Origin of the sequence: Atopomonas sediminilitoris, from assembly GCF_022601735.1 — a bacterium.
Classification (GTDB): Bacteria; Pseudomonadota; Gammaproteobacteria; order Pseudomonadales; family Pseudomonadaceae; genus Atopomonas; species Atopomonas sediminilitoris.
Window position 1 is genome coordinate 1 of sequence record NZ_JAKUMM010000002.1, and the last position, 224,198, is coordinate 224,198.

Annotated in this window: 215 protein-coding genes, 1 tRNA gene, 1 other RNA gene and 1 pseudogene (1 of these 218 running past the window's edge); 121 read left to right on the top strand and 97 right to left on the bottom strand. The window is 59.0% G+C overall.

The genetic code is table 11. From position 1 onward, the window contains the following. Window positions 1-213 precede the first annotated feature (213 nt). The 3 genes from MKI83_RS02440 (at window position 214) to MKI83_RS16970 (ending at window position 1,610) form a co-directional block, all read left to right on the top strand. On the top strand, window positions 214-1,023 hold the full coding sequence (locus MKI83_RS02440; RefSeq protein WP_241583154.1) for a hypothetical protein: 810 nt from the start codon (window positions 214-216) through the stop codon (window positions 1,021-1,023). Beyond that, window positions 989-1,417 (top strand): hypothetical protein, encoded by a 429-nt coding sequence (locus MKI83_RS02445; protein WP_241583155.1) that lies wholly within the window; start codon window positions 989-991, stop codon window positions 1,415-1,417. The genes MKI83_RS02440 and MKI83_RS02445 overlap by 35 nt, the downstream gene beginning before the upstream one ends. Window positions 1,418-1,481: 64 nt before the next feature. After that, complete coding sequence (locus MKI83_RS16970; protein ID WP_370867332.1) at window positions 1,482-1,610, top strand: hypothetical protein; 129 nt, start codon at window positions 1,482-1,484, stop codon at window positions 1,608-1,610. On the opposite strand, the gene MKI83_RS02450 is transcribed toward MKI83_RS16970, so the two are convergent. From MKI83_RS02450 to uvrD, 3 genes are all read right to left on the bottom strand, one after another. After that, window positions 1,579-2,673: a TRAP transporter substrate-binding protein gene (locus MKI83_RS02450; protein WP_241583156.1), complete on the bottom strand. Its 1,095-nt coding sequence runs from the start codon at window positions 2,671-2,673 to the stop codon at window positions 1,579-1,581. The genes MKI83_RS16970 and MKI83_RS02450 overlap by 32 nt on opposite strands. 90 nt (window positions 2,674-2,763) lie before the next feature. After that, window positions 2,764-2,979 (bottom strand): dodecin, encoded by a 216-nt coding sequence (locus tag MKI83_RS02455; RefSeq protein ID WP_241583157.1) that lies wholly within the window; start codon window positions 2,977-2,979, stop codon window positions 2,764-2,766. Window positions 2,980-3,028: 49 nt separating this feature from the next. Then, window positions 3,029-5,200: a DNA helicase II gene (uvrD, locus tag MKI83_RS02460; RefSeq protein ID WP_241583159.1), complete on the bottom strand. Its 2,172-nt coding sequence runs from the start codon at window positions 5,198-5,200 to the stop codon at window positions 3,029-3,031. 172 nt (window positions 5,201-5,372) lie between these two features. On the opposite strand from uvrD, the gene MKI83_RS02465 reads away from it, so the two are divergent. Further along, window positions 5,373-8,246, top strand: a complete 2,874-nt coding sequence (locus MKI83_RS02465; RefSeq protein WP_241583160.1) for a putative bifunctional diguanylate cyclase/phosphodiesterase — start codon at window positions 5,373-5,375, stop codon at window positions 8,244-8,246. 90 nt (window positions 8,247-8,336) lie between these two features. On the opposite strand, the gene MKI83_RS02470 is transcribed toward MKI83_RS02465, so the two are convergent. Then, the gene (locus tag MKI83_RS02470) at window positions 8,337-9,314 is read right to left on the bottom strand and encodes an NADPH:quinone oxidoreductase family protein (protein WP_241583161.1); all 978 of its coding nucleotides are present in this window, start codon (window positions 9,312-9,314) and stop codon (window positions 8,337-8,339) included. A 266-nt stretch (window positions 9,315-9,580) separates the two neighbouring features. Here MKI83_RS02470 and MKI83_RS02475 point away from each other — a divergent pair, with 266 nt between their 5' ends. Together MKI83_RS02475 and MKI83_RS02480 are read left to right on the top strand one after the other, a co-directional pair. Next, window positions 9,581-9,946: a flagellar basal body-associated FliL family protein gene (locus MKI83_RS02475; RefSeq protein WP_241583660.1), complete on the top strand. Its 366-nt coding sequence runs from the start codon at window positions 9,581-9,583 to the stop codon at window positions 9,944-9,946. A 219-nt stretch (window positions 9,947-10,165) separates the two neighbouring features. After that, a pseudogene (locus tag MKI83_RS02480) lies at window positions 10,166-11,419 on the top strand (OmpP1/FadL family transporter). A gap of 95 nt (window positions 11,420-11,514) precedes the next feature. Here the strand turns inward: MKI83_RS02480 and rmf are convergent. Together rmf and gshA are read right to left on the bottom strand one after the other, a co-directional pair. Next, window positions 11,515-11,730: a ribosome modulation factor gene (gene rmf / locus MKI83_RS02485; protein ID WP_241583162.1), complete on the bottom strand. Its 216-nt coding sequence runs from the start codon at window positions 11,728-11,730 to the stop codon at window positions 11,515-11,517. Between the two features lie 266 nt (window positions 11,731-11,996). After that, window positions 11,997-13,565, bottom strand: a complete 1,569-nt coding sequence (gene gshA, locus MKI83_RS02490; RefSeq protein ID WP_241583661.1) for a glutamate--cysteine ligase — start codon at window positions 13,563-13,565, stop codon at window positions 11,997-11,999. A 305-nt stretch (window positions 13,566-13,870) separates the two neighbouring features. Between gshA and MKI83_RS02495 the strand changes: the two genes are divergently transcribed. The 3 genes from MKI83_RS02495 (at window position 13,871) to MKI83_RS02505 (ending at window position 17,096) form a co-directional block, all read left to right on the top strand. After that, window positions 13,871-15,901 (top strand): alkyl/aryl-sulfatase, encoded by a 2,031-nt coding sequence (locus MKI83_RS02495; protein ID WP_241583163.1) that lies wholly within the window; start codon window positions 13,871-13,873, stop codon window positions 15,899-15,901. Window positions 15,902-16,068: 167 nt separating this feature from the next. Then, window positions 16,069-16,548 (top strand): DUF3299 domain-containing protein, encoded by a 480-nt coding sequence (locus tag MKI83_RS02500; RefSeq protein ID WP_241583164.1) that lies wholly within the window; start codon window positions 16,069-16,071, stop codon window positions 16,546-16,548. Between the two features lie 11 nt (window positions 16,549-16,559). Next, on the top strand, window positions 16,560-17,096 hold the full coding sequence (locus MKI83_RS02505; RefSeq protein ID WP_241583165.1) for a hypothetical protein: 537 nt from the start codon (window positions 16,560-16,562) through the stop codon (window positions 17,094-17,096). Here the strand turns inward: MKI83_RS02505 and MKI83_RS02510 are convergent. Further along, window positions 17,093-18,109, bottom strand: coding sequence for an MBL fold metallo-hydrolase (locus MKI83_RS02510; RefSeq protein WP_241583166.1), 1,017 nt, complete (start codon window positions 18,107-18,109; stop codon window positions 17,093-17,095). The two genes, MKI83_RS02505 and MKI83_RS02510, sit on opposite strands and share 4 nt — an antisense overlap. A gap of 305 nt (window positions 18,110-18,414) precedes the next feature. Here MKI83_RS02510 and nosR point away from each other — a divergent pair, with 305 nt between their 5' ends. The 8 genes from nosR to MKI83_RS02550 all read left to right on the top strand — a co-directional run bounded on the left by nosR (window position 18,415) and on the right by MKI83_RS02550 (window position 26,965). Beyond that, a complete protein-coding gene (gene nosR / locus MKI83_RS02515; RefSeq protein ID WP_370867333.1) occupies window positions 18,415-20,607 on the top strand; it encodes a transcriptional regulator NosR in 2,193 nt (730 codons plus the stop codon). A 29-nt stretch (window positions 20,608-20,636) separates the two neighbouring features. Continuing rightward, the gene (nosZ, locus tag MKI83_RS02520; protein ID WP_241583167.1) at window positions 20,637-22,556 is read left to right on the top strand and encodes a TAT-dependent nitrous-oxide reductase; all 1,920 of its coding nucleotides are present in this window, start codon (window positions 20,637-20,639) and stop codon (window positions 22,554-22,556) included. Then, a complete protein-coding gene (locus MKI83_RS02525; RefSeq protein WP_241583168.1) occupies window positions 22,556-23,926 on the top strand; it encodes a nitrous oxide reductase family maturation protein NosD in 1,371 nt (456 codons plus the stop codon). Before nosZ ends, MKI83_RS02525 begins: the two co-directional genes overlap by 1 nt. Then, a complete protein-coding gene (locus tag MKI83_RS02530) occupies window positions 23,923-24,834 on the top strand; it encodes an ABC transporter ATP-binding protein (protein ID WP_241583170.1) in 912 nt (303 codons plus the stop codon). Before MKI83_RS02525 ends, MKI83_RS02530 begins: the two co-directional genes overlap by 4 nt. Beyond that, complete coding sequence (locus MKI83_RS02535; protein WP_241583171.1) at window positions 24,831-25,661, top strand: ABC transporter permease subunit; 831 nt, start codon at window positions 24,831-24,833, stop codon at window positions 25,659-25,661. Before MKI83_RS02530 ends, MKI83_RS02535 begins: the two co-directional genes overlap by 4 nt. Window positions 25,662-25,663: 2 nt before the next feature. Next, window positions 25,664-26,323 (top strand): nitrous oxide reductase accessory protein NosL, encoded by a 660-nt coding sequence (locus tag MKI83_RS02540; RefSeq protein ID WP_370867334.1) that lies wholly within the window; start codon window positions 25,664-25,666, stop codon window positions 26,321-26,323. Between the two features lie 10 nt (window positions 26,324-26,333). Then, complete coding sequence (gene tatA, locus MKI83_RS02545) at window positions 26,334-26,492, top strand: twin-arginine translocase TatA/TatE family subunit (RefSeq protein WP_241583172.1); 159 nt, start codon at window positions 26,334-26,336, stop codon at window positions 26,490-26,492. A 74-nt stretch (window positions 26,493-26,566) separates the two neighbouring features. Next, complete coding sequence (locus MKI83_RS02550) at window positions 26,567-26,965, top strand: ACT domain-containing protein (protein WP_241583173.1); 399 nt, start codon at window positions 26,567-26,569, stop codon at window positions 26,963-26,965. On the opposite strand, the gene MKI83_RS02555 is transcribed toward MKI83_RS02550, so the two are convergent. Both MKI83_RS02555 and MKI83_RS02560 read right to left on the bottom strand, forming a co-directional pair. Further along, on the bottom strand, window positions 26,962-28,221 hold the full coding sequence (locus tag MKI83_RS02555) for a TIGR03862 family flavoprotein (protein WP_241583174.1): 1,260 nt from the start codon (window positions 28,219-28,221) through the stop codon (window positions 26,962-26,964). The two genes, MKI83_RS02550 and MKI83_RS02555, sit on opposite strands and share 4 nt — an antisense overlap. After that, window positions 28,218-28,973, bottom strand: a complete 756-nt coding sequence (locus tag MKI83_RS02560; protein WP_241583175.1) for a TetR family transcriptional regulator — start codon at window positions 28,971-28,973, stop codon at window positions 28,218-28,220. Before MKI83_RS02560 ends, MKI83_RS02555 begins: the two co-directional genes overlap by 4 nt. Before the next feature lie 125 nt (window positions 28,974-29,098). Here MKI83_RS02560 and MKI83_RS02565 point away from each other — a divergent pair, with 125 nt between their 5' ends. The 4 genes from MKI83_RS02565 to MKI83_RS02580 all read left to right on the top strand — a co-directional run bounded on the left by MKI83_RS02565 (window position 29,099) and on the right by MKI83_RS02580 (window position 34,279). Next, window positions 29,099-30,628 carry a flavin-containing monooxygenase gene (locus MKI83_RS02565; RefSeq protein ID WP_241583176.1) on the top strand — a complete coding sequence of 510 codons (1,530 nt, stop codon included), beginning with the start codon at window positions 29,099-29,101 and terminating at the stop codon, window positions 30,626-30,628. Next, window positions 30,625-31,539, top strand: a complete 915-nt coding sequence (locus MKI83_RS02570) for an SDR family NAD(P)-dependent oxidoreductase (protein ID WP_241583177.1) — start codon at window positions 30,625-30,627, stop codon at window positions 31,537-31,539. The genes MKI83_RS02565 and MKI83_RS02570 overlap by 4 nt, the downstream gene beginning before the upstream one ends. A gap of 132 nt (window positions 31,540-31,671) precedes the next feature. Then, on the top strand, window positions 31,672-32,508 hold the full coding sequence (locus MKI83_RS02575) for a formate/nitrite transporter family protein (protein WP_241583178.1): 837 nt from the start codon (window positions 31,672-31,674) through the stop codon (window positions 32,506-32,508). Window positions 32,509-32,563: 55 nt separating this feature from the next. Continuing rightward, window positions 32,564-34,279, top strand: coding sequence for a bifunctional protein-serine/threonine kinase/phosphatase (locus MKI83_RS02580; RefSeq protein ID WP_241583665.1), 1,716 nt, complete (start codon window positions 32,564-32,566; stop codon window positions 34,277-34,279). 9 nt (window positions 34,280-34,288) lie between these two features. On the opposite strand, the gene MKI83_RS02585 is transcribed toward MKI83_RS02580, so the two are convergent. Then, window positions 34,289-34,723, bottom strand: coding sequence for an acyl-CoA thioesterase (locus tag MKI83_RS02585; RefSeq protein WP_241583179.1), 435 nt, complete (start codon window positions 34,721-34,723; stop codon window positions 34,289-34,291). 205 nt (window positions 34,724-34,928) lie between these two features. On the opposite strand from MKI83_RS02585, the gene MKI83_RS02590 reads away from it, so the two are divergent. The 3 genes from MKI83_RS02590 to MKI83_RS02600 all read left to right on the top strand — a co-directional run bounded on the left by MKI83_RS02590 (window position 34,929) and on the right by MKI83_RS02600 (window position 37,043). Continuing rightward, entirely contained in the window at window positions 34,929-35,768 is an 840-nt protein-coding gene (locus tag MKI83_RS02590) for a CvfB family protein (protein ID WP_241583180.1), read from the top strand. 112 nt (window positions 35,769-35,880) lie between these two features. After that, window positions 35,881-36,753 (top strand): transcriptional regulator HexR, encoded by an 873-nt coding sequence (gene hexR, locus MKI83_RS02595; RefSeq protein ID WP_241583181.1) that lies wholly within the window; start codon window positions 35,881-35,883, stop codon window positions 36,751-36,753. A 92-nt stretch (window positions 36,754-36,845) separates the two neighbouring features. Further along, window positions 36,846-37,043, top strand: a complete 198-nt coding sequence (locus tag MKI83_RS02600) for a PA3496 family putative envelope integrity protein (RefSeq protein WP_241583182.1) — start codon at window positions 36,846-36,848, stop codon at window positions 37,041-37,043. Here MKI83_RS02600 and MKI83_RS02605 read toward each other — a convergent pair. Further along, window positions 37,040-37,963: a LysR family transcriptional regulator gene (locus MKI83_RS02605; protein WP_241583183.1), complete on the bottom strand. Its 924-nt coding sequence runs from the start codon at window positions 37,961-37,963 to the stop codon at window positions 37,040-37,042. The genes MKI83_RS02600 and MKI83_RS02605 overlap by 4 nt on opposite strands. 170 nt (window positions 37,964-38,133) lie before the next feature. Between MKI83_RS02605 and MKI83_RS02610 the strand changes: the two genes are divergently transcribed. The 7 genes from MKI83_RS02610 (at window position 38,134) to MKI83_RS02640 (ending at window position 45,208) form a co-directional block, all read left to right on the top strand. Continuing rightward, window positions 38,134-39,549 carry an acetyl-CoA carboxylase biotin carboxylase subunit gene (locus MKI83_RS02610; RefSeq protein WP_241583185.1) on the top strand — a complete coding sequence of 472 codons (1,416 nt, stop codon included), beginning with the start codon at window positions 38,134-38,136 and terminating at the stop codon, window positions 39,547-39,549. Window positions 39,550-39,616: 67 nt separating this feature from the next. After that, window positions 39,617-41,422: a sodium-extruding oxaloacetate decarboxylase subunit alpha gene (oadA, locus tag MKI83_RS02615; RefSeq protein WP_241583186.1), complete on the top strand. Its 1,806-nt coding sequence runs from the start codon at window positions 39,617-39,619 to the stop codon at window positions 41,420-41,422. A gap of 68 nt (window positions 41,423-41,490) precedes the next feature. Then, window positions 41,491-42,432: a sodium-dependent bicarbonate transport family permease gene (locus MKI83_RS02620; protein WP_241583187.1), complete on the top strand. Its 942-nt coding sequence runs from the start codon at window positions 41,491-41,493 to the stop codon at window positions 42,430-42,432. A gap of 8 nt (window positions 42,433-42,440) precedes the next feature. Beyond that, window positions 42,441-42,743, top strand: a complete 303-nt coding sequence (locus MKI83_RS02625) for a P-II family nitrogen regulator (protein WP_241583188.1) — start codon at window positions 42,441-42,443, stop codon at window positions 42,741-42,743. A gap of 35 nt (window positions 42,744-42,778) precedes the next feature. After that, a complete protein-coding gene (locus tag MKI83_RS02630; RefSeq protein ID WP_241583189.1) occupies window positions 42,779-43,744 on the top strand; it encodes an NADP-dependent oxidoreductase in 966 nt (321 codons plus the stop codon). A gap of 49 nt (window positions 43,745-43,793) precedes the next feature. Further along, window positions 43,794-44,831 carry a methyltransferase domain-containing protein gene (locus tag MKI83_RS02635; RefSeq protein WP_241583190.1) on the top strand — a complete coding sequence of 346 codons (1,038 nt, stop codon included), beginning with the start codon at window positions 43,794-43,796 and terminating at the stop codon, window positions 44,829-44,831. An 89-nt stretch (window positions 44,832-44,920) separates the two neighbouring features. Continuing rightward, window positions 44,921-45,208 carry a TFIIB-type zinc ribbon-containing protein gene (locus MKI83_RS02640; protein ID WP_241583191.1) on the top strand — a complete coding sequence of 96 codons (288 nt, stop codon included), beginning with the start codon at window positions 44,921-44,923 and terminating at the stop codon, window positions 45,206-45,208. Between the two features lie 332 nt (window positions 45,209-45,540). On the opposite strand, the gene MKI83_RS02645 is transcribed toward MKI83_RS02640, so the two are convergent. The 8 genes from MKI83_RS02645 to MKI83_RS02680 all read right to left on the bottom strand — a co-directional run bounded on the left by MKI83_RS02645 (window position 45,541) and on the right by MKI83_RS02680 (window position 54,082). After that, the gene (locus MKI83_RS02645; RefSeq protein WP_241583193.1) at window positions 45,541-45,939 is read right to left on the bottom strand and encodes a VOC family protein; all 399 of its coding nucleotides are present in this window, start codon (window positions 45,937-45,939) and stop codon (window positions 45,541-45,543) included. A gap of 78 nt (window positions 45,940-46,017) precedes the next feature. Next, window positions 46,018-47,691: a phosphate ABC transporter substrate-binding/OmpA family protein gene (locus MKI83_RS02650; RefSeq protein WP_241583194.1), complete on the bottom strand. Its 1,674-nt coding sequence runs from the start codon at window positions 47,689-47,691 to the stop codon at window positions 46,018-46,020. A 41-nt stretch (window positions 47,692-47,732) separates the two neighbouring features. After that, on the bottom strand, window positions 47,733-48,581 hold the full coding sequence (locus tag MKI83_RS02655) for a hypothetical protein (protein WP_241583195.1): 849 nt from the start codon (window positions 48,579-48,581) through the stop codon (window positions 47,733-47,735). Continuing rightward, window positions 48,581-50,227: an AAA family ATPase gene (locus MKI83_RS02660; protein WP_241583196.1), complete on the bottom strand. Its 1,647-nt coding sequence runs from the start codon at window positions 50,225-50,227 to the stop codon at window positions 48,581-48,583. Before MKI83_RS02660 ends, MKI83_RS02655 begins: the two co-directional genes overlap by 1 nt. A gap of 2 nt (window positions 50,228-50,229) precedes the next feature. Beyond that, window positions 50,230-50,982 carry a PspA/IM30 family protein gene (locus MKI83_RS02665; RefSeq protein WP_241583197.1) on the bottom strand — a complete coding sequence of 251 codons (753 nt, stop codon included), beginning with the start codon at window positions 50,980-50,982 and terminating at the stop codon, window positions 50,230-50,232. 164 nt (window positions 50,983-51,146) lie between these two features. Further along, window positions 51,147-52,130: an asparaginase gene (locus MKI83_RS02670; protein ID WP_241583198.1), complete on the bottom strand. Its 984-nt coding sequence runs from the start codon at window positions 52,128-52,130 to the stop codon at window positions 51,147-51,149. 6 nt (window positions 52,131-52,136) lie between these two features. Then, on the bottom strand, window positions 52,137-52,586 hold the full coding sequence (locus MKI83_RS02675; protein ID WP_241583199.1) for a GNAT family N-acetyltransferase: 450 nt from the start codon (window positions 52,584-52,586) through the stop codon (window positions 52,137-52,139). Between the two features lie 83 nt (window positions 52,587-52,669). Next, on the bottom strand, window positions 52,670-54,082 hold the full coding sequence (locus MKI83_RS02680) for an aspartate ammonia-lyase (RefSeq protein ID WP_241583666.1): 1,413 nt from the start codon (window positions 54,080-54,082) through the stop codon (window positions 52,670-52,672). Between the two features lie 193 nt (window positions 54,083-54,275). On the opposite strand from MKI83_RS02680, the gene MKI83_RS02685 reads away from it, so the two are divergent. From MKI83_RS02685 to MKI83_RS02715, 7 genes are all read left to right on the top strand, one after another. After that, complete coding sequence (locus MKI83_RS02685; protein WP_241583200.1) at window positions 54,276-55,178, top strand: LysR substrate-binding domain-containing protein; 903 nt, start codon at window positions 54,276-54,278, stop codon at window positions 55,176-55,178. 176 nt (window positions 55,179-55,354) lie between these two features. Next, window positions 55,355-55,846 carry a 5-(carboxyamino)imidazole ribonucleotide mutase gene (purE, locus tag MKI83_RS02690; RefSeq protein ID WP_241583202.1) on the top strand — a complete coding sequence of 164 codons (492 nt, stop codon included), beginning with the start codon at window positions 55,355-55,357 and terminating at the stop codon, window positions 55,844-55,846. Between the two features lie 17 nt (window positions 55,847-55,863). Further along, window positions 55,864-56,946 (top strand): 5-(carboxyamino)imidazole ribonucleotide synthase, encoded by a 1,083-nt coding sequence (locus tag MKI83_RS02695; protein ID WP_241583204.1) that lies wholly within the window; start codon window positions 55,864-55,866, stop codon window positions 56,944-56,946. Window position 56,947: 1 nt separating this feature from the next. After that, window positions 56,948-57,607: a ribonuclease T2 family protein gene (locus MKI83_RS02700; protein ID WP_241583206.1), complete on the top strand. Its 660-nt coding sequence runs from the start codon at window positions 56,948-56,950 to the stop codon at window positions 57,605-57,607. Window positions 57,608-57,631: 24 nt separating this feature from the next. Beyond that, the gene (locus MKI83_RS02705) at window positions 57,632-58,231 is read left to right on the top strand and encodes a YitT family protein (RefSeq protein WP_241583207.1); all 600 of its coding nucleotides are present in this window, start codon (window positions 57,632-57,634) and stop codon (window positions 58,229-58,231) included. Continuing rightward, window positions 58,228-58,929 (top strand): tRNA (N6-threonylcarbamoyladenosine(37)-N6)-methyltransferase TrmO, encoded by a 702-nt coding sequence (tsaA, locus tag MKI83_RS02710; RefSeq protein ID WP_241583208.1) that lies wholly within the window; start codon window positions 58,228-58,230, stop codon window positions 58,927-58,929. Before MKI83_RS02705 ends, tsaA begins: the two co-directional genes overlap by 4 nt. An 80-nt stretch (window positions 58,930-59,009) precedes the next feature. Further along, a complete protein-coding gene (locus MKI83_RS02715) occupies window positions 59,010-59,855 on the top strand; it encodes a Tim44 domain-containing protein (RefSeq protein WP_241583209.1) in 846 nt (281 codons plus the stop codon). 99 nt (window positions 59,856-59,954) lie between these two features. Here the strand turns inward: MKI83_RS02715 and phoR are convergent, their stop codons facing one another. Both phoR and phoB read right to left on the bottom strand, forming a co-directional pair. Then, complete coding sequence (phoR, locus tag MKI83_RS02720; protein ID WP_241583667.1) at window positions 59,955-61,286, bottom strand: phosphate regulon sensor histidine kinase PhoR; 1,332 nt, start codon at window positions 61,284-61,286, stop codon at window positions 59,955-59,957. Between the two features lie 7 nt (window positions 61,287-61,293). Further along, window positions 61,294-61,983, bottom strand: coding sequence for a phosphate regulon transcriptional regulator PhoB (gene phoB / locus MKI83_RS02725; RefSeq protein WP_241583210.1), 690 nt, complete (start codon window positions 61,981-61,983; stop codon window positions 61,294-61,296). A gap of 141 nt (window positions 61,984-62,124) precedes the next feature. On the opposite strand from phoB, the gene MKI83_RS02730 reads away from it, so the two are divergent. Beyond that, entirely contained in the window at window positions 62,125-63,306 is a 1,182-nt protein-coding gene (locus tag MKI83_RS02730; RefSeq protein WP_241583211.1) for a patatin-like phospholipase family protein, read from the top strand. Here the strand turns inward: MKI83_RS02730 and ubiA are convergent. Next, window positions 63,300-64,199 (bottom strand): 4-hydroxybenzoate octaprenyltransferase, encoded by a 900-nt coding sequence (ubiA, locus tag MKI83_RS02735; protein WP_241583212.1) that lies wholly within the window; start codon window positions 64,197-64,199, stop codon window positions 63,300-63,302. The genes MKI83_RS02730 and ubiA overlap by 7 nt on opposite strands. Window positions 64,200-64,230: 31 nt before the next feature. Next, window positions 64,231-64,761 (bottom strand): chorismate--pyruvate lyase family protein, encoded by a 531-nt coding sequence (locus tag MKI83_RS02740; protein ID WP_241583668.1) that lies wholly within the window; start codon window positions 64,759-64,761, stop codon window positions 64,231-64,233. 208 nt (window positions 64,762-64,969) lie between these two features. On the opposite strand from MKI83_RS02740, the gene MKI83_RS02745 reads away from it, so the two are divergent. The 5 genes from MKI83_RS02745 (at window position 64,970) to MKI83_RS02765 (ending at window position 68,258) form a co-directional block, all read left to right on the top strand. Then, window positions 64,970-65,137, top strand: a complete 168-nt coding sequence (locus tag MKI83_RS02745) for a rubredoxin (protein WP_241583214.1) — start codon at window positions 64,970-64,972, stop codon at window positions 65,135-65,137. Window positions 65,138-65,223: 86 nt separating this feature from the next. Continuing rightward, window positions 65,224-66,375, top strand: a complete 1,152-nt coding sequence (locus tag MKI83_RS02750) for an NAD(P)/FAD-dependent oxidoreductase (protein ID WP_241583216.1) — start codon at window positions 65,224-65,226, stop codon at window positions 66,373-66,375. A 189-nt stretch (window positions 66,376-66,564) separates the two neighbouring features. Next, window positions 66,565-66,837, top strand: a complete 273-nt coding sequence (locus tag MKI83_RS02755) for an HU family DNA-binding protein (RefSeq protein WP_241583218.1) — start codon at window positions 66,565-66,567, stop codon at window positions 66,835-66,837. A 137-nt stretch (window positions 66,838-66,974) separates the two neighbouring features. Next, window positions 66,975-67,367: a helicase gene (locus tag MKI83_RS02760; protein ID WP_241583220.1), complete on the top strand. Its 393-nt coding sequence runs from the start codon at window positions 66,975-66,977 to the stop codon at window positions 67,365-67,367. 123 nt (window positions 67,368-67,490) lie between these two features. Then, the gene (locus MKI83_RS02765) at window positions 67,491-68,258 is read left to right on the top strand and encodes a hypothetical protein (protein ID WP_241583222.1); all 768 of its coding nucleotides are present in this window, start codon (window positions 67,491-67,493) and stop codon (window positions 68,256-68,258) included. On the opposite strand, the gene MKI83_RS02770 is transcribed toward MKI83_RS02765, so the two are convergent. The 3 genes from MKI83_RS02770 to MKI83_RS02780 form a co-directional block, all read right to left on the bottom strand. Next, window positions 68,239-68,877 (bottom strand): LysE family translocator, encoded by a 639-nt coding sequence (locus MKI83_RS02770; protein ID WP_241583224.1) that lies wholly within the window; start codon window positions 68,875-68,877, stop codon window positions 68,239-68,241. The genes MKI83_RS02765 and MKI83_RS02770 overlap by 20 nt on opposite strands. Window positions 68,878-68,954: 77 nt before the next feature. Beyond that, a complete protein-coding gene (locus MKI83_RS02775) occupies window positions 68,955-69,503 on the bottom strand; it encodes a cysteine hydrolase family protein (RefSeq protein ID WP_241583226.1) in 549 nt (182 codons plus the stop codon). A 23-nt stretch (window positions 69,504-69,526) separates the two neighbouring features. Further along, entirely contained in the window at window positions 69,527-70,948 is a 1,422-nt protein-coding gene (locus tag MKI83_RS02780; protein ID WP_370867336.1) for an aminoacyl-tRNA deacylase and HDOD domain-containing protein, read from the bottom strand. A 173-nt stretch (window positions 70,949-71,121) separates the two neighbouring features. On the opposite strand from MKI83_RS02780, the gene MKI83_RS02785 reads away from it, so the two are divergent. Further along, window positions 71,122-71,577, top strand: coding sequence for a c-type cytochrome (locus MKI83_RS02785; protein WP_241583227.1), 456 nt, complete (start codon window positions 71,122-71,124; stop codon window positions 71,575-71,577). Here MKI83_RS02785 and recG read toward each other — a convergent pair. Continuing rightward, window positions 71,574-73,652: an ATP-dependent DNA helicase RecG gene (gene recG, locus MKI83_RS02790; RefSeq protein ID WP_241583228.1), complete on the bottom strand. Its 2,079-nt coding sequence runs from the start codon at window positions 73,650-73,652 to the stop codon at window positions 71,574-71,576. The genes MKI83_RS02785 and recG overlap by 4 nt on opposite strands. Window positions 73,653-73,658: 6 nt before the next feature. Continuing rightward, a complete protein-coding gene (locus tag MKI83_RS02795) occupies window positions 73,659-74,576 on the bottom strand; it encodes a LysR substrate-binding domain-containing protein (RefSeq protein ID WP_241583229.1) in 918 nt (305 codons plus the stop codon). Between the two features lie 158 nt (window positions 74,577-74,734). Here MKI83_RS02795 and MKI83_RS02800 point away from each other — a divergent pair, with 158 nt between their 5' ends. Further along, complete coding sequence (locus MKI83_RS02800; RefSeq protein WP_241583230.1) at window positions 74,735-75,577, top strand: NAD-dependent epimerase/dehydratase family protein; 843 nt, start codon at window positions 74,735-74,737, stop codon at window positions 75,575-75,577. 53 nt (window positions 75,578-75,630) lie between these two features. Here the strand turns inward: MKI83_RS02800 and ridA are convergent, their stop codons facing one another. The 8 genes from ridA to MKI83_RS02840 form a co-directional block, all read right to left on the bottom strand. Further along, complete coding sequence (gene ridA, locus MKI83_RS02805; RefSeq protein ID WP_241583231.1) at window positions 75,631-76,011, bottom strand: deaminase RidA; 381 nt, start codon at window positions 76,009-76,011, stop codon at window positions 75,631-75,633. A 67-nt stretch (window positions 76,012-76,078) separates the two neighbouring features. After that, window positions 76,079-78,187 (bottom strand): bifunctional GTP diphosphokinase/guanosine-3',5'-bis pyrophosphate 3'-pyrophosphohydrolase, encoded by a 2,109-nt coding sequence (gene spoT / locus MKI83_RS02810; protein ID WP_241583232.1) that lies wholly within the window; start codon window positions 78,185-78,187, stop codon window positions 76,079-76,081. Window positions 78,188-78,248: 61 nt separating this feature from the next. Beyond that, the gene (gene rpoZ / locus MKI83_RS02815) at window positions 78,249-78,509 is read right to left on the bottom strand and encodes a DNA-directed RNA polymerase subunit omega (RefSeq protein ID WP_241583233.1); all 261 of its coding nucleotides are present in this window, start codon (window positions 78,507-78,509) and stop codon (window positions 78,249-78,251) included. A gap of 72 nt (window positions 78,510-78,581) precedes the next feature. Beyond that, the gene (gene gmk / locus MKI83_RS02820) at window positions 78,582-79,202 is read right to left on the bottom strand and encodes a guanylate kinase (protein WP_241583235.1); all 621 of its coding nucleotides are present in this window, start codon (window positions 79,200-79,202) and stop codon (window positions 78,582-78,584) included. 120 nt (window positions 79,203-79,322) lie between these two features. Beyond that, window positions 79,323-81,059 carry a phosphoethanolamine transferase CptA gene (cptA, locus tag MKI83_RS02825; protein WP_241583236.1) on the bottom strand — a complete coding sequence of 579 codons (1,737 nt, stop codon included), beginning with the start codon at window positions 81,057-81,059 and terminating at the stop codon, window positions 79,323-79,325. 29 nt (window positions 81,060-81,088) lie between these two features. Then, a complete protein-coding gene (locus MKI83_RS02830; RefSeq protein ID WP_241583237.1) occupies window positions 81,089-81,490 on the bottom strand; it encodes a diacylglycerol kinase in 402 nt (133 codons plus the stop codon). Between the two features lie 92 nt (window positions 81,491-81,582). Then, window positions 81,583-82,839 carry a sensor histidine kinase gene (locus MKI83_RS02835; RefSeq protein ID WP_241583238.1) on the bottom strand — a complete coding sequence of 419 codons (1,257 nt, stop codon included), beginning with the start codon at window positions 82,837-82,839 and terminating at the stop codon, window positions 81,583-81,585. Between the two features lies 1 nt (window position 82,840). Next, window positions 82,841-83,509, bottom strand: coding sequence for a response regulator transcription factor (locus MKI83_RS02840; RefSeq protein WP_071872241.1), 669 nt, complete (start codon window positions 83,507-83,509; stop codon window positions 82,841-82,843). Between the two features lie 98 nt (window positions 83,510-83,607). Between MKI83_RS02840 and MKI83_RS02845 the strand changes: the two genes are divergently transcribed. Next, window positions 83,608-85,563: an LTA synthase family protein gene (locus tag MKI83_RS02845; RefSeq protein ID WP_241583241.1), complete on the top strand. Its 1,956-nt coding sequence runs from the start codon at window positions 83,608-83,610 to the stop codon at window positions 85,561-85,563. 12 nt (window positions 85,564-85,575) lie between these two features. Here MKI83_RS02845 and MKI83_RS02850 read toward each other — a convergent pair whose 3' ends face one another. After that, entirely contained in the window at window positions 85,576-86,439 is an 864-nt protein-coding gene (locus MKI83_RS02850; RefSeq protein WP_241583243.1) for a YicC/YloC family endoribonuclease, read from the bottom strand. Window positions 86,440-86,567: 128 nt separating this feature from the next. Between MKI83_RS02850 and rph the strand changes: the two genes are divergently transcribed. Together rph and MKI83_RS02860 are read left to right on the top strand one after the other, a co-directional pair. Beyond that, entirely contained in the window at window positions 86,568-87,287 is a 720-nt protein-coding gene (gene rph / locus MKI83_RS02855) for a ribonuclease PH (RefSeq protein ID WP_241583244.1), read from the top strand. Between the two features lie 29 nt (window positions 87,288-87,316). Then, complete coding sequence (locus MKI83_RS02860; protein WP_241583245.1) at window positions 87,317-87,676, top strand: DUF4870 domain-containing protein; 360 nt, start codon at window positions 87,317-87,319, stop codon at window positions 87,674-87,676. A 21-nt stretch (window positions 87,677-87,697) separates the two neighbouring features. Here MKI83_RS02860 and MKI83_RS02865 read toward each other — a convergent pair whose 3' ends face one another. Continuing rightward, window positions 87,698-88,477 (bottom strand): exodeoxyribonuclease III, encoded by a 780-nt coding sequence (locus MKI83_RS02865; RefSeq protein ID WP_241583246.1) that lies wholly within the window; start codon window positions 88,475-88,477, stop codon window positions 87,698-87,700. A 79-nt stretch (window positions 88,478-88,556) separates the two neighbouring features. On the opposite strand from MKI83_RS02865, the gene pyrE reads away from it, so the two are divergent. Next, a complete protein-coding gene (pyrE, locus tag MKI83_RS02870; protein WP_241583247.1) occupies window positions 88,557-89,201 on the top strand; it encodes an orotate phosphoribosyltransferase in 645 nt (214 codons plus the stop codon). Window positions 89,202-89,232: 31 nt separating this feature from the next. Further along, window positions 89,233-89,808 (top strand): DUF4124 domain-containing protein, encoded by a 576-nt coding sequence (locus MKI83_RS02875; protein ID WP_241583248.1) that lies wholly within the window; start codon window positions 89,233-89,235, stop codon window positions 89,806-89,808. Between the two features lie 72 nt (window positions 89,809-89,880). Here MKI83_RS02875 and argB read toward each other — a convergent pair whose 3' ends face one another. From argB to coaBC, 4 genes are all read right to left on the bottom strand, one after another. Next, window positions 89,881-90,786: an acetylglutamate kinase gene (gene argB / locus MKI83_RS02880; RefSeq protein ID WP_241583249.1), complete on the bottom strand. Its 906-nt coding sequence runs from the start codon at window positions 90,784-90,786 to the stop codon at window positions 89,881-89,883. Window positions 90,787-90,857: 71 nt separating this feature from the next. Beyond that, entirely contained in the window at window positions 90,858-92,246 is a 1,389-nt protein-coding gene (locus tag MKI83_RS17000) for a phosphomannomutase/phosphoglucomutase (RefSeq protein ID WP_241583670.1), read from the bottom strand. Window positions 92,247-93,460: 1,214 nt separating this feature from the next. Next, window positions 93,461-93,916: a dUTP diphosphatase gene (gene dut, locus MKI83_RS02890; RefSeq protein WP_241583250.1), complete on the bottom strand. Its 456-nt coding sequence runs from the start codon at window positions 93,914-93,916 to the stop codon at window positions 93,461-93,463. A 5-nt stretch (window positions 93,917-93,921) separates the two neighbouring features. Next, window positions 93,922-95,133, bottom strand: a complete 1,212-nt coding sequence (gene coaBC, locus MKI83_RS02895; RefSeq protein WP_241583251.1) for a bifunctional phosphopantothenoylcysteine decarboxylase/phosphopantothenate--cysteine ligase CoaBC — start codon at window positions 95,131-95,133, stop codon at window positions 93,922-93,924. Window positions 95,134-95,281: 148 nt separating this feature from the next. Between coaBC and radC the strand changes: the two genes are divergently transcribed. The 3 genes from radC (at window position 95,282) to rpmG (ending at window position 96,528) form a co-directional block, all read left to right on the top strand. Continuing rightward, on the top strand, window positions 95,282-95,956 hold the full coding sequence (gene radC / locus MKI83_RS02900; protein WP_241583253.1) for a RadC family protein: 675 nt from the start codon (window positions 95,282-95,284) through the stop codon (window positions 95,954-95,956). Window positions 95,957-96,124: 168 nt separating this feature from the next. Beyond that, the gene (rpmB, locus tag MKI83_RS02905; RefSeq protein WP_241583255.1) at window positions 96,125-96,361 is read left to right on the top strand and encodes a 50S ribosomal protein L28; all 237 of its coding nucleotides are present in this window, start codon (window positions 96,125-96,127) and stop codon (window positions 96,359-96,361) included. Between the two features lie 11 nt (window positions 96,362-96,372). Beyond that, window positions 96,373-96,528 (top strand): 50S ribosomal protein L33, encoded by a 156-nt coding sequence (gene rpmG, locus MKI83_RS02910; protein WP_071872257.1) that lies wholly within the window; start codon window positions 96,373-96,375, stop codon window positions 96,526-96,528. A gap of 104 nt (window positions 96,529-96,632) precedes the next feature. On the opposite strand, the gene MKI83_RS02915 is transcribed toward rpmG, so the two are convergent. Both MKI83_RS02915 and rep read right to left on the bottom strand, forming a co-directional pair. Further along, a complete protein-coding gene (locus tag MKI83_RS02915) occupies window positions 96,633-97,388 on the bottom strand; it encodes a GGDEF domain-containing protein (protein WP_241583257.1) in 756 nt (251 codons plus the stop codon). A 78-nt stretch (window positions 97,389-97,466) separates the two neighbouring features. After that, the gene (rep, locus tag MKI83_RS02920) at window positions 97,467-99,476 is read right to left on the bottom strand and encodes a DNA helicase Rep (protein WP_241583258.1); all 2,010 of its coding nucleotides are present in this window, start codon (window positions 99,474-99,476) and stop codon (window positions 97,467-97,469) included. 217 nt (window positions 99,477-99,693) lie between these two features. Between rep and MKI83_RS02925 the strand changes: the two genes are divergently transcribed. After that, window positions 99,694-101,358, top strand: a complete 1,665-nt coding sequence (locus MKI83_RS02925; protein ID WP_241583259.1) for a putative bifunctional diguanylate cyclase/phosphodiesterase — start codon at window positions 99,694-99,696, stop codon at window positions 101,356-101,358. On the opposite strand, the gene MKI83_RS02930 is transcribed toward MKI83_RS02925, so the two are convergent. Further along, window positions 101,314-102,726 carry a NorM family multidrug efflux MATE transporter gene (locus MKI83_RS02930; RefSeq protein WP_241583260.1) on the bottom strand — a complete coding sequence of 471 codons (1,413 nt, stop codon included), beginning with the start codon at window positions 102,724-102,726 and terminating at the stop codon, window positions 101,314-101,316. The genes MKI83_RS02925 and MKI83_RS02930 overlap by 45 nt on opposite strands. 113 nt (window positions 102,727-102,839) lie before the next feature. On the opposite strand from MKI83_RS02930, the gene MKI83_RS02935 reads away from it, so the two are divergent. Beyond that, a complete protein-coding gene (locus MKI83_RS02935; RefSeq protein WP_241583671.1) occupies window positions 102,840-103,775 on the top strand; it encodes a LysR substrate-binding domain-containing protein in 936 nt (311 codons plus the stop codon). On the opposite strand, the gene MKI83_RS02940 is transcribed toward MKI83_RS02935, so the two are convergent. Together MKI83_RS02940 and MKI83_RS02945 are read right to left on the bottom strand one after the other, a co-directional pair. Further along, on the bottom strand, window positions 103,764-105,254 hold the full coding sequence (locus MKI83_RS02940) for a YifB family Mg chelatase-like AAA ATPase (protein WP_241583261.1): 1,491 nt from the start codon (window positions 105,252-105,254) through the stop codon (window positions 103,764-103,766). The two genes, MKI83_RS02935 and MKI83_RS02940, sit on opposite strands and share 12 nt — an antisense overlap. A gap of 28 nt (window positions 105,255-105,282) precedes the next feature. Then, complete coding sequence (locus MKI83_RS02945; RefSeq protein WP_241583262.1) at window positions 105,283-105,549, bottom strand: accessory factor UbiK family protein; 267 nt, start codon at window positions 105,547-105,549, stop codon at window positions 105,283-105,285. Between the two features lie 408 nt (window positions 105,550-105,957). On the opposite strand from MKI83_RS02945, the gene glnK reads away from it, so the two are divergent. The 4 genes from glnK (at window position 105,958) to MKI83_RS02965 (ending at window position 108,779) form a co-directional block, all read left to right on the top strand. Then, window positions 105,958-106,296 (top strand): P-II family nitrogen regulator, encoded by a 339-nt coding sequence (glnK, locus tag MKI83_RS02950; protein WP_241583263.1) that lies wholly within the window; start codon window positions 105,958-105,960, stop codon window positions 106,294-106,296. A gap of 209 nt (window positions 106,297-106,505) precedes the next feature. Continuing rightward, window positions 106,506-107,756, top strand: a complete 1,251-nt coding sequence (locus MKI83_RS02955; protein WP_241583265.1) for an ammonium transporter AmtB — start codon at window positions 106,506-106,508, stop codon at window positions 107,754-107,756. 156 nt (window positions 107,757-107,912) lie between these two features. After that, the gene (locus tag MKI83_RS02960; protein ID WP_241583267.1) at window positions 107,913-108,341 is read left to right on the top strand and encodes a secondary thiamine-phosphate synthase enzyme YjbQ; all 429 of its coding nucleotides are present in this window, start codon (window positions 107,913-107,915) and stop codon (window positions 108,339-108,341) included. Between the two features lie 84 nt (window positions 108,342-108,425). Beyond that, window positions 108,426-108,779: a hypothetical protein gene (locus tag MKI83_RS02965; RefSeq protein ID WP_241583269.1), complete on the top strand. Its 354-nt coding sequence runs from the start codon at window positions 108,426-108,428 to the stop codon at window positions 108,777-108,779. A 236-nt stretch (window positions 108,780-109,015) separates the two neighbouring features. On the opposite strand, the gene MKI83_RS02970 is transcribed toward MKI83_RS02965, so the two are convergent. From MKI83_RS02970 to gshB, 7 genes are all read right to left on the bottom strand, one after another. Next, the gene (locus tag MKI83_RS02970) at window positions 109,016-110,287 is read right to left on the bottom strand and encodes a dihydroorotase (RefSeq protein ID WP_241583272.1); all 1,272 of its coding nucleotides are present in this window, start codon (window positions 110,285-110,287) and stop codon (window positions 109,016-109,018) included. Between the two features lies 1 nt (window position 110,288). After that, complete coding sequence (locus tag MKI83_RS02975; protein ID WP_241583274.1) at window positions 110,289-111,293, bottom strand: aspartate carbamoyltransferase catalytic subunit; 1,005 nt, start codon at window positions 111,291-111,293, stop codon at window positions 110,289-110,291. Window positions 111,294-111,303: 10 nt separating this feature from the next. Further along, window positions 111,304-111,828 carry a bifunctional pyr operon transcriptional regulator/uracil phosphoribosyltransferase PyrR gene (gene pyrR, locus MKI83_RS02980; protein WP_241583276.1) on the bottom strand — a complete coding sequence of 175 codons (525 nt, stop codon included), beginning with the start codon at window positions 111,826-111,828 and terminating at the stop codon, window positions 111,304-111,306. 24 nt (window positions 111,829-111,852) lie between these two features. After that, window positions 111,853-112,284: a Holliday junction resolvase RuvX gene (gene ruvX / locus MKI83_RS02985; RefSeq protein WP_241583278.1), complete on the bottom strand. Its 432-nt coding sequence runs from the start codon at window positions 112,282-112,284 to the stop codon at window positions 111,853-111,855. Next, window positions 112,284-112,847: a YqgE/AlgH family protein gene (locus tag MKI83_RS02990; RefSeq protein WP_241583280.1), complete on the bottom strand. Its 564-nt coding sequence runs from the start codon at window positions 112,845-112,847 to the stop codon at window positions 112,284-112,286. Before MKI83_RS02990 ends, ruvX begins: the two co-directional genes overlap by 1 nt. Window positions 112,848-112,921: 74 nt before the next feature. Continuing rightward, window positions 112,922-113,818 carry an energy transducer TonB gene (locus MKI83_RS02995; protein WP_241583282.1) on the bottom strand — a complete coding sequence of 299 codons (897 nt, stop codon included), beginning with the start codon at window positions 113,816-113,818 and terminating at the stop codon, window positions 112,922-112,924. A gap of 107 nt (window positions 113,819-113,925) precedes the next feature. Next, on the bottom strand, window positions 113,926-114,879 hold the full coding sequence (gene gshB, locus MKI83_RS03000) for a glutathione synthase (RefSeq protein ID WP_241583284.1): 954 nt from the start codon (window positions 114,877-114,879) through the stop codon (window positions 113,926-113,928). A gap of 177 nt (window positions 114,880-115,056) precedes the next feature. On the opposite strand from gshB, the gene pilG reads away from it, so the two are divergent. The 18 genes from pilG to MKI83_RS03090 all read left to right on the top strand — a co-directional run bounded on the left by pilG (window position 115,057) and on the right by MKI83_RS03090 (window position 138,377). Then, on the top strand, window positions 115,057-115,458 hold the full coding sequence (pilG, locus tag MKI83_RS03005) for a twitching motility response regulator PilG (protein ID WP_241583286.1): 402 nt from the start codon (window positions 115,057-115,059) through the stop codon (window positions 115,456-115,458). Between the two features lie 46 nt (window positions 115,459-115,504). Beyond that, on the top strand, window positions 115,505-115,870 hold the full coding sequence (pilH, locus tag MKI83_RS03010) for a twitching motility response regulator PilH (protein ID WP_241583288.1): 366 nt from the start codon (window positions 115,505-115,507) through the stop codon (window positions 115,868-115,870). 37 nt (window positions 115,871-115,907) lie between these two features. Beyond that, on the top strand, window positions 115,908-116,444 hold the full coding sequence (locus MKI83_RS03015) for a chemotaxis protein CheW (RefSeq protein WP_241583289.1): 537 nt from the start codon (window positions 115,908-115,910) through the stop codon (window positions 116,442-116,444). A gap of 75 nt (window positions 116,445-116,519) precedes the next feature. Continuing rightward, window positions 116,520-118,568, top strand: coding sequence for a methyl-accepting chemotaxis protein (locus MKI83_RS03020; RefSeq protein ID WP_241583672.1), 2,049 nt, complete (start codon window positions 116,520-116,522; stop codon window positions 118,566-118,568). A 57-nt stretch (window positions 118,569-118,625) separates the two neighbouring features. Beyond that, complete coding sequence (locus tag MKI83_RS03025) at window positions 118,626-119,492, top strand: CheR family methyltransferase (RefSeq protein WP_241583290.1); 867 nt, start codon at window positions 118,626-118,628, stop codon at window positions 119,490-119,492. A gap of 18 nt (window positions 119,493-119,510) precedes the next feature. After that, entirely contained in the window at window positions 119,511-126,923 is a 7,413-nt protein-coding gene (locus tag MKI83_RS03030) for an Hpt domain-containing protein (RefSeq protein WP_241583291.1), read from the top strand. After that, window positions 126,916-127,926 carry a chemotaxis protein CheB gene (locus tag MKI83_RS03035; protein WP_241583292.1) on the top strand — a complete coding sequence of 337 codons (1,011 nt, stop codon included), beginning with the start codon at window positions 126,916-126,918 and terminating at the stop codon, window positions 127,924-127,926. Before MKI83_RS03030 ends, MKI83_RS03035 begins: the two co-directional genes overlap by 8 nt. Window positions 127,927-127,937: 11 nt before the next feature. Further along, entirely contained in the window at window positions 127,938-128,417 is a 480-nt protein-coding gene (locus MKI83_RS03040; RefSeq protein WP_241583294.1) for a chemotaxis protein CheW, read from the top strand. A gap of 133 nt (window positions 128,418-128,550) precedes the next feature. Further along, on the top strand, window positions 128,551-130,554 hold the full coding sequence (gene tkt / locus MKI83_RS03045) for a transketolase (RefSeq protein WP_241583295.1): 2,004 nt from the start codon (window positions 128,551-128,553) through the stop codon (window positions 130,552-130,554). Between the two features lie 57 nt (window positions 130,555-130,611). After that, on the top strand, window positions 130,612-131,658 hold the full coding sequence (epd, locus tag MKI83_RS03050; protein WP_241583296.1) for an erythrose-4-phosphate dehydrogenase: 1,047 nt from the start codon (window positions 130,612-130,614) through the stop codon (window positions 131,656-131,658). Between the two features lie 28 nt (window positions 131,659-131,686). Beyond that, window positions 131,687-132,853 carry a phosphoglycerate kinase gene (locus MKI83_RS03055; RefSeq protein ID WP_241583297.1) on the top strand — a complete coding sequence of 389 codons (1,167 nt, stop codon included), beginning with the start codon at window positions 131,687-131,689 and terminating at the stop codon, window positions 132,851-132,853. Window positions 132,854-132,884: 31 nt separating this feature from the next. After that, window positions 132,885-133,211 (top strand): MliC family protein, encoded by a 327-nt coding sequence (locus MKI83_RS03060; RefSeq protein WP_241583298.1) that lies wholly within the window; start codon window positions 132,885-132,887, stop codon window positions 133,209-133,211. 47 nt (window positions 133,212-133,258) lie between these two features. Next, window positions 133,259-134,323: a class II fructose-bisphosphate aldolase gene (fba, locus tag MKI83_RS03065; protein ID WP_241583299.1), complete on the top strand. Its 1,065-nt coding sequence runs from the start codon at window positions 133,259-133,261 to the stop codon at window positions 134,321-134,323. Between the two features lie 131 nt (window positions 134,324-134,454). Next, window positions 134,455-135,282, top strand: coding sequence for a hypothetical protein (locus tag MKI83_RS03070; RefSeq protein WP_241583300.1), 828 nt, complete (start codon window positions 134,455-134,457; stop codon window positions 135,280-135,282). A 125-nt stretch (window positions 135,283-135,407) separates the two neighbouring features. Beyond that, window positions 135,408-136,022, top strand: a complete 615-nt coding sequence (locus MKI83_RS03075; RefSeq protein WP_272493000.1) for an FMN-binding negative transcriptional regulator — start codon at window positions 135,408-135,410, stop codon at window positions 136,020-136,022. Window positions 136,023-136,030: 8 nt separating this feature from the next. Beyond that, window positions 136,031-136,483 (top strand): hypothetical protein, encoded by a 453-nt coding sequence (locus MKI83_RS03080; protein ID WP_241583303.1) that lies wholly within the window; start codon window positions 136,031-136,033, stop codon window positions 136,481-136,483. A 66-nt stretch (window positions 136,484-136,549) separates the two neighbouring features. Further along, window positions 136,550-137,566 carry a zinc-binding dehydrogenase gene (locus MKI83_RS03085; RefSeq protein WP_241583305.1) on the top strand — a complete coding sequence of 339 codons (1,017 nt, stop codon included), beginning with the start codon at window positions 136,550-136,552 and terminating at the stop codon, window positions 137,564-137,566. 61 nt (window positions 137,567-137,627) lie between these two features. Next, a complete protein-coding gene (locus tag MKI83_RS03090; RefSeq protein WP_241583307.1) occupies window positions 137,628-138,377 on the top strand; it encodes a substrate-binding periplasmic protein in 750 nt (249 codons plus the stop codon). A 4-nt stretch (window positions 138,378-138,381) separates the two neighbouring features. Here MKI83_RS03090 and MKI83_RS03095 read toward each other — a convergent pair whose 3' ends face one another. Continuing rightward, the gene (locus MKI83_RS03095; RefSeq protein WP_241583308.1) at window positions 138,382-139,074 is read right to left on the bottom strand and encodes a crotonase/enoyl-CoA hydratase family protein; all 693 of its coding nucleotides are present in this window, start codon (window positions 139,072-139,074) and stop codon (window positions 138,382-138,384) included. A gap of 310 nt (window positions 139,075-139,384) precedes the next feature. Between MKI83_RS03095 and MKI83_RS03100 the strand changes: the two genes are divergently transcribed. Next, the gene (locus tag MKI83_RS03100) at window positions 139,385-139,594 is read left to right on the top strand and encodes a cold-shock protein (RefSeq protein ID WP_241583309.1); all 210 of its coding nucleotides are present in this window, start codon (window positions 139,385-139,387) and stop codon (window positions 139,592-139,594) included. Window positions 139,595-139,818: 224 nt separating this feature from the next. Further along, on the top strand, window positions 139,819-140,943 hold the full coding sequence (gene ald / locus MKI83_RS03105; RefSeq protein WP_241583311.1) for an alanine dehydrogenase: 1,125 nt from the start codon (window positions 139,819-139,821) through the stop codon (window positions 140,941-140,943). 13 nt (window positions 140,944-140,956) lie between these two features. Here the strand turns inward: ald and MKI83_RS03110 are convergent, their stop codons facing one another. The 3 genes from MKI83_RS03110 to MKI83_RS03120 all read right to left on the bottom strand — a co-directional run bounded on the left by MKI83_RS03110 (window position 140,957) and on the right by MKI83_RS03120 (window position 143,887). Then, window positions 140,957-142,162: a hypothetical protein gene (locus tag MKI83_RS03110; protein WP_241583312.1), complete on the bottom strand. Its 1,206-nt coding sequence runs from the start codon at window positions 142,160-142,162 to the stop codon at window positions 140,957-140,959. Window positions 142,163-142,525: 363 nt separating this feature from the next. After that, window positions 142,526-143,482 carry a mechanosensitive ion channel family protein gene (locus MKI83_RS03115; protein ID WP_241583313.1) on the bottom strand — a complete coding sequence of 319 codons (957 nt, stop codon included), beginning with the start codon at window positions 143,480-143,482 and terminating at the stop codon, window positions 142,526-142,528. Between the two features lie 84 nt (window positions 143,483-143,566). Beyond that, window positions 143,567-143,887, bottom strand: coding sequence for an ArsR/SmtB family transcription factor (locus tag MKI83_RS03120; protein WP_241583314.1), 321 nt, complete (start codon window positions 143,885-143,887; stop codon window positions 143,567-143,569). Between the two features lie 121 nt (window positions 143,888-144,008). Here MKI83_RS03120 and MKI83_RS03125 point away from each other — a divergent pair, with 121 nt between their 5' ends. The 5 genes from MKI83_RS03125 (at window position 144,009) to MKI83_RS03145 (ending at window position 149,354) form a co-directional block, all read left to right on the top strand. Continuing rightward, window positions 144,009-145,247 carry an NADH:flavin oxidoreductase/NADH oxidase family protein gene (locus MKI83_RS03125; protein ID WP_241583315.1) on the top strand — a complete coding sequence of 413 codons (1,239 nt, stop codon included), beginning with the start codon at window positions 144,009-144,011 and terminating at the stop codon, window positions 145,245-145,247. A gap of 81 nt (window positions 145,248-145,328) precedes the next feature. After that, the gene (locus MKI83_RS03130; RefSeq protein WP_241583316.1) at window positions 145,329-146,564 is read left to right on the top strand and encodes an HD-GYP domain-containing protein; all 1,236 of its coding nucleotides are present in this window, start codon (window positions 145,329-145,331) and stop codon (window positions 146,562-146,564) included. After that, on the top strand, window positions 146,564-148,252 hold the full coding sequence (locus MKI83_RS03135; protein ID WP_241583317.1) for an ABC transporter substrate-binding protein: 1,689 nt from the start codon (window positions 146,564-146,566) through the stop codon (window positions 148,250-148,252). Before MKI83_RS03130 ends, MKI83_RS03135 begins: the two co-directional genes overlap by 1 nt. Continuing rightward, a complete protein-coding gene (locus tag MKI83_RS03140) occupies window positions 148,239-148,976 on the top strand; it encodes a substrate-binding periplasmic protein (RefSeq protein ID WP_241583319.1) in 738 nt (245 codons plus the stop codon). Before MKI83_RS03135 ends, MKI83_RS03140 begins: the two co-directional genes overlap by 14 nt. 69 nt (window positions 148,977-149,045) lie before the next feature. Next, window positions 149,046-149,354 carry a hypothetical protein gene (locus tag MKI83_RS03145; RefSeq protein ID WP_241583321.1) on the top strand — a complete coding sequence of 103 codons (309 nt, stop codon included), beginning with the start codon at window positions 149,046-149,048 and terminating at the stop codon, window positions 149,352-149,354. A 115-nt stretch (window positions 149,355-149,469) separates the two neighbouring features. Here MKI83_RS03145 and MKI83_RS03150 read toward each other — a convergent pair whose 3' ends face one another. The 6 genes from MKI83_RS03150 to MKI83_RS03175 form a co-directional block, all read right to left on the bottom strand. Then, window positions 149,470-150,645 (bottom strand): quaternary amine ABC transporter ATP-binding protein, encoded by a 1,176-nt coding sequence (locus tag MKI83_RS03150; RefSeq protein WP_241583323.1) that lies wholly within the window; start codon window positions 150,643-150,645, stop codon window positions 149,470-149,472. Continuing rightward, window positions 150,642-151,499 (bottom strand): ABC transporter permease, encoded by an 858-nt coding sequence (locus tag MKI83_RS03155; RefSeq protein WP_241583325.1) that lies wholly within the window; start codon window positions 151,497-151,499, stop codon window positions 150,642-150,644. Before MKI83_RS03155 ends, MKI83_RS03150 begins: the two co-directional genes overlap by 4 nt. A gap of 60 nt (window positions 151,500-151,559) precedes the next feature. Then, window positions 151,560-152,561, bottom strand: coding sequence for an ABC transporter substrate-binding protein (locus MKI83_RS03160; RefSeq protein WP_241583326.1), 1,002 nt, complete (start codon window positions 152,559-152,561; stop codon window positions 151,560-151,562). A gap of 220 nt (window positions 152,562-152,781) precedes the next feature. After that, window positions 152,782-154,956, bottom strand: a complete 2,175-nt coding sequence (locus tag MKI83_RS03165; RefSeq protein ID WP_241583327.1) for a malate synthase G — start codon at window positions 154,954-154,956, stop codon at window positions 152,782-152,784. A 140-nt stretch (window positions 154,957-155,096) separates the two neighbouring features. Beyond that, on the bottom strand, window positions 155,097-156,932 hold the full coding sequence (locus MKI83_RS03170) for a sensor domain-containing diguanylate cyclase (protein ID WP_241583328.1): 1,836 nt from the start codon (window positions 156,930-156,932) through the stop codon (window positions 155,097-155,099). A gap of 86 nt (window positions 156,933-157,018) precedes the next feature. Further along, entirely contained in the window at window positions 157,019-157,471 is a 453-nt protein-coding gene (locus MKI83_RS03175) for an EVE domain-containing protein (protein WP_241583329.1), read from the bottom strand. Window positions 157,472-157,641: 170 nt separating this feature from the next. Here MKI83_RS03175 and MKI83_RS03180 point away from each other — a divergent pair, with 170 nt between their 5' ends. After that, the gene (locus tag MKI83_RS03180) at window positions 157,642-157,782 is read left to right on the top strand and encodes a hypothetical protein (protein WP_241583330.1); all 141 of its coding nucleotides are present in this window, start codon (window positions 157,642-157,644) and stop codon (window positions 157,780-157,782) included. Window positions 157,783-157,887: 105 nt separating this feature from the next. On the opposite strand, the gene MKI83_RS03185 is transcribed toward MKI83_RS03180, so the two are convergent. The 4 genes from MKI83_RS03185 to MKI83_RS03200 form a co-directional block, all read right to left on the bottom strand. Further along, window positions 157,888-158,493, bottom strand: a complete 606-nt coding sequence (locus tag MKI83_RS03185) for a 5-formyltetrahydrofolate cyclo-ligase (RefSeq protein ID WP_241583331.1) — start codon at window positions 158,491-158,493, stop codon at window positions 157,888-157,890. A 10-nt stretch (window positions 158,494-158,503) separates the two neighbouring features. Further along, window positions 158,504-158,681, bottom strand: a non-coding RNA gene (gene ssrS / locus MKI83_RS03190) — 6S RNA. Window positions 158,682-158,719: 38 nt separating this feature from the next. Then, window positions 158,720-159,025 carry a cell division protein ZapA gene (locus MKI83_RS03195; RefSeq protein WP_241583332.1) on the bottom strand — a complete coding sequence of 102 codons (306 nt, stop codon included), beginning with the start codon at window positions 159,023-159,025 and terminating at the stop codon, window positions 158,720-158,722. Further along, window positions 159,022-159,231, bottom strand: coding sequence for a TIGR02449 family protein (locus MKI83_RS03200; RefSeq protein ID WP_241583333.1), 210 nt, complete (start codon window positions 159,229-159,231; stop codon window positions 159,022-159,024). Before MKI83_RS03200 ends, MKI83_RS03195 begins: the two co-directional genes overlap by 4 nt. A gap of 164 nt (window positions 159,232-159,395) precedes the next feature. Here MKI83_RS03200 and MKI83_RS03205 point away from each other — a divergent pair, with 164 nt between their 5' ends. From MKI83_RS03205 to MKI83_RS03255, 11 genes are all read left to right on the top strand, one after another. Then, the gene (locus tag MKI83_RS03205; protein WP_241583335.1) at window positions 159,396-159,965 is read left to right on the top strand and encodes a UPF0149 family protein; all 570 of its coding nucleotides are present in this window, start codon (window positions 159,396-159,398) and stop codon (window positions 159,963-159,965) included. An 18-nt stretch (window positions 159,966-159,983) separates the two neighbouring features. Further along, the gene (gene pepP, locus MKI83_RS03210) at window positions 159,984-161,324 is read left to right on the top strand and encodes a Xaa-Pro aminopeptidase (protein WP_241583336.1); all 1,341 of its coding nucleotides are present in this window, start codon (window positions 159,984-159,986) and stop codon (window positions 161,322-161,324) included. Window positions 161,325-161,327: 3 nt separating this feature from the next. Continuing rightward, entirely contained in the window at window positions 161,328-162,539 is a 1,212-nt protein-coding gene (gene ubiH, locus MKI83_RS03215; protein ID WP_241583337.1) for a 2-octaprenyl-6-methoxyphenyl hydroxylase, read from the top strand. Further along, a complete protein-coding gene (locus tag MKI83_RS03220; RefSeq protein WP_241583338.1) occupies window positions 162,532-163,035 on the top strand; it encodes a DUF4442 domain-containing protein in 504 nt (167 codons plus the stop codon). Before ubiH ends, MKI83_RS03220 begins: the two co-directional genes overlap by 8 nt. Before the next feature lie 41 nt (window positions 163,036-163,076). Next, window positions 163,077-164,258, top strand: coding sequence for a 2-octaprenyl-3-methyl-6-methoxy-1,4-benzoquinol hydroxylase (locus tag MKI83_RS03225; RefSeq protein ID WP_370867347.1), 1,182 nt, complete (start codon window positions 163,077-163,079; stop codon window positions 164,256-164,258). Window positions 164,259-164,470: 212 nt separating this feature from the next. After that, window positions 164,471-165,469 (top strand): extracellular solute-binding protein, encoded by a 999-nt coding sequence (locus tag MKI83_RS03230; RefSeq protein ID WP_241583340.1) that lies wholly within the window; start codon window positions 164,471-164,473, stop codon window positions 165,467-165,469. A 147-nt stretch (window positions 165,470-165,616) separates the two neighbouring features. Then, on the top strand, window positions 165,617-167,230 hold the full coding sequence (locus tag MKI83_RS03235; protein ID WP_241583341.1) for an ABC transporter permease: 1,614 nt from the start codon (window positions 165,617-165,619) through the stop codon (window positions 167,228-167,230). Window positions 167,231-167,397: 167 nt separating this feature from the next. After that, on the top strand, window positions 167,398-168,480 hold the full coding sequence (gene gcvT, locus MKI83_RS03240; protein WP_241583342.1) for a glycine cleavage system aminomethyltransferase GcvT: 1,083 nt from the start codon (window positions 167,398-167,400) through the stop codon (window positions 168,478-168,480). A gap of 42 nt (window positions 168,481-168,522) precedes the next feature. Beyond that, entirely contained in the window at window positions 168,523-168,909 is a 387-nt protein-coding gene (gcvH, locus tag MKI83_RS03245; RefSeq protein WP_241583344.1) for a glycine cleavage system protein GcvH, read from the top strand. A gap of 60 nt (window positions 168,910-168,969) precedes the next feature. Continuing rightward, entirely contained in the window at window positions 168,970-171,837 is a 2,868-nt protein-coding gene (gene gcvP, locus MKI83_RS03250; RefSeq protein WP_241583346.1) for an aminomethyl-transferring glycine dehydrogenase, read from the top strand. A 227-nt stretch (window positions 171,838-172,064) separates the two neighbouring features. Continuing rightward, on the top strand, window positions 172,065-172,859 hold the full coding sequence (locus MKI83_RS03255) for an SDR family NAD(P)-dependent oxidoreductase (protein ID WP_241583348.1): 795 nt from the start codon (window positions 172,065-172,067) through the stop codon (window positions 172,857-172,859). A gap of 38 nt (window positions 172,860-172,897) precedes the next feature. On the opposite strand, the gene MKI83_RS03260 is transcribed toward MKI83_RS03255, so the two are convergent. Next, on the bottom strand, window positions 172,898-174,481 hold the full coding sequence (locus tag MKI83_RS03260; protein WP_241583351.1) for a DNA recombination protein RmuC: 1,584 nt from the start codon (window positions 174,479-174,481) through the stop codon (window positions 172,898-172,900). Window positions 174,482-174,547: 66 nt separating this feature from the next. After that, the gene (locus MKI83_RS03265; protein WP_241583353.1) at window positions 174,548-175,261 is read right to left on the bottom strand and encodes an endonuclease; all 714 of its coding nucleotides are present in this window, start codon (window positions 175,259-175,261) and stop codon (window positions 174,548-174,550) included. A gap of 105 nt (window positions 175,262-175,366) precedes the next feature. Here MKI83_RS03265 and MKI83_RS03270 point away from each other — a divergent pair, with 105 nt between their 5' ends. The 5 genes from MKI83_RS03270 to dctM all read left to right on the top strand — a co-directional run bounded on the left by MKI83_RS03270 (window position 175,367) and on the right by dctM (window position 181,771). After that, entirely contained in the window at window positions 175,367-177,178 is a 1,812-nt protein-coding gene (locus tag MKI83_RS03270) for a sensor histidine kinase (RefSeq protein ID WP_241583674.1), read from the top strand. A 34-nt stretch (window positions 177,179-177,212) separates the two neighbouring features. Continuing rightward, window positions 177,213-178,568: a sigma-54-dependent transcriptional regulator gene (locus MKI83_RS03275; RefSeq protein ID WP_241583354.1), complete on the top strand. Its 1,356-nt coding sequence runs from the start codon at window positions 177,213-177,215 to the stop codon at window positions 178,566-178,568. A gap of 220 nt (window positions 178,569-178,788) precedes the next feature. Then, window positions 178,789-179,778 (top strand): TRAP transporter substrate-binding protein, encoded by a 990-nt coding sequence (locus MKI83_RS03280; RefSeq protein ID WP_241583355.1) that lies wholly within the window; start codon window positions 178,789-178,791, stop codon window positions 179,776-179,778. A gap of 74 nt (window positions 179,779-179,852) precedes the next feature. Next, the gene (locus tag MKI83_RS03285) at window positions 179,853-180,491 is read left to right on the top strand and encodes a TRAP transporter small permease (protein ID WP_241583356.1); all 639 of its coding nucleotides are present in this window, start codon (window positions 179,853-179,855) and stop codon (window positions 180,489-180,491) included. Continuing rightward, window positions 180,488-181,771, top strand: coding sequence for a C4-dicarboxylate TRAP transporter large permease protein DctM (dctM, locus tag MKI83_RS03290; RefSeq protein WP_241583357.1), 1,284 nt, complete (start codon window positions 180,488-180,490; stop codon window positions 181,769-181,771). The genes MKI83_RS03285 and dctM overlap by 4 nt, the downstream gene beginning before the upstream one ends. Before the next feature lie 125 nt (window positions 181,772-181,896). Here the strand turns inward: dctM and MKI83_RS03295 are convergent, their stop codons facing one another. From MKI83_RS03295 to ubiE, 10 genes are read right to left on the bottom strand one after another with little or no spacing between them, the layout of a single operon-like run. After that, window positions 181,897-182,616: an NYN domain-containing protein gene (locus MKI83_RS03295; RefSeq protein WP_241583358.1), complete on the bottom strand. Its 720-nt coding sequence runs from the start codon at window positions 182,614-182,616 to the stop codon at window positions 181,897-181,899. 24 nt (window positions 182,617-182,640) lie between these two features. Then, window positions 182,641-183,348, bottom strand: coding sequence for a 16S rRNA (uracil(1498)-N(3))-methyltransferase (locus MKI83_RS03300; RefSeq protein WP_241583359.1), 708 nt, complete (start codon window positions 183,346-183,348; stop codon window positions 182,641-182,643). After that, the gene (gene tatC / locus MKI83_RS03305; protein WP_241583360.1) at window positions 183,345-184,133 is read right to left on the bottom strand and encodes a twin-arginine translocase subunit TatC; all 789 of its coding nucleotides are present in this window, start codon (window positions 184,131-184,133) and stop codon (window positions 183,345-183,347) included. Before tatC ends, MKI83_RS03300 begins: the two co-directional genes overlap by 4 nt. Next, the gene (gene tatB, locus MKI83_RS03310; RefSeq protein WP_241583361.1) at window positions 184,130-184,468 is read right to left on the bottom strand and encodes a Sec-independent protein translocase protein TatB; all 339 of its coding nucleotides are present in this window, start codon (window positions 184,466-184,468) and stop codon (window positions 184,130-184,132) included. Before tatB ends, tatC begins: the two co-directional genes overlap by 4 nt. 29 nt (window positions 184,469-184,497) lie before the next feature. Beyond that, the gene (gene tatA, locus MKI83_RS03315) at window positions 184,498-184,731 is read right to left on the bottom strand and encodes a twin-arginine translocase TatA/TatE family subunit (RefSeq protein ID WP_241583363.1); all 234 of its coding nucleotides are present in this window, start codon (window positions 184,729-184,731) and stop codon (window positions 184,498-184,500) included. Window positions 184,732-184,776: 45 nt separating this feature from the next. Next, window positions 184,777-185,106: a phosphoribosyl-ATP diphosphatase gene (locus MKI83_RS03320; protein WP_241583364.1), complete on the bottom strand. Its 330-nt coding sequence runs from the start codon at window positions 185,104-185,106 to the stop codon at window positions 184,777-184,779. Then, the gene (gene hisI, locus MKI83_RS03325) at window positions 185,099-185,497 is read right to left on the bottom strand and encodes a phosphoribosyl-AMP cyclohydrolase (RefSeq protein ID WP_241583365.1); all 399 of its coding nucleotides are present in this window, start codon (window positions 185,495-185,497) and stop codon (window positions 185,099-185,101) included. The genes MKI83_RS03320 and hisI overlap by 8 nt, the downstream gene beginning before the upstream one ends. A 13-nt stretch (window positions 185,498-185,510) precedes the next feature. Beyond that, complete coding sequence (ubiB, locus tag MKI83_RS03330; RefSeq protein ID WP_241583366.1) at window positions 185,511-187,094, bottom strand: ubiquinone biosynthesis regulatory protein kinase UbiB; 1,584 nt, start codon at window positions 187,092-187,094, stop codon at window positions 185,511-185,513. Continuing rightward, the gene (locus MKI83_RS03335; protein ID WP_241583367.1) at window positions 187,091-187,717 is read right to left on the bottom strand and encodes a ubiquinone biosynthesis accessory factor UbiJ; all 627 of its coding nucleotides are present in this window, start codon (window positions 187,715-187,717) and stop codon (window positions 187,091-187,093) included. Before MKI83_RS03335 ends, ubiB begins: the two co-directional genes overlap by 4 nt. Beyond that, window positions 187,717-188,490 carry a bifunctional demethylmenaquinone methyltransferase/2-methoxy-6-polyprenyl-1,4-benzoquinol methylase UbiE gene (gene ubiE / locus MKI83_RS03340; RefSeq protein ID WP_241583368.1) on the bottom strand — a complete coding sequence of 258 codons (774 nt, stop codon included), beginning with the start codon at window positions 188,488-188,490 and terminating at the stop codon, window positions 187,717-187,719. Before ubiE ends, MKI83_RS03335 begins: the two co-directional genes overlap by 1 nt. Window positions 188,491-188,620: 130 nt before the next feature. On the opposite strand from ubiE, the gene MKI83_RS03345 reads away from it, so the two are divergent. Further along, window positions 188,621-188,896 (top strand): polyhydroxyalkanoic acid system family protein, encoded by a 276-nt coding sequence (locus MKI83_RS03345; RefSeq protein WP_241583369.1) that lies wholly within the window; start codon window positions 188,621-188,623, stop codon window positions 188,894-188,896. Here MKI83_RS03345 and MKI83_RS03350 read toward each other — a convergent pair. Genes MKI83_RS03350 through rpiA form a run of 4 tightly spaced genes read right to left on the bottom strand, consistent with a single transcriptional unit; the run spans window position 188,878 to window position 190,724 of the window. Then, window positions 188,878-189,213, bottom strand: coding sequence for an isochorismate lyase (locus MKI83_RS03350; RefSeq protein WP_241583370.1), 336 nt, complete (start codon window positions 189,211-189,213; stop codon window positions 188,878-188,880). The two genes, MKI83_RS03345 and MKI83_RS03350, sit on opposite strands and share 19 nt — an antisense overlap. 49 nt (window positions 189,214-189,262) lie before the next feature. Then, window positions 189,263-189,622 carry a VOC family protein gene (locus MKI83_RS03355; RefSeq protein WP_241583372.1) on the bottom strand — a complete coding sequence of 120 codons (360 nt, stop codon included), beginning with the start codon at window positions 189,620-189,622 and terminating at the stop codon, window positions 189,263-189,265. 39 nt (window positions 189,623-189,661) lie between these two features. Then, window positions 189,662-189,994, bottom strand: coding sequence for a YegP family protein (locus MKI83_RS03360; RefSeq protein ID WP_241583374.1), 333 nt, complete (start codon window positions 189,992-189,994; stop codon window positions 189,662-189,664). Window positions 189,995-190,049: 55 nt separating this feature from the next. Beyond that, the gene (rpiA, locus tag MKI83_RS03365) at window positions 190,050-190,724 is read right to left on the bottom strand and encodes a ribose-5-phosphate isomerase RpiA (RefSeq protein WP_241583376.1); all 675 of its coding nucleotides are present in this window, start codon (window positions 190,722-190,724) and stop codon (window positions 190,050-190,052) included. 155 nt (window positions 190,725-190,879) lie between these two features. On the opposite strand from rpiA, the gene ilvA reads away from it, so the two are divergent. Genes ilvA through MKI83_RS03380 form a run of 3 tightly spaced genes read left to right on the top strand, consistent with a single transcriptional unit; the run spans window position 190,880 to window position 194,348 of the window. Beyond that, a complete protein-coding gene (ilvA, locus tag MKI83_RS03370; RefSeq protein ID WP_241583378.1) occupies window positions 190,880-192,397 on the top strand; it encodes a threonine ammonia-lyase, biosynthetic in 1,518 nt (505 codons plus the stop codon). A 39-nt stretch (window positions 192,398-192,436) separates the two neighbouring features. Further along, entirely contained in the window at window positions 192,437-193,072 is a 636-nt protein-coding gene (locus MKI83_RS03375) for a GNAT family N-acetyltransferase (RefSeq protein ID WP_241583379.1), read from the top strand. Window positions 193,073-193,082: 10 nt separating this feature from the next. Beyond that, window positions 193,083-194,348, top strand: coding sequence for an alpha/beta hydrolase (locus tag MKI83_RS03380; protein WP_241583380.1), 1,266 nt, complete (start codon window positions 193,083-193,085; stop codon window positions 194,346-194,348). A gap of 61 nt (window positions 194,349-194,409) precedes the next feature. Here the strand turns inward: MKI83_RS03380 and MKI83_RS03385 are convergent, their stop codons facing one another. The 4 genes from MKI83_RS03385 to MKI83_RS03400 all read right to left on the bottom strand — a co-directional run bounded on the left by MKI83_RS03385 (window position 194,410) and on the right by MKI83_RS03400 (window position 198,200). After that, window positions 194,410-195,192 (bottom strand): SDR family NAD(P)-dependent oxidoreductase, encoded by a 783-nt coding sequence (locus tag MKI83_RS03385; RefSeq protein WP_241583381.1) that lies wholly within the window; start codon window positions 195,190-195,192, stop codon window positions 194,410-194,412. Window positions 195,193-195,263: 71 nt separating this feature from the next. Beyond that, complete coding sequence (locus MKI83_RS03390) at window positions 195,264-195,728, bottom strand: NfeD family protein (protein ID WP_241583676.1); 465 nt, start codon at window positions 195,726-195,728, stop codon at window positions 195,264-195,266. 6 nt (window positions 195,729-195,734) lie between these two features. Beyond that, the gene (locus MKI83_RS03395; RefSeq protein ID WP_241583382.1) at window positions 195,735-196,652 is read right to left on the bottom strand and encodes an SPFH domain-containing protein; all 918 of its coding nucleotides are present in this window, start codon (window positions 196,650-196,652) and stop codon (window positions 195,735-195,737) included. Window positions 196,653-196,673: 21 nt separating this feature from the next. Further along, complete coding sequence (locus tag MKI83_RS03400; protein WP_370867348.1) at window positions 196,674-198,200, bottom strand: L,D-transpeptidase family protein; 1,527 nt, start codon at window positions 198,198-198,200, stop codon at window positions 196,674-196,676. Window positions 198,201-198,326: 126 nt separating this feature from the next. On the opposite strand from MKI83_RS03400, the gene MKI83_RS03405 reads away from it, so the two are divergent. Beyond that, on the top strand, window positions 198,327-199,034 hold the full coding sequence (locus tag MKI83_RS03405; RefSeq protein ID WP_241583384.1) for a murein L,D-transpeptidase catalytic domain family protein: 708 nt from the start codon (window positions 198,327-198,329) through the stop codon (window positions 199,032-199,034). 8 nt (window positions 199,035-199,042) lie between these two features. Here MKI83_RS03405 and MKI83_RS03410 read toward each other — a convergent pair whose 3' ends face one another. The 3 genes from MKI83_RS03410 to MKI83_RS03420 all read right to left on the bottom strand — a co-directional run bounded on the left by MKI83_RS03410 (window position 199,043) and on the right by MKI83_RS03420 (window position 204,054). After that, complete coding sequence (locus MKI83_RS03410) at window positions 199,043-200,764, bottom strand: sensor domain-containing diguanylate cyclase (protein WP_241583386.1); 1,722 nt, start codon at window positions 200,762-200,764, stop codon at window positions 199,043-199,045. Window positions 200,765-200,850: 86 nt separating this feature from the next. Beyond that, window positions 200,851-202,623, bottom strand: coding sequence for a type IV pilus assembly ATPase TfpB (tfpB, locus tag MKI83_RS03415; protein WP_241583388.1), 1,773 nt, complete (start codon window positions 202,621-202,623; stop codon window positions 200,851-200,853). A gap of 63 nt (window positions 202,624-202,686) precedes the next feature. Next, on the bottom strand, window positions 202,687-204,054 hold the full coding sequence (locus MKI83_RS03420; RefSeq protein ID WP_241583390.1) for a CYTH domain-containing protein: 1,368 nt from the start codon (window positions 204,052-204,054) through the stop codon (window positions 202,687-202,689). 104 nt (window positions 204,055-204,158) lie between these two features. Between MKI83_RS03420 and MKI83_RS03425 the strand changes: the two genes are divergently transcribed. The 4 genes from MKI83_RS03425 to argA all read left to right on the top strand — a co-directional run bounded on the left by MKI83_RS03425 (window position 204,159) and on the right by argA (window position 208,719). Further along, complete coding sequence (locus tag MKI83_RS03425; protein ID WP_241583392.1) at window positions 204,159-204,836, top strand: TIGR00153 family protein; 678 nt, start codon at window positions 204,159-204,161, stop codon at window positions 204,834-204,836. 35 nt (window positions 204,837-204,871) lie between these two features. Continuing rightward, on the top strand, window positions 204,872-206,131 hold the full coding sequence (locus MKI83_RS03430) for an inorganic phosphate transporter (RefSeq protein ID WP_241583393.1): 1,260 nt from the start codon (window positions 204,872-204,874) through the stop codon (window positions 206,129-206,131). A 118-nt stretch (window positions 206,132-206,249) separates the two neighbouring features. Next, window positions 206,250-207,428, top strand: a complete 1,179-nt coding sequence (gene argE / locus MKI83_RS03435; protein ID WP_241583394.1) for an acetylornithine deacetylase — start codon at window positions 206,250-206,252, stop codon at window positions 207,426-207,428. Beyond that, window positions 207,421-208,719 carry an amino-acid N-acetyltransferase gene (gene argA / locus MKI83_RS03440; RefSeq protein WP_241583395.1) on the top strand — a complete coding sequence of 433 codons (1,299 nt, stop codon included), beginning with the start codon at window positions 207,421-207,423 and terminating at the stop codon, window positions 208,717-208,719. Before argE ends, argA begins: the two co-directional genes overlap by 8 nt. A gap of 15 nt (window positions 208,720-208,734) precedes the next feature. On the opposite strand, the gene MKI83_RS03445 is transcribed toward argA, so the two are convergent. Further along, on the bottom strand, window positions 208,735-209,655 hold the full coding sequence (locus tag MKI83_RS03445; RefSeq protein ID WP_241583396.1) for an ion transporter: 921 nt from the start codon (window positions 209,653-209,655) through the stop codon (window positions 208,735-208,737). 124 nt (window positions 209,656-209,779) lie between these two features. Next, window positions 209,780-210,436 (bottom strand): histidinol-phosphatase, encoded by a 657-nt coding sequence (locus tag MKI83_RS03450; protein WP_241583397.1) that lies wholly within the window; start codon window positions 210,434-210,436, stop codon window positions 209,780-209,782. 184 nt (window positions 210,437-210,620) lie between these two features. On the opposite strand from MKI83_RS03450, the gene rppH reads away from it, so the two are divergent. From rppH to MKI83_RS03465, 3 genes are all read left to right on the top strand, one after another. Then, window positions 210,621-211,100, top strand: coding sequence for an RNA pyrophosphohydrolase (gene rppH / locus MKI83_RS03455; protein ID WP_241583398.1), 480 nt, complete (start codon window positions 210,621-210,623; stop codon window positions 211,098-211,100). A gap of 17 nt (window positions 211,101-211,117) precedes the next feature. Continuing rightward, complete coding sequence (gene ptsP, locus MKI83_RS03460; protein ID WP_241583399.1) at window positions 211,118-213,397, top strand: phosphoenolpyruvate--protein phosphotransferase; 2,280 nt, start codon at window positions 211,118-211,120, stop codon at window positions 213,395-213,397. A gap of 89 nt (window positions 213,398-213,486) precedes the next feature. Beyond that, window positions 213,487-213,562: transfer RNA gene (locus MKI83_RS03465), tRNA-Thr, on the top strand. Window positions 213,563-213,694: 132 nt separating this feature from the next. Here the strand turns inward: MKI83_RS03465 and MKI83_RS03470 are convergent. The 4 genes from MKI83_RS03470 to MKI83_RS03485 form a co-directional block, all read right to left on the bottom strand. Further along, a complete protein-coding gene (locus MKI83_RS03470; RefSeq protein ID WP_241583400.1) occupies window positions 213,695-214,351 on the bottom strand; it encodes a hypothetical protein in 657 nt (218 codons plus the stop codon). Window positions 214,352-214,406: 55 nt separating this feature from the next. Then, the gene (locus tag MKI83_RS03475; protein ID WP_241583401.1) at window positions 214,407-215,648 is read right to left on the bottom strand and encodes a type II toxin-antitoxin system HipA family toxin; all 1,242 of its coding nucleotides are present in this window, start codon (window positions 215,646-215,648) and stop codon (window positions 214,407-214,409) included. After that, a complete protein-coding gene (locus tag MKI83_RS03480; RefSeq protein WP_241583402.1) occupies window positions 215,645-215,941 on the bottom strand; it encodes a helix-turn-helix domain-containing protein in 297 nt (98 codons plus the stop codon). Before MKI83_RS03480 ends, MKI83_RS03475 begins: the two co-directional genes overlap by 4 nt. A 100-nt stretch (window positions 215,942-216,041) precedes the next feature. After that, entirely contained in the window at window positions 216,042-217,391 is a 1,350-nt protein-coding gene (locus tag MKI83_RS03485) for a tyrosine-type recombinase/integrase (protein ID WP_241583403.1), read from the bottom strand. 558 nt (window positions 217,392-217,949) lie between these two features. Between MKI83_RS03485 and galU the strand changes: the two genes are divergently transcribed. The 7 genes from galU to MKI83_RS03520 all read left to right on the top strand — a co-directional run. Further along, a complete protein-coding gene (gene galU / locus MKI83_RS03490) occupies window positions 217,950-218,780 on the top strand; it encodes a UTP--glucose-1-phosphate uridylyltransferase GalU (protein WP_241583404.1) in 831 nt (276 codons plus the stop codon). 387 nt (window positions 218,781-219,167) lie between these two features. Continuing rightward, window positions 219,168-219,653, top strand: coding sequence for a transcription/translation regulatory transformer protein RfaH (gene rfaH / locus MKI83_RS03495; protein WP_241583405.1), 486 nt, complete (start codon window positions 219,168-219,170; stop codon window positions 219,651-219,653). A gap of 74 nt (window positions 219,654-219,727) precedes the next feature. Further along, complete coding sequence (locus MKI83_RS03500; RefSeq protein WP_370867340.1) at window positions 219,728-221,038, top strand: Wzz/FepE/Etk N-terminal domain-containing protein; 1,311 nt, start codon at window positions 219,728-219,730, stop codon at window positions 221,036-221,038. Window positions 221,039-221,058: 20 nt separating this feature from the next. After that, window positions 221,059-221,358, top strand: coding sequence for a hypothetical protein (locus tag MKI83_RS03505; protein WP_272493001.1), 300 nt, complete (start codon window positions 221,059-221,061; stop codon window positions 221,356-221,358). Continuing rightward, the gene (gene wbpA / locus MKI83_RS03510; RefSeq protein WP_241583407.1) at window positions 221,358-222,671 is read left to right on the top strand and encodes a UDP-N-acetyl-D-glucosamine 6-dehydrogenase; all 1,314 of its coding nucleotides are present in this window, start codon (window positions 221,358-221,360) and stop codon (window positions 222,669-222,671) included. The genes MKI83_RS03505 and wbpA overlap by 1 nt, the downstream gene beginning before the upstream one ends. Before the next feature lie 77 nt (window positions 222,672-222,748). Next, on the top strand, window positions 222,749-223,699 hold the full coding sequence (wbpB, locus tag MKI83_RS03515) for a UDP-N-acetyl-2-amino-2-deoxy-D-glucuronate oxidase (protein ID WP_241583409.1): 951 nt from the start codon (window positions 222,749-222,751) through the stop codon (window positions 223,697-223,699). A gap of 74 nt (window positions 223,700-223,773) precedes the next feature. Next, window positions 223,774-224,198: the 5' end (the start) of an acyltransferase family protein gene (locus MKI83_RS03520; protein WP_241583410.1), read on the top strand. The gene runs 1,429 nt beyond the window's last position; only the first 425 of its 1,854 coding nucleotides appear in the window; it begins with the start codon at window positions 223,774-223,776; the stop codon falls past the right edge of the window.

The window sequence follows — 224,198 nt, forward strand, 5'->3', positions numbered from 1 at the left end:
CATTCGAATTGAGCAAAGGGGGCAGGGGCGCCCCAAAGCCCAAACAAACCCGTAAAATAAATCTGTCCCCTTTTTTCGTTTTTTTTCTCTTTTTTCGGAGTCGTTGATTGGCCTGGATTTCGACGATGAACTGGCCGAAGACCTGATCAATAAAGGCCGCGATTTAGCAGACCAGCTGGCACAGAATGCTGGCGCATGTACGGAGGACGATTAATGCAGCAAGTTGAGCGGATCCAGATATTTGAAAACACCCCTGAGCTGAAGTCGGAGGCACGTAAAGAACGCTATAAGCAGTTGTTGGGCTTTATTGACCATACAATGGATTCCACAGATGCTGACCTGAAACGGCATCTGAAACATCTGTACTTTACCGGTGAGGCGGTGCGCTTGCTGCCCGGGCAGAAACTACTGCGAAGGCCTTTGCAGGGTTTTTATCCGCGTCAAGCTTTTATTGCCGCAGCCTTGTCGGCACCGCAAGTGACGCAGGCCTATTTGGACGAATGCTTCGCCCGCTTTGAGGCCTTTCCGGGAATTCTTCCCGGTGTATCTGCGCTTTATTATCAGTGGGTGATGGGTGGAGTTCTCGTTAATTACCCGCTGCTGAGCGAAGCTTGGCAGGAGTTAATAAAATTCTCCGAACGTCGTGATGCTTTCAAAAGCATTAATGGTGCGGATGCGTTGAAAAAGTTTTTCCACAGCATTCTTTACTTTAAACCTGATTCGCTTGGTGCAATTGATCCGTTATTATATTATTTTTCTTTGCGCTTCGACTTCGCTGGATTGGAATCAGATGCTGCCGATGCGCTACTTCGTTTTATGCTTTCCGTGCTCCGTGGTGAGAATGTTAAGGGTGGCCCTGAGGCTTACGAGCACTCTGCAGTGCTGCGCTTTTTTACCTTATTGCTAAGCGGTGAATTGCCTGAGCCTTTCTTAAGCTTTTGCCGCGAGCATTACGATGCGCTGCCTGCCGATCAACGAGTGACCTTCGATGGAAAACGCCTTTTATTGCCTGCTCAGCAGTGAGACTGCTGAGCACTGCGCCCAAGTGGAGTGCTTTCTGGGCCCCGATAAGCCCGTGCTGGACGACGATGTGGCCGAGCCTTGGCAAGCCTGCTACCGAGCGCTGGAGTTTGTCGTAGAGCCTGTGTACCTACAGCGCGAAGACAACCGCCGCCTGTGGGCCGGTTGGGATATTCATGCCGGTTTTGAAGTGGCGCAAACCCTGATCGCAGCATGCCGCGAGGCGGGCTGCCAGGTTTTGGTGCCCACCTTGTGGTTAGGCGGCGATGTGCTGGCTATCGAAAACCCGCACGACCTCTACGCCCCCAAAGCGCTGAAAATGCTCAAAGAAGATTCGGTGTTCGACGAACCTAAGTTGATTAAGTTACTGAGAAAACGGCTCCCCAACCTTGATTGACCCACGGTCACCTTTGCCTTTTGCCTTTGCCAAACGCCACGGCGTGTTACTGCGCGAGCACGCTGTGCAGGCCCGCCCGGGTGCCAGCTGGGCGGCGCTGCAAGAAGCCCAGCGCTATGCCGGGCAGGCACTGGCCGTGCACTGGCTAAGCGCCGAGGCGTTTAGCGCCAGTTGTAGAGGGCTTTTTCGGTGAGGGCGCTGTAGTCGCTGGCTTGCTCGCGGAAGGCTTTCATTGAGGCCCAGATGCGGCTACCCAGGTCGCTTTGCGCGGCGAATTCGTCGAGCACTTGTTCGCTTGCCGTTTTCAGCGCGGCGATGACGTCTTCTGGGTATTGCGCTATCTCTACGCCTTCGTTTTTGAGTTGTTGCAAGGCTTGGATGTTGTGGAAGGTGAAGTCGTCGAGCATGTCGGCGTTACAGCTGCGCGCGGCTTCGACCACGATGGCGGCGAGATCGTCCGGCAGTTGATCGAGGGCGGCTTGGTTGATCAGCAGTTCGAGCACGGCTTGCGGCTCTTGCCAGCCCGGCGCGTAGTAGTAGCTGGCGGCTTTGTGCAGGCCAAAGGCTTGGTCGTTGTAGGGGCCAATCCATTCGGTGGCGTCGATGGCGCCGGTTTGCAGGGCGGTGAAGATTTCGCTGCCGGGCATGATGACGGGGGTGGCGCCGAGCTTGGTCAGCACTTCGCCGCCGAGGCCGGGCATGCGGATTTTCAGGCCGGCGAGGTCTTCGACTTTGTCGATGCGCTTGTTAAACCAGCCGCCCATTTGCATGCCGGAGTTGCCGCAGGCAAAGGGTTTTACGCCAAACGGGGCGTAGGCTTCATCCCACAGCGCTTGGCCACCACCTTTGTGCAGCCAGGCGTTCATTTCTTGCGCGGATAAGCCAAACGGCACGGTGGTGAAGAAGGTGGCGGCCGGCACTTTGCCTTTCCAGTAGTAGGCGGCGCCGTGGCCGATTTCGGCGGTGCCACGGGCGACGGCGTCAAACACTTCTAGCGGCGGCACCAGTTCGCCGCCGGCGAACACCTTGATGTTGAGGCGGCCGCCGCTCATGCGGGTGACGATGTCGGCAAAGCGCTGTGCGCCGGTGCCGAGCGCGGGGAAGTTTTTCGGCCACGCGGTGACCATCTTCCAGTTAAAACGTTGGGGCTTTTCTGCTGGGGCAGGGGCGGCGGCTGGTTCTTCTTGTTGGCAGGCGCTTAGGCCCAGCGCGGCGATACCGAGACCGGCAGCACCGATTAACTCGCGACGTTTCATCAGCATTCCTTGTGTGGCGGTGAGGCAAAGGCCTCACTATGCCTAGTCGCGCGCTGACCGGCTAGTCTGTGCTGCGATGCCGCCTGAGCGTTAGCTGCCTTCGATGCGGAAGCCGATTTTTAAGCCCACTTGGTAGTGCGCGACTTGGCCATTAAGGATGTGGCCGCGGGTTTCGGTGACTTCGAACCAATCCATGTTTTTCACGCTTTTACTGCATTCGCTGATGGCGTTTTGGATGGCGTCTTCGATGCTGGTGGTGGATGAGCCAACCACTTCGATTTTTTTGTAGGTGCGATGGTCTGACATGACAGAACTCCTCGGTGGATGTTCTGTCAGCCTAGACCGTAATGGGCACTTACAGCGCTTCGAGTTTGGCGTAGGCGACCATTAGCCACTTGGCGCCTTCACTGTCGAAGTTGACGTGGACGCGCGCTTGCGCGGCGCTGCCTTCGAAATTGAGGATGATGCCTTCGCCAAACACCGGATGGCGAACGCGCTGGCCCAGCGTGAGACCGGTGTCGGGCACTTCTGCGCCGGCAAACGGGCTGAGGTTGGGGCGCGGTTGGCCGCCAAATGGGCGGCTGATGCTGTTTTGCAGACGCACTTCGCTCAGGGTGTCGGCGGGCATTTCGCGCACGAAACGTGACACCTTGTTGTAGGTTTCGCTGCCGTACAGACGGCGGGTTTCGGCGTAGGTGAGCACCAGTTGCTGCATGGCGCGGGTGACGCCCACGTAGGCGAGGCGCCGTTCTTCTTCTAAGCGGCCCGGTTCTTCTAGGCTCATTTTGTGCGGGAACAGGCCTTCTTCCATGCCGGCGAGGAACACCAGCGGGAACTCCAAGCCCTTGGCGCTGTGCAGGGTCATCAGTTGCACGCTGTCTTCGTGTTCGTCGGCTTGGGTGTCGCCGGCCTCTAAGGCGGCGTGGTCGAGGAAATCCGCCAGTGGCGACAGCTCGACTTCTTCGCTTTCAAAGGTGCGCGCGGCGCTGACCAGCTCTTCTAGGTTTTCCACCCGCGCTTGGCCTTTATCGCCTTTTTCAGCGCGGTGATAGGCGATCAGGCCGGATTGCTCGATCACGGTTTGTGTCATCAAGCCTAGGGCGAAGGCATCGACCTTGCTGGCAAGGTTTTCAATCAGTTCGATAAAACTGCCCAAGCTGCTGGCGGCGCGCCCGCTGACGGCTTGGTTGGCGATCAGTTGTTGCATCGCTCGCCACATCGACAAGCCCTGCTCGCGGGCGTGTTGGCGCAAGTTCTCAACAGTTTTTTCGCCGATGCCGCGTGGCGGTACGTTGATCACGCGCTCCAGCGCGGCGTCGTCGTCGCGCAGGCGCACGAGGCGCAGGTAGGCCAGCGCGTTTTTGATTTCGAGGCGTTCGAAGAAGCGCTGTCCGCCATAGATGCGGTAGGGGATTTTCTCGCGCAGGAGCGCTTCTTCCAGTACCCGCGATTGCGCGTTGGAGCGATAGAGGATGGCCATGTCTTGGCGGGCCATGCCGTCGCGCACGCCTTGTTCGATACGTTCGACGATAAAGCGCGCTTCATCGTATTCGTTGAAGGCGGCGTACAGGGCGATGGGGTCGCCTTCGATATCGTCGGTCCACAGTTCTTTGCCTAAGCGGCCAGCGTTATTGGCGATCAGGCTGTTGGCGGCTTTCAAGATGGTGCCGGTGGAGCGGTAGTTTTGCTCCAGGCGGATCATTTCGGCGTTGGGGAAGTCGCTGTTGAACTGCTGGATATTCTCGATGCGTGCGCCGCGCCAGCCGTAGATGGATTGGTCGTCATCGCCGACCACCATCAGGTTGCAGTGCTTGCCTGCGAGCAGGCGCAGCCAGGCGTACTGCACGGCGTTGGTGTCTTGGAACTCGTCGACTAAGACGTGCTTAAAACGCAGGCGGTAGTGTTCGAGCAGGCTGGGGCGGTCGCGCCACAGTTCGAGCGCGCGGAGCAGCAATTCGGCGAAGTCCACCGCGCCGGCGCGGGCGCAGGCGGCTTCGTAGGCTTCGTAGATTTTTTGCATGGTGGCGAGAAACAAGTCGCCGCCGGGCTGAATATTGTGCGGGCGGATGCCTTCGTCTTTCTGCCCGTTGATAAACCACTGCGCTTGCTTGGGCGGCCAGCGTTGGTCATCGAGCTGTAGCTCACGCAGCACGCGCTTGACCAAGCGGTGTTGGTCGTCGCTATCGAGGATCTGGAAGTTCTCGACTAATCCGGCCTCTTGCCAATGTTGGCGCAGCAGGCGATGGGCTAAGCCGTGGAAAGTGCCGACCCACATGCCAGCCGGCTCAGCGCCGAGCATCTGCGCGATGCGCGCGCGCATCTCATGCGCGGCCTTGTTGGTGAAGGTCACGGCCATGATGCTGTGCGGCGCAGCATTTTCGACCTGTAACAGCCACGCAATGCGGTGCACTAAGACACGGGTTTTGCCAGAGCCAGCACCGGCCAGTACCAGTTGTTGCCCTAGGGCAGCACTGACGGCGGCGCGTTGGCCAGCGTTGAGATGATCGAGCAGATTAGAAACGTCCATGGGACGGCATTCTACGGGGCACCCCACAATGCCGGCAAACCACATTGACCATTGACCGGCACCCAACCAAGGTTGGGGTGGGTGGTCACCAAAAAACTTCAAGGGTCGCTTGGGTCACGCGGGGTAGGTGGGTATGCTGGGGCCACCCTAGGTCCAGATACTTATAAAAACCATGACCGCCGCACTGACGTTTGTGCCGCTGAGGGATGCAGCAGCCGAAATTACCCAGCGTTATGCCACCGAGTTACGCGTGGCGCGTACGCACCTGCTTTATCAGGGCTCACGCCTACCCACCTTATTAATGCTATTGGCCGTGGCCAGTTGCAGCTTTTTGCATTGGCAACAAGGCAGCGTCAGTCTGTGGCTGTTGGTTTGGTTGGGCACGGTGGTGTTGCTCGCGGTGTTGCGTATCACCCAAGTGCTGTCCTTTGAGCGGGCTGGCATGGTGCGCCAAGCGGCGCGGCGTTGGCGGGTGAACTTTTTAATCGGCGCGGGGCTGTCGGGCATCAGCCTAGGGCTGGCGGCAGTGTTTATGGTCGATGTGCCCGGCTTTGTTCAGCAGATGTTGGTGTACGGTCTGCTGGCTTGTGCGGTGCTCAGTGCCAGCGTGGCCTATGCGGTGAGTGTGCCGGCGTTTTTGGCGTTTGCCTTGCCCAGCTTGTTGCCGGCCAGCCTGTACTTACTTAGCTCGCCGAATGCCTACGCGCAAGGTTGGGGCCTGCTCGGCTTGATCATGCTCGGCGGTTTGACCCTGATCGCATGGCAGATGAACCGCTTAGTGACGCGCAACTTGCTGCGGCGCTTTCAGCATCAAAGCCTGATTGAAACGCTGCAAGAAGCCAACGTGCGCAGCGACGCGCTCAATAGCCATTTGGCCGAAGAAGTGCAACAGCGGCGTCGTGCGGAACAAGCATTGCGCGAGGCGCACGATGGCCTTGAGCGCCATGTGCAAGAGCGCACCCAAGCCCTAGCGCAGACCAGTGCCGACTTGGCCTACAGCAAAAAGCGGCTGGATTTGGCGTTAGAAGCCAGCCGGCTAGCGCTGTGGGATTGGAACTTGGACACCGACGAAGTCTTTCACTCGCGCGTGCATGAGCTGTTTGGCGTGGAGTCCGGCGTGCTCGGCGCTAATTTCCAAGACCTGTTACCGCGCTTGCACCCTGACGACGTGGCGCCGCTGCGCAAAGCCATGCTTGAGCATCTGCGTGGGCAGACCAGCGAATACTTAGTGGAATACCGCGTGCGGCATAACGACGGCCATTGGCTGTGGGTGGAAGACCGTGGTCGCGCGGTTGAGCGCGACGCCGATGGCCGCGTACACCGGATGCTGGGCACGCGGCGTGATATCAGCCAACGCCATCAGCGCGAAGAGCAACAGCGTTTGGCCGTGACCGTGTTTGACGCCGCCAGCGAGGGGATCTTTATTCTCAATGTCGCGGGCGAAGTGCTGAGCGTGAATGATGCCCTGCTGAAGATCACCGGCCAGCGCCGTGAATTGGTAGAAGGCTACCGTATCGACGAAATTGCCGGCAGCTTTGACCTAGTTCAGCGCTATATGCAGATTCGCGGCGAGCTGGTACGCGAGGGCCGCTGGCAGGGCGAACTGAACGGCACGCGGCACAGCGGCGAGCATTACCCGCAGTGGCTGGAAATGACCGTGGTGCGCAACAGCGAAGGCCGCGTGTCGCACTTTGTCGGCTTCTTGACCGACCTATCGGCACGCCGCGCCATTGAAGATCGCCTGCGTTACTTGTCGCATTACGATGCGCTCACCGGGTTGGCCAATCGCGCGTTATTCCGCGAGCGCCTGCATCAGGCCAGCCAGCGCGTGCGCCAACAAGGCCGCAGCATGGCCCTGCTGCACATCGACTTAGACCGCTTCAAGCAACTCAACGAAAGCCTCGGCCAAGAAGCCGCCGACCGCGTGCTGGCGCAGATTGCCCAGCGTTTGGTGAGCGCCGTACCGGAGGCCGAGTTGCTGGCGCGCTTATCCGGCGATGAGTTTTCGCTTTTGATTGAGCAGCACACCAGCTTGTCGGCGCTGTCGCGCATTGCCAGTCGCCTGTTGGCTAAGGTGCGCGAGCCTTTGCAGTTGGCAGGGCACGAGCTGGTGCACAGTGCCTCGGTGGGCATTAGCTTGTACCCGGATAACGCGCGCGAGGTGTCAGCCTTGATGAGCCAAGCGCAGCAAGCCATGCAGCACGCCAAGCATGTCGGCGGCGACACCTTTCAGTTTTTCAGCGACAACCTGCAAGCCTGCACGGTGGAGCGTTTGCAGCTGGAGAACGACCTGCGCAAGGCCATCCGCGAAAATCAGTTGGTGGTGTACTTCCAGCCCAAGCTGGCGCTGCGCGGCGGTCAGCTCAGCGGTGCTGAAGCCTTGGTGCGCTGGCGGCACCCGACGCTGGGTTTGGTCGCGCCGGCCGCCTTTATCAGTCTGGCCGAAGAAACCGGCTTGATCGCCGCCATTGGCGAGCAAGTGCTACGCATGGCGTGTCAGGCCGCTAAACAGTGGCTGGACGAAGGGTTTGATGACTTGCGGGTGGCGGTGAACTTATCGGCGCAGCAGTTGCGCCAAGGCAATTTGGTCAGCTTGGTGCGCGCGATCTTGCAAGAAACCGACTTGCCGCCGCATTTGCTGGAACTTGAACTGACCGAGAGCCTGCTGCTGGATAACCTCGACAGCACGCTCAACACCTTAGGCCAGCTCAAGCGCCTCGGGGTGACCTTGGCGATTGATGACTTTGGCACCGGCTATTCCTCGCTGAGCTACCTCAAGCGCTTGCCGGTGGACTGCGTGAAGATCGACCAATGCTTTGTGAATGACCTGCCGCGTGAAGGCGAAGACGCGGCGATCATTCGCGCGATCATTGCGTTGGCGCATGCGCTGGATTTACGCGTGGTGGCCGAAGGCGTTGAAGAACATGCGCAGTTGGATTTCCTCAAGGCGCAGCAATGCGATGAGGTGCAAGGCTATTTGATCAGCCCGCCGCGGGACGCTGCCGCGTTTATGCAGCTAGTGCAGGAACAAGGCGCGCTGGCTTAAGGCGCACCGCCGATAAAACCGCCGGCAAGAAAAAAGCGCTCACCGCAAACGGTGGGCGCTTTTTGTTGGTCGCTCAGGGGGCGAAGGGCGTTAGCGCACCTTGACCACGACTTTGCCGACCGCTTTGCGTTGGCCCAGCGCGTTGATGGCTTCGGCGTATTGCTCAAGGGCGAAGGTTTGCGACACCAACGGCTTGATCTTGCCTTGGCTGTAGAGTGCAAACAGCTCTTGGAAGTTAGCGGCGTTGGCCTCTGGCTCGCGCTGGGTGAACGCGCCCCAGAACACGCCGACCACGCTGGCGCCTTTAAGCAGGGTGAGGTTAACCGGCAGATCAGGAATGCGCCCGCTGGCAAAGCCCACCACCAGTAAACGGCCGCGCCAGTTGAGCGCGCGCACGGCCTCATCAAATAAGTCGCCACCGACGGGGTCGTACACCACGTCGGCGCCTTGGCCGCCGGTGAGTTTGCGCACGGCGTCTTTGAGGCTGGTTTCGCTGTAGTTGATCAGCTCATCGGCGCCGGCTTGTTTGGCGATTTCGAGCTTCTCGGCGCTGCTGGCGGCGGCAATCACGCGCGCGCCCATTGCCTTGCCTAACTCAACTGCAGCCAAGCCAACGCCGCCGCTGGCGCCCAACACCAGCAAGGTTTCACCGGCTTGCAGGTTGGCGCGTTGCTTAAGCGCGTGCATCGAGGTGCCGTAGGTCATGCTGAACGCCGCTGCGGTGGCAAAGTCCATGTCGGCGGGCATTGGCAGCACGTTGTAAGCGGGCACGGCGACTTGCTCGGCAAAGCTGCCCCAGCCGGTCAGGGCCATAACACGGTCGCCGGCTTTTAAATGGCTGACTTTTTCGCCCACTTCGCGCACCACACCTGCGGCTTCGCCACCGGGGGAGAATGGAAACGGTGGCTTAAACTGGTACTTGCCTTCGATGATCAGGGTGTCGGGAAAGTTAACCCCAGTGGCATGCACATCCAGCAGGATTTCATTCTTCTTGATGGTGGGGCTCGGCGCTTCTTCTAAGACTAAGGTGTCAGCGGGGCCAAAGGCTTTGCACAGCACGGCTTTCATCGGTTTCTCCCTGTGATTTTCGTTAGGCGTATTTCTAGCAATGCAGGCAGTGTAGAAGCGCGCGCCTTGATCTCAAGCAGCATCCTTACAGCTGATAAGGGCTTATCACGCTGGCTAGCACTGGCTTTTGCCCGATTTGCGCCAAGCAGGCTAAGCTTGCAACAAAGCGATAACACCGCGCTGACTGTCGGCGCTCAAGGAGATGCACCGTGAAACCTGTTTATGCCCTGTTCAGTGCTGTGCTGTTGGCCGTGGCCTTGCCGGTGATGGCCGAAGAAGAGGCCGCCGAAGGCGAAGAAGCCGCCGCCAAGCCCCAAGCGCAGTACGTCAGCATGACGCCAGCGTTTGTCGGTAACTACGGCAGCGGTCCGCGAATTAAGTTTTTTAAGGCCGAAGTGTCGCTGCGGGTCAGTAGCGATGACGCCGCTGCCAAAGTCACGGCCAACGAGCCGCTGCTGCGCAATCAGCTGGTGATGCTGTTTAACGCGCAGCCGGATGAGGCCTTGGCCACGGTTGAGGGCAAAGAAGCGCTGCGCAAAGAAGCCTTGGCCGAGGTACAAAAAGCCCTCAAAGAGGAAGCCGGCAGCGAGCTGGTGGAAGACTTGCTGTTCACCAACTTGATCGCGCAATAAGCCCTGTCTTAGGCAAAACACCTAAACGACACACCTAAGCAAGATACGTCAGCGCAAAACCACACGCTGGGCCGTGTGGTTTTTTTGTTTGTGCTGCGGGCAACCATGCGCCTGATGGATGCAGGGCATTGTTAATCGTTGCTTAATCCTCATTTACCGAGTTGCAAAGGGTTGCTTGGCTACAATGGCGGCACACGGATGCCCTGCTTAGGAGAGACCATGCAACCTCGTCTTACTCTGTTGGCTGCTGCATTGGCGGCCACTGTCTGTACTCAAGCCAATGCCGGCGGATTGTTCTTGTATGAACTGGGCGCGGAAGACAACGGCTTAGCGAACGCCGGCGCCGCTGCGCGCGCGCAAGACGCGGCCACCATTGCCACCAACCCCGCGGGCTTATCCCGCTTAGAGGGTACTCAGGTGATGGTCAACGGCGGCGCGGTGTGGGGGCGCATCAAGTTTGATGGCAACAGCAATAGCACCGCCGGCGGTGGCAGCGGCGACAACGCGGCGTTGCCGGCGCCGTTGGGTAGCGTGTTTATCAGCCATAAAATCAATGACCGTTGGAGTACGGGCTTTGGCATTTTTGGTGCCATGGGGCTGGGGCTCGATTATGGCAATGAGTGGGAAGGGCGCTATTTCAGCCAAGAAGCGGCTATTAGTGGCATTTTTCTCGCGCCGAGTGTGGCTTACAAGATCAATGATGAGTGGTCGGTGGGGGCTAACTTACTGGCGGTCAAAGGTGACTTCTCTAGCAAGATGGCTGTCAATCGTGGCTTGTTGGATGACGGTCGGGTGAAGTACGAGGCGGATGACTGGGGCTATGGCGGCAGTGTCGGCGTGCTCTACCAGCCCAGCGCGCAAACGCGGTTAGGCTTGATGTATAACTCAGAAATTGAGTGGAAGTTTGAGGACAAGCTAAAAAGCTAAGCGCAGCTCGGTATCTTGCCGGGCGCGCGTGATCTCGATGTCACTATGCGTGCGCCGCAAAACATCACCTTGTCGGTGTTTCACCAGTTAGATCGCCAATGGGCGCTGCTTGCCAGCACCAACTGGCAGCAGTGGTCGCGTTTTGGCGAGATGGACATCACGGTGGATACCGATGGCTTGGGCAATATCAACGGTTCGCGCTCGGTTGATCGAAACTACCAAGACACGTGGCACCTGTCGGTGGGCACCCAATACCAGATGACCGACAAGCTGCGTCTTAACGCGGGCGTGGGTTATGACTCCTCGGCGGTAAAAGATAAACACCGCACCGTGGATAACCCCATGGGCGAGGTGTGGCGCTTTGCCACCGGCTTTATGTATCAGCTCGACTCAGCAACTCGCGTGCATGCCAGCTACAGCTTGCTGTGGATGGGCGATATGAAAGTCGATCAGCAGCGCGATGTGCCGGGCGGTAATCGGGTGTCGGGCGAGTACAAGCGATCACACTTAAATGTGATCGGTGCCGGTATCAGTTGGGATTTTTAACCGCTTGCTGAGCGAATTAATCCGGCATTAGCGCTTAATCGCCAGCGCAGCAAAACCCGCACCTGCTTCAAGCAGTGCGGGTTTGTTATTGCCGGTTACGCACTTTGGCGTGCGTGCAGCAGGCGTTGCTGCTGGCCGTCTTCCCAACCGGCGTGCCAAGCCGCGGCGGGTACTTCGGCAGGGTAGGGGCAGCGTGCCTCGGGGCGAGTCATGCCGGCCATATACCCTTGCTGGTAAGCCTTATTCAGGCCTTCCAGGCTCCACTCGGTTGGGGCGTCGGGCACGGGCTTGGGGGTGTTGTCCTTGGCCATCGTGAGTCCGTTGCTGGTGGGGTACAGGCAAAAGCTTAGCGCTGAGCAACGCCGGGCGCGGGCTGGCACTTTAATGGCTGTGAACTGCGTCACACTTTATGGGCGCTGCTTAGACCGGTGGTTGCCGAGCGCGGATCGGCGGTGCCTTGGCGGGCACCGCTGGGTTCACGGTCAGGGCTTAAAATTGATTAAAATCAAAGTGTTAAGCCTGTTCTGCGCTGGCTGGAATGGCACGATTAGATCGCTAAGGTTAATCGGCCATGGTTTTAATCGAGCTGCGCTATATAGGCGGCGACAAAGCTGTCCATATCCGGTTGCGGCTGCGCTTCTAGCTCGGTTTGCGCCTTGAGCGAGGCCTGTGCACTGGCGACAAACGCCGCTTGGCTGCTGTTATCCAGTGGGCGGTCGCGGAAGTCGGCGGCGTGCTGGCTGGCTTGCTGGCAGGCAAAGGTGAAGAAGGCGCAGTGCTCGCGCTTGAGCTGGCTAAGTACTTGCGCTGACGGGGTCAGAGCGGGGTCGCACAGGCGCTGGCGCATCAGGCTCAGTGCTTCGTGGTGCGCATGCCCGCCGTAAGCGCTGTCGAGGGCGATGGCGCAGGCTTCCATCTGATCGCACAAGCTTTCGCCCCAGTCACGCAAGGTGCGTGGCCGGCCGCGCTCATTGAGCAATAAGCCGGGGCGGCGACCTTGTTTCACCGTGAGGGCAAAGTTGGCGCTGGCTTCGCGGCATTCTTCGCCGTCCATGCTGGGGCTTTCGCTTAAAGCACAGAACAGTAAAAAGCTGTCGAGGAAGTGCGCTTGGTGGCTGTCGATACCCAACGGCAAGAAGGGGTTGATGTCGAGGCAGCGGACTTCAACGTACTGCACGCCGCGTCGCCGCAGTGCTTGCAGCGGGCGTTCGCCGCTGGCGGCCACGCGCTTGGGGCGGATGTTGGAGTAGTACTCGTTTTCGATTTGCAGCAAGTTGGTGTTGAGCTGTTGCCATTGGCCATCCTTCTTGGTGCCGATGGCTTCGTAAGTGGGGTAAGGCGTGCTAACGGCGTGGCGCAGGCTGTCCAAGTAGCTGCCGAGCTCTTCGTAACAGGGGGTCAGGCTGGCTTGGGCGCTGTTCTGGTAGCCCAAGTCACTCATGCGCAAGCTGGTGGCGTAGGGCAGGTACAAGGTGTGCTCGTCGAGCTGATCCAAGCCATGCGGGCGGCCCTGCAAGAAGCTGGCACACACCGCTGGCGAGGCGCCGAATAAGTACATCAGCAACCAACTGTAGCGGCGGAAGTTACGAATCAGGTCAATGTAGGCCTGCGACTGATATTGCTGCGCCGGCTGTGCATCGCCCTCGGCTTGTTGCAGCAGAGGCCACAACGCCTCAGGCAGCGAGAAGTTGTAATGAATGCCGGCGATGCACTGCATGGCTTTGCCGTAGCGCACGGCCAGCCCCTGGCGATAAATGCTTTTCAGCTGACCGATGGCACTGCTGCCGTACTGGGCAATCGGAATATCTGCCTCGCTGGGCAGCTTGCAGGGCATGGAGTGTGTCCACAGCTGCTCATTGGCCAGTTGGCCGTAGGTGAAGCGGTGGATCGCATCCAGTTCAACCAGCGCTGCATCCGCGGTGGTGTGGGCGTCAGTGATGAACTCCAGCAGGGCTTCGGAATAGTCGGTGGTGATCTGGCTGTGGGTCAGCGCGGCCCCGAGTGCAGCGGGGTGCGCGGTCATGGCCAGCGTGCCGTCGGGGCGGATGCGTAAGCTTTCTTTCTCGATACCGTGACGACACTCGCGCAGAAGGTCTGGGGCTTGGTGTTGCAAAAGCGCGAGGCGCTGATTGAGCAAGCTGGTCACGGCAGGCATTCCGTTTCAAAGGTGAGCCTTCACTATGGGGGCGGCGCTGGCGAAGCTCAAGGCGACAGCGCGACTGTTTATTAGCCGCAATAACGGGGTTTGCTAGGGTTGATGGGGGTTTGGTGCGCGTTGTGGGCGCTCTCAACGGGCTTTTGTGGGGGTGTGGGTTTTAAGGGTTTAGCTGGCGGTTTTGGTGGCACTGTTAAGCATTACTTAATTAACAGATTGGCTTGGCTGCATCGCTCAGCGCACCCAGAAATGCACAATAGAACCGTGTCCTTATTAATTGATCCAGGAGTCTGGAAATGAAGAAGACCGCTCTCGCACTGGCTGTAGCCTCTTTTGTCACCCTGCCTGCTTTGGCTTACAACGCCGAGCAGAAGCCTGCGACTGAACACACCAAGCAATTCCAAACTGAGCTGCGTGGTACCTTACCTTTCGCCGATAAGAAAGATTGGGAGCTGGCCGAGAAGGGCTTCATTGCCCGCGAAGAAAATTTGGAAATCAAAAATGCCGACGGCAAGGTGGTGTGGGAGCTAGGCAACTACAAGTACCTGACCCTCGGCAAAGACTGGGACAGCATCCACCCCAGCATGCAGCGCCAAGCTGAGCTGAACCTCAAGCACGGGTTGTTCAAAGTGCGTGACGGCGTGTATCAAGTGCGTGGCTATGACTTGGCGCAAATCACTTTTATTCGCACCCAAACAGGCTGGGTAGTGATTGACCCGCTGACTATTCCGGAAACCGCCAAAGCCGCGCACGAGCTGTTCAAGAAGCACGTGAAAGACGGCAATCTGCCGATTAAAGCGGTGATCTATTCGCACTCCCACGGTGACCACTTCGGTGGTGTTAAGGGGGTGATTAATCAAGCCGACGTGGATGCCGGCAAGGTGCAAGTGATCGCGCCGCGCCGCTTCTCGGACTTCTCGATCTCTGAAAACGTGCTGGCCGGTAACGCCATGTCGCGTCGCGTGCAGTTCCAATACGGCAACACCTTGGCCAAGAGTGAGCTGGGCCAAGTCGATGCGGCGATTGGTAAGGGCGTTGCCAACGGTGGCTTGTCGCTGATTCTGCCGACTCACGAAGTCAACGTCGACGAAGAGACTCTGACCCTCGATGGGGTGGATTTCGTGTTCCAAAACGCGGATGACACCGAAGCACCGTCGGAAATGAACACCTACATCCCCAGCATTAAAACTTACTGGGGTGCCGAGACTACGGTAGCGGGCCTGCACAACATCTACACCTTGCGTGGCGCCTTCACCCGCGATGCGCTGGCTTGGGCGGACTCGATCAACAAGGCGCTGTACTCCTTCGGTGGCGAGGCGGAAACCCTGATTGCCTCGCATGGCTGGCCGCGCTGGGGTAATGCGGAAATTCGTAATTACCTCGAAAAGCAGCGCGACATGTACGGCTACCTGCACGACGAAACCCTGCGCCTGATGAACCACGGCGTCAGCATCAACGACATGCAGGACGAGTTCTGGGTGCCGCCGACCTTGGCTAACGAGTGGTACCTGCGTGGCTACCACGGCTCTTACCACCGCAACGCCAAGGCCGTGGTCAACAAGTACATCGGTTACTTCGACATGGACCCAGCCACCCTGTTGCCACTGAGCAAAGTCGATGCCGGTAAGCACTACGTAGAAGCCTTCGGGGTCGACGCCATCATGGCCGCCGGTAAGAAGGCCTACGATGAGGGCAACTACCGCTGGTGCGCCGAGATCGTCAACAAGGCGGTCATGGCCGATGCCAACAACATGGATGCCCGTTACCTCGCCGCTGACTGTTTCGAGCAGCTGGGCTATCAAAGCGAGTCTTCGGGCGAGCGTAATACCTTCTTGGCCGGTGCCTTAGAGCTGCGCCAAGGGGTGGTTAAGGCGACAGCCGTTAAGTCCGTCACCCCCGATGTGGTCGCGGCGATGCGAGTGACCGACTTCCTCAACTTCATGGGCGTGCGTTTGAATGGCCCAAAGGCGGCGGCAGATAACTTTGAGTTCAGTGCAACCCTGCGCATGCCCGACATCAAGCAGGTGTACGCGATGGATCTGAAGAACGGTCGTCTGTCGAACATCGAAGGCTTCGAAGCCAAGAACCCGACCTTCACCTTGGAGCTTAATCGCGCCGACTTCACTCGCCTGTTAACCAAGCAAGTGACCCTGCAAGAGCTGCTCAAGGACGGTAAGGCCAAGGCCACTGGCGAGATCGAGGCGTTCGGTAAGCTGACCGCCTACTTGGATGACTTTGATGCCTACTTCCCGATGGCGCTGCCGGTGGATCACAGCGGTTACAGCCACGGTAAGAGCAAGACCGGTCAATCGCCGATCAACCGTTAATCGCTGATGCGCAAGAGCCCCGTTAGTCGGGGCTTTTTGCCGTGTAAGGCTTGGCTTTTATGCTGATTTAATAAAGCTTGGCTTAATTGACTGTTATGGCCGAAGCCATGTTTCGCTGCCCAGCGATGGCGCATGATGGATAAAAGCCATCGCCTAGCGAGGATCGTATGACCCGTTTATTCACCGCTCTACTGATGAGCCTGACACTGGCCGCGCAGGCCGAGCCATTAACTCTCGATTGGATTGATCTGGTGCCCGAGGCCGAACGCGACAGCCGCAGCACGCAGCCGATGCTGTTGCCCGCGCAGCATGAGCAAATGAGCTTTGAGCAGTCTCTGGCCGGCAGCATGCGCCCAGAGTTAGACCAGCAGTCGGTGCGGCTCACCGGCTACGTGGTGCCGCTGGAAGGCGACTTTGACAAAGTCACCGAGTTCTTGCTGGTTCCGTTTGTGGGCGCCTGCGTGCATGTGCCGCCGCCACCGCCGAATCAGCTGGTGCATGTGATCTTCCCCGACGGGGTTTTCGCCACTCAGCTGTGGGATGCCGTGGTCGTCGAAGGGGTGCTGCAGGTGAGCAATAGCCAGACCGAACTGGCAGAAACCGGTTATCAATTAAGCGGGCAAAAACTTGCCGTGCTGCAGCCGTGAAGGAGCCGATGATGCGTAACGTGACCCAACGCCTCAGCCGTTTTAGCGCCGCCTGCGCTTTGAGTGTGGCCACCTTGGCCAGCGCCTGTGTCATGGATGGCGGCACCGATGGTGTGCTGACCACCGTGCCTAAAGACACCTTTGAGGTGGCCAGCGCCATCAACCAAGCGGTGCAAGGCGGCGACTTGCGCTTGATGCCTAACTCGGCCAACCGCCTGACCATGGTGTTTTGGCAGCTAGAAAAGCAGCTGCAACACCACTATCAAGGCGAGGTGTTTAACCTGTATCTCTATGAACTCAGCGGTAATCACTACATGCAGCTCAAGGCTGATGGGACGTCGCTGGAGCTGATCGCCCACAACCCGCCGACCCGCGACGAATTGCTGGCAGAGACGCCTTTGCTGGTCAGCGATATTGATGTGCTGCAAGCGCTGCTAATGAAGAAACTAAATTTCGCCGACTTACAAAGCAAAGGCTTAGTGGCGACGCAAGGCCGTGCCGATTTGGTGCAGCCGGCCCATGGGCTGCTGGCGCGCAGCTTTGATTAACGTAAGCCCTGCCACCAGCGCGCGCTGCTGTTGAGCTGATACAGGTTGAGCGCCTCGCCCATCATCGGCGTGGTGAGCTTGACCTGCGCCGCGTCGGCCAGCGTGCTGATGCGCTCCAGCGGCTCGCGCCAGCCGTGCATCGACAAATCAAACGTGCCGTTATGAATCGGCAACAACCACTGGCCGCGCACATCCAAGTGCGCCTGCAAACTGTGCTCGGGCAGCATGTGCACCTCGGGCCAGTCATCGCCGTTGTAAGCGCCGGTTTCCATCAGGGTTAAATCGAACGGCCCGTACTGCGCGCCGATCTCGGCAAAGCCGGCAAAGTAGCCGCTGTCGCCGCTAAAAAATAACCGTGCTTTTGGGCTAATGATCGCCCACGACGCCCATAGCGTGCGGTTGCCATCGCCAAGGCCGCGGCCCGAGAAGTGCTGCGCAGGGGTGCAGGCAAAGGTCAGCGCCCCGACGTGGGTTTCTTGCCACCAGGCCAGTTGCTGAATTTTTGCCGCCGGCACGCCCCAGCGAATCAAGCGCTCACCCACACCGGTCGGCGTGATGATGTGCTGCGTGGTGGGGGCCAAGGCCAGCAGGCTGGCTTTGTCGAGGTGGTCGTAATGATCGTGCGACAACAGGATGCCGGTCAGCGGCGGCAAATCCTGCAAGGCAATCGGCGGGGCGTGAAAACGCTTGGGGCCGAGCCACTGCACCGGTGAGGTGCGCTGGCAAAACACCGGATCGGTCAGCCACCAGCCACCGTCGAGTTTGAGCAAGACCGTCGAATGCCCTAGTCGGTACAGGCTACCGTCGGCGGCGCTATCCAGCTCGACGCGGGTCAGCGTCCGCACGGGGATTGCATCCTGCGGCACGGTGCCACTGGGGCGCTGAAAGGTGAACTTGGCAAAAATACGCAAGGTGTCGAGCAGCCCACGACGTGGCGCACGCTGCGCATTGCGGTAGCGACCGCCGACGTGCAAGGCAGACGATAAAGACGGAGCAGGGCTGGCGTTTGACATGGATGACCTGTGCTGTTGTTCGATAGGTTTCGAAGTGTTGTCAGTCTAGGTCGGCACAGCGGCCCTTGGGAAGGGTGTAGGTCGGCGTCAGATGTAAACGGATGTTGCTGGGCTGAGACGGCGTGGCGGCGTGATTAATCGCGCAGCGAAGAACTCGGTAGGTAATCGGCCCGAGGTCATTCGTCCTCAAGCAAAGCCAGCGCTCGGACACATGGGCTAAAAAAGTTGCGCTTGACCTGAGTCAAATCGTCGCACCCCCTAAGCGTGAAAGGATGGCGGCACATTCATTTTGAAGGCCCGCCGTTATGCGCCGCGCCAAGCCATGGATTTTTGGCCTGTTTGACCATAACCCGCTGCACTGGCTGGTGGCTCTGTGCCTGTCGCTGGCCATGCTCAGCGCGCAAGCCTCAGTGGATTTTGCCAGTCTCGACAGTCACACCCTGACCCAGCAACGCCTCAAGGCGACCTTCCCTGAGCACACCCAGCTCACCGCGCCCGAAGGTGAGTTTGCCGTGCAGCGCATTCTGCAGGGCGACACACTGCTGGGCTATGCCTTTGAAAGCCGCAACGTGCTCGACTTGCCGGCGTATTCGGGCAAGCCGATCAACATGTTGGTGCTGCTCGACCCGCAAGGCGTGATTCAAGACACCTACGTGCTGGAGCACCACGAGCCGATTCTGCTGACCGGTATCCCCGAGTCCAAGCTGCATGATTTTTCGGCCAAGTACGCCGGCGTGCAGGTTAATCAGCGCGTGGTGGTTGGCCGTTCCAGCGACCCGAACGCCGTCACGGTGGATGCCGTGACCGGCGCGACGGTGACGGTGATGGTGCTCAATGAAACCGTGATGCGCGCCGCGCACAAGGTGGCCGTGAGCCTAGATTTGGTGCCAGCGACGGCCGCCCAAGTGAGTCGTCCCGCCACGATCAAGCCGGATGCATTTAACGCCGCCGATTGGAACACCCTGACCGGCGATGGCTCGGTGCGGCGTTTGTTGCTCACGCGCGGCCAAGTGGACGATGGCTTTGTCGGCAGCGCCGCCGAGAACGTCGATAAGCCGGCCGCCGATGAGCGCGACGAGACCTTTATTGACTTGTACGCCGGGCTGCTCAATGTCCCGACCATTGGCCGTAACCTGCTTGGTGATGTCGGCTATCGCGCCTTGATGAGCGAGCTAAAAGACGGCGAGTTTGCCTTGGCGGTGCTGGGCAATGGTTATTCGTTCAAAGGCTCGGGCTATGTGCGCGGCGGGATTTTTGACCGCATTCAGCTGCGCCAACACGCCGAAACCATCAGCTTTCGCGATTTGGATTACCAGCGCCTGTACGACGTGATGGCCCAAGGCGCGCCGGCGCTGGAAGAAATGGCCGTGTTTATCGTACGTGACAAGCATCATTTCGATCCGGGTAGCCCGTGGAGCCTAGAGCTGCTGGTGCGCCGCCAAACTGGGCCTACCAGCGGCGAGTTCGTAAGCTTCGAGCTGGGCTATCAGCTACCGGAAATGTACCTCGACCGCCCACTCCCCACCGCCGCAGAATTGGCGGCGGCCGAAGAAGCGGCGCGGCCTATGTGGCTGAACATTTGGTATCAGCGCAGCTTCCAGATTGGGGTGTTGTTGGTGGCGCTGGCGCTGCTGACGGTGATCCTGTTCGTGCAGGACAAGTTCACCGCTTACCCGCACTTTTTGCATTGGCTGCGCCGTGGCTATCTGACCTTTACCGTGGTGTTTATCGGCTGGTACGCGCTGGGGCAGTTGTCGGTGGTCAACGTGCTGACCTTCACCCACGCGCTGGTGCAGGAGTTCCGTTGGGAGCTGTTCCTCTCCGACCCGATGATCTTCATCCTCTGGACCTTCGCCGCGGCGAGCATTTTGCTCTGGGGTCGTGGCGTGTTTTGCGGCTGGCTATGCCCGTTTGGCGCCCTGCAAGAGCTGATCAACGAAGCCGCGCGCAAGCTGAAAATCCCTCAGTACGAGCTGCCGTTTGCGGTGCACGAGCGCCTGTGGGCGATCAAATACATCATCTTGCTGGGGCTGTTTGGCATTTCCCTTGAGTCGCTGGCCACCGCCGAGCGCTTTGCCGAAGTCGAGCCGTTTAAAACCTCGATCACCCTGATGTTCCAGCGCGAATGGTGGTTTGTGCTGTACGCGGTGTTCCTCTTGGTGATCAACATCTTCACGCGCAAGGTCTACTGCCGCTATGTGTGCCCGCTGGGCGCGGCGCTGGCCATCCCCACCAAGCTGCGTCTGTTCGACTGGCTCAAGCGTCGCCCCGAGTGCGGCAGCCCGTGCCAGTTGTGCGCCAAAGAATGCGAGATCCAAGCCATTCACCCCGATGGCCGCATCAATGCCAACGAGTGCCACTACTGCCTCGATTGCCAGATGACCTATCACAACCCGAACAAGTGCCCGCCGTTGATCTTGAAGCAAAAGCGCAGGAAGCGCGCGGCTGCGGAAGGCGCTACCCCCGAGCTGATTCCTGCCACATCACTGGATAGCTAACCGACACGTCCTTACCCAGGAGAAACGTCATGAGCGACAAGAACAAGCCACAAGATTCACAAGACGCCCCCGTCAGCCTAAGCCGCCGTGGTTTTCTCGGGGCGACGGCCATCACCAGCGCCGCCGGTTTAGCCGGTGCAGCGGGTTTAAGCTCGGCGGTGATGACCCGCGAAAGCTGGGCTGCGGCAGCCAAAGAAGCGCGTAACAGCGCCCACGTCGCGCCCGGCGAGCTGGACGAGTACTACGGTTTTTGGAGTGGTGGCCATCAGGGCGAAGTGCGCGTGCTGGGCATTCCATCGATGCGCGAGCTGATGCGTATTCCGGTGTTTAACACCGACTCGGCAACCGGCTGGGGTATCACCAACGAAAGTAAGCGCATCATGGGCGACAGCGCTAAGTTTCATAACGGCGATTGCCACCACCCGCATATCTCGATGACCGACGGCCGCTATGACGGCAAGTACCTGTTTATCAACGACAAGGCCAACACCCGTATCGCACGTATCCGGCTGGATATCATGAAGTGCGACAAGATGATCACCGTGCCCAACGTGCAGGCGATCCACGGTTTGCGCTTACAGAAGGTGCCGCACACCAAGTACGTGTTCGCCAACGGCGAGTTCATCATTCCGCACCCCAACGACGGCACCAACCTCGACGTCACCAGCGGTGAGCGTTACACCATGTTCAACGCGGTCGATGCCGAGAAGATGGAAATGGCCTTCCAGGTGATGGTCGACGGCAACCTCGACAACACCGACGCCGACTACACCGGCAAATACGCCGCCGCCACCTGCTACAACTCCGAAGGTGCGGTGGACTTGGGCGGCATGATGCGCAACGAGCGCGACTGGGTGGTGGTGTTCAACGTTGAAGCCATCGAGGCGGCGATCAAGGCCGGCAAGTTTGTCACCCTGCCGGGGCATCCGGTGCCGGTGCTGGACGGTCGTAAGAAAGACGGCAAAGACAGCCCCTTCACCCGCTACATCCCGGTGCCGAAGAACCCGCACGGCCTGAATACCTCGCCCGATGGCAAGTACTTCATCGCCAACGGCAAGCTGTCGCCGACCGTGTCGGTGATCGAAATCAGCCGCCTCGACGGCCTGTTTGCCGGCAAATACCAAGACCCGCGCGAAGTGATTGTTGCCGAGCCAGAGCTGGGCCTTGGCCCACTGCACACCACCTTCGACGGTCGCGGCAACGGCTACACCACGCTGTTCCTCGACAGCCAAGTGGTTAAGTGGGACATCGACGCGGCCATTCGCGCCTACAACGGCGAGAAGGTTAACTACATCAAGCAGAAGCTCGACGTGCAGTATCAGCCGGGCCACAACCATGCCTCGCTGACCGAGTCGCGCGATGCCGACGGCAAGTGGCTGGTGGTGCTGTGTAAGTTCTCCAAAGACCGCTTCTTGCTCACCGGCCCGCTGCACCCAGAGAACGATCAGCTGATCGATATCTCCGGCGAAGAAATGAAGCTGGTGCACGACGGCCCAACCTATGCCGAACCGCACGACTGTATCTTGGCGCACCGTAGCCAGATCAAGCCAATCAAGATCTGGAAGCGCGACGATCCGTACTTCGCCGATACCGTGGCGATGGCCAAGAAAGACGGCGTGAAGCTCGAAGAAGACAACAAGATCATTCGTGATGGCAACAAGGTACGCGTGTACATGACCTCCATGGCACCGGCATTCGGCATCACCGAGATCCCCTGTAAGCAAGGCGACGAAGTCACCGTGACCATCACTAACCTCGACATGATCGAAGACGTGACCCACGGCTTCTGTCTGGTCAACCATGGCGTCAGCATGGAGATCAGCCCGCAGCAGACCTCGTCCGTGACCTTTATTGCCGACAAGCCCGGTGTGCATTGGTACTACTGCAACTGGTTCTGCCACGCGCTGCACATGGAAATGGTCGGTCGTCTGTTGGTCGAGCCGGCCTAATGGCCAGCCGCGCCGCCTCCGTCGCCGTGCTGCTAAGCCTCGTGCTGGGCAGTTCGGCGCTGGCTGCGGCCAGCCCTACGCTGCCTGCCGAGCCTTCGCCCGCACAGGCAGCTACTGAGACAGCTACTGGGGCAGCTTCTGAGGCAGCTATTCAGGTAAGCCCCATCGCGGGCTTGCCGCTGCAAGCCCAAGCCGATGGCAGCTGGTGGTTACCGGCGGGCCATTACGTTGGCACGCTGCGCATTGAGCAAAGCCTCACGCTGCGCTGCGCCGAGGGCGCTATTTTGGATGGCAACGGCCAAGGCCATGTCATCGACATCCACGCCGCGCACGTCACCGTGCAAGGCTGCACGCTGCAAAACGGCGGTGACGATTTAACCGCGATGGATTCGGCGGTGTTTATTCAGCGCCAAGCGCAGCACGCCCAGATCCTCGATAACCGTATTCAGGCGCCCGGCTTTGGGGTGTGGCTCGATGCCACGCCGCAGGTGCGGGTGGCCAATAACCACATCACCGGGCCGCAACAAATCCGCTCGCAAGATCGCGGCAACGCCATCCACCTGTACGCGGTGAGCGGCGCGCAGATTATCGGCAACCGTGTGCAATTTGCCCGCGATGGCATCTACATCGATACCTCCAACGGTAATCACCTCGAAGGCAATGTGCTGGAGGACGTGCGCTACGGCATTCACTACATGTTCTCGCACAACAACAAGGTGCTCTATAACCAAACCCGCCGCACCCGCACTGGCTACGCGCTGATGCAAAGCCGCCAGCTGACGGTGATCGGCAACCGCTCCGAGGATGACCAGAACTACGGCATCCTGATGAACTACATCACCTATTCGACCCTGCGCGACAACCACATCAGCCGCGTGCAAGACGGCAACGCCGGCTACGACGGCATGATCCCCGGTGGCGAAGGTAAGGCGGTGTTCATCTACAACTCGCAGTTCAACCGTATCGAGAACAATCGTTTTGAACACAGCGCGCTGGGTATTCACCTCACCGCGGGCTCGGAAGATAACCAGATCGCCGGCAATGCGTTTATCAACAACCGCCAGCAGGTCAAATACGTCGCCACGCGCACCCAAGAGTGGTCGCAAAACGGGCGCGGTAACTTCTGGAGCGATTACCTAGGCTGGGACCGCAACCAAGACGGCTTAGGCGATGTCGCCTACGAGCCTAATGACAACGTGGACCGCCTCTTGTGGCTGTATCCGCAGGTGCGCCTGCTGCTCAACAGCCCCGGTATTGAACTGCTGCGCTGGGTGCAGGAAGCCTTCCCAGTGACCAAATCCCCCGGGGTGCGCGACAGCCACCCGCTGTTAGCGCCACCGCTGGTGCGCGCGGTCGAGGTACAACCATGAACGCCGTCGAGTTAAGCGCGGTTAATCAACATTACGGCCCGGCGCAGGTGTTGCACGACGTCAGCCTGAGCTTGGGCGAAGGCGAAGTGCTGGGCCTGTTTGGCCACAACGGCGCCGGCAAGACCACCACCATCAAGCTGATCTTGGGCTTGTTACAGGCCAGCGCCGGCAGTGTGCGCGTGCTGGGCCACGATCCGCACAGCGCTGAGGTGCGCCGTGCTTTGGGTTATCTGCCAGAGAACGTCAGTTTTTACGCCCAGCTCAGTGGTCGCGAAACCTTGCAGCACTTTGCCCGCTTAAAGCGCGCCCCGCTGCGCCAGTGTGATGATCTGCTTGAGCAAGTGGGTTTAAGCGATGCCGCCAATCGGCGGGTGAAAACCTACTCCAAGGGCATGCGTCAGCGCTTGGGGCTGGCGCAGGCGTTGCTCGGCGAACCACGGCTGTTGCTGTTGGATGAGCCCACCGTGGGGCTGGACCCGATCGCCACGCAAAGCCTGTATCAGCTGATCGACCAACTGCGCCAACACGGCACCAGCATCATTCTGTGCTCGCACGTGCTGCCGGGTGTCGAGCGGCATATCGACCGCGCGGCGATTTTGGCCCACGGCCGTTTGCAGGCGCTGGGCGATATCCCCAGCCTGCGCGAGCGCGCGGGTTTGCCGATTCGTATTCGCCTGCACGATGAGCAAGCGCGTGGCCTACAGCACTGGCAAGCGCAAGGCTTTAACACCCGCGCGATTAATGGCGGCCATTGGTTTGAAGTCAGCACCGCGCACGCCAGCAAGCTGGGGGTGTTGCGCCAATTGCTGGCTGAAAACGCGGTCAGCGATGTCGAGCTGCATCAGCCGTCACTGGAAGATTTGTATTGCCACTTTATGCAGCAAGCCGCCGCCGGAGGTGCGCAGTGAACAGCATCCTAAGCATTGCGCGCAAAGAGTTTGCCGATGGCTTGCGTAACCGTTGGTTGCTGGCCATCAGCCTGTTATTTGCCGTGCTGGCGGTGGGGATTGCCTGGCTCGGCGCGGCAGCGGCGGGGCAAGTGGGCTTTACCTCGATCCCTGCGACCATTGCCAGCTTGGCCAGCTTGGCGACTTTCTTGATGCCCCTGATCGCCTTGCTGTTGGCCTACGACAGCATTGTGGGGGAGGACGAAGGCGGCACCTTGTTGCTGCTGCTGACCTATCCGCTAACCCGCGTGCAAATGCTGGTCGGCAAGTTCCTCGGCCACGGCGCGATTTTGGCGCTGGCCACACTGCTGGGCTTTGGCAGCGCCGCGGTGGCCATCGCCATGCTGGTGCCGGACGTCGAGTTGAATCTGTTGTTGTGGGCGTTCAGCCGCTTTATTAGCTCCAGCATTTTGCTGGGCTTGGTGTTTATCGCCTTGGCCTATGCCCTGAGCAGCGTGGTGCGAGAAAAATCCAGCGCCGCAGGGCTGGCGCTTGGGCTGTGGTTTGGCTTTGTACTGGTGTTTGATTTGGTGCTGTTGGCGGGCTTGGTGCTCAGCCAAGGGCGGATTAACCCCGATGTGTTGCCGTGGCTGTTGCTGCTTAACCCCACCGACGTGTTCCGCCTGCTCAATGTCTCAGGTTTTGAGGCCAGTGCGGCGATCAGCGGCGTGATGCAGCTGGGGCAAGATTTACCGCAAAGTAGCGCCTTGTTGTGGTTGGCGTTGTTCGGCTGGGGCTTGCTCAGCCTAGGGTTAGCCTTTTTCTTCTTTAAGCGTCGTGAGGTATGAATATGCGCCTGATGTTATCCGCCGCCTTGATGGCCGCTGCCTTGTTACTCAGTGGGTGCGAGCAAGCCAGTACGGAAGTGGCCAAAGCCGAACCGGTAGCGTTCCATACGGGGGATGAGTGCCACGTGTGCGGCATGGCCATTACCGACTTCCCCGGCCCTAAGGGGGAGGCGCTGCACCCCAAAACCCCGGTGAAAAAGTTTTGCTCCAGCGCCGAGCTGCTCGGCTGGTGGCTGCAACCAGAAAACCAAACCCAGCCCTACAGCTTGTTTGTGCATGACATGGCGCGCGGCGACTGGCAGCACCCCGATGATCGCCACCTGATCGACGCCAAGACCGCTTACTACGTGGTTGCCCCGAGCATGCCGGGAGCCATGGGCGTGACCATCGCTACGTTTGCCGAGCAAGCTGACGCGCAGCAGCTGGCGGAAAAAATCGGCAGCACGGTGTCGCGGCTGGAGCATTTTACCCTCGAAAACCTGCACAGCTTGGCGCAAAGCAGTCAGCACGGCGGCCACGATGCGCACAGCATGCACGGCAGTCAGCCGGCTGGCGCGATGAGCCATGCGGCTGGCGTGGATCAGGCGGTGCCGGACCAGAGCATGCCGGAGCAGGGTATGCCCGCGCACGACACGCCGCCCGCCCATTCACCCGCCCGCTAAGGAGCACGCTATGGCCATCGGTCCTTGGCAGATTGTGATTATCTTGTTGATCGTGGTGCTGTTGTTTGGCACCTCGCGGCTGAAAACCCTCGGCAGCGATGTTGGCGGGGCCATCAAAGGCCTGCGCGGTGCGCTCAACAGCGATGACGACGCGGCGAAAAAGTCTTAAGCCGCACTTTGTTGGGCGAGTGATCACGGCAGTGGCGCTACACTGCCGTGAACTTCACGCATGGCAGATTGGTTATGTCCCAGCCCATTAGCGACCTCGCGCAGTTATTGCGCAGCCTCACGCCCACGCTTAATCCCGGCGTCTTTGTCTTCAGCAGTCTGCCCCACGGCCAAGCGTTAGACCTTACCCACGTGGTGGCTTATATCCGCGAAGGGGAAGGCGCCTCGGTGGTGTTGCCCGAGGCCGAGGCCGTGCACCTAGGCTTGCCGGTTATGCTGCGCGCGGCGTGGATTACCCTCACCGTGCATTCAGACCTGCAAGCCGTCGGCTTGACCGCCGCCTTCGCCACTGCGTTGGGCAACGCCGGCGTCAGCTGCAACGTGGTTGCCGGCAGTTATCACGATCATATCTTTGTGCCGCACGAGCAAGCTGCGACGGCCATGGCGGTGTTGCAGGCGCTGCAACAGGGTTAGCGCGCTGTTGCTGCGTCGTGTTGTGCGGCGTTTAGCCACGCTAAGGCACCTTGTCCGGCGCGCACGCCGCTAGCGAAACAGGCGGTTAGCAGATAGCCGCCGGTGGGGGCTTCCCAGTCGAGCATTTCACCGGCGCAGAAGGTGCCGGGCAGGGCTTTGAGCATTAGTCGATCATCCAGCGCGGCACGGGTCACGCCACCGGCACTGCTGATGGCTTCGGCGATCGGGCGCACGCCGCTGAGGGGCAGTGGCAAGCGTTTAAGCAGGGCGGCGAGGCAGGTTGGGTCTTGGCGCTGCTCGGCGCTGCTCAGCTCGTGCAACAGGGCGACTTTGGCGGCATCCAGTTTGAGCTGCGCGCGTAAAAATTTACCCAAACTCTGTTTGCCGCGCGGTTTGCTGAGGCGCGCTTGGACATCATCCAGTGAGCGCTGCGGCAGTAAGTCTAAATGAATAATACTGCGGCCATCGTCGGCAATTTGCTGGCGAATATGGCGCGAAATGGCATAAATCAGGCTGCCTTCTACGCCGTGCTCGGTGAGCACAAATTCGCCTTGCAGGTGTTGTTCAGCGCCGCGCTCGTCACGGTATTGCACCGCAATCGGCTTGAGCTGCGCGCCGGCGAACTGACTTTTTAAGTGCTCGCTCCACGGGCAGGTAAAGCCGCAGTTGGCCGGCTGTAAGGGCGCGCAAGCGATCTGTTGAGCGCTTAACCACGCCAGCCAATGGCCATCGGAGCCGAGCTTGGGCCAGCTGGCGCCGCCCAAGGCCAGCACGCAGGCGGCCGGCTGCACGCTTAAAGGCTGTTCGCCGTGTTGCAGGTGCAAGCTGCCGTCGCTGTGCCAGCCCAGCCAACGGTGGCGCGGGTGCAGTTGCACGCCTTGGCTGCGCAGGCGCGCCAGCCAGCTGCGCAACAAGGGTGCGGCTTTCATGTCGGTGGGGAACACGCGGCCCGAGGTGCCGACAAAGGTGTCGATGCCTTGAGCGTGAATCCAGGCGCGCAGTTGCGTGGGGCTGAAGTCGCCCAGCCAGTCGGCCACCCAGTCTTGTTGCGGTGCATAGCGTTGAATAAACGCAGCTAGCGGCTCGCTGTGGGTGATGTTCATGCCGCCGATACCGGCGAGTAAGAACTTGCGTCCGACCGAGGGCATGGCGTCGTACACATCCACCGCTACGCCGGCGGCGCTCAAAATATCGGCGGCCATTAAACCGGCAGGACCCGCGCCAATCACGGCCACGCGTGGGCTTGGTGTGCTCATCGTTGATCGCGGCTTTTGGCGGGCTTGACGGGCAAGCGCAGTTGATCGACGTGCTGCAACACGGCCGCGCCGGTGGCGAGCATCAAGACGTGCTCCTCGGTGAGGGCGCGAATCAGGGTGTGTTGCTCGGGTTGCATCAAGTAATCCAGCGCTTGGCGGAACAGCGTGTGAGTGATCAGTAGCGCCAGTTGTTCCAGTTGGTGCTCGGCTAAGCCTTCGGGCAATAGCTCAAGTTTGCGGCAATCACGACGAATATCGTCGGCAAAATCGTCCATCATGCGCTGTAGTGCGTCGCGCAATACGGGCGAAGGGCCATGCAGTTCGCGTACCCCAACCATAAAGGCGTGTGGGTGGCGGTCAACAAAGTCGAAGAATAGGTTCACCGTCTCGTGCACCACTTGGCGGCCCCGCCCCATGTCCAGCCCAAGCAGTTGCGGGCGTGGTGTGGCGTCTAGCTCGCTGCGTGCGGCGGCGGCATAGCGCAGCTCGCTCAGCGGGCCGCGCAGTTGGCCGGCGATTTCGTCCAGCAGGCACAGACCCAGCTCGTCCAAATCATTGAAGTGGCGGTAGAAGGTGTTGGGGTTAAGGCCGGCTTCGCGAGCTAATTCGCGCAAGCCTAGGCTGCTCAAAGCGCGGCCGTCTTGGCACAGGCGCAGGGCGGCATCCAACAATTGACGCTTGCCAGGGGCGAGGGCAGCGGCCGCCGTGGCGGCGTTTGGCAGAGGTTTAGTCGGTGGAGCCGTGGCAGACATATTCAACCTTGGATAGGGGCGCAGCACATCAGTATTGACGCAAAGTATACACTCGTCTACGTTAGGTATACGTTTGTATACATCGCGTCTTGCGCTAATAACATCAATAAGGCAGGAGTTTACCAATGTTGACCCCCGATACGGCGGTACAGAATGTGCGCGTGGCCATTATTGGCAGCGGCTTTTCGGGTTTGGGCATGGCGATTCGTTTGCGCCAAACCCAACAAGAAGACTTCGTGATTCTGGAAAAAGAAACCGGCGTCGGCGGCACCTGGCGGGTCAATCACTACCCCGGTTGCGCTTGCGATGTGCAGTCGCACTTGTACTCGTTTTCTTTTGAGATGAACCCCAACTGGACGCGCATGTTTGCGCCGCAAGCCGAGATTAAACAGTACCTCGAGCGCTGCTGGCACAAGTACAACCTGCCGGCGAAAACCCAATTTGGCTGCGAGATTCGCAGCATGCATTGGCACGAAGACAGCCAGCGCTGGCTGCTCACCGCGGCTGACGGCCGCCGGTTTAGTGCGCAGTTTGTGGTTTCGGGCATGGGCGCGTTGTCGATTCCGGCGATCCCCGCGCTGCCGGGCTTAGAGACCTTTCAAGGTGAGCGTTTTCACTCGCAAGACTGGAACCATGACTACGATCTGCGCGGTAAGCGCGTGGCGGTGATTGGCACCGGCGCATCGGCGATTCAGTTTGTGCCCAAGGTGCAGCAACAAGCGGCGCAGCTGGATTTATACCAGCGCACGCCGCCGTGGATCATGCCCAAGCCTGATCGTGATATCAGCCTCAACGAGCAGCGCCGCTTTAGCCGCTGGCCGTGGCTGCAAAAGCTCTGGCGCGGCGGTTTGTATTCCCTGCTCGAGAGCCGCGTGCTGGGCTTTACCGTGACGCCGAAGATGATGAAGGTGGTGGAGTGGGTGGCGCGGCGACATCTGCGCCAGCAAGTGGCCGACCCAGCACTGCGGCGCAAACTAACGCCTAGCTACACCATTGGCTGTAAGCGCATTTTGTTGTCCAACGACTACTACCCAGCGCTGGCGCAAGCCAATGTCAGCGTATTGGATAGCGGCATTGCCGAGATTCGCGCGCACAGCATTGTTGACCAGCAAGGCGTCGAGCGGCCGGTGGATGCGCTGATTTTCGGCACCGGCTTCACCCCCAATGATCCGATTCCGCGCGGCAGTGTGTTTGGCCGTGGTGGTCTCGACTTGGTCGATACCTGGCCCAATGGCCCTGAGGCTTATAAGGGCACCATGAGTCAGGGCTTCCCTAACTTATTCTTCTTGATGGGGCCTAACACGGGGCTTGGGCATAACTCGATGGTGTACATGATCGAGTCGCAAATTCATTACGTGCTGCAGGCGCTGGCGCATGTGAGCAATACCGGCGTGGCGAGTCTCGACCCAAAACCCGAGGTGCAGCAGCGCTTCAACCAGCAGCTGCAAGGCCAGCTGGGGCCAACAGTATGGAACAGCGGGGGCTGCAACAGTTGGTATTTACACCCCGAGACCGGACGCAATTGCACTGTATGGCCCGGTTTTACCTGGCGCTACCGGCAAATCACCCGCGCCTTTGACGCCGAAGCCTATCGCTTTGCGCGCGCACCACTCACCACTCCCAGCAAGATCCAAGCGCAAGAGGTCCCCGCATGAAATCGCTGCACAATAAAGTCGCCGCTGTGACCGGCGCCGGTTCAGGTATTGGTCGCGCCTTGGCCTTGGTACTGGGCGCGCGCGGTTGCCACTTGGCGCTGAGCGATGTTGACGCCCAAGGGTTGGCGCAGACTGTCGAGCTGGCGACACGTTACGGCGTGCGCATTACCCAACATGTGGTTGATGTGGCCGATGCGGCAGCGGTGCAAGCGTGGGCCGATGCGGTGGTGGCCGAGCACGGGCAAGTCAATCTGATCTTCAATAACGCTGGCGTCGCCCAGACCGGCACGGTGGCAGGCACCTCGCTGGAAGATTACCAGTGGCTGTTGGGGATTAACTTTTGGGGCGTGGTACACGGCTGCAAAGCCTTCTTGCCGCACCTGAAAGCCAGCGGCGAGGGCCATGTGGTGAATATTTCCAGCATCTTTGGCCTGTTCGCCCAGCCGACGATGAGCGCTTACAACGCCAGCAAGTTTGCCGTGCGCGGCTTTACCGAGTCGCTGCGCCAAGAGCTGGATTTAAGCGCCAGCCATGTCAGCGCCACGTGCGTGCATCCGGGGGGCATTCGCACCAATATCGCGGTCAACGCGCGGCTCAATGACAGCGTGCGCGATATCGCCGGTGAGAGCGCCAAAGCCGCCAGCGACCGCTTCAGCAAGCTGCTGCGCACCTCGCCGGAGCAAGCCGCGCGGGTCATCGTGCGAGCGGTAGAGCGCAACCGCCGCCGCGTGCTGATCGGTGGTGATGCGGTAATGGCCGATCTGCTGTCGCGCTTTTTGCCGACTGCTTACCAAGGCTTAATTGTTTGGCTGAGTCGCTTGGGCCGCCGACAAGCGTTAAAGCAGGCTGCACACGGCGCACAAAAACAGGGCGTGCCAAGCGCTGATGGTGCGTTAAGCCTCAAGGAATAGACCTTGGGCAGCGGCATAAAGGTTGCGTTTTATATTTAACCGCGTGATTTATAAGGATAATGTTTGACTTGGCACCAAGCCTGCTAAGCCCCTTGCACTGTTTAGTCATTTGCAAATAAAAGGGGCATGCCAATGTCATACATCGAGCCAAGTGAATTCGCCACTAAGATGGTGGATGCGGGCGAACAAAAGATCTTTATGTCCACCAAGGACACCCTCGTCAGGGCCTACATGGCTGGCGCCATTTTGGCGTTGGCCGCGTTCTTCGCCATTTCGGTCACGGTCAATACCGGCAATCCGCTACTGGGTGCGGTGTTGTTCCCGGTCGGTTTCATCATGCTGTATCTAATGAAATTTGACCTGCTGACGGGGGTCTTCACCCTGGTGCCGCTGGCTGTGCTCAACAAACGCCCAGGCTGTACGCCCAGCCAAATGCTGCGCAACTGGGGTTTGGTGTTTATTGGCAACTTTGCGGGCGCTTTGACCGTGGCTTTTTTCGCCTCGTTCATTCTCACCTACGGCTACAACACCGACGGCGGCGCGCTGGCGGCAAAAGTCAGCACCATTGGTGAGTCACGCACCTTGGGTTACCAAGCGCATGGCACCGAAGGCTGGTTCACCATTTTCATCCGCGGCATGCTGTGTAACTGGATGGTGTCGATGGGGGTAGTCGGTGCCATGATCTCGACCTCGGCCACCAGTAAAATGCTGGCGATGTGGATGCCGATCATGCTGTTCTTCTACATGGGTTTTGAGCACTCGATCGTCAACATGTTCCTGTTCCCGTTCTCCATGATCATGGGTGGCGAGTTCACCGTGATTGACTACTTTGTCTGGAACGAAATCCCCACGGCGCTGGGCAACTTGGTCGGCGGCTTCTGTTTGGTCGGCCTGCCGCTTTACTGGACGCACGTCAAAACCAACCCTGAGCGCAAGCTGGCCAAAGCCACTATGACTAAACTGGCTTAAGCCTGATCACCCATACCGCTCACAATCCCCGCCTAATAAGCGGGGATTGTTCATGATGAAAAAACAGCTCAGCGTTAGTGTCGGGCAGTATTCCAGCGCCGGTCGCAAGCCGGTCAATCAAGACTTTCATGGTGCGTTGATCCCAGACGAGCCGCAGCTCAGCAGCAAAGGCATTGCGATTGCGATTGCCGATGGTGTGAGTAGCAGTCGTGTCAGCCAAGTGGCCAGCGAAACGGCCGTTAAAGGTTTTATCCAAGATTATTACAGCACCTCGGAGGCGTGGTCGGTGAAGACCTCCGCGCACCGTGTGCTCAAGGCCACCAACTCGTGGTTGTACGCGCAAACCTGTAACAGTCCTTATCGGTTTAACAAAGAGCAGGGCTACATTTGCACCTTCAGTGCCTTGGTGCTCAAGTCCAACACGGCGCACCTGTTTCATGCCGGTGATACGCGGATTTACCGGTTGGACGGCAAGCGCTTAGAGCAGCTCAGCAGCGATCATCGTCGTGTAGTGGATGAACACACCAGCTACCTAACCCGCGCCTTGGGCATTCACGACACCTTAGAAATGGATTACCGCGCGCTGCCCCTGACGCTAGGCGATGTGTTCGTCTTGGCCAGCGACGGTGTGTTTGAGTTTGTCAGCGAGTCCGTCATCGCGGCGGCCATTGCTGCCTCGGATGATCTGACGGCGGTGGCCAAGCAGCTGGTGGACGCGGCCTATACGGCCGGCAGTGATGACAATCTCACCCTGCAAATCGTGCGCATCGATAGCCTGCCCGAGCACGCCCTCGAAGAGCTGCACCAGCAGGTCGGCCAGCTCCCTGCTGCGCCAACATTGGCGGCGCGCATGCACTTTGACGGTTATAAGATTCTGCGCGACCTGTACATCAGCAGCCGCAGTCATGTGTTTTTGGCTGAAGATCAAAGCAACGGCGCCAACGTGGTGCTCAAAACCCCCTCGGCGGAAATGCGCCACAATCCCGAGTACCTTGAAAGCTTCCTGATGGAGGACTGGATTGCCCAGCGCCTTAACCATGCCAACGTACTCAAAGCGATCGAGCCGACGCGCCAGCGCCACTATTTGTACAGCGTGAGTGAATACATTGAAGGGCAAACGCTGCATCAGTGGATGATCGATAACCCTAAGCCTGACCTCGACACGGTGCGCACCATCATTGAGCAAATCGGCAAGGGCTTGCAGGCCTTCCATCGTCAAGAAATGGTGCACCAAGATCTGCGTCCGCATAACGTCATGTTGGATCAGGCCGGCACGGTGAAAATTATCGATTTTGGCGCCACCAAAGTGGCCGGTATCAGCGAGGTTTCGCCGCGCAATGAAGGCATGGTCGGCACCGTGCAGTTCAGCGCGCCGGAATACTTTGTGGGGGAGCTGGGCAGCGCGCAGTCGGATATTTTCTCGCTGGGAGTGATTGCCTACAAAATGCTCTCGGGTCAGCTGCCCTACGGCAACGCCGTTGCGCGCATCCGTAGCCGTCGCGACATGGGGCGTCTGCACTACCAGTCGTTGAGCCAGCAAGGGCTCAGTGTGCCGGCGTGGGTCGATCACGCGATCAGCAAAGCCGTGCATGTCGAGCCGCATAAGCGCTATACGGAGGTCTCTGAATTTATTTATGCGCTAAAAAATCCAGCACCCAGCTACTTGAGCAAAGCTCGCCCGCCGTTGATCGAGCGCAACCCGCTGCGGTTTTGGCAGGGCTTGTCGTTGCTCTTGCTGCTAGTGGTGGTGTGGCAGGCCGCGCAGAGTTAAGCGCACGCTTTAGGTGGCACTAAACCCCGCTTGCAGTGCCTGAATTCGCGCAAGGATCGGTGCGGGAATTTCGCAGCTTTTGCCAAGGCCATAGTCATAAAAAACCACCAGGCCGGTGCCTTCGGCGGCGAGGCGTTGCTGGGTTAGGCTGAATACGCGGTAGTGCATGGTGAAGCGTTTGGGCTTGATCTCGTCAATCCAGCTGACGATGCGGATGCGCTCAGGGTGGCTGAGCGGGGCGCGGAAATCGCATTGGGTGCTGGCCAGAATTGGGCCGATGCCGGTGCTGGCTTTGTGCTCGACCACGCCGGCTTGGCCGAAAAAGGCCATGCGCGCGTCTTCAAAATAACGGAAGTACACGGTGTTATTGACGTGTTCGTAGGCGTCCATATCGCCCCAAATCACCTCTTGTTCCAAGCTGACGGGGTAGTGCTGGTCGATCATGTGCGGCTCCTTGTGGTTGCTTTCATATAAGCAGCTAGCGGGGGGACTTGGCTAGGGAGGCGCTGATTTAATCCCCGCGCAGCCTCATCACGGCGGCACCCGCACAGGCCCGTGCTGGATGGTTGTTTGGCTTTCACTGGCGCGGCGCTCGTTCTGCGGCGCATAGCCCTCTACAATGCAGGCTAATTTTGCAGAGGACACCGCCATGGCTGATTTAGGCCGCTACAACCGTTTAACCATCGCGCGCTTTGCCGAGATTGGTGCCTATTTGAACGATGGCCGTGGTAACGAGATTTTGCTGCCCAAGCGCTATCTGCCGCGCGAGCCTGAGCCGGAGCAGGGCGATGCGCTGGACGTGTTTGTGTATCTGGACAGCGAAGATCGCCCCGTGGCCACCACCGAGCAAGCCAAGGTGCAGGTCGGCGAATTTGCCAGTCTCAAGGTGGTGGAGATCAACAACGTTGGCTTGTTTCTCGATTGGGGCCTGAGCAAAGACTTGCTGTTGCCTTACTCGGAAGAAAAGCGCCCGCTCAAAGCCGGCGACTACTGCGTGGTGTATGTCTATCTCGACGCCCACACCGGCCGCCCGACGGCCACGGCCAAGTTGGATCGTTACTTAGATCAGCGTCCGGGCGAGTTTAAGGTCGGCCAAGCGGTAGACATCTTGATCGCCGAGGCCACCGACCTAGGCTACAAAGCCGTGGTCAACAACCAGCATTGGGGTCTGCTGCACAAGAATGAGTTGTTCAAGTTTGTGCGACGCGGCATGCGCGAAACTGCGTACATTCGCGAAGTACGACCGGATGGCAAAATCAGCCTCACCCTGCAACAGCCGGGCCGCGCTGGGGCTGATGCGCTGCAAACGCAAATCCTAGACTCACTGGCGGAAAACGGCGGTGTACTGATGCTCAGCGACAAAAGCACGCCGCAGGAAATCGAACAGTGGTTCAAGGTCAGCAAGGGCAGCTTTAAAAAGGCCATCGGTGGCCTGTATAAGCAGGGCAAGCTGATTATTCACGCTGACCGCATCGAATCGGTGGAATAACCGCTAATTTTGTCGCTTAGGTAAACGGGGCTTACGCAATCACACGGTCGGTTAGAGCGCTTTTGTAGTATAACTACGCACCTAACTACAAAATGACTGTTGAGTCCCGCGAATGACCCCCAACCTGCTTCAGCACATCGATCAGTGCCGCGCCGAGCTGCGCAAATCTGAGCTTAAAGTCGCCGAGTACGTGCTGCTCGAGGCGGCGCAGGTGGTGCACAGCTCGATGGCTGAGGTGGCCGACCGCGTGGGGGTTAGCGAGCCCACCATCGTGCGCTTTTGTCGCGCCATTGGCTGTGCAGGCTTTCAGGACTTAAAGCTCAAGCTGGCACAAAGCTTGGCCTCGGGAGCCAGTTTTGGGCAGTTCTCCATCAGCGAACAAGACTCGGCGCTGGATTTGTCGCGCAAAATCTTCGACACCACCTTGGCCACTTTGGTGGAGGTGCGCGAGCAGCTCGATACCCAAGCCATGGAAAAGGCAATTGCCGCGATTGCCCACGCCAAGCGGGTCGAGTTTTACGGTTTTGGCGCCTCCGGTGCGGTGGCGGTGGATGCCCAGCACAAGTTCTTTCGTCTGCTGCTGACCAGCGTGGCTTACTCCGACCCGCACATGCAGGCCATGAGCGCGGTGACGTTGCAGCCTAACGATGTGGCCATTTGTATCTCGCAGTCGGGGCGCTCCAAGGATTTGCTCACCACCGCCAACGTGGTGCGTGAAACCGGCGCGACCCTGATCACCTTGTGCCCTGCGCAAACGCCGTTGGGCGATTTGGCGCACATCAACTTGGCCATCAACGTGCACGAGGACACGGATATCTACACGCCGCTAACCTCGCGTATTGCTCATCTGGTGGTTATCGATGTGCTGGCCATGGGCGTGGCGATGACTCGTGGCCCTGAGCTGGTCAATCACCTCAAGAGTGTTAAGCGCAGTTTGCGCACGCTGCGGCTGTCCCAGAAATCGCTGAAAAATAACGACGATTAACGCCGTCACACAGGCTTCATAGCCCTGTCGCTTAGCCTTCATACGGCGCTGCCAGTCTTGCTGCAGGATCATCACCGTCAGAGGTAGTGGTTATGCATGGGCGTATCGAGCAGCATTTAGCCGGCAACAGTATTGATGTGCAGAACATGGACGCCAAAACGCGGCGCAAGCTCGCGGATAAACGGCGCATGGCCTTTCGTCGCGCTATTGAGCGCCACAGCGAAGAGCAGCGTTTGCAGCGCGAAACCTACGATTTTTACTGGGACGAGCCCGGCGTGAGTCGGCACTAAGCCAGTTGCCGCTGCAGGCTTAAACGTTCGCGCTGGCAGAAGCTGTAAAACGCCTCCGCCACCGGCGACAGGCGTTTTTGTCGGGGGTACAGCAGGCACCAGCTGCGCTTAAAGGGCAGACCTTCAATCGGCAGCTCGCACAGGCTGCCGTTGCTTAGTTCTTGGCGCACGGCATGGCGTGGCAACAGGGCCAGCCCAAGGCCGGCGAGCACGCCTTCGCGCTGAGCCTCTTGGCTCATCAGCTCCATGCCGTGGCGGATATGCACGCGCTGCTGCTGGAGAAACTCCTCACAAGCCTTGCGCGTGCCCGAGCCTGGCTCGCGCATTAGCAGCGGGAATTCTTGCAGCGCGCTCAGCGGCAGACTGGCGGCATGCGTCAGTGCGTGTCCGGCGGGGGCGACCGCAATAATCGGGTTGTCCAGCAGCGGTAAAAACTCAAGCGCCATGTCTTGCGGTGGCTGGCTCATCAAGGTGAGATCGTCGCGGTTGTCGCCTAAGCGGCGAATCAGTTGCGCGCGATTGGCCACGGCTAAGCTCAACTGCACACCAGGGTGCGCCGCGCGAAAAGCGGCAAACAAGTGCGGGGTTAAGTACTTGGCGCTGGATTCCACCGCCAGCTGCAGCATGCCCTGTAGTTCGCCGTGCAGCTCTGATAAGCGCATATCGAGCGCGTGTAGCTGCTCCATTAGGTTGTCGCAGGTGTGCAGCAGAGTCTCGGCGGCAGGGCACAGGTGCAGCTTTTTGCCCACGTAGTCGAACAAGGGCTGCCCAATCAATTCCTCCAATTGTTTGATCTGCAGGCTCACGGCCGGTTGGGTGAGTCCCATGATTTCGGCGGCGCGGCTGTAGGAGGCGTGCTCACACACGGCGCGAAAAATATGCAGCTGCCGGAAGGTCATTCGGGTCAGTTCTTTGCGCATGGGCTATACCTGATCAATGCGTTGTGCGTGCAAGCATAAGTGATTGCTTATGGCTGATAAAAGAAACATTAATTTTCCTTAATGGCCTGCGCTGCATAAGGTAAATACACCGCAGGTTCTGCGGTTTTGTGACTGCAGGGGCGTGCGCGTCCGGGCTGAGGGAGACACCTGTGATCAAGAAGATTCTGATTGCTAACCGTGGCGAGATTGCCGTTCGTATCGTGCGCGCTTGCGCCGAGATGGGCATTCGCTCGGTGGCTATTTATGCCGATGCCGACCGGCATTCGCTGCACGTTAAGCGGGCTGACGAAGCCTACAGCGTGGGCGAAGACCCGCTCGAAGGCTATTTGAACCCGCGTAAGCTGGTGAACTTGGCGGTAGAAACCGGCTGTGATGCGCTGCATCCGGGCTACGGTTTTCTGTCCGAGAACGCCGAGCTGGCAGATATCTGCGCCGAGCGCGGGGTGAAGTTTATTGGCCCCTCGGCGGAAGTGATTCGTCGCATGGGCGATAAAACCGAAGCCCGCCGCAGCATGATTGCCGCCGGGGTACCGGTGACCCCCGGCACCGAGGGCAATGTAGCGGACCTGGCCGAAGCACTACGCGAGGCCGATGGCATCGGTTATCCGGTCATGCTCAAGGCTACCAGCGGTGGCGGCGGGCGCGGTATTCGTCGCTGCAACAGCCGCGAGGAATTAGAGCAGGCTTACCCGCGGGTGATTTCCGAGGCCACCAAGGCCTTCGGCAGTGCCGAAGTATTCTTGGAAAAGTGCATCGTCAATCCCAAGCATATCGAAGCGCAGATTCTGGCCGACAGTCAGGGCAACGTGGTGCACTTGTTCGAGCGGGACTGCTCGATTCAGCGGCGCAATCAAAAGCTGATCGAAATTGCCCCCAGCCCCCAGCTGACCCCCGAGCAGCGCGCCTACATTGGCGAGCAAGCGGTCAAGGCGGCGCAAGCGGTGGGTTATGAGAACGCCGGTACCGTGGAGTTTTTGCTCGCCGAGGGCGAGGTGTACTTCATGGAAATGAACACCCGCGTGCAGGTGGAACACACCATCACCGAGCAGATCACCGGCATCGATATCGTGCGCGAGCAAATCCGCATCGCTGCGGGCTTGCCGTTATCGTTCAAGCAAGAAGACGTCAGCTTCCGCGGTTATGCAATTCAGTTCCGCATCAACGCTGAAGATCCGAAAAACAACTTCCTGCCCAGCTTCGGCAAGATCACCCGCTATTACGCACCCGGTGGCCCCGGTGTGCGCACCGACACGGCGATCTACACCGGTTACACCATTCCGCCGTATTACGACTCCATGTGTTTGAAGTTGGTGGTCTGGGCCTTGACCTGGGAAGAAGCGCTTGAGCGTGGCCTGCGTGCCTTGGATGACATGCGCGTGCAAGGGGTGAAAACCACCGCGGCCTACTATCAGGAAATCCTGCGTAACGACGAGTTCCGTACCGGCGTGTTTAACACCAGCTTTGTGGAGGCACACCCGGAGCTGCTGGACTATTCGATCAAGCGCAATCCATCGCACTTTGCCATTGCTATTGCCACGGCGATTGCCGCGCATGCGGGGCTGTAAGCCACACGACTGTTGCCGCGCGGCACTCGGCTGATCAGCGCCTGCGCCGCTCAAGGAGATTTGTTTGATGAGCAAGAAAATTAACGTTACCGACACCATCCTGCGCGATGCCCACCAATCGCTGATTGCCACACGCATGCGCTTAGACGACATGTTGCCGATCTGCGACAAGCTGGACAAAATCGGCTACTGGTCGCTGGAAGTGTGGGGTGGGGCCACCTTCGATTCGTGCGTGCGCTTTTTGAAGGAAGACCCGTGGGAGCGCCTGCGCAAGCTGCGCGCCGCGCTGCCTAATACGCGCCTGCAAATGTTGCTGCGCGGGCAAAACCTACTCGGCTATCGCCACTACAGCGATGACGTAGTGAAGTCTTTTGTCGCCAAAGCGGCGGCCAATGGCATCGACGTGTTCCGCGTGTTCGACGCCATGAACGACGTGCGCAACCTGCAAGTGGCCATTCAAGCGGTCAAGGCCGCCGGTAAGCACGCCCAAGGCACGCTGTGTTACACCACCAGCCCCGTGCACACCGTTGCGGCGTTTGTCGAGCAAGCCAAAGCCATGCAAGCCATGGGCGTGGACTCGGTCGCGATCAAAGATATGGCCGGTTTGCTGACCCCATTCGCCACCTTTGACTTGGTCAAAGCGCTGAAAGACGCCATCGACCTGCCGCTGTTTATCCACAGCCACGATACCGCAGGCCTTGGCAGCATGTGCCAGCTCAAGGCGATTGAGGCCGGTGCCGACAACATCGACACCGCCATCTCGAGCTTTGCTTGGGGCACCAGCCACGCCGGTACCGAGTCGATGGTCGCGGCGCTGCGCGGCACGCCTTATGACACCGGCCTCGACCTTGAGGCGATTCAAGAGATCGGCCTGTACTTCCATGCGGTGCGTAAGAAGTACCACCAGTATGAAAGCGAGTTCACCGCCGTCGACACCCGCGTACAAATCAACCAAGTGCCCGGCGGCATGATGAGTAACTTGGCCAACCAGCTTAAAGAGCAGGGCGCGCTGAACCGCATCAGCGAGGTGTTTGAGGAAATCCCGCGCGTGCGTGAGGACTTGGGCTTCCCGCCGTTGGTTACGCCGACCTCGCAAATTGTCGGCAGCCAAGCGGTGTTTAACGTGCTGGCCGGCGAGCGTTACAAAACCATCACCAACGAGGTCAAGCTGTACCTGCAAGGCCGCTACGGCAAAGCGCCGGGCACCGTGAGCGAGGCGCTGCGCAAGCAAGCCATCGGTAACGAAGAAGTGATCGACGTGCGTCCAGCCGATCTGCTCAAGCCCGAAATGGCCAAGCTGCGTGAAGAGATCGGTGCACTGGCCAAGAACGAAGAAGACGTGCTGACCTACGCCATGTTCCCGGACATCGGCCGTAAGTTCCTTGAAGAACGCGCCGCCGGCACCTTAAAGCCCGAAGCCTTGTTGCCTGAACCCGTAGGCGGCGCCGCCGCGCCGGCCGCCGAAGGCACGCCGACCGAGTTTGTCATCGATGTGCACGGCGAAAGCTACCGCGTCGACATTACCGGCGTCAGCGTTAAGGGCGATGGCAAGCGCCACTTCTACCTGAGCCTCGACGGCATGCCCGAAGAAGTCGTGTTCGAGCCGCTCAACAGCTTTATCGCCGGCGGCCCCGGCAAGCGCAAGCAAGCCACTGGCCCCGGCCATGTGGCCACCACCATGCCCGGCAACATCGTCGATGTGCTGGTCAAAGAGGGCGACAGCGTCAAGGCTGGCCAAGCGGTGTTGGTCACCGAAGCGATGAAGATGGAAACCGAAGTGCAAGCGCCGATCGCCGGTAAAGTCACCGCGGTCCACGTGGCCAAAGGCGACCGGGTGAACCCGGGCGAAGTACTGATCGAAATCGAAGCCTAAGTGTGTGGGGCACCCTAGCCACCGTGGCTGGGGTGCCCTTTTGCTGATCCGTTAAGAGATAAACTGCGATGGGCCTGTCCGACCCTGTAGTGCTGTTCTTCTTGCTAGGTTTTACCGCCAGCTTGCTGAAATCTGAGTTAAAGCTGCCGGCCTCCCTCTACGAAACCCTGTCCATTTTGTTGCTGCTCGCCATTGGCCTAAAAGGCGGCGTCGAGCTGGCCAAGCAAGCCAGCTGGTCGTTGCTTGGGCAAAGTGTGGCCGTGTTGGCCATGGGCGTGGTGTTGCCCTTGCTGGCGTTCCCGCTGTTGCGCGTGTTTGGCTTTGCCCGTGCCGATGCAGCCAGTTTGGTGGCGCATTACGGCTCGGTCAGCGTGGGCACCTTTGCCGTGGCGGTGGCTTATTTGGCCGCGCAAGGCATCGTGTTTGAAGAGTATCTGCCGCTGTTTGTGGTGGTGCTCGAAGTGCCGGCGATCTTGGTCGGTATCGTTCTGGCCAAGGGCATCCGTCGCGATACCGACTGGAAGGCCCTCGGCCATGAGCTGTTCTTGGGCAAGAGTATCGTGCTGCTGATCGGTGGCCTGCTGATTGGTTGGATCGCCGGCCCGACGGGGGTTAAACCGCTGGAGCCGTTGTTCTTCACCTTGTTCAAGCCATTGCTCGCGCTGTTTTTGCTGGAGATGGGCTTGATCGCGGCCAGTCAGCTGGGCTCACTCAAACGCTATGGCGTGCCGCTGGTGGTGTTTGCCACGCTGATGCCGCTGGTTTCCAGTGTCGCGGGCGCTGGGCTGGGTGTGGCGCTGGGTTTGTCGGTCGGTGGTGTGGCGATGCTCGCCACGTTGGCTGCCTCGGCCTCCTACATTGCGGTGCCGGCGGCCATGCGTATGGCCGTGCCCGAGGCCAACCCATCGCTGTCGCTGACTGCCTCGCTCGGCATTACCTTCCCGTTTAACATCGTCATCGGGATTCCCCTTTACCTGCAGCTGGCCCAGTGGCTGGCCGCCACCCTGTGAGGCTCGCGATGCAAACTCATCAACGCACCCTGCTCACGGTGATCTGCGAAGCCGTGCTGGAGCACAAGCTCGAACAAGCGCTGGAAAAACTCGGCGCACCCGGTTGGACGATTGCGGATGCCCGCGGTCGTGGCGGGCGCGGCGTGCGCAGTGCCGGCTGGGACACCGAAGGCAATATCCGCGTCGAAGTCATCTGCAACCGTGAGCTGGCGCAAAACATCGCCGATTATCTGCACGAGCACTACTACGCCAACTTTGCCATGGTGTGTTACCTGTCGGCGGTTGAGGTGTTTCGCGCCGATAAGTTTTAACCCAAACGTTGACGCAAGGAGGCAGGATGCGCGCGATGGCAACAGATCACTACGGCAGCCCGGACACGCTGCAGCGGTGTGATCTACCCCAGCCCACACCCAAAGTGGGGCAGGTGCTTATTGAGGTCTATGCCGCCGGGATCAACCCGTTGGATTGGAAACAGCTGGCGGGTCAGTTGCGGGCCTTCCAGCGGCCCGCGTGGCCCTTAGTGCCGGGACATGATGTCGCCGGGCGCATTGCCGCACTGGGGCCAGATGTGTCTGGCTGGCAAGTGGGGGATGAAGTGTGCTGCATGCTCGATGGCTATCCTCGGCCGGCTTGGCATGGGTTTGCCTTAGGCGGTGGTTACGCCGAGTTTGCAGTGACGCGCGCGAGTACGTTGGCGCGAAAGCCTGCCGCGCTGCCATGGGCGCAGGCCGCTGCCTTGCCCTTGGCTGGGCTCACTGCACTGCAGGCCTTAACTGACGTTGCGCAGCTACAGGCCGGGCAGCGCGTGCTCATTAATGGGGCTGCCGGTGGTGTGGGGGTTTTTGCGCTGCAGTTGGCGACGGTTCTGGGCGCTGAGGTGATTGCTGTGGCTCGCGCTGAGCAAGCTGACGCCTTGCATGCACTAGGCGCTGCGCAAGTGCTCGATTACCGCCGCTTTGATGTGGCGGCAATGCCTAAGGGGCTGAGTCTCATCTATGACATGGCCAGTGTTTTAACCTTGCCGCAGTGTCGGGCTGGTTTGCTTCAAGGGGGAATGCTGTTGAGTAATCTGCCGTCTTTGGCCAGTTTTTGCGCCCCCCTCCGCGAGCGTTTGGGATTAACCCAGCAGCGCCTTCGGCATGCTTGGGTGCGCCCTGACGGGAGCGCCTTACAGCGACTGCTCGACCTCTATAGCGAGGGGCAATTGCAGATCCCTTTGGCTGCGCAGTACCCGCTCAGCGAGGCCCGTGCGGCCATGCAAGCCGCTTGTCGGGGTGGTGTACTGGGTAAACACAGCTTGCAGGTGGTGTAACGTTAGCCCGGCATTAGCGTCATCAATGGCGATCACAGAGAGGCAAATCATGCACGAAAGCGTTCAGGACTATTACGGCAAAACCCTGCAAAGCAGCGCCGACCTTAAAACCAGCGCCTGTTGCGACGCGACCAGCATGCCTGAGTGGCTCAAGCCTTTGCTTGGCAAGGTGCATGGCGAGGTGCTGTCGCGCTATTACGGCTGTGGCTTAGTTGCCCCGCACTTGCTCGAAGGTTTATCCATCCTCGACTTGGGTTCAGGCTCCGGGCGCGATTGCTACGTGCTAGCGCAGATGGTGGGGGCTAGCGGCAAGGTGGTCGGGGTGGACATGACCGCCGAGCAACTGGCCGTCGCGCGCGCCCATCAGGACTACCACGCCGAGCAGTTTGGCTTTGCCAATGTCGAGTTTCGCCAAGGCTATATCGAACAACTCGACGCCCTGGGCTTGGCCGATAACAGCTTCGACGTGATTGTTTCCAACTGCGTTATCAACCTGTCGCCCGACAAAGACGCCGTGCTGCGCGAGGCGTACCGCCTGCTGAAGCCGGGCGGCGAGCTGTACTTCAGTGATGTCTATGCCGATCGCCGCGTGCCCGCGGCAGTGCGTGACGACGCCGTGCTGTATGGCGAATGCCTAGGCGGCGCGCTGTACTGGAATGACTTTGAAAACCTCGCCAAGCGACACGGCTTTAGTGACCCACGATTGGTCGAAGATCGCCCCATCGCCGTGACGGACCCAACCTTGGCCGCGAAAACCGGCAACATCCGCTTCTATTCCGCCACGTACCGACTGTTCAAGCTCAAAGGCTTAGAGCCTGCCTGCGAAGATTATGGCCAAGCGGTGATCTACCACGGCACCATCCCCAGCGCCGAACAAGCCTTTGCTTTGGATAAGCATCACCTGATTCAAGCCGGCAAAGTCTTCCCGGTATGCGGCAACACCTGGCACATGCTCCACGCCACCCGCTTTGCCCCGCACTTCACCTTTATCGGTGACTTCAGCCGACATTACGGCTTGTTCGAAGGCTGCGGTGGCGGCATTCCCTACGACAATCCAGCCACCGCTGACGCGGCGAGTTGTTGTTGAGTGCTTGCAAAGGGTTGCTCGGAACATTTGCCCGCTTAGCGGGTCAGAGTCGATAGCTGCGCTCAGGCGCGAGATGAGAGGTGTCGAGCATGTTTTGTCCTGTTTGTAAAAGCGTGACCTTACTGATGACCGAGAAGCAAGGCGTCGAAATTGATTACTGCCCGCAATGCCGAGGTGTTTGGCTTGATCGTGGTGAGTTGGACAAAATTATCGAGCGTAGCGAGGGAGTAGGCAGTCAAGCGCAGCCGGCCCAGCGGTTAGTTGCTCAGCCAGTCACTCAACCGCAGCATCAGCATTACAAAGACAGTCGTTACGGCAGTGACGATTACAAAAAGAAAAAGCGCAGTAGCTTGTTGTCAGAGCTCTTCGACTTTTAAGGAGTCACCGATTCAATTCGGGTCTTTTTAAAAAAACTGCCGCAAGCCTGCCGTAGAGCTGTTGGGTGCAGGTTATTCATAGTACCGCCACGGTTAAGCGTATTTAACGGCTTTTTAACCCCCTCCGCAGCAGTTATCAGCGCCGTTTTGGCGCGGATAACTGCTGCCTGCCGGAGCGCTCGGTATTGTGGCTATAGCTGGTCAATATCGCCGACGCCATCCTGCCCACGTGGTGTGCAGTGTTTAAGGCCTATTGGGCTTATGTCGAGTTGAGCCCTTTTTGCGCTAATTGTTGGGCTGATCAGCATTGCTCGTGCGATAGGTTGGCTGGCTTAAGTCGCGGGGCGGGCCTCTAGGGGGCTGGCAATTTCCAGCAGGTTGCCGTCGGGGTCGCGCAAGTACACCGACAAGATCGGCCCTGTGGCGCCGGTGCGCTGTACGGGGCCTTCTTCGATCGGCACTTGGCAGGCGTCAAGGTGAGCGATCACGTCGGCCAGCGCCACGTGGGTTAAAAAGCACAAATCGGCACTGCCCGGCAGCGGTTGGCGTGCGTGCGGCGCAAACTCGTTACCGGCCAAGTGCAGATTGATCTTTTGCGTACCAAAGCTCAGCGCTTTGCGTCCGCCAGCAAACTCCACCGCCTGCATGCCCAGCACCCGTTGATAGAACGCCAAAGTGACGTCGATATCGCCCACGGTGAGGACAAGATGGTCGAGGCTATCCAATTGCATGTGACGTCCTTGTACAGGTTGTAAACCCTCGCACTGGGGCAAGGCTGTTTGAGGCAGCGTGGGGGCTGGTAAAGAGTATTACTCCAAGGTGAACCACTGCACTTCGACGCGGCGGTTAAGCTCGCTGTCTTGGCTTTGTGGTTCTTCCCAGCCGCGCCCCACCAACTCGATGCGGTCGGCGTTGATGTTGGGGTGGCGCGTCAGCAAGGCGTCTTTCACCGCTTGCGCGCGTTGTTTGGATAACGCCATCGCCTTCAGTGCCATGCGCTGCACCAGTGCGGGACCGCCGCGATGCTGGAAATCGGGCACTAGGCTGTTATCCACATGGCCACGCAACAGCACGATGGAGCCCGGACTGACCTGTAAAAACTGTTTAATGGTATCCAAATAACCCAGGTTCTCTTGCGCTTGTTTGTCGAGCTCGGCGGAGTTGGCCTCAAAGAAGAAACGAATATCTTTACTGAGCAGGGCGTCGCCCTCTAAAGCCACCTTGCCGCTGGTGCGGATCGGGGCAATGGCAATGCTTTGACCTTGGAACAGTCCGTCTTGTTGCAGCGCTTTAAGGTGTTGGTCATCCACAAAACGGGCAGGGTCGGTGGGGTTACGGATCAGTGCGCCATAGGCCAGTACGGAGGACTGAAAAATACTTTGGAATGAGCCGGCCGAGTCGATGCTGCCATCGAAGAAGGCTAAGTTTTCCGGCAAGTTGCTTAAGTGAACTTTTTTCAGTTCGTCGAGAGTTTCTTGGCGTGTCCAGCCAAAGGCTTTGGCGACCGTGTCGGCATGCGCTTCGGGGTTGTTGCGCAGCAGGCTGTTGCCCTCCATAAGGCCGTGCACAAGGCCTTTAACCATTTCGGGGTGCTGTTTGGCAAAGCCGTTATTGACCACCAGAATGTCGGCTACCACCAGAAGGTTGCGGTTTGATACCAGCATTTTGGCCGCGCCCGCTGACTCCGCGACCACTTCATCGGTGCGCGGCGACCAACCGATGCAGCCGTTGAGGCGGTGATCATCGCTGAGCTCAGCCTCATAGGCATCGCACGCGACGAAGGCATCTTCGTAAAACACTAAGCCCAGCTCTTGAGGGGCGGGGCGGGCGTTAAGATCACGCAATACGCGCACCGGCACGCCAGCCTCGGAGGCGAGATAGCGAATAAAAAACTCACTCTCATTAAATTGGCTAGCAGCCAGTACTTTGCCTTTGAGTTGGTTGACGCTGGCGATGTTGCTGTCGACCACCAGCTGGTCGGCACCACGAGAAAAGGCGATTTGCGCAGGTACGTTGACATCAAACTGACGCCCCAGCACCGCCATTACGTCGGCAGTGGTCGCCACCGCGGCCATTTGCCCATTGTTCAGTGCCGACCACTCCTCGCTTTCGCCCTTACTTAAGCGCACCTGAAAGCCATAGTTTTTGGCAAAAAACGATTCAGGATTGGGCTCTAGGCCGCCATTCGCCACGATTAGGCCGCCGTAACCGGCGTATTCGCTCATGTCGATATCAACGATATTGTTGATGACTTCATACGGCGCGGCGGATTGCAGTACAGGGGGCGTGGTGAGCGCTTCAATCGGCGTAGGGGCGGCGCTACTTGTGCCAAGCACACTGCTGAGCGGATTGCCTTGCGTGCCGACTAAGTCATTGCTCACCAACCAGCCACCTAGGCCTAAAAGGCCGAGTGCTAGTAGGCCGGTGATCACTTTGCCGGCGGCATTGCCATGTTGGCGCTGGGGCGAAAAGCTAAAACGCATGACTTGTCTCCTTGTCATTGGCGGGCGTTATTGGGCAACGCTCATTGTTTTATTGTCGGTGCGGCACCTTGGATAGGGCGCTGCAACACATGGCTGGGCAATTTCTTGGGGGTGTCGAAGCTGAGCACTTCAAGCAAATCGCGCTGCTCGTTGAGCCAGCGGCTAGCATCGTTAAACGAGTTGGTTAAGGCATTAAGTGCCGCGCCAATTTGTTCTTCGTCGGTGGCCAGCAAGGTTTGTTCGCGGATCAGCGCAATTTGCTGCTCAATACGTTGCAACTCGGCTTCAACATGTTCTTGTCGGCGCAAGCCTTCGCTGTGTGCTGCTTGGCGTGCATCGATCACTTGTTTTTGTTGCTCTAGGCTGCGACGTAGTTCTGTACTGAGGTCGTTGCTTTGCAGGCGTTGGTCGAGGTTTTGTTCTTGCTCTATTAGCTCGTGGCTTTCTTTATTAGCCGTGTCGACTACCACGCTCAGGGCTTGCCCAGCCACTAACAGGCGCAAGTGCAGCCATACCAGCTGTTCAAGGCTGGCGGCGTGACTGGCCATTAACGGCGAGCGGGAGAGCAATTGCAGCACTTCGCGGGCACGCTCTTCTATGGCCTGCTGGCGCTGTTGTTGGGTGTTGCTTAATTGCGCTAGCGCGGTGTTGTAGTGCTCAGCATCGGTATTTTGCGCGGGGGATTGAGCGGCGATGCTCTGGCGAAACCGAGCGTTGCCGCTGAGTGTCGCTAAATACGTCAGCTCTAGGCCCGCACCGAGTAACCAAAAGCCGGGGCTGACGAAAGCGCCAAGCAAGGCAAAAGCGGCAAGACCAAACCAGTTGGGCGGGATGGGCATGCCAAGCGGGCGGGCGTTGAAAGCACACCATAGAGTGCGGCCAAGGCTCATCAGGACGCAGGCTCCTCAGCAAGGTGGCGCAGGCTCGGTGGGACAAAGTCGATGTCTGTGGCTTCGCGAATCGCGAGCCGCATTTGCTCGTGCAGGATGTGCTCGGCAACCGGCGGTTGATAACCCTGTAAGCAGGCCTTGAGTGCCTCCAGCGGGGCTTGCTGCGTGGTGCGTGCATGGCGATAAACTTTAGCGGCTAAGGCCTCCGCTGCCCCTGGCGTCAGTAGCAGTGGCAAGTCCAGTCCAGTCATGGCGGCGGCCTCAAGAGGCAGCTCAAAGCGCTTGAGCAGGGCGCTTAATAGGGTGGCGCTTTCGTGATGCGTGGTGGTCGGCAGCAGGGGGATTTTCACATCGACGCGACCCGGGCGTTTGAGATCAACTTCGATTAAGTCCGGGCGAGATGAGGCAAGAATCCAAATCACTTTGCCGCGATTGTCGGCGGCGCCCATTTCTTGCGCGATCATCGAATACAGGCGCCCTGATAAGCCGCTATCGCTTGAGCCGCCGTCGCGTTTGCCGAGTGCTTGGTCGGCTTCGTCAATAAAGACGATGCAGCGACCAAGGCCGTGGATAAGGCGGAAGATTTTTTCCAGATTGCCTTCGCTTGAGCCAACCCAGCGGTCACGGAAGTTTTTCAGTTTGACCACCGGCACGCCGGCTTCACCAGCTAAGCATTCCACTAGGTAGGTTTTGCCAGTGCCCACGGGGCCGCAAAAGATATAGCCCTTGGGGAGCGCCATCAGGTCGGCGGCCTGCCAGAGCGCCATGTCTTGGCGTAGCCAAGTTTTAAGGGCGTCTTGGGCGTGATAGTCATCAAGACTGCGCTTGGACTCGATAAACTCGACAAGATCGCTACTGTCGCGCTCAACCAGCGCTTTCTTGGTTTTGATCCAGTCTTGTGCGCTGAGCGGCAGGCCTTCAAAGGCACGCTGTTTCACGAGACTGGTTAGAGCGCTCAGGCTTACGCCGCTCAGCGCTTGTGCCGCTGAGGTGGTGTTTTCATCTAAGGCGTTGGGGTGTTCTACGCGCAGCAGGGCTAGGCATTGCGCCAGACTATCGGTGCACGGCAAGGGTATTTGTAAGTGCTCAATTCTGGGGTTGTTGGCCACCAGTGGGTGCAAGTCGTTGAGGTTTTCTACCAGCAATAAACTGGCGAAGGGCATGTCGCTGAATGGGGGTTCGCTAGCCCAGTCGCGCACTAGGCTGGCGAGGCTTGAACTGGCTAAGTCGCCGGCGGCATTGGCCGGCAAAATCAGCTCGGCGCCACGCACAATAATCGCCACATGGCTGCTTTGCGCGCGCCCCAAGGCGTGCAAGTTGGCGCGATAGCGCAGGTAGCGGCTGACCAGTTCAACGGCTTCGTGCGGGTTTTTCGGCCAAGGCTGCAGGCTGTCGGCTTTGGGCCATTGGGCAAGTTGCTCGGCGCCGCGTAGTACGCTTAAGCCGTTACCCACATCAAAGGAAAACACCACATCGAAGTTGGTCAGTAATTGGGCTTCAAGGTAGCGCGTCAGGCTGACGAGTTGGTTATCGACCACGAAACGATCGTGCACATTGCCGTGCAGTACAAACTGACCGTGCGCGCCGCTTTCATAACCCAAGCGCAGTGCGTGTAACCACGACGGAACCCCCTGTTCCTGTGTCATGGTTATTGGCTTTCCGCTTGCGGGTTACCACCCATGCTGCGTGGTGCGGCGGCGGTCTGTGTCGCTTCTTGGCTGGGCAGGGTTAAGCCTTCTTTGGCGGCGAAGTCGGCTAAGGCTTGGTCGGCTAGGGCTTCCATCTCGGCTTCTTTGAGGTTCACTTCGCTCATGTCCATGGCGTCACGCGCCATGCGGGCGCGGCCGGCGGCTTTGGTGCGCTCTTCTTCAACCATTTCATGCAGGCGATTAAGGGTGTCGCCTGAGCCGCCGATGTTGCTCACCATGCCCGCAGCCATTTCATTCATCTCGGCCATAGCGGTTTTCATGCGCATGTCGTTAATCGCCCCTTTCAATGCCTCGATTTTGCTGCGTGCGGCGGCCACGGCCACCTCGCGGGCTTTGGTCAGGTTTTGATAGGTTTCTTCGGCCTGCGCCAGTTGGCGGCGGTTTTCTTCTAACTCGCGAGCTAAGGTTTGCAGGCGTAGAGCATTTTGCGCGGCGGCCGACTTGTTGCCCGCGCGTAAATGCGCGGTGGTGCGCGCATGCAATTCGGCTTCTTCGCTTTCTTGCTTACGTACTTGGCTGATCAGGCGTTCTGCCAAGCCAGCATGGGCGGCCAAGCCTTGATTAAAGTTGGCAATTTGCTGGCGCAGGTTTTCTTGTTCGAGCTCTAACAGAGCTTCTGGGTTCTTCCGCTCAAGATCTTTGATGAACAGGGAAAGAAGGCCTTTGAATACATTGGCGAGGCGGCTGAACATGAGCAACTCCTTGTAAGCATCGGGGGGCGCCTACGACTCTGTAGCGAAGACGGTTGAAGCATTTTTCATGACCGCCCTGCGCGATGCAACTTGGCGACTGAAAAAGACGCGGTGAGCCGGTTGCTTATCGGGCGGCGTGACGCTCAGCGTGGCGCTTTTAAGGGTTAGTCGCACATCTCGCCACAGAGGTCTTCTGTCAGCAGTTGCTCGCATTCGCTGGGCTTGAGGCCAGCGCCGAGCAGGCTAAACAGTTTGCCCAGTGCGGCTTCGCGGGTCATGCCGCCGCCGGAGATGACGCCGCAGGCGGCCAGCGCGCTACCCGCAGCGTAGGTGCCGAAGTGCACGGCGCCTTCGCTGCATTGGCTGATGCCTAGCAGCACAACGCCGCGCTGTTGGGCGTTGCGCAGAGCGTCGAGCAGGGCGCGGTTGTCGGCGGGGCCGGTGCCGCTGCCGTAGCATTCGATGACCGCGCCGTTGACGTTTTCCAGCTGGGCACTCACGGCGCTGGCGCTGATGCCCGGGTACAGGCTGATCAGGGCCAGCGGCACATGACGGCGTGGCTGTTGCCAGCTTAGTGTGGCGGGCAGGGTGGCTAGGCGTGGCGCTTGGCGCGGGCGGGCTACTGGCGCAAAGGCGTCAAATCGTGTGCTGCTGCGTTTGCTGACGCGCGCACCGTGCATCAGTTGGCCGTTAAAAAATACCTGCACGCCGCTGGCGCAATCTTGGGCAAGGGTGGCAAGCGCGCCAAACAAGTTGGGCCACGCATCGCCTGCAGGGGTGCCGGCGGGCTGCATGGCGCCGGTGATCAGTACCGGTACCGGCACGTCGGGCATCAGCAGGCGCAGAGCGGCGGCGCTATAGGCGAGGGTGTCGGTGCCGTGCAGCAGCAGGATGGCGTCATGGCCGGCCTCGATGGCCTCGACGACCGCGTCGCGCATCTGTAGCCACTGACTGGGCGTCATGTTGGCGCTGTCTAATAATGGCGTCAGCTCGCGGCATTGCCATGTCGGCAGGCTGAGCGCTTGCTGGGCTTGCTCAGCCTGAATCCGTGCGGCAAAACCACCGGCCGGTGCTAAGCCGGCGGCGGAGGGCTGCATGCCGATGGTGCCGCCGGTGTAGAGAATCATCACGTTGTGGGCTGCGGGCATGGCGGATTAACTCAATAGGTGGCGGTATTGAACAAAGCCCGTGTGGCTGGCGATATGGTCGTACAGCCTGCGAGCGGTGTGATTGTCATGTTGGGTCAGCCAGTGGACGCGATTGGCTCCGGCGGCTTGTGCAGCGGCATAGACGTGCTTAATCAAGGCTGAGCCAATGCCGCCTTGGCGTACCTGCGGGGCAACGAATAAGTCTTGTAGGTAGCAGTAGTCACTGCTGGTCCAGCAGGAGCGGTGAAAAATCCAATGCACTAGGCCGACTGCTTCGCCATTACGCCAAGCTAAAGCGGCGTGCATCGGCTCGCTCGGCTCAAGAAAGCGTTGCCACGTGGTGGCGGTCACGTCGTCAGCCACGCGGCTGTTGTAAAAGGTCAAATAGGCTTGCCATAAAGGCAGCCAAACGGCGTGATCGGCAGCGGTAACGGGGCGCACAGTGAGGTCTGACATGGCTAGTCCTTAAGCTAAGTGTCAGGCGATGGTGCCTACCCCGAGTGCTTGCTGGCAAGCGGGGCGGGCGACCATTGCGCGGTTTAGCGCGTTAGCGGCAGCAAGCGCGGTGCGACCATGTGCTCGGGGCGCAGGATGTCGGCCAAGGTGGCTTCGTCGAGGAGCTGTTCTTCGCGCACCAGTTCCAGCACGCCACGGCCGCTGTCTAGCGCCAGTTTGGCGATGCGGGTGGCGTTCTCGTAGCCAATATAGGGATTGAGCGCGGTGACCAAACCGATGGAGTTTTCCATCAGGGCGCGGCAATGCGCTTCATTGGCGCTGATGCCGTCGATGCAATGCTCGCGCAGCATATCCATCGCGCGTTGCAGCAGGCGGATGGAGTCGAAAATTTTGTAGGCAATCAAAGGCTCCATCACGTTGAGCTGTAATTGCCCCGCTTCGGCGGCCAGTGTCAGTGCGAGGTCGTTGCCGATCACCTCAAACGCCACCTGATTCACCGCCTCCGGAATCACCGGATTGACCTTGCCGGGCATGATTGAGCTGCCGGGCTGGCGCGCCGGCAAGTTGATCTCATTGATGCCGGTGCGTGGGCCGCTGGAGAGCAGGCGCAGATCGTTACAGATCTTCGACAGCTTCACCGCGAGGCGCTTCAGCATGCCGGAGAACAGCACGAAGGCGCCCATGTCGCTGGTGGCTTCGATCAGGTCGGCCGCAGGTTTCACCGGATGGCCGCTGATGATGGCCAAGCGCTCGACGGCCAGTTTTTGGTACGCCGGATCGGCATTGATGCCGGTGCCAATGGCGGTGCCACCCAGATTCACTTCGTGCAGCAATTGCGGCACCAGCAGCTTAAGGTGCTGCAAATCTTCGCCCAGGGTGGTGGCGAAGGCGCGGAACTCTTGGCCGAGGGTCATCGGCACGGCATCTTGCAGCTGGGTGCGGCCCATTTTTAGTACGTGGTTAAAGGCCAAGCCTTTGCCAGCCAGCGCTTGAATCAGCTGGTCGAGGCTGACCAACAAGGCATCGTGGCCGAGCAACAGGCCGATACGAATCGCCGTGGGATAGGCGTCGTTGGTCGACTGCGCCATGTTGACGTCGTTATTGGGGTGCAGTTGTTGGTAGTCGCCTTTGTCGTGGCCCATGGCTTCCAGCGCGATGTTGGCGATCACCTCGTTGGCATTCATGTTGGTCGAGGTGCCGGCGCCGCCTTGAATCATGTCCACCACAAACTGCTCGTGGAATTCGCCTTGAATAATGCGCGCACAGGCGGTGCTGATGGCTGTGTGTTTGGCGGCGCTCAAGTGGCCCAGTTGGCGGTTGGCATCGGCAGCGGCCTGCTTGACCATCGCCAGCGCCATCACGAGGCGTGGAAAGTGTGCCAGCGGTACGCCGGTGAGCTTGAAGTTATGCACGGCACGCAGGGTTTGAATGCCGTAATAGGCTGCTGCGGGCACCTCTAAGGTGCCCAGTAAGTCTTTTTCCAAGCGCGTGGTCATGTTGCCGATCTGCCTTGTGTGCGGGGTAAGTGCGTGCAGGCTAGGTGGCCAAGGCATGGCTGGCTAATGCCGTTGCTGGCTACACTATGCCGTATCGGCATACGGTGCGTGTGACTTACAGCCATGCGTCATCCCTCAGCAGGCGAGCGACATTGCCGCCTCGGGGGCCCACCATGCACTCCACGAGCAGGCCATGAACTTAGAACAAAAATGGTTGGAAGACTTCGTCGCGCTGGCGCTCACGCGCAGTTTTTCGCAGGCGGCTGAGCGGCGCTTTGTCACGCAGCCGGCGTTTAGTCGGCGCATTCGCAGCTTGGAACAAGCGCTGGGGCTGACGCTGGTCGATCGCTCCTGTACGCCGGTCGAGCTGACCGAGGCCGGTCGCTTGTTCTTGATCACGGCGCGCAGCGTGGTCGAGCAATTGGGCGATGCTATGCGTCAGCTGCATAATCTGGCCGACAGCCAAGGCGAGATGCTGCAGTTTGCCGTGGCCCACTCGTTGGCGCTGAGCTACTTCCCCGGCTGGCTGGCCAGCTTGCGCGCGCAGGGTGAGCCGCTGCGCAGTCGCATGGTCGCCACCAACGTGGGGGAGGCCATGCTGGCGCTGCGTGAAGGGCGCTGCGATTTGATGCTGGCGTATCACGACCCCGAAGCCACCTTGCAACTCGATCCGCAATTGTTTCCTGCCTTGAGTTTGGGCAGCAGTGAAATGCTGCCGGTGTGCGCGGCGGATGAGCACGGCCAACCGCTGTTCAGCCTGACCAGCGCCGAGCCGGTGCCCTTATTGGCTTACAGCAGCGGGGCATTCTTGGGCCGCTCGTTAGGCTTGTTGTTGCGCGAGCGTAATTTGCGTTACGTCACGCAATACGAAACCGCGATGGCCGAGGGCCTTAAAGGCATGGCGCTAGAGGGCTTAGGGGTGGCGTGGTTGCCGCGCTTGACCATGCGTCGCGAGCTGGCCAGCGGTGAATTGGTGATCTGCGGCGATGCGCGCTGGGCGATTGCGTTGGAGATTCGTTTGTACCGCTGCGCGCTGCGCCATAAGCCTTTTATTACGCGGTTTTGGCAGCGTTTAGAAAAACTGCAAGCGCGCTAGGTGCCCACTGGCCCTGCCCTGCGCGGCTTTTGTAGGTATAATCGCCCCTTAACGCGTGGCTGCCGCTGCGCGCCGGGCAAGCCACGAACGGCCGGAAGTACAGTTTATTTTCCGGTGACGCCGTGGCTTGTTGACTTTCTAGTGCGCCGTTTGGCGCCCAGCAAGAGGCTCTATCAATGACTGCACGGGTTGGCGTGATCATGGGCTCAAAGTCCGACTGGTCTACCCTCAGCCACACTGTCGAGATGCTTGAAAAGCTCGGCATTCCCCACGAAGTGAAGGTGGTTTCTGCCCACCGCACGCCTGATCTGCTGTTCCAATACGCGGAACAAGCCGAAGGCCGTGGGCTCGAAGTGATCATCGCCGGTGCCGGCGGCGCGGCGCATCTGCCAGGCATGTGCGCGGCGAAAACGCATTTGCCAGTGCTGGGCGTGCCCGTGCAATCGTCGATTTTGTCGGGCGTCGACTCGCTGTTGTCGATCGTACAAATGCCCGCCGGCGTGCCGGTTGCGACCTTGGCCATCGGTAAAGCCGGCGCTATTAACGCGGCGCTGTTGGCGGCCAGTATTTTGGGCAACAAGTACCCCGAGTATCACCAAGCGCTGAAAGCGTTCCGCGATACCCAGACCCAAACCGTGTTGGACAACTCAGACCCGCGCGAAGCCTGAGCACAGAGGTTGGCAAGATGAAGATCGGTGTAATCGGTGGTGGCCAGCTGGGCCGCATGATGGCGATGGCGGGTTATCCGCTGGGCATGCAGTTTGCCTTTCTTGACCCCGCGCCAGATGCCTGCGCGCAGGTGGTCGGCGAGCACATTCGGGCCGATTACAGCGACCAAGATCATCTGCGCCAACTGGCCGATGAAGTCGATCTGGTGACCTTTGAGTTTGAAAGCGTACCGGCTGAGACCGTGGCTTTTCTCTCGCAGTTTGTGCCGGTGTATCCGTGTGCCGAAGCCTTGCGCATCGCCCGCGATCGCTGGTTTGAAAAGTCCATGTTCAAAGACTTAGGCATCCCCACACCGGCGTTTGCTGATATCCAATCGCAAGCCGATCTGGACGCCGCCGTGGCCAGCATTGGTCTGCCAGCGGTGATGAAAACCCGCACGCTGGGCTACGACGGTAAAGGGCAAAAAGTCCTGCGCGAAGCGGCGGATGTGGCCGGTGCGTTTGCCGAACTCGGCAGCGTGCCCTGCCTGCTGGAAGGCTTTGTGTCGTTTAGCGGCGAAGTGTCGTTGATTGCCGTGCGTGGCCGCGACGGCGCAACCCGCTGCTACCCGCTGGTGCACAACACCCACGAGGGCGGCATTCTCAAGTTGTCGATTGCCAGCAAGCAGCACCCGTTGCAAGCGTTGGCCGAAGACTACGCCGGCCGCGTGCTGGACAAACTCAACTACGTTGGCGTGCTGGCGTTTGAGTTCTTTGAGGTCGACGGCGGCTTGAAAGCCAACGAGATCGCGCCGCGCGTGCACAACTCGGGGCACTGGACGATTGAAGGCGCCGAGTGCAGCCAGTTTGAGAATCACCTGCGTGCCATCGCTGGTTTACCGCTGGGCTCCACCGCCGTGGTGGGCGAGGCGGCGATGCTTAACTTTATCGGCGAAGTGCCGGACGTCAGCGCCGTCACTGCGATTGAGGGTTGTCACCTGCATCACTACGGCAAGGCGTTTAAAGCCGGCCGTAAAGTGGGGCACGCCAACCTGCGCTGCGCCGATCGCGCCCAGCTCGACAGCACCATCGCCGCCGTGCAGGCGCTGATCAAACTCTGATATGCGCCTAGCCCTGCTGTGCTGGCTCGGGCTGTTGCTGGCCGCGTGTGACGCAACGCCACAGGCGGTAGGCCCCGGCAGCAGCTCGGCTAACTTTGCTTACTATCTGCTGGCGCTGTCATGGTCGCCGGATTATTGCGCGGGCAATGCGACGCGTGATCGCCAGCAATGCAGTCGCCCTTACGGCTTTGTGTTGCATGGCCTGTGGCCGCAGCACGAGCGCGGTTGGCCAGCCGACTGCGACGGGGCGTGGATGGATAAGGCGCTGATGCGCCAATACGCCGGCCTGTATCCCAATGATCGCTTGTTTGTGCACGAGTGGCGCAAGCACGGCACCTGTTCGGGGCTGACGCCGCAGGGCTACTTGGCCTTGTCGGCGGCGCTTAAGCAACGCGTGCAGATTCCATCTGAGTTTCAGCGGCCGTCGCAAGCGCTGCGCATTTCACCGGCGGCACTGACGGCGGCCTTTCAGCGCGCCAATGCGGACCTGCCTGCCGAGGCGTTAGCCAGTTTTTGCTCCGAGGGCGGGCGCTTTCTGAAAGAAGTGCGCGTGTGTTTTGACCGCAGCGCCGCGCATTACCGTGCTTGCTCGGCGGAGGTACAACGCGCCGCCAGTAAAAGTTGCCGGCAGCCTGCGTTCGTTGTGCGCCCGCTGCGTTAAGCCATTGGGCACAGGAGTTTGCTGATGCGTCATAACTGGTTCGACGATGCCCAAGCCTTATTGATTGGCACCTTAGTGGTCGCCTTGGGGGTGCACCTGTACCTCACGGCGGGCTTATTAACGGGGGGCACTTCGGGCATCGCCTTTTTGATTCAGTACGCCGCGCCGGTGAATTTCGGCACGGCGTTCTTTGTCATCAATCTGCCGTTTTATTACTTGGCGTGGCGGCGCATGGGCTGGGGCTTCACCCTGAAAACCTTCGCCGCCGTTAGCTTGTTATCAGTCTTTACCGAGCTGATGCCGCACGTGCTGAGCATCAACAGCTTGAACCCGATCTACGCGGCGGTGATTGGCGGCCTGCTGATCGGCTTGGGGATGCTTTTGTTGTTCCGCCATAAGGCCAGCCTCGGTGGCTTGAATATTCTCGTGCTGTACCTGCAGGACCGCTTCGGCTGGAGCGCAGGCAAAGTGCAGATGGGGGTGGATTGCTTGATCGTGCTGTCGGCGCTGTTCGTCGTCGATTGGCAGCAAGTGCTGCTGTCCATTCTTGGCGCCGTGGCGCTCAACTTAGTCCCGGCGGTCAACCATAAGCCGGGACGTTACGCGGGTGTGAGCTGGGGATGAGCGAAGCGTACACCCTAAGCCCGGTGGGCTATGTGCGTTCGTGCTTTGCTGAGAAATTTGGCATTCCGCGTCAGCCACAATTAGCCCCCGATGCCCGCGCGCAGCTAATCCTCACCCCGCCGTATGACGCGCCCGAAGCCGTGGCGGGGCTGGAGCAAGTCAGCCACGTTTGGCTGTTATTTGTCTTTCATCGGTGCCCGTCGGGGCCGGCGCATATCCGCGTGCGACCACCACGGCTCGGCGGTAATCAAAAGCTCGGCGTGTTTGCTAGCCGCGCCACCCACCGGCCTAATCCGCTGGGGCAGTCGGTGGTGCGTTTAGATAAGGTCGAGCCCGGCTGCCTGTGGTTGTCCGGCGTGGACTTGCTCGACGGCACGCCGGTGTTGGATATCAAACCCTATGTGCCGTACGCCGATGAAGTGCCCGGTGCGTTCAACCAGATCGCCAGTGCGCCACCGACACTATTGCCCGTGCAGTGGACGGCGCAGGCGCGGGCTGACGCGCACAACCATGGTGCGCGCTTAGGGCAGCCATTGTTGACGCTGATCGAGCAGTGTCTGGCGCAAGACCCCAAACCTGCCTACCAAACCCCCGACCCTGCGCGCCGCTACGGCATGCGCCTGTGGGATGTGGATGTGCACTGGCATTACCCCAGCGCCGAACACATCTGCGTACTGGCGGTGCAAACGGCACCCTGAAACATTTACTCACGCTTTGCATTGGGCGGCGGCCATTGACTGCGGCAGGATGCACACAATCAACGACGGAGAGTTCTTCGATGCAAAAATTGTTGTCCTTAGGTTTGGCTCTGTGCCTAAGCCTGACCCTGAGTCTGGATGCTGAAGCTAAGCGCTTCGGTGGCGGTAAGAGCTGGGGCAAGGCCCCGACTAGCCAGCCCATGCGCCGTACCGACAACGCCGCGCCAAGCAGCGCGCCTGCCGGGGCTGCGGCGGCTGCACCCGCGCGTGCCGCTGGTGCGGCCAGCGGTGCGTCGCGCTGGTTAGGCCCGCTGGCCGGTATTGCTGCCGGCGGTTTGCTGGCGTCGATGCTGTTTGGCGACGGCTTTGAAGGGCTGCAACTGATGGATATCTTGCTGTTTGCCGGTATCGCCTTCTTGTTGTTCAAGCTGTTTGCTAGCCGCCGTCAGGCACCGAGCATGGCTGGCGCAGGCCAAGGCATGCCGCAGGGCATGGCGCGTCAGCCGGCGAGCGACGCGCTGTTTGGTGGCAGTGCCGCGCCCCAAGCTGCCTTCAATGCGCCCGAGTGGTTTGACGAGGCGCGCTTTGTCGCCGCAGGTCGCGAGCACTTCATGAGCCTGCAGCAGCACTGGGACGCCAACGAGATGGACAAGGTGGAGGAGTTTGTCACCCCTCAGCTGTTCGCCTACCTGCGTGATGAGCGCGCCGAGCTGGGCGAAGGTTATCAAGCGACCTACATCGATAACCTGCAAGCGCAGCTGGATGACGTGCAGCAGCAAGGCGACACCACCGTCGCCAGCCTGACCTTTATCGGTGTCAGCAAGACCTCGCGCTTTGACCAAGGCGAAGCCTTCAGCGAAACCTGGCGCATGGAGCGCGAAGGTGACAGCGCGCCTTGGCTGATCGCCGGTATTCGTCAGAACTGATCGGTAGGGCTTGAGTCGTTGTGGCTCAGCTCGTTAGAACGGCGGCACCGCTAGGTGGCCGCCGTTTTTATGTCCATAGTGTTGGCGCTTAACCAAGGCTTAGTGGCTGCTTTCTAGGCTTGCCTGCGTGCCAGTGGTTTGCCCGTTACTTGGATTGGGGAAGTGGCAGGTAAAGGTGCTGCCTTGGTCGAGAACGCTGGTGATACTCAGCGTGGCTTTGTGGCGCAGCAGCACGTGTTTGACGATGGCCAGGCCAAGGCCGGTGCCGCCGGTGGCGGAGCTGCGGCTGGCATCCACGCGATAGAAACGTTCGGTCAAGCGCGGGATGTGGTGCGGCGCAATGCCGATACCGCTGTCGCTGACGCTGATGTGCGTGCCTTCGGCGTCCTGCCAAGCGCGCAGCTGCACGTTGCCTTCGGCAGGCGTGTACTTGACCGCATTGAACACTAAGTTAGAGAACGCACTGCGCAACTCGGCCTCGCTGCCTTTGAGCTTGAGCTGAGAGTCGATATTGATGCTGATGCGGTGGTGTTGCTCGCCAGACAGGGCGATGGCGTCTTGTTGGATCGAAAGAAGAAGTAAATCCAGCGCCACGGGCTTACTGTCTGCGGGGTAGTCGGTGGTTTCGAGGCGCGCCAATAACAGCAAATCATTGAGCAGATTCTGCATGCGCCCGCCTTGCTGCTGCATTTGCTGCAAGGCGCGCCGCCAGCGCGGGTTGAGCTCGGCGCTGTTGTCCAACAAGGTTTCCAGATAACCGGTGATCACCGTGAGCGGGGTGCGTAATTCGTGGCTGACGTTGGCGACGAAGTCTTTGCGCATTTGTTCCAGCTGATGCACGCGGGTGATGTCGCGCACCAAGATCAAACGATCGCCGGCGCCGTACAAGGTGATGTGGATTTGCAGGCGCGTGTGCAGGCTGATCGGCGATGGGATTTCCAACGGCTCGCGGTAATCGCGCTTGTCGAAATAGTCCTTAAAGCGTGGGTCGCGCAGCAGGTTGCTGATCGGTTGGCCGCTGTCTTGCGGGGTGCGTAGGCCGAGCAGGGTTTCGGCGGCGACATTCCACCAGTCCAAAGTGCCTTCGGCGTCGACCATGATTACTGCGTCACGCAGGGCAGCGGTGGATTCTTGGATGCGATCGATGACTGCCTGCATGCGGCCACGCACGCGTTGCTCGCGGCGTTGCAGATGGTAGAAACGATCGAAGATCGAGCCCCACAGGCCGTAGGCGTCAGGTGGCTCTTGCTGGTCAGGGTCTTCTAACCAGGTGTGTAGGCGCAGGGTTTGCCGCAGCATCCACAACGCGTAGCCGGCAAAGCCTAAGGCAAAGCACACACCGTAGTAACCGGTGATCAGGCCACCGAGTAGGCTTAAGGTCAGCAGCCCTGTTAAGCGTTGCAGCGCCGTCCATAGCCAAGCATTTTTCAGCACAAAGTCAGGCCTTGGTTGAGAAGCGGTAGCCAGTTCCGCGAACAGTCTGCACCAGATTCTCGTAGCTTTCACCTAAGGCTTTGCGCAGGCGGCGGATATGCACGTCAACGGTGCGCTCTTCCACATACACGTTGCCACCCCACACTTGGTCGAGCAGCTGGCTACGGGTGTAGGCGCGCTCTTGGTGGGTCATAAAAAATTGCAGTAAGCGGTATTCGGTCGGACCCATCTCGGCGGCGCTGCCGTCAATGGTGACGCGATGGCTGACGGGGTCGAGCAGTAAGCCGCCGACTTCCAAAGGCGTTTCTTCATTCAGTGGCGCGGCGCGGCGCAGCACGGCTTTTAGGCGTGCGACCAATTCGCGCGGCGAGAAAGGCTTGGTGATGTAGTCGTCAGCGCCGACTTCCAGACCTTGAATCTTGTTGTCCTCTTCGCCTTTGGCGGTGAGCATGATGATCGGCACTTCGGCGGTGAGTTCGTCGCGCTTTAAGCGGCGCGCTAATTCAATGCCGGTGGTGCCGGGCAGCATCCAGTCGAGCAGGACCAGGTCGGGTTGACGATCGACGATCAGGCTATGCGCTTGCTGGGCGTTTTCCGCTTCAAGGCATTCATAGCCGGCCATTTCCAGGGCCACGGCGATCATCTCGCGGATCGGCGCTTCATCATCGACGATCAGAATGGATTTGCCGTTCATGTACAGCTCCGCTGTCGGTTAGCTTTTTGAGTTGCCGGTATTAGATAACCAAATTATTGCAGTAATGTGACGCATTGGCTGTCATGCGTTATTCGTCAATCACGACTATAAAGACAGCAACGCTCTATTGGCGAGGCGGTTATGCAGCGGATTAAACAGGTGTGTGTGGGCGCGTTGGCGCTGTTATTGGGCGCGTGTAGCAGCTTGCCGCGTCATCAGGCAGTGCCGACGCACCTGACACAGGCCGCCAGTATTCCCGGCTTAGAAGGCGTGCGTTATCACGTGGGTTTGGACGACAAAAGCCTGCAAGCGGAAGGGCTAGCGTCGTTTAAGCGGGAACAACAATGGTTGATGACGCAGGGTGTTAAAGCGTTACCGCCGGTGAATTTCTTGGCGATTTCCGGTGGCGGCGATGACGGTGCCTTTACCGCCGGGTTGCTCAATGGCTGGAGTCAGGCCGGTGATCGCCCCGAGTTTAAGCTGGTCACGGGCGTTAGTACGGGCGCCTTGATCGCCCCGTTTGCGTTTCTTGGCAGCGCCTATGACGACACGCTGAAAAATCTCTACACCAACGTTGAGCCCAAAGACATTCTCGCCCCACGCTCACTGTGGGCAGCGGTCACCAGCGATGCCATGGCCGATAACTCGCCCTTGTACGCGCAGCTTAAAAAAACCGTGAACGCCGAGATGATGACCGCCATTGCCGCCGAATACGCCAAAGGGCGCTTGTTGTTTGTGGCCACGGCCGATTTGGATGCGCGCCAGTCGGTGCTGTGGAATATGAGCAAAATCGCCGCCGCGGGCACGCCGCAGTCGCTAGAGCTATTTCGCTCGATCATGCTGGCATCGGCGGCAATACCGGGGGCATTTCCACCGGTGATGATTGATGTAGAAGCTGACGGCAAAAACTATCAAGAGATGCACGTGGATGGCGGCACCATGTCGCAGGTGTTTGTCTATCCGCCGAGCCTGCAAGTGGCCAAGCTGAGCCAAGCCAACCAAGTGCAGCGCGAGCGCAATTTGTACGTGATCCGTAATGCGCGGCTGGATGCGCAGTGGGCGCAGGTGGAGCGGCGCACCATGGACATCGCGGCACGCGCGGTATCGTCCTTGATTCAAACGCAAGGCGTGGGCGATCTATACCGCATTTATCTCACGGCCCAGCGAGACGGGTTTAACTTCAAGCTGGCGTTTATTCCGCCGGAATTTAATGCCGAGCACCGCGAGGATTTTGACCAAACCTATATGCGCGCCTTGTACCAGTTAGGCCATCAGCGCGCTCAGCAAGGGTACCCGTGGGCGCTGACGCCGCCCGGTTATTGAGTGGCGCGGAGAGCGTAATCGGCGACGAGACCGATAAACAGCAACAAGCCACTGATGTGGTTGTTGAGAAAAGCCCGCAGGCAGGCTGCGGGTTGGCGGTCGCGGATGAGCCAGTGCTGCCAAGCGAAAGTCAGCAGCATGCCCGCCAAGCCGGCGTAGAAATAACCGCCGAGCTTGAGCTGGCTGGCGACGATAATTAAACACAGCGCGGCCATGCCTTGCAGCAGGCCAATCATTAGGCGATCAGCATCGCCAAAGAGAATGGCGGTGGACTTGATCCCGACTTTAAGGTCGTCCTCGCGGTCGCACATGGCGTACTGGGTGTCGTATGCCACCGTCCACAGCAAGTTGGCCAAATACAGTAGCCATAATTGCGGCGTGAGCGACTGGCTTTCAGCGGCAAAGGCCATCGGCATCGACCATGAGAAGGCCGCGCCTAACACCACTTGTGGGTAGAAGGTGTAGCGCTTCATAAAGGGGTACAGCGCGGCGAGCAAGGCGCCGCCAAAGGCCAAGCCGATGGTCAGCAGATTGGTGAACAGCACCAAGCCAAAGGCCAAAGCGATCAGCACGGCAAACAGGATCAGCGCTTCTTTGGGTTGCACGCGGCCACTGGCTAAGGGGCGCTCGCGGGTGCGCGCCACATGCCCGTCAAGGTGGCGGTCGGCGTAATCGTTAATCACACAGCCGGCCGAGCGCATCACCACGACACCGGCAATAAAAATAATTAAGTTGGCGCTACTGGGCATGCCTTCGGCGGCGACCCACAGTGCCCACAAGGTCGGCCACAGCAGTAAGTAAATGCCGATGGGGCGCTCAAGACGCATCAGCTCGATAAAGCTGTAGGCGCGTGGGTGCAGGCGATTGAATTGCTGGAGCAGGGTGACGTACACGATGCAAAAATCCTTGTGGCAGCGCGGCGGATTATAGCTGGCGGCTTAGTGCGGGTAGAAACACCTCGCAGACCAGCAAGCTTAAGCGTTCGCGATCAAAGCGCGAGCGTCTGGCCCACAGCTGCTCGGTGCGCACCGCGCTGGGTAGCCAAGCGCTGGGGTAATGGGCGAGCTCAATTGCACCCCGTTGGAAGGCCGGGCTGGTGAATAGCAACTCCCCCAATGAGCGGCTGCCCAAGTGCGCCAAATCAAAACCCGAGCCGCGTAATGCCTCGTGGCTGGCGACGCTGCGGGCAAACACCCACGGTTGCTCGCGCCCACGTAGCAGCACCTCGCGCACCCAGCCTTGGCTGCCTGTGGCTACACCCAAAGCGCGGGCTTCGTCGGCGCGCAGGCTTTGCCAGCCTTCTTGCAAAGGCTCAACGCGAAACTCGCCAGCGGCTAAAGCCTGTAAACGGCGCGTCAGCGAGCCCTGATCCAATAGCCAGTCGCGCTCACTGGGCGTGGGGCCAGGGTGCAATTGATTGGGCAAATGCCAGATTAACGGGCGGCAGCTACTCAGAGACACGGGGCAATCCGAAGTGGGTTGAGCGCAGCGGGTAGCGCTGGCTAGCGCGCGGCAGGTTACCATGAAGCCGGCTCGACGAGCCTAACTTGGGTCGGGTTGTGCGCGTATCACGCCCAGCAATCTTGATCTAAGACAAAAAATTGTAGGACAATTTTCCAAAGCTGACGTGTGCAGCGCTGTTGAATAACACGAGGTAAGTGCAATGAGTAAGTGGCAATGCGTGGTCTGTGGCCTGATTTATGACGAAGCCCAAGGCTGGCCGGAAGACGGCATCGCTGCCGGCACCCAATGGGCCGACGTGCCAGAAGACTGGGTGTGCCCTGATTGCGGAGTGGGTAAAGCCGACTTTGAAATGATCGAGATCGCGTAATTCACTCGATCCGCACAAGGCGGCCGAATTATGCAGGCCGCCTTTTTAGTGCTTGAGCGCATCAGCAATACCTGAGGAGAAACGCTATGAGTGGCGCCCCCCTAGTCATCATTGGCAGCGGTTTGGCCGGTTATAACCTTGCCCGCGAGTGGCGCAAGCTCGACAGCACTACGCCGCTTCTGATCATCAGCGCAGACGATGGTCGTTCGTACTCTAAACCGATGCTGTCCACCGGCTTTGCCAAGAATAAGCAGGCGGATGAGTTGGTGATGGCCGATGTGGGCGCCATGGCGGAACAGCTCAATGCCGAGCTGCGCACGCACACCCGTGTGACTCGGATCGAACCTGAGGCTAAACGTCTGTGGTTGGGCAACGAAGCCCTCGTGTACCGAGACTTAGTCTTGGCGCTCGGTGCAGACCCGATCCAGCTGGATATTCCGGGTGACGCGGCCGAGGCGGTGTTCTCGATCAATGACTTAGAAGACTATGACCGCTTTCGCCAAGCGGTAGCGGGCAAGCAGCGTGTGCTGTTGATGGGTGCTGGCCTGATTGGTTGTGAGTTTGCCAATGACTTAACCAGCGGCGGCTTAAGCGTGAGTGTGGTGGCGCCGTGTGAGCACGTGATGCCGGGTTTGATTCAGCCAGCTGCCGCGGCCGCAGTGCAGCAGGCGCTGAGCGACTTGGGCGTGCAGTTCCATCTGGGGCCGGTGGTGAGTCAGCTCAAGCGTGATGGCGATGCGTTGTGCGCGCAGTTGTCAGACGGGCAGGTCATTAACTGTGATGCCGTGGTATCGGCGATTGGCCTGCGCCCGCGCACGCAGCTTGCCGCTGACGCGGGGCTGGCCGTGGCTCGTGGTGTGGTGGTTGATCGGCAGCTGCAATGTTCGCTGGCGCATGTTTATGCCCTGGGTGACTGCGCCGAGGTCGACGGCCTCAATCTGCAATACGTCATGCCGCTGATGAATTGCGCTCGCGCACTGGCCAAGACCTTGGCGGGTGAGCCCACGGCGGTCAGTTATGGCGCCATGCCGGTGGTTGTGAAGACCCCCGCCTGCCCGCTAGTGGTAGCACCGCCACCGGCTGGCCGAGCCGGTAACTGGACGGTTGAGGGCCAAGCGCCAGACTTGCGGGTGCTGTGTCACGACGAGCAAGGCCAGTTGTTGGGCTACAACCTGACGGGTGGCTGCACCGGCGAGCGGATGGCGCTAAACAAGGGCTTGCCAGCGCTGTTGGCGTAAATAAACAAGGTTTTGGCGTATTTGCCTTGTGATCGGTCGCGCAAACTGTAGGACAACACTGGCGCGCGGCCTGATCCCATGCCATCCTCAAACCGTTCTTTCGTGAGCTGCCGCTGCGAAAGCCTGACTGACGCTGACTAGGAAGAGTTGGCGCGCAACAAAAACAAAAAAACCGTCAACGAGGCTGTTATGCGTAAACCGGAACTTGCTGCTGCAATCGCCGAAAAGGCTGACCTATCTAAAGATCAAGCGAACCGCGTACTGAACGTGGTGCTGGATGAAATCACCAACGCCCTTAACCGCAAAGATGCCGTGACTCTGGTGGGTTTTGGCACGTTTGCACAGCGCCATCGCGGTGCACGTACTGGCAAAAACCCACAGACGGGTGCGCCGGTGCAAATCAAAGCCAGCAACACGGTGGCCTTCAAGCCGGGCAAAGCCCTGAAGGATGCGGTGAATTAATCACGGTTTACTCAACCGCTGTGATGGCGGCCGGTTGTTTAATCGGTGCGCTACGCTAACGCCCAACCTTTGGTTGGGCGTTTTTGTTTTTTGCTGCCATACAATCGCCGGCCACCCTCAGCACTGGAAATAGCTTGATGAAATTTCGTTTTCTACTGTGGATGCTGGGTCGCATGATGGCCAAGGCGAGCAAAACCAACCCTGCGTTTCAAAAGCAGTTGGAAGGCCAAGACATGGTGTTTCAGTTGCACACCTTAGACGGCAAAGTGGCGCGCCACTTTGTGGTGAAGAACCAACAGGTCAGCAGTCATCGTGGCACCCATCCGCAGCCGGCGTTTGCCCTAGGCTTTCGCGACGGTGCTTATGCTTTCGCTACCATGACGGCCAAAAACAAGCAGTTGGCCTTTATGCAGGGTGTGCAGAACAAAGACATCCAGATTCAAGGCAATCCCGGTTTGGTTATGTGGTTCCAAGGTTTAACCAAGCATTTGATGCCGAAAAAAGCCGATAAGGTGAAAAAGGCCGCTTAAAGCCTTTCTCCTGGCGCGAAAAGAACCCGCATTGGCATCGCCATGCGGGTTTTTGTGCGTGCTGTGCTTGGCGACACCTAGGCGATTGGGTAGGCTTGGCGCGCCGTTGTTGAGGAGTCCCCCATGCGCGTATCAAAGCTTGTTTCGCTGTTGGCTGTGTTGGTTGGCTTAATGCCGACTGTTGCGCAGGCGGATGTTTCCCGCTCGTTTGAGTTGGCTGGGGTCAATCTGCTCTGCCAGCAAGCCGCGCCATTAATGGTGCGAGGTCTGCCGCAAAACCTCAGCGAGCAATACCAAAGCGTTTTGCAGGCGAATTTTGCTGCCGATGAGTTATGCGCCAGCCTGGAACGCGATGTGGCCTTGACCTTAAGTGATGAGGACTTGGCTAAGGTCAACGTGCTGCTGGACAACCCCATTGCGCTGATCATGACTGAGCAAGAGCGCTTGGCCACCGGCCCTGGCCCCGAGGGCAGCTTAGGTTTGGCGACTTATGGTGCGAAAGTGGCCAAGGAGCCGCCCCGTGGCCCGCGCGTCGAGCTGGTGAAGCGCTTGGATCGTGCGGCACAGACCAGCGCCTTGACCAGCCGTTTGCGCTACGAAGTGGGCAAGACGCAAGCCTTGCTCAACGTGCTCTCACAGGAGGCTGTGCTGAGTGAAGATGAGCTGAGCCGTCAGACTGCCGAGCACGGGCGCAAGCTGGATGAACTTAGCCGTGAGCAAGTCACGGTGTTTTTGCTCTACGCCTACCGCAAAATCCCTAGCGAAACGCTGCAAGCCTACGTTGAGCTGTACGAGCAGCCGCCGGTAAAAGCATTAATGCTCACCGTGCGCGAAAGCTTAAGCCACGTTTTTGCTGAACGCCGCGCTCGCCTTATGGCGCAGGCTCGCTAAGTGCCAGCCTAGCCGCCAAGCCCAGCAAAACAGTACCGAGCAAGCGATCCAGCCACGCAGCGACGCGTGGCTGCTGGCGGAAAAACGCACTGGCACGCCCAGCCAGCAGCACAAAGCTGCCTTCCACCAGCATGGCGACGGCGATCACCAGTAAGCCTAGGGTTAATAGTTGCAGCGTGGCGCTGCCTTGCTCTGGGCGAATAAATGGCGGCAAGAACGCCATGAAGAAGATCGCTACCTTAGGGTTGAGCACATCCACCAAGATGCCTTCGCGGTATGCGCGCCAAGCGCCTCGGGGTGTATCCAGGGCGGCACGTGGGGTGAAGTGTTGTCCGGCGCTGCACAGGGTTTGCACGCCGAGATACAGCAAGTAGGCCGCGCCAAGGTATTTGACCGCGTTAAACGCGGTGCTCGAGCTGGCCAGTAGCGCCGATAACCCCAGTGTGGCGGCCAAAACATGCACTAGCGCGCCGGAGCAAACGCCTGCCGCGCTGGCCAGGCCAACACGAGTGTCGTGGGCGAGCGTGCGCGACAAGATGAACAGCAAATCCGGCCCCGGCGACAGGTTTAGCGCCAGTGCCGCCGAGAAAAACATCAGCCAATAGGCCCAATCATCCATGATGTGCTCTTAACGTTTGGTTAAAGGGTGGGTTTTAGCCCGTCCCGGTGAGCGAAGCGAACGACTTGAACCACTTGTTAGAGGGCATTTCGTAACTCGGTGGTTGTGACTACTGTTGCGTACTCACCATGAAGATTTGCTAATGCCATGGCATGCACGTCTTCGGCGCTGCGTAGAACTCCGTTGTAGTCGGTTTTTGCGAATGCAAATGTAGCATCAGCGGCCACATAAGTTTTAAACCCAAGATTGCCGGCTGTGCGCGCTGTTGCTTCGACAGAGTTATTGGTGCTGACACCTACGATTGCAACAGTTTTGATGTCTCTGACTCGAAGCCAGCGCTCAAGCCCAGAGTTAATGAAAGCGTCTGGGACGTTTTTTTCGACCACATGTTCAGTGCTTAATGGTCGTAGTTCATCTTGGAACTCAACACCTGGCTGTCCAGGCCAGAACGGAGAGCCGGGCGTTCTTGAGATATGACGCACATGAACAATCGGTGCATTTGCTTCTCGCCATGATTGAAGTGTTGCGGCGATTGCTTGCTCTGCCTCAGGGTTGTTGCGAGAACCCGAAGATGTTTCAAGCATGCCTTGCTGCATATCAATAATGATGAGGGCCGGTATGTGCATGAGCGAATGAACTCTAACGGGGCTTATTGACCGCTCTGATGGAATTGACTGATCAGCTCGCGCAGCGCGACTTCGGCGTCCATCACCTTGCCGACGGCTTGTTGCGCCTGATCTGCGGTGATGCCGAGGGCGGCGTAAAGATCACTGGGGATTTCTTCTTGCGACTCGCCGCCGACGCCGCGTTGACGCAGTAGGCGCGTGGCTAAGCACACCAAGTTGGCGTAGTTATGGTGCGGCCCACGGTAGCTGGGGTCGTGCTGGAAGCGCAGTGCGGTGGCGATTTCTTCCGGCATATCCCAAAAGCGCATCAGCCAGCCGCCCATTTGCTCGCGGGTAATGCCGAGCAAGTGCTGTTCGAGGTAGTTGTGGCTGACGTGTGGATTGGCCTCCATGTGCCGGCAGATCAGCGAGAAATGCGGCGGAAACACATGCGCCAACACCAGATAGCCAAAGTTGTGCAGTAGGCCTGCCAAGTAGCTTAAACCGGCTTCGGGGCGTTGCGGGCGTGGAATGGCACGGGTCAGGCCTTCAATCACTGCGGCGGTGTAAATCGCTTGATCCCAGTACGGGGTGCCTTTTTGTGGGCCGTCTTTGGGCAGGCTGAGGCTTTTGCCCAGCGCCAAGCCCAGCGCGAGGTTGATCACCAGATCAAAGCCGAGCACGCGCACGATGGCATCTTCTACCGAGCGGATTTTGCCCGGTGCCGCGTAGTAGGGCGATGCGGCCCAGCTCACCACTTGAGCGGCGAGGGCGGGGTCGGTTTCCACCACGCCGGTGATGTCTTCGACGGTGGCGTCAGGATCGACGCGCAGTTTGATGATTTTTTGCGCGGTTTCCGGCAGCGGTGGGATTTCTAGGGTTTCTTCCAAGCGCTGGCGAATACGCCGGGCGGTAAAGTTTTGTACCGCTTGGGTGATTTCCTCGCGGTCATCATCGGGGCGGTCGAGGTTGGGCTGCACCTGGCTCAGTGGCACGGCAAAGCGCGCGGAGCTGGCTTTGACCAGCAAGCTCTTAAAGTTGGGGGTCGGCATTTCCAGCAGCACGCCCTTGTGCCCCGATTCAATCAACACCGTGGGCGGGGTGAGCAGGCTTTCTTCATAAATGCACGGGGAGCTGGTCAGCGGCGGCAGCCCCGGCAGCCCATCGAGCTGGTGCTTGCCGAGCATGCGATCGAGACGTTCTTGGCGCACGGGGTTGAGCTTGCGTCCGGTCAGCTCGTTGAGCGCGGCTAAGTCGAGCAGGTGGCTTTGCGGGAATAATGCCAGCAGTGCGCCGACTTGATCGTCCAGCAGCATGGCTTGCACACGCTGCGCCGGATCGAGCGCGGGGCTATCCAAGACCATTTGGTAGGGTAAGGACAGCTTACCCATCAGCTGCTGGATAATGCTGGGTACCGTGGGCGGGGTGTTGGCGTCGCCGTCACTCATGGCTAGGGGCTCGCTCATCGCACAGACCTTTTTTGTCAGTTCTTTGCATGCAGTATAACCAGCGGGCTGATTTTGCAACGGCGCAATCGCGACCAGTGGTGTGTCGAATGAGACGTAAAGTTGATCCTGCGCATGTTGTTGGCGTGTTGGTCGCGGCAAATTTGGGCGGTTCACGCCTCAAGGAGAGTCTTATGCGAGTGCTGCCAAGCGCACTGGGGCTGCTGTTATTGAGCAGTGCACTGTGTGCGCAACCGTTAACCGACTTTACCCCCCAGATGGCGGATGAGCTGCGCGCGCGGCTTAGTAATGCGGACTTGGCGGCTGGCGAGGCGTATTTCGCGCGTAAATGCGCGACCTGCCATGATGCCGCCGCTGATGGCATCGACTTCACCGGCCCGTTGCTGTGGCAAGTGCTGGGGCGGCCGGTCGCCGCGCGGACTAGTTTTAGTTACTCCAAGGCCATGCAAGCGCTGCAAACGCGCGACATGAGCTGGGATTACGCCACGCTCGACTATTACCTGAAAGACACCAAAGCGGCGCTGCCGGGGCGTGCAATGAATTTCTCTGGGGTGGCCGATGCTCAGCAACGCGCCGACTTAATCCTCTATCTGCGCAGCTTAAGTGCTATCCCGCAGGCGTTGCCTTAAACCTGGCCGTATTGCTGGCCGTGTCGTAGCCAGCGCGCCAGCAGCGGGCTGACGGCCTGGGGCTGCTCAGCCAGCAGTTGCAGCGCCGCGTCACGCACGGCTGGCAGCAAGTGTGCGTCGCGTTGTAAATCGGCGATGCGAAACTGCAGCAAGCCGGTTTGCCGCGTGCCCAGCATTTCACCGGGGCCGCGCAGTTCTAAGTCTTTTTCGGCGATTAAAAAGCCATCGCAGGTTTCGCGCATGATCGCCAAACGCTCGCGGCCAATGTGCGACAACGGCGGGTGATACAGCAGGACGCAATGACTGGCGGTGCTGCCACGCCCGACCCGCCCGCGCAGCTGGTGCAGTTGTGCCAAGCCTAGGCGCTCGGGGTTTTCGATGATCATCAAGCTGGCGTTGGGTACATCGACGCCGACCTCAATCACGGTAGTGGCGACCAACAAGTGCAGCTCGCCGCGCTTGAACGCGTCCATGACGGCGGCTTTTTCTGCCGCTTTCATGCGTCCGTGAATGAGTCCGACTTGCAGCTCGCCAAGGGCCAGTTGCAGGTCTTCGTAGGTGCCTTGTGCGGCTTGGCAGGTGAGTTCTTCCGACTCTTCAATCAGGGTGCATACCCAATAGGCTTGGCGGCCTTCTAAACAACCGCTGCGCACCCGTTCGATCACCTCGGCGCGGCGATTATCGCCCAGCACGAGGGTGTTGACGGGCGTGCGTCCGGGCGGCAGTTCATCGAGTACCGAGGTGTCGAGATCGGCGTAGGCGCTCATCGCCAGGGTGCGCGGGATTGGCGTGGCCGTCATGATCAGCTGGTGTGGGCACAGTCGGCCGCTGATGCCTTTTTCGCGCAGGGCCAAACGTTGCTGAACGCCAAAACGGTGCTGCTCGTCGATGATCGCCAGCGCCAAGCTATGAAACTGCACCTCGGCTTGGAACAGCGCGTGGGTGCCAACCACCATCCGTGCTTGTCCGCTGCTGATTTGCTCCAGCGCCGCTTGGCGGGCTTTGCCTTTGAGCTTGCCGGCCAGCCAAGCGACCTCGATACCCAAGGGTTCTAGCCACTGGCAGAAGGTTAAAAAGTGCTGTTCGGCGAGGATTTCTGTTGGTGCCATCAGTGCGACTTGGTAGCCGGCCTCCAGCGCTTGCATGGCGGCCAGCGCCGCGACCACGGTTTTGCCGGCGCCAACATCGCCTTGCACTAAGCGCAGCATGGGCGTGTCTTGGGCCAAATCGTAGGCAATCTCCGCCGCCACGCGTCGCTGGGCGCCGGTGGGGGCAAAGCGCAGGCCGGCTAAGTAGCGTTCAACCAGCTGGATGCTGGGCGGCAGGCTGGGCGCTTGCTGCGCGCGCTGTTGTTCGCGCAGGCGCTGCATGGAGAGCTGATGGGCGAGCATTTCCTCAAAGGCCAAGCGCTGCTGCGACCAGTGCTCGCCGTTGGCGAGCTGCTCCAGATTGGCGTCCGGCGGCGGCTGGTGCAGGTAGCGGATGGCCTGATCCAGCGGCCCGAGCTGGTAATCGTGGCGCAGTGCCGCAGGTAGCCAGTCAGGCAAGCTGTCGGCGCTCAAGCGTGCCAGCGCCGCATCGCTGAGCTGGCGCAAGCGCGCCTGGGACACGCCTTCGGTGGCGGGGTAGATCGGGGTTAGGGTCTGCGCCACTGGCAGTGGCTCATCACCTTCGAGCACGCGGTATTCCGGATGGTAGATCTCCAGCCCCGATGCACCGGGGCGCACCTCGCCGTAGCAACGCACCGTGGCGCCGCGGCTGAGTGCGGTCTTTTGAGCGTTGCTGAAGTGATAAAAGCGCAGGCTTACGCTGCCGGTGCCGTCGTGCAGGCGTACCAACAAGCTGCGGCGGCGCCCCATGAGAACGTCAGCGCCGGTGACGCTGCCTTCCAGCACCGCATCTTGACCGGGCCGTAGCGCGCCGATGGGGGTAATGCGGGTGCGGTCTTGGTAGCGCAGTGGCAGGTGGAACAGCAAGTCTTGCAGGTTCTCCAGCCCCAAGCGTGTCAGCTTCTCGGCTTGGGCCGCGCCGATACCTTTGATCACGGTGAGCGGCGTGGCCGCCAGATCACTCATGCGTGCTTACGCCTTAGGTTGGGTCACAGAGCACAGGCGCATGGAGTCGGCCAGCACTTCGATGGCTTGATGCCGTGGGAAGCTCGCGCGCCACGCAATCGCCACGGTGCGCAGCGGCGCGGGGGCGGTGAACGGGCGGACTTCAAGCACGCCGGCGGCGTAGTGATGGCTATCCACCGCTGACAGCGGCAGAACGCTCACGCCTAGGCCAGAAGCAACCATGTGGCGTAGGGTTTCCAGCGAGGTGGATTCCACCGTGGTGTGCTTGTGATCGTCATCTTGCGGGCGGCTTAAGCTGGGGCACGCTTCGAGAATTTGATCGCGGAAGCAATGCCCTTCACCGAGCAACAGCAGGCTCTTGTCATTCAGCCACTCATGCGGGATCTCGCTGTACTGGCACCAGCTGTGATTGGCCGGCAGCAGCACGCTAAACGGCTCGTCGTACAGCGGCTTGGTCAACACGTCAGCCTCTTGGAAGGGCAGGGCGATGATGATCGCGTCCAGCTCGCCGGTACGCAGTTTGTCACGCAAGACGTGGGTGAAGTTTTCTTCGATATACAGCGGCATCTCCGGCGCGACGCGATGCAGCTGCGGGATCAGATGCGGGAACAAGTATGGCCCGATGGTGTAAATCGCGCCGACTTTAAGCGGTGCCTTGAGCTGATCTTTGCCGGCTTGCGCCAGTTCGCGGATGGTCTGCGCTTGCTCCAATACCTTCTGCGCCTGCGCAATCACCGGTGCGCCGACCTCGGTCACGCGCACCGCGCTTTTGCTGCGCTCGAACAGCAAGATGCCGAGCTCGTCTTCGAGCTTCTTCACCCCAACCGACAGCGTGGGCTGGCTGACATGGCAGCGTTCGGCGGCGCGACCAAAGTGGCGTTCTTGAGCGAGGGTCACGATGTAGCGCAGTTCGGTGAGGGTCATAGGCAAATTCCATTGATCTGCGGCGAAGCATAGCTTTGCTATGGCGCAAGACCAAGAGGCTGGCCGGCGATTGCTGGTGGCGTTTTGCCCTGAAACATACAACTGCTGCGGTTAATTGGTTAGGCTCGGGCTTCTTTATTCAGTGCAGGAGCAAGCCGATGGCCCATTGCATCATTGTTGGCTGTGGCGATGTCGGTAGCCGTTTGGCCGCGCAGCTGGTTGCTGGCGGCCATAGCGTTACCGGGGTGCGCCGACGTCAAGCCGAATTGCCCGCAGGCGTGCAGACGTTACAGGCGGATGTGGCGGCGCCCGCTTGCCCCGCCGGTTGGCCTGAGCAGGTGGATTATTTGGTCTACGCGGTGGCTGCAGGGCGTGGTGGCGAGGCGGCGTATCAGGCCGCGTATGTCGATGGCCTGCGTAACGTGCTGGGCTGGTTGGCGCAGCGCCAGCAGCGGGTTAAGCGCTTGGTGTTTGTCTCTAGCACCGGCGTGTATGGGCAGAGCGCTGGCGAGTGGGTCGATGAAGACGCCGAGACCGCGCCGACCGGCTTTAGCGGACGCATTCTGCTGGCGGCCGAGCAGTTGGCGCTGGCCAGCGATCAGCCGGCCACGTGGCTGCGTTTAGCCGGCATCTATGGTCCTGGGCGCGGCTATTTGCTCAGCCAAGCGCAAAGCGGCGCACAGGCAGAACCCTTGCAATACGGCAACCGGATTCATGCCGATGATGCGGCTAGCTTGTTGGCGAGCTTAATCGCTAAGGCCGAACAAGGCGTGGCGCTGGCCGAAGGCTATATCGGTGTGGACGACGAGCCCGCCCCCTTAGACGAAGTGTTGCGTTGGTTACGCGCCCAGTTGGGCGTGACCGAAGGCGGCGGCGAGCTGCTTAAGCGCCGCGCCGGCAGTAAACGCTGCCGTAACACCCGCGCACGGGCGTTAGGTTGGGCACCGCAGTACCCCAGTTATCGCGAAGGTTATGCGGCGTTGTTACAGCGCGCGGACTAGCCAGAAAGCATCAAGGCCCGCGAAAGGGCCTTGGTGGACAGCAACACGCGGGCTTATGCCAGCGCCATGATCGCGTCCATTTCTACCGCTGCGCCCTTGGGCAGGGCCGCCACGCCGATGGCTGCGCGTGCGGGGTAGGGCTGCTGGAAGTAACGGCCCATCACTTCATTGACCTTGGCAAAGTGGCTGAGGTCGGTGAGGAAGATATTCAGCTTGGCGATGTCGGCCAACGAGCCACCGGCGGCTTCGCACACGGCTTGCAAATTCTCGAACACCTGCACGGTTTGCGCTTCAAAGCCTTCGACCAGCTCCATGGTGGCGGGATCCAGCGGGATTTGCCCCGACAGGTAAACGGTGTTGCCCACCTTGACCGCTTGCGAGTAGGTGCCGATAGCGGCGGGGGCTTTGTCGGTAGAGATGATGGTCTTGCTCATGGCCGTTCCTTATCTGTATTGAGACGGGTCGTTATTGACGCGAGTCTTGATTGAACCGAAAGGTACTTCAGTTACGAATGCGTTGGATGTGCATCACGCCTTTGAGGGCACGCAGCTTTTTGATCACGCGAGACAGGTGCAGGCGGTCGCGCACGCTGATCACCAATTGCACCACGCTGATGCGGCCGTCGCGCTCATCCATGCCGATCTTCTCGATATTGGCATCGGTCGAGGTGATGCTGGTGGCCAGCACCGCGATCAGACCGCGCTGGTGTTCCAGCTCGACGCGCAGCTCGACATTGAACTCGCCGCTGACGTCTTTGGCCCACGTCAGCGGGAAGCATTTTTCCGGATTGTTGCGCATGTCGCTGATATTGCGACAGCCGTCGAGGTGGATCACCATGCCTTTGCCGGCGGACAGGTAGCCGATGATCGGGTCGCCGGGGATCGGCGTGCAGCACTTGGCGTAGCTGATCACTAGCCCCTCGGTGCCGCGAATGGCCAGCGGGCTGTCGGGGTTGTTGGCGGGCTCGTGGTCTTTGGCCAGTAAGCGCCGCGCCACCACATAGGCCATGCGGTTGCCGAGGCCGATTTCTTCTAGCAGGTCGTCGCTGTGGGCAAGTTGATATTCGCCCAGCACTGTGGCGATGACCTCGGCGCTGATGTCTTGCAGCTTGAGGTTGAAGGCGCTCAGCGCTTTGTTGAGCAAGCGCTCGCCCAACGACACTGACTCGCTGCGGCGCTGCTGTTTAAGCGCATGGCGAATGTGCGTGCGGGCCTTGCCGGTGATCACAAAATTCAGCCACGCCGGATTTGGCCGTGCGCCGGGGGCGGTAATCACCTCGACGGTTTGCCCGCTTTGTAGCGGCTCGGATAAAGGCGCTAAGCGTTTGTCGATGCGGCAGGCAATGCAGCTGTTGCCAACGTCGGTGTGCACGGCAAAGGCGAAGTCGACCGCCGTCGAGCCTTTGGGCAGCTCCATGATGCGGCCCTTGGGGGTGAAGATGTAGACCTCGTCCGGGAACAGGTCGATCTTCACGTTCTCGATAAACTCCAGCGAGCTGTCGGCGTTTTTCTGCAGCTCCAGCAAGCCCTTGACCCACTGCCGGGCGCGCGCATGGCCTTGTTTGAGGTTTTCACCTTCGGCGGATTTATACAGCCAGTGCGCGGCAATCCCCTGATTGGCCAGCTCTTCCATCTCGCGGGTGCGGATTTGAATTTCTACCGGCACGCCGTGCAGTCCGAACAGGGTGGTGTGCAGCGATTGGTAGCCATTGGCCTTGGGGATGGCGATGTAATCTTTGAAACGGCCGGGAATCGGCTTGAACACGCCATGCACACTGCCGAGCACGCGGTAGCAGGTGTCGACCTTATCGACCACGATGCGAAAAGCGTACACGTCCATGATTTCATGGAAGGCGCGGCGCTTACCGCGCATCTTTTTGTAGATGCTGTACAGGTGCTTCTCGCGGCCGTGGACTTCGCCTTCAAGCCCGTCGCGCTCCAGCGCCGCTTTCAGCGAGTCCTCCAGCTTGGAGAGGATTTCTTTGCGGTTGCCGCGGGCGCGCCGAACCGCGCGGTGGATGCGCTCGGCGCGCATCGGGTACATGGCGCTAAAACCTAAGTCTTCGAACTCCACGCGAATCTGGTGCATGCCCAGGCGGTTGGCGATGGGGGCGTAGATTTCGAGGGTTTCTTTGGCGATACGGCGGCGTTTTTCTGGTGCCAGCACGCCCAAGGTGCGCATGTTGTGCAGACGGTCGGCGAGCTTAACCAAGATCACGCGGATATCGCGCGCCATGGCCAGCGCCATTTTCTGAAAGTTTTCCGCTTGCGCTTCGGCTTTGGTCTCGAAGTGCATTTGCGTGAGCTTGCTGACGCCATCGACCAGCTCGGCAATGGTTTCACCAAACTGCGCGCTGAGCGCCTCTTTGGCGATGCCGGTGTCTTCAATCACATCGTGCAGCATGGCGGCCATCAGGCTTTGATGGTCCATGTGCATTTCGGCAAGAATGTTCGCCACCGCGAGCGGGTGGGTCACATAAGGCTCACCACTGCGCCGACGTTGGCCATCGTGGGCCTGTTCGGCGTAGTAGTAGGCGCGGCGCACCAGATTAACCTGATCGTGGCTCAGGTAACCGCTGATGCGCTGGGCGAAAACCTCAAGCGTGGGCATGGCAAAACCCTACGCGACCGTGACGGCCGCCTGTTGTGTTGCACCATGCACGCGCCACGGCTTACTCAGCCTCGGCGTTATCGTCCTCGAAGCCGAACATCGGCTCATCTTCGATCAGCTCTTGCTCTTGCACGAACTTGTCGTTGATCAGGCCTTCGGCGATTTCGCGCAGGGCGACAACGGTAGGCTTGTCGTTTTCCCACTCCACGCGTGGCTCTTTGCCGCCGGTGGCCAGTTGACGGGCACGCTTGGATGAAAGCATGACCAGTTCAAAACGGTTGTCTACGTGGTCTAGACAGTCTTCTACAGTAACGCGGGCCATGGTGTTCCTCTGGCTGGTAGATCAGGCCCGAAACGATCGGGCGGACCGGGTAGTTTAAAAAATAGTCAATGATTATGACAAGAGACTTGCTAATAGATGTTCGTGCCGCTGTTGCTGATGGGCCACCGTGAGGTGCCGACTGCGGAAGATCGCCTTGAAGTCTTCCAGCGCTAGGCGGAAGTCATCATTGATGATCAGGTAGTCGTATTCACAGTAATGGCTCATCTCCTCAACCGCCTGCGCCATGCGCTGGTTGATCACTTCGTCGCTGTCTTGGCCGCGGTCGTTGAGGCGATGGCGCAAGGCCTCCCGCGAGGGCGGCAAGATAAAGATCGAGCGGGCTTCGGGAATCAGGCGGCGAATCTGCTGCGCGCCTTGCCAGTCGATCTCCAGAATCAGGTCGTAGCCGTCGGCGAGGGTGTCGCGCACCCATTCCTCGGACGTGCCGTAGAAGTTGCCGAACACTTCGGCATGCTCCAAAAAGGCACTGCGCTCAATCATGCGCTCAAAGGCTTCGCGGGCGGTGAAGTGGTAATTCACTCCATCCACCTCACCCGGGCGCATGGCACGGGTGGTGTGCGACACCGACACGCGCACATCGCTGACTTGCTCGATCAGCGCTTTCACTAAGCTGGTCTTGCCCGCGCCAGACGGGGCGGAAACGATATACAGAGTGCCGGGGGTATGAGCCATGAAACGGTCGCCGATAACGCCAATTGGCCCGCTAGTGTACGCAATGCGAAGCGATTTGTGAGGCCCGCAGGTCACAGCACGCGGCGTTAGCCGCTGCTATGGCCTGTTTGTGCGCGCTTTTTAATTACTTTGCGCCACGTGGGTTGGTGCGGTTTTGGGTTTGATCAGGCTGAAATCAATCAGGTTTTTCGGTTGCTCCGGGTTGCCGATGAGCAGTGGCTGGGCGACAAAGCCGGCGTTGACCAAGCTCTTGCTGGGCTCGAAACGATCAAATCGCAGCTCGCTAAGATCGGCTAGCGTGTGGATAAAGTTCATGCTGCTATAGGGGCGTTGCAGCATGCTGCTGAAATCACGCGGGTGGGCGCTTTGCCACGCCGCTGAACGCCAGACGATAAACGGCACGGTGTACATGGGCGCGGTGGGGCGGCCTTCGTTACGGCCTAAGGTGGCGTCATCTGGGGCGTCGAACACCGCCTCTCCGTGGTCAGACAGGTACACCAGCAGGCCTTTGTTGCTGCCGCTGTCGAGACGCTCGATCAGCCCGGCGACCACGTGGTCGTTAAACAGCACGGCATTGTCGTAGCTGTTGTAGGTTGGCAGTTCGTAATTATCCACCCACGCCGGCGCACCTTGGCGATCGGTAAAGCGCTCGTAGTTTTGCGGGTAGCGGTACTGGTAGCTCATGTGGGTGCCCAGCAGGTGCACGACAATAAATTTGCGTGGCGCGGGGTCGGTTAGCGCCTTAGCGAACGGTTCGAGCACGTCATCATCGTACTGGCGGGAGTTCTGCTCGCGGTTGTTATTCAGGTACACCTGCTCGTCGGCCTGTTGCGAGAAGGTGGTTAGCATAGTGTTGCGCGCGGTGATGGTCTGTTGATTGGTCACCCAGTAGGTCTTGTAACCGGCCTGTTTCATCAAGTTGACCACTGAGGGCGTGGTTAGATAGTCGTTAGGGTGTGTTTGGTCGGCGAAGGTCAGCACCTGTTGCAACGCTTCGATGGTGTAGGGACGAGGGGTTACCACGTTATCGAACACGGCCAGCTGCGCGCTGCGTTTTTGTAATTCAGGTGAGGTGTCGCGGCGATAGCCGTATAGGCTCATGCGTTGGCGATTGGTGGATTCGCCAATTACCAGTACAACGGTTTGCGGCCCGTTGCCCGATATGTCTTTGAGTCCCTCCAGAGGTGGTAGCGCTTGGTTTTGCGCGAGCAGGTTCTGCATGTTGTGCAGCTGTTCACGGTACTGCGCGTAGCCCATCAGCAATTGCCACGGTACGGCGGGTTCTAGGCGTTTTTCTAAGTGCGCACGGGCGCTATGCAAGTCGCCGGTGGCGAGGAACTCTTTACCAAACGGATAACCAACGCTGCTTACCAACACCAGCAAGGCAAGCGTCGGGCGCCAGTGTTGCGCTGCGTAGGCGGGGCGAATCTTGTAGCGCCAGATCAAGCACGCGCCGGCGATGTAGGCGGCGAAAGCGACCGCGTTGCCAAGACTAAGGTACTGAACTAAGTATTCGCTGCCCTCGCGCAGGTTGGACTCGAACAGAATGAAGATCACGCTTTGCGAGAACTCCTGCCCGTACACCAAGTAATAGCCAAAGCTCAGTAACGACAAGCTGCCGAGCAGCAAGCCGAGCACGGCGGTGATGCGTTTGGTTTGCGCCGGCCACAGCAAAGTTGGCGCTAGCCACAAAATGCTCATGGTGGTGGCTTGGCGAAAACCGCTGAAGCCCGCATCGCCATTGAGCTGAATGAGCAGGTGGGTCACGCCGGAGAAATACCAAAAGAACAAGAACTGCCAGCCCAGTGCGCGCCAATCAAAACGCGGCGTGCTGGTCGGTTGCGCGGTGTGCTGCATAAAGACTCCTTAAGCTGCGCCGTGGCGGCTTACAGCAAGATGACCGCCCAAGTGCTGGCAACGATCAGCAGGGCAAAGGTTTGTGCGGCGCTGCCCATGTCTTTGGCTTGCTTAGACAGCGGGTGGCGTTCGAGGGAGATGCGGTCGATAGCCGCCTCGATGGCCGAATTGAGTAGCTCAATGAGTGGGCACAACAGTGCGCTGGCGATCAGCAAGGCGCGTTCGGCGCGGCTGACGTTCAGGTAACAGGCCAGAGGAATTAACAGGGCATTGAGGGCAATCAGCTGGCGGAACGCGGCTTCACCGCGCCAGGCCGCGCACAAACCGGCCCACGAGTAACCCGTGGCGTTAAGAATGCGGCGTAGACCGGTTGCGCCTTTGTACGGCTGTTGCGTTAAGGCAGCTGAATGTTTGAGGGGGCTTGCAGGCATGAAAGACCTCCGCGTGAGCCTGAGAATGTTCTGCAGGCTAACGACGGCGGTATCACGACAACGTCAAGCGAATGTGAAGAAAGTGTCAACGCTCATGACTTTAGGCGCACGCTAAAGCAGCTGCCCCGCTGTGGCTGGCTGCTGACCTCAATCTGCCAGCCTTCGCGTTCGCATATTCGCTTAACCAGCGCTAAGCCTAAGCCAAGCCCCTCGCCACGGGCGTGGCGGCCACGCACAAAGGGCTCAAACAGTTGCGCTTGTTCCTCGGCGGTAATGCCGCCACCGCTGTCGTGCACGGCAAAGCCGTGTTCATGTAGCTCTAAGCGCACATGGCCGCTTTCTGTGTAGTGCCAAGCATTGCGCAGCAGGTTATTCAGCACGGTGCCGAGCAGGCTGGCGTCGTAGTCGCTATCGGCGGCGGCATGGCCGCTAAGGCTAAAGTCCAAGCCTTTGTCGAGCATGGCTTGGCGCCAATGTTCGACGTGCTCTTGCGCAACCACGCCAAGGGTGGCGCGCCGGTTTGCCAGCGCGTGGCGTGGGTCGCGGGCTAATTGCAAGAAGGTATGCACCAGCTCTTGCATGCTCTGGCTGGCGCGTTGAATACGTGCCAGTTGGTTGCGCTGTGCTGGTTGCAGGTCGCTTTGCTCAAGTAGCTCGCACGAGCTACCGATCACCATTAAGGGCGTGCGCAGCTCGTGGCTGACATCGCTGGTGAACCACTGTTCGCGCTGCAGAGCGTCTTGCAGTTGCGCCAAAGTGGTGTCGAAGGCGCGTGCCAGCTCGCCGATTTCATCGGCGCTGTAGTGGCGTTGCAGCGCGTGCAGCGGGCTCTGCCCGGGGCGCAATTGCCGGACATCGTCGGCTAGCCGGCTGACCGGGCGCATCACCTGTCGCGCCATTAACCAGCCCAGTGCCCAAGCCAGAATCAGGGTGACGATAAACCCGACCAAAACAATGTTGAACAAGGCTTGTTCACGTTGCTCAAACTCGTCTTGCTGCTGCAGCAGCACATGACGTTGACCATTGCGCAGCAAGGTGTAGGCGTAGAAGGCGCGATCTGGCTCGAACACTTCACTGAAGCCTTCCGGCAGCTGGGCGTAGGCTTCTGGTAAGGCGTAGCGTGCGTCTAGCGTGGTGAACAGCTGGCTGTGCGCGTCTAAGCGCGGCTGCTGCTTTAGGGCAATGTCTTCCTGCAGGGCGGTATTGAGGTCGCGCAGCATGTCGTTGGCAACCAGATGCTCTTCGACCAAGTGCACAATGGCGACGATGCTTAGCGAAAACACCCCGCTGACAATGGCGGTGAGCAGCACATAGGCCAGCAGAATGCGGCGAATAAACGGCAGATGCATATCAGGGCTTCAGGCAGTAGCCAATGCCATGCACGGTATGCAGCAGGGCGTTGGCGAAGGGTTTGTCGATGGCTTGGCGCAGCTGGTGAATGTGGCTGCGCAGGCTGTCGCTGTCGGGGCTGTCGTCGCCCCACAAGGCTTGCTCAAGCGCTTCGCGACGCACCACGCCGGGGCTTTTTTGCATCAGCACTTGCAGCAGTTTGAGGCCCAAAGGGTTTAAGCGGATGGCTTGTTGCTGGCGGCTGACCTCAAGGGTGTCGAGGTCGTAAACCAAATCAGCCACTTGCAGCTGGCGCTGCCGATTGCCTTGGGTGCGGCGCAAGATGGCTTCGATGCGCGCTACCAATTCGGCCAGCGCAAAGGGTTTGATCAGGTAATCGTCGGCTCCGGCACGTAGGCCTTGCAGGCGGTCGTCTAGTGCATCTCGGGCGGTGAGCATGAGAATCGGCACACTGCTGCGCGCTTCGTTCCGTAGGCGCTGGCATACCTGCAAGCCATCGAGGCCGGGCAACATCAGGTCGAGCACGATCAGGTCGTAACTGTTTTGGCTGGCTAAGTGCAGGCCGCTTAAGCCATCGCGTGCGCAATCGGTGGTGAAGCCTTTGAGGCTCAGGTAGTCGAGCACGTTGGCGAGGATGTCGGGGTTGTCTTCGATCACCAAAATACGCATGAAGCCTCACATGACATTTTTTTCACATGGTCTTAACGGGGTGCTGACGTGCGCCGCCAGACACTGTTCGCCTTGCTGGTTGAACAGAGGATCCGGGCATGTTGAGCGAACGTACTGCCGTCGAGCGGTTGGGGTTATTGCTATTGGGCACTTGGCTGGCGCTATTCAGTGTGACGCGCCTAGTGTTACTCGTACAGTTTTTCAGCGTGGCGAGCATCACCATGCGCGACGTGCTGCAGGTGCTGGCGTTGGGCCTCGCCTATGACGTGAGCTTTTTGCTGTATGCCGCGCTGCCACTGCTGCTGTTGCTCTGGCTGCCCGAGCGGCTGTGGCGCCGCCGCGCTATGTTCACTGCGCTACAGGGCGCACTGCTGCTGAGTGTGTTTGTGATGCTGTTTGTCGCGGCGGCCGAGTGGTTGTTTTGGGATGAGTTCGGCGTGCGCTTTAACTTTATTGCAGTGGACTACTTGGTCTACTCCGATGAGGTGCTGAACAACATTCTCGAGTCATACCCTGTGTATCCCTTGCTGGCTGCGCTGGGCTTGCTGGCGGTGACGATTACCGCAGTACTCAACCGTTGGCTGCGTCGCGCGTGGCAGGCGCCGTTAGCGACTTTGCCGCAACGGGCGCTACTGAGTGTGGGTTTAATCACAGCGGTGTTTGCTGTGGTGTTCGGCGTTGGGCAAGACTTTCCGCGTCCAGCGCAGGGCAATGCCTATCTGCGTGAGCTGGGCAGCAATGGCCCCTATCAGTTTTTTGCCGCGTTTCGGAATAACGAGCTGGACTACCCCAGCTTTTACGCCACTTTGCCGCAGCGCCAAGTGGCCCCGCTGTTACAAGCCGAATGGCAAGAGAGCAATGCCCGTCTAGTGGATGACGGCGTGTTGCCGGTGCGCCGGCAGATCAGCAATCAGCCGTTGGCTAAGCCGCGTAATGTCGTCTTAGTTACCATCGAAAGCCTCAGCGCTAAATACTTAGGCAGCATGGGCGACACCCGTGGGCTGACGCCGAACCTCGATCAGCTGCGTACGCAGGGCGTGTTCTTTAACCAGTTTTACGCCACGGGCACACGCACCGACCGTGGTTTGGAGGCCATCACCCTATCGGTGCCGCCCACCCCGGGCCGTTCTATTGTGAAGCGCTTGGGCCGTGAAAGCGGCTTTGCCAGCCTAGGCCAGCAACTGACCGCGCAAGGCTACGACAGCGTGTTCGTCTATGGCGGGCGCGGTTATTTCGACAACATGAACACGTTCTTTGCTGGTAACGGCTATCGCGTGGTCGATCAAAGCAGCGTGCCGGATGCGGACATGTCGTTCACCAACGCGTGGGGGATGGCCGATGAAGATCTGTATCGCCAAGCCATGCAAATCGCCGATCAGGATTACGCCACGGGTAAGCCGTTCTTCCTGCAGTTGATGACTACCTCGAACCATCGCCCGTACACCTACCCAGACGGGCGTATTGATATCCCCTCTGGCGAGGGGCGCGAGGGTGCGGTGAAGTACACCGACTATGCCATTGGCGCATTTCTTAAAACGGCACGCACTAAACAGTGGTTTAACGACACGCTGTTTGTGTTTGTTGCCGACCACACCGCCGGTAGCGCCGGCATAGAAGACTTGCCCGTGGCCAATTACCACATCCCCTTGTTTATCTATGCGCCGGGCTGGCTGGAGCCACGCGAGGTTGATCGGTTGACCAGTCAAATCGACCTGGCACCGACGCTGCTGGGCTTACTCGGAATGAGCTATACCTCGACCTTCTTCGGCGTAGATGCCCTGCGCGCCGACGCGCCGCCGGGGCGCGCCTTGATCGGTAACTACCAGCATTTAGGCTTGTTCGATGGTCGTGATCTGGCGATTTTGAGTCCGCAGCGCTTAACCCGTCGTCACGACGACGCGCTGGGCTTTAGTCACGAGCGTGCCACTGACAGCAGCGACCCTTTGCTACGCCGCGATATTGCCTACTACCAAGGTGCCAGTTATGCCTATCGGCAGCATTTACTCAGCTGGCAAGCGGGGGCGAGTTGGCAGGAAGCACACGCGCGCCGCTGAGCAGGCGCTGGCTTACTCAAGGTTCTGCACTTGCTCGCGCATTTGCTCGATCAATACCTTTAAGTTGACCGCCGCTTGCGTGCTGCGTGGGTCTATGGCTTTGGAGCCTAGGGTGTTGGCTTCGCGGTTGAGCTCTTGCATTAAGAAGTCTAAGCGGCGACCGATGGCGCCTTTTTGCTTGAGAACGCGGCGGACTTCGTCGACATGGGTGCACAGGCGGTCGAGTTCTTCGGCGACGTCGCTCTTTTGTGCCAGCAGCACCAGTTCTTGCTCAAGGCGAGGCATGTCCGGCTCTAACTGCAGCTCTGCGCAGCGATCAACAATGCGCTGTTTTTGTGCGGCAAGCATTTGTGGCAGCAAGGGCTTGAGGGTGCTGACTTCTTCAAGAATGCCGGCTAAGCGCTCTTCCAGCAGTGCCGCCAGTGCTGCGCCTTCGCGGGCGCGGGCTTCGCGCAGTTGTTCTAGCGCATGCTGGAATAGCGTTAAGGCCTCAGCCACTAGGGCTTCTTGGTCGGTGGCGTCGGCGATCATCACGCCGGGCCAGTTGAGCACTGCCAGCGGGTCAATCGGCGCGGGCGCGGTCAGCATGGCGCTGACGTGCTCGGCAGCGCTGATCAACGCTTGCGCGCGGGTGCGGTCGATTTGTATGCCGTCTGCGCCGGTGGCAGGGCTGAAGCGTAAGGTGACTTCGACTTTGCCGCGCGCGAGGGCGCTGCGTAGGCCGTCGCGGACTGGGGTTTCTAGCTCGCGCAGGTTGTCGGGCAGACGCAGGTAGGGCTCAAGGTAGCGTTGGTTGACCGAGCGTAACTCCCAGCTCAGGGTGCCAAAGGGGCTGGCGTGTTCGATACGGGCAAAGCCGGTCATGCTGTGAGCCATGCCGAGTCCTCTTCTGTCGCGGGAAAGGCGTCGATTGTAGCCGACCCATCCCGTCATCCCAACCGTACACGGCGCGCTGATGGGCTTATAATGGCGAGCAAATCCGCTTTGTAGATAGGTATCGTGTAATGAAACGTCCCAGTGGCCGTGCGGCAGACCAGCTGCGTAATGTTCGTCTGACCCGCAACTACACCAAGCATGCCGAGGGTTCGGTGCTGGTTGAATTTGGCGATACCAAGGTGATTTGTACCGTCAGCGTGGAAAACGGCGTACCGCGCTTTCTTAAAGGCCAAGGCCAAGGCTGGGTGACGGCGGAATACGGCATGCTGCCGCGGGCGACCGGTGAGCGTAATCAGCGCGAAGCCAGTCGCGGCAAACAGGGCGGTCGTACGCTGGAGATTCAGCGCCTGATCGGCCGCTCGCTACGTGCGGCGTTGGATTTGCGCAAGCTGGGCGAGTACACCTTGTACATCGACTGCGATGTGATTCAGGCCGACGGCGGCACGCGCACGGCGTCGATTACTGGCGCTACGGTGGCTTTGGTCGATGCGCTGCGGGCGATGAAAAAGCGCGGTGTCCTCAAGCAAGACCCGCTTAAGCAGATGATCGCTGCGGTGTCGGTGGGCATGTATCAGGGCGAGCCGGTGCTGGATTTGGATTACCTTGAGGATTCGGCCGCCGAGACTGATCTGAACGTGGTGATGACCAACCAAGGTGGCTTTATCGAAGTGCAAGGTACCGCTGAGGGCGCGCCGTTCACCCCGGATGAGTTCAACGCGATGTTGGCCTTGGCGCAGCAGGGCATTAGCCGCCTGTTTGAGCTGCAACAACAAGCTTTGGCCGACTGATCAGCGCGTCTTTACAGAAGGAAAGGTCGATGACAGATCCGAATCCCGTCAATCAAGAAGTTCGTCAGTGGGCCATGTTGTGCCATTTCTCGGCGTTCTTGTGGTTATTGGCGCCGATGATCGGCAATGTCATCGGCCCGTTGATCGTTTGGCAGATTAAGAAAGACCTCGATCCACTGGTGGATGATCAAGGCAAAGAGGCGCTGAACTTTCAGATCAGCGTTAGCTTGGCGCTGATTATCTGCGGCATGCTAACCGTCGTGGTGATTGGCTTTCCGCTGTTGGCGGTGGTGAGTATCGGTGCGTTGGTGCTCACCATTATCGCGGGCATCAAGGCCAATGAAGGCCAAGCGTACCGCTACCCCTTCTGCTTTCGCTTTATTAAATAAGCAGGGTTTGGGGCGCAGGCCTTAGAGGCTCAACTTCCAGTCGTAATCAATCACCAGTGGGCGGTGCAGTGAAAACTGTGCCGCTTTTACGATGCGTGCGTCATTCACAAAGCGGCGCAGGCCCGGGGTGAGGATTTGGTAGTCGAAGCGGTAGCCCAAGTTGAGCATTTGCGCTTGCTCGCTGTCGGGTAGCCAGCTGTACAGGTCGCCTTCACGGGTGACTTCGCGCAGGGCATCGATGTAACCCATGTTGCCGAACACTTCATCCATCCACGCCCGCTCTGGGGCCAAGAAGCCCGGCAGTTGCTGGCAGTCACGCCAGCTTTTGACGTCTTGCTTGTGGTGCGCCATGTACAGCGAGCTGCAATAAATGAACTCGCGACGCTTGCGGCGTTGTTTGTTCAGGTATTGGGTGAAGTCTTCGAGAAACTTGAACTTGTGGTTCAGCGAGGCATCACCATCCATGCCCGAGGGCAGGAGTAAGGTGGCGATCGAAACTTTATCAAAGTCGGCCTGCAGGTAGCGGCCATAGCGGTCGCAGTGCTCAAAGCCCAAGCCGAAAATAATCGCTTTGGGTTGCAGCTTGGAGTAAATCGCCACGCCGCCTTCGCTGGGGTTTTCGCCATCGACCGCGTATTGAAAGTAGCCGTCGAGTTGATACTCGGGGCCTTCAATGTCGTAGGTGCGGATGCGTGTGTCCTGCAGACAGATGACATCGGCGTCTTGGTTTTTCAGCCAGCCGAACAGGCCGCGCTCGACCGCTTGCTGAATACCGTTGACGTTGACACTGATGATGCGCATGCATGGCCCCCAAAAATGCGTGTGTGTATGATACCGGACGATTCCATTTTTAGGTAAACCCAAGTCATTCGGGGCTTATATGCACGCGTACCAACGTCAATTTATCGAGTTTGCTATCGAGCGCGGTGTCCTGCGTTTTGGGCAGTTCACCTTAAAGTCAGGGCGCGTTAGCCCGTACTTCTTTAATGCAGGCTTGTTTAACTCAGGGTTGGCGTTGGCCAAGCTGGGTAGCTTTTATGCGCAGGCGATCAAAGCCAGCGGTTTGCCTTTTGAGGTACTGTTTGGCCCTGCTTACAAGGGTATTCCCTTGGCGGCGGCGACGGCGGTAGCGCTAGCACAAGAGCACGACATCGATACGCCGTGGTGCTTTAACCGTAAAGAAGCCAAGGCTCACGGTGAGGGTGGCACGCTCGTCGGCGCACCGTTGGAAGGTCGTGTGCTGATCGTGGATGACGTGATCACCGCCGGCACGGCGATTCGTGAGGTGATGCAGATCATTCAAGCGCAGCCTAACGCGCAAGCGGCCGGCGTGCTGATCGCCCTCAATCGAGAAGAGCGTGGCCAAGGCGAGCTGTCGGCGATTCAAGAAGTAGAGCGCGATTTCGGTTTGCCGGTGGTCAGCATTGTGTCGTTGACGCAGGTGTTGGAGTACTTGGCCAGCAGTGATGAGCTAAAACAACATTTGCCGGCGGTGCAGGCTTACCGCGCGGAGTATGGTATTTAATGGCATAAGGCCCGTGGAAAGGATTAACGCTGTGCGCCAATCAATGTTCACTGTTGCGCTGTTGCTGTGTGCCTCAGGTCAGGCGTACGCCGACCTTTATCGTTATGTCGACGATAAGGGCGTGACGGTGCTGGATAGCAACGGTGTGCCGGCAGCGTATATCGGCAAGGGTTATGAGGTGCTGAACAGCCAAGGCATGGTGGTTAAAGTGGTGCCGCCAGCGCTGACCGCTGAGGAGCTGGCGCAAAAGCAAGCGCAGGCGTCTCTGGCTGAGAGTGACGCCAAGCTGTTGCGCTTGTACACCGGCGTTGATGATGTGGACCGCGCGCGCGATCGTAAGCTGGCAGAAATTGACGGCGTGATGGGTATTACCCGCAGCAACTGGCAGCGTGCGCGTACCCAGCGCGATAACTTGCAAGCTCAGGCGGCTAACCTGGAACGTGGCGGTCGCCCGGTGCCAGAGCACATGACCCAGCAGATCAACGACCTGAACAAAGAGATGCTGCGCTTGCAGGGTGAAATTGACGGCTTTCGTAAGCTGAAAGATGAGGCCCGAGCGATCTACAGCAAAGATCGCGAGCGGGTGGAGCAGCTAACCGGCGAATGATGCCCTACAGAGATTAAAAAGCCGCGCAACACCCAGGGTGTGCGCGGCTTTTTTGTGCGCGTGTGGTTGGTCTTACACGCGGCGGCGGTTGCTGATCAGCGTGCCGACACCGTGGTCGGTGAAGATTTCCAGCAAGACGGCGTTGGGAACGCGGCCATCGATGATGTGGGCGCTGTTCACGCCGCCGTTAACGGCATCCAGTGCGCAGCGAATCTTTGGCAGCATGCCGCCGTAAATGGTGCCGTCCTCAATCAGGCGGTCCACTTGTTCGGTGGTCAGGCCGGTCAGTACTTCGCCTTGCTTATCCAGCAGGCCAGAAATATTGGTCAGTAACAGCAGCTTTTCAGCTTTCAGTGCTTCGGCAACTTTGCCGGCGACTAAGTCCGCATTGATGTTGTAGCTCGCGCCATCATCGCCGACGCCGATGGGAGCGATGACCGGGATGAAATCGCTGTTGACCAGCATGTTGAGCAGTTGCGTGTTGACGTTAGCAACTTCGCCGACATGGCCGATGTCGATGATTTCTGGACGATCCATTTCCGGCGTTTTGCGCGTGACATTGAGTTTGCGCGCACGAATCAGCTCGGCGTCTTTACCGGTCAAGCCGATGGCGCGGCCGCCGTGACGGTTGATCAGGTTGACGATGTCTTTGTTCACTTGACCGCCGAGCACCATTTCGACCACGTCCATGGTGGCGGTGTCGGTCACGCGCATGCCATCGATAAAGTGGCTTTCGATGTTCAGGCGCTGCAGTAAATCGCCAATTTGCGGGCCGCCGCCGTGGACTACCACGGGGTTGATGCCGACGGCTTTCATCAGCACGATGTCGCGCGCGAAACCGGTTTTCAGCTCGTCGCTTTCCATGGCGTTGCCGCCGTATTTCACCACGAGCGTTTTGCCGGCAAAGCGTCGGATGTAGGGCAGCGCCTCGCTCAATACTTTGGCGACATTGGCGGCGTCATTGCGGCTAAGGGTCATGGTTATCTCCTGTGAGGCTAAAACGGGCGGCGGCTTATCCCTAAGCGGCGCCACCGATAAAAGGGTAGCGATTAAAACGGCAAGGCCAGTTGCGGGGCGATGGCTTGCAGTTGGCTGCGGAACACTTGCTGGATGCGCTCCAGCTCTTCTTGGGTGTCACCTTCAAAGCGCAGCACCAGCACCGGTGTGGTGTTGGAGGCGCGCACCAGGCCCCAGCCTTTGGCGTAATCGACGCGCACGCCGTCGAGGGTGGTGACGTTGCCTTGGCCCCAGTCGGCATTTTTTTGCAGCGCGGCGATCAGCTTGAATTTCTGCGCTTCGGGCACGTCGATGTTGATTTCTGGTGTCGACAGGCTGGTGGGGAAGGCAGAGAACACGTGATCGGCATCGCGCGTCTCAAGGCTCAAGATTTCCAGCAGGCGCACGGCGCTGTACAGGCCGTCGTCAAAGCCGTACCAGCGTTCTTTGAAGAAGATATGCCCACTCATTTCGCCAGCCAGCAGGGCGCCGGTTTCTTTCATTTTTTGCTTGATCAACGAGTGGCCGGTTTTCCACATAATCGGGCGGCCGCCGTAGCCACTGATCAGTGCGGCTAAGCGCCGTGAGCATTTGACGTCGAAAATAATGTCGCAGCCGGGGTTGCGGGCAACCACGTCTTTGGCGAACAGCATCATCAAATGATCGGGGAAGATCATCTTGCCGCTGTTGGTGACCACACCAACGCGATCGCCATCGCCGTCGAAGGCTAAGCCGATGTCGGCGCCTTCAGCCTTCACGCGCTCGATCAGGTCTTTCAGGTTGGCGGGTTTGCCCGGATCCGGATGGTGGTTGGGGAAGTTGCCGTCAACATCGCAATACAGGGGCGTCACACTGCAGCCGAGGGCTTCAATCAGTTGCGGGGCGATCACGCCAGAGGCGCCGTTGCCGCAGTCGATGACAACTTTCATCGGTCGTGCGAGGGCGACATCGTCGCGCACGCGCTTAAAGTAGCGATCGAGAATTTCGACTTGCTCAAGGCTGCCGGTGCCTTGCTCAAGGTTGTGGTCTTTGAGGCGCTGGTGCAGCGCTTGAATGCTGTCGCCCGAGAGGGTGTGACCGGCGATGACAATCTTTAAACCGTTGTACTCAGGCGGATTGTGACTGCCGGTGACCATCACCCCTGATTTGCCTTGCAGCTCATGGGTGGCGTAGTACAGCACGGGAGTCGGCACTAGGCCGACGTCGGCGACTTGGCAGCCGGCATCGACCAAACCTTGCGCCAGACGCTCGGCCAGCTCGGGGCTGGATAGGCGACCATCACGGCCGATATTCACGCAGGGCTCGCCTTGGGCCAAGCTTTCGCTACCGATAGCGCGACCAATCCAGTAAACGCCGTCATGGGTGAGGTCTTTGCCGACGGTGCCGCGAATGTCGTAGGCGCGGAAGATGGTGTCGGGCAGCGTGGGGATGGTTTCGCTCATGGGCGTGCTGTTATCCAGAGGGTCTACTTGATTAAGGCCGAGGAAGTCCTCGCCCGTGTCGAGGTCGTCAATGTCGAGGATGTCGGCGTCTTGAAACAACGGTTGCTCCGGCGCGCTGGTTTCTTCAACCAGCATCGGCTGCTCGACGGGTTTGGCCGCGGCTTTTTTGCTTGGCGCATTAGCCGTGGAGGCGCGCATGCCGAGGCGTGCCATGCTGTGCGATAGGCTGGCCAGCGTGTTCAGTTGCAAGGGCGGCGGGCTGCCGGACTTGCCGTTTTGCAGCTCAGAGAGGTAGTTGCTCAGTCCGGCGACGTCGTCTTGGATCAGTTTCAGCCAGCGTTTGTTCATGATCAGCAGGGCCGCAACCAAGCCAGCCAGTGCCAACAGCACCACCAAGCCGAGCCACAAGGGTGAGAACAGGCTGGCCTGTTCTGCGGTGGCGGGTTGGTAGCTCAGCTTCCAGTTGCTGTTGCCGCTGGGCAGAGTCACAGCGGCGCTCGCATCACCGCTACCTTGCTGGATCAGCAGTTGTTCGGGGGCTTGGCTGAAGGTTTGCGTCAAGCTAAACCCGCCCGACTCTAATTGCGGTAGCAGGTTAATGAAGTGATTCAGCTCATACGCCACCAGTAAGGTGCCTTGCAGGGGCTCGTTAGCATTGAACCGCACGCCGGCCACGGTGTAGATCAGCCAGCGGGTGCCGACGCGGTAAGCCTCGGGTGCGACTTGTTGGCCGCTCTCGGTGCGTCGAATCATGTCCAGTGCCGCGTAATTGATCGGGGCGTTGCGTTGGTTGTCCAGGCGTGCGGCGCTTTTGCGCGCTAAATAGGCATCGGCCACGCCGGCTTGATAGCTCATGGCGCGCTCGGCGGTGGCAATGGCGCTGGGCTCATCGCTTTGCAGCAGAGTAAATAGGGCGGGGTTTTTCGCGGCGGCGGCGGTGCTTGCTACCAGCTGATTAACCGCGCGTTGCGTACTGCTTTGCAGCAGTTTGGCGACCTGCTCGTTGAGCGCCGCTTGGTGTTGGGCTTGCAACGGGCTGAGCAGCAAGAACCATAAAACGACCAATGCCGCAGCGATGCCGGCTATGCCAACCGCTAAGCCGTTGTGCAGCGGGCCTTGCGGATTGCTGGGCGCGGCTTGTTTGGCTTTTAAGGCTTTGTCTTGTTTGGGGCTGCGTTTAAGTTTCACCGCTATCGCTCCTGCGTCGGTTTGGCTTAGTGCTTGCCGCTGTGGCCAAAGCCACCGGCACCGCGCTCGCTGTCATCAAAAGAGTCCACCAAGTCAAACTTGGCTTGCACCACGGGGACTAACACCAGTTGCGCTAAGCGCTCGCCCACTTCAACGGTAAAGGCCTGTGAGCCACGGTTCCAGCACGAAACCATCAGCTCGCCTTGGTAGTCCGAATCGATCAGGCCGACTAGGTTGCCGAGCACGATGCCGTGTTTATGGCCTAAACCTGAGCGCGGCAAAATCAGGGCGGCCAAGCTTGGGTCGGCAATATGAATGGCAAGCCCGGTGGGGATTAGCTGAGTTTGCCCCGGCTCTAAGGTCAGCGGTGCTTGCAGCATGGCGCGCAGGTCGAGGCCAGCGGAGCCTGCGGTGGCATAGCTCGGCAAAGGGAAATCTTGGCCTAAGCGAGGGTCGAGGATCTTGGCTTGCAAAGTGTGCATGGGCGTTATTCTTGTGGTTGTAGGCGGCGGGCGATCAAGGCTAACAGTTGGCGAGCGATCTTGGCTTTGCTGGTCTGCGCAAAACGATGCTCTCCGCGTGCGCGGTCGATCACAGTAAAGGCGTTATCGTCGCTATTGAAGCCGATGGCAGGGTTGGCCACGTCATTGGCCACGATAAGGTCGAGGTTCTTGTCGTTGAGCTTGCGCGTGGCGTATTCCAGCAGGTTTTGCGTTTCGGCGGCAAAGCCCACGCAAAACGGTCGATCGTCGCGCGCGGCGAGGGTGGCCAGAATGTCGGGGTTGCGCACCAGGCGCAGCAACAGGCCGTCTTCGCTGTTGGGGTCTTTCTTGAGTTTGTGATCGGCGATGACTTCAGGGCGGTAGTCGGCCACCGCTGCGGCGGCGATCAGTACATCGGCAGGCAACGCGCCTTCGCAGGCGGCGAGCATGTCGCGTGCGCTGCTGACATTAATGCGCTCAACACGATCGGGCGTCGGCAGCTGAACGGGGCCGGCGACTAGCGTGACGCGTGCGCCGGCTTCAATCGCCGCCTCGGCCAAGGCAAAGCCCATTTTGCCGGAGCTGTGGTTGGTGATGTAACGCACGGGGTCAATCGCTTCGGCGGTGGGGCCAGCGGTGATCAGTATGTGGCGGCCTGTCAGGGCACCGCTGGCAAAGCAGTCGGCTGCGCGTTGCGCGAGCTCTAACGGCTCCAGCATGCGCCCTGCGCCGGTGTCGCCGCACGCTTGCACGCCCACGCCTGGGCCAAACAGCAGCAGGCCGCGCTTCTTCAATAATTCGGCGTTGGCTTGGGTGGCGGGGTCGCGCCACATGGCTTGGTTCATCGCCGGAGCCAGCGCTACCGGCGCGTCGGTGGCCAGCACCAAGGTGCTGAGCAAGTCGTCGCCCTGGCCTGCGGCTAAGCGCGCCATGGTGTCGGCGGTGGCGGGGGCGATCAAAACCAAGTCAGCCCAGCGCGCCAGCTCGATATGGCCCATAGCGGCTTCGGCGGCGGGGTCGAGTAGCGAATGATGCACCGGGTTGCCGGATAAGGCTTGCAGCGTCAGCGGGGTGATGAACTCGCAGGCGGCTTGGGTCATCACCACATGCACCTGCGCGCCGTGATCGCGTAAGCGACGGATTAGCTCGGCACTTTTATAGGCAGCAATTCCGCCACAGACACCCAACACAATGCGCTTTCCGTACAACCTCTGCATACACCTGCCTTGCTTGCTTGAGGGAAGACTGCCAGTGCCAGCGCTTGACGTGCGAGCAGGGCAAAAAACTTGCGCTAAGATAACACAGCACCCGTACTAGCACAGTGCTGGCGCGGGTTTGCGCACAATCTTCACAGGGAGGTGAGGCATGAGTATTCGCGACTGGCCGGTCGCCGAGCGACCACGCGAGCGGCTATTAAAGTGGGGTGCCGGCGCGTTATCAGATGCCGAGTTGCTGGCTATTTTTCTGCGCACCGGTGTGGCGGGTAAAAGTGCGGTGGATTTAGCGCGGGAGCTACTGCAGCAGTTTGGCGGCTTGCGCCCGCTATTACAGGCGGATTTAACCCGCTTTAGTCAGCCGCTGGGGCTGGGGCCGGCCAAGTTTGCGCTGTTGCAGGCGGTGCTGGAGATGGGCCGCCGCCATTTGGCGGAGCAACTGCAGCGCGAGTCAGCCCTAGAAAGCCCGCAAGCGGTGCGTGACTATTTAAAAGCTCGCCTGCGCCACGAGCCGCACGAGGTGTTCGCGGGGTTGTTTCTCGACAGCAAGCATCGGGTGTTGGCGTTTGAGCGTTTGTTTGAAGGCAGCATCGACGCCGCAGCGGTTTATCCGCGCCAAGTGCTTAAGCGCGCCTTGGCGCACAATGCCGCCGCATTAATCATTACCCATAACCATCCGTCGGGCGTGGCGGAGCCGAGCGAGGCCGATCGTCAGTTAACCGTGCGTTTGCGCGATGCGCTGGCGATCATTGATGTACGCTTGCTGGATCATTTTGTGGTGGGTGACGGTGAGCCGTTATCGCTGGCTGAGCGCGGTTGGTTGTGAGTTTTCTTGCGTGAGAAAATTTGCGTGTGCCTAGGCCTTCTGGTATAAAGCACCGCTCATTTTTGGGTGGACCTCTAACAATGTTGTTTGAGGGCTGCCGCAAGATAATTTCGTTTCGTTAAGCTTCCAGCCCGCCCATGGGTTGGGCAGAGGTTGGAGAGGGCTTTCATGTCTCGAGTATGTCAAGTGACCGGTAAGGGTCCGGTGACTGGGAACAACGTTTCCCACGCCAACAACAAAACCCGTCGTCGTTTTTTGCCGAACCTGCAACATCACCGTTTCTGGGTTGAATCCGAGAAGCGTTTTGTGCGCCTGCGTGTATCGGCAAAAGGTATGCGTGTTATCGACAAGAAAGGCATTGATGTCGTTCTGTCAGAACTCCGCGCTCGCGGTGAGAAGATTTAAGGAGCAAGACCATGCGTGATTTGATTCGTTTGGTGTCTAGCGCCGGTACCGGCCACTTCTACACCACCGACAAGAACAAGCGTAATACCCCGGACAAGCTTGAATTCAAAAAGTTTGACCCGGTTGTGCGTAAGCACGTGATCTACAAGGAAGCCAAGATCAAGTAATTGATCGCTTTCTGGTAGAAGAAAAAACCCGCCTCGTGCGGGTTTTTTGTGCCTGCTAAAAAGGCGCCTAGTCGTCGCGGTGTTAAGCACGAAGGAGGGTTCTGCTACGCGCGTTGGGCTTGGTTTCTGCCTGCGGCTTTGGCGTTGTACATGGCGGCATCGGCGGCGCGAATCAATTTATCGCTGCTGCGGCCGTTGTGCGGGTACAAGGCGATGCCAATACTCATGCTGGCTTGTAGGTGCTGCTGCTGGATGCGGATGGGGGCAGCGAGGGCTTGATAGAGCCGAGCCAAGATGGCTTCCAGCAAGTGTTCGTCGTGGCAGTCGTCAATCAGCAACAAGAACTCGTCACCGCCGATGCGGCCCAAAAAGTCCACGCTGCGCGTGGCGCCTTGTAGGCGTTCGGTGATGCGGCATAAAAAAGCATCGCCGGTGGCGTGGCCGAATTGATCGTTGATCTGCTTAAAGTTATCGAAGTCGATATACAGCACGCCCAAGCCTTGCTGCTGTTGTTGGGCGCGTTGTAGGTGCTGCTCAAGCTGCGCCAGGCTGCGTGCCCGATTAGGCAGCTGAGTAAGGCTGTCGTAATAGGCCAGCTGGCTGATTTGCTGGTTCAGGTGAGCGGCCTCTTGCCAGCGGCGTAAGGCAAACCAAAAGCTGGCAGGGACAAGCGATAGCAGTACCAGCAGCAGCTCATCGAGCTGGTAGTGTTCGTAGTCGCGGGTGAGTTCGTACAGCCACTCAAAAAACTCTATCCGCTGGCCTAGCCAAAACAGCAAGGCCGAACCGCAGAGTCCAATGATGATGTCAGCCGTCAAGCGGCGGTGTGACGCGTTTTTCGCTGTTGACGATAACGGCATGCTGGTGATCTCAAGTGCTCTGGTTAGGTTTAGCACTTGTGTCATTGGCCTGCGGTTAGTCTGACCAGTGGCCCGTATTTAGCTTTTCAGTAGCGCGCGAATCCCTGCCAGCGCGGCTTTGCCGGTGGCTTGTTTGACTTCGACGGGCGCTTCTTCAAGCCCTTCCCAATTGAGGTCTTCGGGCGGGATCTCATCGAGGAAGCGGCTCGGCAGGCAGTCGATCACCTCGCCGTATTGTTTGCGTTTGGCGCTGTAGGTGAAGGCCAGTGTTTCACGCGCGCGGGTGATGCCGACATACGTGAGGCGGCGCTCTTCTTCGATGCTGTCGGCCTCGATGCTAGAGCGGTGCGGGAGGATTTCTTCTTCCATGCCGATGATGAATACGTGCGGGAACTCCAAGCCCTTGGAGGCATGCAGGGTCATCATTTGCACACGCTGGTCGTCGCTGTCCTCTTCGTTCTGCCGTTCGAGCATGTCGCGCAGTAGCAATTTGGCCACGGCTTCTTCGAGGCCGGTTTCACCGTCTTCGTCGCGTTCGATAATCCATTTCAAGCTGTCGAGCAGAAACCACACGTTGTTCATGCGTGCTTCGGCGACTTTGTCGCTGGAGCTGTTCTGCCGCAGCCACGCGTCGTAGTCCAAATCCATGATCAGGCTGCGCAAGCTGGCAATCGGGTCGCTTTCGGCGCACTGCTGGCGCACTTTGTCGAGGCCGCCAGTGAAGCGCTGTAGGCGCTCGACAAAGCGGGTCTCCAAGCTTTCGGCGACGCCGAGTTCGCTGGCGGCTTGGTACAGGCTGACATCACGGCCGTTGGCGTAGTGGGCGAGCTTCTCTAGGGTCGCGGGGCCAATCTCACGGCGCGGCACGTTGATGATGCGCAAGAAGGCGTTGTCGTCGTCGGGGTTCGCCAGCAAGCGCAGGTAGGCCATGATGTCTTTGACTTCTTGGCGCGAGAAAAAGCTGGTGCCGCCTGAAAGGTGGTACGGCACTTGGTGTTGTTGCAGCTTCATCTCCATCAGTCGCGACTGGTGGTTGCCACGGTAGAGGATGGCGAATTTGCCGTAGGCGGTGCCGTCTTTGAGGTGTTGGGTGAGAATCTCCAGCGCCACGCGCTCGGCTTCGGCGTCTTCATTGCGACAGCGAATCGCGCGCAGCGCTTGGCCGGCGCCCAGTTCACTCCACAGCTGCTTTTCAAACACGTGCGGGTTGTTGGCGATCAGCACGTTGGCGGCGCGCAGAATGCGGCTGGTGGAGCGGTAGTTCTGCTCCAGCATGATGACTTTAAGGCCGGGAAAGTCTTCTTTGAGCTGCACGAGGTTTTCTGGCCGAGCGCCGCGCCAAGCGTAGATGGATTGATCGTCGTCGCCGACCACAGTAAAGCGCGCGCGCTCGCTGACCAGTTGTTTAACCAGCAAGTACTGGCTGGAGTTTGTGTCTTGGTACTCATCCACCAGCATGTAACGGATGCGGGCTTGCCACTTGGCGAGAATGTCCGGATGGGCGCTAAACAGCTGCACAGGCAGGCCGATCAAGTCGTCAAAGTCCACGGCGTTGTAAGCGCGCAGCATGCGGTTGTAATGCTCGTAGATCACCGCGGCGGTTTGTTCTTTGGGGTTGCGCGCTTTGTTCAAGGCGTCGGCGGGGGTGACGAGGTCGTTCTTCCAGCTGCCGATTTGGCTTTGCACTTCATCCACGCCGTCATCGCCGGCGTACTCTTTTTGCATCAGCTCGCGCAGCAGGGCTTTGATGTCTTGTTCGTCAAAGATGGTGAAGCCCGGCTTAAAGCCGAGCGTCTTGTGCTCTTTGCGAATGATGTTCAGGCCCAGGTTGTGGAAGGTCGAAACGGTGAGGCCCTTGGCTTCGCTGCTTTTGATCAAGCTAGTGACGCGTTCTTTCATTTCACGCGCGGCTTTGTTGGTAAAGGTCACGGCGACAATGTGTTGTGCGCGAATGCCGCACTCACGGATCAGGTAGGCGATCTTGCGGGTGATGACGCTGGTCTTGCCGGAGCCTGCGCCGGCCAAAACCAATAACGGGCCATCAATATAGTGAACCGCTTCTTGTTGTCGCTCATTAAGTCGTGACATGGGCTCGGGCGCGTGCTGTAAAGACAGGGTGGGCGATTCTAGCAATGAATCACCGCGCCGTTTGGGCAAAACGCTCAAAGGCGTGCGTTAGCCCTGCGCAGGAAGCCACTCAGGCGGTTGTGCATAAACCAACCTTGGGCTGCGGCAATATGCCAGCCTTGGTCTTTATGCAGATTCCGGTAGTCTATGCACCTTTTTGGGCGCTGGGAGAGGTTGTTTGTCGCTGAGTCCTGCGGTTACGCACCTGCTGTTGTTGGCTCGTGAGCCACATTGGGCGCAACGCTTAGGCGAGTTGCTGGGCCCGCGCTTGGCTGCACGCTTGATTACCGCGCCCAATTGGGAGGCCGCCAGCAGCTTGCTGGACGAGCGCCCCGGCATCTTGTTGTGTACGCCGCAATGTCGTCCGCCCGCCGCCGCGTGTAACTGGCCCTTGGTGCTGCTATTAGACAACGAACCCCTTTCGCCCCCGCGCGATGCCAGCGACTGGCTGTCTAGCGACCATTTAACCCGTGATGCCGTGCAGCGCTGCCTGCGTTATGCCTGTGAGCGCTTTAGTTTGCAGCAGCGCTTGCAGCGTTTAGCCGGGCGCGATGCCCTAACCGGGGTGATCAACCGGCAAGGTTTTCAGGCGCTACTGAATGCCCGTCTGGCGGAGACTGGCGGGGAAGGTTGGTCGTTGGTGCATTTGGATATCGACCACTTTCATCAAGTGAACGAGCGCTGCGGCCATCGTGGCGGCGATAGTTTGATTCAGCAGCTGGCGCAGCGCCTGCAAGAGTCCATCGGCCTCGGCGATACCTTGTCGCGCTTAGGCAGCGATGAGTTTGCCATCTTGCTGGATGTGCGCGGCGAGCCCAGTCGCGGTGAGCGGATGGTGCAATTGCTGCAGGATGAGCTGTCTGCCGCGTTTGAGGTCGAAGGTCAGCCGCAGTTGCTCAGCTGTAGCTTGGGCCTGGCTCATGGCTTGGATGGCATCGAGGCGGACTTGTTGTTGAGTCACGCCCACATCGCCCTGCAACAAGCGCGCAGCGTGAGCGGCACCAGCTACCGCATTTTTGATGCTCGCCACTTAGAGGCCGGTCGGAGCTTGGCCGATCTTGAGGCGGACTTGCGCCGTGCCTTGCGCCGCGATGAGCTGGAGCTGCATTACCAGCCGCGCTTGGCCTTAGATAGCGGGGCGATTATTGGTTTAGAAGCCTTGGTGCGCTGGCGGCATCCGCAGCGTGGCTTATTGCAACCGCAAGACTTTATCCCGCTGGCCGAAGAAAGCGGTTTGATTATTCCGCTGGGCTATTGGGTGATTGATCGCGCTTTACGGGACTTGCAGCTGTTGCAAGGTCAAGGGCATTTGGCCCTGCACATGGCGGTGAACTTATCGTTCCAGCAGTTCCAAGACAGCTTGTTGCTGCCCACGCTGCAGCGCCTATTTCGCGAGCGTGGCTTGCCGCACGATTGTTTTGAGTTTGAACTGACCGAGACCGCAATGATGCGCCGCAGCAGTCACGTGCTCAGCACCATGCAGGCGCTGCGTGAGTTGGGTGTGCGCTTCTCGTTGGATGACTTTGGCACCGGCTATTCCTCGTTCCAGCATTTGGCCAGTTTGCCGGTCAGTTTGCTCAAGCTGGACAAAGGCTTCGTTCAGCGCATGACCGAACAAGCCACCGACCGCCGCTTAGTGCGGGCGATGATTAATCTGGCGCATGACCTAGAGCTGCCGGTGGTTGCCGAGGGCGTGGAGAACGCCGAGCAACTAGCCCTGCTGCGCCAGTTTGGTGCTGATCAAGTGCAAGGGTACTTAATCAGTCAGGCGCAGCCGCTGAGTGAGCTGAGCCCGTTTTTACGCCGCCATGCGCTCAATCGGGTGCTGCAAGCGCAGCGCTGAGTCTGCCTGCCGCCAACGCTGTACGACGCGTTCGAATGCCACCACTAAGCCTATCGCGGTGCAAGCCAGTCCCAAGGCCATGCCCCACCAAATGCCGGCGGCCTGCCAGTGGGCGATAAAGCCCAGCGCCAGTGCGGCGGGTAAACCCAGCGCGCAGTAGCCCAAGGCGCCGATGGCAAAGCTCCAGTTGGACTGCCCCAATCCGCGCAAACAACCCATGGCGATGCACTGACAGCCATCGAATAGCTCAAACCAGGCGGCGATGGCCAACAGGCTGATGGCCAGCGTGACCAGCTCATGGTTGGCTGGGTCGTTCAGGTCAATAAACAGCCCGACCACCGCGTGCGGCCAACACCAAAACAGCACGGCAAAACCCAGCATCAACAGCGTGCCGCTGAGCAAGGCTAGGCGGCCGGTGTGCAGCGCGCGGGTCAGCTGCCCCGCACCGTAATGCTGGCCGATGCAAATGGTCGCCGCGTAACTGATCCCCACCGGCACCATAAAGGCCACGTACACCGCCTGCACGGCGATTTGGTGCGCCGCCAGCGACACCTCATTGATGTAGCCCATCGCGAGCGCGGCGCCAGTAAACAGGCTCGACTCCACCGCATAGGTGCCGCCAATTGGCAGGCCCAGCTTGAGCAGGGCGCGCATCGACTCTGCCGGCCAGCGCCACAGGCCTTGGCGCAAGGCGTAACCGGCTAAGCGGCGGCTGCGGCGCAAGAACAGGGCAAGGGCAAGGCTCATACCGATCATCACCAGCGTGGTGGCCCAGCCAATCCCTTGCAGGCCAAAGCCGGCTTGAATAAACAGGCCGTTGAGCAGCACGTTGGCCAGTGCGCCCAGCAAGGTGATGTGCATGATCGGGCCGGCGTGACCAAGGCCGCTGGCAAAGCCGCGCAAGCTGACAAATAACAAGCTGGCCGGCATGGCCCAGATCAGGCCGCTGAGGTAAGCCAAGCCACCGCTGGTGCTAGCGGGCGACAACCCGAGCAGCGGCAGTAGCCAGAACAACTGGGCCAAGACCAGCATATTGCCGCCGGCTAACAACAAGGCCATCCAGATACCCGCCTGGCTGAAGCCGCGCACGCCAGCACGATCGCCTGCGCCGTGACGAATCGCCACGCCGTTAGCCACGCCGGCCAGCACGCCGCTGGCACAGATGAATAAAAAGTTATACAGGCTGCCGCCCAGTGCGCCGCCTGCCAGTGCCTCGGCACCGAGACGACCCATCATCAGGGTGTCGGTGAAGACCATCGCCACTTGCGCCATTTGTGCCGCAATCAATGGCCCAGCCAAGCGCGCCAGCGCTGGCAGTTCAAGCTTGCTGGCTTGTTTGATGGGGGCAAGAAGATCAGTCCATGACATGGCATCACCACAGGGTGCTGAGTAATTAGGCGCTCAGTGTCCGGCGTTGAGGCTTTTCTCACAAACCGAAAAAAGCCATGCTATACATAACAAAAACTCATAGTGATGGCGTGCTGATGCGCAAGCTTCCCCCTTTGTATGCGTTGCGGGCGTTTGAGGCGGCGGCGCGGTTGTTGTCTTTTAGTCGCGCCGCCGATGAGCTGGCGCTGACGCAAAGTGCGGTCAGCCGGCATATCCGCACGCTGGAGGATCACTTTGGCTGCCAGTTGTTCGTCAGGCAGGGGCGGCAGGTCAGTTTGAGCACCGCCGGCGAGCTGCTGCTGCCGGGCGTCAGTCGCGGCTTCGATGCCTTGGAACACAGTTGCGCGCAGTTAAAGCACAACGCCAAGGTGATCCGCCTTAAAGCACCGCCGAGCCTGACCATTCGTTGGCTGCTGCCGGTGATGGCGGGGTTTCGTCAGCAATACCCTGAGTACGACGTGCAGCTGACCAGCAGCTGGATGCACAGCGACTATGTGGATTTTCATCGCGAACCGTTCGATGGCGCGGTGCTGCTACAAAACAGCGCCCCGCCGGCGGGCGTGCAAGTAACGGAGCTGTTTGCCGAGTGGTTATTGCCGGTGGCGCGCCCGCAAATGGTCGGTGAGCAGCCTTGGCGGCTGGAGGATTTACAGGCTGCCGCCTTGCTGCACCCCACGCACGATCGCCGCGATTGGCGTTTGTGGCTTGAGGGTATGGGGCTGCTGGGTAAAGTGGATCTCAATGGCGGCCAAGCCTTCGATACCATCGACTTGGCGATGGAAGCCGCTGCGCTGGGTTATGGCGTGGCGATTGGCGATTTGACCCTGCTCGCCGAAGATACCGCGTGTGGTCGTGTCGCGCTGCCTTGGCCAGTGGCCGTGGCCAGCGGTGCCCGATACGTACTGATGTTGCCCAGCGAGCGCGCCACGCAGCCGGCACTGCAAGCGTTGGCAGAGTATTTGGCCACTCAAGCGCAGCATCAGCGGTTGCCCGAAGTGGAGCGACTCAGCCGCAACTCAGTGACTTAAGCGGTATTGCAGTGCTTCGGCGAGCATGGCGCGTTGAATGTGTGGCGCATCGGCCAGATCAGCCAGCGTGCGGGCTACTTTGAGACAGCGATGACTGGCGCGCAGGCTTAAATTTAAGCGTTGGCAGGCGCTCTCAAACCAGTCGCGGTCTTCTGCGCATAGGCTGCAATGCTGTTGTAGCTCGGTGAGGCCAAGCTCGGCATTGGCCTTGCCTTGGCGTGTCAGTTGACGTTGCCACGCATGGCTCACCTGTGCGGCGGCTTCGGCACTGCTGGGAGTGCCTGGGGTATGCGCTAGGGGGCTGTGCAGCTCGCGCGGCACGTTGAGGTGCAAGTCGATGCGATCGAGCAACGGGCCAGATAGCTTTAAGCGATAACGCTGCACTTGCTCGGGGCTGCAGCGGCATTGTCCGGCCGGGTCGCCGTGATAGCCGCAGGGGCACGGGTTCATCGCTGCAATCAGCTGAAAACGTGCCGGATAGCGTACTTTCTCACGGGCGCGGGCAATCACAATCTCGCCGCTTTCCAGCGGCTCGCGCAGCACCTCCAGCACTTTGCGATCAAACTCCGGCAGTTCATCGAGAAACAGAACGCCGTGGTGCGCCAAGCTGATCTCGCCCGGCTGCGGTGAGCTGCCGCCACCCACCAACGCAGCGGCAGAAGCCGTGTGGTGAGGTTGGCGAAATGGACGACACGGCCAATGGCTGAGGCTGTGACTGGCGCCGAGTGACTGCACGGCGGCTACTTCTAACGCTTGCGCCTCACTAAGCGGCGGTAATAGCGCCGGAAGCCGACTGGCCAGCAGGGTTTTGCCGGTGCCGGGCGGGCCGCTGAACAGCAAGTTATGTCGGCCAGCGGCGGCGATTATCAGCGCGCGCTTGGCTTGTTGCTGGCCCTGCACGTCGGCGAGTTCAAGGTGGCGTTGGTCGGCCATTGGTAATCCGGCTGACTGATACGGCGCCAGCGGCGCTGCGCCATTTAAGTGCGCGCTGACTTGCAGCAGATGCTCGGCCGCGTACACCGTCAGGCCGGTGGCTAGGCTGGCTTCTTCAGCATTGGCCAGCGGCACCAGCAGGCTGTGGCCGGCATCGCGCGCGGCTAAAGCGGCGGGCAAAACACCGCGCACGGGGCGTAACTCGCCGGATAACGCCAGTTCACCTAAGCATTCCAGCGTCGTCAGTGCGCTGGCCGGCACTTGCGCGCTGGCGGCGAGCAGACCTAAGGCGATGGCCAAATCAAAACGGCCGCCGTCTTTGGGTAAGTCGGCGGGGGCTAAGTTGATGGTGATGCGTTTTTGTGGAAAGTCGAAGCCGGAGCTTTGTAGCGCGCTGCGGACGCGGTCTTTGCTTTCGCGCACCGCGGTTTCCGGTAGGCCAACCAAGCTCAGGGCGGGCAAGCCGTTGGCAAGGTGGACTTCAACGCTAACCACGGGGGCGCTAACGCCCAACTGCGCGCGGCTGTGAACGGTGGCCAATGACATGATCGCTCCTTGATCATGCCGCCGTGCTTTATTCGGGCTTTTGCGGCGGCGTCAGTTGTTGTTCCAGTTCGGCCACTTTGGCTTCCAGTGCTTCAAGGCGGCTGCGGGTGCGTGCCAGTACGGTCATTTGGCCGTCGAACTCTTCTCGGCTGACCAAGTCCAGTTTGCTGAAAGCACTTTGTAACAAGGCTTTGAGATGTTTCTCCAGCTCACCTTGCCCGCCACTTTGAGCTTGGCTGAACAGGCGTGCGGCTTGCGAACTTAAGGCATCTACAAAGGCTTTGGGTGGCAACATGGGAGGCTTCCTCGTCTAACAGCGGCGAGTGTAGCACGCGGCTGCGGGCGGACTATTAGCGCGATTGAGTGAAAAGTGTGCAGTAGTGGTGCGTGAGCAAAAATGGCGGCGCACTAGTTTGGTGCGTGCGCTGTGCTGGAAGGGTCGAGAAATACCCCGCTTTGCAGGGTAAAGCCTGTGCTTAAGCGGGTCGTAGAAAGCTGGCAAGGAACCTGCATTATCCATCGCACGGCTGTTCTGACAGGCGTAGTGCAAGCGGTAAAACACCAAAAATGCGCACGTCTTCGGCACCTTTGCCTGACCTAGCCCGGCTTAATCGCAGGGTGGCGCGTTACAAGAAGCTGTTACAGCGCTTAGACTTGTGCTCGGTTAATCCGGGGCGGGTCAACTAAAAACGGGAGAATGTTCATGAAGCTAGTCACTGCCATCATCAAGCCTTTCAAGCTGGACGACGTGCGTGAATCCCTGTCGGAAATCGGTGTGCAAGGCATCACCGTGACCGAGGTAAAGGGTTTCGGCCGTCAGAAAGGTCACACCGAATTGTATCGCGGCGCTGAATACGTCGTTGATTTCCTGCCCAAGGTGAAAATCGACGTTGCCGTCGACGACGCCCAGCTCGATCGCGTGATCGAAGCCATCAGCAAAGCCGCCAACACCGGCAAGATTGGTGACGGCAAGATCTTTGTGGTCAACCTAGAGCAAGCGATTCGTATCCGTACCGGCGAAACCGGTAACGACGCGATCTAAGTTCACCACCAGTAATACACTCCACGCCCCGGGAGCACCGCATGACTCTGCGATTATCGCAGGGCTTAGCGCCTTGCAGCCTGCAGTCCGCGGGAAGCCGCTTTCGAAGCGTGGAAATGGGGAGTTTCCCCACTCATTTTTGGGAGCGGCGTCAGCTCTGCTGATGCCTTAACGAAGCGCAATAAGCGCAACGCAAGAGGTACTCCGCGATGGAAAACACTGCTGTGATTCCGATGCAATATGCGTTTGATACGTTCTACTTTCTGGTTTGTGGCGCCCTGGTCATGTGGATGGCGGCGGGTTTCGCCATGCTTGAATCTGGTTTGGTGCGTTCCAAGAACACCACTGAAATTCTGACCAAAAACATCGCCCTGTACGCCGTGGCGTGTGTGATGTACATGCTGGTCGGTTACCACATCATGTACTCCAGCCCAGAAGGCGGCATTCTGCCGAGCTTGGGTTTCTTGATTGGTGATGAAAACACTGCTGACGCCGTATTGGGCGGTGGCGATGACGCGCCTTACTACTCCAGCCGTTCGGACTTCTTCTTCCAAGTGGTGTTCGTGGCCACTGCGATGTCGATCGTTTCTGGTGCCGTGGCTGAGCGTATGAAGCTGTGGGCCTTCCTGGCCTTCGCCGTGGTGATGACTGGCTTCATCTACCCGGTTCAGGGCTTCTGGAAGTGGGGTTCGGGCTTCCTGAACGCTCAGGGCTTCCTCGACTTCGCCGGTTCTGGCGTGGTGCACATGGCAGGTGCTTCGGCTGCTCTGGCTGGCGTGCTGCTGCTGGGCGCTCGTAAGGGCAAGTACGGCGCTAACGGTCAAGTGAACGCGATTCCGGGTGCCAACCTGCCGATGGCGACACTGGGTACATTTATTCTGTGGATGGGCTGGTTCGGCTTTAACGGTGGTTCGCAGCTGAAGATGAGCGACATCGACAACGCTAACGCCGTGGCCAACATCTTTGTTAACACCAACATGGCCGCTGCCGGTGGCTTGATTGCTGCGCTGGCGATTGCTCGCATCATGTTTGGTAAGGCCGACCTGACCATGGCCCTGAACGGTGCGCTGGCAGGCCTGGTGGCGATCACCGCTGAGCCGCTGACCCCGACTGCCATGCAGGCAACCTTGATCGGTGCTGTGGGTGGTGTGCTGGTAGTGTTCTCTATCCTGACTATGGACAAGCTGAAGATCGACGATCCAGTCGGTGCGATCTCGGTTCACGGTGTAGTAGGTATCTGGGGCTTGTTGGCCGTAGTGCTGACTAACGGTGACGCGAGCTTGGGTGCTCAGCTGCTGGGTATCGGTGTGATCTTCGCTTGGGTATTCGGCGCAAGCTTGCTGACCTGGTTCGTGATCAAGCTGGTGATTGGCCTGCGTATCTCTGAAGAAGAAGAGTACGAAGGTGCCGACTTGGCCGAGTGCGGTATGGAAGCCTACCCAGAGTTCACCCGCAAGTAAGCGGTTGTTCTAGGGGTACGAAAGGGGGCGCTGCGGCGCCCCTTTTTCTGTGCCGGCATTAATAACACAAAGCCTCTAAATCAGCGTTTAGGGGCTTTTCTGTGGCGGCGAGTTGGCTAAAATGCGCAGCATTGCCAGTCAGTAGGTGGGCCGCGTATGTGGCAGCAGGTTGAAGCCAGCTTGCGCGCACGGTCGCGCGGTTTTCATCTGATCGATGATGAGCTTCAGCAAGCGCTGGCGCGGCTAAAGCCGGTGCGAGTGGGCCTGCTGCATGTGTGGCTTAAGCACACCTCGGCCTCGTTGAGCGTGAATGAAAACGCAGATCCGCTCGTGCGGGGTGACTTGGCGCGCTTTTGCGCGCGTCTGGTGCCTGATGGCAGTCCGTACTTCCAGCACACCTACGAGGGGGCTGATGACATGCCGGCGCATGTGTTAAGTGCGCTCTTAGGTTGCAGCGTGCAGCTGCCGATAAGTAATGGGCGGCTGGCGTTGGGCACGTGGCAAGGGGTGTATTTGGGGGAGCACCGTGAGCATGCCGGCATACGTCGCGTGCTCCTGACCTTAAATGGCGAGCCGATGAGTTAAAAATGGGTGGTCAGACTTGCATGCAGCGTCTGACAGTCTATAAACAGCAATTACGTAAGACCGAGTCACAAGAAGGTTGTGAGTATGAAAGACGACGATATCGAACAGGATGACGCCGAGCTGGAAGACGGCGACGACGATACCCTGGATGACGCAGGCGACGATGATGATGTCGACGGCGCCGATGATTATGAGGGTGATGATGGCGATGATGCGGATGGCGCAACGCCTAGCGCCAGCAAGAAGAAAAAGAAACAAGCGGCCGGTGATGACGATGAAGGTCATTCACTCGCGAGCAAGAACCGTGAGCGCGACGCGTTAGAAGCACAAATTGCGGAGTTTTTGGCGCGCGGCGGCAAGGTTGAAGTGGTTGGCGATGATGTCAGCGCGGACCCGCCGAAAAAGCCCGCGGTTAAATACGGTAGCCGCCCGATCTAAACGCTCTGTACCAGTGCACAGCGGTTGCATGCCATTGACTAACCCTCGCTTTTAGCGGGGGTTAGTCGTTTTTGGATGAGCCAGTTGTTGTGTGTGGTTGTTAGGTGCTGCGGCTTGAAATGGTTGTCACTCGGTTCGATCCGCAGCAAAACGAGTTAAATACTCAGTGATTACCCAATAAAAACGGCACGCCTTGGCGTGCCGTTTTTATTGGGTAAGCGTTATGGGCAAAAGGTTTAGCGCTGAAAGCTGATATGCCCGTCGACCAAGGTGTAGCGCACGGTGCTGGGTAGGCAGTGGCCGTGGAAGGGGCAATTTTCACCTTTGGAAAACCATTGCTCGCCGGCCAAGGTCGTGGCTTGTGGGTCGAAGATGACTAAGTCGGCGGCCTCGCCTACGCCGAGTTTGCCGGCGGATAGGCGCATGGCCTGTGCTGGGCCAAGGCTTAGGCGTTTGAGCAGCTCTGGTAGCTCCAGTAGGCCGTCTTGTACCAGTGTCATGGCGAGTGGTAAGAACAGCTCGGCGCTGCTGATGCCGGGCTCGGTAGCGCCGAATGGTGCGCGTTTGACGTCACCTTCGTGCGGTTGGTGGTGGCTGGCGATGGCTTGCACTACGCCGGCGCGCACCGCTTCGCGTAGGGCTTGGCGGTCGGCGTTGCTGCGTAGCGGTGGCTGCACGTGATACAGGCCGGAGAAGCTGTTGAGTGCTTCGTCGGTGAGGATCAGCTGGTACAAAGCGACGTCTGCCGTGACTGGCAGACCGCGCGCTTGTGCTTGGGCGATCATTTCCACACCGCGGGCGCTGGTGAGTTGGCTGAAGTGTGCGCGTACGCCGGTCTGCTCGACCAGCAACAAGTCGCGCGCCAGTGCCACGGTTTCAGCGGTTTCCGGAATGCCCGGCAGGCCGAGGAAAGCCGCTGTGGGGCCTTCGTGCGCTAAGCCGCCGTCAGCCAGATCATGATCTTGCGAGACAAACACCACGGTCAGGTCGAAGGTGGCGGCGTACTCCAGCGCGCGGCGCAGTACGCGGGTGTTGCGAAATTGGCTGAGGCCATTGGTGAAAGCCACACAGCCGGCGTCGCGTAGCGACACCAATTCACTCAATTGTTCGCCAGCTAGCCCCTTAGACAGTGCGCCGAGGGGGAAGACTTTGGCGTGGCCGGCTTCGCGGGCGCGGTCCAAAATCAGCTCGGCCACGGCGGGGGTGTCCAGCGCGGGGCGGGTAAACGGCGGGCAGCACAAGCTGGTGGTGCCGCCGGCGGCTGCGGCGAGTGTTTCGCTGGCGATATTACCTTTGCGGCCAAAGCCGGGCTCGCGCAGGGCGCAGGATAAATCCACTAAGCCCGGGGCAATCACTAAACCGCTGCAGTCGAGCATGCGCTCGGCGGTGAAGCCGGTGGGGGCGTTGCCGAGGGCCAAGATGTGGCCGTCTTGCAGGTGCACGCTAACGTGTTGGTCCAGTTGGCTGGCGGGGTCGATGACGCGCGCGCCTTTGAGGGTCATTCGCATGTCAGACCTCGCTGTCTTGGTCGAGTTGGCGTTGGGTTTTTTGCCCGCTCATGGCCATCGCCAGCACCGCCATGCGGATGGCAATGCCATAGGTGACCTGGTTGAGGATCACCGATTGCGCGCCGTCAGCCACGGCGGATTCAATCTCGACGCCACGGTTGATGGGGCCTGGGTGCATCACTAGGGCGTCGGGTTTGGCCAGTGCTAAGCGCTGCTGGGTGAGGCCGTAGAGACGGAAAAACTCGCCTTCGCTGGGCAACAAGCCGCCTTGCATGCGTTCTTTTTGCAGGCGCAGCATGATCACCACGTCGACATCTTTTAAGCCAGCGGCAAGGTCGTGGAAAACGCGTACGCCGTATTGCTCGATACCGACCGGAATCAGCGATTTGGGGGCGATGACGCGGATGTCGGTGCAGCCTAAGGTACGCAGCGCCAGCATGTCGGAGCGCGCCACGCGTGAATGCAGAATATCGCCGACGATCGCCACCGATAGACCGCTAAAGTCGCCCTTGTGACGACGAATCGTCAGCATGTCGAGCATGCCTTGGGTCGGATGGCTGTGGCGGCCGTCGCCGGCATTGATCACGGCAACATCAGGGCAGACATGCTCGGCAATGAAGTGTGCGGCACCGGAGTCGCCGTGACGCACCACGAACATGTCGGCGGCCATGGCCTCAAGGTTGCGCAGGGTGTCGAACAGGCTTTCGCCTTTGCTGGTCGAGCTGGTGGAAATGTCGAGGTTGATCACGTCGGCTGACAGGCGTTTGGCTGCTAGCTCGAAGGTGGTGCGGGTGCGGGTGGAGTTCTCGAAGAACACATTGCACACCGTCATGCCACGCAGCAGCGGGACCTTTTTTACCGAACGCGCGCCGACTTCGAGGAAGGAGTCGGCGGTATCGAGGATTTCCGTCAGCAGTTCACGCGAAAGGCCGTCGATGCTGAGATAGTGTCGCAGCTGACCTTGGTCGTTCAGCTGCAGCGTCTGGGCGGTCGAAAGAGCAAGCATGGCGTTGGGCTCAGTCAGTCACGGCGCCAAGCTGGCGCAGTTCGAGGGACAAGGGTTGGGGGCCGCGCAATTTTACCCGCTGATCGGCCGGCAGGGACAGGCGCAATGCGGTGACGTCGGCGCGAATCGGTAACTCGCGCGCGTCGAGTTCGATCAGGGTGACGAGGGTTACGCTGGCCGGCCGGCCATAGTCGAACAGCTCGTTTAGCGCGGCGCGAATCGTGCGGCCACTCATCAAGACATCGTCGATCAGCACCAAATGCTGGCCTTCGATATCAAACGGTAGCGCTGATGGTTGTACCTGCGGGTGGAGGCCGTTTTGGGTGAAGTCATCGCGGTAGAACGACACGTCAAGGGTGCCCAGTGTGGCGACGTCATGCCCCATCTCAGTCAGCAAGGCTTGTGCGACCCAAACACCGCCGGTGCGAATGCCGACAAATTTAGGCTGGGTCACGCCGCGAGTGGCAAGGTGCGCGGTGAGTTCAGCGGCCAAGGCGGGGATTAGCTCGGCAGGGGTGGGCAGCGTTTGACTCATGGCAGTTCCTTGGCGCGGGATTAATTAGGCGGTGCAGTGGTTGTCTAGCCAGCCTTGTAGCATCAGGGCGGCGGCCAGCGCATCAACGGGGCGCTCACGAAAGCCGTCGCGTTGGCCGTGTTGCAGGCGCTGGCCTTTGGCGGCAAAGGTGGTCAGGCGTTCATCGTAGCTGTGTATGGGCAGGTTGAAGCGGCCGTTGAGGCGGCGGCCGAACTTGTCGGCGCGTTCGCTCATTTCACTCCGACTGCCGTCCATGTTGAGCGGTAGGCCGACGACAAGGGCGTCCGGTTGCCATTCTTTCAGCAGGCGTTCGAGTTGTTGCCAGTCGGGCACGCCGTCGCGCGCTTTGATGGTGCACAGCTCGCGGGCTTGACCGGTGATGAGCTGGCCGACGGCAATGCCGATCTGCCGTGTGCCGTAGTCAAAGCCGAGCACTAAGCGCAGCGGTTTGTCCATCAGGCGTGGCCTGCTTGGCTAGAGAGTAGGCTCAGCTCAATGCCGAGGCTGTGTGCGGCGGCCGCCAAGCGGGCGTCGGGGTCGACTTCAAACAGAATCGGCAGGGTGGCGGGGCAGGTTAGCCAAGCATTATCGGTCAGCTCGGCTTCCAGTTGGCCGGCTTCCCAGCCTGCGTAGCCTAGGGCGATGAGGCTTTGTGCGGGGCCCTTGCCTTCGGCTAAATCGAGCAGCACGTCTTGCGAGGTGCTGAGGCACACTTGGCCTAGATCCAGCGTCGATTGGTACTTGTGGCTGGCGCTGTGCAAGACAAAACCACGGTCGGTTTGCACTGGGCCGCCGGCAAAGATCGGTTGTTGGGTTTGCGTGGCAATAATGCTTTCGGCGGCTTCTAGCTGCTGCAGGATGTCGCCAAGGTCTAAGCCGCTCAGGCGATTGATGATGATGCCCATGGCGCCATCGGCCGAGTGTTCGCAAATGTAGGTCAGAGTGTGCGCAAAGTTCGGGTCAGCCATGTGCGGCATGGCGATCAGGAAGTGGTTGCGCAGATAGGCAGTGTTGTTCATGCGCTTAAGTGTGGCGTCTCGTTGCGGGTTGAACAAGTCCGACTGGCGCTAAGCGGCGTGCGTTTTAGTGCCAGTTAGCGGCTGGAAAGGCGGTCGCCGGACTCAAAGCGCCAGGTGCGAATCACTTCGAGGACGTCGACATCGGCGAGGTCGCCGGTGAACGGTGCAAAAGGTGCGGCGAGGCGCACGATGCGCAGGGCGGCTTGGTCGAGCAGGTCTTTACCGGAGCTTTCCAGTATCGACACTTCGCGCAAGGTGCCGTCACGGTTGATGGCCACCAGCATGCGCAGCTTGCCGTAAATCTTTTGTTGCCGTGCTTGTGAGGGGTAATTTAGGTTGCCGATGCGTTCGACTTTCTTGCGCCAGTCCTCTTTGTACCACGCGCCTTTGTCTTGCATGGTAGAGGCTGCGTTGAGGCGGTGCACACGCGGGCGCTTGGCGTAGAGTTCGCGCTCTTGCGAGAGCTGCGCCTCGAGGCTGGCAATCTCTGCCGATAGCATGCTGGAATCAAACGACGGCGTAGGGCGCTGCGCTGGCTTAGGCTCTGGCTTGGCCGGTTGCGGGGCAACCCGTTGCGGCTGCGGGGCGAGGGTGGTTAAGGCCTTGGCTGGCGTAGGCTCGGTAGCGGCTTGCGGTGCCGGCTTAGGGGGCGCCACTTTGCGAATTTCTTTGTCTTGGAAGGGGGCTTCTTCGGTGGTCTTGGGGGTGGCTTTGTGGTCGAGCGTGCCGCTGCCTTCTTGATTGATCTGCGCGAGGTAGTCGGCTTTGTCAGGCTGCTTCTCGCTCTTGAGGGTGGCCAAGGTGACCTCAAGGGTCTTGCTCAAGGTGTTTGGGTCGGGCAGGTCGAACGATATGCCCAAAATCAGCAGCGCGTGGACGGCGGCCGCGAGAAAGACGGTGAATCCTAGCCGATCAGCGGCCTGAATGGGCGTGGTGGTAGTACTGATTTCGGGAGTCACGGCAGCATTCATCGACGACAGGCTAAAGCAATTGGGCAGCCCGCAGTCTGCCCATCGTGGGGGTAAAAGTCTATGACGCAGCGCGCGCCTTGAGTATCTAGGCGGCGCTGCGACGATGCTTAGCGCTGGTCGAGCAGCGCGGCGAGGCAGTCCATCAGTTGGCCGCCGATGTCGGTTTGGTAGGCGTTGTCGATTTCGCGGATGCAGGTTGGGCTGGTGACATTGATTTCTGTCAGGCAGTCGCCGATCACATCCAAGCCGACAAAAATCAACCCGCGTTTGCGCAGCTCGGGGCCCACAATGCTGGCGATTTCAAGGTCGCGCGGGCTAAGTGGGCGCGCCTCTCCGCGGCCGCCGGCAGCGAGGTTGCCGCGCGTTTCGCCTTGCGCGGGAATGCGGGCGAGACAGTACGGAACAGGCTCGCCGTTGATCATCAAGATGCGCTTGTCGCCTTGAGTGATTTCGGGGATATAACGCTGCGCCATGATCTGTTGCTGGCCATGCAGGGTGAGGGTTTCCAAAATCACGGACAGGTTAGGGTCGCCTTCGCGATGGCGAAAAATGGATGATCCGCCCATGCCATCCAAGGGTTTGAGAATGATGTCACGCTGCTCGCGGGCAAACTCCCGCAGAATGTCTGCCCGCCGACTGATTAAGGTGGTCGGGGTTAGCTCGGGAAAGTGCGTTGCAAAGAATTTTTCATTGCAATCGCGTAGGCTTTGCGGCCGGTTGACCACTAAGCAGCCGCTCTGCTCTGCTTGTTCCAGCAGGTAGGTGGCATAGACAAACTCGTTATCAAACGGTGGGTCTTTGCGCATCAGAATGATGTTCAGCTCGCCTAATGGGCGGTCTTGCTCGTCACCGAGTTGGAACCAAGCTTTAGGGTCGGCGGCGACCTGCAGGGCGCGCATGCGTGCTCGAGCGACGCCGGCACGTTGGTAAAGATCGCCCTGCTCCATGTAATGCAAGTGCCAACCTCGCTGTTGCGCAGCGAGTAACATGGCTAAGGTGCTATCTTTTTTGTAGTTGATGCCGCTGATGGGATCCATCACGACGCCGACGTGGATGCTCATTGAGAGGTCTCCGAGGCTGGTGCGGTGGCAGTGTTGCCGGGCTGGCTTTATAGCTTGCCCAAGGATAGTGTGCTAAAAAAGGGTTTCGCGTGAAGTTTGCCGATGCTTGGCGAGCCGATGTGGCCCAAGGTATAAGAACTTATAAAAGAGTCCTGGCGTAGGTAGGGCCGGAAACTTATGCAAGAGAATGCGCTTAAGGTCATGGTAATCGACGATTCCAAGACGATTCGACGTACCGCTGAAACCCTGCTTAAAAAAGTAGGCTGTGACGTTATTACTGCCGTAGATGGCTTTGATGCCTTGGCAAAAATCGCCGACAGTCACCCTAATATTATTTTTGTCGATATCATGATGCCGCGCCTTGACGGTTATCAGACCTGTGCCTTGATCAAAAACAACAGTGCTTTCAAAGGCACGCCGGTGATCATGCTCTCATCCAAAGATGGTCTGTTCGATAAGGCGAAAGGTCGTATCGTGGGGTCGGATCAATACCTGACCAAACCGTTTAGCAAAGAAGAGTTGCTGGGCGCAATCAAGGCTCATGTGCCTGAATTCGCGCCGGTAGAGCAAGCATCCTAATTGAATGTCAGCGCCGGCTGACCAGTAGTAATTTGTGGGGAAATAAATGGCTCGTATCCTGATCGTTGATGATTCGCCAACTGAGATGTACAAGCTGGCGGCCATGCTTGAGAAGAATGGTCACGAGGTGCTAAAGGCTGAAAACGGCGCCGACGGTGTTGCCTTGGCACGCCAAGAAAAGCCGGACGCTGTGCTGATGGACGTGGTAATGCCGGGCCTGAATGGCTTTCAGGCGACTCGCCAGCTGACCAAGGATCCGGAAACCAGTCATATCCCAGTGGTGATTGTGACCACCAAGGATCAAGAGACCGATAAGGTCTGGGGTAAGCGCCAAGGCGCTAAAGATTACCTGACCAAGCCGGTTGATGAGGCCGTGTTGCTGAACACCCTAAAGGCCGTGCTGGCCGGTTGAGCCTGCACGCCATTAATAACAATAAGATCGGGTCAGCATGACGGGCACTCAATCCCCCTTTTCCCTCCTTGTCGATATCGCCAACCGCTGCCGTTCGCAGGCTGCGGGTCTGCCTGCGCAGAAAGAAGCGGTGCAGACATGGAGCGGCATTGGCTTTCGTTTAGCGGGCCGCTACTTAGTAGCGCCCATGGGCGAAGTCAGCGAGATTTTGCATGAGCCGCGTTTCACCTTGTTGCCTGGCGTTAAAAGCTGGGTGCGCGGGGTGGCTAACGTGCGCGGTCGTCTGCTTCCCATCATCGATTTGTGTGGCTTCTTCGGCCAAGAGTTGACCGGTACGCGCAAGCAGCGCCGGGTGCTCGTGGTTGAGCGTGGCGAATTGTTAGCGGGCTTGATTGTCGATGAGGTGCTGGGAATGCAGCATTTCCCCGTCGATAGCTTTGCTGAAACATTGCCGCCGTTAGAGGCCAGCATTGCGCCTTTTATTCAGGGCGTGTTCCAGTCTGATGTGCCATGGTTGGTGTTTAGCCCTCGAGAGCTAAGCAACGATCAGGCGTTCATGGACGTAGCGGTATAACTACTAATGGTGGGCCGGTTCGCCGGTCTGTAAGTCTTACGGAAGCGTAAAGCGGTAGGCCAGGTGAGGGCCAGACTGATGAAACTTGACGCAGGTAATCTCCTTTCCGGGCTACGTAGCAACACCTTGATTACGGGTTTGTTCGTGATCTTGATCGTATCGATCGTGTTGTTGTTCGCGAACTTTGCCTATTTGAACAAACAGTCGGGCTACGATAAGGAATACATCGGCCACGCCGGTGAGTTGCGCGTACTGTCGCAGCGTATTGCTAAGAACGCCACGGAAGCTGCCGGTGGTACGCAAGAGGCCTTCGCCTTGCTGCGTGATGCCCGTGATGACTTCCAGCGTCGCTGGGACTACCTGACGAAAGGTGATGCGGCCACTGATTTGCCGGCGGCACCAGAAAACCTGACCGGCGAGATGAGCGGGGTAGGTCAAGACTGGGACACCCTGAAGCAGAACGCTGACTCGATTCTGTCTAGCGAGCAAACCGTTATCTCCTTGCACGAAGTGGCCGCGACACTTGCGGAAACCATTCCGCAGCTGCAGGTTGAGTACGAGGAAGTGGTTGAGATTCTGCTCGATGCTGAAGCACCTGCTGATCAGGTCTCGGTGGCGCAGCGTCAATCACTGCTGGCCGAACGTATCTTGGGCTCGGTGAACAAGGTACTTGTGGGTGACGAAGACTCGGTACAAGCGGCCGACAGCTTCGGTCGCGATGCCAGCCTGTTTGGTCGCGTACTGGCCGGTATGATCGAAGGTAATGCCTCGATGGGCATTACTCAGGTAACCGATGAAGACGCTCTCGAGCGTCTGGCAGAAATTTCCGAACTGTTCGAATTCGTCTCCGGTAGCGTTGACGAGATTCTGGAAACCTCGCCGGAACTGTTCCAGGTACGTGAGTCCGCCAACAATATCTTCGGTTTGTCACAAACCCTGTTGGATAAAGCCTCGGTACTGGCGGTGCGTTTCGAAGATTTGGCTAGCGAGCGTACGCTGAACACCTTGGCAGGTTACGTGCTGGGTCTGTTGGCGTTGGCTTCGATTATTGCCATTGGCTTGGTCATGGTGACGGATACCCGTCGTCGTCTGTCCGCATCGGCCGAGCGCAACGAGAAGAACCAGTCAGCCATTTTGCGTCTGCTCGACGAAATTGCTGACCTTGCAGACGGTGACTTGACCACGGAGGCCACGGTAACCGAGGACTTCACAGGTGCCATCGCCGACTCCATTAACTTCACCATTGACCAGCTGCGCGACCTTGTCGGTACGATTAACCTGACGGCGGTATCGGTAGCCAGTTCTGCGCAAGAAACCCAGTCGACGGCGATGCACTTGGCTGAGGCCTCTGAGCACCAAGCGCAAGAAATTGCCGGTGCCTCTGCGGCGATCAACGAGATGGCGGTGTCCATTGACCAGGTATCGGCCAACGCCTCGGAATCAGCGGCGGTAGCGGAGCGGTCGGTTGCGATCGCCAACAAAGGTAACGAAGTTGTACAGAACACTATCTCCGGCATGGATAACATCCGTGAGCAGATCCAAGACACTTCCAAGCGTATTAAGCGCCTCGGTGAGTCGTCGCAGGAGATTGGTGACATCGTTAGCTTGATTAACGACATTGCTGACCAAACCAACATTCTGGCACTTAACGCTGCGATTCAGGCCTCGATGGCCGGTGACGCGGGTCGTGGTTTCGCCGTGGTTGCGGACGAAGTACAGCGACTGGCGGAACGTTCTTCTGCGGCAACGAAGCAGATTGAGGCGCTGGTTAAAACGATTCAGACGGATACCAACGAAGCGGTAATCTCGATGGAACAAACCACCACCGAGGTGGTGCGCGGTGCACGCTTGGCGCAAGACGCCGGTGTGTCGCTGGAAGAAATTGAGAAAGTATCGCGGACCTTGGCGGCATTGATTCAAAACATCTCTAACGCGGCACGCCAACAGGCTTCGTCAGCGGGTCATATTTCCAACACGATGAACGTGATTCAGGAAATTACCTCGCAGACATCAGCCGGTACCACCGCGACTGCGAAAAGCATTGGTAACTTGGCTAAGTTGGCCGGTGACATGCGCAAATCCGTATCCGGCTTCAAGCTGCCGGATGCATCCGACGCCGTTTAAGTGGAGTCGCGCCCAGTGTTGGCTGGGCGCGTATTGCCCTTGAGCGAGGAGCCCTCCGTGCAGTCATCGTCCTGGTCGTTAAAGCCGGCACGCGACCTCTTGCCTAAGCAGTTCCAAGCTTGGCAAGAGTTGTTGGAAAACCGCACGGGCATGGTCCTTGATGAGCGCCGCCGCACATTTTTACTCACCCAACTGAATGCGCGCATGCGCGAACTCGGTCTGGATGATTACGATGCGTACTTGGCGCGTGTAGGCGATGGGCCGCAGGGTGCGGTCGAGTGGGCGCGGTTGTTGGATCGGCTCACAGTGCAGGAGACACGCTTTTTTCGTCACCCTGCCTCGTTCGACTTTCTGAGTGAATACCTGCAAGGCCGCTTAGCGCAGGGCTTAGCAAAACCGCTGCAACTGTGGAGCGTGGGCTGTGCCAGTGGCGACGAGATGTATTCGCTGGCGATTTGTGCAGCCCAAGCCCTGCAAGCGGCGACGCTGGATTTTTCGCACTTTGGGGTGACTGGCACGGACATCAGCGCACAAGCGCTGAAGTTGGCAAGCTCGGGCGAATATCCCGCTGCGCGCCTGAATAACGTACCAGAGCAAGTGCGTGAGCAATATTTTTCCGCTGTGGATGGCGGGCGTTATGCCGTGAAAGAGGCGCTGCGAAGCCGCTGCTGCAATATTCGTTTGAATGTGCTGGAGCTGAACAAAGCGCCGCTTCACAACATGGATGTGATCTTTTGTCAGAACTTGCTGATTTATTTTCGCCGTTGGCGTCGCCGCGACATCCTAAACCGTTTGATTGAGCGCTTAGCGCCGGGCGGCATTATGGTGATTGGCGTGGGCGAGGTAACTGGCTGGCAGCATCCCGATGCTGTCCCGGTCGCCGACGATCGAGTATTGGCTTTCATGCGCCGTAAGGTTGCGTAACCAAGATGTGGAGTCGCTATGGGTGATCGACACGATTATGTCGCCCTGGAGTGGGTCAAAGGCGAAATAGGGGAAACCCTAAAACAAGCTCGCCAGGCCCTCGAAGCCTTTGTCGAAAATCCGCAGGATTCGACCCGTCTGCAATTTGCGCAGAGCTATATCCACCAAGTGGTGGGTACGTTGCAAATGGTCGAGTTCTTTGGTGCAGCGTTGCTGGCTGAAGAAATGGAGCAGCTGGCCGAAGCTTTGGCTGGCAGCACCGTGAGCAACCAAAACGAAGCGCTTGAAGTGCTGATGCAGGCCATTCTGCAGCTGCCGGCTTATCTTGACCGCATCCAAGCGGCGCGCCGTGATTTGCCATTGGTGCTGTTGCCGCTGCTTAACGACATTCGCGCGGCGCGTGGCGATAAGCTGCTGTCGGAAACCAGTTTGTTCTCACCGGATATGGGTGGACAGGCTGACGAGGTCAGCGCTGAGCAATTGGCCGGTCGCAATACTCCAGAAATCCCCGCCTTGTTACGCAAGCTGCGCCAGACCTACCAACTGGCCTTGGTCGGCGTCATGCGTAATCAGGACTTGGTCACTAACTTGAGCTACTTGGCGCGCGTCTTTGCGCGGCTTGAGTCGCTGTGCCAAGACACGCCACTGAATAACTTATGGTCGATTGGCTCGGGTTTAGTCGAAGGCTTGGCCAATGCCAGCATCGCGCAAGGCGCGACGGTGCGTACCTTATTGCGCCAAGTCGACCGTGAACTTAAGCGTTTGGTCGAGCAAGGCGTGGACGGCATGAACCAAGCGGCGCCCGCCGACTTGGTCAAGAACCTGCTGTTTTACATTGCCAAAAGCCCGGCCGCGTCCCCGCGTATCGGTGAGCTAAAGCGCAAGTTCCGTCTTGATGAAGCCTTGCCTGACGATGCGTTAGTGGATCAAGAGCGTGCCAAGCTGGCCGGCCCTGACCGCGATGCCATGCGCTCCGTGGTGACTGCGCTGTGCGAAGAATTGGTGCGGGTAAAAGACAGTCTTGATCTGTTTGTGCGTAGCGATCGCAGCAACCTCGCCGACCTCGATAACTTGCAACTGCCGCTCAAGCAGGTCGCCGATACCTTGGCTGTGCTGGGCTTTACGCAGCCGCGTAAGGTGTTACAAGACCAGCTGGAAGCGCTTAGCGAGTTGGCGCAAAGCAAACATCGTGTCAGCGATGCTGCGCTGATGGATGTGGCCGGTGCGCTGCTGTATGTCGAAGCGACCCTGACCGGCATGGCCGGGCAGAACGATGACGCTATGGATGAAACCAGCGTCATGCCATCGGCCGACATTGCCCAAGTTCACCGCGTGGTGCTCAAAGAAGCCCGTAACGGGTTGGAGCAGGGTAAAGACGCGATCATTGAGTTCATTGCTTCGCAGTGGAATCACGAACACCTAGAGAAAGTTCCGCCGCTGCTGGCGCAAGTGCGCGGCGGCTTGAGCATGATCCCGTTGGATCGTGCCGCTGGTTTGCTGGCAAACGCCAGTCGCTATATTCAAGAGCAATTGTTGGTTAGCCGTGGCGTGCCGAACTGGCAGAGCCTCGATACCCTCGCCGATGCCATCACCGCGATTGAGTACTATCTGGAGCGCTTGGTCGAAGACCAAGGTGCCAGCGGTGAAATGATTCTGGACGTGGCTGCCGAAAGCTTGGCCGCACTGGGTTATCCGCTCGACAGCCCCGCCGAGGCTGCAGAAGAGGTCAGCGAAGAAGCCAGCGAAGAGGTGGCCTTTGCGCCAGAGACTGAAGAAAGCAGTCTGTTCGATGACTACGAGTCCTCAAGCGAAGAAGAGCAGCCTTTAGCAGAGCAAGCGCTCGAGAGCGCCGATGAGTCGCTCGATTTCGCGGCGATTGAAAGTATTGAGGCCGATGAGCTTGGCTTGCCCGCAGAGCCGTTAGACGCAGAACAAACGCTTGCCGCCGATGAGCTGGCGGCGTTAGGCCTAGATGAAGCGGCGGATGAATTGCCGTCGTTTGAAGAAGAGCTGACGCTCACCGCTGAGCCGACCGAGTCTGACGATGTGCTCAGTGATTTGTTGCCTGAGGTCGATGCTGCAAGCGACAACTCGGCGCAAAGCGAAGCGACTGCAGAAGAGGCAGAGCAAGAAACTGGCTTTGAACTTAGCGATGACTTTGCTGAGTTAGACACCATGGATGATCTCGGCAGCTTAGATGAGCTCAGTCTCGATGATCCGGACTTGCCCTTGGTTGAGCTGGACACTGACCCCGTGTGTGCGCCGGCACCGCAGCCTGCAGCCATGAGCATGGCCGAGATCATGGCCGCGCCCGTACAGGCGATCAATCCACCCGCCGGTGAAGTACCGCCCAGTTTATTGCCGCCCGATCCTGACGAAGAGCCCTTTGATGCTGACTTGGTCGAAGTGTTTATCGAAGAGGCGGGTGAGGTGTTGGAAACCATCGGCGAATATTTGCCGCGCTGGCTAGCCAACCAAGACGATAGTGACGCGATGACCGAAGTGCGTCGCGCCTTCCATACCCTCAAAGGCAGCGGTCGCATGGTTCGCGCGCTGATTGTTGGCGAGCTGGCGTGGTCAATCGAAAATCTGCTCAATCGCGTCATCGACCGCAGCGTGTCGCCTGCCGCGCCTGTGCAGCAAGTGATTCAGGATGTCGTTGCGCTGTTGCCAGAGTTGGTCGAAGAGTTTGCCAATAACGCACAACGTCAGCGGGATGATGTTGACCGCTTGGCCGCCACGGCGCATGCCTTGGCGAAAAATCAGCCAGTACCGCAATTTGCCAGTGCCGAAGAGCCAGCTAACGCCGCGCAAGCTAACGCTGCCGAGAGCACTGAGCTCGAGGAAGAAAGCGACTTATCAGCAGAGATTGGCGCGCTAGTGGATGAGCCGCTGGACTTATCTGAATTAGACGCACTGGATCTTGGCGATGACCTCGCCGATGAGCCAAACAGCGCGTTGCCAGAGCAGCCGGACGAACAAGCCGCTGCACCTGACGCCGAGGCGCCTGTTAGCGAACAAGCCCTAGAAGATATGGGGCTCGACCCGCAGTTGCTGGAGATTTTCAGCAACGAGGCCGAAGGTCACCTCGATGATCTGGCCAGCTTCGTGGCGGAGTGCAACGAATTGCTGCCGCGCAGTGTCAATGATGCCCTGCAGCGCTCTTTGCATACGCTCAAGGGTAGCGCCCACATGGCCGGCATTACCCCAGTGGCCGATATTGCCAGTCCGCTGGAGAAGATGGTCAAAGAGTTCAAGAACAGCCTGATCAAGGTTGATCGAGACGTCGCGGATTGCTTGGATGCCAGCGAGCGCATGATGCGCCGTGGCTTGGCGCAGTTGACCACGACACCATTGCAGCCGTTAGAAGGGTGCGATGAGCTGGTCGCGGAAATCCATCGCCTGCATGAGCAGCGCATGCAGCACAGCGAAGCCAACCTTGTCAGCGAAGGCGGCGAGGTGCGTGACCCACAGATGATCAGCATCTTCTTGGCAGAAGGGATGGATATTCTGCTGGATGCCGATGAGCTGTTGGCGCATTGGCAAGCGCATCCGGGCGAGCGCCGTGAACTCAATACCCTGATTAACGAGTTAGAAACCTTAGCGCGTGGCGCTGAGATGGCGGAACTGGAGCCGATTGAGGCGCTATCAGAAGCGCTGCTCGCGGTGTATCAGGGCGTCGATAGCGGTCGAGTGTTGGCGGATGAGGACTTCTTCCGCATCGCCACCGATGCTCACGAACACCTGATTGCGATGATGGATCAAGTGGCCGCCGGTCTTCAGGTAACGCCGCAGCCAGAGCAAGTCTCGGCGCTGCAGCAGTTGCTACAAGACAGTGCGCCGTCGTCAGCGGTCGAAGCTGAAGCCACTGCGCTTGCTAGCGAGCCTGCTGAGCCGGAGCCAGCGCTAGCAATCGACGCGCAAGTGCCAGTCGCTAAAACACAAGCGCCAGCGGATGACCGCATTGAGTTGGGTGATCTTGACATTGAAATGGTCGAGATCTTCCTCGAAGAAGCGCTGGATATCTTAGAAAGCACTGGGCAAAGCCTAGAGCGCTGGCTAGCTGAGCCGAACAACACCAGCGTGTTGGCGGCCTTGCAGCGAGATCTGCACACCCTTAAGGGCGGTGCACGCATGGCGGGCATTGCCCCCATTGGCGATCTTGGCCATGAGCTCGAGACCCTTTACGAAGGCTTAGTGGATGGGCGTTTCCATTACGCGCCAGCGTTAGCCCAGTTGCTGCATGCCTGTCACGACGGTCTAGCGCAGCAGCTCGATCAACTGCAAGCCGCTCAGCCGCTGCGTAATCCGGCACCGCTGATTGCAGCGATTAAAGCCTTTCGCCAAGGCGGCAGTATTGAAACGCTAGAGCAGCCTGAGCTTGAGCTGGATGACGCTGTGGCCGCGGTTGACGTCGATGCACCGGCTGAACTGCCCGCTATCGACGTGGACGAAGAGCCTTTTGCTGAGCTTGAGCATGCTCTTGAGCAAGAGTCGCTATCCAGCGCCTTGCCTGAGATTGAATTAGAAGAGTCATTGGACTTTGCTGCCGAAGCCGAAGCCGAAGCCGAAGCCGAAGCCGAGATTATCGAGCCGGCCCCTGTTAGCGCTGGGTTTGCCGATGATGAGTTGGTGCAAATCTTCCTCGAAGAAGCGTTCGACATCATGGACAGCGCGGGTAACTCCCTGCAGCGCTGGTTAGCTGAAGTCGGTAACACCCTTGAGGTTGAAAGCCTGCAGCGCGATTTGCATACGCTTAAAGGGGGCGCGCGCATGGCTGAAATTGCCCCTGTCGGCGATTTGGCCCATGAGCTGGAGTATCTCTACGAAGGGTTATGCGGCGGTCGCTTCAAGCCGGATCAGGGTCTGTTTACGCTGCTGCATGCATGTCATGACAGCCTGCAAGACATGCTCGAAGCGGTACGTGACGGCCGTGAAGTGGCTGATGGTCATGCCTTGCTTGAGCAAATCCGTCACTACCGTGCCAATCCAGGTAGTCAACAGTCGTCACCGCAGGCGGTCAGTATCAGTCCTGTGGATGAGGCAGAGGCCGATGCTGCGCTCAATGCGGAAGACAGCGAAATTCTCGAGATTTTCCTCGAAGAAGCCGTCGATCTGCTGGATGAGCTGGAAGAAAGTGTTCACCAAGGTGAGCAGGATCTGAATAACGACGCGCCGATCGACACTATTCTGCGCGTGTTGCACACCCTCAAAGGGGGGGCGCGCTTGGCTGGCCAGCGTGAGCTGGGCAACCTGACCCATGATCTTGAGCAGCACTTGATTGAAGGTCAGCGCAACGGTTTACCGCTACCGCGCAGCCTGTATGAAGACACCTTCCATGCCTACCAAGGCATGCGCGCGGCGGTTGATGCGCTGCAGGGGCGCTTGCAGGCATTGCCTGTCGCTGAACCTGAAGCAGTCGTTGAGGTCAGCGATACCCCGTCGGCACCGATGCCGACACCCAGTGCGGCCAACTTGAATGGTTTGTCGCCCTTGATGGTGTCGCCTAACCAGCAAGGCCAGCGTGAAGCCAAGGTGTTGCCGTTCGTGCGCAAAGCGCTGGAGGCGGCCCAGCAGGACGCAGGCCAGCGTGGCCCGCAAGAAATGGTCAAGGTGCCGGCCGAATTGCTCGAGGGCATGGTCAACCTCGCCGGTGAAACTTCGATTTTCCGTGGCCGCGTTGAACAGCAGGTGAGTGACTTCGGTTTCACCTTGAATGAAATGGAAGCCACCATTGAGCGTGTGCGCGACCAGCTGCGCCGTCTGGATACTGAAACGCAGGCACAAATCCTCTCGCGTTACCAAGAGGAAGCCGAGCGCGAAGGCTATGAAGACTTCGACCCGCTGGAAATGGACCGCTACTCTCAGTTGCAGCAGCTTTCGCGCGCACTGTTCGAGTCAGCGTCCGACTTGCACGACTTGAAAGAAACCTTGTCCGGCAAGAGCCGCGATGCGGAAACCTTGCTGGTCCAGCAGGCGCGGGTTAACACCGAGCTGCAAGAAGGCTTGATGCGTACGCGCATGGTGCCGTTTGACCGCTTGATTCCGCGCCTGCGTCGTATCGTGCGCCAAGTGGCGGGTGAACTAGGCAAGCAGGTTGAGTTCCACGTCGGCAACGCCGAAGGGGAAATGGACCGTACGGTGCTGGAACGCATTGTTGCGCCACTCGAGCACATGCTGCGTAACGCCGTCGACCACGGTATCGAAAGCGTCGAGCAGCGTCGCGCCAGCGGTAAAGGTGAAGTGGGTAATATCCGCCTGCACCTGAGCCGTGAAGGTGGCGACATCGTGCTGCACTTAAGCGATGACGGTGCTGGCATTAAGCTCGATGCCGTGCGCCGCAAGGCCATTGATCGTGGCTTGATGGATAACGACTCAGACCTCACCGATCAAGAAGTGCTGCAGTTTATTTTGGAGGCAGGCTTCTCTACCGCCGAAAAAGTCACCCAGATCTCTGGCCGTGGCGTCGGTATGGACGTGGTCAACTCCGAGGTGAAACAGCTCGGCGGTAGCATGCAAATCGCTTCCGAGGTTGGCAAAGGCACGCGCTTTACCATCCGCCTGCCGTTCACCGTGTCGGTCAACCGTGCCTTGATGATTTACGCCGGCGACGACTTGTACGCCATCCCGTTGAATACCATCGAAGGTATCGTGCGCGTTTCGCCCTATGAGCTGGAGGCTTACTACCAGCCCAACGCACCGCGCTTTGAATACGCAGGCCAAGCCTACGAATTAAAGTATCTGGGTAACCTGTTGAACAATGGCCAGCAACCCAAGCTCACAGGGCAAACCTTGCCCTTGCCGGTGGTGCTGGTGCGCTCGGCCGAACATGCCGTGGCGGTGCAGGTAGACTCCTTGGCCGGCTCGCGCGAAATCGTGGTGAAGGCCCTAGGTCCGCAGTTTGGTGGTGTGCACGGTATTTCCGGTGCCACCATCTTGGGTGACGGCCGCGTGGTGGTCATTCTGGACTTGCTGGCGATGATTCGTGTGCTGCACGCTCATTCACAACTGCCGCATCGTCAGGCGCAACTAAGAGCACCAGAGGCTGCGCGCGATGAGCAAACCTTGGTCATGGTGGTCGATGACTCGGTCACCGTGCGTAAGGTCACCAGTCGTCTGTTGGAGCGTAACGGCATGGAAGTCATCACCGCCAAAGACGGTGTTGAAGCCATCGCTATGCTGCAAGACCGCAAGCCTGACGTGATGTTGCTGGATATTGAAATGCCGCGCATGGACGGTTTCGAAGTGGCGACCTTGGTGCGTCACGATGAGCGGCTTAAAGACCTGCCGATCATCATGATCACCTCACGTACCGGCGAGAAGCACCGCGACCGTGCATTGAGCTTGGGCGTCAATCGTTACCTTGGTAAGCCGTATCAAGAGAGCGAGCTGCTCGACACCATCGTTGAGTTGGCGAATGAACATGGCTAATACCGCGATGAGCGCACGGATTGCGGTCATCGCCGACACCTCGCTGCAGCGTCATGTGCTGCAGCAGGCGTTGGCGGCGAACGGTTATGAGGTAGTGCTCAATACCGATCCGGCGCGTTTTGATGAGGTGCAGCTGCAGCAGTGCCAACCTGATTTGTGGTTGGTTGATCTGGTCAAAGACGACGATCGCTTAATTGATCTGCTGCTGGAGCATTCGGAAACGCCGGTGCTGTTTGGTGAAGGCCAAGCTCCGCAACGCAACTCAGAACACTATCCGCGCTGGGAGCGTCGCCTGTTTGGCAAGCTCAAACGTCTGGTGGGTGACCCGACGCGACAGGTCGGCCCCGCGCTGAATGAGCTGCTGGATAGCAACAAGTCCGTAGAGCGGATTGACCTGCCCGCCCACTTGCATGCCAGTGGCGAACAAGTGCAAGAGGTTTGGTTGTTGGCCGCCTCATTGGGCGGTCCTGCTGCGGTGAAAAACTTTCTCGATGCTTTACCGCATGGTTTGCCGGTGGCGTTTATTTACGCTCAGCATATCGACCCCAGTTTTGAAACGCGCTTGCCCCAAGCCGTTGGCCGCCATTCGCAGTGGCCTGTGCGTAATGCCGTGGCCGGGCAACCCTTGCGCGCTGGCGAAGTGGTGGTGGCCAGTATTGAACAAGAAATGAGCTTCGCCGACGATGGTGGCTTGCTGCTGTGTGATCGCCCTTGGCCTGAACCCTACAGCCCGTCGATTGATCAGATGATGCTGAATTTAGCCCAGCACTTTGCCGGCCGTTGCGGCGTGATGGTGTTCAGTGGCATGGGTTGCGATGGCTTGAGTGCGGCCGCCTATGTCGAGCGTCAAGGTGGTGAAATCTGGACGCAAACCGCCGATACCTGCGCTTGCCCGAGCATGCCAGAGTCGCTGCGCGAAGCTGGCCATAGCCGCTTTAACGGCACCCCCCACGAATTAGCCGCCGCCCTTGTGGCGCGCTTGGCTGCCCACGCAGCCGCTTAAGGAGAGACGTCATGCAGTCCCTGACTACAACCCCGGATAGCGATGAAGTCCGCAGCTTAACCGCGTTGTTGTTGCCGCTGACGGATCGCACCCTGATGCTGCCCAACGTTGCCGTGGCGGAATTGATTCCCTACCGTGCGCCGCAAACCAGCGAAGGTTTACCGGAATGGTTCTTGGGTCTGGTTACTTGGCGCGACTTACGCCTGCCCTTGTTGTCGTTTGAGGTCGCCAGCGGCGAGCCGGCGGTAGCGGCCGGTAATCAGGCGCGAATTTTGGTGCTGAACGCCCAAGGTGATCGTCCGCACGTGAAGTTTATTGCCCTCTTGGTGCAAGGTATTCCACGCGCGATGAAAGTCGATAGCGAGCTGAAGGCCGCGGAATTGCCGCTGGCCAAGTATGAGCTGGCCGCCGTGGATGCCGATGGCGTGATGGCGAAAATCCCCGACCTGCTTGGCCTAGAACAACTGCTGGCGGATAACGGCATCGTATAAGCCGCCAGAGGCGCCTCTTATTCGGATGCGGCGTGCTTGTTTTGCGCCATTCGTAGCACAAGAATTGCCCCACCCACCTAAGCTGGGCGACAATAGCGACCTTTTTTCCAGCCGTACGCAGGAGTCGCTGCTAATGCCCAGCCGTCGTGACCGAGCCAATGCCATCCGTGCCCTCAGCATGGATGCCGTGCAGAAAGCCAACAGTGGCCACCCGGGTGCCCCCATGGGCATGGCGGACATCGCCGAAGTGCTGTGGTGTGACCACATGAAGCACAACCCGCAAAACCCACAGTGGGCTGATCGTGACCGCTTCGTGCTGTCCAACGGTCACGGCTCGATGTTGATCTACTCCTTGCTGCACCTCACCGGCTACGACCTGTCGATCAGTGATCTGCAGAACTTCCGTCAGCTGCACAGCAAAACCCCAGGTCATCCTGAGTACGGTTATACCCCAGGCGTCGAGACCACCACCGGCCCTCTGGGGCAAGGTATCGCCAATGCTGTGGGCTTTGCTTTGGCGGAAAAAGTGCTGGCCGCTCAGTTCAACCGTGACGGCCACGCGATTGTCGACCATCACACCTACGCCTTCTTGGGCGACGGCTGCATGATGGAAGGCATCAGCCACGAAGTGTGCTCGCTGGCGGGTACTTTGGGCTTAGGTAAGCTGATTGCCTTCTACGACGACAACGGCATCTCCATCGACGGTGAAGTGCACGGCTGGTTTACCGATGACACGCCGGCGCGTTTCGAAGCCTACGGCTGGCAAGTGATTCGCAATGTGGATGGCCACGACGCCGAAGAAATCAACATGGCGATTGAAACCGCCCGCGCGACCAGCGACAAACCCACGCTGATTTGCTGCAAAACCGTGATCGGTTTTGGCTCGCCCAACAAGGGCGGCAAAGAGGAATGCCACGGCGCGCCGCTGGGCGCTGACGAGATCGCCCTGACCCGCGCGCAGCTGGGCTGGGAACATGGCCCGTTTGAAATTCCTGCTGACATCTATGCCGAGTGGGATGCTAAAGCCGCCGGTGCTGAGCGTGAAGCCGCGTGGAATGAGCAACTGGCCGCCTACCGTGCCGCCTACCCTGAGCTGGCTGCTGAGTTTGAGCGCCGCGTGATCAAGGGCGAGCTGCCGGCAGATTTCAGCGCCAAAGCGCAAGCGTATGTGGAAGACGTGCTGGCCAAAGGAGAAACCATTGCCAGCCGTAAGGCGAGCCAAAACGCATTGAATGCCTTTGGCCCGTTGCTGCCAGAGTTGCTTGGCGGCTCGGCCGACCTGGCTGGCTCCAACCTGACTTTGTGGAAAGGCTGCCAAGGTGTTGGCGCTGCAGATGCCTCCGGCAACTACATGTTCTATGGTGTGCGCGAGTTCGGTATGAGCGCCATCATGAACGGCGTGGCCTTGCACGGCGGTTTCATTCCTTACGGCGCGACTTTCCTGATCTTCATGGAATACGCGCGCAACGCCGTGCGTATGTCGGCGTTGATGAAGCAACAAGTGCTGTATGTGTTTACCCACGACTCGATTGGTCTGGGTGAAGACGGCCCAACACACCAGCCGATCGAGCAGATGGCCAGCCTGCGTGGCACGCCGAACCTGCAGATGTGGCGTCCGTGTGATGCGGTCGAATCCGCCGTGGCTTGGAAGACCGCCATTGAACACCGGGATGGTCCAAGCGCGTTGATCTTCAGTCGCCAGAATCTGCCGCACCAAAGCCGTGATGCACAGCAAGTGGCGGATATCGCCCGCGGTGGTTACGTGCTGCAAGATTGCGCCGGCGAGCCTGAGCTGATCTTGATCGCCACCGGCTCCGAAGTCGGCTTGGCGATGCAGGCAGCCAATGCGCTGACCGAGCAAGGTCGTGCGGTGCGCGTGGTGTCGATGCCATCCACCAACGTGTTCGATGCTCAAGATGCCGCCTATAAGCAATCGGTGCTGCCTATCGAAGTCGGTGCGCGTATTGCTATCGAAGCTGCCCATGCAGACTTCTGGTACAAGTACGTGGGCTTAGACGGCCGCATCATCGGCATGACCACCTTTGGTGAGTCGGCGCCGGCGGCGCAGTTGTTTGAAACCTTCGGCTTTACTGTCGACAACGTGCTGGCAGTCGCTGGCGAGTTGCTCGAAGACTAAACCGGCACGGGCGCTCGCCGGCTGTGCCGGTGGGCGCCGCAGCAGCGCGAGAGCAGCATGGCGAAACGCCCTTACCGCATTGCCCTCAATGGTTACGGCCGGATCGGTCGTTGCGTGCTGCGCGCCGTGCATGAGCGCGGCGCACCCGCCGATCTGCATATCGTTGCGCTCAATGACGTGGCCGATTTGGCCAGCATTGCCTACCTCACCCAGTTTGATTCGACCCACGGTCGCTTTCCGGCCGAAGTGAGTGCGCGTGCAGGCCGTCTGTGCATTGCCGATCAGGCGATTGAGGTGTTCTGCGCTGCCGAGCCAGAAGCGCTGGATTGGGCTGCGCTTGATCTGGACCTGCTGATCGAGTGCTCCGGTCGCTACACCACACGCCTTGAGGCGCAGCGTTTTTTGCACGCGGGTGTGCCGCGCGTGTTGTTTTCGCAGCCGATGGCCAGCGAGGCCGATGTCGATGCGACGGTGGTCTACGGCGTTAACCAGCAGCAACTCAGCGGCAACGAGCGTTTGGTGTCCAACGCCAGCTGCACCACCAATTGCAGCGTGCCACTGCTGCGTTTGCTGGATGAAGCGCTGGGCGTTGAGTACGTGTCGATCACCACGATTCATTCGGCGATGAACGATCAGCCGGTCATCGACGCCTATCACGACAGCGACTTGCGCCGCACCCGCTCGGCTTTCCAATCAGTGATTCCGGTATCAACCGGCTTGGCGCGCGGCATTGAGCGTGTGCTGCCTGAGTTGGCTGGGCGCATTCAAGCCAAAGCGGTACGGGTGCCGACGGTGAATGTCTCGGCGCTGGATATCACCCTGCAAGTGGCGCGCGATACCAGTGCGGCTGAGGTTAATCAGCTGCTGCAACAAGCCGCGCAGGGCGCTTATCGTGGCTTGCTGGCGTATACCGAGTTGCCGCACGCCTCGTGCGATTTTAATCATGATCCGCATTCGGCCATCGTCGATGGCAGTCAAACTCGCGTCGCCGGTACGCGGCTGGTGAACGTGCTGGCCTGGTTTGATAACGAATGGGGTTTTGCTCAACGGCTGTTGGACAGCGCTGGCCATTGGCTGGCGCAAGTGTCGAGCAGCCACTCTTGATCGTGTTTGTGTAAAGGAAGAAGTCTCCATGCCCGTGTTGAAGATGACCGATTTGGACCTGCGCGGTAAGCGTGTGCTGATCCGTGAAGACCTGAACGTGCCGGTTAAAAATGGCAAAGTAAGCAGCGACGCACGCATCGTGGCGGCTCTGCCTACCATCAAGCTGGCGCTGGAAGCCGGTGCCAAAGTGATGGTGATGTCGCACTTAGGTCGCCCTGAAGAAGGCGTGTTTGACCAAGAAAGTTCGCTCAAGCCGGTGGCCGATTATTTGAGTGAAGCGCTGTCGCGTGACGTGCCGCTGCTGCGTGACTGGCTGGACGCCGAGCTGAGCCTCAAAGATGGCGAGCTGGTGCTGTTTGAAAACGTGCGCTTTAACAAGGGCGAGAAGAAAAACACCGATGAGCTGGCGCAGAAGATGGCCGCGCTGTGCGACATCTATGTGATGGACGCCTTCGGCACCGCGCACCGCGCGCAAGCCTCCACCCACGGCGTGGCCAAGTTTGCCGCTGTCGCCTGTGCCGGCCCCTTGTTGGCGGCGGAGTTGGACGCCTTGGGCAAGGCGCTGGGTAATCCGGCACGCCCGATGGCGGCGATTGTTGCCGGCTCCAAGGTGTCGACTAAGCTGGACGTGCTCAACAGCTTGGCCAGCATTTGCGATCAGCTGATTGTCGGTGGTGGCATTGCCAATACCTTCTTGGCGGCGGCGGGTTACAACGTTGGTAAGTCGTTGCATGAAGCTGACTTGCTCGATACCGCCAAAGACATCGCCAGCAAGGTCAGCGTGCCGCTGCCGGTGGACGTGGTAGTGGCCAAAGAGTTTGCTGAAAGCGCCACCGCGACCGTTAAGTTGATCGCCGATGTGGCGGACGACGACATGATCCTCGACATCGGCCCGCAAACCGCCGTGCAGTTTGCTGAGCTGCTGAAAAGCTCAAAAACCGTGCTGTGGAATGGCCCGGTTGGCGTGTTCGAATTCGACCAATTTGGCGAAGGCACTAAAGCCTTGGCGTTGGCGATTGCCGGCAGCGATGCCTTCTCGATTGCTGGCGGTGGCGACACCTTGGCCGCGATTGATAAGTACGGTGTCAGCGAGCGTATTTCTTACATCTCCACCGGCGGTGGTGCTTTCCTTGAGTTTGTTGAAGGCAAGGCCCTGCCCGCCGTTGAGATTCTGCAAGCGCGCGCTAAAGGCTAAGCTTGGCTGACGTCTGAGTAGGGGTTGGCTGATGCGTAAGCTCTGTGTGGTCACGCTGTGTCTAGGCTTAGCGGCATGCGCGAGCTCGCCGCAGCACGGCAGTGGCGACGCTGCTACTGCGTGGCAGCACTGGCAATGCGCCGGTGGCGAGCGCTTTAGCTGGCGCCTTGCCAAGGCGCAGGCCGATACGGTTGAGCTGAAGCTCGACGCGCTGCGCTTTGACTTGCCGCGCCAGCCAACCGGCTCGGGTATGCTGTACAGCGATGGTACTTTGGTGTTTCACGCCAAGGGCGAGCAAGGGCTGCTGTACTGGGCCGCTGATGATGAATTAGTCGGGCGCGATTGCCGCGCTCGTTGAGTGTTTTGCACTCACTGTGTGTTTAACGAATTGCCTGGGAGAGAACCATGGCCCTGATTTCAATGCGCCAGATGCTGGATCACGCTGCCGAGTTTGGTTACGGCGTGCCGGCGTTTAACGTCAACAACCTAGAACAGATGCGCGCCATCATGGAAGCGGCTGACAAGACCGACTCTCCGGTGATCGTGCAAGCCTCGGCCGGTGCGCGTAAGTACGCCGGTGCACCTTTCTTGCGGCACCTGATTTTGGCGGCGATTGAAGAGTTTCCGCACATCCCGGTGTGTATGCACCAAGATCACGGCACCAGCCCTGATGTGTGCCAGCGCTCGATTCAGCTGGGCTTTAGCTCGGTGATGATGGACGGCTCGCTGGGCACCGACGGCAAAACCCCCACCGATTACGAGTACAACGTACGCGTCACCCAACAGACCGTGGCCATGGCCCACGCTTGCGGTGTGTCGGTCGAGGGTGAGCTGGGCTGCTTGGGCAGTCTTGAAACCGGCATGGCCGGTGAAGAAGACGGTGTAGGTGCCGAAGGCGTACTGGATCACAGCCAGATGCTGACCGACCCCGAAGAAGCCGCGGACTTCGTCAAAAAGACCCAAGTGGATGCGCTGGCTATCGCCATCGGCACCAGTCATGGCGCGTACAAGTTCACCAAGCCGCCGACCGGCGACATCTTGGCGATCGACCGCATCAAGGCGATTCATGCGCGTATCCCCAACACCCACTTGGTGATGCACGGCTCGTCTTCTGTGCCACAAGAGTGGTTGGCGATCATCAACCAGTACGGCGGCGACATCAAAGAAACCTACGGCGTGCCGGTGGAAGAAATCGTTGAAGGCATTAAGCACGGCGTGCGTAAGGTCAACATCGATACCGACCTGCGTTTGGCCTCGACCGGCGCGATGCGTCGGATGATGGCTGAGCACCCCAGCGAGTTCGATCCGCGTAAGTTCTTTGCCAAAACCGTCGAAGCGATGCGTGATATTTGTATCGCGCGCTACGAAGCCTTCGGTACCGCCGGCAATGCCTCGAAGATCAAACCGATCTCGTTGGACGGCATGTTTGCGCGTTACGCCAATGGCGAGCTAGAACAGCAAGTGAAGTAACCCCCACAAGGCCCTGCAACCGCGGGGCCTTGTTTTATCCAGTGCAGCAAACCCAGCCTAACAATGGGGCTGCACGGCCGTCGCGCGCCAGAGCGACGTTTACCCACGATCTCGCAGATAAGGAGAACAACATGCGGCAGTGGTTAACTCAGGCATTGAGCCTCAGTGTATTAGTGACAATCGCCGGTTGCGCGCAGCAGCCCATCAGCCAAGGCACGCCTTACAGCGGCACGCAGCCAGCCGCCAGTGTGGCCGGCGTGGCTAAGGTGCCCGTCGAGCCACAGCGTTGCGCCGATGAGGTGGATTGCCAGCTCAAGCGCTTACGCACCGTGGTGTTTCTGGGCGATGTGGCCCGCGCCGGCGGCCCACGCTTGGTGCGTCAAGGCGAGGGCATGGTGACGCCAGCGGGCGGCATGGTCGATGGCTGGCCGCAGTTGCGGGTGGATTTTCCGCGCGATGTGCAGGGTGAGTTTGTTCTGCACGCCGAATGCCCCGGTGAGCATTGCCGCTTTGATGCGGCGACCTTGCAGCGGGTCTATCGCAGTCATTTGGCCGGCCAGCCGCAGCGCCTAAAAGAAGTCGCTTGCAAGGCACCGGGCGCGCAGCACCGTTTGATCGGCCGTTGGTACGAAGAACGCGAGCTGGATGGCAAGCAGGTCAAACAGTTGCTGGCCTTGAATACGGATGGTCGTTTTCAGCTGGACTACCAAGTGCATAGCGAAGATGCCGTTGATGTTGGCCAAGAGATCGGTTGTTGGAGCCAGCAAGGGGATGCGCAAGTGCTGGAAACCACCGAAGTCAGTGGGCGCCCCGTGTATTACCGCGACAGTTATCGCCTGCGCGAGCAACGCGGTGACCGCTTAGTACTGGAAAAAGCCGATGGCAGCCTCAGCAGCGCCCGCCGCGTGCACGCGGGCTTCCAGTTGCAAGAGCCGGAAGGGCCAGTGGTTAACTTTTAACCGCGCTAACAACACAGCGCGTGCCTTGGGCGGCGCGCGCTGTTGCGGCTTTTCTGCCGGTGACTGTCGTGCCGCCCATCATGCAGGCTGTGTTATCAAGACGGCTCGCTGACTGAGAGACGCTGATGTTTATTCCTTCTGGTTTTGACATGCCTGATCACGAAGCGAAGCTGCAGTTTATCGAGCAGTGGAGCTTTGCCGTGCTAACCAGTCCCGACCTGCAAGCCACGCACTTGCCGCTGCTGTTGGTGCGCGACGAGGGTCAATGTGGTGTGCTTTACGGGCACATGGCCAGAGCCAATCCGCAGTGGCAAAGCGCTCAAGGGCAACGCGTAGTGGCGGTGTTTAGTGGCCCGCACAGCTATATCTCACCCACGTGGTATGCCGCCGGGCCGGCGGTGCCAACTTGGAATTACGTCGCCGTGCACGCCTATGGTGTGCTTGAGTGCTTAGAGGCCGCGCAAACCCTGGATGTAGTGCAGCGGCTTACCGCGCATTACGAGCCAGCCTTGGCGGCTAACACCACCTTGCTGGCGCCTGATTATGTGGCCAAGCTTAATCGCGCGATTGTGGGTTTTCGTATCGAGCTGGATTCGCTGCAAGGGCAAGCGAAGCTGGGGCAGCAACGCAGTGCGGCTGATCAAGCAGGCGTGTTTGCTGCGTTGCAGCAGAGCGCAGAGCTCGATAGCCAAGCCTTGGCGGCTTACATGCAAGCGCATCAGCTCGGCATGGGGCAGTAGGACGCCTAATGGTTGCGCTTACTCGTATCGTGTTGAGCGCTTTTGCCGCCATGTGCTTGGCTGCGTGCGCGAGCAGTGGTGTGCCCCCAGCGCTTGGCCAAGACGCCGCTGCTTGGTCGCAACTGCGCCAGCAGGTAGGCCACTTTAATGGCGGTGAATGGCGCGCGGATGTCGATCAATGGCAAGGCAAGAAGCACCAACTGATGAACCGTTTGCTCGCCTACAGTTGGGGGCAGCGGCTTAACCCGTCACAACTGCTCGCCGTATGGGGTGAGCCCGATCGACGCATCACGGCACAGCAGCCCGAATATGCTGATCTGTTGCGCATGACCGAATGGCAAGGTCAGCCAGCGGGAGTGCTGTGGATATATGACTGGCGTGGCCAGCATGATCAGCTGATCTTCGCGCTAGATGAGACGGGCGATTTACGTGCGGCTGGCTGGATGATGGTCTGGGAGTGATTCGATAGTTTGACATTTATCGAATTAAAGTCTTGAATCGTCATTCCCAGCCAGCAGGAGTGAATGATGCGCCGTTTAATTGTGCCGCGTGCCGGCAAACCCGAAGTGTTGCAGCTAGAAACCGTCGCAGACTTACAGCCTGCGGCCGGTGAGGTGCGCGTGCGCGTGCGTGCCGCTGGGCTTAACTTTGCCGATGTCATGGCGCGGCAAGGCTTATACCCAGATGCGCCGCCATTTCCGACTTGTTTGGGGTATGAGTTTGCCGGCGAAGTGGACGCCCTCGGCGCTGGCGTAGAGGCCAGTTGGCTCGGGCGGCGAGTGTTTGGTTTAAGCCGCTTTAATGCACAGGCCGAACAAGTCTGCGTGCCGCTGGCGCAGGTGTTTGCGATGCCCGCCACGCTGGATTTTGCCCAAGCGGCGGCTATCCCGGTCAACTACTTAACCGCATGGCAGTTGCTGGTGGTGATGGGCAGCTTGCAAGCCGATGAAACCGTGCTGATCCATAACATCGGCGGCGGCGTAGGGTTGGCGGCGCTGCAAATTGCCAAGCAGCGAGGCGCCCGTGTGCTGGGTACGGCCAGCGGGGGCAAGCATGCGGCGCTTAAAGCCATGGGGGTCGACGGCTTGATCGATTACCGCCAAGGGCCGTGGGAGCCCGAGCTGGCCAAGCTGACCGAGGGTCGCGGCGTCGAGCTGATCATCGACCCGATCGGTGGCAGTCACCTCAAGCGCAGCCTGAAAGCACTGCGTTCCACCGGCCGCGTTGGTACTTTTGGCATCTCGGCCGCTACGCAGTCCGGGGCATGGGGCAAGCTTAAACTGCTGGGCACAGTGCTGGGCATGCCGTGGCTGCACCCTGTCGGTTTGATGGAACACAACCGTGGCGCGTTCGGCGTGAACATGGGCCATCTGTGGCACGAAACGGCCAAAGTGCGGATCTGGATGCAAGCTTTATTGGACGGCGTCGAAGCCGGTTGGCTCAAGCCGCATGTGCACGCGCAGTTCGCGCTGGATGAGGCGGCACAAGCTCACCAATGCCTGGAGCAGCGGCAGAATCTAGGCAAGGTGGTGTTGTTGCCGTAAAGGCTTAGGTTTGTTTACTGGCTATAATTGCCTTACTTGCAAGTTTGCTTCTGAGGCGAGTATGCGCAGTTTCGGTTGGCTTTTTCTGTTGGCGATGTCGAGTGTTGTAGCCGGTGAATATGAGGCAGATATAGCCATTGGAGAGTGGCCGCCATTTATCGGTAGTGCATTGCCCGGTTATGGCCCTGTCGTTCAGGTGATTAATGAAGCCTATGCAGAGGTTGGGGTGAGAACCCGCTTGGGTTTCTATCCGTGGAAGCGTTCTTTACAAATGGCGCGACAGGGTAAATGGCTTGCGACAGCCGTATGGGGGCTTACACCAAAACGTGAGCGTGCGTTTTATTACTCCAGAGTTGTTTTTTCGGATGAGCTAGTGCTGGTCACGCGGAGCAGTTGGCCCGTTCAGGTGAGTAGCTTGGGCAGGGACTACGAACTGCTTTGTAATAAGCGTATTGCAGTCGCATTGGGCTCTGAAGTTTTAGAGGACGTGCAGCAGTTACAAGCACAAGGCTGTTTGACGCTGATCTCTGTGCCTGATGAGTCGACAGGTTTGGAGATGATTCTAAAGAAGCGAGTGGACGCGCTGTATGTTAATCGTCGGAGTGCGGTGCAGGCATTAGAGGGTTTGAGTCTTGAGCAGCAGCAAGCTCTGCGCATTGGGCAAGCCATAGGTCGCTGGGATTATTACGTGTTGTTTAGTCGAGCACGTGAAGATGGCAATCGTTTGCGCGATTTATTTGATGCGGGGCTTAATAAGCTAGAGGAGCGAGGGCGTCTACAGGAGCTCTTGGAGCCCCTGCAGCCCAATTAAAATCTTACTGCAGCTTGTGCGTGCGGTCAGACTCGATGGCCGCATCCAGCGTGGCCAAGAAATCTGCGCGTGCTTTGAGTTTGGTTTGCTTGTGCGCGCGCATGTTGAGCTTTTTCATCGCCATGGCGGCAGCCATGGCGGTGTCGAGCAGGGCTTCAGGCGCGACCACTTTGTCGAGGAAGCCGGCAGTTACCGCATCGTGCGGGTTAAACATTTCGGCGTTGATCACCGAGCGATGGAAGGCGGGGATAGTCAAGCGACCGCGCGCCAGCTCAATACCCACATTGTGCATGGTCATGCCAATAGCCACTTCGTTCAGGCCGATCTGGAATGGGCCTTCAACACCGATACGGTAGTCCGCTGATAGCAGCAGGAATGCACCTTTAGCCACGGCGTGGCCAGGGCAGGCAACGATGATCGGGTAGGGGTGCGCAAGCATGCGGCGGGCCAATGTTGAGCCGGCGGTGACCAAGCCAATGGCGGCTTCCATGCTGGTTTGCATCACTTTAAGGTCGTAACCGCCAGACAGAATGCCCGGTTTGCCGGTTAAGACAACCACGGCCTTGTCAGCTTCGGCTTGGTCTAGCGCGGCGTTTAGCGCTTCGATAACAGCGTGCGACACGGCATTCACTTTGCCGTTGTCTAGGCTCAGCACGGCGACGCCGTCTTGCAATTGGTAACCGACTAACTCGCTCATAGGGCACCTCGTGTGGAGAGCGTTCAAAACCCTTGGAGTTTAATCAGCCAAAATGTGACTGGCCAGAGTTGATTGGTGCTGTTGTGTAAGCGCGATTGCGCAGGCGGGTGCCAGGCAGGGCTTCGCTTTTGATGGAAAACAGGTATAGTGACCTCGCTGTGTTTGCATGGGTCGCCGTGATTCGTGTCCTGATGCGGTAGATCCAGAAAGATCCACCCCGTGTTGTTCGATTCCATAACCCTTGGAAGCCCAGTAAAGACTCGATCATTTGATCGAGGGTCATACTCTCTTTGTTTCAAGGAAATGCGTTATGTCGAATCGTCAAGAAGGCACCGTTAAGTGGTTCAACGAAACTAAAGGCTTCGGCTTTATCACTCAAGAAGGCGGCGCTGACGTTTTCGTTCACTTCCGTGCTATCGAAGGCAATGGCTTCAAGACCCTGGCCGAAGGTCAGCGTGTTAGCTTCGAAGTGACTCAAGGCCAGAAAGGCCTGCAGGCTGAGCGCGTACAAGTTATCTAAATTTAGATAGCTTCGCGTGAGAAACCCGGTCCATGACCGGGTTTTTTTGTGCCTACAGAAAAGCAGGCTGCAAGAAGATGAGTGGTCTTGGTGATATGTCTGCTGTCTTGCAGGCTTTTAGAGAAACTCACCAGCTTGGCTTGATTCTTTGGGGTAAAACGCTGCAAGGGCTGGCCTAGACTCAAACAATATGGCGTGTCGCCAAAGGGTTTGAGGAGAAGATCATGCGAGTCGGCTTACCGAAAGAGATCAAAAACCACGAATACCGCGTCGGGCTTACCCCGCAATCGGTGCTGGAGCTCACGCGCCGCGGCCACAGTGTGTTGGTGCAAACCGCCGCCGGTGATGCGATTGGCTTTAGTGATGCCGACTATCAAGCCGCCGGCGCGCAGATAGCCGCGGATGCGGCGGCCGTTTTCGCCGGCAGCGAGTTGATCGTCAAAGTAAAGGAGCCGCAAGCCGAGGAGCGTGCGCGCCTGACGCCGCAGCACACTCTATTTACTTATCTGCATTTGGCTCCCGATCGTCCGCAAACCGATGACTTGCTCGCCAGTGGTGCCACCTGTATCGCCTATGAAACGGTGACAGATGCACAGGGGCGTTTGCCTTTGTTGGCGCCGATGTCCGAGGTCGCAGGGCGAATGTCGGTACAAGCAGGCGCGCATTGCTTAGAAAAAGCCCAAGGCGGTCGCGGGGTTTTGCTCGGTGGTGTGCCCGGTGTGGCGCCGGGCAAAGTGGTGATCCTAGGCGGCGGTGTGGTGGGCAGTAATGCGCTGGCCATGGCGGTTGGCTTGGGTGCGGATGTGACTGTGCTTGATCGCAGTGTGGATGCATTACGGCGCTTGGACGCGCACTACGGCAATCGAATTACCACGCTGTATTCCACCAGTGCCGCGGTGGAAGAGCAGGTGCTGATGGCGGACTTGGTGATTGGCGGTGTGCTGATTCCCGGTGCTGCGGCGCCGAAGTTAGTCAGTGCTGAGCTAGTCAGTCGGATGAAAACCGGCGCGGTGATTGTTGACGTGGCGATTGATCAGGGTGGCTGCGTGGCGACTGCCAAGGCCACCACGCATGCCGAGCCGACCTACGTGGTGGATGGCGTGGTGCACTACTGTGTGGCCAATATGCCTGGCGGTGTGGCGCGTACTTCGACCTTGGCGCTGAATAACGCGACCCTGCCATTTGTACTGGCCTTGGCCGATAAAGGTACACGCCAAGCGTTAAATGATGACCCGCATTTGCTCAAGGGCTTGAGTGTGGCGCAGGGTGAGTTGACCTGTGCCAGCGTGGCTGAAGCGCACGGATTAACGGCGGTGAGTCCGCAGCAGATGCTGGCGCGGCTGGCTTGAAGCGGGCGGCCGATCAGTGAGGGCGGCCAACCTGGCCGAGCCCTAGGCGCTCGGCCAGGCTGTTAGCGCGAGCCAGCTCGATGTGCAGCACGCTCAACTGTAATTCGAGGCCGTGCATTTCTTCGCTCGCAGCGACCAAGCGCTGCTCATACACGTACAGCACCCAGCGTTGGTACTCGTCACTGACCAGACCGGCGCTGGCGCATGTGTGTAACAGCTCCTCGATGAGGGCACCGAACATGCAGGCGTTGGCGCTGCGCTGTGAGGGCATGGCGAGCAGTTGTTGCTTCAGACGCCGCAGTCGTTGCTGATGCTGGCCTTGTTGGTTAAGTAAGGTGTTGAGCCATTGCCGATTGTCGGCGAGGTCATAACGTGGGGTAAACGGGCTGTTGAGCTCAAGCGTGGCTTGTTGGAGGGTCTGAAACACCACGTTATCCCAGCGCTCGCGCAATACCTGAAGTGCGGGCAGGGCGTCGCGTAGGGTTAACTGGCCATGCTGTTGGCACAGCAAGGCATACCAGTCGCCGGCATTGAGCAGTTGCGCTGGCAGTGCTGTGGCTTCGGTGATTGCGCTGGGGTAGCCGCTGCCGAGGCGGTTTTCTTGCTGGTTGCACAGCCAGTTAGCAGCATCGCTGGGCAGTTCTGGAGCGAGTGCTTGCCAGCTCAGTGTGGGGAACTGTTCCAGTTGTTTTTGCAGCTTCTTGTGCGTCAATTTGCCCAATATGTCTTCAGTTAAATACAGGTGGCCACACAGCCGCCCCAAAGCAGCCTGCCAGACAAGACCGGTTTGTTCAGGGAGTAGTCGGCTGGATAACAAGCCGGACAAGACTGCGCCCAGCAGGGTGCGCTGATACAACGCTGGTGTGCGCTCGCGCATCACGGTGAGGTGTTGCGCAAGCAATGAGTCGGCGATCAGTGGGTGCTGCTTGAGGGTCGGTTCAAGCTCGTTGGCGAGTTGCTGTAGTTCGGGCTGTTCGCTGCCCAGTGCGGCAAGGTCTTGGCACAGTTGAGCATGGGTTAACCCGTTTTCAATCGTCAGACTGCACAGCAACGGCTGGCGTAGCGGCTGGGTGGTTAGATGATTAATCGCTTGCCCATCGATAGGGCTGCCCGCGCCCAGCAGCAGAGTATCTTCCTTGTTGTAAATCGCTTGCGCGGCGGCCACAGGGTGTTCGGCGCCTAGGTTAAGCAGCAAGCTTAGGTAGTGCTCGTTATGCATGGCTCGCTCCCGGGTAGGTTGCGTTCAAGGCGCGGCATGGTCAGCGGCGCGTTGATATCACGATAACGTAAAAGTTTTTGCAGTGATGGCTATATGGTGGCTATTTTGCGCTCAATCCGACAAATGGTTGGCGTCAATAGTTTGTTGTCTTTTGGGCGCCCTAATGCTCGTAGGCGGCTGTGGATGGTTTTAGCTCAGCAAAAAAAACCGGCCTACGAGGGCCGGTATGGGGAGAGTGCGTTCAGCCTATGCCTGCCGCAGGGCTGAAGTGGGCGGGGAGGGGATCAGCTCCCTTGCCCTAACGCACAGGCAGAGTAAGCGTTGGGCTGGTGGCTGTCATGCGGGCATGTTTTGCAGCATGTTTCAGTCCGGTTTGGGTATGCCTTGCATGGCGCGTAGGCGTGCGGCGTCATCGCCTAAATCTAGGCGTAACGTGCCTGAGCGTAAGTGCAAATCGCGCTGCGGGAAGGGGATTTCGATGTTGGCGGCGCGCAGTTGATCCTCAATAGCCCACATAAAGCGAGCGTGGGTGGCGCCGGGGGAGACCATCAGGTCGTGCTCGACCCAGACCACCAGCTCAAAATCCAAACTGGACTCGCCAAAGTTAGTCAGCCAGACATCGGGTTTGCGTGCGGCTTCGTGGATGATGCAGCCGGGGACGGATTCAACGGCGCGCAACACCGCAGCCTTTACCGCGTGTTTGTCCACGCCGTAGGCCACGCCAAAGGGTACGTGGATGCGGCGATATTTTTCGTTAAAGCTCCAGTTGGTGACGCGGCCGTTAATAAACTCGGAATTCGGCACGATGATGTCGACCAAATCGTTGGTGGTGATGCGGGTGTAGCGCATGCCAATCTCGGTTACTTTGCCCATCACGCCGGATTGTAGGTCCACGAAGTCGCCTACTTTCAGGGTCTTTTCCAGCAACAGAATCAGGCCAGAAATAAAGTTGCTGAAGATGTTTTGCAGGCCAAAGCCGATCCCCACGCCCACCGCACCACCGATCAGCGCAATGTTGGTCAGATCCAAGCCCAGATATTTGAGGCCGACAAGGGTGCCGATAATCCACACCGCATAACGAATAATGCGGGTAAAGGCATACACCCCAGACGAGTTCATGTGGGTGCCTTTGCCGCGGGCGGCGACATTGCGTAGGCCGCGCTCTAGCAAAGTGGAAAACCACCAGGCGAAAAATAGAATGAAGCACAGGCCGGTTAGGCGCAGCAGATGCACATCGGTATTGCCAATTTGAAACCACGGCGTGTTGGCCCACTGCCACAGTAGGTTCAAGACGTTGTCGGTGATTTTGTCGACTTCCATGCGCTTATCCAAAATGAGGCGAGTGAGGCAAAGCGCGCAGGCTTTGCGCTGTATTGAGCATAGATGCCGCTGCGCAGGGCGGGGTTACAGCGAAGCGGTGGGGTGTTTAAAGAAGTCGCCCAGCAAGGCAAAGGTTTCGCGGTTGAGGCGGCAGCGCATGAACTTGCCGTCGCGGGTGACGTGCACGAGGTCAGCGTTAACCAGTTCTTTAATGTGATGCGACACCGTGGGCGCGCCGATATCCAGCCGATCAATCAGGTCCGCGATGCAGCAGGCGCTGACTTCGGTTTCTTCCAGCTGAATCAGGTCCATGTACATGGCCAGCCGATTGGGGTTAGACAAGGCTTTAAATGCTTTGGCCAGTTGCGCGCATTGCGCTTGCTGGGGGTGGCTGGTCGGCTGCATGAACGGTGCTCGTAAGATTGCGTGGGGCTATTGTGCCACAGGGCGTCGCTTTAATAGTTTGACAATCGTCGAACTGAGTTTTAGCGTAGCGGACACTCCCTCGAAGTAAAGCGAGACCAGCATGACCCGCGTGACCCTGAATCAGCCACTGACCCTGCCTTGCGGCGTAACCATTAAAAATCGCCTCGCCAAGTCCGCCATGAGCGAGGCCTTGGGCACCACGGATAACCGCGTGACCGAGGCATTGCCTAGCCTGTATGGGCGTTGGGCAGAGGGCGGGATTGGGCTGCTAATCACCGGCAATGTGATGGTCGATCGCCGCGCGTTGGGTGAGCCCAATAACGTGGCGCTGGAAGATGCCCGCGATGCCGCGCTACTCAAGCGCTGGGCGCAAGCGGGCACGCGGCAAAACACGCAACTGTGGGTACAGCTCAACCATCCTGGTCGGCAGGCGCCCAAAGGGCTGAATGCGGAAAACGTCGCACCTTCGGCGGTGCCGTTTAATCCCGCGTTGCAGGCCTTCTTCCCCGCACCGCGCGCGCTGAGCGACGCAGAAATTAACGACATCATCGAGCGCTTTGCGACAGCGGCGCGGCTGGTTAAAGAGGCGGGCTTTAGCGGCGTGCAAATTCACGGCGCACACGGCTACTTAGTGAGCCAGTTTTTGTCCCCGCTGACCAATCAGCGTGAAGACGATTGGGGCGGCAGCGCGGAAAAGCGCCGTCACTTTGTGCTGCAGGTGTACCGCGCGATTCGTCGCCAAGTGGGCAGCGACTTCCCCGTGGGGATCAAGCTGAACTCGGCCGATTTCCAGCGCGGCGGCTTTACTGAGGATGAGTCGCTGGCGGTGATTCAAGCGCTGGAGGCCGAAGGTATCGACTTGATTGAGCTGTCAGGCGGCACCTATGAGGCGCCGGCAATGAGCGATAACAAGCGTCACAAGGAGTCGACGCTAGCGCGTGAGGCGTATTTCTTAACCTTTGCTGAAACCATTCGCAGCCAAGTCAAGGTGCCTTTGATGGTGACCGGAGGCTTTCGCACGCATCAAGGCATGAGCGAATCGCTGGCAGGCGGGGCGTTGGATCTCGTCGGTATGGCGCGTGGCTTGGCGGTGGAGCCGGATTTGCCCAAACGCTTGTTGGCAGGCTTAGACCCGCTGCATGCGGTGAAGCCGATTACCACCGGTATTAAGGCCGTCGATCGTATGGCCTTGATGGAGGTGGTGTGGTACTCGCGCCAGCTCAAACGCCTTGCGCGCGGTGTCGAGGCCAAGCCGCAAGAATCAGGCTTGTGGGCCTTTCTCGCCAACCTAGTGCACAACGGCGTAGGGACCTGGAAGACCCGTCGTTTGCGCGCCTGAGTATTTTTTTGCCATAAAGTCTGCCTGTCGAACTGCGCTGCCTATACTCAAGCGTAGGTATTGATCGGGGGCACGGGCGGCATGCTCAAGCGTATTTCGTCATCGCAGTTGCGTCTTGGGATGTTTCTTCATGAGCTCTGTGGCTCGTGGATGGAGCACCCCTTCTGGCGCAGCAAGTTCCTGCTTAAAGACCCCAAAGACATCGCCCGCATTATCGACAGTGGCATTAGCGAGGTGTGGATCGACACCAGCAAAGGGCTGGATGCCGATGAAGACGTCAGCAGCGAGACGCGCGAAGACGTTGATGCCGAAGTTGAGCAAGAGCTCAGCGCCGCCGTTGTCGCGCCGCCGGTCAAGATAGAGCGCACCTCGCTGGCCGATGAAGTCGAGCGCGCGGCGCAGATTTGCGCCAAGAGCAAAGCGCAAGTGGTGTCCATGTTTAACGATGCGCGCATGGGCAAGGCGATTGAAGCAGAGCAATGTCAGGTGCTGGTTGAGGACATCGCCAACTCGGTGAGCCGTAACCCTGGCGCGCTGATCAGTTTGGCGCGGCTGAAAAACCGCGACGAATACACCTATATGCATTCGGTAGCCGTGTGCGCCTTGATGATTGCTCTAGCTCGCCAGCTTGACCTCGATGAAGATAAAGTCCGCGAGGCAGGGATGGCCGGGCTGCTGCATGACTTAGGCAAGGCCATGATTCCGCTGGATATTTTGAATAAGCCGGGCAAGTTAACCGACGGTGAATTCGTCACCGTGAAAAGTCATCCCGAAGAAGGCTTCAAACTGCTGCGCGCAGGCAGCCAAGTCACCGAAGCGGTGATGGATGTCTGCCTGCATCACCATGAAAAAGTCGATGGCAGCGGCTATCCGCACCGGCTTAAGGGCGATGAAATCAGCCTGTTGGCCAAGATGGGCGCGGTGTGTGATGTGTATGACGCGATTACCTCTGACCGCCCGTATAAAAAAGGCTGGGGGCCGGCGGAGTCGCTGCGCAAAATGGCGGAATGGAGTAAGGGGCATTTTGATGAGGCGGTGTTTCAGGCGTTCGTCAAAACCATCGGCATTTATCCGGTGGGCTCGTTAGTGCGCCTAGAGTCAGGCCGTTTGGGTGTGGTGACGGAGCAAAACGCGGCGGCGTTATTAAAGCCGGTGGTGAAGGTGTTTTTCTCGGCTAAAAGTAAAACGCCGATCCCGGTGGCGTTGATCAATCTGGCGGATGCGCAGTGCGACGACAAAATTCTGGGGCGTGAGCCGGCGGAGAATTGGAATTTCAGTAATCTTAATGAGCTGTGGGCAGGGGTGGCCTCCTTTTAATGAAACGGCTGCTACCGGCCCTAGGGCTGTTCGGGTACGTGTGCGCGTCGCCGCCGGCGGTGGCGGATATTGCGCAGCTGCTATTACCGCAATTACAGCCGACAACCCTGAGTGAGCGCGAGCAACTCGCCGAGCTGCGCTGGTTTGCCACGGCAGCGCAGCCCTATCGTGGTGTCACGGTGCGGGTGGTGTCCGAGCGTATTGCTACCCATGCGTACGAGGCCAATGTCTTGGCGCCGCTGTTTGCCCGCCTGACCGGGATTCGGGTGATCCATGAGATCACCGGCGAAGACGACGTGGTGAATAAGCTCAACGCGCAGCAAGACACGGGGCTGCACCTGTACGACGGCTATATCAGCGACAGTGATCTGATCGGCGCGCATTTTCGCGGCGGCCAAGTGCTGGCGCTGTCGGATTACATGGCGGCGGATGGCGCGGCCGTGACCTTGCCCACCCTGCAGCTGGATGACTTTATCGGCCTGCCTTTCAGCACCGGCCCCGATGGCAAGCTGTATCAACTGCCGGACCAGCAGTTCGCCAACCTGTATTGGTTTCGCCACGATTGGTTTGCTCGGCCAGAGCTGCAACAAGCGTTCAAAGGGATTTATGGCTACGCCTTGGGCGTGCCGCAAAACTGGTCAGCGTATGAAGACATCGCCGAGTTCTTCACCGAACATGTGAAGAAAATCGACGGCCAGCCGGTGTATGGGCACATGGATTACGGTGCGCATGATCCGTCGCTGGGGTGGCGTCTGTCTGATGCTTGGCTGGGTATGGCAGGCGTCGGTGATGTGGGTTTGCCCAACGGTTTGCCGGTGGATGACTGGGGCATTCGTGTCGACGGTTGCCGGCCGGTGGGGGCCAGTATGGCGCGCGGTGGCGCGTTAGATAGCCCCGCCGCGGTGTATGCGCTTAGCCGCTATATCGACTGGTTAAAGCGCTTCGCCCCGCCTGAAGCGATTAATCTGACTTTTACCAAATCAGGCCCGGTGGCATCGCAAGGGCAAATTGCCCAGCAAATATTCTGGTACACCGCCTTTACTGCCGATTACACCCAGCCCGATGTGGCGGTGGTGGATTCGCGCCGGCGGCCGTTATGGCGCGTGGCACCCTCGCCCCACGGTAGCTACTGGCAGACGGGGATGAAGTCCGGCTATCAGGATGCCGGTGCGTGGACTTTCTTGCGCGACACGCCGCCAGAGCGTCTCAATGCCGCGTGGTTGTATGCGCAGTTTTTGGTTTCGCGCAGTGTGTCATTGAATAAAACCTTGCATGGCTTAACGCCAATCCGCCGCTCGGATATTTTTTCCCAGGCGATGACCCAGCAAGCGCCGTATTTAGGCGGGCTGGTGGAGTTTTATCGCAGCCAAGCGGTGCATGCTTGGACGCCCACCGGCACCAACGTGCCGGACTACACCGAAATGGCCAATTTATGGTGGAAGACGGCGCATCCGGCCATTGCTGGGCGGATTAGCCCGCAGCAGGCGATGCGTAACTTGGCGCGAGCGATGGATCGCCACCTCGCCGTGCTGGAGCGCTTGCCCGGCAGTTGCGCACCACGCTTAAACCCAGAAACCAGCGCGCAAGCATGGCTGGCACAACCGGGGGCACCCAAGCCCGCCTTGAAGCATGAAAAGCCGCAAGGCGTGACCTTAAGTTATGAGGACGCGATTCGTGCGTGGCAGTAAGTACGGCTTGACCGCATTGCTACTGCTGAGCGTGTTGCTCAGCAGTACGGCGCTGCGTGCCGAGCTGACGGTGCTGGCGTGGGAGCGCGAGCCGCTGTCGTATCAAGACCATAACCGCCAGGCGCAAGGCTTGGCGGTCGATATTCTCAAGCTGTTGATGGAGCAAGCCGGCGAGCCGTATCGCTTACGCTTTGTGCCGCTCAATCGGGCTATTCGAGCGGTTAAGCTCAAGCCTGAAACCTGCGTGCTGCTGCTGGAGCGGCGGCAAGAGCGCGAAGCCCAATTCAGCTGGGTCGGCCCCTTGCTGGTGTCGCGCATTAGCTTGTATTCGGCGGCGGATAACCCGCTGAGCTTCGCTAGCCTAGAGGTGGCTAAAGAGTTCACCGTGCTCAGTCATATGGGTTCCGGCGTCGGTGATTACCTGCAGGGCATGGGGTTTACCGTGGATTACTCCAACCACAATGGCCTTAATGCAGACAAGCTAGCGCGCCAGCGTGCGCCACTGTGGGCGACCAGCGAAATCAGCGCGCGGGTGCTGTCGCAACGCGCCGGGATTAAAGCACCGCACGAGGTGCTGCCGTTTATGACCGTGATGGAGGCCATGGCCTGTCATGTTGGCAGTGATCGTTTGCGCCAAGAGCGCTTGCAGACGACGTTGCTGGCCCTGTACCGCACGGGGCAAATCCAAGCCTTGTACGCCCGTTATGGTGTGAGCTTGGACTAAAGGCGTACAGCCTTGGCGGGCGCTGCTGGGTAGGCTAAAGCGCTCTGATACCTAAGCGAGGGCCCCGCCATGTTCTGGATCATGCTGCTGCTAAATCTGTTGGTGGCCATGCTGGGTGCCGGCATCTTGTTTTGGCCGGGTGGCCTGCGGGCGCTGCGCTTTGTGCTGGCGCTGCCTCTGGTCTATCTGCAATGGGTGATGGTGCCGTATTGGTTGCTGGGCTGCGCGACGTTTCTAAGTGCGGACCCGGTGTGCAGTGTGTGGCCGGCGCTATTGCTCGGCCCGTTGCCGGTGTATCAACTGCTGTATGGCTCGCTGTTGTTGGCCGGTTGCATGACCTACCGCTTAAAGCGCGCTAAACAGCTGCAGCCAGCCTGATTCGGCCCTGATTAAGCCTGCCGATAGCCTAAGGCTCAGCCACTAAAAAAGCCTCAACCACGCAGGGTTAAGGCTTTTTTAGTGTTACCCGTACACAGCTGGCGGCTTAGGGGGCTCAGACAACCTGCGCGCCGAGTAGCTCGGCGACCTTGCTGCGCGCGAGCATGCCGCGGTATTGACCGTCTTCATCGACCACGGCGGCGGGCTGCTTGTTGGTCAGCAAGTCACCTAAAATCTCTTCCAGCGGCGTATGGCCTTTGACCTGCGCGACTTCCACCAGCTGTGTATCGATGGCGCTGTTTTGGCTGGCGGCTTGCTGGGCGGCGGCGAGGGTCAACACACCTTGCAGCTTGCCGTCGGCGAGCACGGCGCTGTAGTCCTGCTTGGCTTCGGCCATGGCGCTGACGGCCTCGGCGGGCGTGCTGTTGGGCGCTAAGCGTGGAATGCCGCCATGAATGGCATGCGCGGCGGTCAACACCTTGCTGCGATTCACATCCTGCAGGAAGGCCGCCACGTAGTCGGTGGCCGGGCGTAGCAAGATGTCTTCGCTGGTACCTTCTTGCACCAGCTCACCATCTTTCAAAATGGCGATGCGGTTGCCTAAGCGCAGCGCCTCATCCAAGTCATGGGTGATGAAGACGATGGTTTTGTGCAGTTTCTCTTGCAGCGCCAGTAACTGATCCTGCATTTCGCGGCGGATCAGTGGGTCGAGGGCGGAAAAGGCTTCGTCCATCAACAAAATTTCGGCGTCGGTAGCCAAGGCGCGGGCTAAGCCGACACGCTGCTGCATGCCGCCAGAAAGCTGATGCGGGAACTGCTTTTCAAAGCCCTTCAGGCCCACTTGATCAAGCCAGTACATGGCTTTTTCTTCGCGCAGGGCACGCTCGACACCTTGTACCTTCAAACCATAGGCGGCGTTATCGAGCACGCTGCGGTGCGGGAATAGGCCAAAGCGCTGGAACACCATGCTCATTTTTTGCTGGCGAAACAGCTCCAGCTCGCGGCGTGACAGCGCGGTGACATCTTGGCCATCCACCAGAATTTTCCCTGCGGTCGGCTCGATTAGGCGGTTGAAGTGCCGAATCAGCGTCGACTTGCCCGAACCCGACAGGCCCATGATCACGTGGATACTGCCTTCTTCAATATTCAGGCTGATATCGCGCAAGCCCAGCGTGTGGCCGCTTTCTTTGAGCAATGCTTCTTTGCTCATGCCGCTTTGCGCGGCGGCCAGCCATTTTTGCGGTTGCTTGCCGAACAGTTTGTAGATGCCTTTGACTTCAATCTTGCTCATGCGCCCCTCCGAGCTTGTTGACGTTGGCCAAAGGCCTGCGTGATGCGGTCGAAGATGATCGCCAGCACGACGATCGCTAGGCCGGCGAGTAAGCCGCGCCCGACTTCAAGGCGGTTGATGCCCAGCAGCACTTCTTGGCCCAGGCCGCGCGCACCAATCATCGAGGCAATCACCACCATCGACAGCGCCATCATGGTGGTTTGGTTGATCCCCGCCATGATATTGGGCAGCGCCAGCGGCAACTGCACGCCAAATAATTGCTGGCGCGAGTTGGCACCAAAGGCGCGTGAGGCTTCTAGCACTTCAGCATCGACCAAGCGAATCCCCAAGTCGGTCAGGCGGATTAGCGGCGGCACCGCATACACCACGGTGGCGATGATGGCGGGGATTTTGCCCAAGCCAAACAGCATCACCACGGGGATCAGGTAGACAAAGCTGGGCATGGTTTGCATCACGTCCAGCACCGGCAGCATGATCTGGCGTAGCCAGTTAATTCGCGCCATCAAGATACCGAGCGGGATGCCAATCGCTACCGACAGCCCCGTGGCCATGATCATCAAGGCCAAGGTTTGCATGCCCTTATCCCACAGCCCGAGCAAGCCAATGCACGACAGCAGTGCGCCCATGGCGAGGCTGAGCTTCCAGCGTCGGCTAACCGCAAAGGTGATGGCGATCACCGCGCCGACTACCGCCCACCATGGCGACTGGCGCAGTAACTGCTCAATCCAGATCAGCAAATCAAGGAAGGGTTGCGACAATAGTTCAAGGGTGTCGGCGTAGTTGGCCACCAGCTCTTCGACCCAGTTGTCGATGGCGCGGCGCAGCTGCCGAGCAGGGATCAGTTCAGGAAACATGCTTACTCCAAAAACACACTGGCGACAGACGCGCTGCGCCTGCCGCCAGTGATGGAACGATTAAAGGGCTTGGCTTACGCGGGCGGCAACGTCGTCCGGCACCCAGCTCTGCCACAGCTCAGGATGGGCGCTGAGGAAGTACCGCGCGGCCTCGTCGGACTCGGCGCCTTCTTCTTCAGCCCAGGCCAGCAGGCCGTTGAGCTTTTCGGTGGGAATGTTGACCTTTTCTAGGAAGGCCAGCAGTTGCGGGGCGCTGTTGGCGAACTCGGTGTTCACCCCAGCCTTGATCGTGGCGCTGGGGTAGCTGCCCGCATAAGGCGTGGCGCACTCGGCCTTGGTGTTACAGGCGTGGCCTTCGGCGTTATAGGGCTCCATCTGCAGCTGCACGAGATCAAGCTGGCCGAGCAGTGGCGTGGGCGACCAATAGTAGAAGGCGACGTTTTTCTTGCGCTTGTACGCCGAGGTGATAGCCGCCTTGAGTGCCGCACCGGTGCCTGGCGATGACAGGTTGAAGCTGTCTTGCAGGCCATAGGCCTTAAACAGGTTGGTGTTGATCACTTCACAGGCCCAACCGGCCGGACAGGTCAGCAGCAAGCCTTTGTCGGGGTCTTCGGGGTCGGCAAAGTGCTGCTTAAAGCGTGGTAAATCTTTCACACTTTTCAGCTCAGGGAAGCGTTCGGCGACGTAGCGTGGAATCCACCATGCCTCAACACCGCCGGTGTAGATGTCGCCAAGGCTTTGTACTTTGCCTTCGGCAACGCCTTTCTCCCAGGCCTCGCTGACGCTGTTGATCCACACTTCACTCATCACATCCACGTCGCCACGCACAATCGCGGCCAGCATCGGCAGAGTGCCACCGGTTTCGACGCGGCTTTCACAGCCGTAGCCGTGTTGCATGATGAAACGCTCGACTTCCACCGTGATTAGGTTGGAGGTCCAGTTCATGCCGGCAAAGCGTACCGGACGGTCGAGTTCACACTCAGGGGTGGCCGCATGGGCCGAGAATGACAGGCTGGTCGCTAGGGCTAAGCCTGCAGCTGAAAGGGTTTGACGCCAATTCATGGGTTCTCCTACTCGTTGATCGTGGCCCCGCAAATAACACAGGGGCGGCGCGCTCACGCCGGTGGAACCGCAGAAGTATACCGGAACAATGCTTTCAGTTGAAATTAACTGTGCAAAATATTGCACGGATGGTGCAAGGCGTGCGCGGTTGCTGTCGAGTGTAGAAACGGCAAAGCCGCCCGAAGGCGGCTTTGCGTGGATTACAGGAATCCTTGGCGGCTTAGGCTTGGTGCTTGGCCTTAAACTCGCGACGACGGCGATGCAGAACCGGCTCGGTGTAACCGTTGGGCTGCTTGGTGCCTTCGATGACCAACTCGACGGCGGCTTGGAAGGCCACGCTGTCGTCAAAGTTGGGCGCCATGTTGCGGTAGGCCGCATCGCTGGCGTTTTGACGGTCGACCACGGCGGCCATGCGCTGCATGGTCTCCATCACTTGCGCTTGGCTAACCACGCCGTGACGCAGCCAGTTGGCGATGTGTTGGCTGGAGATACGCAGTGTGGCGCGGTCTTCCATCAGGCCAACATCGTGGATGTCGGGCACTTTCGAGCAGCCCACGCCGTGGTCAATCCAGCGCACAACATAGCCAAGAATGCCTTGGGCATTGTTGTCCAGCTCGCTTTGGATCTCTTCGGCGCTCCAATCGGTGCTGGGCGCTAATGGAATGGTCAGGATGTCGTCCAGCGAAGCGCGCGGGCGCTTGGCCAGCTCGGCCTGACGCTCTGTCACGTTAACCTGATGGTAGTGCAGGGCGTGCAGAGTGGCGGCGGTCGGCGACGGTACCCAAGCCGTGTTGGCGCCGGCCATCGGGTGAGCGATTTTGGTTTCCAGCATTTGCTTGAGCTTGTCTGGAATCGGCCACATGCCTTTACCGATCTGGGCGCGACCTTGCAGGCCAGTGTTCAGGCCGATGTCGACGTTCCAGTCTTCATACGCGGCGATCCACTTTTCGCCCTTCATGGCGGTCTTGCGCACCATGGCGCCAGCTTCCATGGAGGTGTGCAGCTCGTCGCCGGTGCGGTCTAGGAAGCCGGTGTTGATGAACGCTACACGGTCTTTGGCGGCTTGGATGCAGGCCTTCAAGTTGACGGTGGTGCGGCGCTCTTCGTCCATGATGCCCATTTTCAGGGTGAAGCGCGGCAGCTTGAGCAGGTCTTCAACGCGACCAAACAGCTCGTTGGCAAACGCCACTTCTTCTGGGCCGTGCATCTTGGGCTTAACAATGTACATGCTGCCTTTGCGGCTGTTGGCGCGGCTGGCGCTGCCGTTAAGGTTATGGATGGCAATCAAGCTGGTGATCGCGCCATCGATAATGCCTTCAGGCACTTCGCTGCCGTCCTTGTCGAGGATGGCTTCGTTGGTCATCAGATGACCGACGTTGCGCACGAACAGCATCGAACGGCCATGCAGTGTGAGGCTGCCACCGTTGGCGGCGGTGTATTCGCGGTCAGCGTTCATGGTGCGGGTAAACACTTCACCGCCCTTGCTGACTTGCTCTGACAGATCGCCCTTCATCAGGCCCAGCCAGTTGCTGTACACCACGACTTTGTCGTCGGCGTCGACGGCAGCAATGGAGTCTTCGCAGTCCATGATGGTGGTCAGCGCGGCTTCCATCAGCACGTCTTTAACGCCGGCAGCGTCGGTCTGGCCGACGGGGGTGCTGGCATCGATCTGGATTTCAAAGTGCAGGCCGTTGTGCTTGAGCAGCACAGCGGTGGGCGCTGCGGCATCGCCTTGGAAGCCGATGAACTGCGCGGTGTCTTGCAAACCGGTTTGGCTGCCGTCTTGCAGGCTCACTTGCAGTGCGCCGTTGTTGACGGTGTACGCAGTGGCGTCGACATGGTTGCCGGCGGCCAGCGGAGCGGCTTGGTTCAAGAAGTCGCGGGCAAAGGCAATCACTTTGTCGCCACGGACCTTGTTGTAGCCTTTGCCTTTTTCGGCGCCGCCTTCTTCGCTGATCACGTCGGTGCCGTACAGGGCATCGTACAGCGAGCCCCAGCGCGCGTTAGAGGCGTTCAGGGCGAAGCGGGCGTTCATCACCGGTACCACCAGCTGCGGGCCGGCAATGTTGGCGATTTCTTCGTCCACGTTGTCGGTGCTCACGCTGAAGTCAGCGGGCTCGGGCAGCAGGTAGCCGATTTCTTTTAAGAAGGCGACGTAGGCTGCGTGGTCGTGTTGACCGGCGCGGGCTTGGTGCCAGGCATCAATTTGCGCTTGCATGGCATCGCGCTTGGCCAGCAGGGCCTTGTTCTTGGGCGCCAGATCGTGGACGAGTGCGTCCAGACCTTGCCAGAACTGCTCGGCATCAACGCCGGTGCCAGGAATGGCTTGATTGTTGACAAAGTCGTACAGGACTTTGGCGACCTGAAGGCCACCGACTTGAACGCGTTCAGTCATTTTCTACCTCGCTCTGCTGGAATAGCGCCTGACCCAGTTAAAGGCGCTCAACCCGAGGCCTTGTAGTGCAAGCGGGCGAATACTACATGATGGGCGTGAATAAATCATGCGCAGGCCGTCGTGCTCTGACCGAATGGCGCTTAAGAGTCACTCGGGGCGGGTGCGCCGCTGTCGGTTTGCCAATGATAGGTGCGGTTGCGCCCCGCGGCTTTGGCGGCATACAAGGCTTGGTCGGCGTGCTTGACCAGTAGTTCTGCACCTTGGCCCAGCGGCGGCACTTCCCAGCACAGGCCAATGCTGACGGTCAGTTGGCCAGTGCTGCTGTGGGGGTGCTGCAAGCGCAGCTCGGCAATGCGACGGTGGATTTGTTGCGCGGTGCCTTCGACGCTGTGCGGCGCGCTGGCGGCGAGAATGACCGCGAGCTCTTCGCCGCCGTAGCGAAAGGCTTGGTCGCCTTCGCGTTGCAGGCATTGCTGCAAGGTTTGTGCGATTAAGCGCAGCGCATCGTCACCAGCTTGGTGGCCAAAGTGGTCGTTGTAGGGCTTGAAGTGGTCGACATCGATCATCAGCAAGCCAAGCCCCGTGCTATTGCGTTGCGCACGACGCCATTCGCGTTCTAGCTCCTCATCAAAATGCCGGCGATTAAACAGGTTGGTCAGGCCGTCACGTTGCGACAGCTCTTGTAGTTCGCGCTCTAGCTTGAGGCGCGCGCTGTTGTCGCGCATCACGGCCACCAAGTATTCGTTGCCCAGCTCTTCGTGCAGTTCGGCGTTGATCTCAACCGGCTGGATGCCGCCATCGGCGCGCGTTAACTCTAGTTGAAACACACGCGGCAGCCCTTGGCGGGTGAGCTTGCGTAGGGTTTTAAGCCAATCAAAATAATTGCTGAGCAGGCTTTGTGGGTGCTGGCGTAGGACTTGCTCAAACACCGCCGCATCTTGATAGCCAAGCATGCGATAGGCGGCGCGATTGAAGTGCAGCGACTGGTTGTTGGTGAGGTCGTGAATGATAAAGCCATCATGGCTGTGGTTGTTGAGCTCGAGCACGAGGCCAAGGCGCGACTTTTCTTGTTCTAGACGGGCTTCGGCTTGGCGTCGTTGCTCAATTTCGTCGCGCAGTTGTTGATTGGTGCTTTCGCTGCGTTGGCGCTGTTCGCGATGCCCTTGGGCCCATAAGAAGGCCATGGCTAAGCTAAGACTGACCAAAATGCCGCTGATCAAAATCAACTCAGGCAGTGGGGACTCAATCCGCGAGATCAGGCCTTGGCTGGGCTGGATGCTTAGCTCAACACCGTCTAAGCCGGCAATCGGCACGGCTTGCATGTCTTCGCCGGTTGAGCTGCCGCTTTGGTGCAGCGCTTTTTTGCGGTAGAGCAGGGTGACGGCTAGGAGGTTGCGGCGGGGGGCGTCCAGCAGCTGCTCAACCATGAGTTGAATGTCCAGCGTGATCACGAAGGCGCCGCTGAAGTGCCCCTTGTCGCGGGGTAAAAAACTGACGAGATTGAGTGCGCCGTGCTCAAGGTCGAATACCTTGTGCGGCGCTTGGCTTTCGCTATTGCTGATAAGAACGCTGTACAGCGACGACTGTGGCGACAGCGCTGCGCCGTCAAATAAGGTTTTTTTAACCAGGCGATGTTGCGGCCAGCGCACCCGCAAGTCGGCGTCAATGTAGTAGACCTGAGTTATTGCGCTACTACTCAGGGTTGAGATGGGGCTATGTAGTGTCCATTCTTCTTCAGATAGGCCTTGGTGGTGTTGCCATAGCGTATTGATGCGTTGCAGCTCATCTTGATAGCGGGTCAAACGCCTTTCCAGTGTGTCCGCGAGGGTCTGCCCCTCGCGCATGAGGCGCTGCTCGAGTCGGCTTTGTGCTTGTTGTTGCGCTTGTAACGCCAGCGCAATGCTGCCGGCTAGCAGGCTGATAAACAGCACGCTAGGAGCGAGGCGACTGAGTGCTTTGGCGATGACTGCAAGCATGAATGACTCAAAACGGCTGGTCTGGTTTGAGCATAGCCGCTTATGGGCGGCTTGGTTCGACGATTAAACGTGTCTGTCGGATGGCGTTAAAACAAGGCCGCGATGATGTGCCACTGCTCTGCGGTGACGGGCATCACCGAGAGGCGCGAGCCTTTTTGTACCAGTGCCAGTGCCTCTAGTCCGTTGAGTTGGCGCAGCTCGGTCAATGGAATGAGGCGCGCAATGCTGTGCGCCGCGCTGACGTCAACGGCACACCATGGGTTCTTCTCGTTGCTGGCTTTGGCGCTGAAGTAAGGGCTTTGTGGGTCGAGCGCGGTTGGGTCTGGGTAGGCTTCGTGGACGATTTTACCGACACCCGCGATACCTGGCTCGGCGCAGCTGGAGTGATAAAACAGAAATAAATCCCCCGACTGCATGCTGCGCAGAAAATTGCGCGCTTGATAATTGCGCACGCCATCCCAGCGACAGGGTTGTGCCGCGCGCTGCAGATCAGCAAAGGAAAATTCATCCGGTTCAGACTTCATCAGCCAGTAATTCATGGGGCCTCGGGGTGTTTTGCACTTGTAGGACAGTTTAAAACATCAAATAATAGCGCCCGCCGAAGCCTTGACGCCGAAAATGGGATGTGCCGCAAAGTTGGCGTCAAGAAATCGCTTTAGCCTGTGTCCGCTTTTTATAACAATAAGAAGGCAAGGTCGTTGGGGGATATATGCAGCGCAAACCAGATTTATTGTGGGTTCTAGCCTTAATTTTGGGGCTGGGCATTGTCACTACCGGCTATACCCAAAGCCAGTGGCAGCCTGAACAAGCCGAAGTCAGCACACCCGTGATTTCGCTTCAGGCCAAGTAATTAGCGGTTTGGTCGCAAGGGCCAAACTGGGCGCAGGGACGCGCCATGCTTCACCTTCTTGTCTCGTACCTCTTCAAGCTACTCACACGACTTTCTGCCTAGTGCTTAATGGCTCTTGACGTAATGCCATGCCTGATCGCTGGCAATGGCGTGCAGTGGGATATCCCAGCTAGCGCTCGGTAGTGTCGGTACTTGTTGGCAGGCGTGGGCAAGGCCAATCAGTTTAGGGCCTTGCCAGTGGTGACGCTGTTGCAGTCGATGCAGAGCGCGGTCATAAAAGCCGCCGCCCATGCCTAGGCGGTTGCCTTGTGCATCAAAGCCGACAAGCGGCAGCAGGACTACATCTAAGCACTCAATACGCCGCTGCTGGCGCAGTTGAAACCGTGGCTGCGCAATGCCGAAACGATTTTTCTGCCAGTGGCTGCGCTCGCCATAGCGCTGAAACTGCATGGCGGTCAGCGGCCAGCGCTTAAGCACCGGCAGGTACACCTGCTTGCCGTGACGTTGCAGCCACTGCAGCAGTGGCGCGGGGTCGATTTCGCCGTCGTTGGCTAAATACAGGGCGACATGTTGCGCGCGGCGCAGCCACGGGTGAGTGCTCAGGCGTTGTTTGAGTGCGCGGGCGGCTTGACGTTGCTGCAGTGATGACAGGTCGCGGCGCTGTTGGCGTAGGGCTTTGCGTAGCTGCGCGCGGGTAGGCTGGGTGGTCATAGAGGAAGGAAAACTCCCCGAGATGCCGCTGTCGGGTTAGCCCTTGAACCCGAAAGTTCAAGGTGGCGGTTGGAGCGAACCTTAAGGCTTTCCGTCATGCGGACATGCACACCGGCTCTGCTGCCAACCTCCGAGGTTGTGCGTATCGGCTCAGGGACATCACCGACTGGCGCACATGCCAGGGAGCGTGGGGCAATTATACCGATAAAAGCCATGCCGGTCAGATTCAATCGTCGTGACGGGCCAATGCGGTTTCTAATTTATCCAGCATGAGTGACAGCTGTTTTTGCCGGCCTTGGTTCTCTAGCTCAAGCTGCGCGCGCTCTAGAAGCAGTTCGTGGCTGATGTTGAGGGCGGCCATCACGGCGATGCGGTCGGCGCCAATGACTTTGCCAGTGCCGCGAATTTGCCGCATGCGCGCGTCGAGGTATTGACCGGCGCGTTGCAGGTTGTCGCGTTCATTTTCAGGGCAGGCCACTGTGTATTCTTTATCGAGAATATGCAGGGTGACGTTGTCGTTGCTGGGTTTCATCCGTCCTGCTCCAGGGATTTGAGATGCTGGATCATGGATTCGACCTTGTGCTTGGCCAGTTCATTTTTCTCAATCAGTTGTGCGCGTTCTTCACGCCACGCTTGCTCGCTGGCGAGCAAGGCGTGGTTGTGCCGGCGCAGATAATCGAGCTGTTTCAGCACGTTATCTAGCTTGTCGTGTAGGGCCTGCAAGTCCACGTTTTCCATGGAGTTTCCAACGGCTAAGGGCGTATCTGGCAACTATAGGTGGGCGGCGGTGCAGGGGTCAAACTCGCTGCATAGCGTCGCGCACTCGATAAATTGGTGGCACCGCGTGCGGCGTGCCGGTGCTAGGATAGCGGTCTCATTTATTGCTTGTGTTGAACGCTGTCATGTCTGCTGCTCCTTATTCTGCTTTGGCTGACCTGTTGGGTCAGGTTACGCCGCATGTTTCACCGGCCGAATTACACGGTCATCTGCTGGGCTATCTGTGCGCCGGCGTTGAGTTGGACGACGCTACCTGGCTTGGCGCGGCGGCGGAGCTGCTCACGCAGCCGCAAGGCGTGTGGCCCGAAGCCTTGGGTATGGCGCTCAAAGGTTTGCGCGCTATGTCAGCCAAAGAGCTGGGCGATGGCGAGATGGCGGTGGTGGTTTTGCTGCCGGGCGATGACATGCCGTTGGTGGAGCGTAGCCGCGCCTTAGGGCAGTGGTGCCAGGGCTTTTTGGCAGGCTTTGGCTTAGCTGGCGCGAGCCTGAGCTTGAGCGAAGATGCCCAAGAAGTGCTGACGGATCTGGCGGCCATCGCGCAAATCGCTGGCGAAGCCAATGACAGCGACGAGGCCGAAGGCGATTACATGGAGGTACAAGAGTACCTGCGTGTGGCGCCGCTACTGTTGTTTAGCGAGGCGCGTCGCAGCTTGCGTCAGGCGCAAAGTGATAGCGCCAAAAATACCCTGCATTAACCGCTGGTCGAGGCGTTTATGAGCCGTATCCCCCGTAGCGAGTATGCCCGCCGCCGCAAGGCGTTGATGGCGCAGATGGAACCCAACAGCATCGCCATTTTGCCGGCCGCGCCGGTGTATATCCGTAATCGCGATGTTGAGCATCGCTACCGCCAAGACAGCGACTTTCAATACCTGACTGGCTTCCCTGAGCCGGAGGCGGTGCTGGCGCTGATTCCCGGACGTGAGCATGGCGAGTTTGTGCTGTTCTGCCGCGAGCGCGATGTCGAGCGTGAGTTGTGGGATGGTCTGCGCGCGGGGCAAGAGGGAGCGATTAGCGAATACGGTGCCGATGATGCTTTCCCGATCGCCGATATCGACGACATTCTGCCGGGGCTGATTGAAGGCCGTGAGCGCGTCTATCAAACCCTCGGCATGAACGCGGAATTTGATAAGCGCCTGATGGACTGGATCAACAGTATTCGCGCCAAAGCCCGCCAAGGGGCGCAGCCGCCGAACGAGTTTGTGGCGCTGGATCATCTGCTGCACGATATGCGTCTGTACAAAAGCGCGGCCGAAGTCAAAGTCATGCAGCATGCCGCCACGGTGTCGGCGCAAGCCCATGTGTTGGCCATGCAAGTGTGTGAGCCGGGGCTTAACGAATATCAGATCGAGGCGGAGCTGGAGTACCTGTTCCGCAAGAGTGGTGCCAAGCACGCGGCTTACAGCTCGATCGTCGCCGGCGGTAAGAACGCCTGCATCTTGCACTACACCGAAAATGATCAGCCGCTCAAAGACGGCGATCTGCTGCTGATTGATGCCGGCTGCGAGATGGACTGCTACGCCAGCGATATCACCCGTACTTTTCCGGTTAACGGCCGTTTTAGTCCGGAGCAGCGGGCGATTTATGACTTGGTGCTTAAAGCTCAACACGCCGCCTTTGCGGTGATTGCGCCGAATAATCATTGGAATGACCCGCACGAGGCTACCGTGCAGGTCATCACCGCCGGCTTGGTCGAGCTGGGCCTGTTGAGCGGCAATGTGGCCGAGCTGATTGAGTCTGAGGCCTACAAACCCTTCTACATGCACCGCGCCGGTCACTGGCTGGGCATGGATGTGCACGATGTTGGCGACTACAAACTCGGCGGCGCTTGGCGGGTGCTTGAGCCCGGCATGGTGCTAACGGTCGAACCCGGCATCTATATCGCCCCCGATAACATGGCGGTGGATAAGCGCTGGCGTGGCATTGGCGTGCGCATTGAAGACGATGTCTTGGTGACCAAAGACGGCTACAGCGTGCTGACTTCGGCGGTGCCCACCGATGCCGACGCGATCGAACAGCTGATGGCGGCAGCGCGCGCAGCCCGTAGTGCGGCTTAAGCCATGAGTGAGGCAGCAATGCAGTCGACCCAGCGCTTGGTGATTGTCGGTGGCGGCATGGTTGGCGCCAGTTTGGCGCTGGCGCTGCAAGGCTACGCCCGCGAGCGGCAATGGGAGTTGGTGCTGGTGGAGGCCTTTGCCCCCACGAGCGAGTTCCAGCCCAGTTACGATGCGCGCTCGACGGCGCTGAGTTACGGCAGTCGGTTGATTTTTGAGCGTTTGGGCGTTTGGGCCGCGATGGCCGAGCGTGCCGAGCCGATTCGACAGATTCATGTCTCCGACCGTGGCCGCTTTGGTGCGGCGCGCTTAAACGCCGAAGAGGAACACGTGCCCGCACTGGGTTACGTGGTGGAAAACGCGTGGTTGGGCCATTGCCTGCTCAACGCCCTCGATACTGAGGTGGTGCAGTGGCGCTGCCCGGCGCAGGTGACGGCATTAACGGCTCAGCCCAGCGGCTATCAATTGACCTTGAAAGAAGACGGTGACGACAGCGTGTTGCACGCTGATTTGCTGGTGCTGGCCGATGGTGGTCGTTCTGGCTTGCGCGAGCAGTTGGGGATTGGTGTGCGCCATACGCCGTATGGGCAGAGTGCGCTGATCGCCAACCTGACGCCGGCGCAGCCGCATCAAGGCCAAGCGTTTGAGCGTTTTACCGACAACGGGCCGATGGCTTTGTTGCCGGTGGCAGACAACCGCTGTGCGTTAGTCTGGACACGCCCCGAAGAAGACGCCGAACGCCTGCGCACGCTGGACGATCGAAGCCTCTTGGCCGAGTTGCAAGACGCCTTCGGTTATCGCCTCGGCGCGATTAAGCAGATCGGCACGCGGCATATCTACCCGTTGGCGTTGACCGAGGCCGAGGAGCAAGTGCGCCCGCACTTGGTGGTTTTGGGCAATGCGGCGCACAGCCTGCACCCGATTGCGGGGCAAGGCTTCAACTTATCGCTGCGTGACACCATGGCCTTGGCCGGCGAACTACTGGCCAGCGAGACGGCGCTCGGAGCGCTGGCACCGCTGACGGCGTTCCATGCGCGGCAAAGTCGTGATCAATGGCTGACCATTGGCTTTTCCGATCGGGTCACGCGCTTGTTCTCCAACAACGATCCGCTGTTATCGCTGGGGCGCGGTTTGGGCTTGGTTGGCTTAGATGTGGTGCCACTGGCCAAGCACTGGTTTGCGCGGCAGGCTATGGGATTAGGGGTGAAACATGTCTGAGGCCGCACGCGCTAAGGCGCAGGCGCGCCGCGCCACCTGGCTACGCTGGGGGCTGAATATTTACCCGCCGTACTTGGGCGCCGGTGTGCGCGTGCGCCATATCAGCCAAGACTTTCGCCAAGCTCACGTCAGCATGGGCTTGAATCGGCTGAACCGAAATTACGTCGGCACCCACTTTGGTGGCAGCCTGTACAGCATGGTCGATCCCTTCTACATGCTGTTGCTGATGGAGTGCTTGGGGCGGGATTACTTTGTCTGGGACAAGGCCGCCTATATCGATTTTGTCGCCCCCGGCAAAGGCCGTGTGCACGCCCATTTTAAGATTGAGCAAGCGTTACTGGATGACATTCGCGCCCGCACCGCCGACGGTGACAAGTATCTGCCGGAGCTTGAAGTGCAGGTGGTGGATGACGACGGTGCGCTGGTCGCTCGCATCATGAAAACTCTTTACGTGCGGCAAAAGCCCAAAGCACGTAACGCGCAGGAGGCAGTATGAGCCGGCATTATCGCGCCGATGTGGTCATCGTAGGTGCCGGCATGGTCGGCAGCAGCTTGGCCTTGGCGCTGGCCGATAGCGGGCTGCAAATCCTCTTGCTTGATGCTGCTCCCATGAGTGTGGCGGCGCATGATCCGCAGGCGCCCTATGAGCCGCGCGTGAGTGCGTTGTCGGCCGCCAGTCAGCGCTTTTTACAGCACCTTGGCGCGTGGGAGGGCATTGTGCGTCGCCGCGCCGCGCCCTACAGCCGCATGCATGTCTGGGATGGTTCTGGCACCGGCAGCGTGCATTTCGACGCCGGCAGTGTGCACGCCGATGTGCTGGGGCACATTGTGGAAAACCGCGTGGTGCAAGACGCGCTGCTGGAGTGTCTGTTGGACGCCGATATCGGCTTGCTCGGCGGCACTAAGGTAGAAACCCTCCACCAACTCAACGGGCAGTGGCATTTGTTGCTGGATAACCACGCGCAGGTTAGCGCGCCGTTGATGATTGGTGCCGATGGCGCGCGCTCGATTATTCGTGATCTGGGTGGCTTCGAAACCCGCGAGTGGGATTACCTGCACCACGCGCTGGTCACCAGTGTGCGCTGCAGCGAACCGCACGGCCGCGTGGCGCGTCAGCGCTTCACCGATAACGGGCCGTTGGCCTTTTTGCCGCTTGAGCAAGACGGTGATCAGCATTGGTGCTCGATTGTTTGGTCGTGCGATGAGGCACAAGCCAAAGCCTTGCAAGCGCTGGATGATCAGGCCTTTTGCCAAGCATTGGAGCGCGCCTTTGAAGGGGCGTTGGGTCGTGTAGAACATGCCGATGCGCGTTATCGCATCCCGCTGCGCCAGCGCCATGCTAAGCGCTACGTGGCCGAAGGCTTGGCCTTGGTCGGCGATGCCGCGCACACCATTCATCCGCTGGCCGGGCAGGGCGTCAACTTAGGTTTTATGGATACCGCCGCACTGGCCGAAGCCTTGTTGCACGCGATCGGGCGTGGCGAAAACTTTGCCAGTAAGCGCGTGCTGGGGCGTTACGAGCGCCGACGGATGCCGCATAACTTGGGCATGATGGCGGCGATGGAAGGTTTTCAGCGTCTATTCCAAGCCGACCCCTTGCCGGTGCGCTGGGCGCGCAATGAGGGTTTGCGCCAAGTCGAACGCTGGGATGAGGCCAAGGCCCTGTTTATTCGCCGCGCGCTGGGGCTTGAGGGCGATATTCCGGCCATGGCCCAGTAGGCCTGATGGCATGGCCGCACAACGTCATCACGGCGTTGTGCCTATCCGGCGGCATGCCCCGTATGCTGCGCTCCGTAGGCCGTGTGCGTGTGTCGCTCGCCGGTTAAAGCAACGCCTGCCCAATGTAGCGGCCAATTGACATAAGTCATTGATAAGCTAAATAACAGTCATTATCATCCGCATGTATATTCACTGCTGATGAGGCTGTACTCATGCAACTGCGTTCCTTGTTTGCCGCTGTCGCGCTGGCTGCGACCACTTTTACCGCTAATGCCGCCGAAGAACTGGTGGTGTACTCGGCGCGTATTGATGAGCTGATCAAGCCGGTTTTCGATGCTTACACCGAGAAGACTGGGGTCAAAATCAGCTTTATCGCCGATAAAGAAGCCCCGCTGCTGGCCCGTTTGCAGGCGGAAGGCGAGAACACGCCGGCTGACATGCTGATCACCGTGGATGCCGGCAACCTGTGGCAGGCCGCGCAGCAAGGCGTGCTGGAGCCGTTGAACTCAGCGGTCATCGCCAAGAATATCCCCGCTCAGTATCGCGCTACCGATGGCAGCTGGACGGGCCTGTCGCTGCGTGCGCGCACCTTGGCTTACTCGCCAGAGCGCATCAAAGAAGGCGAGCTGAGCACCTACGAAGGTCTGGCCGATAAGCACCTAGAAGGCCGCGTCTGTCTGCGTACCAGCCAGAAGGTGTACAACCAGTCGCTGACCGCCACCATGATCAAAACCCTCGGCGAAGAGAAAACCGAAGCCGTGATCAAGGGCTGGGTGAACAACTTGGCCACCGACGTGTTTGCCGATGACACCGCGCTGTTGATGGCGATCGACGCCGGTCAGTGTGACGTGGGCTTGGTCAACACTTACTACTACGGCCGTTTGGCCAAGCAAAACCCCAATGTGAAGGTGAAGCTGTTTTGGCCGAACCAAGCTGACCGTGGCGTGCACGTCAACCTGTCGGGCGCTGGCGTAACCAAGCATGCGCCGCACAAAGCCGAGGCGATCAAGCTACTGGAATGGATGACCACGCCTGAAGCCCAGCGTTTGTTTGCTGACTTGAACCAAGAATACCCGGCCAACGAAAGCGTTGAGGCTTCTGCCGAAGTGCAATCGTGGGGCACGTTCAAGCCAGACACCATCAATGTCGAAGTGGCTGGTCAACTGCAGCCAGAAGCGATCAAGCTGATGGACCGCGCTGGCTGGAAATAAGCCGCCGCGACGCACTACCGCAGGCTCGGCCATGCACTGAGCCTGCGTGCAAGCCGGACGAGGTCAACGCCTCGTCCGGCTTTGTTATTTGGGCTGGGCGAAAACCTGCTTTAAGCTTGCCGCCTGATTGATTGCGTGGGGCGTAACGTGTCTGCATCGGCTGCTCGTTTGTTGTGGTACCCGCTGGCGCTGGGCTTTGCCGCGCTGGTGGCGTTGCCCATTGTGGTGTTGCTGTTGAGCTGGGGCGAGATTGATGCCTCGATTTGGCAGCACCTGTGGCAAACCCAACTGCCCGAGTTAGTGGCCAATACCGTGGTGTTGGCCGTGGGTGTGGGGGCAGGCGTGGTGCTGCTGGGCGTGAGCTTGGCGTGGCTGACCAGTCTGTGTGAGTTCCCCGGGCGGCGCTGGCTGGACTGGGCGCTGATGCTGCCGTTTGCCATCCCCGCTTACGTGCTGGCTTTTGTTTTTGTTGGTTTATTCGACTTTGCCGGGCCGGTGCAAGGCACCCTGCGCGCGTGGTTTGGTGCTGGCCTGCGCCTGCCGCCAGTGCGCTCGACCGGCGGCGTCATTGTGGTGCTGGTGCTGGTGTTCTACCCCTATGTGTATCTGTTGGCGCGCGGCGCGTTCATGGCGCAAGGTCGCGGTCTGATGGAGGCGGCACGCGTATTGGGCTTGTCACCGTGGCGAGCCTTTTGGCGCGTGGCCTTGCCCATGGCATGGCCGGCGATTGGTGCGGGCTTGGCGCTGGCGCTGATGGAAACCTTGGCCGACTTCGGCGCGGTGTCGGTGTTTAACTACCAAACCTTCACCACTGCGATCTACAAGACTTGGTATGGCTTTTACAGCCTGTCGACCGCGACCCAGCTGGCCTGCCTGCTGTTGCTGTTCGTGTTGGTGGTGTTGTTTGCAGAAAAACGCGTGCGCGGGCAAACCCGGGTCGCCGGTGAGCGCCAACGCAGCGCCGCCTTGTACGTGTTGCGCGGCCCGCAAGCATGGGCGGCCAGTGCGTGGTGCGGCTTGGTGTTCGCGCTGGCGTTTGTCGTCCCGCTACTGCAACTGCTGGCGTGGTTTTGGCAGCGCGGCCGCTTTGATTTGGATGAGCGCTACGTCAGCTTGGTGCAAAACACCTTGCTGCTGGGCGCCTTCGCGGCCGCGATTACCGTGGCCTCGGCGCTCACCTTGGCGTTTGCTAAGCGTTGGCGCGCAACCCGCAAAATGCGGGCGCTGGTTGCTTTTGGCAATCTGGGCTACGCCTTGCCCGGCTCGCTGCTGGCGGTGGCCATCATGTTTGCCTTCAGTTATCTGGATAAAACCTTGGTGATCCCGTTGTCGACCTGGCTCGGCGGTGCGGGTAAGCCGTTGCTGTTGGGCAGTCTGGCAGCGCTGCTGCTGGCGTATTTGATCCGCTTTATGGCGGTGGCGTATGGCCCGCTGGATGCCGCGCTGGCGCGGATTCGGCCGAGTATTCCGCAGGCTTCGCGCAGCCTGGGCGTGGGGGGCGTGGCGCTGTTTTGGCGGGTGTATTTGCCTCTGTTATTGCCGGGCTGTTTGTCGGCGGGGCTCTTGGTGTTTGTCGATGTGCTAAAAGAAATGCCCGCCACCTTATTGATGCGCCCCTTCGGCTGGGACACCCTCGCCGTGCGTATCTACGCGCTCACCAGCGAGGGCGAGTGGGCGCGCGCCTCGCTGCCGGCGCTGAGCTTGGTGTTGGTCGGCCTGCTGCCTGTGATTGGCTTGATTCGGCGTTCGGCGCGCGATTAAGCCGCGCCAGTCATCTTCTGTCGCGCTTGGGTCATTCCTTGGTCGTGATGTAGCGGCTACAATGCGCGCCTACAATGCCGATTCAATGGGCGGTGGGGGTAGCTCCATCGCCTTTGCTTTTTTCATCCGGTACCGCACAGCTGTTGGGCGGCCTACAGGAGTGAGTTATGGGTCTACGTACCCCTCTGTACGAACAGCATGTGGCGTTAGGCGCCAAAATTGTCGATTTCGGTGGCTGGGACATGCCCCTGCATTTTGGCTCGCAAGTTGAAGAACACCATCAGGTGCGCAAAGACTGCGCCGTGTTCGACGTCTCGCACATGACCGTGGTGGATGTGACCGGCCCCCAAGCGAAGGCTTACTTGCAGCGCTTGTTGGCCAATGATGTGGCGCGTCTGACCACCTCTGGCAAGGCGCTGTACAGCGGCATGCTCAACGAGCAGGGTGGGGTGATCGATGACCTGATCGTCTACCTGACGGACTTTGGCTATCGCGTGGTCGTCAACGCCGCCACCCGCGACAAAGACCTCGCGTGGATGCAGCAGCAACTGGCGGGCTTCGACGCGCAACTGAGCGAGCGTGCAGAGCTGGCGATGCTCGCCATTCAAGGCCCGCACGCCCGTGCTAAAACAGCCGCGTTGGTCAGCCCCGCGCGCGCCGAATTGATCAGTGCGCTGAAGCCGTTTCAGGGCTTGCCCGACGGCGAATGGTTTATCGCGCGCACCGGCTATACCGGCGAAGACGGTTTAGAAATCATGTTGCCGGCCGCCGATGCGCAGCGCTTGCTGACCGATTTGGCCGGTGCCGGCATTCCCCCGGCAGGCCTTGGCGCTCGCGATACCTTGCGCCTTGAAGCCGGGATGAACCTGTACGGCCAAGACATGACCGAGCAGGTCTCGCCGTTGGCGGCTAACATGGGCTGGACCATTGCGTGGGAGCCTGCGGAGCGTGATTTTATTGGCCGCGCCGCCTTAACCGCGCAGCAAGCGGCGGGTGATCAGCCTAAGCTGGTCGGTCTAGTCTTGGAGGAGCGCGGTGTCTTGCGCGCGCACCAAGTGGTGCGAGTGGCTGGGCTGGGTGAGGGTGAAATCACCAGCGGCAGCTTCTCGCCGACCTTAGGTTTGTCGGTGGCTTTGGCCCGTGTGCCCGCAGCGACGGGTGAGCGTGCTGAGGTAGAAATTCGTGGTAAGTGGCTGCCAGTTCGCGTAGTCACCGCTAACTTTGTGCGCCACGGCAAGGCGCTGATTTAATTTTTGACGACGGCCGTCGTCAGGCATTTTGAGGACAGACTCATGAGCAATATCCCCGCTGAACTGCGTTACGTTGACAGCCACGAGTGGCTGCGTGTGGAAGCTGACGGTAGCGTCACTGTGGGCATTACCGACCACGCGCAAGAAGCGCTGGGCGACGTGGTGTTTGTGGAGCTGCCGGAAGTCGGCGCCGAGCTGAACGCCGGTCAAGAAGCCGGTGTGGTTGAGTCGGTCAAGGCCGCCAGCGACATCTACGCCCCGATCGCCGGCACCGTGTTGGCGGTGAATGAAGCGCTGGTTGACGCGCCCGAAGGCGTGAACAGCGAGCCTTATGAAGCGTGGTTCTTCCGCATTCAGCCCAGCAACGCCGCCGATCTGGATGGCCTGTTGGATGCTGATGCTTACCGCGCGCTGTGCGAAAACGCTTAATTTAGCTTTGTCTCTAAAGCCTCGGGTCTCTCGAGGCTTTCTCTTTTGTAGAGGTAACCCATGTCGTTTCCTTCCTTAAACCAGCTGATCGATCACGAAGCGTTTTTGCGTCGTCACAATGGCCCCGATGCTGCCGAGCAGCAAAGCATGCTGGAAAGCCTAGGGCTGGCCAGCCGTGATGCCCTGATCGATGAAACGGTGCCGGCAGGCATTCGCCTTAATCGTGCATTGGATTTGCCAGCGGCACTCAATGAGGAAGAAGCGCTGGCTCGTCTGGCCAGCATCGCCGGCAATAATGAGCTGTTCACCAGCTTGATCGGCATGGGTTACTACGCCAGCCACACGCCCAAAGTTATTTTGCGCAACGTGATGGAAAACCCAGGCTGGTACACCGCGTACACCCCGTACCAGCCAGAAATCGCCCAAGGCCGTCTGGAAGCCTTGCTGAACTTCCAGCAAGTGGTGATCGACTTGACCGGCCTCGATCTGGCCAGCGCCTCGCTGCTGGATGAAGCCACTGCCGCTGCTGAGGCCATGGCGCTGGCCAAGCGAGTGGCCAAGAGCAAGTCCAACCTGTTCTTTGTTGCAGATCACTGCCACCCGCAAACCATTTCTGTGGTGCAAACCCGTGCCGAAGCCTTTGGTTTTGACGTGCGCGTGGCGCCGTTGGCTGAACTGGGCAACGAGCCGGTGTTTGGTGCGCTGATTCAGTACACCGATACCTGGGGTGAAGTGCACGGCCTGAAGAGCCAAATCGAAGCGCTGCACGCGCAGGGCGCGATTGCCTGCGTGGCGGCCGACATGCTCAGCCTGATGCTGCTAGAAGCACCGGCCAAGCTGGGTGCTGACGTGGTGTTCGGCAACGCTCAACGCTTTGGTGTGCCGCTGGGTTACGGTGGCCCGCACGCGGCGTTCTTCGCCACCCGTGATGCGTTCAAGCGCGCGATGCCGGGTCGCATTATTGGCGTGTCGAAAGATGCGCGCGGCAACACCGCACTGCGCATGGCGCTGCAAACCCGCGAACAACACATCCGCCGCGAGAAGGCCAACTCCAACATCTGTACCGCACAGGTACTGTTGGCCAACATGGCCGGTTTTTACGCCGTGTACCACGGCCCGCAAGGCCTCAAGCGCATCGCTCAGCGCATTCATCGCCTGACCGCCGTGTTGGCGGCCGGTTTGGCCAGCAAAGGGCTGCAGGCGGATAACGCCAGTTTCTTCGATACCCTGACCTTCAGCGTCAGCGCCGATCAGCAAGCGGCCATCGTGGCTCGCGCGCAAGCGGCGCGCATCAACCTGCGTGTGGCGGCGGACAAGCTGGGCGTGAGTTTGGACGAAACCTGTAGCGAAGCCACCGTGGCCACGCTGTTCGACGTGTTCCTCGGTGCTGGTCATGCGCTGGATGTGGCGGCGCTGGACGAGGGTGTAGCGCTGGGCCTGCCAGAAGCGCTGGAACGCAGCGAGCCTGTGCTGCAGCACCCCGTGTTCAACAGCTATCACAGCGAAACCGAAATGCTGCGCTACCTGCGCACGCTGGAAGGCCGCGACTTGGCGCTCAACCACAGCATGATTCCGCTGGGCAGCTGCACCATGAAGCTCAACGCCACCGCGGAAATGATCCCCGTGACCTGGCCTGAGTTCGGCGCCCTGCACCCGTTCTGCCCGCCAGAGCAAGCGCAAGGCTACGCGCAAATGATCGGCGAACTGGACAGCTGGCTGCGCGCGATCACCGGCTTCGATGCCATCTGCATGCAGCCTAACTCCGGCGCGCAGGGCGAATACGCCGGCCTGCTGGCGATCCGCAAGTACCATGAAAGCCGTGGCGAAGGGCACCGTAATGTGTGCTTGATTCCGGCGTCGGCGCACGGCACCAACCCGGCCACCGCGCAGATGGCCTCGATGCGCGTGCAAATCGTCGAGTGCGATAAGCAAGGCAACGTCGATATCGAAGACCTGCGTCGCAAGGCCGCCGAGTGCGCCGAGCAACTGGCGTGCTTGATGATTACCTACCCCTCGACCCACGGCGTGTACGAGCAGGGCATCCGCGAAATCTGCGAGATCGTCCACCAGCACGGCGGTCAGGTGTACATGGACGGCGCCAACCTCAACGCCCAAGTCGGTCTGGCACGCCCGGCCGATATCGGCGCCGATGTGTCGCACATGAACCTGCACAAAACCTTCTGCATTCCGCACGGCGGTGGCGGTCCCGGCATGGGCCCGATCGGCGTGAAAGCGCACTTAGCACCGTTCGTGGCTAACCATCCGGTGATCAAGATTGAAGGCCCGCAGCCTGAAAACGGTGCGGTGAGTGCCGCGCCTTGGGGCAGCGCGAGCATTTTGGTGATCAGCTGGATGTACATCGCCATGATGGGCCCGCGCCTGAAAGACGCCACCGAAGTGGCGATGCTCAACGCCAACTACTTGGCCAAGCGTTTGTCGGCGGCCTTCCCGGTGCTGTACAGCGGCCAGAATGGTCGCGTAGCGCACGAGTGCATCATCGACCTGCGCCCGCTGAAAGCCGCCAGTGGCATCAGTGAAGAAGACGTGGCCAAGCGTTTGATGGACTACGGCTTCCACGCGCCGACTATGTCCTTCCCGGTGCCCGGCACCTTGATGATCGAGCCAACCGAGAGTGAGTCTAAGGCTGAGCTGGATCGCTTTGCCGACGCCATGCTGGCGATTCGTGAAGAAATCGCCAAGGTTGAGCGCGGCGAGTGGCCGTTGGATAACAACCCGCTAATCCACGCCCCGCACACCTTGGCCGACATTACCGGCACTTGGGAGCGCCCCTACAGCGTGCAACAAGCCATTACCCCGCTGCCGTTTGTGGCGGCGAACAAGTTCTGGCCGAGCGTGAACCGTATCGACAACGTGTACGGCGACCGCAACCTGCATTGCTCATGCGTGCCGATGGAGGACTACCGTTAAGCGGTAGTGGTTCATCAACCACAAAAACCGGCGGCCTTGGCTGCCGGTTTTTTTTGCCCTGCACACCGTGTTGGCCGCAGACGTCGTGTCGTTATCTGGCATACCGGAAAACTGATTTCAGCCAATGCCGCGTGATCCAGCTTGGCGCAGCCCCTAGGCTAGGGTGACTGTGCCGCTCATCGAGTGAGCCAAGCAACGGCCGCGCTAAGCGGCTGAGGAAGGAGCAGATGACCAAAACAATTCTATTGACCGGCGCCACCGATGGCATTGGTCTGGCTACCGCCAAGAAGCTGCATGGGCTCGGGCATAAGGTGCTGTTGCATGGGCGCAGTGTCGCCAAGCTGCAAGCGCTCAGCGCGGAGTTAGACGGTGCCGACTATTTTGTTGCGGATATGTCATCGCTGCGTGAGGTGGCCGGCTTGGCGAAGGCCGTGGCAGCGGCGCACCCTGCGCTCGATGTGCTGATCAACAACGCCGGGGTGTTTCGCGTTAGCCCCACGCGCACAGCCGAGGGGCTCGATGTGCGTTTTGCGGTGAACACCTTGGCGCCTTATCTGTTAATGCAGCGCCTATGGCCCTGTTTGGCTCGCCACAGTCGAGTGGTTAACGTGTCATCGGCGGCGCAAGCCAGTGTCGATCTGGCGGCGTTGCACGGTACGCGCTGTTTGAGTGAGGATTTCCAAGCCTATGCGCAAAGCAAGTTGGCGCTGACGCAGATCAGCCGCCTGTTAGGCCAACGTTACGCGGCCACAGGGCCGATGGTGGTGGCGGTCAACCCAGGCTCGTTACTGGCCAGCAAAATGGTGCGCGAGGGCTTTGGCTTGGCCGGTAACGATATCGGCATTGGTGCCGAGATTCTCTGCCGTGCCGCACTCGATGATGCGTTTGCGGCGGCGGGCGGGCAGTACTTTGATAACGACGCGGGACGCTTTGCTGATCCACACGCCGATGCCCTGCAAGAGGCCACCTGCACCGCGGTGTTGCAGGCGGCGGAGCAGGTGGTTCAGCGCTGTACGGAGTAACGGCCAGACAGAGCGGCGCCTCCGCCGCTTCGGAGGGCTTACTCGCTCTGATCTTCCAACAGCGCGTCGCGCTCGCTGCGGGTCAGCTCGAGCTGGCCTTTCTCTACCCATTCCTCAGCCAGCTCGGCCTTCACGGAGACGCCTAGCTCACGGAACTCGCTGACTTGCTTGACCAAGTTGCCGGGGCCGCTGACCAGTTGGCCGCAGGCTTTTTGATAGGCCTCTTGCGCCTTGTCTAAGCTCTTGCCCACGGTGTCCATGCTGTTCAAGAAGGTGCGCAGCTTGTCGTAGACCTTGGCGGCCTTGTCGGCTAATTCGGCGGTGTGCTTGTTTTGCTCTTCAAAGCGCCACAACTGGCGCACGATGTTGAGGCTGGTGAGCAAGGTGGTGGGCGTGGCGACCAGCACGTTTTGCTGCAAGGCCTTTTGGAATAGCTGTTCGTCGCCGCGCAGGGCTTCGACAAAGGCCGACTCGATGGGGATAAACATAAACACCATTTCGGGCGAGTTCAGCCCTGGCAAGTCGTAGTAATGCCGATCAGACAGCTCGCGGATGCGCTCGCCAATGGCTTTAACGTGCTCATCCAAGGCCAGCGCGCGCTCGTGCTCATCCTCGCTGTTGACGTAGCGGGTATAGGCATTGAGCGACACTTTGGCGTCGATGATCAGGTGTTTGTCTTTGGGCAAAAACACCACCGCATCGGGACGGCTGCGGCCTTCGCTGTGGGTGACGCTGAACTCGCGTTGATAATCGATGCCGGCGCGCAGGCCCGAGCGCTCCAGCACGTTTTCGAGGATCAGCTCGCCCCAGTTACCCTGCATCTTTTTCTGCCCACGCAGCGCGGTGGCCAACTGATGGGCTTCTTCGGTGATCTGCTGATTGAGCGCTTTTAGCCCTTGCAGCTCATTGCGTAGCTCGGCTTGTTGCTGGGTGTCTTTGTGGTGAATGTCTTCGACTTTCTGGCGAAAGCCGCTGATCTGCTCACGGAAGGGTTTGAGCAGCGCGTCCAGCGATTGCTGGCTGTGTTGCGAGAAGGCTTGGCCTTTGGCTTCGAAGATTTGCGTGGCCAGCTGATTGAACTCCAGCTTGAGCTGTTCGCGGCTTTCTTTGAGCAGTTGCTGTTGTTCGGCAAAGTGCTGCTGCCGCTGCTCGAGGGTGTTGTTCAAGGTGGCATGCGCTTCGCGCAGATCAGCCAGTTGTTGCTGGCATTCGCTCAGTTGCTGCTGCTGGCTGGCTAGGCGTTCGCGTTGCTCGTGGCTGTGCTGTTGCGCGGCTTCTAGGGCGGCTTTGTAGCGTTCGGCGGCCTCACTGCTGCTGACCACGCGCTGTTGCAGCTGCTCGACGTGGCGCACGCTGTGCTCTAGCTGTTGGCGCAGTTGGCTTTGCTGCTTGGCCTCGTTGTTGGCGTTGAGCTGCGCTTCGCGTAGGGCAAACTCTTGCTGATGCAGGCGCTGGTTGAGGCTTTCGCTCAGTTGCTGGGCTTGGCTGAGCTGGGCGGCAAAGGCTTGCGCTTGCGCCTGTTGCTGGCGCCGGGCAAATCCAGCCATCACCAGCAGGCCGAGCAGTAATCCACCGCTCGCGCATAGGGCTAATAAGGCTTCAAAGGGCAGTTGCAAGGGCATGGCGAATCTCGTTGAAAAAGCTTGGGCAAGCCTATCACGCACAGCGACAGCGAGTGTCGCTAGGGCTTAGCGTTGCCGTGCAATGTGCTCGTCATACTGATCGAACACTTGGGTGTTGTGCCAGCCGATTGCGGCGGCAATCCGGGCATCGCGGGCGCGCTCGGGCGCATCAACCGGGTCTCGTTTGGCCCACGCGGTAAAGAGCTGGGTTTGTTGGCGGCTGATGTTTAAGCCGTAGCGGTCGCGCATGTAAAAGTAGATGCGCGCAATGTCGCCGCGCTTGTCGGCCGGCGGTTGTACGCGGCGGGCTTTGAAGTCGATCCGAATGGGGCAGGCCCCGTGCATGGCGGGGGCATTAGGCAGCAGGCCAAAAGGGTGATTGCTGCGGTCGCCGTTGACCTCGCCAATGGCCGGCACCAGATTGTGCAAGTCGGCCTCCATACGGCGAAAGCGCGGGTCTTTATTGCACGCTTGGCGGCCGCCTTGCTGCCAGCATTGCAGTTGATGGCCAAACTCCCACGCCGGTACCACGTGCTCCCACTCGATGCGGGCCGCGCGGTTGGCGTTTTTGCGCGGCTCGTAGCCGCAGCTGTGCCAATCGGGGATCAGTTTTTTGCCTTGGCGCGTGATTGCGCAGTCGCAATAAAAACTCCGTTGGCCTAAGCCTGCACTAATGGCGGGCAGCAGGCGCTTGGCTTCGCTAAAGGTGCGTGGCTCGGCGTGGGTGGTGGGCGTCAGTAGGGCGTAACAGCAGGTTAAAAACAGCAACCAATAACGCATGCGCGATAACAGCCTTGGCAAAAGGTCGGGCTTTTTATCAGTGATGCCGGTGTGCGACAAGTCACCTGCTAAGCTTTCATTCTCTTTTGTATTTCGGTTTGCTGCCTGTTGAGTACTGTCCTGCCGCGCCATATCCGTTGGCGCTCTCTGTTTGTTCTGGCCTTGGTGCTCGGCAGCTTGCTGTGGCCGCTCAAGTTATTGGCTGAGCGCTACTACCTTGAGCGCTTGATCGAGCAGCACCGGCAAACCTTGGATTTATACGTGGCCAACCTGTTGGGCACCCTGCATCGCTTCGAGGTGTTGCCTGAGGTGTTGGTGCGCTTGCCCGAATTTGCCGACGTGCTTAAAACGCCGGACCAAGCCGCCACTCGCGCCGCTGCCAATGCCTTGCTCAAGCGCATCGAACAGCAAAGCAAAGCCGATGTGATCTATCTGCTGGATGCGCGCGGCACCACGCTGGTGGCGTCGAACTGGGATGAGCATGACAGTTTTATCGGTCGTAACTTCGCCTTCAGGCCGTATTTCCGCCAAGCCATGCAGGGCCAGTTGGGGCGCTTTTTTGGCTTGGGCACGACCTCAGGCAAGCGCGGCTATTTTTATGCCTACGCGCTGCGTGAAGGGGAGCAAATTCTGGGCGTGCTGGCGGTCAAGGTCGATCTCGACGCCACTGAGGTGCTGTGGGGCAAGGGGCCGGAGCAGCTGCTGGTCACCGATGAGATGGGCGTGGTGATTTTATCCTCGCGCGATGATTGGCGCTTTCATGCCACGCGAAGCCTAAGCCGCGTCGAGCAAGAACTGATCGCCGCCAACCGCCCTTACGGCACGCCGTCACCGCCGTCGCTGCGCCTGCAAGACAATCAGTGGCTAACGCAGGCGCGGGCACTCAAAGAAGTCGGTTGGACGGTGAGTATTCTCGCCCCGCAGCGGCTGTTAACCACCGCCGTGCGTGAGGTGATGCTCGTGGGCGCGGCCATGTTGCTGGCCTTGTTGTTGCTGTTGGCGGTGCTGATTCAGCGGCGGCGGCATTATCTAGAGCGGCAAAACCAAGACGCCCGCGCGCGCCGCGAGCTGGAAATCCGCGTCTTGGACCGCACTGCCGCGCTAGAAAGCCTCAACACACGGCTGCGCGCCGAGGTGCACGAGCGCGAGCAAACCCAGCAAGCCTTGGTGCAAGCGCAGGATGAGCTGATCCAAGCCGGCAAGCTCAGCGCCTTGGGCACCATGTCGGCCAGTATCAGCCACGAACTCAACCAGCCGCTCGGCGCCATGCGCAGCTATGCCGACAACGCATTGCTGTTGTTGCAGCAGCAGCGCAGCGAAGCGGTACGCGACAACCTCGAACAAATCAGCCAGCTGACCCAGCGCATGGCGCGCATCATCGCGCACCTTAAAGCCTACGCACGGCGCGAATCGCCCAAGCCTGAGCCGGTGGAGTTAGACCTCGCCCTAGAAGACTCGCTAGCCTTGCTCGAGCGGCGCTTGGCCAAGCTGGGGATTACCGTACAACGTGATGTGCCGCGCGGCCCGCACTGGGTGTTGGCGGGTGATACCCGCTTACGGCAAATCCTCAGCAACTTGCTGGGCAATGCCGTGGATGCGTTGAGCGAGCAAGCCGGCGAGCGCCGCCTGTGCCTGCGCCTACAAGTGCAGGGCGAGTACGTGCGCTTGGTGCTGCGCGATAGCGGCGCGGGTTTCTCCCCTGAGGCGCTGCAGCACGCACGCGAGCCATTTTTCACCACCAAAGCACGCACCGAAGGCTTGGGGCTTGGCTTGGCGATTTGCGATACCCTTGTGCGCGCCGTGGGTGGCGAGCTGAGCTTGGCCAATCACCCAGATGGCGGGGCGGTAGTTACCCTGCAATTGCACGCCTGCAACGCCACCTCGGCCGCTTCATCGCCACAACAACAGCTGCAATAGCAGCGTCCTGCTTTGACGTAAGAGAGCCGCCGCTATGTGCGTTTTAGACTCCGTTTTACTGATCGATGACGACCCAGACCTGCGTCGGGCGCTGACGCAGACCTTAGAGTTGGCCGGCTTTAGCGTGACCAGTCGGGGTTGCGCCGATGGTTTGTTAGCGCAGCTGGACACCTTGGCGCTTGGGGTGATCGTCAGTGATATTCGCATGCAAGGCATGGATGGCATGCAGCTGTTGGCGGCGTTGCAGCAGCATGACCCCGCGCTGCCGGTGATTTTGATCACCGGCCACGGCGATATTGCGCTGGCGGTGCAGGCGATGAAAAACGGCGCGTTCGATTTTCTTGAGAAGCCTTTCGCCAGCGAGCAGTTGGTCGACCGCGTGCGTCGTGCGTTAGAACAGCGCGCGTTAGTGCTTGAGAACCGCCAACTGCGCCTGCAATTGGCCGAGCAAAGTGGGCTGGGTGCGCGGCTGATTGGTCAGTCAGCGGATATGCAGCGCTTGCGTCAGCAACTCGGTGCGCTGGCGGCGACCCATGCCGATGTGCTGATTTTGGGTGAAACCGGTACCGGTAAAGAGGTCGTCGCCCGCGCCCTGCACGACTTATCGCCGCGCCGTAAAGGCCCGTTTGTGGCGATCAATGCCGGTGCTTTGGCCGAGTCGGTGGTGGAAAGCGAGTTGTTCGGCCACGAATCCGGCGCGTTTACCGGCGCCAATAAACGCCGCATCGGTAAGTTTGAGTTTGCCAACGGCGGCACCGTGTTTCTCGATGAAATCGAGAGCATGAGCCTTGAGGTGCAGGTGAAATTGCTGCGCTTGCTGCAAGAGCGCGCACTGGAGCGCTTGGGCGGTAATGAGCTGATCGCGCTGGATATTCGCATCATCGCCGCAACCAAAGAAGACCTGCGCGCGGCGGCAGATGAAGGGCGTTTCCGCGCCGATTTGTATTACCGCTTGAATGTGGCCTCGCTGAATATTCCGCCGCTGCATCAGCGCGGCGATGACATCTTGTTGTTGTTTAAACACTTCGCCACCCGCGCGGCCGAACGCTATCAGTTGCCAGCGGCGGAACTGAATGCCCATGAGCGGGCGGCGCTGCTGTCGCATAACTGGCCCGGCAACGTGCGCGAGCTACAAAACAGCGCCGAACGTTTTGCTTTGGGATTGGGCTTGGTGTTGGGCAACCAGCCGGTGGCGGCGGCACCGCAGGCCATCGAAGGTGTCGGTTTGGCAGCACGGGTTGAGGCCTTTGAGAAGGCTTTGATCGTCGCCGAGTTAGGGCAGAATCACGCCAGCCTAAAGGCCATGGCCGAGGCGCTGAATATTCCGCGCAAAACCTTGCACGACAAACTGCGCAAACACGGTTTGCAGTTTGCCGGAGAGGATGAATAACGCGGCAGATGAGCGTGGCGGATTTTCGCCACGCTGTCAGGCTGGCTTGGCGGCGATTCGCCATTCATTCATTGGTTATCTCTAACAAAGCCAATAAATTCAGCGGGTTATCTTTGTTTCTGTGCTTGGCATGGCGCCTGCAATAGCCGTGCTACTGGTTTGCCCAACCCTGTCGTAACAGGGCCTCCAGCTCACAAGCACAACAACAAAGAGGTTTGCCATGTTGAAGTTCTCTCTGCGCGCCCTAGCGTGCGCCCTGTCGTTAAGCGCCGTTGCCGGTATGGCTGTTGCCGAGCCGGTGGTGATCAAGTTCTCCCACGTAGTGGCGGACTCCACCCCGAAAGGTCAAGGCGCGCTGTTGTTCAAGCAATTGGCCGAAGAACGCCTGCCGGGCAAGGTCAAAGTTGAGGTCTACCCCAACTCATCGCTGTACGGCGACGGTAAAGAAATGGAGGCGCTGCTGCTGGGCGACGTGCATTTGATCGCCCCGTCACTGGCCAAGTTTGAGCAGTACACCAAAAAACTGCAGGTGTTCGACCTGCCGTTCCTGTTCGACAACATCCAAGCCGTGGACCGCTTTCAGCAAAGTGAGGCGGGTTTAGGGTTGCTCAAAAGCATGGAGGACAAAAACATCACCGGCCTAGCCTATTGGCACAACGGCATGAAGCAGTTGTCGGGCAACAAGGCGTTGCTGGCACCTAAAGATGCGCGTGGGCAGAAGTTCCGCGTACAGGCTTCTAAGGTGTTGGAAGAGCAGTTCAAAGCCGTGCGCGCCAATCCGCGCAAGATGGCGTTTGCCGAGGTGTATCAAGGCCTGCAAACCGGCGTGGTCAATGGCGCGGAAAATCCCTGGTCAAACATCTATAGCCAGAAGTTCTACGAGGTGCAGAAGTTCATCACCGAGAGTGACCACGGCGTGCTGGATTACATGCTGGTGACCAACACCGAGTTTTGGAATGGTCTGCCGGCCGATGTGCGCAGCGAGCTGGATAAGATCGTGGTGGAAGTCACGGCTAAGGTGAACGAGCAAGCCGAAGCCCTGAACCAAGGCGACAAGCAACGCATTGTCGAAGCCGGCACCAGCGAAATCTTAAGCCTCACCCCCGAGCAGCGTGGCCAATGGCGCGATGCCATGCGCCCGGTGTGGAGCAAGTTTGAGGCTGAGATCGGCGCCGAGCTGATCCAAGCGGCCCAAGCGGCCAATCAATAAGACCCGCACAGCCCAGCCGAGCCCTTGCCTCGGTTGGGCTGCACCTTATTACAACAGAACTTGCGGAGCCTGCCATGAGCGCCCTGATGCGCGTCTGGAACCAGTTTGAAGAGGCGGCGATTGCCTTTTTGCTCGGTGCCATGACGCTAGTGACGTGCACCTACGTGCTGCTGAATAACCTCTACACCGTGTTTTATTGGTTGGCTGACCGCTGGGAAGGCGGTAGCGAGCTGATGTTCGCCATCGGCGATTTTGTTATCGGTTACGCCCAAGCCATGACCTGGAGCACGGCACTGACCAAAGCCTTGTTCGGCTGGCTGATCTTTCTCGGCATGGCCTACGGCGTACGTACCGCAGGGCATATCGGTGTGGATGCGCTGGTGAAGTTAGCCCCGCGTGGTGCGCAAAAAGTGTTGGGCTTGATCGCCGTTAGCGCCTGCATAGGGTACTGCGCGCTGTTGGCCACGGGCAGTTTTGCTTGGGTGAGCGTGCTGTTTAAAGCCGGTATCGGCGCTGAAGACTTAGACCACTTTGGCGTGCTGCAAGGCCACGTGGCGATGATCGTGCCCTTTGGTTTTAGCCTGATGGGGCTGCGCTTTGCGGAGATTCTGTGGCGCATTTTGCGCGACCAGCAGACCGGCCTTGGCTTGGCCGACGAAGCGGCGGATGCGTTAAAGCATGCGCAAGGTCAATCGGAGGAGGGCAAGTCATGACCATCGCCTTCTTGTTTATCTGCTTGTTCGCCTTGATGTTGATCGGCGTGCCGATCGCCGTATCGCTTGGCTTGTCGGGCGCGCTGACGATCATGATCTTCAGTGAAGACTCGGTCCGTTCACTGGCGATCAAGCTGTTTGAGACCAGCGAGCACTACACCCTGCTGGCGATTCCGTTCTTCTTGCTGGCCGGCGCCTTTATGACCACCGGCGGTGTGGCGCGGCGTTTGATCGACTTCGCCAACGCCTGCGTGGGACATATTCGCGGCGGCTTGGCGATTGCGGCGGTGTTGGCCTGCATGCTGTTTGCCGCGCTGTCTGGCTCAAGCCCAGCCACGGTGGCGGCGGTGGGCTCGATTGCCATCGCGGGCATGGTGCGTTCGGGTTACCCGCAAGCGTTTGGCGCGGGGATTGTCAGCACCGCCGGCACCTTGGGGATCTTGATTCCGCCGTCGATCGTGATGGTGGTGTATGCCGCCGCCACGGAAACCTCGGTCGGTAAGTTGTTTATGGCCGGTGTCGTGCCGGGCCTGCTGCTGGGCTTGGCGCTGATGGTGGCGATTTACGTCATCGCACGGAAAAAGAACCTACCGGCGTTGCCGCGTGCCAGCTTGCGGGAGTGGCTCTCCAGCGGGCGACGTGCGCTGTGGGGCCTGCTGCTGATGGTGATCATCTTGGGCGGCATTTACTCGGGCATGTTCACCCCCACCGAAGCGGCGGCGGTGTCTGCCGTGTACGCCGGTTTTATCGCCTTGTTTGTCTACAAAGACATGCGCGTGCGCGAGTGCCCCAAGGTGCTGCTGGATGCCGGCAAGCTGACCATCATGCTGATGTTCATCATCGCCAACGCCATGCTGTTTGCCCACGTACTGACCACCGAACAAATCCCGCAAAGCATCGCCGCCAGTGTGGTGGAGATGGGCTTGTCGCCGTGGATGTTCTTACTGCTGGTGAACGTGCTGTTGCTGATTGCCGGCAACTTCATGGAACCGTCGGCGATTATCCTGATCTTGGCGCCGATCTTGTTCCCCATCGCCATGGAGCTGGGCATCGACCCGATTCATCTGGGCGTGATCATGGTGGTGAACATGGAAATCGGCATGCTCACCCCGCCGGTAGGGTTAAACCTGTTCGTCACCAGCGCCGTCACCGGCATGAGCCTGCCGGCCACCATTCGCGCCGCTGCGCCTTGGTTAGTGCTACTGCTGGGCTTCTTGGTGCTGGTGACCTATGTGCCGGCCATTTCGCTATGGCTGCCTGAGGCACTGGGCATGCCGTAACCGCAACACGCTCTCTCGTGGGTCGCAAGACCACTCTCCACCCGGCAGGCTTAGGCTGTAAGTCCGGGTTTTTTTAGCTAACTACCCCGTGCGGACACTTAGCCATCAGTGTTTTGTAGTGAGTCTTAGCGTTGGGGGGATGGGGTTTTCCCGCGAATATCGCGCACAAAAAAATGCTTGCCGTTAGCTTTCATCTCAAAGAGATCAATCGCTTTAAACACATCACTGAGCTTCTTAAACCCGTAGTTTCTTGAGTCAAACGAAGCTTGATTTGAAATGTGCGAGCCGACGGGGCCGAGTGGTGCCCAGCCGTCTTCATCGGCGGTGGCGTTAATGGCTTGGCGGAGCAGGTTGATCAGCTTGGTGTCGCTTTTAAGGTTGGTTTGTTTTTGTACGGCGGGCTTTTCATCAAGAGTGGGTTGATCAAGGTAAAGGAAGCGTGAACAGGCGTTCACAAAAGGAGTCGGCGCTTTGCGTTCGCCCAACCCGATTACCAGCTTGCCGTCCGCTAGCGCGCGGGTGACCAGAGGGGTGAAGTCTGAGTCGGAGGATACAAGGCAGATGGCGTCGACATCGCGACTATAGAGCGTGTCCATGACATCAATGACTAACGCGATGTCGCTGGCGTTTTTGCCTTTGGTCAAGTCGAACTGTTGGATTGGCTGAATGGCATATTCATGTAGCACCTTGATCCAAGGATCGAGGCTTGGGCTTTTCCAGTTGCCGTAAGCGCGACGAATATTGACGACGCCGTACTTGGCTACCTCGCTCAAGACAAAATCAATTCTGCTGGCAGGCGCGTTATCAGCATCAATGAAGAGCGCGATTTTGTCCTTATCGTGCATTTTCCATCCTTGTATTGGTTTTGCTTAAAACAACCGCGCTAGCAGCGCCGGTACGGCGACTTCGACGCGTAAGATGCGCTCGCCCAGCTGCACGGGGTTAAGGCCGGCCTCGGCGAGTTTATCGACTTCATAAGGAATCCAGCCGCCTTCGGGGCCGATGGCCAAGGTGGTGGCTTGTTGCAGGGCGCGGGGGCATGCGGGGTAGTCGCCGGGATGGCCGGTAAGGCCTAAGGTGCCGGCGGCCAGTGCCGGCAGGCGGTCTTCTACGAAGGGCTTAAAGCGTTTCTCCAGCGTGACTTGCGGCAGCACGGTATCGCGGGCTTGTTCGAGCCCCAGAACCAGCTGTTCGTGAATCGCTTCAGGGGTAAGAAACGGCGTCTGCCAGAAGCTTTTTTCCACCCGCACGCTGTTGACCAGCACGACGCGCGGCACTCCCATGGCGGCGACGGTTTGCAGCACGCGGCGGAGCATTTTCGGTCGTGGCAGGGCGAGGATCAGGGTCAGCGGTAGCTTGGCTGGCGGTGGGGTGTCGAGGCAAAAACGGAGCTCGGCCTCGTCATTGCTCAGGCGCAGCAGTTGGCCTTGGCCCATGGCGCCGCCGAGCAGCCCCACACGCAAGGTGTCACCGTCTTCGGCACGGTGCACTTCGTGCAGGTGACGTAAACGACGACCGCGCAACAGGGCGCGGTCATCACTTAACAGGTCACAGGGTTCTAGAAGAAGCAGGTTCACCGCGACTCTTTCGGGTAGTTGGGTGTGCTGTCTTCGGGCAGTTCGGGTTCTTGCGGTTCGCGCGGGGTGATCATGCCGCCAAAGAACAAGCCGGCTTCAAACAGCAGCCACATCGGCACCGCGAGCAAGGTCTGTGAAATGACATCCGGCGGCGTGAGGACCATGCCGATCACAAAGCAACCAACCACCACATATGGGCGACTTTTGCGCAGGCTGTCGACGTCGGCGATGCCAATCCAAATCAGCAGGATGGTGGCGACCGGCACCTCAAAGGCGATGCCGAAGGCAAAGAACATGGTGAGGATGAAGTCGAGGTATTGGCTGATGTCGGTGGCTTGGGTTACGCCTTCGGGGGTGATGCCGGCGATAAAGCCAAATACCAGCGGGAACACCACAAAGTAGGCGAAGGCCATGCCGGCGTAGAACAGCAGCACGCTGGAGATCAGCAGCGGTACCGCGACGCGCTTCTCGTGCTGATACAGGCCTGGGGCGATAAAGCTCCAAATCTGAAACAGCACATAAGGCATGCCCAAGAACAGTGATAACACCAAGGTCAGCTTGAATGGCGTGAGGAAGGGCGTGATCACGCCCGTGGCAATCATGCTGGCGTGTTCAGGCAGGATTTCGCGCAGCGGCGCTGAGGCGATTGCGTAGATATCTTGCGAGAAGTAGAACAGCCCAGCAAAGATCAACAAAACCACCACGACGATCTTGAGCAGGCGGTTGCGCAGCTCGGTGAGGTGCGCAATCAGGGGCATTTCGCTGTCGTTAGACGCTTGGCTCATGGTGTTGGCTTGCTCGTGGTGTCATCGGCGGGCGTGTTGGCCGGCGCGCTGTTTGGCGCGCTGGCGGTGCTGACGCTCGCGGGCTTGTCTTCAAGGCCCATTTTTTCTTTGAGTTCACGCTCCATATCGAGAATGCGCTCGTTATGCAGTTGGCGGCGAATCTCATCGGCGCCAATTTCGCGCTCGACCTCGGCCTTCACCGAGTTAAAGCTGCGCTTTAAGCGGCCGACCCAGAGGCCGAGCATGCGCGCGGCGACGGGCAGGCGCTCGGGGCCGAGCACAATCAAGGCCAGCACGGCGATCAGCAGAAGCTCGCTAAAACCCACGTCAAACATGGTGTGTACTCAAGGTTGTGCCGCGTGGATCAGTCTTTTTTGCTCGGTTCTTCAACCTTGCGCGCTTCGCCATTGATGGTTTGACCTTGATCGGGCACCTGCGGCTTGCTGCCCTCTTCCTCGGTGTTCATCGATTTGCGAAAGCCTTTGATGGCGTCGCCAAGGTCGGAGCCGAGGTTTTTCAAACGCTTGGTGCCAAACAGCATGACCACAATGGCCAGAATAATCAGAAGTTGCCAAATACTGATGCCGCCAATACCCATGGTGCTCTCCTTGTGCCTGCGTCGGGCAGACCTGATGTAACGGAATTAATTGCCGCGCGCGGCTTTTTCATCATGACCGGACAGGCCGAAGCGCCGCTCCAGTTCGTCCAGTACCGCTTGTGGATGCTGGCCCATGGCCGAGAGCATCACCAGCGTGTGAAACCACAAGTCTGCGGTTTCGTAGATCACATCGGCATGTTCGCCGCTGATGGCGGCGTCTTTGGCGGCGATGATGGTTTCCACCGCCTCTTCGCCGACCTTCTCTAAAATCTTGTTCAGCCCTTTGTGGTACAGGCTGGCCACGTAGGAGGATTCCGGTGCGGCATTCTTGCGTGCTTCCAGCACGGCGGCCAATTGGCTCAAGGTATCACTCATGGCTATGGCCCTCGTAAATGGCGTGCGGGTCTTTCAACACGGCATCCACAGTATGCCATTGGCCCTCTTGATACACGCGATAGAAGCAGCTTTCGCGGCCGGTGTGGCAGGCAATGCCGCCGAGCTGTTCGACTTGCAGGATGATCACATCGGCATCGCAATCTAGGCGCAGTTCGTGCAGTTTTTGCACATGGCCGGACTCCTCGCCCTTGCGCCACAGCTTGCCACGCGAACGTGACCAATAAATGGCACGGCCTTCGTCGACGGTCAGTTGCAGCGATTCGCGGTTCATCCACGCCATCATCAGCACGCGGCCGGTTTTATGGTCTTGGGCGATGGCGGGTATCAGGCCGTCGGCGGTCCATTTGATCTCGTCGAGCCAGTTGCTCATGCAGGTTTCCTTGTTAACGGCGCAGCACTAAATAGCCGCCAGCGACCAGCATCAGCCACGCCGGCCAAGCTGCGGGGATCAGCAGCAAGCCGTGCTGGCTGGCGCCGACCAGTAAGCCGGCACCGAGTACGCGGCTAGGCCATACGGGGCGTTTGCTCGCCGCGGGGGCGTGTTGCATCACGCTTAAGCGCTCCAGCGTTTCACGCGCCATGTGCGATAGATGAGGGACTTGCTCGGCCTGCGCTTGCAGGTTGCGCAGCAGTTGAACGGGGCTGACGCGCTCGCGCATCCAGCGTTCGAGGAAGGGCTGCGCGGTGCTCCACAAATCCAAGTCCGGATACAGCTGGCGGCCAAGTCCTTCGATATTGAGCAGGGTCTTTTGCAGCAACACCAGTTGCGGTTGCACCTGCATATTGAAGCGCCGCGCGGTTTGGAACAGGCGCAGCAGCAGTTGGCCGAAGGAGATGTCTTTCAGCGGGCGCTCGAAGATCGGCTCGCACACGCTGCGGATGGCCGCCTCAAACTCGTTGACCTTGGTGTCTGCCGGCACCCAGCCCGAGTCGATGTGCAGTTGCGCCACTTTGCGGTAGTCCCGCTTGAAAAAGGCCAGCAGGTTACGGGCGAGATAGTCCTGATCTTCTGGGGTCAGGCTGCCGATGATGCCGCAGTCGATGGCGATGTATTGCGGGCTCCACGGCGTTTCGCGGCTCACAAAAATGTTGCCTGGGTGCATGTCGGCATGGAAAAAGCTGTCACGGAACACTTGGGTGAAGAAGATCTCCACGCCGCGCTCAGCCAACGCCTTCATGTTGGTGCCTTGGTCGGCCAGTGCCTTGAGGTCGGTGACGGGGATGCCGTAGATGCGCTCCATCACCAGCACTTTGCTGCGGCAGTAATCCCAGTGGATTTGCGGCACGTAAATCAGCGGTGAATGTTCAAAGTTGCGCCGCAGCTGACTGGCATTGGCCGCCTCGCGCATGAGATCCAGTTCATCGAAGATGGTTTTTTCGTAGTCGGCAACCACTTCTTGTGGGCGCAGGCGGCGGGCGTCGCTGGACACGCGTTGCAGCAAGCCGGCGAGCAAAAAGAGCCAAGCGATGTCTTGGCGGATCACCGGCGCGAGGCCCGGGCGAATCACCTTGATCACCACTTCTTCGCCGCTGTGCAGTTGGGCGCTGTGCACTTGCGCGACCGAGGCCGAGGCCATGGCTTCGCTGTCGAAGCGGGCAAACAGCTCCTCCACCGGCGCGCCGAGAAACTGCTCGATGCGTGCGCGCGCTTGGGCGGCTGGGAAGGGCGGTACTTGGTCTTGCAGCTTGGCCAGTTCATCGGCCATGTCGGGCGGCAACAGGTCGCGGCGGGTGGAGAGCAGTTGGCCGAACTTGATAAAGATCGGGCCCAGCTCTTCTAGCGCTAAGCGCAGGGCTGCGCCGCGATTGGCGGGGGCGGCTTTGCGCGGCAACCAACGCCACGGCATCAAAGCCAGTAGCAGGCGTACCCACCAAGGCAGCGGCAAGGCCAGCAGTTGGTCGTCGAGACGATAACGGGCAATGACCCGCACGATGGTGAACAGACGGCGGGCGGCAAGCAAACTCATGGGGTGTCGGCCTTAGCCTGACGGAGGCGGTCGAGACGGGCTAAGCGCGCGTCGAGGCGGTCCAGTTGCAGGCGCAGTTGGTCTAACTCGCTAAAGCGTGCTTCGGCTTCGCGCTGACCAACCAAGCTACGCGCTTCTTCGGTCAGGTACTCGGCCAGATTCTGCTCAAAGCTGTGCAGCGCACCGCCGCTCCAGCGTAGCGATTGGCGCACGCTTTGGCCGATTAAGCCGGCAACCAGTGGCCCGAACCATTCGCTGAGGCGGTCTTCCCAGTCCAATTGCAGGTCGGCCATCAAGTCAGCCAGCGCCAGCAAAGGCGTGGCGTCGCCACTGAGCTCAACATCGGCGGCGTGCAGCACGCTGTTTTTGTCGTCGCGGCTGGCCAGTTCAACTAGTCGGGAGATTGGCGCGCGCAGGGTGCAGTCCACCGGGCCTTCGTATTGACTGGCCAAGTGCAGGCCGTCGGCGTAGGGCTGCACAAACACATCCAGCGCGGGGCTGGGTACTTGGATGCGCAGTACGCGGCCGCTCAGGCGCGCCAAGCGTGGCAGCGCAACGCTGTCGAGGCGCAACACTTGGTTGATGCCCGATTCAGCGGCCGCCAGCAACGCCATGCTCAGCATCAGGGTTTGATCCCGCGATGCAGGGCGACGATGCCGCCGGTCATGTTGTGGTAGGTCACGCGCTCAAAACCGGCGTCGGCCATCATGCCCTTGAGGGTTTCTTGGTCGGGGTGCATGCGGATCGACTCGGCCAAATAGCGATAGCTGTCGGCGTCGTTGGTGATCAGCTTGCCGGCCAGCGGCATGAAGTTGAACGAGTAAGTGTCGTAGGCCTTGGCCAGTATCGGGTTGGCGGGTTTGGAGAACTCCAACACCAACAGGCGACCGCCGGGCTTGAGTACGCGCAGCATTGAGCGCAGCGCGTCTTCTTTATGGGTGACGTTGCGTAGGCCAAAAGCGATGGTGATCACGTCGAAATGATTGTCAGGGAAGGGCAGCTTCTCGGCATCGGCCTGGACAAAGCGCACGTTGCCGGTGACGCCTTTGTCCATCAGCTTGTCGCGGCCGACCTTGAGCATCGAGTCATTGATGTCGGCTAGCACGACTTCGCCTTCGGGGCCCACCAAGCGCGCAAACTGACGGGTTAAGTCGCCAGTGCCGCCGGCAATGTCCAGCACGCGATTGCCGGGGCGCACACCGGAAAGCTCGATGGTGAAGCGCTTCCACAGGCGGTGCATGCCCGCGGACAGTACGTCATTCATCAGGTCATATTTGGCTGCGACCGAGTGAAACACTTCGGCAACTTTCTGTGCTTTTTCGTTTTCGGCAACCGTTTGATACCCGAAGTGGGTGGTGGCTTGGGCGCCATCGGAGGTTTTGCGCGTATCGCTCATGGCTCGCACCCTATTAAAAAGAGCGCCCATTCTAGCCAGCACAAACGGCTTTGTCTTGACGCACAGCAGTTCTCGGCTCAGCGCGTGGGGCTGCTATAGTGGCGTTATTAAGCCTTGTTGGAGTTAGACCATGGCAATTCGTATTGAGCGCGACCACGCGCTGGGCCTAGATGAGGCCCGTAACCGCGCCGAACAATTGGCCGCCAAGCTGGCACAAAAATTCGATGTGCGTTATCGCTGGGAGGGCAATACGTTGGCGTTCAAGCGCTCCGGCGCTGACGGCAAAATCGAAGTGGCAGCGCACCGGATTGCCGTGCTGCTCAATCTTGGGCTGATGCTGGCGCCGCTCAGCGGCACCATTCGCGGTGAGATCGAAAAGACCTTGGATCAGTGGCTGGAGGAGTGATCCGCTAAGGTTGCTTGCGCCTGCCAGTGCTTGAGCTCTTCGGCGATAAAGTGCTCAACCAGTTGGCGATACATCTGCTCAATCGCATCGGGGCTTAATCGCTCTTCTTCGGCCCACGCGCGGCGCTGCTTGAGCATGGCGCGCAAGCGCTCCTCTGCACGCACCGCTTGCGCTGATTGCTTAAACGGCGCAGCGGCCAGCACGTACTGATAGCGCTGGCCGAGCAGGGCAATTACTTGGCGATCAATGTGGTCGATGGCGGCGCGGATAGCCGCCATGTCGTGGCATTGCTGCGCTGGCGTCAGGGTGTTTGGCATACAACGTCCTTGTTGTCAGGGGGTTAGCGGGTCGGTGGGCCGGCCGCGCTTAATGACGCGGTGGAGCCGCTGACCATACACCCCATTCGTTATTGCTGGGGTCGAGAAACTGTAAGCGCCGCCCGCCCGGTAAGTCTTCGATCGCTTTGCTGATGCGCCCGCCCGCCGCTTCAATGCGTGTTTGGGTGCTTTCAAGGTCATGGCTGTAGAACACCAGCAGCGCCGAGCCTTGCTCGACGTGCGCCGACAGCTCGCTGCGGTAGAAGCCGCCGTCTAAACCTTGCTCGGCAAACGAGCAGTAGTCGGGGCCGTGATCGGTAAAAGTCCAGCCAAAAACCTGATGGAAGAAGGCTTTGCTGGCCTCAAGATTGCGGCAGGGAAACTCCACGTAGTTGAGCTTTTCGTGCATGGCACACCTCGTCCTTTTTGAGTGGTGGAACAGTCCTACTTAGCTTTCATCGACCAATGCGGCCTCGGGTGCATGGTTTTGCACCGAGGCAATGCCGGCGTCGCAGCTGGCTTTGCTGGCGTATTGCTGGCTTTGCGCGACGATTTGCCCGTTGGTGGCTTTAAGCACAAAGTACGGCTTACCGTTGCTGGCCTCGCGGCTTTCGAAGGCGCCCTCACGTTGGCTGTTTTTGCGCACGGATTCAATACCGTTGAGTGCGGAGTCTTTGGCTTTATACAGCTCGCTGGTGGCGATCACTTGGCCGTTGCTGGCTTCAAGGTTGAAGTGAAACTGGCCGTCTTTGGCTTTCTTTAAGCGAAATTTACCGGACATGGCTAAACCTCCTGAGGGATCGGTGGTTTAACCATAGACCAGTTTTCCGGCGAAGTTATTGCGCCTTGCGGGTTTGCACGCCGTCTGGGGTGCCCAGCAGCAGGACATCGGCGGGGCGGGCGGCAAACAGGCCGTTGGTGACCACGCCGACAATCGCGTTGATGTCGCGCTCAAGTTGCACCGGATCAACGATGCTGAGGTTGTGCACGTCCAAAATAATGTTGCCGTTGTCGGTCACGCAGCCTTCGCGGTACACCGGGTCGCCGCCGAGTTTGACCAGTTGGCGCGCCACGTGGCTGCGCGCCATGGGGATCACTTCAACCGGCAGGGGGAAGGCACCGAGCACATCCACCAGCTTGCTCTGATCGGCGATGCAGATAAAGGTAGTGGCCACGGCGGCGACGATTTTTTCTCGCGTGAGTGCCGCGCCGCCGCCTTTGATCAGGTTGAGGTGGCCGTCGCTTTCATCGGCGCCGTCAATGTAAAAGTCCAGATTGTTGACTGCGTTTAAGTCATACACGGGAATGCCGTGGCTTTTTAACCGCTCGGCAGTGGCTTGGGAGCTGGCCACCGCGCCGTCGAACTCCAGTTTGATCTTGGCCAGTGCATCGATAAAACAGTTCGCCGTGGAGCCCGTGCCGACGCCGACAATGCTGTCGCTGGCCAGCTGCGGGCGGATCAAGTCGACGGCCGCTTGGCCCACGGCCTGTTTCATTTGATCCTGATTCATGGCAACTCCGAGTAAAAATGTGCAAGAAATTGCCGCGCATTATAGCGCCATGGCGCGCCGATGCTGGGCTTACGCCGCACGGATTTAACCTGTCGCTGCGTGGGCACGCTGCGTTAGACTCGCCCTCCTGCTGATCAAAACCGCGAATGACGACCATGCTCGAACAGTACATGAAGAAGATTCTTACCGCGCCGGTGTATGACGTCGCGGTAGAAACCCCCCTGCAGCGCGCCCATTTCTTGACCGAGCGGCTGGGCAACCAGATTTTGCTCAAGCGCGAAGACTTGCAGCCGGTGTTCTCCTTCAAAATTCGCGGCGCCTACAACAAGCTGGCGCAATTGAGCGACGCCGAGCGTGCTTGCGGCGTGGTAGCGGCTTCGGCCGGCAACCACGCACAGGGGCTGGCGTTAGCCGCGCGCGAGATGAATGTTAAAGCCACCATCGTGATGCCCAAGACCACGCCTGAAATCAAAGTGCGCGCGGTCAAAGCTTGGGGCGCGAAAGTGGTGTTGCACGGCGATGCCTTCCCCGAGGCATTGGCGTTTTCGCAAAAGTTGGTCGAAGAAAAAGGCTTCACCTACATCCATCCCTACGATGACCCCGACACCATTGCCGGGCAGGGCACCGTGGCGATGGAGATTCTGCGTCAGCACAAAGGCCAGATCGACGCCATTTTCGTTCCGGTGGGTGGCGGTGGCTTGGTTGCGGGTATCGCCGCGTATGTGAAATACCTAAAGCCTGAGATCAAGGTCATTGGTGTCGAGCCGGAAGACTCCAACTGCTTGCAAGCAGCAATGGCCGCTGATGAGCGCGTGGTGTTGCCCACCGTAGGCTTGTTTGCCGATGGCGTGGCGGTCACGCAGATCGGTGAGCACACCTTTGAGCTGGCGCGGCGTTATGTGGATGAAGTGATCACGGTCAGCACCGATGAAATCTGTGCGGCGATCAAAGACATCTACGACGACACCCGCTCCATCACCGAGCCGGCCGGTGCCTTGGGTGTGGCGGGGATCAAAAAGTATGTTGAGCGCGAAGGCGTGACCGAGCAGACCTTGGTGGCGATTGATTCGGGCGCCAACATCAACTTCGACCGCTTGCGCCATGTAGCCGAGCGCGCCGAACTGGGCGAAAAGCGCGAAGCGCTGATTGCGGTGACCATCCCTGAGCGTCCCGGCAGCTTTAAAGCGTTTTGTCAGGCGCTGGGCAAGCGTGCGATCACCGAGTTCAACTACCGCTTCCATGACCCCAAGCAAGCGCAGATTTTTGTCGGCGTGCAGACGCATCCCGAAACCGATCCGCGCGATGCGCTGCTTAAGCAGCTACAGAGTAAAAAGCTGCCGGTGGTCGACTTAACCGATAACGAGCTGGCCAAGTTGCATATTCGCCACATGGTCGGCGGCCACAGTGCGCAAGCCACGGATGAAGTGGTCTACCGCTTCGAGTTTCCCGAGCGCCCGGGTGCGTTGCTCAACTTCCTCAATAAACTGGGCGCGCGCTGGAACATCAGCATGTTTCACTACCGCAACCACGGCGCGGCTTACGGCCGGGTGATGGTCGGCCTGCAAGTGCCGGCGGCGGAGCGCGACCAAGTCGCCGGCGTACTGGAGAGCATCGGCTATCCGTACTGGCACGAAGGCGATAACCCCGCGTATCAGCTGTTCCTAGGGCGCTAACGGGCGCGCCTAGGCACTAAACCTACGCCGAGGCACGTAATGGAACTTCGTCCTCTCACCGCCAGTGATAGCCATGCTGCCCGCGCCTTGTGGCTGGCGGCCTTCGCGCAAGACCCTGTGCAAGCGTGGGTTTTTGCCGCGCGGCAGGCTGGGTTTTCTGGGCGGCTCGCCGCGTATTGCTCGGCGTATCAGTGCTACCACCTGAGCGCCACCTTGCCGACGCTGGCGTTGTTTGACGGGGGCGAGCTGGTGGCTGCCGCGTGGTTCACGCACTCAACTAATGTATGCCGCGCCGACCTCTTGGCTGCGCTCGGCCAGCAGATTGCCACGGGGTGTGGTGCCGCCAGCTTGGCGCGGCTTGATCAGCTCAATTGCTGGGTTGAACAGCAGCTACCGGCATCGTGGCAAAACGCGCCGAGCACACGCCTCGAATTTTTAGCGGTGCAGCCAACGCGGCAGGGGCAAGGTTTGGGCTACCGTTTGCTCGGTGAAGTGCAACGCGCAAGCCGCGCCAATCTCCTGCTAGAAACCGCTAGCGCGATTAATGTGGCCTGGTATCAGCGTTGTGGTTTTGTGCCGTGGGGGCAGAGGGTGCTGGCGGGGGTGGACGCGGAACTAGTGGGGATGGGGTTGCGGCTGTCGATGCAAAACGCAGGTGTCGAGTCGATACGGTGAGGGAGTGCTGATGCGTTACGTTCTGTTGGGCGGCGTGCTGGCCGTGGGGCTGGCAGGGTGTGGTGTACTCAACCTAGGCAAAGACTTGCAGCAGGCTAAACAAGAGCTGCAGGTGATCGAAGGGCGTGTGATTAACCGCGCAGCCTTCAATGATGAGTCAGCCGGTACGGTGTTTGCCGTGCTGTTAGACGATGCCCCGCAGCCTGCGGTGGTCGGTTTTCGTGTGGTTGCAGGTGCTGAACCTGTTCGTTTTTTGAGCGAACAAGCGCCTCGCCAGCTACTCGCGTTTGTTGATCACAACGGTGACTTTCAGTTGGATGCCGACGAGCCACGGGTGTGGCTTAAGCAACCACAGCGGCAGGCGCTGGGTAAGCCCGCGCCGAGCGCTGTTAATGAGCTGGTGATTACGCCGGATGCCTTGGCCGAAGCACCGGCGGTTGACCTTAAGCTGGAACGCCTAAAAGCGCATAATCCGCGCTTAAAAAACAATTATCTGGCGCAAGTGACGCTCAATGATGCCCGTTTTGATGCCGCGATTACCCAGCAAGGCATGTGGCAGCCATTGCAGTTTTTGCGCGAGACAGGGCACGGTTTATATCTGCTTGAACCGTGGGACCCCAAGCGGGTGCCGGTGTTGTTAGTGCATGGCATTAATGATTCGCCGCGGACGTGGGCGGCGTTGCTGCCGGCCATTGATCGGCGACAGTTTCAGGTAGTGCTGTACCACTACCCCAGTAGTTGGCAAATCAGCAGCAATGCCAGCTTGCTGGCGCAGGCTTGGCAAGATGCGCAATTACGCTTGGGTTTTCAGCGCTTTCATTTGCTGGCGCACAGCATGGGCGGCTTACTGGCGCGTGACTTTGTCCGTCAGTTGAGTGCGCAGCAAGCCTCCGTAATGGGGCTGTGCCAGTTTATTAGCTTGTCGACGCCGTGGGCGGGGCATGCGGCCGCGCAGCAAGGGCTGGAACACTCGCCGGTGGTGGCGCCGGTGTGGCGTAATTTAGCGCCCAATAGCGACTTTTTGCAGGCGCTTTGGCGCTTTGAATGGCCGCAGCAAGTACCGCACACCTTGATAGCCAGCTATGCCGGGGACAGCGTGTTTGTTGCCGGCAAGAGCGATGGCGTGGTGAGTTTAGCCAGCCAACTCCACTGGCCTGCGCAAGAGCAAGCCAGCGAAATTCGTCTGATTGAGGCCACGCACACCGGCGTGTTAACGCATGGTCAGACGCATGCGGTGGTGCGGCGTCAGCTGGCGGCTGATTGTGTGGCGCGGTGATGCCTAGTGGCTGGCATCGATGACTGACGGCTCAGCCCCGCCCAGCCCCGCCCAGCCCAGTTCAGCTCAGCTCCGCCGCAAACTGCCGGCACATTTGCCGATGAAAGAAGCTCGGGGCCAGTCGCCACAATAGGCTGGCGAGCCACGTTTTGCGGTCGGGGAACAGGCGTTCACGGCCTTGCTGCTGGGCTTTGAGGATGCCGGTGGCCATCCATTCGGCGCTGTTGACCTTGCCGACCAGGGAGCGCGCTTGTTGCGCCGGTTGGCCGTCACCGCCAAGGGCGTTGTGCTCAATCGGGGTGGCGAGAAAGCTGGGGTACACCAGCAGTACCCGTACGCCGTCGCGGCGGACTTCCCCGCGCAGCACTTCAAAGGCTTGTGCTAGGGCGCTTTTGGCCGCGCAATAACCCGCGCGACCGAGTACCGGCATCCAGCTGGCCATTGAGCCGATCGCAATCACGCTGCCGCGACTGGCCTTGAGCAGCGGCAGCGCGAGTAAGGTCAGCTCTAACGGCGCGTGGTAGTTCACCGCCATGACCTTACGCAGCACCTTGGCTTGCGTGCGCTGCGCCAGCGAGCGATGGGTGATGCCGGCGTTGTTGATCAAGGTATCGAGCCGGCCGAATTGGCTGAGGCAAGTATTGATCAGCTCGGTTTGCACGCTGCTGTCGCAAATATCACCGGCCAGCGTGGTCACGCGCGGGCTGGCTAAGCTCAGTCGGCGCTGTTCGAGTAAGTCATGGTTGAGGTCGGTGAGTAGTAGGTCATCGCCGCGCGCATGACAGGCCTGCGCCAATGCCCAGCCTAAGCCGCTGGCCGCGCCAGTGATTAACGTGACGGGCATCGATCTACTCCTTTGACTGGGGGGGAATGGGCTAGCCCGACACTCGCAGGGCTAGCCGTTGGCTGCGTGGCTTAGGTGCTGGCGCCGGGTTTCAGCGGATGCACGGTCAGAATCACCCCGTTGATCGCGGTGACTTTAACCGTCGCGCCTTGCGGCAGGTCCGGGCCTGCGACCAGCCAGAGCGTGTCACCGGCCTTGATTTTGCCGCGGCCTTCGACGATGGCCTCGTGCACGGTAAAGGTGCGCCCGACCAGTTCACTGCCGCGCTGATTGAGCCCCGGCTGTTCGCTGACGGTGGGTTTGGCTTTTTGCTGACGCCACCACAATACGCCGGCCAATACCGACAAGGCGCTGAACAACAGAAATTGGCCGCGCCAGTCCAGCGCGGGGAATAGCCACGTCAGCACGCCGACGAAGGCGGCGGCTAGGCCTAGCCACAGAAAATAACCGCCAGTGCCAAACACTTCGACAATCAACAGCAAGGTGCCAAAGCCCAGCCAATCCCAAAAAGTCAGGTCTGTCAGGTAATCCCACAGCATGGCTTAGCCCTTCTGGCCAAAGGTTTCTTTGACAATCTCGCCGATCCCGCCCAGCGTGCCGACTAACTGGCTGGACTCCAGCGGCATCAAGATCACCTTGCTGTTGTCCGCCGCCGCCAGCTCGCCCAAGGCTTCGACGTACTTTTGCGCGATGAAGTAGTTAATCGCCTGCAAGTTACCGCCGGCAATGGCCTCCGACACCATTTGCGTGGCCTTGGCTTCGGCTTCGGCCGCGCGCTCGCGGGCTTCGGCTTCAAGGAAGGCGGCTTGGCGCTCGCCCTCGGCATCCAGAATTTGCGCTTGCTTCTTACCTTCAGCCGTCAAGATGGCCGCTTGGCGCAGGCCTTCGGCTTCTAGGATGTGGGCGCGCTTTAAGCGCTCGGCCTTCATCTGGCTGGCCATGGCCGCGACCAAGTCGGCCGGTGGCGAGATGTCTTTGATCTCAATGCGGGTGACTTTCACGCCCCACGGGGTGGTGGCTTCGTCCACGGTCTTGAGCAGGCGCTCGTTGATCGAGTCGCGTTGGCTCAGCATCTGATCCAGCTCCATCGAGCCGAGCACGGTACGGATGTTGGTCATGACCAAGTTGCGGATGGCGTATTCCAGCTCGCTGACTTCGTAAGCGGCCTGCGCGGCGTTGACCACTTGGTAGAAGCACACGGCGTCGATCTGCACGATGGCGTTGTCAGCACTGATGGCCTCTTGCGGCGGAATGTCCAGCACGCGCTCCATCATGTTGATCTTGTGGCCGATGCGATCCATCACCGGGATAATGATGTTCAGCCCGGGCTTGAGTGTGTTGGTGAAGCGGCCAAAGCGCTCGACCGTCCATTGGTAGCCTTGCGGCACCACTTTGAAGCCCATAAAGACGATGGCTACGGCCAAGCCAACGATCAATAAAACAACGCCACCAATATCCATGTGTTTACTCCGTGAGTGTCATTAGTTAACTGCGCGCACAGCTTTGAGCGCGCGCAGAATCTTAGCATCATGGCCGTAGCTGTCGGGGTACCAGATCACGTGCTGTTGGGCGTCGATTTCGACGGTCCAGTAGGCCATCAGCAACGGGATATGACCGTTGAGACGGTATTCGTAGGTGTCGCCGGCGGCGATCAGCGTTTGCACACGCGCAAGCTCGGCTTCGCTTAACAGATGCTCGGCTAAGCGGTCGACCGCTTCGATGCGCACACAGCCAGAGCTAAACGTGCGCGGCGATTTGCTGAAGAGGTTTTGACTGGGGGTGTCGTGCAGGTACACCGAGAAGGGATTGGCAAAGCGCAGGGCCAAATGGCCGAGTGGGTTTTTCGGCCCCGGCGGTTGGCGCAGCATGATGCCGCCTGGGCGTTGCCAGTCGATCGTGTGCGGGTCGAGAACTTGGCCTTGGAAGTCGAGCACTTGCAAACCTTCTTGCTCGAGGTAGGCAAGGTCGGCGCGAATCTTCGGCAGCTTGTCTTTCTTCAGGATGGTCGGTGGAATCGTCCAGCTGGGGTTTAAGGTCAGGCGCGACAGGCGCGACTTTAACAGGGGCGTTGGGCGCTCAGGGCGGCCTACTTGGGTGCGGGTTTGCCACACCGGTTGGCCGTCTTGGTACAGATGCAGTTCGGCGGCGGCAACGTTAATCAACAGCCCGTTTGGCTCTAACCAGTGGCGTAACCAGCGCAGGCGCTCCAGCGCGACTTGCAGCTGCTCGCGCTGTTGGCGCGGGTGGATATTTAACGCGCGCAACGTAGCAGGGCCGATCAGGCCGTCGGGGCTTAAGCCGTGCTCGCTTTGAAAGCGCTCCACGGCCTGCAAGAGCGGCAAGTCATAGTGCTCGGGAATGCTGCTCGGTTCGGCGGCGAGATGGCCGCTGGCGCTTAAACGGGCGCGCAATTGTGGGACGCGGGCATCATGGCTGTTAGGGCGCAGCAGTGCGCCGGCCGCCACGGATGGCCACTCGGCCAGCGGCTGCTGCCTGTGCTTCGCATAGTGCTGGCGCAGGGCTTGGTACTGTGCGGTGCTTGGGCGCGCGGCGGCGAAGGCGGCGTTTAAGTCACCAAGGTGCTGCCGTGCCAGTTGCAGTAGCTGCTGATTGAGGCTGCTAGCCTCGGGCGGGTTATTGCTCCAGATCGGTTCCAGCTCGGCTTGCGCTAGGCGGCCTTGATACAGGTGGGTGAGGGCGCGCAGGTACTGCCGGCTGAAATCCAGCTCGTGGCAGTCCAAGCCTTGTGGCGCGGTACTCGGCAACGGGTAATGTTCGGGGTTGAGGGCGTCGTCGGCTAAGGCGGTCAGTTGATCCGCCAATGCCTGTTGTTGCTGGGGCGCCAGCCACTGCGGTTGGTGGTTGAGCGGCAGATAGAAGGCTTGCAGTTGTGTGCGGTCATCGGCGCTGTGCTGGGCGCAAGAAGGCCACTGCAGGGCCTCGGCATGGCTGACCAATGGCAGACTCAGGGTGAGCATGCTCAGGTAAACTGCTGTTTTTTTGATCAATGTATCAGGCTCCATATCACGGTCAGGCTATCCTTGGCGCAGAGCATTGCACTGTATAAGACCAAACAAGTATAGGCAGGCCACCGTGATTCACGACAAGAGGTCGTAGAGCTTGGGGGGAGTGGTATGGGTGTTGTTAGCGCTTGGGTTCGCCGTGCGAGCCTAGCTTTAGTGTGTAGTGTCAGCTGGCCGGCGTGGGCTGATCCCTCATTATTTCAATCGTTGGCGCAGCGCGCGCCGCAACTCGATCGGCAAGCATTACGCCACGCCTTAGCGGCGATGCAGTGTGCGGTAAACCATGGTGCTAAGCCGTCGCAACGCTTGGCGGTGATCGACTACTCACGGCCCTCCACAGAAAAACGCCTGTATATCTTCGATTTAAAGCGCCAGCGCTTGTTGCTGCGTGACTATGTGGCGCACGGCAAGGCTTCGGGTGAAAACCTGGCGACGCGCTTTTCTAATCGGGTGAACTCACATCAAACCAGCTTGGGTTTGTTTTTGGGCGCCGAAAGCTATCGCGGCAAGCATGGTTATTCGCTGCGCATGGATGGCCTTGAGCCCGGCGTGAACGACCGTGCGCGTGAGCGTGCCATCGTGATCCACGGTGCGGACTACGTGAATCCGCGCTGGATTCCCAAGCAAGGTCGCATCGGTCGCAGCTTAGGTTGCCCTGCGGTGCGCCAAGGCGTTGCTCGACAAGTGGTGGATCAGCTTAAAGGCGGCCAGTTTGTGTTTGCTTGGCACGCCTCGCGTAGCTGGCAGCAGGCCTCGGCGTATTTGAACTGCCGCCCCGCGCAAATGGCGCAAGCCCGCCGCTTATTGCCTGAGGGCTAAGCTGAGAGCTAGGGCAGTGCGGTGGCGTTTTGCCCGTTCGCGCAGAACACGCAATTACGCCCCGCGGCTTTAGCTGCGTACAACTGCTGATCGGCGGCGTTGATCAGGCTGTCTAGGTGGGCGTGTTGGTCTTTTTGGCAGACACCAAAGCTTGCGCTGATCTCCAAGCCAGCAGGCTTGAGCCGTTCGACGGCACGGCGCAGGCGCTCGGCCAGTTGCTGGGCTTGTTGGGCGCTGGTTTCTGGCAGCAGCAGCAAGAACTCCTCCCCGCCCCAGCGCACGCTTAAATCGCCGTGTCGGGCCATGTCTTGCAGCAGGCTGCTTAAGGCGATTAAGACTAAATCGCCGGTGGCGTGACTGTGCTGGTCATTGATCTCTTTGAAGTTGTCGATATCCAGCATGATCACCGACAGGGGGCGACGGTTGCGCAGTGCGGTGCTCCACAGGCTGTCGCTAAATTCAAAAAAAGCCCGGCGGTTGAGTAGGCCCGTGAGCGGGTCGGTACGCGCCATGTGCTCGGCTTGTAGACGCGCCACTTGATGTTGGCGCATTTGATAGGCCAGCGCCAAAGCCAGCAAAGTGGCCTCGATCAAGATGCCGATTTCGATGGCGTGGAAGGTCAACGGGGTAAAGGGCAGCACGCCCCAGACCGCTAAATTGGTGGTGGCGGTGCCGAGCATGCCAAACGCGGCGGCAGCCAAGAAGTAGCGCGCGGCGAGCAAGCCTTTGCTCAGCATCAACAAGCCCAGCAGCACCATGATTAAGGGGAAGGTGCCCAGCGCGGGGAAGGTGACGTATTGCACCAGTATGGGCTCTTGCGCAATGCACAGCAGCACAACGCAGAGAACAATGCTGTTGGTCATCCAGCTCAAGCTACGGTCGAGTGTGGGGTAGTGGCTTTTCAGGTCTAAGAAGTGTCGCGCAAAGTGCAAGCCGGTCCACACCATGCTGATCATGAACAGCGCAATGCCGTAACGCAGCAGGTAAAACGAGTCCGTGCCCAGCCAGCTGTTGCTGTGACCGGTGTAGGTGAGGTTGAGCAAAATAAACGAGGCCAAAAACAGCGAGTAATTCAGGCTGTTGCGATCGCGCAGGCCACTGTAGAGCATCACATTAAAGGCGATCAGTGCGAGCAAATAACCGTACAGCCCGCCTTGGCTGTAGTGAACCCAGGTGCTTATCAATTGCCGCTGGCTGTCATCCAGTAAGCGCAGCATCAGGGGGTGGGTGCCGTTGTTGTGCAGGCGGATGTACAGCGCGCTGGGCCCCGGCGGCACGCTTAGCTCGACCAGAAAGCCTTGCCCGGCAACGGCTTTTTGGTAGCTGGGCTCAGCGCTGCCAGCGGTCACGGCTTGCAGCACTTGTTGCTCGTGGATGAGGTACACGTCGGCGCGGTTAAGCCAAATGGGGCCTAACTCTAAGGTGCGCGTGAGGGTGATTGTGCTGGAGTTGTTAAGGTCTAAAGACACCCAGTGGGCCGGCGGGGCAATGCCCAAGTGCAGGATGCTGGCATCGCTGCGCAAAAATTGGCCGTCTTGGTGGGCGGCCATGGCGTCGCTCAGGCTGAATGATTTGCCTACGGGCTCAAACAGATAATGCAGCTGTTGGCCAAGGTGCTCATAACTGGGCTGCGTGAGGTCGACAGCGCTTTGCGCTGGCGTGCCAAGCACCAGAAGGGGCAGCGAAAGCAAAAGTGCTAACACGTAGCGCAGTAGCGCAGTCCATTTCACGAGAGGCGTCTTAGTCTGGTGGCTAAAACGTAGAGACTAGTCGATTCTGCGCAATAAACGCCGACCTTCTGGTTTGCGCGGAGGCCTTAGCGCTGCTCGCTTTGCGGAGTGACCCGCAACACTTCCTCGACCGTGGTTTGTCCTGCGGCGATCTTTTGCGCACCAGCTAAGCGCAGGCTGCGCATGCCCTCTTTAAAGGCTTGGCGGCGCAGAGCGATGTGGTCGCAATCGGTGTGGATGAATTCTTTTAAGGTGTCGGTCAGCGGCATGATTTCATACACCCCGGCGCGCCCACGGTAGCCAGTGTCGCGGCATTCCACACAACCAACGGCTTGCTGTGCTTTGCTCGGCGCGGGGGACGACCACGGGCGCGTCAGTTCGTGCCAGTCGCTAGCCGGTACTTCGGTAGGGGCTTTGCAATGCGGGCACAAGGTGCGCACCAAGCGCTGAGCCATGACGCCCAGCACCGTGGCTTTGATTAAGTAAGCCGGCACGCCAAGTTCCAGTAAACGGGTGATGGCGGTGGGCGCATCGTTGGTGTGCAGGGTTGAGACCACCAAGTGACCGGTCAGCGAAGCTTGGATGGCCATTTCGGCGGTTTCTAGGTCGCGGATCTCGCCGACCATGATGATGTCCGGGTCTTGGCGCAGCAGGGCGCGCACGCCGCTGGCGAAGGTCAGATCAATATTGTGTTGCACCTGCATTTGGTTGAACGACGCTTCGATCATCTCGATCGGGTCTTCCACGGTGCAGACGTTCACTTCCGGCGTGGCCAGCTGCTTGAGGGTGGTGTACAGCGTGGTGGTTTTGCCCGAACCGGTGGGGCCAGTGACCAAAATAATGCCGTTGGGTTGGCTGGTCATGTCGGTCCAGCGACGCAGGTCGTCATTGCCAAAACCCAGCTCATGAAACCCTTTGAGCAGCACTTCGGGGTCAAAGATCCGCATCACCATCTTCTCGCCAAAAGCCGTGGGCAAGGTGGATAAGCGCAGCTCTATCTCGTTGCCGGCGGGGGTGCGGGTCTTTACGCGGCCATCTTGTGGGCGGCGTTTTTCCGCAACGTTCATCCGCCCTAAGCTTTTTAAGCGGCTGATGGCGGCCATGGTGACGTTGGAGGGGAACTCATAAACATTGTGCAAAACGCCGTCGATCCGAAAACGTACCAAGCCGATCTCGCGGCGCGGCTCAATGTGGATATCACTGGCGCGTTGTTGGAAGGCGTACTGGAACAGCCAATCGACAATGGTGACGATGTGCGCGTCGTTGGCATCGGGGTCGGCGCCGAGCTGTAACAGTTGCTCGAAGTTGCCCACGCCGCTGATCTTTTGATCGACGGCACCGGCGCCTGAGACTGAGTTGGCGACGCGGTAGAACTCTTTGGTGAAGCGCTCAAGATCCTGCGGGTTGACCACCACGCGCTGGATTTCGCGCTTGAGCACGTGGCGCAAGTTGCTTTCCCAGCCGCTGGTCCAAGGCTCGCAGCTGGCAATGGTGACGGTTTCGGCGTCGGTGGCCACGGCCAAAATCTTGTGGCGCTGGGCAAAGGCGTACGACATCAAGGGGGTCACCGCCGCGACATTGACCTTGAGGGGGTCGATGCGCAAATACGGTTGTCCCGCTTGCTCGGCCAGCCATTGGCTGAGGGTTTCCAGATCCAGCTTTTTGCCCGGCCGTTTGGGGTCGGGCAGTTCTTGGCTGGCGAGGAAGTCCAGCGGATGCTGCTTATTGGTGAAGGCGCTGCGGCGAATGGCCAAGCAATGCTCGGCCGCCGCTTGAGTGACCCGCTCTTGACGCACCAAGTCGCGCAAAATGTCGGCTAAATCGACGGCACGATCTTGGGTTGGCGTCGCTGCGTTCATGGTCATACTTCCTGTGTCTTACCGTATGCGTTGGACAGGGTGTGCTGGGTGCTCTGCTTGAGTTTAACGGGTCAACTCGCGCCATGCCTTGAGGGTACGCACAGTATGCGCTTGGTGACTGCAGGCCGCCAAACTGTCCTCGGTGGTGGCCTGCGCGAAGTAACGCAGCTTGTTGAGCTCGCCATAGAAGCGGTCGACTTCGCTGAGTTCGGTCAGCTGGCGCGCGTGCTCTAGCCACAAACACAGGCGCGACAGGCGCGGCGTGTGCTCGCGGATGCAGGCGGGGTCTTGCTCGGCGAGCATCAGGGCTTTGCTGAGGCCTTGGGCATCGTCTTTGAGCTGGTGCAGTAACCAGTTGCCGAAGGCGACTTGGCCGAGTTTGTTGCCTTTATCGTTGCGCTCGCTTTGCCAGCCACGGGTGATCAGCAAATGCGCCAGATTCAGCGACAGTTGGCCCCAGCGGCATTGCTCTAGCTCTGCGGCAAACTGCGCCGGTGCAGCATCACGCACGGCTTGCTCGCTGTAGCCTGCGACCGCGCGCGGCTGCCATATATCGAGCAGGGCGTCGAGGGTCAGGCGCAACGCGCGGGTGCTGCTGCGCGGGGTGGCTTGGCCAGGGCTGGAAAGCAGCGCGCGCAGTTGCAGCAGTTGCTCGACCCATTGCTCCAGTAGTTTCCAGTGACCATTAAACCGGTATTGCTCAGCCAAGCGTTGGCTACTGCCGAGCAGCTGCCAGCCGAGCGCGGCAAACACCTCGTCGAGGGTTTGGGTGCTGCTCAGCTGCGCCTGCGGCAAGCGCAAGGTGTAGCTGTCGGCATCAAACAAGCGATAGCCGCGCTCGGCTTTGCTGATGTCGCAGGGCATCAGGGCGACGTCGGCGGCCAGCTCGCATGCCAGCTCCAGCAGCGCGCTCGGCTCGCCTTGGCGCAGCTCTAACTCTAATTCGCAGATCGGCTCTTGCTGCTCACCGGCGACCACTTGGCCCTGATCCAAGGCGGCTTCAACCACGGCTTTTTGCTTGCCACGGCCCCACGCCAGCTCGGCTTTGTCGCGCATGAAGTTGGTGGTGAACAACGGCGCCAGTTTGCTTTTGTCCAGCTTGGCCAGTTCTTGCGGCCAGCAGCTGTCATCCAGTTTGCTGTGATCCAGCGCGTTGCTCGACAGCGGCCAATCCCACTCATGCCGCTCGGAAAGACCGGCTACGCTCTGACCACGGGTTTTCAGCGTTTGGATGAATTGTTCACCGTCTTTGCGCACCCGCAAAGCGACTTTGCTTTGGGCTAACTCGCGCTTAGGCGTGTCGTAATACTGATTGAGCAGTTCGCTGTGTTGCCAGCCGCTTTTATTGCGCTTTTTCAGCAAAGGATGCTGGCGCAGACGCTCAAGGGTGGCAGGGCTGACGCGTAGTTTGATTTCGATTTCGTTGAACATGGCTCACTCGGCCCAATGCTGGGTGTGACAAACAGATGACAGAAACTAGCAGTGCAGGAGTATGAACCCTATACTGCCGCGAAATTTTTACGGGGTGTTACCGTATGCCGACTAAATCGTTGATGGGCCTGTTTGGCCGCTCTCCCATTGGCCCGATGCAAGATCACATCGTCAAAGCGCACGAGTGTTCTAGTCGCTTGGTGCCGTTCTTTGCCGCTGCGTGCGCCGGTGATTGGGAGCAGGCTGCCGTGATCCAGAAAGAAATGTCTTTGCTGGAACACGAGGCGGACAAGCTGAAAAAAGATGTGCGTCTGCACTTGCCCAAAAGCTTGTTCTTGCCGGTGCCGCGCTCGGACTTACTTGAGCTGCTCAGTGTACAGGACAAGGTCGCCAACCGCGCCAAGGATATCTCGGGCCTCATGCTGGGTCGGCAGATGGCTATCCCTGAAGCCTTGCAGCCGCTGATGACGCGCTACGTGCAACGCAGCGTGGATGCCAGCGAGCAAGCCAAGAAAGCCGTGCAAGAGCTGGACGAGCTGCTGGAAAGCGGTTTTGCCGGTCGCGAAGCGCAGCTGGTGGAAACCCTGATTGAAGAACTTGGCCAAATCGAAAACGACACCGACACCCTGCAAGTTGAAGTGCGCCAGCAGCTGTTCCAACTGGAAAAGCAACTGCCGCCGGTGGACGTCATGTTCCTGTACCAAGTAATTGACTGGATTGGCGATGTGGCCGACCGCGCGCAGCGCGTGGGCAATCGTCTGGAACAATTGCTGGCGCGCTAAGCCGGTAGTCAAGACCAACTAACGAGAGTTACCTAATGTCTCTGATCGCTGAATACGGCACTGTTTTACTGGTGCTGGCCTGCTGTTTTGGATTTTTCATGGCCTGGGGTGTGGGCGCTAACGATGTGGCGAATGCCATGGGTACGTCGGTGGGCTCCAAGGCACTGACGATCAAGCAAGCCATCATCATTGCCATGGTGTTTGAGTTCTGCGGCGCTTATTTGGCTGGCGGTGAAGTTACCGACACGGTCAAGAGCGGCATCGTCGATGCCTCAATCATCCCGCCGGATTTGCTGGTGCTGGGTATGATGTCGGCGCTGTTGGCAGCCGGTACTTGGCTGCTGGTGGCCTCGATGAAGGGCTGGCCGGTTTCGACCACGCACTCGATCATCGGTGCGGTGATTGGCTTTGCCGCCGTCGGCGTGTCGATGGATGCGGTGAAGTGGGCGGGCATTATTCCGATTGCGGCCAGCTGGGTGATTTCACCGTTGCTGTCGGGCGCGGTGGCGTTTGTGCTGTTCTTAACCGTGCAAAAGCTGATCATCAACACCGATGATCCGTTTGTCAGCGCTAAGCGCTTCGTGCCGTTCTACATGTTCCTCACCGGCTTTGTGGTCAGCATCCTGACAGTGACCAAGGGCCTGAAGCACGTTGGTCTGCATCTTTCTACTATGGAAGGTTTGCTGGTCGCCATTGGCGTGGGCTTGGCGGTGATGTTTGCCGGCATGGCGCTGATCAGTCGGATCAAAATTGACGCAGAGGCGGACAAGAAATTCCACTTCGCCAGCGTGGAAAAAATCTTCGCGGTGTTGATGGTTTTCACCGCCTGCGCCATGGCCTTTGCTCACGGCTCCAACGACGTGGCCAACGCGGTTGGTCCGCTGGCGGCGATTGTGGGCGCGCTGGAAACGGGCGGTCAGGCGGCGGCTAAATCGGCGGTGCCGGGTTGGGTGTTGCTGTTAGGCGCTGTCGGTATCGTGATTGGCTTGGCCACCTACGGCTATAAAGTGATCGCCACCATCGGTAAAGAAATCACCGAGCTGACCCCAAGCCGCGGCTTCACCGCGGAACTGGCCACCGCCACCACGGTGATCGGTGCTTCGGCGCTCGGCTTGCCGGTATCGACCACGCACACGCTGGTTGGTGCCGTACTGGGTGTGGGCTTGGCACGCGGCATTGCGGCGCTGAACTTGGGTGTGGTCGGGCAGATTTTCCTCTCGTGGGTCATCACCCTGCCGGTGGGCGCGCTGCTGTCGGTGGTGTTCTTCACCATCCTGCGGACGGTCTTCGCCTAAGCCATCGCGCTGTTAAAAAGCCGCCTTGCAGCCTTTGCACGGCGGCTTTTTTCTGTCTGCGATTTGGGCCAACGCTGCGCTGCGGCCTATGATGGGGGTTCAATCAAGGAGTACAAACATGCCATTGCCCCCGCTAAAACAGCAGTTTGCCGAGCTGATTGCCTTGCCTTCGGTCAGTTGCACGCAGCCCGAATGGGATCAAAGCAATCTGGCCGTGGTCGAGCGGCTGGCGCAGTGGTTGGGTGAGTTGGGGTTTGTCTGTGAGCTGCAAGAAGTCGAGCCGGGTAAATACAACTTGCTGGCCACCTTAGGGCAGGGGCCGGGTGGGCTGATTCTGGCCGGTCACACCGACACCGTGCCGTTTGATGCGGGACGCTGGAGCCTTGAGCCGCTCAAGTTGCTGGAGCGCGACAATCGCTGGTATGGCCTCGGCACTTGCGACATGAAGGGCTTTTTTCCGCTGATTATCGAGGCCTTGCAGGGGCTGCCGCTGGATCAGATCAAGCGGCCGCTGATGGTGTTGGCGACATGCGATGAAGAAAGCTCGATGTCAGGCGCGCGTGCGTTGGCGCAAGCGGGTAAGCCGCTGCCGCGTGCAGCCGTGATTGGCGAGCCGACGGGGCTGCGCCCTGTGCGGTTGCACAAAGGCATTCTGATGGAGCAGGTCAAAATCACCGGCAGAAGCGGGCACTCTTCCGATCCCAGTCTTGGCCATAGTGCGATGGAGGCCATGCACGCGGCCATCGGGCGTTTGCTGCACTTGCGCGGACAGTGGCAAAAACAGTTCAGCAATCCCTTGTTTGGCGTGCCTACGCCGACCTTAAACTTGGGCTGTATTCACGGTGGCGATAACCCCAATCGCATTTGCGCGCAGTGCGCGTTGGAGTTCGACTTGCGCCCCTTGCCCGGCATGGTGGCGGAGGAGTTGCGCGCCAAGATCCGCGCCGAGCTGGCCGAGGTAGCGCAAGAGCATCAGGTCAGTATCGACTACGGCCCGCTGTTCCCGGGGGTGCCGGCGTTTGAGCAAGTGGCTGGCAGCCCCTTGGTGAAAATGGCCGAGCGCTTAACCGGCTATCCCGCCGAGGCCGTTGCGTTTGCCACCGAAGCGCCGTATTTGCAGGCCCTCGGCTGTCAAACCATCGTTTTAGGGCCGGGGGATATTGATTGCGCGCACCAACCCGATGAATATCTCGCTCTTGATCGCATCGAACCCACGGTGCAGCTATTGCGCGGGCTGATCAACGAATGTTGTTTGAGCCCCGAAGATCCTCTGCTTCAAGGAAGCGCCCATGCTTGATTATGTAAATTGGCTGCGCCATGCCTCGCCGTACATCAACCAGCACCGCGACTGCACTTTTGTGGTCATGCTGCCGGGTGAGGGCGTGGCACACCCAAACTTTGGCAATATCGTGCACGACCTCGTGTTGCTGCACAGCCTCGGTGTGCGCTTGGTGCTGGTGCATGGCTCGCGGCCGCAAATTGAGGCGCGCTTGAGCGAGCGCGGTTTGTCGGCGCGCTATCACAACAACCTGCGCGTGACCGATGGCGCCGCGCTGGAGTGCGTGATGGATGCGGTCGGCCGCCTGCGCTTGGAGATTGAAGCGCGCCTGTCGATGGACATGGCCGCATCGCCAATGCAGGGCGCTCGTCTGCGCGTGGCGGGTGGCAATTTAGTCACCGCACGGCCTTTGGGCGTGCACGATGGCGTGGACTACCACCATACCGGTGAAGTGCGCCGTGTCGACCGCAAGGGCATCCAGCGTTTGTTGGACGAGCGTAGCATCGTGTTGTTGTCGCCCTTGGGTTATTCGCCCACCGGCGAAATCTTCAATCTGGCTTGCGAAGACGTGGCCATGACGGCGGCGATCGCGCTCGCGGCGGATAAGCTGATTTTGTACGGCGAGGAATCCGGCTTATTGGATAGCGAGGGCCAGTTGGTGCGCGAACTGCGTCCCTATCAAGCGCGCGAGCATTTGCAACGTTTGGGCACCAGCTATCAAGCGGAATTGCTCGACGCGGCGGCGCAAGCGGCGGAAGGCGGCGTGCGCCGCAGTCATATCGTCAGCTTCCCCAACAACGGCGCGTTGCTGAGCGAACTGTTCACCCGCGATGGCAGCGGCACCATGGTTGCGCAGGAGCAGTTTGAGCGCTTGCGCGAAGCGACGATTGAAGACGTGGGCGGTTTGCTTGAATTGATCCGCCCGCTGGAGGAGCAAGGTATTCTCGTGCGTCGCTCGCGTGAGGTGCTGGAAACGGAGATTGAGCAGTTCAGCATTGTCGAGCGCGACGGTTTGATCATTGCCTGCGCGGCGCTGTATCCCTTGCCCGATAGCGAAGCCGGCGAGTTGGCTTGCTTGGCCGTGAGCCAGCATTACCGCCAAGGCGGGCGTGGGGATGAGCTGCTGGAGCGGATTGAGCAGCGCGCGCGCAAGCTGGGCTTAAAGCAGCTGTTTGTGCTGACTACGCGCACCTCGCACTGGTTTCAGGAGCGCGGCTTTGTGGTCAGCGGGGTGGAGCGTCTGCCCAGCTCGCGGGCCTCGCTGTATAACTTCCAGCGCAACTCGAAGATCTTCGAAAAAGCGCTGTAAGTTCGCCATTAGCCACTACACATGCCCGCCACAGTGCGGGCATTGTTTTGCTGGCTGCGCAGTGGCGCGCCTGAGCAGCGCTTGCGCGTCTTCATCGGGAATGCCCAGCTCCTCGGCGGCCTCATCCAGCGCTTCGCGCTCGTCGCCGCTGAGCACGCCGTCGGCCAAGGCTTCTTGTACGTGGTCGGTAAAACGCTCGCGGCGCAGCTCCAACTCGCGCGAGAAGCCCGAGGCCAAAATGCCCGCCGGTAATGCCGCCATACCAACCCCAGCGAGGGTAATCACCATGCCGAAGGCTTTACCAAGCGCGGTGTGCGGCACCACATCGCCATAACCCACCGTGGTTAGCGTGACGGTGGCCCACCACATGGCGGCCGGGATCGAGCCAAAGTGCTCGGGCTGAATATGCCGCTCGACCGCGTACATGCCGCTGGCCGCAAAAATAATGATGATCAGCATGACAAACAGCGCCGAGGCAAAGCTGGAGGCTTCTTTACGCATCACCGTGCCGAGTAGCTCCAGCGAGGCGGAGTAGCGCGCCAGTTTGAACACGCGCAGCAAGCGCAGCACGCGCAAGATGCGGGTATCGACGCTGATAAACATGGCGAGAAAGAAAGGAGCAATGGCGAGCAAGTCGACAATCGCCATGGGGCTGGTCAAGTAAGCCATGCGTGGCGAGCGGGCCTCGGCAAAGCTTGGGTTTTCTGGTGCGCTGTAGAGGCGCAAGAGGTACTCCAACGAGAACAGTGCCACCGAGATTTGTTCAAACAATAAGAACTGGGCCGCGTAGGCGGCTTCAATGTGCGCGACGGACTCCAGCACTACGGCGGCGACATTGCCCAGAATCAGTAGGGCGATAGCCAGTTGCAGCAGGCGCGGTAGCCAGCTTTGCGTGTCTTCAAGGTAGAAATAAACGCGGCGGCGCAGAGTGGTCATGCAGGCTCCCGTGATGGCGGGCGCGAGTCGGTTGGCGCCCTTTTATTATCGATGGCGGGGGAGCGATCAAGGATCGCGCCGCACAGTGTAACCCACGCGGCGCGATGCTCGGGTTGAAGCGGGGTTAGTCGCGCAGGCTGATGATCGACCAGCCGGCCTCGCTGGCGGCTTGACGCAGCGTGTCGTCGGGGTCGACGGCGACTGGCGTGGTGACTTGCTGCAACAGAGGCAGGTCGTTGTGCGAGTCACTGTAAAAGCAGCTGTCGGCAAGGCTGTGGCCGGTGTCGGCAAGCCAGCGTGCAAGACGCTCAACCTTACCCTCGCGAAAGCACGGTACGTCGGTGGTGCGACCGGTGTAGCGGCCGTTTTCCTGCTCGCACTCGGTGGCCAGTAAGTGCTCCACGCCTAAACGCTGGGCAATCGGCGCAGTCACAAAACGGTTGGTCGCGGTGATGATCAGTAGCGTGTCACCGGCGTCGCGGTGTTTTTGCAGCAGCGCTTGCGCCTTAGGCAGGATAATCGGTTCGATGCACTCGGCCATAAATTGTGCATGCCAAGCATCGAGCTGTGCTTGTGGGTGCTCGCCGAGTACGGCCAGGCAGAAGTTCAGGTACTGGCGAATATCCAAACGGCCGGCCAAGTAATCTTGATAGAACTCGTCATTACGCGCTTTGTAGGCGTCGCCATCGACAATCTGATGCCGGCACAAAAAATCCCCCCATGCGTGATCACTGTCGCCGGCCAGCAGGGTGTTATCTAAATCAAATAAGGCCAGAGCCATGTGGCGCTCCCACAAAAAAAGACAAACAAAAGGCCGTGCAGCATAGCGCTCAAAACAAGTCATGCCTATGACAGTGCCGAGCTTGCGTTGCCGCTGCTTGCGCCTTTGTGGAAGAATGCAAGGCATTGAAATATTTAGGACTGTTGACGTTCGTCACGGTCTTGCAAGGATTAGGGGTCATGCCGTGATTGATAATGATGGTTTCCGCCCCAATGTCGGCATCATTCTGGCCAATGATCTAGGTCAGGTGCTGTGGGCTAAACGTATCAATCAGGATGCGTGGCAGTTCCCACAAGGCGGCATTCAGGGCCGCGAGTCGCCGGAAGAGGCGCTGTATCGCGAGCTGTATGAAGAAGTGGGCCTAGAGCAGCGCGACGTTAAAGTCCTCGCGTGTACCAAGGGCTGGCTTCGCTATCGCTTGCCGCAGCGGTTGGTACGCACGCACAGCCAGCCGTTGTGCATTGGTCAAAAGCAGAAGTGGTTTTTGCTGCGCCTGACCGCCGACGAGACGCGCGTGCGCGTCGATATGAATCACAAACCGGAGTTTGATGGCTGGCGTTGGGTCAGCTATTGGTATCCACTGAACCAAGTGGTGTCGTTTAAGCGCGAGGTCTACCGTAAGGCCATGCGCGAATTGGCACCTAGGCTAACTGTTAGGGAGTAGCACGTTTGGCCATCGATATGCTCAAGACGCTGAGGCAAATCGCCCAGGAAGTCGGCACCGCCAAAGACTTGAAGGCGGCATTGAGCGTTATCGTCCAGCGTGTGCGTGAAGTCATGGGCACCGAAGTGTGCTCGGTGTACCTGTTCGATGCCGAAGACCAGCGCTATGTCTTGATGGCCACTGAAGGTTTGAATAAGCGCTCGGTGGGCAAGGTGTCGTTGGCGCGTAATGAAGGCTTGGTCGGCTTGGTGGGGCGCCGAGAAGAGCCGATCAACCTCGAAGACGCACCTTCACACAAAGACTTCCGCTACTTTGCCGAGACGGGCGAAGAGAAGTATTACTCCTTCTTGGGCGTGCCGATTATCCATCACCGCCGGGTGATGGGCGTGCTGGTGGTGCAGCAGCGCGAACGCCGGCAGTTTGATGAAGGCGAAGAAGCTTTCCTTGTCACCATGAGCGCGCAGCTCTCCGGCGTGATTGCGCATGCTGAAGCTACCGGCTCGATTCGTGGCATGGGGCGCAAGGCCAAGCCGGTGCAGGATGCCAAGTTTTTAGGTGTGCCCGGCTCGCCCGGCGTGGCCATTGGTACCGCCGTGGTGCTATTGCCACCGGCAGATCTGGACTCAGTGCCCGATCGCGCCGCCACCGATGTACCCGCCGAGCTTGAAGCTTTTCGCGTGGCGATCGAAGGCGCGCGTAAAGAAGTGCGCAAAATCTCCGGGCGCTTAGAGCGAACGCTACGCCCCGAAGAGCGCGCCTTATTTGACGTCTATTTGATGATTCTTGAAGACCCAGCCATTGCTGGCGAGGTCGAGGACATCATCCGCACGGGCCAGTGGGCGCAAGGCGCTGTGCGCCAAGTAGTGAAGCAGCACATCAAGCGTTTTGATGCCATGGAGGACGAATACCTGCGCGAGCGTGCGGCGGATATTCGCGATCTAGGCCGTCGCGTGCTGAGCAATTTGCAGCAGGCGCGCAAAGACAAAATCGAAATTCCCGATCAGGCCATTTTGGTCAGTGATGAGCTAAGCCCGGCCATGCTGGGTGAGATCAGCCCAGAAAAGCTGGTGGGTTTGGTCTCGGTCAAAGGCTCCGGTAACTCGCACGTAGCGATTCTGGCGCGTGCCATGGGGATTCCCACCGTGATGGGCGCGGTCGACTTGCCTTACAGTCGGCTCGATGGTCTGCCTTTGGTGCTCGACGGCTATCACGGAGAGGTTTATACCAACCCGTCGGACGAAGTGCTGCGCCAGTACAGCGCCGTTATGGCCGATGAGCGTGAACTGGTCAAAGGGCTCGAAGCGCTGCGCGATGTGCCGTGCGAAACCACCGATGGCCGCCGGATGCCATTGTGGGTCAATACGGGGCTGTTGGCCGACGTGCAGCGCTCGCTCAATCACGGCGCTGAAGGCGTCGGTTTGTACCGCTCCGAAGTGCCGTTCATGGTGATGGAGCGCTTCCCCAGCGAAAAAGAGCAACAAGCAACCTATCGCGAACAGCTGCAGGCTTTTCATCCGCAGCCTGTGACCATGCGCACCTTGGATGTTGGCGGCGACAAGCCGTTGTCCTATTTCCCGATCAAAGAAGACAACCCCTTCCTTGGTTGGCGTGGCATTCGCGTCACCTTGGATCATCCCGACATCTTCCTTGTGCAAGTGCGCGCCATGCTCAAAGCCAGCGCCGGCTTAGGCAATCTGCGCATCATGTTGCCAATGATCACCGGCTTGCATGAGCTAGAAGAAGCCAGTCATCTGATACACCGCGCCTGGGGCGAGGTGCGTGACGAAGGCGTGGACGTGCAAATGCCGCCGATTGGCGTGATGGTAGAGGTGCCCGCCGCCGTCTATCAAGCGCGTGAATTGGCTCGGCATGCCGACTTTTTGTCCGTTGGCTCTAATGACTTGACTCAATACCTGCTGGCGGTCGACCGCAATAACCCGCGCGTGGCTGAGCTGTATGATTTCTACCATCCCGCCTTGCTGCAAGCGCTGCAGTCGGTGGTGCATGCGGCGCACGCCGAAGGCAAGCCGGTCAGCATCTGCGGCGAAATGGCCGGCGACCCGGCCACGGCCGTGCTGTTGATGGCAATGGGCTTTGATAGCCTGTCCATGAACGCCACCAACTTGCCACGGGTTAAATGGCTGCTGCGTCAATTGAGCCTTACGCATGCACAGCAACTGCTTGAGCAAGTGCAAGGCATGGATAACCCACAAGTTATCCGCAGCGTCGTGGATTTGTACCTGCGCAACCTCGGCCTAGGCAGGGTGATCAACCCCGCATCGGATGTCACCGCATAAGTGCCTCTGCGGTAGAGCTAAATAACTAGCAAAATCAGTAGCAAAGCAGCGTTTACACGCCGAAAAAGCTATGTATAATGCGCGCCTATGCCGGTATAGCTCAGTTGGTAGAGCAACTGACTTGTAATCAGTAGGTCCCGAGTTCGACTCTTGGTGCCGGCACCATACAAATCAAAGGGTTACGTGAAAGCGTAGCCCTTTTTTGTGCCTGAAATTCGGCCTGGGGTAGGATTGGGGTAGGGATTGCCGAATGACCATAGGATTGGAAATTCCTATAGTCCGCCCCCAAACATACGCTCAGAGTTCCTTCACCTTCTGCAAAGCATGCAGCCCATGCAGCTCCTCATCCCAGAGGTGGCCACCGAGCTTCGTGATACTGGTAACCCACTCGCTGCGCCCATCATCGACCAGCAGAATAACTCGACGATTGCTGACAAAGTCGCCGTCAAAACTCATGGAGTAGTCATCGATCTGCAACCGCTGCCCCGGCTCGACTTCTGAAGATGCAGCAATACCATCGGCGAAAGCGTTTCCAGCGGTTTGGTACTCATCAATACCATCGTCGGTACTTGCATAGGCATGCAGCAGTCTTTGTAGGTAAATGACGCGCTGATCGGTACGGTTTAGTAACCAAACCGGTTGCTTATCCGAACAACGTGAAAAGAATGGTATCGCCAAGTACAGCCCTGCGGGCGCTTCCTGCTCATAGGCCTTCAGGTTCGCATGGGCGATAAGGTCCGCCACCTGTGCACGTCGCGTAGTGAGCACATTAAAAGCATCGTCATCGATGCTGGGGCGCCCGCCCAGAAAAGACTCCAGAGCGTCGCATGCTGACGTCAGCCGCGCATACCGAGCCAACTCTTCTGCATGCTTCTGCGCCACTTGCGGATGGCATTTATCTGCGAGGCGCGAGGCTAGGTCCATGACATCGTCATAGATGGGTCGACGAATCACTCGATCCTCCTTGATTTAACTACTGTGCACTCGAATAAGCACTGGCGCGTCTTAATCAATCAAGACGCGCCCTGATCAGGTCTAATGCAACCTGAACCTCCACTGCTTGCTGATCGGCAATGTCGAGTTCACGGCATAACCCGCGCCAGCCTGACAGCGCATCCAGCGTCTGCTCGATGTACTGATCCACTTTTAAAAAACTGAAGACTTCACAGACCTTACGCAACGCTTTGCGTGTCGGCAGCCCTGCTCCAGCAAAGGCTGTCGTGTGCTCATCAGACATGCCTCGCACGCGGGCAAACGTCAGGTCGTATGCGGGAGATAGCCCCCAGCGTCCTTGATCAAACAGGTAGGCGAAGTTTTTTGAATGGTCGTCGTGGTTGTGTGCGAGCGCATTGAAGACCATCAAACGTGCCATTTTTTCCACTTCACCGGCATGTCCGGTGATGGCCCACGTGGCGCGCAGCAGATCACCGTAATCTAGGGAAGGCGCACGATGGTCGGCGTAGAGAATGCCGCATGCGGTGAGCATGTGAATCTTGCGTTCACCGTCACGATCAAAACGCTTCGCGGCAAAGAAGCGCTCGACCCCGCTCTCGGTCGGCACATTCAGAAGTGCGGACTCGGCCATTTCGACCCCAGCATTCCGGGCCATTTGCGCATAGGCAGACTCAATGGCACCGGTGTCACGATGCTCTTCAGGCGAGCGAAACTTCACCAGCCAATGCTCGTAGCCCTCGGCCAACATTTTGAATGACGAGGTGCACCGCTGCTTATCCTGCGACAACGCCACGACCACCTTGGGTCGAGCCCCCGCAGGCGAGCCACCCGCCAAGCGCAAGGCACCCAACGTGGTTTCGGTATCGCCTTCGTAGACCTCAAGTGCAGCCTGGTACAAACGCTCAAGATCAAGCGCTGAGTCTGCCCCCGTTTTCTCCAGTGCGGGCCGGTATTCCAGGGCTCCCATGGCGCGGTCGCCCATATAAGCCAGTCGATCCAGGGCCGTAATGGCGCGCCGATCAATACCTCGCTCTCGCAGGAAGAAGCGATCCATCAGCAGCATGCCCCACCCATCTGGCAGGGAGTCGGCGAACACGCCCATCAACCCGCCGAACAGATGAGGATCAGGCGCAGCCTGCGGGGAGGGTTTGAATTCCATGTTTAGCGGCGAGAGGTTGAAACCTGTCGCCAACCACTGCTCGTCATACGCAAAAAACGTCCCGCGCCGAGGTACGGATACCAACTCACCGACCCGGGTGCCCGCGAGCAGCACCTCGACCGAAGCCACGTTGTTCATTTGCGCCCCCGGGCTCGCCCACTCTGCTTGAGTTCATTCAGAGAAACGGGCTGCGTCTGCGTAAATAACCCAGACAGTTGCTGCGCCACTCCTAGAGACGAGGCCAACAGCGCCAACGCATCGAGGGTGATTTGCCCCGTCGTTTCAAAACGCTTGATCGTCGACTCTGAAATACCGGCCCGCTCGGCCAACGTCTTGCGCGAAAGGTTCTGCGCCAAACGCAGCTCGCGAGCGTTCTCTCCGACCTGCTGGGCCAGTTCACCTGGAGAGAAAAGCGTATGGGTAAGCGCCATCGTGGATGCCTTTCTGGATAGACCTGAATATGACCATAATAATAGATCATATTTAGCCCGTTAATCGTTTATTTATAAATTAAAGGATCTTTTATGACCCCTAGTCATCATATGGTGCAACCGCCTCCATCCGGCGTCCGTAGAACTCTACCCAATCCACGTCGCCAAACTCCTTCTGCAGCAATCCCTTCAGATAGGTATGCCAGCCCTGGAGTGCTTCATCCTTTTCTTCAAAGTACGAGTACCGGTCATAAATCGCATCCACCGACAGATCCTTGTGGTTAAGGATACGACTGCGAACATCTCTGCCCAGCCCCTGCTTGGACATGTGCGTGGTCGCCGTACGGCGCAGGTCATGCACGGTGGGGCGCGGGTAGCCATCCGCGATGCGCAACAAGCCCTCTTGCTCAACGCGGTTGTTGTCTTTCACATACGTGTCGTAGAAGCGGCGCATCGCGCGGTTAAGCGAGGGCTGCGTTTGCGGCTTGGCGGGCCAACGACCCGGAAATACATACTGTCCTGGACTGGGTAGCGTTTTGTTGTCAGCCCAACGCGCAGGATTTGCCGTCATCACTTTCTGAATTTGCCGCTCGCGCAGATATTTCAGAATGCTCAGCACATCGTCCGAGAGCGGGATGGCAATCGGATTGTTGTTTTTCTCGAACTTGCCGCTGCGGTCCCAGATCCGCTCTTCGAGGTCAAAGTCGACCCAGCGCATGGCCACGATGCGCCCGGAGCGCTGAGCCAGCATTAGACTCAGCAACAGGGAAAAACGCGTGTTCTGGCTGAGCGAGGCGCCCGCCAATTGATGGAGAAACCACACCAATTCGTGCCGGTTGAGGCTGCGCTCACGCGGCGTTTCCTTGGCCACCTTTTTGATCTGCACCAAGGGGGTCGCAGCAAGGATCTCGCGCTCGACGCAGAAGTTGAACATCTTGCGGATCACGGCCAGCAGACGGTTGGCCTGCACCGGCGCGGTCCTGGCCTTGTGATCCAGCAGCGCCATGACCTGCTTGCGTGTGACATCACCGATCTTGGTACGCCCCAGATGAGGCACAAACTCAGTGCGCAGCATGCGCTCATCTTCACGCCACGATTTCTTGTTCTTTTCAGCCCATTCTAGGTAGTTAACAACAGCCTCTTCGAACGTCGGGCTGGTGCGGTATTCGACCAGCTCGACAATTTTCTTTTGCCCGGGATCGACCCCCTGCTTGAGCAGCTCAACGGCCTGCGCCGCCTTGGCGCGCGCCTCGGCGAGCGACAGATCGGGGTAGGTGCCCAGGGTCAGGCGGCGCGGATGGTTATGAAAGCTGTAGAGCAAGATGAAACTTTTGCATGTTTTGTTGACCCGCACGCCGAACGTGCCGTGTCCGGGCATTGGGGGATCGAGGAATTCGATACGGCCTTTCACGGGGTCATATTTGAGCCGCTTGAGGGTGTGTTCGTTCATGGCCGTGCGCGTTGTCATACCGAAATCCTGACCGTTTCTGGGGTAGGTTTGGGGTAGGGATTATAGTGCTTGGGGTAGGGTTGGGGTAGGGGTTTGACTAAATAGTGATCAACGCCTATATTCAGCCATGCAAGCCAGTAAATGCGTTAAAAGCCTTGTTATTCAGGTGTTTACAAGGCGTCAATCTTGTCAATTTTTGCTATACGGCCTGTGGATAAAAGGCCTTTGTTATTGTCTTGTAATCAGTAGGTCCCGAGTTCGACTCTTGGTGCCGGCACCATACGAAACAACGAAAAAGGCTCGCCTCGTGGTGAGCCTTTTTCGTTTTCTTTTCAAAATCCTTTTCGCTTGCGGTTAGCTGCTGTGAGGTGGGTTTTCGGCTTCGCGTTGAATGGATTAGAAGAGTACGTAACTGTGGCACCCTTTTATGCCATTAATGTGGCTTGCGTTGGCTGAAATGGGCGGCTGTGGCTGTTGTCTTGGGCAGGGCTTGCTTAATGAATTTGCCTTGCGGTGTGCTAAAGTTGGCCCCCTTTTTCGCATGTATAGGGTCGTTGCATGATCAAGAAATGTTTATTTCCCGCAGCTGGGTACGGCACGCGCTTTTTGCCGGCGACCAAATCGATGCCTAAAGAGATGCTGCCAATCGTCAACAAGCCCTTGATTGAGTTTGCGGTGGAAGAGGCGCAGGCCGCCGGGATATCGCAAATGGCCATCGTTACAGGGCGTGGCAAGCGTGCGCTTGAGGATCACTTTGATATCAGCTACGAGCTTGAGCATCAGATCCAGAATACCGAGAAAGAAAAGTACCTCGTCGACATCCGCCGCCTTATCGATGAATGCACCTTTATTTATACACGTCAGGTAGAAATGAAGGGATTAGGCCATGCCATTCTTACCGGACAAAGCATGATAGGTGATGAGCCGTTTGCGGTGGCGTTGGCGGATGATTTGTGCATCAATCAGGGCGGCGACCCTGTGCTGGCGCAGATGGTTAAATTGTATAACCAGTTCCGCTGCTCGATTGTCGCGGTGCAAGAAGTGCCCCGAGATCAAACCCATAAATACGGTGTGATTGCTGGAGAAGAGCTGCGCGACGATCTGTTTCGAGTGAGCACCATGGTGGAAAAGCCGAAGCCGGAAGACGCGCCGTCCAACTTGGCAATTATTGGCCGCTATATCCTAACACCGGATATTTTCGATATTTTGAAAAATACCCCGCCCGGCAAAGGTGGAGAGATACAGATCACCGATGCACTGCAGCAGCAAGCCAAAGATGGCTGCGTGATTGCCTATAAGTTCAAGGGGCAGCGCTTTGATTGCGGTAGCGCGGAAGGCTATGTCGAGGCTACCAACTATTGCTTCGAGCATATTTATAAGGCTCTCTGAGGTCTGCCTGTGTAGGTGGCGGCACTGCATCAGAGGAAAAGAATGCGTGATAAGGCAGGTCGGCGCATCTTGCATTGAGTCGCAGTTGAGGCTTGATGGCGCTGGCCGCTGACGCAGGCCAAGGATTTGCAGGCGTTATGGTGGTGCTGCGATGATTGATTGCCGCTGCTGGCAAGTGGCGATATATCGGGTGGTTGGTGTGTGGCTTTTTGGAATAATGCTCAGTGTTGGGGTTAGCGCATTGTTATTTTTGCGATAGAATTCGCACTTCTGCTGTCTGCTGTCTGCTGTCTGCTGCCTGCTGTCGAAGGAGTGACAGATGTACTTCTCGCAACCTGCTTGTTTGGCTAGCTTTCTGCCAGTGAATTCTTGTCAGGTGGTTCTCTAATGTCAGCCATCCGCTGGTATGTCCTGCAGTGCAAGCCCCGTCAAGATGAGCGGGCGCTTGAAAACCTGCAGCGCCAAGGCTTTCACTGCTACCGCCCAACGCTATGTTTGGAAAAGCTGCTCCGTGGCCAGCGGGTGCGGCAGCAGGAATCGTTGTTTCCCGGTTATGTATTCATCCAGCTTGACCCGAGTAGTCGCTGGAGCGTGCTGCGTTCAACGCGCGGTGTGAGTCGTGTTGTCAGTTTTGCAGGTGCTCCAGTGCCATTGCCCATTGGTTTAGTTGAGCACTGGCAAGCGCGGGAGCATTCGCAAGAAATTCCGTTATATAGGCTCGGCGATAAACTGCGCGTTTGCGACGGCCCCTTTGCTGAGTTAGAAGTGATTTTTCAGCAGGCTCGCGGCCTAGATCGCGTGGTGGTTCTGCTGAATATATTGAATCAACCGCAGTGCATAGAATTGCCGGTGACGGCAGTCAAGACTGCATAAAACACTTCGCGTTAGCGAAGCCACAATCAAAGTGTCGTTCTCAAGGAATTGACGACAAACCTTGGGGCGGTAGCGTGTTTGATCTGCCGAAGAGATTGCCTGTGAACCAACAACAACCCTTGCAGCAAGCGCCATACGGCGATGAAATTGACCTTTTTGAGCTTTTTCAAGGTCTGTGGGCGCAAAAAGTTCTGATCGTTCTTATTGTCGCGTTGTGCGGTTTGCTGTCAGGCGCGTATGTTTTTTTGACGGAGCCAACCTACGAAGCTCAAGCTATGTTACGCCCTGCGCCGATCAAAGGGTTAGATGAGCTTAATGCAATGGGTGTGCTCACTTTGTCGCCAGAAGAGGCGCTAAATCGCGTGGGGGCTGCCTTGGGCTCGTACGAGGTGCGACAACAGTTCTTTCGTAAAAATGAGCCATTGTTCGAGGTGTTGGCAAGCGATTCAATAACGGCAGAACAAGCATTTCGTCGTTTAATAAAAGACGACTTACAGGTGTTGCAGTCTGATCCAAAGAAAAGTGATCAGCAATTCGAAGCATTTGTCGGATTAAAGCTGCAGTACCCAGAAAGTCTAGCAGGCGCTGATATTGTGAATGGCATGGTTGAGCAAGCTATAACCAGCGAGAATGAGCGTATTAAAGCGGACCTTGCTGTCGTTGTTAAGAACAAGCTAGCGAGCATTGAGCGATCAGTCTCTGAGGCGCGTGCGGGTTATCAGGCAAATAAGCAGGCGAAAATAGCGGAACTAATGGAAAGTGATGTTTTGCAGCGCGCCAATCTGCAAGACGAGCTCAAAGCACTGCGTGCAGAACTGCGCCTGCGCCGACTAAGCCGCATCACTCAGTTGGATGAAGCCATCCGTATTGCAAAAGAGTTAGGCATTAAAAAACCAACCACTCCAAGCGCTATGGACCAAGTAAAGGCTAGTGGTTCAGGCAACACCATACGTACTGAAGTGTTTAATCAACAATTTCCGCTTTATTTTATGGGTGCGGAAGCGCTTGAGGCTGAGCGCACGGTCTTGCGCCAGCGTCGCTCTGATGACCACACCGAGCCTCGTATTGCAAAGATTCAGAAAGAGTTGCAATTGCTTGAGCACAACCGTGAAATCGAAACGCTCAAAGCGCGTCAAGACGATGATTTATTTTTAAAGCAGTTGGAAGCGCTTCGCACAGAAGAAGCTCGACTCAAGGGCTTGTCGATCGACATGAAGGGCGTTCAGCTAGTCGTCGTTGATCAGCCTGCGATCACTCCACAAGACCCAATTAAGCCCAAAAAAGTCTTGGTGTTGGTGCTGGGCTTAGTGCTGGGAGGCATGCTGGGTGTGTTTGTTGCGCTGATTAGAAATTTGATTGGCAATAGAAAGACAGCGCAAATTTAACTAATAAGTCGGTTTTTTGTATGTCGAAATTGACGTGTTTTAAAGCGTACGACATTTGCGGGCGGCTTGGTAACGAGCTTAATGAAGAGGTTGCATACCGCATCGGCCGTGCATGCGCGCATTTCCTTGATGCTAAAAAGGTGGTGGTCGGTGGTGTCATGCGCCTGTCCAGCGAGGCGCTTAAGCAGGCCTTAGCCAACGGCCTGATGGACGCCGGCTGCGGCGTCATCGACCTGGGCGTGACCGGCGCCGAAGAAGAACTAAATGTTAAGACAAAGAACAATCCTTCCATCCAAGCTCAATACACCGGAGTCTTTTAATGACCCAGCAGAAACTGGCCAGTGTCAACAAGTTCAAAACCAAAGAAGCCCTCATTGGCATCGTCGGGCTCGGCTATGTCGGCCTGCCTTTGATGTTGCGCTACAACGCCATTGGCTTTCGAGTGCTGGGTATAGATATCGATGAAAGCAAGGTGAGCAAGCTCAACGCTGGCCAGAGTTATATAGAGCATATCCCCGCTGACAAGATCGCAGTTGCCCGCCAAAGCGGCTTCGAGGCCACTACCGATTTCCGCCGTGTCAGCGAGTGCGATGCACTTATTCTCTGCGTGCCGACGCCGCTGAATAAATACCGCGAGCCGGATATGAGCTTCGTGATCGACACAACCAACGCACTCAAGCCCTATCTGCGTGCCGGTCAGATCGTTTCGCTGGAAAGCACCACCTACCCAGGCACAACCGAAGAAGAGTTACTGCCGCGCGTGCAGGAAGGTGGGCTGGTGGTCGGCGAGTCGATCTTCCTGGTCTACTCACCCGAGCGTGAAGATCCGGGCAACCCGGACTTCGAAACCCGTACTATCCCTAAAGTCATCGGCGGTCACACCCCGGCCTGCCTAGAAGTCGGTATTGCTCTGTACGAGCAGGCAATCGACCAGGTTGTATCGGTCAGCTCAACCAAAGCTGCGGAAATGACCAAGCTGCTGGAAAATATCCACCGTGCCGTCAACATCGGTCTGGTCAATGAAATGAAGGTTGTCGCCGATCGTATGGGCATCGACATCTTCGAAGTAGTCGACGCTGCTGCAACCAAGCCGTTCGGCTTCACTGCCTACTACCCCGGCCCAGGCCTCGGTGGCCACTGTATTCCCATCGATCCCTTCTACCTGACGTGGAAAGCCCGCGAATATGGCCTGCACACTCGTTTCATTGAGCTGTCCGGTGAAGTCAACCAAGCCATGCCCGAATACGTGCTGAGCAAGCTGATGGATGGCCTGAATGATAGCGGCAAGGCGCTGAAGGGTAGCAAAGTGCTCGTTCTTGGCATTGCCTACAAGAAGAACGTTGACGACATGCGCGAATCGCCCTCCGTGGAAATCATGGAGCTGATCGAGGCCAAAGGCGGCATCGTTGCCTACAGTGACCCCCACGTTCTTGTCTTCCCTAAGATGCGCGAGCACCACTTCGAGCTGAGCAGCGAAGCCCTGACGGCCGACAACCTTGCCAGCTTTGACGCTGTGGTCTTGGCCACTGATCACGATAAGTTCGATTACGAACTGATCAAGCAATACGCCAAGCTGATCGTTGATAGCCGTGGCAAATACCGCGCTCCGGCTCCGCACATCATCAAAGCCTGATCACGAGCCCCCAATAACATTGCCCGGCGGGTTCGATTAGTAATTTGCCGGGTATTGATGCAATGCAAGGAACACCCATGAAAAACTTCGCCCTGATTGGCGCTGCTGGTTACATTGCCCCGCGTCACATGCGCGCCATCAAGGACACCGGCAACGTGTTGGTCTCCGCCTATGACATTAACGATTCGGTTGGCATCATCGACAGCATCTCGCCGCAAAGCGAGTTCTTCACCGAGTTCGAGCGCTTCCAGGAGCACGCTTATCGCTTGAAGCGTGATCCGGCCAGTGCACTCGACTATGTCGCCGTTTGCTCGCCGAACTATCTGCACCAGTCGCATATCGTTGCCGGCCTGCGCCTGGGTTGCGACGTCATTTGCGAAAAACCACTGGTACCCACCCCGGAAAATCTCGATGAGCTGGCCTTGGTCGAGCGGGAAACCGGCAAGCGGCTCTACAATATCCTGCAATTGCGCCACCACCAGGCCATCCTCAACCTAAAAGATAAGGTCGCCCGTGAAAACAGCGAGCATAAATACGATGTTGAGCTGACCTACATAACCTCGCGTGGCAAGTGGTACATGGAGAGCTGGAAAGGTGACCCACGCAAATCCTTCGGCGTGGCTACCAATATCGGTGTGCATTTCTACGACATGCTGCACTTCATCTTTGGCAAGCTGCAGCGCAACGTCGTTCACTTCGTTTCAGACTATAAAGCCGCTGGCTACCTGGAATACGAAAAGGCCCGCGTGCGCTGGTTCCTCTCCATCGACGCCAACGACCTGCCAGAATCGGTGAAGGGCAAGAAGCCGACCTACCGCTCCATCACTGTCAATGGTGAGGAAATGGAGTTTTCCGAAGGTTTCACCGATCTGCATACCACCAGTTACCAGGAAATTCTCGCGGGTCGTGGTTACGGTATCGAAGATGCGCGCCACTGTGTGGAGACGGTGAATACTATTCGTTCCGCGGCCATTGTCAATGTACATGACGACGAAGGCCATCCGTTTTTGGCGTCACTTACGAAGTAACAATTATTGAGGATGGATTTGGTTCTATAGCCATCCTTGCAACAACAATTAGAGTGATGGATTGAGCTGGTAACTTGAATAAGCAGAAAATTAATCCTTTGTTAAATATCAGCTCCGCTGCAACTCCTGCAGAAAAAAACATCAGGTTGGATGTGCAAGGGTTGCGCGCTGTCGCTGTTCTGGCGGTGATAATTTATCACGTTAATAATGCGTGGTTGCCATCCGGCTTTGTAGGGGTTGATGTATTTTTTGTAATATCCGGCTTTATAATCACTTCTATTATTGTTGGGAATAAAGAGGATTTTGCTTGGAAAGAATTTTACTGGGGGCGAATTAAGCGAATTGCGCCTGCATATTTGTTACTACTTACAGTAGTAACGATGGTTTCAGCTGCTCTCTTTCTGCCTGCCGATTTTGATATTTTCAAGGATAGTCTCAAGGCTGCTTTAAGTTTTACAAGCAATTCGTATTTTGAAGAATTTGGGAGCTATTTTGCACC

Coding starts and splice junctions, on each gene's coding strand:
- MKI83_RS02440 (WP_241583154.1), top strand. CDS start 214: ATGCAGCAAGTTGAGCGGATCCAGATATTTGAAAACACCCCTGAGCTG.
- MKI83_RS02445 (WP_241583155.1), top strand. CDS start 989: ATGGAAAACGCCTTTTATTGCCTGCTCAGCAGTGAGACTGCTGAGCAC.
- MKI83_RS02450 (WP_241583156.1), bottom strand. CDS start 2,673: ATGAAACGTCGCGAGTTAATCGGTGCTGCCGGTCTCGGTATCGCCGCG.
- MKI83_RS02455 (WP_241583157.1), bottom strand. CDS start 2,979: ATGTCAGACCATCGCACCTACAAAAAAATCGAAGTGGTTGGCTCATCC.
- uvrD (WP_241583159.1), bottom strand. CDS start 5,200: ATGGACGTTTCTAATCTGCTCGATCATCTCAACGCTGGCCAACGCGCC.
- MKI83_RS02465 (WP_241583160.1), top strand. CDS start 5,373: ATGACCGCCGCACTGACGTTTGTGCCGCTGAGGGATGCAGCAGCCGAA.
- MKI83_RS02470 (WP_241583161.1), bottom strand. CDS start 9,314: ATGAAAGCCGTGCTGTGCAAAGCCTTTGGCCCCGCTGACACCTTAGTC.
- MKI83_RS02475 (WP_241583660.1), top strand. CDS start 9,581: ATGGCCGAAGAAGAGGCCGCCGAAGGCGAAGAAGCCGCCGCCAAGCCC.
- rmf (WP_241583162.1), bottom strand. CDS start 11,730: ATGGCCAAGGACAACACCCCCAAGCCCGTGCCCGACGCCCCAACCGAG.
- MKI83_RS02495 (WP_241583163.1), top strand. CDS start 13,871: ATGAAGAAGACCGCTCTCGCACTGGCTGTAGCCTCTTTTGTCACCCTG.
- MKI83_RS02500 (WP_241583164.1), top strand. CDS start 16,069: ATGACCCGTTTATTCACCGCTCTACTGATGAGCCTGACACTGGCCGCG.
- MKI83_RS02505 (WP_241583165.1), top strand. CDS start 16,560: ATGCGTAACGTGACCCAACGCCTCAGCCGTTTTAGCGCCGCCTGCGCT.
- MKI83_RS02510 (WP_241583166.1), bottom strand. CDS start 18,109: ATGTCAAACGCCAGCCCTGCTCCGTCTTTATCGTCTGCCTTGCACGTC.
- nosR (WP_370867333.1), top strand. CDS start 18,415: ATGCGCCGCGCCAAGCCATGGATTTTTGGCCTGTTTGACCATAACCCG.
- nosZ (WP_241583167.1), top strand. CDS start 20,637: ATGAGCGACAAGAACAAGCCACAAGATTCACAAGACGCCCCCGTCAGC.
- MKI83_RS02525 (WP_241583168.1), top strand. CDS start 22,556: ATGGCCAGCCGCGCCGCCTCCGTCGCCGTGCTGCTAAGCCTCGTGCTG.
- MKI83_RS02530 (WP_241583170.1), top strand. CDS start 23,923: ATGAACGCCGTCGAGTTAAGCGCGGTTAATCAACATTACGGCCCGGCG.
- MKI83_RS02540 (WP_370867334.1), top strand. CDS start 25,664: ATGCGCCTGATGTTATCCGCCGCCTTGATGGCCGCTGCCTTGTTACTC.
- tatA (WP_241583172.1), top strand. CDS start 26,334: ATGGCCATCGGTCCTTGGCAGATTGTGATTATCTTGTTGATCGTGGTG.
- MKI83_RS02550 (WP_241583173.1), top strand. CDS start 26,567: ATGTCCCAGCCCATTAGCGACCTCGCGCAGTTATTGCGCAGCCTCACG.
- MKI83_RS02555 (WP_241583174.1), bottom strand. CDS start 28,221: ATGAGCACACCAAGCCCACGCGTGGCCGTGATTGGCGCGGGTCCTGCC.
- MKI83_RS02560 (WP_241583175.1), bottom strand. CDS start 28,973: ATGTCTGCCACGGCTCCACCGACTAAACCTCTGCCAAACGCCGCCACG.
- MKI83_RS02565 (WP_241583176.1), top strand. CDS start 29,099: ATGTTGACCCCCGATACGGCGGTACAGAATGTGCGCGTGGCCATTATT.
- MKI83_RS02570 (WP_241583177.1), top strand. CDS start 30,625: ATGAAATCGCTGCACAATAAAGTCGCCGCTGTGACCGGCGCCGGTTCA.
- MKI83_RS02575 (WP_241583178.1), top strand. CDS start 31,672: ATGTCATACATCGAGCCAAGTGAATTCGCCACTAAGATGGTGGATGCG.
- MKI83_RS02580 (WP_241583665.1), top strand. CDS start 32,564: ATGAAAAAACAGCTCAGCGTTAGTGTCGGGCAGTATTCCAGCGCCGGT.
- MKI83_RS02585 (WP_241583179.1), bottom strand. CDS start 34,723: ATGATCGACCAGCACTACCCCGTCAGCTTGGAACAAGAGGTGATTTGG.
- MKI83_RS02590 (WP_241583180.1), top strand. CDS start 34,929: ATGGCTGATTTAGGCCGCTACAACCGTTTAACCATCGCGCGCTTTGCC.
- hexR (WP_241583181.1), top strand. CDS start 35,881: ATGACCCCCAACCTGCTTCAGCACATCGATCAGTGCCGCGCCGAGCTG.
- MKI83_RS02600 (WP_241583182.1), top strand. CDS start 36,846: ATGCATGGGCGTATCGAGCAGCATTTAGCCGGCAACAGTATTGATGTG.
- MKI83_RS02605 (WP_241583183.1), bottom strand. CDS start 37,963: ATGCGCAAAGAACTGACCCGAATGACCTTCCGGCAGCTGCATATTTTT.
- oadA (WP_241583186.1), top strand. CDS start 39,617: ATGAGCAAGAAAATTAACGTTACCGACACCATCCTGCGCGATGCCCAC.
- MKI83_RS02620 (WP_241583187.1), top strand. CDS start 41,491: ATGGGCCTGTCCGACCCTGTAGTGCTGTTCTTCTTGCTAGGTTTTACC.
- MKI83_RS02625 (WP_241583188.1), top strand. CDS start 42,441: ATGCAAACTCATCAACGCACCCTGCTCACGGTGATCTGCGAAGCCGTG.
- MKI83_RS02630 (WP_241583189.1), top strand. CDS start 42,779: ATGGCAACAGATCACTACGGCAGCCCGGACACGCTGCAGCGGTGTGAT.
- MKI83_RS02635 (WP_241583190.1), top strand. CDS start 43,794: ATGCACGAAAGCGTTCAGGACTATTACGGCAAAACCCTGCAAAGCAGC.
- MKI83_RS02640 (WP_241583191.1), top strand. CDS start 44,921: ATGTTTTGTCCTGTTTGTAAAAGCGTGACCTTACTGATGACCGAGAAG.
- MKI83_RS02645 (WP_241583193.1), bottom strand. CDS start 45,939: ATGCAATTGGATAGCCTCGACCATCTTGTCCTCACCGTGGGCGATATC.
- MKI83_RS02650 (WP_241583194.1), bottom strand. CDS start 47,691: ATGCGTTTTAGCTTTTCGCCCCAGCGCCAACATGGCAATGCCGCCGGC.
- MKI83_RS02655 (WP_241583195.1), bottom strand. CDS start 48,581: ATGAGCCTTGGCCGCACTCTATGGTGTGCTTTCAACGCCCGCCCGCTT.
- MKI83_RS02660 (WP_241583196.1), bottom strand. CDS start 50,227: ATGACACAGGAACAGGGGGTTCCGTCGTGGTTACACGCACTGCGCTTG.
- MKI83_RS02665 (WP_241583197.1), bottom strand. CDS start 50,982: ATGTTCAGCCGCCTCGCCAATGTATTCAAAGGCCTTCTTTCCCTGTTC.
- MKI83_RS02670 (WP_241583198.1), bottom strand. CDS start 52,130: ATGCCCGCAGCCCACAACGTGATGATTCTCTACACCGGCGGCACCATC.
- MKI83_RS02675 (WP_241583199.1), bottom strand. CDS start 52,586: ATGTCAGACCTCACTGTGCGCCCCGTTACCGCTGCCGATCACGCCGTT.
- MKI83_RS02680 (WP_241583666.1), bottom strand. CDS start 54,082: ATGACCACGCGCTTGGAAAAAGACTTACTGGGCACCTTAGAGGTGCCC.
- MKI83_RS02685 (WP_241583200.1), top strand. CDS start 54,276: ATGAACTTAGAACAAAAATGGTTGGAAGACTTCGTCGCGCTGGCGCTC.
- purE (WP_241583202.1), top strand. CDS start 55,355: ATGACTGCACGGGTTGGCGTGATCATGGGCTCAAAGTCCGACTGGTCT.
- MKI83_RS02695 (WP_241583204.1), top strand. CDS start 55,864: ATGAAGATCGGTGTAATCGGTGGTGGCCAGCTGGGCCGCATGATGGCG.
- MKI83_RS02700 (WP_241583206.1), top strand. CDS start 56,948: ATGCGCCTAGCCCTGCTGTGCTGGCTCGGGCTGTTGCTGGCCGCGTGT.
- MKI83_RS02705 (WP_241583207.1), top strand. CDS start 57,632: ATGCGTCATAACTGGTTCGACGATGCCCAAGCCTTATTGATTGGCACC.
- tsaA (WP_241583208.1), top strand. CDS start 58,228: ATGAGCGAAGCGTACACCCTAAGCCCGGTGGGCTATGTGCGTTCGTGC.
- MKI83_RS02715 (WP_241583209.1), top strand. CDS start 59,010: ATGCAAAAATTGTTGTCCTTAGGTTTGGCTCTGTGCCTAAGCCTGACC.
- phoB (WP_241583210.1), bottom strand. CDS start 61,983: ATGAACGGCAAATCCATTCTGATCGTCGATGATGAAGCGCCGATCCGC.
- MKI83_RS02730 (WP_241583211.1), top strand. CDS start 62,125: ATGCAGCGGATTAAACAGGTGTGTGTGGGCGCGTTGGCGCTGTTATTG.
- MKI83_RS02745 (WP_241583214.1), top strand. CDS start 64,970: ATGAGTAAGTGGCAATGCGTGGTCTGTGGCCTGATTTATGACGAAGCC.
- MKI83_RS02750 (WP_241583216.1), top strand. CDS start 65,224: ATGAGTGGCGCCCCCCTAGTCATCATTGGCAGCGGTTTGGCCGGTTAT.
- MKI83_RS02755 (WP_241583218.1), top strand. CDS start 66,565: ATGCGTAAACCGGAACTTGCTGCTGCAATCGCCGAAAAGGCTGACCTA.
- MKI83_RS02760 (WP_241583220.1), top strand. CDS start 66,975: ATGAAATTTCGTTTTCTACTGTGGATGCTGGGTCGCATGATGGCCAAG.
- MKI83_RS02765 (WP_241583222.1), top strand. CDS start 67,491: ATGCGCGTATCAAAGCTTGTTTCGCTGTTGGCTGTGTTGGTTGGCTTA.
- MKI83_RS02770 (WP_241583224.1), bottom strand. CDS start 68,877: ATGGATGATTGGGCCTATTGGCTGATGTTTTTCTCGGCGGCACTGGCG.
- MKI83_RS02775 (WP_241583226.1), bottom strand. CDS start 69,503: ATGCACATACCGGCCCTCATCATTATTGATATGCAGCAAGGCATGCTT.
- MKI83_RS02780 (WP_370867336.1), bottom strand. CDS start 70,948: ATGAGCGAGCCCCTAGCCATGAGTGACGGCGACGCCAACACCCCGCCC.
- MKI83_RS02785 (WP_241583227.1), top strand. CDS start 71,122: ATGCGAGTGCTGCCAAGCGCACTGGGGCTGCTGTTATTGAGCAGTGCA.
- recG (WP_241583228.1), bottom strand. CDS start 73,652: ATGAGTGATCTGGCGGCCACGCCGCTCACCGTGATCAAAGGTATCGGC.
- MKI83_RS02795 (WP_241583229.1), bottom strand. CDS start 74,576: ATGACCCTCACCGAACTGCGCTACATCGTGACCCTCGCTCAAGAACGC.
- MKI83_RS02800 (WP_241583230.1), top strand. CDS start 74,735: ATGGCCCATTGCATCATTGTTGGCTGTGGCGATGTCGGTAGCCGTTTG.
- ridA (WP_241583231.1), bottom strand. CDS start 76,011: ATGAGCAAGACCATCATCTCTACCGACAAAGCCCCCGCCGCTATCGGC.
- spoT (WP_241583232.1), bottom strand. CDS start 78,187: ATGCCCACGCTTGAGGTTTTCGCCCAGCGCATCAGCGGTTACCTGAGC.
- rpoZ (WP_241583233.1), bottom strand. CDS start 78,509: ATGGCCCGCGTTACTGTAGAAGACTGTCTAGACCACGTAGACAACCGT.
- gmk (WP_241583235.1), bottom strand. CDS start 79,202: ATGGCTCATACCCCCGGCACTCTGTATATCGTTTCCGCCCCGTCTGGC.
- cptA (WP_241583236.1), bottom strand. CDS start 81,059: ATGCAGCACACCGCGCAACCGACCAGCACGCCGCGTTTTGATTGGCGC.
- MKI83_RS02830 (WP_241583237.1), bottom strand. CDS start 81,490: ATGCCTGCAAGCCCCCTCAAACATTCAGCTGCCTTAACGCAACAGCCG.
- MKI83_RS02835 (WP_241583238.1), bottom strand. CDS start 82,839: ATGCATCTGCCGTTTATTCGCCGCATTCTGCTGGCCTATGTGCTGCTC.
- MKI83_RS02840 (WP_071872241.1), bottom strand. CDS start 83,509: ATGCGTATTTTGGTGATCGAAGACAACCCCGACATCCTCGCCAACGTG.
- MKI83_RS02845 (WP_241583241.1), top strand. CDS start 83,608: ATGTTGAGCGAACGTACTGCCGTCGAGCGGTTGGGGTTATTGCTATTG.
- MKI83_RS02850 (WP_241583243.1), bottom strand. CDS start 86,439: ATGGCTCACAGCATGACCGGCTTTGCCCGTATCGAACACGCCAGCCCC.
- rph (WP_241583244.1), top strand. CDS start 86,568: ATGAAACGTCCCAGTGGCCGTGCGGCAGACCAGCTGCGTAATGTTCGT.
- MKI83_RS02860 (WP_241583245.1), top strand. CDS start 87,317: ATGACAGATCCGAATCCCGTCAATCAAGAAGTTCGTCAGTGGGCCATG.
- MKI83_RS02865 (WP_241583246.1), bottom strand. CDS start 88,477: ATGCGCATCATCAGTGTCAACGTCAACGGTATTCAGCAAGCGGTCGAG.
- pyrE (WP_241583247.1), top strand. CDS start 88,557: ATGCACGCGTACCAACGTCAATTTATCGAGTTTGCTATCGAGCGCGGT.
- argB (WP_241583249.1), bottom strand. CDS start 90,786: ATGACCCTTAGCCGCAATGACGCCGCCAATGTCGCCAAAGTATTGAGC.
- MKI83_RS17000 (WP_241583670.1), bottom strand. CDS start 92,246: ATGAGCGAAACCATCCCCACGCTGCCCGACACCATCTTCCGCGCCTAC.
- dut (WP_241583250.1), bottom strand. CDS start 93,916: ATGCACACTTTGCAAGCCAAGATCCTCGACCCTCGCTTAGGCCAAGAT.
- coaBC (WP_241583251.1), bottom strand. CDS start 95,133: ATGCAGAGGTTGTACGGAAAGCGCATTGTGTTGGGTGTCTGTGGCGGA.
- radC (WP_241583253.1), top strand. CDS start 95,282: ATGAGTATTCGCGACTGGCCGGTCGCCGAGCGACCACGCGAGCGGCTA.
- rpmB (WP_241583255.1), top strand. CDS start 96,125: ATGTCTCGAGTATGTCAAGTGACCGGTAAGGGTCCGGTGACTGGGAAC.
- rpmG (WP_071872257.1), top strand. CDS start 96,373: ATGCGTGATTTGATTCGTTTGGTGTCTAGCGCCGGTACCGGCCACTTC.
- MKI83_RS02915 (WP_241583257.1), bottom strand. CDS start 97,388: ATGCCGTTATCGTCAACAGCGAAAAACGCGTCACACCGCCGCTTGACG.
- rep (WP_241583258.1), bottom strand. CDS start 99,476: ATGTCACGACTTAATGAGCGACAACAAGAAGCGGTTCACTATATTGAT.
- MKI83_RS02930 (WP_241583260.1), bottom strand. CDS start 102,726: ATGTCATGGACTGATCTTCTTGCCCCCATCAAACAAGCCAGCAAGCTT.
- MKI83_RS02940 (WP_241583261.1), bottom strand. CDS start 105,254: ATGTCATTGGCCACCGTTCACAGCCGCGCGCAGTTGGGCGTTAGCGCC.
- MKI83_RS02945 (WP_241583262.1), bottom strand. CDS start 105,549: ATGTTGCCACCCAAAGCCTTTGTAGATGCCTTAAGTTCGCAAGCCGCA.
- glnK (WP_241583263.1), top strand. CDS start 105,958: ATGAAGCTAGTCACTGCCATCATCAAGCCTTTCAAGCTGGACGACGTG.
- MKI83_RS02955 (WP_241583265.1), top strand. CDS start 106,506: ATGGAAAACACTGCTGTGATTCCGATGCAATATGCGTTTGATACGTTC.
- MKI83_RS02960 (WP_241583267.1), top strand. CDS start 107,913: ATGTGGCAGCAGGTTGAAGCCAGCTTGCGCGCACGGTCGCGCGGTTTT.
- MKI83_RS02965 (WP_241583269.1), top strand. CDS start 108,426: ATGAAAGACGACGATATCGAACAGGATGACGCCGAGCTGGAAGACGGC.
- MKI83_RS02970 (WP_241583272.1), bottom strand. CDS start 110,287: ATGCGAATGACCCTCAAAGGCGCGCGCGTCATCGACCCCGCCAGCCAA.
- MKI83_RS02975 (WP_241583274.1), bottom strand. CDS start 111,293: ATGCTTGCTCTTTCGACCGCCCAGACGCTGCAGCTGAACGACCAAGGT.
- pyrR (WP_241583276.1), bottom strand. CDS start 111,828: ATGAGTCAAACGCTGCCCACCCCTGCCGAGCTAATCCCCGCCTTGGCC.
- ruvX (WP_241583278.1), bottom strand. CDS start 112,284: ATGGACAAACCGCTGCGCTTAGTGCTCGGCTTTGACTACGGCACACGG.
- MKI83_RS02990 (WP_241583280.1), bottom strand. CDS start 112,847: ATGAACAACACTGCCTATCTGCGCAACCACTTCCTGATCGCCATGCCG.
- MKI83_RS02995 (WP_241583282.1), bottom strand. CDS start 113,818: ATGAATGCTGCCGTGACTCCCGAAATCAGTACTACCACCACGCCCATT.
- gshB (WP_241583284.1), bottom strand. CDS start 114,879: ATGAGCATCCACGTCGGCGTCGTGATGGATCCCATCAGCGGCATCAAC.
- pilG (WP_241583286.1), top strand. CDS start 115,057: ATGCAAGAGAATGCGCTTAAGGTCATGGTAATCGACGATTCCAAGACG.
- pilH (WP_241583288.1), top strand. CDS start 115,505: ATGGCTCGTATCCTGATCGTTGATGATTCGCCAACTGAGATGTACAAG.
- MKI83_RS03015 (WP_241583289.1), top strand. CDS start 115,908: ATGACGGGCACTCAATCCCCCTTTTCCCTCCTTGTCGATATCGCCAAC.
- MKI83_RS03030 (WP_241583291.1), top strand. CDS start 119,511: ATGGGTGATCGACACGATTATGTCGCCCTGGAGTGGGTCAAAGGCGAA.
- MKI83_RS03035 (WP_241583292.1), top strand. CDS start 126,916: ATGGCTAATACCGCGATGAGCGCACGGATTGCGGTCATCGCCGACACC.
- MKI83_RS03040 (WP_241583294.1), top strand. CDS start 127,938: ATGCAGTCCCTGACTACAACCCCGGATAGCGATGAAGTCCGCAGCTTA.
- tkt (WP_241583295.1), top strand. CDS start 128,551: ATGCCCAGCCGTCGTGACCGAGCCAATGCCATCCGTGCCCTCAGCATG.
- epd (WP_241583296.1), top strand. CDS start 130,612: ATGGCGAAACGCCCTTACCGCATTGCCCTCAATGGTTACGGCCGGATC.
- MKI83_RS03055 (WP_241583297.1), top strand. CDS start 131,687: ATGCCCGTGTTGAAGATGACCGATTTGGACCTGCGCGGTAAGCGTGTG.
- MKI83_RS03060 (WP_241583298.1), top strand. CDS start 132,885: ATGCGTAAGCTCTGTGTGGTCACGCTGTGTCTAGGCTTAGCGGCATGC.
- fba (WP_241583299.1), top strand. CDS start 133,259: ATGGCCCTGATTTCAATGCGCCAGATGCTGGATCACGCTGCCGAGTTT.
- MKI83_RS03070 (WP_241583300.1), top strand. CDS start 134,455: ATGCGGCAGTGGTTAACTCAGGCATTGAGCCTCAGTGTATTAGTGACA.
- MKI83_RS03075 (WP_272493000.1), top strand. CDS start 135,408: ATGTTTATTCCTTCTGGTTTTGACATGCCTGATCACGAAGCGAAGCTG.
- MKI83_RS03080 (WP_241583303.1), top strand. CDS start 136,031: ATGGTTGCGCTTACTCGTATCGTGTTGAGCGCTTTTGCCGCCATGTGC.
- MKI83_RS03085 (WP_241583305.1), top strand. CDS start 136,550: ATGCGCCGTTTAATTGTGCCGCGTGCCGGCAAACCCGAAGTGTTGCAG.
- MKI83_RS03090 (WP_241583307.1), top strand. CDS start 137,628: ATGCGCAGTTTCGGTTGGCTTTTTCTGTTGGCGATGTCGAGTGTTGTA.
- MKI83_RS03095 (WP_241583308.1), bottom strand. CDS start 139,074: ATGAGCGAGTTAGTCGGTTACCAATTGCAAGACGGCGTCGCCGTGCTG.
- MKI83_RS03100 (WP_241583309.1), top strand. CDS start 139,385: ATGTCGAATCGTCAAGAAGGCACCGTTAAGTGGTTCAACGAAACTAAA.
- ald (WP_241583311.1), top strand. CDS start 139,819: ATGCGAGTCGGCTTACCGAAAGAGATCAAAAACCACGAATACCGCGTC.
- MKI83_RS03110 (WP_241583312.1), bottom strand. CDS start 142,162: ATGCATAACGAGCACTACCTAAGCTTGCTGCTTAACCTAGGCGCCGAA.
- MKI83_RS03115 (WP_241583313.1), bottom strand. CDS start 143,482: ATGGAAGTCGACAAAATCACCGACAACGTCTTGAACCTACTGTGGCAG.
- MKI83_RS03120 (WP_241583314.1), bottom strand. CDS start 143,887: ATGCAGCCGACCAGCCACCCCCAGCAAGCGCAATGCGCGCAACTGGCC.
- MKI83_RS03125 (WP_241583315.1), top strand. CDS start 144,009: ATGACCCGCGTGACCCTGAATCAGCCACTGACCCTGCCTTGCGGCGTA.
- MKI83_RS03130 (WP_241583316.1), top strand. CDS start 145,329: ATGCTCAAGCGTATTTCGTCATCGCAGTTGCGTCTTGGGATGTTTCTT.
- MKI83_RS03135 (WP_241583317.1), top strand. CDS start 146,564: ATGAAACGGCTGCTACCGGCCCTAGGGCTGTTCGGGTACGTGTGCGCG.
- MKI83_RS03145 (WP_241583321.1), top strand. CDS start 149,046: ATGTTCTGGATCATGCTGCTGCTAAATCTGTTGGTGGCCATGCTGGGT.
- MKI83_RS03150 (WP_241583323.1), bottom strand. CDS start 150,645: ATGAGCAAGATTGAAGTCAAAGGCATCTACAAACTGTTCGGCAAGCAA.
- MKI83_RS03155 (WP_241583325.1), bottom strand. CDS start 151,499: ATGTTTCCTGAACTGATCCCTGCTCGGCAGCTGCGCCGCGCCATCGAC.
- MKI83_RS03160 (WP_241583326.1), bottom strand. CDS start 152,561: ATGAATTGGCGTCAAACCCTTTCAGCTGCAGGCTTAGCCCTAGCGACC.
- MKI83_RS03165 (WP_241583327.1), bottom strand. CDS start 154,956: ATGACTGAACGCGTTCAAGTCGGTGGCCTTCAGGTCGCCAAAGTCCTG.
- MKI83_RS03170 (WP_241583328.1), bottom strand. CDS start 156,932: ATGCTTGCAGTCATCGCCAAAGCACTCAGTCGCCTCGCTCCTAGCGTG.
- MKI83_RS03175 (WP_241583329.1), bottom strand. CDS start 157,471: ATGAATTACTGGCTGATGAAGTCTGAACCGGATGAATTTTCCTTTGCT.
- MKI83_RS03180 (WP_241583330.1), top strand. CDS start 157,642: ATGCAGCGCAAACCAGATTTATTGTGGGTTCTAGCCTTAATTTTGGGG.
- MKI83_RS03185 (WP_241583331.1), bottom strand. CDS start 158,493: ATGACCACCCAGCCTACCCGCGCGCAGCTACGCAAAGCCCTACGCCAA.
- MKI83_RS03195 (WP_241583332.1), bottom strand. CDS start 159,025: ATGAAACCCAGCAACGACAACGTCACCCTGCATATTCTCGATAAAGAA.
- MKI83_RS03200 (WP_241583333.1), bottom strand. CDS start 159,231: ATGGAAAACGTGGACTTGCAGGCCCTACACGACAAGCTAGATAACGTG.
- MKI83_RS03205 (WP_241583335.1), top strand. CDS start 159,396: ATGTCTGCTGCTCCTTATTCTGCTTTGGCTGACCTGTTGGGTCAGGTT.
- pepP (WP_241583336.1), top strand. CDS start 159,984: ATGAGCCGTATCCCCCGTAGCGAGTATGCCCGCCGCCGCAAGGCGTTG.
- ubiH (WP_241583337.1), top strand. CDS start 161,328: ATGAGTGAGGCAGCAATGCAGTCGACCCAGCGCTTGGTGATTGTCGGT.
- MKI83_RS03220 (WP_241583338.1), top strand. CDS start 162,532: ATGTCTGAGGCCGCACGCGCTAAGGCGCAGGCGCGCCGCGCCACCTGG.
- MKI83_RS03225 (WP_370867347.1), top strand. CDS start 163,077: ATGGTCGGCAGCAGCTTGGCCTTGGCGCTGGCCGATAGCGGGCTGCAA.
- MKI83_RS03230 (WP_241583340.1), top strand. CDS start 164,471: ATGCAACTGCGTTCCTTGTTTGCCGCTGTCGCGCTGGCTGCGACCACT.
- gcvT (WP_241583342.1), top strand. CDS start 167,398: ATGGGTCTACGTACCCCTCTGTACGAACAGCATGTGGCGTTAGGCGCC.
- gcvH (WP_241583344.1), top strand. CDS start 168,523: ATGAGCAATATCCCCGCTGAACTGCGTTACGTTGACAGCCACGAGTGG.
- gcvP (WP_241583346.1), top strand. CDS start 168,970: ATGTCGTTTCCTTCCTTAAACCAGCTGATCGATCACGAAGCGTTTTTG.
- MKI83_RS03255 (WP_241583348.1), top strand. CDS start 172,065: ATGACCAAAACAATTCTATTGACCGGCGCCACCGATGGCATTGGTCTG.
- MKI83_RS03260 (WP_241583351.1), bottom strand. CDS start 174,481: ATGCCCTTGCAACTGCCCTTTGAAGCCTTATTAGCCCTATGCGCGAGC.
- MKI83_RS03265 (WP_241583353.1), bottom strand. CDS start 175,261: ATGCGTTATTGGTTGCTGTTTTTAACCTGCTGTTACGCCCTACTGACG.
- MKI83_RS03275 (WP_241583354.1), top strand. CDS start 177,213: ATGTGCGTTTTAGACTCCGTTTTACTGATCGATGACGACCCAGACCTG.
- MKI83_RS03280 (WP_241583355.1), top strand. CDS start 178,789: ATGTTGAAGTTCTCTCTGCGCGCCCTAGCGTGCGCCCTGTCGTTAAGC.
- MKI83_RS03285 (WP_241583356.1), top strand. CDS start 179,853: ATGAGCGCCCTGATGCGCGTCTGGAACCAGTTTGAAGAGGCGGCGATT.
- dctM (WP_241583357.1), top strand. CDS start 180,488: ATGACCATCGCCTTCTTGTTTATCTGCTTGTTCGCCTTGATGTTGATC.
- MKI83_RS03295 (WP_241583358.1), bottom strand. CDS start 182,616: ATGCACGATAAGGACAAAATCGCGCTCTTCATTGATGCTGATAACGCG.
- tatC (WP_241583360.1), bottom strand. CDS start 184,133: ATGAGCCAAGCGTCTAACGACAGCGAAATGCCCCTGATTGCGCACCTC.
- tatB (WP_241583361.1), bottom strand. CDS start 184,468: ATGTTTGACGTGGGTTTTAGCGAGCTTCTGCTGATCGCCGTGCTGGCC.
- tatA (WP_241583363.1), bottom strand. CDS start 184,731: ATGGGTATTGGCGGCATCAGTATTTGGCAACTTCTGATTATTCTGGCC.
- MKI83_RS03320 (WP_241583364.1), bottom strand. CDS start 185,106: ATGAGTGATACCTTGAGCCAATTGGCCGCCGTGCTGGAAGCACGCAAG.
- hisI (WP_241583365.1), bottom strand. CDS start 185,497: ATGAGCAACTGGCTCGACGAGATCAAATGGACCGCCGACGGCCTGATA.
- ubiB (WP_241583366.1), bottom strand. CDS start 187,094: ATGAGTTTGCTTGCCGCCCGCCGTCTGTTCACCATCGTGCGGGTCATT.
- MKI83_RS03335 (WP_241583367.1), bottom strand. CDS start 187,717: ATGCTGAGCATGGCGTTGCTGGCGGCCGCTGAATCGGGCATCAACCAA.
- ubiE (WP_241583368.1), bottom strand. CDS start 188,490: ATGAGCGATACGCGCAAAACCTCCGATGGCGCCCAAGCCACCACCCAC.
- MKI83_RS03345 (WP_241583369.1), top strand. CDS start 188,621: ATGGCAATTCGTATTGAGCGCGACCACGCGCTGGGCCTAGATGAGGCC.
- MKI83_RS03350 (WP_241583370.1), bottom strand. CDS start 189,213: ATGCCAAACACCCTGACGCCAGCGCAGCAATGCCACGACATGGCGGCT.
- MKI83_RS03355 (WP_241583372.1), bottom strand. CDS start 189,622: ATGCACGAAAAGCTCAACTACGTGGAGTTTCCCTGCCGCAATCTTGAG.
- MKI83_RS03360 (WP_241583374.1), bottom strand. CDS start 189,994: ATGTCCGGTAAATTTCGCTTAAAGAAAGCCAAAGACGGCCAGTTTCAC.
- rpiA (WP_241583376.1), bottom strand. CDS start 190,724: ATGAATCAGGATCAAATGAAACAGGCCGTGGGCCAAGCGGCCGTCGAC.
- ilvA (WP_241583378.1), top strand. CDS start 190,880: ATGCTCGAACAGTACATGAAGAAGATTCTTACCGCGCCGGTGTATGAC.
- MKI83_RS03375 (WP_241583379.1), top strand. CDS start 192,437: ATGGAACTTCGTCCTCTCACCGCCAGTGATAGCCATGCTGCCCGCGCC.
- MKI83_RS03380 (WP_241583380.1), top strand. CDS start 193,083: ATGCGTTACGTTCTGTTGGGCGGCGTGCTGGCCGTGGGGCTGGCAGGG.
- MKI83_RS03385 (WP_241583381.1), bottom strand. CDS start 195,192: ATGCCCGTCACGTTAATCACTGGCGCGGCCAGCGGCTTAGGCTGGGCA.
- MKI83_RS03395 (WP_241583382.1), bottom strand. CDS start 196,652: ATGGATATTGGTGGCGTTGTTTTATTGATCGTTGGCTTGGCCGTAGCC.
- MKI83_RS03405 (WP_241583384.1), top strand. CDS start 198,327: ATGGGTGTTGTTAGCGCTTGGGTTCGCCGTGCGAGCCTAGCTTTAGTG.
- tfpB (WP_241583388.1), bottom strand. CDS start 202,623: ATGAACGCAGCGACGCCAACCCAAGATCGTGCCGTCGATTTAGCCGAC.
- MKI83_RS03420 (WP_241583390.1), bottom strand. CDS start 204,054: ATGTTCAACGAAATCGAAATCAAACTACGCGTCAGCCCTGCCACCCTT.
- MKI83_RS03425 (WP_241583392.1), top strand. CDS start 204,159: ATGCCGACTAAATCGTTGATGGGCCTGTTTGGCCGCTCTCCCATTGGC.
- MKI83_RS03430 (WP_241583393.1), top strand. CDS start 204,872: ATGTCTCTGATCGCTGAATACGGCACTGTTTTACTGGTGCTGGCCTGC.
- argE (WP_241583394.1), top strand. CDS start 206,250: ATGCCATTGCCCCCGCTAAAACAGCAGTTTGCCGAGCTGATTGCCTTG.
- argA (WP_241583395.1), top strand. CDS start 207,421: ATGCTTGATTATGTAAATTGGCTGCGCCATGCCTCGCCGTACATCAAC.
- MKI83_RS03445 (WP_241583396.1), bottom strand. CDS start 209,655: ATGACCACTCTGCGCCGCCGCGTTTATTTCTACCTTGAAGACACGCAA.
- MKI83_RS03450 (WP_241583397.1), bottom strand. CDS start 210,436: ATGGCTCTGGCCTTATTTGATTTAGATAACACCCTGCTGGCCGGCGAC.
- ptsP (WP_241583399.1), top strand. CDS start 211,118: ATGCTCAAGACGCTGAGGCAAATCGCCCAGGAAGTCGGCACCGCCAAA.
- MKI83_RS03475 (WP_241583401.1), bottom strand. CDS start 215,648: ATGAACAACGTGGCTTCGGTCGAGGTGCTGCTCGCGGGCACCCGGGTC.
- MKI83_RS03480 (WP_241583402.1), bottom strand. CDS start 215,941: ATGGCGCTTACCCATACGCTTTTCTCTCCAGGTGAACTGGCCCAGCAG.
- MKI83_RS03485 (WP_241583403.1), bottom strand. CDS start 217,391: ATGAACGAACACACCCTCAAGCGGCTCAAATATGACCCCGTGAAAGGC.
- galU (WP_241583404.1), top strand. CDS start 217,950: ATGATCAAGAAATGTTTATTTCCCGCAGCTGGGTACGGCACGCGCTTT.
- rfaH (WP_241583405.1), top strand. CDS start 219,168: ATGTCAGCCATCCGCTGGTATGTCCTGCAGTGCAAGCCCCGTCAAGAT.
- MKI83_RS03505 (WP_272493001.1), top strand. CDS start 221,059: ATGTCGAAATTGACGTGTTTTAAAGCGTACGACATTTGCGGGCGGCTT.
- wbpA (WP_241583407.1), top strand. CDS start 221,358: ATGACCCAGCAGAAACTGGCCAGTGTCAACAAGTTCAAAACCAAAGAA.
- wbpB (WP_241583409.1), top strand. CDS start 222,749: ATGAAAAACTTCGCCCTGATTGGCGCTGCTGGTTACATTGCCCCGCGT.